Annotated in this window: 211 protein-coding genes, 2 tRNA genes and 1 pseudogene (1 of these 214 cut by a window edge); 104 read left to right on the forward strand and 110 right to left on the reverse strand. The window is 67.2% G+C overall.

Annotated elements, in window-relative coordinates; genetic code table 11:
• Positions 1-49: 49 nt before the first annotated feature.
• Both A7W11_RS07910 and A7W11_RS07915 read right to left on the reverse strand, forming a co-directional pair.
• A complete protein-coding gene (locus A7W11_RS07910; RefSeq protein WP_066410480.1) occupies positions 50-1,630 on the reverse strand; it encodes a hydantoinase B/oxoprolinase family protein in 1,581 nt (526 codons plus the stop codon).
• Entirely contained in the window at positions 1,627-3,648 is a 2,022-nt protein-coding gene (locus A7W11_RS07915) for a hydantoinase/oxoprolinase family protein (RefSeq protein ID WP_162270254.1), read from the reverse strand. The genes A7W11_RS07910 and A7W11_RS07915 overlap by 4 nt, the downstream gene beginning before the upstream one ends.
• A 137-nt stretch (positions 3,649-3,785) precedes the next feature.
• On the opposite strand from A7W11_RS07915, the gene A7W11_RS07920 reads away from it, so the two are divergent.
• From A7W11_RS07920 to A7W11_RS07930, 3 genes are all read left to right on the forward strand, one after another.
• The gene (locus tag A7W11_RS07920) at positions 3,786-5,090 is read left to right on the forward strand and encodes an aminotransferase class III-fold pyridoxal phosphate-dependent enzyme (protein ID WP_066410482.1); all 1,305 of its coding nucleotides are present in this window, start codon (positions 3,786-3,788) and stop codon (positions 5,088-5,090) included.
• Positions 5,091-5,132: 42 nt separating this feature from the next.
• The gene (locus A7W11_RS07925) at positions 5,133-5,498 is read left to right on the forward strand and encodes a nuclear transport factor 2 family protein (protein WP_066410483.1); all 366 of its coding nucleotides are present in this window, start codon (positions 5,133-5,135) and stop codon (positions 5,496-5,498) included.
• Between the two features lie 73 nt (positions 5,499-5,571).
• Positions 5,572-6,354 carry an IclR family transcriptional regulator gene (locus A7W11_RS07930; protein WP_066410484.1) on the forward strand — a complete coding sequence of 261 codons (783 nt, stop codon included), beginning with the start codon at positions 5,572-5,574 and terminating at the stop codon, positions 6,352-6,354.
• 230 nt (positions 6,355-6,584) lie between these two features.
• Here A7W11_RS07930 and A7W11_RS07935 read toward each other — a convergent pair whose 3' ends face one another.
• The 4 genes from A7W11_RS07935 to A7W11_RS07950 form a co-directional block, all read right to left on the reverse strand.
• Positions 6,585-6,989 carry a RidA family protein gene (locus A7W11_RS07935; protein WP_066410485.1) on the reverse strand — a complete coding sequence of 135 codons (405 nt, stop codon included), beginning with the start codon at positions 6,987-6,989 and terminating at the stop codon, positions 6,585-6,587.
• Between the two features lie 175 nt (positions 6,990-7,164).
• A complete protein-coding gene (locus A7W11_RS07940) occupies positions 7,165-9,312 on the reverse strand; it encodes a LamG-like jellyroll fold domain-containing protein (RefSeq protein WP_066410486.1) in 2,148 nt (715 codons plus the stop codon).
• 202 nt (positions 9,313-9,514) lie between these two features.
• Positions 9,515-10,315 (reverse strand): MHYT domain-containing protein, encoded by an 801-nt coding sequence (locus A7W11_RS07945; RefSeq protein ID WP_066410487.1) that lies wholly within the window; start codon positions 10,313-10,315, stop codon positions 9,515-9,517.
• Positions 10,316-10,660: 345 nt separating this feature from the next.
• A complete protein-coding gene (locus A7W11_RS07950) occupies positions 10,661-11,590 on the reverse strand; it encodes a LysR family transcriptional regulator (RefSeq protein WP_066410488.1) in 930 nt (309 codons plus the stop codon).
• A 154-nt stretch (positions 11,591-11,744) separates the two neighbouring features.
• Between A7W11_RS07950 and A7W11_RS07955 the strand changes: the two genes are divergently transcribed.
• Both A7W11_RS07955 and A7W11_RS07960 read left to right on the forward strand, forming a co-directional pair.
• Positions 11,745-13,130 (forward strand): L-serine ammonia-lyase, encoded by a 1,386-nt coding sequence (locus tag A7W11_RS07955; protein ID WP_066410489.1) that lies wholly within the window; start codon positions 11,745-11,747, stop codon positions 13,128-13,130.
• Positions 13,131-13,309: 179 nt separating this feature from the next.
• Positions 13,310-14,293, forward strand: a complete 984-nt coding sequence (locus tag A7W11_RS07960) for a hypothetical protein (protein ID WP_066410490.1) — start codon at positions 13,310-13,312, stop codon at positions 14,291-14,293.
• A gap of 112 nt (positions 14,294-14,405) precedes the next feature.
• Here the strand turns inward: A7W11_RS07960 and A7W11_RS07965 are convergent, their stop codons facing one another.
• The 3 genes from A7W11_RS07965 to A7W11_RS07975 all read right to left on the reverse strand — a co-directional run bounded on the left by A7W11_RS07965 (position 14,406) and on the right by A7W11_RS07975 (position 17,210).
• Positions 14,406-15,386 (reverse strand): Bug family tripartite tricarboxylate transporter substrate binding protein, encoded by a 981-nt coding sequence (locus tag A7W11_RS07965; RefSeq protein WP_066410491.1) that lies wholly within the window; start codon positions 15,384-15,386, stop codon positions 14,406-14,408.
• 64 nt (positions 15,387-15,450) lie between these two features.
• Positions 15,451-15,948 carry a DUF3237 domain-containing protein gene (locus tag A7W11_RS07970; protein ID WP_066410492.1) on the reverse strand — a complete coding sequence of 166 codons (498 nt, stop codon included), beginning with the start codon at positions 15,946-15,948 and terminating at the stop codon, positions 15,451-15,453.
• A complete protein-coding gene (locus A7W11_RS07975; RefSeq protein WP_066410493.1) occupies positions 15,945-17,210 on the reverse strand; it encodes a flavin-dependent oxidoreductase in 1,266 nt (421 codons plus the stop codon). The genes A7W11_RS07970 and A7W11_RS07975 overlap by 4 nt, the downstream gene beginning before the upstream one ends.
• A 158-nt stretch (positions 17,211-17,368) precedes the next feature.
• Between A7W11_RS07975 and A7W11_RS07980 the strand changes: the two genes are divergently transcribed.
• The 3 genes from A7W11_RS07980 to A7W11_RS07990 all read left to right on the forward strand — a co-directional run bounded on the left by A7W11_RS07980 (position 17,369) and on the right by A7W11_RS07990 (position 18,879).
• Positions 17,369-17,860 carry a MarR family winged helix-turn-helix transcriptional regulator gene (locus A7W11_RS07980; RefSeq protein ID WP_066410494.1) on the forward strand — a complete coding sequence of 164 codons (492 nt, stop codon included), beginning with the start codon at positions 17,369-17,371 and terminating at the stop codon, positions 17,858-17,860.
• A 261-nt stretch (positions 17,861-18,121) separates the two neighbouring features.
• Positions 18,122-18,433, forward strand: a complete 312-nt coding sequence (locus A7W11_RS07985; protein WP_235816829.1) for a DUF4258 domain-containing protein — start codon at positions 18,122-18,124, stop codon at positions 18,431-18,433.
• A 14-nt stretch (positions 18,434-18,447) separates the two neighbouring features.
• Positions 18,448-18,879 carry a helix-turn-helix domain-containing protein gene (locus tag A7W11_RS07990; protein WP_066413632.1) on the forward strand — a complete coding sequence of 144 codons (432 nt, stop codon included), beginning with the start codon at positions 18,448-18,450 and terminating at the stop codon, positions 18,877-18,879.
• A 1-nt stretch (position 18,880) separates the two neighbouring features.
• On the opposite strand, the gene A7W11_RS07995 is transcribed toward A7W11_RS07990, so the two are convergent.
• Positions 18,881-19,789, reverse strand: a complete 909-nt coding sequence (locus A7W11_RS07995) for a LysR family transcriptional regulator (protein WP_066410496.1) — start codon at positions 19,787-19,789, stop codon at positions 18,881-18,883.
• Between the two features lie 91 nt (positions 19,790-19,880).
• Here A7W11_RS07995 and A7W11_RS08000 point away from each other — a divergent pair, with 91 nt between their 5' ends.
• Together A7W11_RS08000 and A7W11_RS08005 are read left to right on the forward strand one after the other, a co-directional pair.
• Positions 19,881-20,978 carry a mandelate racemase/muconate lactonizing enzyme family protein gene (locus tag A7W11_RS08000; RefSeq protein ID WP_066410497.1) on the forward strand — a complete coding sequence of 366 codons (1,098 nt, stop codon included), beginning with the start codon at positions 19,881-19,883 and terminating at the stop codon, positions 20,976-20,978.
• A 37-nt stretch (positions 20,979-21,015) separates the two neighbouring features.
• Positions 21,016-22,005, forward strand: a complete 990-nt coding sequence (locus A7W11_RS08005) for a Bug family tripartite tricarboxylate transporter substrate binding protein (protein ID WP_066410498.1) — start codon at positions 21,016-21,018, stop codon at positions 22,003-22,005.
• 64 nt (positions 22,006-22,069) lie between these two features.
• On the opposite strand, the gene A7W11_RS08010 is transcribed toward A7W11_RS08005, so the two are convergent.
• Together A7W11_RS08010 and A7W11_RS08015 are read right to left on the reverse strand one after the other, a co-directional pair.
• Positions 22,070-23,044, reverse strand: coding sequence for a Bug family tripartite tricarboxylate transporter substrate binding protein (locus tag A7W11_RS08010; RefSeq protein WP_066410499.1), 975 nt, complete (start codon positions 23,042-23,044; stop codon positions 22,070-22,072).
• Between the two features lie 204 nt (positions 23,045-23,248).
• On the reverse strand, positions 23,249-24,391 hold the full coding sequence (locus A7W11_RS08015) for an L-talarate/galactarate dehydratase (RefSeq protein WP_066410500.1): 1,143 nt from the start codon (positions 24,389-24,391) through the stop codon (positions 23,249-23,251).
• A gap of 317 nt (positions 24,392-24,708) precedes the next feature.
• On the opposite strand from A7W11_RS08015, the gene A7W11_RS08020 reads away from it, so the two are divergent.
• Positions 24,709-25,698: a LacI family DNA-binding transcriptional regulator gene (locus A7W11_RS08020; protein ID WP_066410501.1), complete on the forward strand. Its 990-nt coding sequence runs from the start codon at positions 24,709-24,711 to the stop codon at positions 25,696-25,698.
• Positions 25,699-25,920: 222 nt separating this feature from the next.
• Positions 25,921-28,182 (forward strand): catalase/peroxidase HPI, encoded by a 2,262-nt coding sequence (katG, locus tag A7W11_RS08025; RefSeq protein ID WP_066410502.1) that lies wholly within the window; start codon positions 25,921-25,923, stop codon positions 28,180-28,182.
• Between the two features lie 53 nt (positions 28,183-28,235).
• Here the strand turns inward: katG and A7W11_RS08030 are convergent, their stop codons facing one another.
• Positions 28,236-29,174: a methyl-accepting chemotaxis protein gene (locus A7W11_RS08030; RefSeq protein WP_066410503.1), complete on the reverse strand. Its 939-nt coding sequence runs from the start codon at positions 29,172-29,174 to the stop codon at positions 28,236-28,238.
• 71 nt (positions 29,175-29,245) lie between these two features.
• Positions 29,246-30,154, reverse strand: coding sequence for a LysR family transcriptional regulator (locus A7W11_RS08035; protein WP_066410504.1), 909 nt, complete (start codon positions 30,152-30,154; stop codon positions 29,246-29,248).
• Positions 30,155-30,254: 100 nt separating this feature from the next.
• Between A7W11_RS08035 and A7W11_RS08040 the strand changes: the two genes are divergently transcribed.
• The 4 genes from A7W11_RS08040 to A7W11_RS08055 all read left to right on the forward strand — a co-directional run bounded on the left by A7W11_RS08040 (position 30,255) and on the right by A7W11_RS08055 (position 37,872).
• Positions 30,255-33,797, forward strand: coding sequence for an indolepyruvate ferredoxin oxidoreductase family protein (locus A7W11_RS08040; protein ID WP_066410505.1), 3,543 nt, complete (start codon positions 30,255-30,257; stop codon positions 33,795-33,797).
• Positions 33,798-33,882: 85 nt separating this feature from the next.
• Entirely contained in the window at positions 33,883-34,785 is a 903-nt protein-coding gene (locus tag A7W11_RS08045) for a LysR substrate-binding domain-containing protein (protein ID WP_066410506.1), read from the forward strand.
• A gap of 129 nt (positions 34,786-34,914) precedes the next feature.
• Positions 34,915-35,886 (forward strand): Bug family tripartite tricarboxylate transporter substrate binding protein, encoded by a 972-nt coding sequence (locus A7W11_RS08050; protein ID WP_066410507.1) that lies wholly within the window; start codon positions 34,915-34,917, stop codon positions 35,884-35,886.
• Between the two features lie 3 nt (positions 35,887-35,889).
• On the forward strand, positions 35,890-37,872 hold the full coding sequence (locus A7W11_RS08055) for an aconitase family protein (protein ID WP_066410508.1): 1,983 nt from the start codon (positions 35,890-35,892) through the stop codon (positions 37,870-37,872).
• Positions 37,873-37,876: 4 nt separating this feature from the next.
• On the opposite strand, the gene rraA is transcribed toward A7W11_RS08055, so the two are convergent.
• Positions 37,877-38,437, reverse strand: coding sequence for a ribonuclease E activity regulator RraA (gene rraA, locus A7W11_RS08060; protein ID WP_066410509.1), 561 nt, complete (start codon positions 38,435-38,437; stop codon positions 37,877-37,879).
• A gap of 522 nt (positions 38,438-38,959) precedes the next feature.
• Between rraA and A7W11_RS08065 the strand changes: the two genes are divergently transcribed.
• Together A7W11_RS08065 and A7W11_RS08070 are read left to right on the forward strand one after the other, a co-directional pair.
• On the forward strand, positions 38,960-39,382 hold the full coding sequence (locus tag A7W11_RS08065; RefSeq protein ID WP_066410510.1) for a tripartite tricarboxylate transporter TctB family protein: 423 nt from the start codon (positions 38,960-38,962) through the stop codon (positions 39,380-39,382).
• 10 nt (positions 39,383-39,392) lie between these two features.
• Positions 39,393-40,898, forward strand: coding sequence for a tripartite tricarboxylate transporter permease (locus A7W11_RS08070; protein WP_066410511.1), 1,506 nt, complete (start codon positions 39,393-39,395; stop codon positions 40,896-40,898).
• Positions 40,899-41,175: 277 nt separating this feature from the next.
• Here A7W11_RS08070 and A7W11_RS08075 read toward each other — a convergent pair whose 3' ends face one another.
• The 4 genes from A7W11_RS08075 to A7W11_RS08090 are packed head-to-tail and all read right to left on the reverse strand — an operon-like array spanning position 41,176 to position 46,052.
• Positions 41,176-42,237, reverse strand: coding sequence for a bifunctional nicotinamide-nucleotide adenylyltransferase/Nudix hydroxylase (locus A7W11_RS08075; protein WP_066410512.1), 1,062 nt, complete (start codon positions 42,235-42,237; stop codon positions 41,176-41,178).
• 14 nt (positions 42,238-42,251) lie between these two features.
• Positions 42,252-43,952 carry an NAD+ synthase gene (locus A7W11_RS08080; RefSeq protein WP_066410513.1) on the reverse strand — a complete coding sequence of 567 codons (1,701 nt, stop codon included), beginning with the start codon at positions 43,950-43,952 and terminating at the stop codon, positions 42,252-42,254.
• Entirely contained in the window at positions 43,949-45,142 is a 1,194-nt protein-coding gene (gene pncB, locus A7W11_RS08085) for a nicotinate phosphoribosyltransferase (RefSeq protein ID WP_066410514.1), read from the reverse strand. Before pncB ends, A7W11_RS08080 begins: the two co-directional genes overlap by 4 nt.
• Positions 45,143-45,188: 46 nt before the next feature.
• Positions 45,189-46,052, reverse strand: coding sequence for a cysteine hydrolase family protein (locus A7W11_RS08090; protein WP_066410515.1), 864 nt, complete (start codon positions 46,050-46,052; stop codon positions 45,189-45,191).
• Positions 46,053-46,190: 138 nt separating this feature from the next.
• On the opposite strand from A7W11_RS08090, the gene A7W11_RS08095 reads away from it, so the two are divergent.
• Both A7W11_RS08095 and A7W11_RS08100 read left to right on the forward strand, forming a co-directional pair.
• On the forward strand, positions 46,191-46,910 hold the full coding sequence (locus A7W11_RS08095) for an NUDIX hydrolase (protein ID WP_066410516.1): 720 nt from the start codon (positions 46,191-46,193) through the stop codon (positions 46,908-46,910).
• 209 nt (positions 46,911-47,119) lie between these two features.
• The gene (locus A7W11_RS08100; RefSeq protein WP_066410517.1) at positions 47,120-47,515 is read left to right on the forward strand and encodes a DoxX family protein; all 396 of its coding nucleotides are present in this window, start codon (positions 47,120-47,122) and stop codon (positions 47,513-47,515) included.
• Positions 47,516-47,573: 58 nt separating this feature from the next.
• Here the strand turns inward: A7W11_RS08100 and A7W11_RS08105 are convergent, their stop codons facing one another.
• Genes A7W11_RS08105 through A7W11_RS08115 form a run of 3 tightly spaced genes read right to left on the reverse strand, consistent with a single transcriptional unit; the run spans position 47,574 to position 53,386 of the window.
• A complete protein-coding gene (locus tag A7W11_RS08105; protein ID WP_066410518.1) occupies positions 47,574-49,046 on the reverse strand; it encodes an efflux transporter outer membrane subunit in 1,473 nt (490 codons plus the stop codon).
• 3 nt (positions 49,047-49,049) lie between these two features.
• The gene (locus A7W11_RS08110; protein ID WP_066413639.1) at positions 49,050-52,211 is read right to left on the reverse strand and encodes an efflux RND transporter permease subunit; all 3,162 of its coding nucleotides are present in this window, start codon (positions 52,209-52,211) and stop codon (positions 49,050-49,052) included.
• 38 nt (positions 52,212-52,249) lie between these two features.
• Positions 52,250-53,386: an efflux RND transporter periplasmic adaptor subunit gene (locus A7W11_RS08115; protein ID WP_066410519.1), complete on the reverse strand. Its 1,137-nt coding sequence runs from the start codon at positions 53,384-53,386 to the stop codon at positions 52,250-52,252.
• 134 nt (positions 53,387-53,520) lie between these two features.
• On the opposite strand from A7W11_RS08115, the gene A7W11_RS08120 reads away from it, so the two are divergent.
• The 5 genes from A7W11_RS08120 to A7W11_RS08140 all read left to right on the forward strand — a co-directional run bounded on the left by A7W11_RS08120 (position 53,521) and on the right by A7W11_RS08140 (position 58,710).
• Positions 53,521-54,135 carry a TetR/AcrR family transcriptional regulator gene (locus A7W11_RS08120; RefSeq protein ID WP_066413641.1) on the forward strand — a complete coding sequence of 205 codons (615 nt, stop codon included), beginning with the start codon at positions 53,521-53,523 and terminating at the stop codon, positions 54,133-54,135.
• Between the two features lie 128 nt (positions 54,136-54,263).
• Positions 54,264-54,770: a hypothetical protein gene (locus A7W11_RS28710; RefSeq protein ID WP_066410520.1), complete on the forward strand. Its 507-nt coding sequence runs from the start codon at positions 54,264-54,266 to the stop codon at positions 54,768-54,770.
• Positions 54,771-54,849: 79 nt separating this feature from the next.
• Positions 54,850-56,271 carry a PepSY-associated TM helix domain-containing protein gene (locus tag A7W11_RS08130; protein WP_066410521.1) on the forward strand — a complete coding sequence of 474 codons (1,422 nt, stop codon included), beginning with the start codon at positions 54,850-54,852 and terminating at the stop codon, positions 56,269-56,271.
• Between the two features lie 147 nt (positions 56,272-56,418).
• Positions 56,419-57,759 carry an aspartate aminotransferase family protein gene (locus A7W11_RS08135; protein ID WP_066410522.1) on the forward strand — a complete coding sequence of 447 codons (1,341 nt, stop codon included), beginning with the start codon at positions 56,419-56,421 and terminating at the stop codon, positions 57,757-57,759.
• Between the two features lie 69 nt (positions 57,760-57,828).
• Positions 57,829-58,710, forward strand: a complete 882-nt coding sequence (locus tag A7W11_RS08140) for a MurR/RpiR family transcriptional regulator (protein ID WP_066410523.1) — start codon at positions 57,829-57,831, stop codon at positions 58,708-58,710.
• An 87-nt stretch (positions 58,711-58,797) separates the two neighbouring features.
• On the opposite strand, the gene A7W11_RS08145 is transcribed toward A7W11_RS08140, so the two are convergent.
• The 7 genes from A7W11_RS08145 to A7W11_RS08175 all read right to left on the reverse strand — a co-directional run bounded on the left by A7W11_RS08145 (position 58,798) and on the right by A7W11_RS08175 (position 65,846).
• Entirely contained in the window at positions 58,798-60,096 is a 1,299-nt protein-coding gene (locus A7W11_RS08145; protein ID WP_066410524.1) for an NAD(P)/FAD-dependent oxidoreductase, read from the reverse strand.
• 49 nt (positions 60,097-60,145) lie between these two features.
• On the reverse strand, positions 60,146-61,084 hold the full coding sequence (locus A7W11_RS08150; RefSeq protein ID WP_066410525.1) for a 2-hydroxyacid dehydrogenase: 939 nt from the start codon (positions 61,082-61,084) through the stop codon (positions 60,146-60,148).
• 2 nt (positions 61,085-61,086) lie between these two features.
• Positions 61,087-61,860, reverse strand: coding sequence for an SDR family NAD(P)-dependent oxidoreductase (locus tag A7W11_RS08155; RefSeq protein ID WP_066410526.1), 774 nt, complete (start codon positions 61,858-61,860; stop codon positions 61,087-61,089).
• A gap of 64 nt (positions 61,861-61,924) precedes the next feature.
• Positions 61,925-62,980: an ABC transporter substrate-binding protein gene (locus tag A7W11_RS08160; protein WP_066413642.1), complete on the reverse strand. Its 1,056-nt coding sequence runs from the start codon at positions 62,978-62,980 to the stop codon at positions 61,925-61,927.
• A gap of 104 nt (positions 62,981-63,084) precedes the next feature.
• Positions 63,085-63,879: an ABC transporter permease gene (locus A7W11_RS08165; protein ID WP_066124039.1), complete on the reverse strand. Its 795-nt coding sequence runs from the start codon at positions 63,877-63,879 to the stop codon at positions 63,085-63,087.
• Positions 63,880-63,895: 16 nt separating this feature from the next.
• Positions 63,896-64,786 (reverse strand): ABC transporter permease, encoded by an 891-nt coding sequence (locus tag A7W11_RS08170; RefSeq protein ID WP_082887152.1) that lies wholly within the window; start codon positions 64,784-64,786, stop codon positions 63,896-63,898.
• 4 nt (positions 64,787-64,790) lie between these two features.
• Positions 64,791-65,846 (reverse strand): ABC transporter ATP-binding protein, encoded by a 1,056-nt coding sequence (locus A7W11_RS08175; protein ID WP_066410528.1) that lies wholly within the window; start codon positions 65,844-65,846, stop codon positions 64,791-64,793.
• 222 nt (positions 65,847-66,068) lie between these two features.
• Here A7W11_RS08175 and A7W11_RS08180 point away from each other — a divergent pair, with 222 nt between their 5' ends.
• On the forward strand, positions 66,069-66,917 hold the full coding sequence (locus A7W11_RS08180; protein ID WP_066410529.1) for an IclR family transcriptional regulator: 849 nt from the start codon (positions 66,069-66,071) through the stop codon (positions 66,915-66,917).
• Between the two features lie 158 nt (positions 66,918-67,075).
• Here A7W11_RS08180 and A7W11_RS08185 read toward each other — a convergent pair whose 3' ends face one another.
• A complete protein-coding gene (locus tag A7W11_RS08185) occupies positions 67,076-67,864 on the reverse strand; it encodes an AraC family transcriptional regulator (protein WP_066410530.1) in 789 nt (262 codons plus the stop codon).
• Positions 67,865-67,956: 92 nt separating this feature from the next.
• Here A7W11_RS08185 and A7W11_RS08190 point away from each other — a divergent pair, with 92 nt between their 5' ends.
• The 3 genes from A7W11_RS08190 to A7W11_RS08200 are packed head-to-tail and all read left to right on the forward strand — an operon-like array spanning position 67,957 to position 69,240.
• Entirely contained in the window at positions 67,957-68,211 is a 255-nt protein-coding gene (locus A7W11_RS08190; protein ID WP_066410531.1) for a hypothetical protein, read from the forward strand.
• A complete protein-coding gene (locus A7W11_RS08195; RefSeq protein ID WP_066410532.1) occupies positions 68,208-68,834 on the forward strand; it encodes an MSMEG_1061 family FMN-dependent PPOX-type flavoprotein in 627 nt (208 codons plus the stop codon). Before A7W11_RS08190 ends, A7W11_RS08195 begins: the two co-directional genes overlap by 4 nt.
• 19 nt (positions 68,835-68,853) lie before the next feature.
• Complete coding sequence (locus A7W11_RS08200) at positions 68,854-69,240, forward strand: hypothetical protein (RefSeq protein WP_066410533.1); 387 nt, start codon at positions 68,854-68,856, stop codon at positions 69,238-69,240.
• Positions 69,241-69,366: 126 nt separating this feature from the next.
• On the opposite strand, the gene A7W11_RS08205 is transcribed toward A7W11_RS08200, so the two are convergent.
• Positions 69,367-70,032: an FMN-dependent NADH-azoreductase gene (locus A7W11_RS08205; RefSeq protein ID WP_066410534.1), complete on the reverse strand. Its 666-nt coding sequence runs from the start codon at positions 70,030-70,032 to the stop codon at positions 69,367-69,369.
• Positions 70,029-70,475 (reverse strand): GNAT family N-acetyltransferase, encoded by a 447-nt coding sequence (locus tag A7W11_RS08210; RefSeq protein WP_066413650.1) that lies wholly within the window; start codon positions 70,473-70,475, stop codon positions 70,029-70,031. The genes A7W11_RS08205 and A7W11_RS08210 overlap by 4 nt, the downstream gene beginning before the upstream one ends.
• 120 nt (positions 70,476-70,595) lie before the next feature.
• Here A7W11_RS08210 and pdxR point away from each other — a divergent pair, with 120 nt between their 5' ends.
• Both pdxR and A7W11_RS08220 read left to right on the forward strand, forming a co-directional pair.
• Entirely contained in the window at positions 70,596-72,035 is a 1,440-nt protein-coding gene (gene pdxR / locus A7W11_RS08215; RefSeq protein ID WP_066410535.1) for a MocR-like pyridoxine biosynthesis transcription factor PdxR, read from the forward strand.
• Between the two features lie 121 nt (positions 72,036-72,156).
• Positions 72,157-72,615 carry a carboxymuconolactone decarboxylase family protein gene (locus tag A7W11_RS08220; RefSeq protein ID WP_066124017.1) on the forward strand — a complete coding sequence of 153 codons (459 nt, stop codon included), beginning with the start codon at positions 72,157-72,159 and terminating at the stop codon, positions 72,613-72,615.
• A gap of 4 nt (positions 72,616-72,619) precedes the next feature.
• Here A7W11_RS08220 and A7W11_RS08225 read toward each other — a convergent pair whose 3' ends face one another.
• A complete protein-coding gene (locus tag A7W11_RS08225; RefSeq protein WP_066410536.1) occupies positions 72,620-73,627 on the reverse strand; it encodes a zinc-binding alcohol dehydrogenase family protein in 1,008 nt (335 codons plus the stop codon).
• Between the two features lie 108 nt (positions 73,628-73,735).
• Here A7W11_RS08225 and A7W11_RS08230 point away from each other — a divergent pair, with 108 nt between their 5' ends.
• The 3 genes from A7W11_RS08230 (at position 73,736) to A7W11_RS08240 (ending at position 76,164) form a co-directional block, all read left to right on the forward strand.
• On the forward strand, positions 73,736-74,659 hold the full coding sequence (locus tag A7W11_RS08230) for a LysR family transcriptional regulator (RefSeq protein WP_066410537.1): 924 nt from the start codon (positions 73,736-73,738) through the stop codon (positions 74,657-74,659).
• Positions 74,660-74,779: 120 nt separating this feature from the next.
• Positions 74,780-75,619, forward strand: a complete 840-nt coding sequence (locus tag A7W11_RS08235) for a class II glutamine amidotransferase (protein ID WP_066410538.1) — start codon at positions 74,780-74,782, stop codon at positions 75,617-75,619.
• 68 nt (positions 75,620-75,687) lie between these two features.
• On the forward strand, positions 75,688-76,164 hold the full coding sequence (locus A7W11_RS08240; RefSeq protein WP_066410539.1) for a thioesterase family protein: 477 nt from the start codon (positions 75,688-75,690) through the stop codon (positions 76,162-76,164).
• A gap of 73 nt (positions 76,165-76,237) precedes the next feature.
• On the opposite strand, the gene A7W11_RS08245 is transcribed toward A7W11_RS08240, so the two are convergent.
• From A7W11_RS08245 to A7W11_RS08265, 5 genes are all read right to left on the reverse strand, one after another.
• Positions 76,238-76,657, reverse strand: coding sequence for a DUF4168 domain-containing protein (locus tag A7W11_RS08245; protein WP_066410540.1), 420 nt, complete (start codon positions 76,655-76,657; stop codon positions 76,238-76,240).
• Between the two features lie 308 nt (positions 76,658-76,965).
• On the reverse strand, positions 76,966-77,469 hold the full coding sequence (locus A7W11_RS08250) for a 2OG-Fe(II) oxygenase (protein WP_066410541.1): 504 nt from the start codon (positions 77,467-77,469) through the stop codon (positions 76,966-76,968).
• The gene (gene ada / locus A7W11_RS08255) at positions 77,466-78,539 is read right to left on the reverse strand and encodes a bifunctional DNA-binding transcriptional regulator/O6-methylguanine-DNA methyltransferase Ada (RefSeq protein WP_066410542.1); all 1,074 of its coding nucleotides are present in this window, start codon (positions 78,537-78,539) and stop codon (positions 77,466-77,468) included. Before ada ends, A7W11_RS08250 begins: the two co-directional genes overlap by 4 nt.
• Positions 78,540-78,626: 87 nt before the next feature.
• A complete protein-coding gene (gene alkB, locus A7W11_RS08260; RefSeq protein ID WP_066410543.1) occupies positions 78,627-79,277 on the reverse strand; it encodes a DNA oxidative demethylase AlkB in 651 nt (216 codons plus the stop codon).
• A 2-nt stretch (positions 79,278-79,279) separates the two neighbouring features.
• Positions 79,280-79,972, reverse strand: coding sequence for a 2OG-Fe(II) oxygenase (locus A7W11_RS08265; RefSeq protein WP_066410544.1), 693 nt, complete (start codon positions 79,970-79,972; stop codon positions 79,280-79,282).
• Between the two features lie 115 nt (positions 79,973-80,087).
• Here A7W11_RS08265 and vapB point away from each other — a divergent pair, with 115 nt between their 5' ends.
• On the forward strand, positions 80,088-80,321 hold the full coding sequence (gene vapB, locus A7W11_RS08270; RefSeq protein WP_066123989.1) for a type II toxin-antitoxin system VapB family antitoxin: 234 nt from the start codon (positions 80,088-80,090) through the stop codon (positions 80,319-80,321).
• 95 nt (positions 80,322-80,416) lie between these two features.
• Entirely contained in the window at positions 80,417-80,818 is a 402-nt protein-coding gene (gene vapC / locus A7W11_RS08275; RefSeq protein ID WP_066410545.1) for a type II toxin-antitoxin system tRNA(fMet)-specific endonuclease VapC, read from the forward strand.
• Positions 80,819-80,828: 10 nt separating this feature from the next.
• Here vapC and A7W11_RS08280 read toward each other — a convergent pair whose 3' ends face one another.
• From A7W11_RS08280 to A7W11_RS08300, 5 genes are all read right to left on the reverse strand, one after another.
• A complete protein-coding gene (locus A7W11_RS08280; protein WP_066410546.1) occupies positions 80,829-81,623 on the reverse strand; it encodes a heme ABC transporter ATP-binding protein in 795 nt (264 codons plus the stop codon).
• Entirely contained in the window at positions 81,623-82,570 is a 948-nt protein-coding gene (locus A7W11_RS08285) for a FecCD family ABC transporter permease (RefSeq protein ID WP_066413655.1), read from the reverse strand. Before A7W11_RS08285 ends, A7W11_RS08280 begins: the two co-directional genes overlap by 1 nt.
• A gap of 43 nt (positions 82,571-82,613) precedes the next feature.
• Positions 82,614-83,459, reverse strand: coding sequence for a heme/hemin ABC transporter substrate-binding protein (locus tag A7W11_RS08290; protein ID WP_066413653.1), 846 nt, complete (start codon positions 83,457-83,459; stop codon positions 82,614-82,616).
• 17 nt (positions 83,460-83,476) lie between these two features.
• Complete coding sequence (locus A7W11_RS08295) at positions 83,477-84,523, reverse strand: hemin-degrading factor (RefSeq protein ID WP_066410547.1); 1,047 nt, start codon at positions 84,521-84,523, stop codon at positions 83,477-83,479.
• Positions 84,524-84,643: 120 nt separating this feature from the next.
• Positions 84,644-85,150 carry an acyl-CoA thioesterase gene (locus A7W11_RS08300; RefSeq protein WP_066410548.1) on the reverse strand — a complete coding sequence of 169 codons (507 nt, stop codon included), beginning with the start codon at positions 85,148-85,150 and terminating at the stop codon, positions 84,644-84,646.
• A gap of 205 nt (positions 85,151-85,355) precedes the next feature.
• Between A7W11_RS08300 and fdnG the strand changes: the two genes are divergently transcribed.
• From fdnG to A7W11_RS08360, 11 genes are all read left to right on the forward strand, one after another.
• On the forward strand, positions 85,356-88,433 hold the full coding sequence (fdnG, locus tag A7W11_RS08310) for a formate dehydrogenase-N subunit alpha (protein WP_156523031.1): 3,078 nt from the start codon (positions 85,356-85,358) through the stop codon (positions 88,431-88,433).
• 1 nt (position 88,434) lies between these two features.
• Entirely contained in the window at positions 88,435-89,334 is a 900-nt protein-coding gene (gene fdxH, locus A7W11_RS08315; protein ID WP_066410551.1) for a formate dehydrogenase subunit beta, read from the forward strand.
• Positions 89,327-89,992: a formate dehydrogenase subunit gamma gene (locus A7W11_RS08320; RefSeq protein ID WP_066410552.1), complete on the forward strand. Its 666-nt coding sequence runs from the start codon at positions 89,327-89,329 to the stop codon at positions 89,990-89,992. The genes fdxH and A7W11_RS08320 overlap by 8 nt, the downstream gene beginning before the upstream one ends.
• 295 nt (positions 89,993-90,287) lie before the next feature.
• Positions 90,288-91,247 (forward strand): formate dehydrogenase accessory protein FdhE, encoded by a 960-nt coding sequence (gene fdhE / locus A7W11_RS08325; RefSeq protein ID WP_066410553.1) that lies wholly within the window; start codon positions 90,288-90,290, stop codon positions 91,245-91,247.
• A gap of 4 nt (positions 91,248-91,251) precedes the next feature.
• A complete protein-coding gene (gene selA / locus A7W11_RS08330) occupies positions 91,252-92,682 on the forward strand; it encodes an L-seryl-tRNA(Sec) selenium transferase (protein WP_066410554.1) in 1,431 nt (476 codons plus the stop codon).
• Between the two features lie 34 nt (positions 92,683-92,716).
• On the forward strand, positions 92,717-94,654 hold the full coding sequence (selB, locus tag A7W11_RS08335; RefSeq protein WP_066410555.1) for a selenocysteine-specific translation elongation factor: 1,938 nt from the start codon (positions 92,717-92,719) through the stop codon (positions 94,652-94,654).
• 23 nt (positions 94,655-94,677) lie between these two features.
• Positions 94,678-94,773 (forward strand) — tRNA-Sec (locus tag A7W11_RS08340).
• A 141-nt stretch (positions 94,774-94,914) separates the two neighbouring features.
• Positions 94,915-95,160 carry an AbrB/MazE/SpoVT family DNA-binding domain-containing protein gene (locus tag A7W11_RS08345; RefSeq protein WP_066410556.1) on the forward strand — a complete coding sequence of 82 codons (246 nt, stop codon included), beginning with the start codon at positions 94,915-94,917 and terminating at the stop codon, positions 95,158-95,160.
• The gene (locus A7W11_RS08350) at positions 95,157-95,552 is read left to right on the forward strand and encodes a PIN domain-containing protein (protein ID WP_066410557.1); all 396 of its coding nucleotides are present in this window, start codon (positions 95,157-95,159) and stop codon (positions 95,550-95,552) included. Before A7W11_RS08345 ends, A7W11_RS08350 begins: the two co-directional genes overlap by 4 nt.
• Positions 95,553-95,658: 106 nt before the next feature.
• Positions 95,659-96,720: a selenide, water dikinase SelD gene (gene selD / locus A7W11_RS08355; RefSeq protein ID WP_066410558.1), complete on the forward strand. Its 1,062-nt coding sequence runs from the start codon at positions 95,659-95,661 to the stop codon at positions 96,718-96,720.
• 71 nt (positions 96,721-96,791) lie between these two features.
• A complete protein-coding gene (locus tag A7W11_RS08360) occupies positions 96,792-97,556 on the forward strand; it encodes an SDR family oxidoreductase (RefSeq protein ID WP_066410559.1) in 765 nt (254 codons plus the stop codon).
• A gap of 9 nt (positions 97,557-97,565) precedes the next feature.
• Here the strand turns inward: A7W11_RS08360 and A7W11_RS08365 are convergent, their stop codons facing one another.
• Both A7W11_RS08365 and adh read right to left on the reverse strand, forming a co-directional pair.
• Positions 97,566-97,895, reverse strand: coding sequence for a DUF779 domain-containing protein (locus A7W11_RS08365; protein WP_066123943.1), 330 nt, complete (start codon positions 97,893-97,895; stop codon positions 97,566-97,568).
• 174 nt (positions 97,896-98,069) lie between these two features.
• Positions 98,070-99,599, reverse strand: coding sequence for an aldehyde dehydrogenase (gene adh / locus A7W11_RS08370; protein ID WP_066410561.1), 1,530 nt, complete (start codon positions 99,597-99,599; stop codon positions 98,070-98,072).
• A gap of 227 nt (positions 99,600-99,826) precedes the next feature.
• On the opposite strand from adh, the gene A7W11_RS08375 reads away from it, so the two are divergent.
• From A7W11_RS08375 to A7W11_RS27350, 3 genes are all read left to right on the forward strand, one after another.
• Positions 99,827-101,815, forward strand: coding sequence for a sigma-54-dependent Fis family transcriptional regulator (locus A7W11_RS08375; protein ID WP_066410562.1), 1,989 nt, complete (start codon positions 99,827-99,829; stop codon positions 101,813-101,815).
• Between the two features lie 73 nt (positions 101,816-101,888).
• Positions 101,889-102,176 (forward strand): CopG family ribbon-helix-helix protein, encoded by a 288-nt coding sequence (locus tag A7W11_RS08380; protein WP_066413657.1) that lies wholly within the window; start codon positions 101,889-101,891, stop codon positions 102,174-102,176.
• Positions 102,176-102,457, forward strand: coding sequence for a type II toxin-antitoxin system RelE/ParE family toxin (locus A7W11_RS27350; RefSeq protein ID WP_082887154.1), 282 nt, complete (start codon positions 102,176-102,178; stop codon positions 102,455-102,457). The genes A7W11_RS08380 and A7W11_RS27350 overlap by 1 nt, the downstream gene beginning before the upstream one ends.
• A gap of 27 nt (positions 102,458-102,484) precedes the next feature.
• On the opposite strand, the gene A7W11_RS08385 is transcribed toward A7W11_RS27350, so the two are convergent.
• Positions 102,485-103,411 (reverse strand): LysR family transcriptional regulator, encoded by a 927-nt coding sequence (locus A7W11_RS08385; protein ID WP_173678812.1) that lies wholly within the window; start codon positions 103,409-103,411, stop codon positions 102,485-102,487.
• A 122-nt stretch (positions 103,412-103,533) separates the two neighbouring features.
• Here A7W11_RS08385 and A7W11_RS08390 point away from each other — a divergent pair, with 122 nt between their 5' ends.
• From A7W11_RS08390 to A7W11_RS08410, 5 genes are read left to right on the forward strand one after another with little or no spacing between them, the layout of a single operon-like run.
• On the forward strand, positions 103,534-104,547 hold the full coding sequence (locus tag A7W11_RS08390; protein ID WP_066410563.1) for a TRAP transporter substrate-binding protein: 1,014 nt from the start codon (positions 103,534-103,536) through the stop codon (positions 104,545-104,547).
• Between the two features lie 4 nt (positions 104,548-104,551).
• A complete protein-coding gene (locus tag A7W11_RS08395; protein ID WP_066410564.1) occupies positions 104,552-106,450 on the forward strand; it encodes a TRAP transporter large permease in 1,899 nt (632 codons plus the stop codon).
• Between the two features lie 7 nt (positions 106,451-106,457).
• Positions 106,458-106,997, forward strand: coding sequence for a VOC family protein (locus tag A7W11_RS08400; RefSeq protein WP_066410565.1), 540 nt, complete (start codon positions 106,458-106,460; stop codon positions 106,995-106,997).
• Between the two features lie 6 nt (positions 106,998-107,003).
• The gene (locus A7W11_RS08405) at positions 107,004-108,269 is read left to right on the forward strand and encodes a ribulose-bisphosphate carboxylase large subunit family protein (protein WP_066410566.1); all 1,266 of its coding nucleotides are present in this window, start codon (positions 107,004-107,006) and stop codon (positions 108,267-108,269) included.
• 8 nt (positions 108,270-108,277) lie between these two features.
• Positions 108,278-109,681: a four-carbon acid sugar kinase family protein gene (locus A7W11_RS08410; RefSeq protein ID WP_066410567.1), complete on the forward strand. Its 1,404-nt coding sequence runs from the start codon at positions 108,278-108,280 to the stop codon at positions 109,679-109,681.
• A 38-nt stretch (positions 109,682-109,719) separates the two neighbouring features.
• Here the strand turns inward: A7W11_RS08410 and A7W11_RS08415 are convergent, their stop codons facing one another.
• The 11 genes from A7W11_RS08415 to A7W11_RS08465 form a co-directional block, all read right to left on the reverse strand.
• Complete coding sequence (locus A7W11_RS08415; RefSeq protein ID WP_066123934.1) at positions 109,720-109,923, reverse strand: cold-shock protein; 204 nt, start codon at positions 109,921-109,923, stop codon at positions 109,720-109,722.
• 196 nt (positions 109,924-110,119) lie between these two features.
• On the reverse strand, positions 110,120-110,575 hold the full coding sequence (fabZ, locus tag A7W11_RS08420) for a 3-hydroxyacyl-ACP dehydratase FabZ (RefSeq protein ID WP_066410568.1): 456 nt from the start codon (positions 110,573-110,575) through the stop codon (positions 110,120-110,122).
• A gap of 165 nt (positions 110,576-110,740) precedes the next feature.
• Entirely contained in the window at positions 110,741-111,529 is a 789-nt protein-coding gene (gene trpC / locus A7W11_RS08425) for an indole-3-glycerol phosphate synthase TrpC (RefSeq protein WP_066410569.1), read from the reverse strand.
• A complete protein-coding gene (gene trpD, locus A7W11_RS08430) occupies positions 111,526-112,554 on the reverse strand; it encodes an anthranilate phosphoribosyltransferase (protein WP_066410570.1) in 1,029 nt (342 codons plus the stop codon). The genes trpC and trpD overlap by 4 nt, the downstream gene beginning before the upstream one ends.
• A gap of 11 nt (positions 112,555-112,565) precedes the next feature.
• On the reverse strand, positions 112,566-113,132 hold the full coding sequence (locus tag A7W11_RS08435; RefSeq protein ID WP_066410571.1) for an aminodeoxychorismate/anthranilate synthase component II: 567 nt from the start codon (positions 113,130-113,132) through the stop codon (positions 112,566-112,568).
• A gap of 376 nt (positions 113,133-113,508) precedes the next feature.
• Positions 113,509-114,657, reverse strand: coding sequence for an alpha-hydroxy acid oxidase (locus A7W11_RS08440; RefSeq protein ID WP_066410572.1), 1,149 nt, complete (start codon positions 114,655-114,657; stop codon positions 113,509-113,511).
• Between the two features lie 102 nt (positions 114,658-114,759).
• Positions 114,760-115,704 carry an AEC family transporter gene (locus tag A7W11_RS08445; RefSeq protein WP_066410573.1) on the reverse strand — a complete coding sequence of 315 codons (945 nt, stop codon included), beginning with the start codon at positions 115,702-115,704 and terminating at the stop codon, positions 114,760-114,762.
• A 163-nt stretch (positions 115,705-115,867) separates the two neighbouring features.
• The gene (locus A7W11_RS08450) at positions 115,868-116,749 is read right to left on the reverse strand and encodes a LysR substrate-binding domain-containing protein (protein WP_066413667.1); all 882 of its coding nucleotides are present in this window, start codon (positions 116,747-116,749) and stop codon (positions 115,868-115,870) included.
• 135 nt (positions 116,750-116,884) lie between these two features.
• The gene (locus A7W11_RS08455) at positions 116,885-117,979 is read right to left on the reverse strand and encodes an ABC transporter substrate-binding protein (RefSeq protein ID WP_218188580.1); all 1,095 of its coding nucleotides are present in this window, start codon (positions 117,977-117,979) and stop codon (positions 116,885-116,887) included.
• The gene (locus tag A7W11_RS08460) at positions 117,976-119,403 is read right to left on the reverse strand and encodes a sensor histidine kinase (RefSeq protein WP_066410574.1); all 1,428 of its coding nucleotides are present in this window, start codon (positions 119,401-119,403) and stop codon (positions 117,976-117,978) included. The genes A7W11_RS08455 and A7W11_RS08460 overlap by 4 nt, the downstream gene beginning before the upstream one ends.
• The gene (locus A7W11_RS08465; protein ID WP_066410575.1) at positions 119,369-120,067 is read right to left on the reverse strand and encodes a response regulator transcription factor; all 699 of its coding nucleotides are present in this window, start codon (positions 120,065-120,067) and stop codon (positions 119,369-119,371) included. Before A7W11_RS08465 ends, A7W11_RS08460 begins: the two co-directional genes overlap by 35 nt.
• A gap of 158 nt (positions 120,068-120,225) precedes the next feature.
• Between A7W11_RS08465 and A7W11_RS08470 the strand changes: the two genes are divergently transcribed.
• Positions 120,226-121,563: a CitMHS family transporter gene (locus A7W11_RS08470; RefSeq protein WP_328587198.1), complete on the forward strand. Its 1,338-nt coding sequence runs from the start codon at positions 120,226-120,228 to the stop codon at positions 121,561-121,563.
• Between the two features lie 26 nt (positions 121,564-121,589).
• Positions 121,590-122,330, forward strand: a complete 741-nt coding sequence (locus A7W11_RS08475; protein WP_066410576.1) for an SDR family oxidoreductase — start codon at positions 121,590-121,592, stop codon at positions 122,328-122,330.
• Positions 122,331-122,410: 80 nt separating this feature from the next.
• Here A7W11_RS08475 and A7W11_RS27355 read toward each other — a convergent pair.
• The 7 genes and pseudogenes from A7W11_RS27355 to A7W11_RS08505 form a co-directional block, all read right to left on the reverse strand.
• Positions 122,411-122,515 (reverse strand): annotated as a pseudogene (locus tag A7W11_RS27355) (PIN domain-containing protein); the annotation flags it as partial.
• The gene (locus A7W11_RS08480) at positions 122,512-122,979 is read right to left on the reverse strand and encodes an excisionase family DNA-binding protein (protein WP_066410577.1); all 468 of its coding nucleotides are present in this window, start codon (positions 122,977-122,979) and stop codon (positions 122,512-122,514) included. The gene A7W11_RS08480 and the pseudogene A7W11_RS27355, both read right to left, overlap by 4 nt.
• 119 nt (positions 122,980-123,098) lie before the next feature.
• Positions 123,099-124,001 carry an amidohydrolase family protein gene (locus A7W11_RS08485; protein WP_066410578.1) on the reverse strand — a complete coding sequence of 301 codons (903 nt, stop codon included), beginning with the start codon at positions 123,999-124,001 and terminating at the stop codon, positions 123,099-123,101.
• Between the two features lie 11 nt (positions 124,002-124,012).
• Positions 124,013-124,981, reverse strand: coding sequence for a Bug family tripartite tricarboxylate transporter substrate binding protein (locus A7W11_RS08490; protein WP_066410579.1), 969 nt, complete (start codon positions 124,979-124,981; stop codon positions 124,013-124,015).
• Between the two features lie 98 nt (positions 124,982-125,079).
• A complete protein-coding gene (locus A7W11_RS08495; RefSeq protein ID WP_066410580.1) occupies positions 125,080-125,946 on the reverse strand; it encodes an isocitrate lyase/PEP mutase family protein in 867 nt (288 codons plus the stop codon).
• Positions 125,947-125,966: 20 nt separating this feature from the next.
• Positions 125,967-127,124 (reverse strand): TauD/TfdA family dioxygenase, encoded by a 1,158-nt coding sequence (locus A7W11_RS08500; protein ID WP_066410581.1) that lies wholly within the window; start codon positions 127,122-127,124, stop codon positions 125,967-125,969.
• A gap of 144 nt (positions 127,125-127,268) precedes the next feature.
• A complete protein-coding gene (locus tag A7W11_RS08505; protein WP_218188581.1) occupies positions 127,269-127,988 on the reverse strand; it encodes an IclR family transcriptional regulator in 720 nt (239 codons plus the stop codon).
• Positions 127,989-128,200: 212 nt separating this feature from the next.
• Between A7W11_RS08505 and A7W11_RS08510 the strand changes: the two genes are divergently transcribed.
• Positions 128,201-128,953 (forward strand): SDR family NAD(P)-dependent oxidoreductase, encoded by a 753-nt coding sequence (locus tag A7W11_RS08510; RefSeq protein ID WP_066410582.1) that lies wholly within the window; start codon positions 128,201-128,203, stop codon positions 128,951-128,953.
• Positions 128,954-128,957: 4 nt separating this feature from the next.
• Here the strand turns inward: A7W11_RS08510 and A7W11_RS08515 are convergent, their stop codons facing one another.
• The 6 genes from A7W11_RS08515 to A7W11_RS08540 form a co-directional block, all read right to left on the reverse strand.
• On the reverse strand, positions 128,958-130,130 hold the full coding sequence (locus A7W11_RS08515; protein WP_066410583.1) for an ABC transporter substrate-binding protein: 1,173 nt from the start codon (positions 130,128-130,130) through the stop codon (positions 128,958-128,960).
• Positions 130,127-130,921, reverse strand: a complete 795-nt coding sequence (locus A7W11_RS08520) for an ABC transporter ATP-binding protein (RefSeq protein WP_066410584.1) — start codon at positions 130,919-130,921, stop codon at positions 130,127-130,129. The genes A7W11_RS08515 and A7W11_RS08520 overlap by 4 nt, the downstream gene beginning before the upstream one ends.
• Positions 130,918-131,964: a FecCD family ABC transporter permease gene (locus tag A7W11_RS08525; RefSeq protein ID WP_066410585.1), complete on the reverse strand. Its 1,047-nt coding sequence runs from the start codon at positions 131,962-131,964 to the stop codon at positions 130,918-130,920. The genes A7W11_RS08520 and A7W11_RS08525 overlap by 4 nt, the downstream gene beginning before the upstream one ends.
• Positions 131,964-134,381, reverse strand: a complete 2,418-nt coding sequence (locus A7W11_RS08530) for a TonB-dependent siderophore receptor (protein ID WP_066410586.1) — start codon at positions 134,379-134,381, stop codon at positions 131,964-131,966. Before A7W11_RS08530 ends, A7W11_RS08525 begins: the two co-directional genes overlap by 1 nt.
• A gap of 92 nt (positions 134,382-134,473) precedes the next feature.
• On the reverse strand, positions 134,474-135,433 hold the full coding sequence (locus A7W11_RS08535; protein WP_066410587.1) for a FecR family protein: 960 nt from the start codon (positions 135,431-135,433) through the stop codon (positions 134,474-134,476).
• Entirely contained in the window at positions 135,434-135,946 is a 513-nt protein-coding gene (locus tag A7W11_RS08540; RefSeq protein WP_082887156.1) for a sigma-70 family RNA polymerase sigma factor, read from the reverse strand.
• Positions 135,947-136,130: 184 nt separating this feature from the next.
• Between A7W11_RS08540 and A7W11_RS08545 the strand changes: the two genes are divergently transcribed.
• The gene (locus A7W11_RS08545; protein WP_066410588.1) at positions 136,131-136,565 is read left to right on the forward strand and encodes a hypothetical protein; all 435 of its coding nucleotides are present in this window, start codon (positions 136,131-136,133) and stop codon (positions 136,563-136,565) included.
• Between the two features lie 93 nt (positions 136,566-136,658).
• Here A7W11_RS08545 and A7W11_RS08550 read toward each other — a convergent pair whose 3' ends face one another.
• The 4 genes from A7W11_RS08550 to A7W11_RS08565 all read right to left on the reverse strand — a co-directional run bounded on the left by A7W11_RS08550 (position 136,659) and on the right by A7W11_RS08565 (position 139,938).
• Positions 136,659-137,411: an amino acid ABC transporter ATP-binding protein gene (locus tag A7W11_RS08550; protein WP_066413679.1), complete on the reverse strand. Its 753-nt coding sequence runs from the start codon at positions 137,409-137,411 to the stop codon at positions 136,659-136,661.
• Between the two features lie 22 nt (positions 137,412-137,433).
• The gene (locus A7W11_RS08555; RefSeq protein ID WP_066410589.1) at positions 137,434-138,087 is read right to left on the reverse strand and encodes an amino acid ABC transporter permease; all 654 of its coding nucleotides are present in this window, start codon (positions 138,085-138,087) and stop codon (positions 137,434-137,436) included.
• Positions 138,088-138,141: 54 nt separating this feature from the next.
• The gene (locus A7W11_RS08560) at positions 138,142-138,933 is read right to left on the reverse strand and encodes an amino acid ABC transporter substrate-binding protein (protein ID WP_066410590.1); all 792 of its coding nucleotides are present in this window, start codon (positions 138,931-138,933) and stop codon (positions 138,142-138,144) included.
• 75 nt (positions 138,934-139,008) lie between these two features.
• A complete protein-coding gene (locus tag A7W11_RS08565) occupies positions 139,009-139,938 on the reverse strand; it encodes a LysR substrate-binding domain-containing protein (protein ID WP_066410591.1) in 930 nt (309 codons plus the stop codon).
• A gap of 137 nt (positions 139,939-140,075) precedes the next feature.
• On the opposite strand from A7W11_RS08565, the gene A7W11_RS08570 reads away from it, so the two are divergent.
• From A7W11_RS08570 to A7W11_RS08585, 4 genes are all read left to right on the forward strand, one after another.
• Positions 140,076-141,290, forward strand: coding sequence for a CaiB/BaiF CoA transferase family protein (locus A7W11_RS08570; protein WP_066410592.1), 1,215 nt, complete (start codon positions 140,076-140,078; stop codon positions 141,288-141,290).
• 4 nt (positions 141,291-141,294) lie between these two features.
• Positions 141,295-142,113 (forward strand): citryl-CoA lyase, encoded by an 819-nt coding sequence (locus A7W11_RS08575; RefSeq protein WP_066410593.1) that lies wholly within the window; start codon positions 141,295-141,297, stop codon positions 142,111-142,113.
• A gap of 51 nt (positions 142,114-142,164) precedes the next feature.
• The gene (locus A7W11_RS08580; RefSeq protein WP_066410594.1) at positions 142,165-143,163 is read left to right on the forward strand and encodes a Bug family tripartite tricarboxylate transporter substrate binding protein; all 999 of its coding nucleotides are present in this window, start codon (positions 142,165-142,167) and stop codon (positions 143,161-143,163) included.
• A gap of 349 nt (positions 143,164-143,512) precedes the next feature.
• Positions 143,513-143,794, forward strand: a complete 282-nt coding sequence (locus A7W11_RS08585; RefSeq protein WP_066413688.1) for a peptidylprolyl isomerase — start codon at positions 143,513-143,515, stop codon at positions 143,792-143,794.
• Between the two features lie 168 nt (positions 143,795-143,962).
• Here the strand turns inward: A7W11_RS08585 and A7W11_RS08590 are convergent, their stop codons facing one another.
• The 4 genes from A7W11_RS08590 to rpe form a co-directional block, all read right to left on the reverse strand.
• Entirely contained in the window at positions 143,963-145,294 is a 1,332-nt protein-coding gene (locus A7W11_RS08590; RefSeq protein WP_066410595.1) for a PQQ-dependent sugar dehydrogenase, read from the reverse strand.
• A 151-nt stretch (positions 145,295-145,445) separates the two neighbouring features.
• The gene (locus A7W11_RS08595) at positions 145,446-146,966 is read right to left on the reverse strand and encodes an anthranilate synthase component I family protein (RefSeq protein ID WP_066410596.1); all 1,521 of its coding nucleotides are present in this window, start codon (positions 146,964-146,966) and stop codon (positions 145,446-145,448) included.
• Positions 146,967-147,276: 310 nt separating this feature from the next.
• Positions 147,277-147,972 (reverse strand): phosphoglycolate phosphatase, encoded by a 696-nt coding sequence (locus A7W11_RS08600; protein WP_066410597.1) that lies wholly within the window; start codon positions 147,970-147,972, stop codon positions 147,277-147,279.
• 48 nt (positions 147,973-148,020) lie between these two features.
• Positions 148,021-148,725, reverse strand: a complete 705-nt coding sequence (rpe, locus tag A7W11_RS08605) for a ribulose-phosphate 3-epimerase (protein ID WP_407922734.1) — start codon at positions 148,723-148,725, stop codon at positions 148,021-148,023.
• Positions 148,726-148,875: 150 nt separating this feature from the next.
• On the opposite strand from rpe, the gene apaG reads away from it, so the two are divergent.
• From apaG to A7W11_RS08630, 5 genes are read left to right on the forward strand one after another with little or no spacing between them, the layout of a single operon-like run.
• Positions 148,876-149,250 (forward strand): Co2+/Mg2+ efflux protein ApaG, encoded by a 375-nt coding sequence (apaG, locus tag A7W11_RS08610; protein ID WP_066410598.1) that lies wholly within the window; start codon positions 148,876-148,878, stop codon positions 149,248-149,250.
• 36 nt (positions 149,251-149,286) lie between these two features.
• Complete coding sequence (gene mltA, locus A7W11_RS08615) at positions 149,287-150,609, forward strand: murein transglycosylase A (RefSeq protein ID WP_066410599.1); 1,323 nt, start codon at positions 149,287-149,289, stop codon at positions 150,607-150,609.
• Positions 150,606-151,775 carry a UbiH/UbiF family hydroxylase gene (locus A7W11_RS08620; protein ID WP_066410600.1) on the forward strand — a complete coding sequence of 390 codons (1,170 nt, stop codon included), beginning with the start codon at positions 150,606-150,608 and terminating at the stop codon, positions 151,773-151,775. The genes mltA and A7W11_RS08620 overlap by 4 nt, the downstream gene beginning before the upstream one ends.
• Before the next feature lie 27 nt (positions 151,776-151,802).
• Complete coding sequence (locus A7W11_RS08625; protein ID WP_066410601.1) at positions 151,803-152,594, forward strand: DsbC family protein; 792 nt, start codon at positions 151,803-151,805, stop codon at positions 152,592-152,594.
• Between the two features lie 46 nt (positions 152,595-152,640).
• Entirely contained in the window at positions 152,641-153,606 is a 966-nt protein-coding gene (locus A7W11_RS08630; RefSeq protein ID WP_066410602.1) for a D-2-hydroxyacid dehydrogenase family protein, read from the forward strand.
• Here A7W11_RS08630 and ttcA read toward each other — a convergent pair whose 3' ends face one another.
• Together ttcA and folB are read right to left on the reverse strand one after the other, a co-directional pair.
• A complete protein-coding gene (gene ttcA, locus A7W11_RS08635) occupies positions 153,607-154,587 on the reverse strand; it encodes a tRNA 2-thiocytidine(32) synthetase TtcA (protein WP_082887158.1) in 981 nt (326 codons plus the stop codon).
• A 12-nt stretch (positions 154,588-154,599) separates the two neighbouring features.
• Entirely contained in the window at positions 154,600-154,959 is a 360-nt protein-coding gene (gene folB, locus A7W11_RS08640; protein WP_066410603.1) for a dihydroneopterin aldolase, read from the reverse strand.
• Between the two features lie 223 nt (positions 154,960-155,182).
• Between folB and A7W11_RS08645 the strand changes: the two genes are divergently transcribed.
• Positions 155,183-156,100, forward strand: a complete 918-nt coding sequence (locus tag A7W11_RS08645; RefSeq protein ID WP_066410604.1) for an NAD(P)/FAD-dependent oxidoreductase — start codon at positions 155,183-155,185, stop codon at positions 156,098-156,100.
• A gap of 796 nt (positions 156,101-156,896) precedes the next feature.
• Here the strand turns inward: A7W11_RS08645 and A7W11_RS08650 are convergent.
• The gene (locus tag A7W11_RS08650) at positions 156,897-158,678 is read right to left on the reverse strand and encodes a M61 family metallopeptidase (protein ID WP_066410605.1); all 1,782 of its coding nucleotides are present in this window, start codon (positions 158,676-158,678) and stop codon (positions 156,897-156,899) included.
• A gap of 38 nt (positions 158,679-158,716) precedes the next feature.
• Between A7W11_RS08650 and A7W11_RS08655 the strand changes: the two genes are divergently transcribed.
• From A7W11_RS08655 to A7W11_RS08725, 15 genes are all read left to right on the forward strand, one after another.
• Entirely contained in the window at positions 158,717-159,493 is a 777-nt protein-coding gene (locus A7W11_RS08655; protein WP_066410606.1) for an enoyl-CoA hydratase, read from the forward strand.
• 286 nt (positions 159,494-159,779) lie between these two features.
• The gene (locus A7W11_RS08660; RefSeq protein ID WP_066410607.1) at positions 159,780-161,318 is read left to right on the forward strand and encodes a DUF1254 domain-containing protein; all 1,539 of its coding nucleotides are present in this window, start codon (positions 159,780-159,782) and stop codon (positions 161,316-161,318) included.
• Positions 161,319-161,672: 354 nt separating this feature from the next.
• Positions 161,673-162,089 carry an ATP synthase subunit I gene (locus A7W11_RS08665; protein WP_082887159.1) on the forward strand — a complete coding sequence of 139 codons (417 nt, stop codon included), beginning with the start codon at positions 161,673-161,675 and terminating at the stop codon, positions 162,087-162,089.
• Between the two features lie 68 nt (positions 162,090-162,157).
• On the forward strand, positions 162,158-163,039 hold the full coding sequence (gene atpB, locus A7W11_RS08670) for a F0F1 ATP synthase subunit A (protein WP_066410609.1): 882 nt from the start codon (positions 162,158-162,160) through the stop codon (positions 163,037-163,039).
• 139 nt (positions 163,040-163,178) lie between these two features.
• Entirely contained in the window at positions 163,179-163,421 is a 243-nt protein-coding gene (atpE, locus tag A7W11_RS08675; RefSeq protein ID WP_003815363.1) for a F0F1 ATP synthase subunit C, read from the forward strand.
• 131 nt (positions 163,422-163,552) lie between these two features.
• Positions 163,553-164,023 carry a F0F1 ATP synthase subunit B gene (locus A7W11_RS08680; protein ID WP_066128612.1) on the forward strand — a complete coding sequence of 157 codons (471 nt, stop codon included), beginning with the start codon at positions 163,553-163,555 and terminating at the stop codon, positions 164,021-164,023.
• 12 nt (positions 164,024-164,035) lie between these two features.
• Positions 164,036-164,575, forward strand: coding sequence for a F0F1 ATP synthase subunit delta (locus A7W11_RS08685; protein ID WP_066410610.1), 540 nt, complete (start codon positions 164,036-164,038; stop codon positions 164,573-164,575).
• A gap of 40 nt (positions 164,576-164,615) precedes the next feature.
• On the forward strand, positions 164,616-166,157 hold the full coding sequence (gene atpA, locus A7W11_RS08690) for a F0F1 ATP synthase subunit alpha (RefSeq protein WP_066410611.1): 1,542 nt from the start codon (positions 164,616-164,618) through the stop codon (positions 166,155-166,157).
• Between the two features lie 101 nt (positions 166,158-166,258).
• A complete protein-coding gene (atpG, locus tag A7W11_RS08695) occupies positions 166,259-167,164 on the forward strand; it encodes a F0F1 ATP synthase subunit gamma (protein WP_066410612.1) in 906 nt (301 codons plus the stop codon).
• A 42-nt stretch (positions 167,165-167,206) separates the two neighbouring features.
• Entirely contained in the window at positions 167,207-168,607 is a 1,401-nt protein-coding gene (atpD, locus tag A7W11_RS08700; RefSeq protein WP_066410613.1) for a F0F1 ATP synthase subunit beta, read from the forward strand.
• Between the two features lie 144 nt (positions 168,608-168,751).
• Positions 168,752-169,177 carry a F0F1 ATP synthase subunit epsilon gene (locus A7W11_RS08705; protein WP_066410614.1) on the forward strand — a complete coding sequence of 142 codons (426 nt, stop codon included), beginning with the start codon at positions 168,752-168,754 and terminating at the stop codon, positions 169,175-169,177.
• Between the two features lie 196 nt (positions 169,178-169,373).
• Entirely contained in the window at positions 169,374-170,300 is a 927-nt protein-coding gene (locus tag A7W11_RS28715; protein ID WP_066410615.1) for a helix-turn-helix domain-containing protein, read from the forward strand.
• Positions 170,301-170,430: 130 nt separating this feature from the next.
• Positions 170,431-171,507, forward strand: coding sequence for a uroporphyrinogen decarboxylase (hemE, locus tag A7W11_RS08715; protein ID WP_066410616.1), 1,077 nt, complete (start codon positions 170,431-170,433; stop codon positions 171,505-171,507).
• Positions 171,508-171,858: 351 nt separating this feature from the next.
• Positions 171,859-173,952, forward strand: a complete 2,094-nt coding sequence (locus A7W11_RS08720) for a primosomal protein N' (RefSeq protein WP_066410617.1) — start codon at positions 171,859-171,861, stop codon at positions 173,950-173,952.
• Positions 173,953-173,960: 8 nt separating this feature from the next.
• Positions 173,961-176,039 (forward strand): UvrD-helicase domain-containing protein, encoded by a 2,079-nt coding sequence (locus A7W11_RS08725; RefSeq protein ID WP_066410618.1) that lies wholly within the window; start codon positions 173,961-173,963, stop codon positions 176,037-176,039.
• Positions 176,040-176,085: 46 nt separating this feature from the next.
• On the opposite strand, the gene A7W11_RS08730 is transcribed toward A7W11_RS08725, so the two are convergent.
• The 3 genes from A7W11_RS08730 to A7W11_RS08740 form a co-directional block, all read right to left on the reverse strand.
• Complete coding sequence (locus tag A7W11_RS08730) at positions 176,086-177,213, reverse strand: M20 family metallopeptidase (RefSeq protein WP_066410619.1); 1,128 nt, start codon at positions 177,211-177,213, stop codon at positions 176,086-176,088.
• 55 nt (positions 177,214-177,268) lie between these two features.
• Positions 177,269-178,165 carry an alpha/beta hydrolase family protein gene (locus tag A7W11_RS08735; RefSeq protein ID WP_066410620.1) on the reverse strand — a complete coding sequence of 299 codons (897 nt, stop codon included), beginning with the start codon at positions 178,163-178,165 and terminating at the stop codon, positions 177,269-177,271.
• Positions 178,166-178,271: 106 nt separating this feature from the next.
• Positions 178,272-179,228, reverse strand: a complete 957-nt coding sequence (locus tag A7W11_RS08740; protein WP_066410621.1) for a M14 family metallopeptidase — start codon at positions 179,226-179,228, stop codon at positions 178,272-178,274.
• A 399-nt stretch (positions 179,229-179,627) separates the two neighbouring features.
• Here A7W11_RS08740 and A7W11_RS08745 point away from each other — a divergent pair, with 399 nt between their 5' ends.
• The 5 genes from A7W11_RS08745 (at position 179,628) to A7W11_RS08765 (ending at position 183,698) form a co-directional block, all read left to right on the forward strand.
• The gene (locus A7W11_RS08745; RefSeq protein ID WP_066410622.1) at positions 179,628-180,521 is read left to right on the forward strand and encodes a hypothetical protein; all 894 of its coding nucleotides are present in this window, start codon (positions 179,628-179,630) and stop codon (positions 180,519-180,521) included.
• 96 nt (positions 180,522-180,617) lie between these two features.
• A complete protein-coding gene (locus tag A7W11_RS08750) occupies positions 180,618-181,664 on the forward strand; it encodes an acyl-CoA dehydrogenase family protein (protein WP_235816830.1) in 1,047 nt (348 codons plus the stop codon).
• Positions 181,665-181,717: 53 nt separating this feature from the next.
• Positions 181,718-182,410 (forward strand): PIG-L deacetylase family protein, encoded by a 693-nt coding sequence (locus A7W11_RS08755; protein WP_235816831.1) that lies wholly within the window; start codon positions 181,718-181,720, stop codon positions 182,408-182,410.
• Complete coding sequence (locus A7W11_RS08760) at positions 182,407-182,988, forward strand: class I SAM-dependent methyltransferase (RefSeq protein ID WP_066410625.1); 582 nt, start codon at positions 182,407-182,409, stop codon at positions 182,986-182,988. The genes A7W11_RS08755 and A7W11_RS08760 overlap by 4 nt, the downstream gene beginning before the upstream one ends.
• A complete protein-coding gene (locus tag A7W11_RS08765; protein WP_066410626.1) occupies positions 182,985-183,698 on the forward strand; it encodes a glycosyltransferase family 2 protein in 714 nt (237 codons plus the stop codon). The genes A7W11_RS08760 and A7W11_RS08765 overlap by 4 nt, the downstream gene beginning before the upstream one ends.
• A 496-nt stretch (positions 183,699-184,194) precedes the next feature.
• Here the strand turns inward: A7W11_RS08765 and A7W11_RS08770 are convergent, their stop codons facing one another.
• Positions 184,195-184,428, reverse strand: a complete 234-nt coding sequence (locus A7W11_RS08770) for a hypothetical protein (protein ID WP_066128559.1) — start codon at positions 184,426-184,428, stop codon at positions 184,195-184,197.
• A gap of 392 nt (positions 184,429-184,820) precedes the next feature.
• Positions 184,821-185,669, reverse strand: a complete 849-nt coding sequence (locus tag A7W11_RS08775; RefSeq protein WP_066410627.1) for an NAD(P)H-hydrate dehydratase — start codon at positions 185,667-185,669, stop codon at positions 184,821-184,823.
• 216 nt (positions 185,670-185,885) lie between these two features.
• Between A7W11_RS08775 and A7W11_RS08780 the strand changes: the two genes are divergently transcribed.
• Positions 185,886-186,719, forward strand: a complete 834-nt coding sequence (locus A7W11_RS08780) for an enoyl-CoA hydratase/isomerase family protein (RefSeq protein ID WP_066410628.1) — start codon at positions 185,886-185,888, stop codon at positions 186,717-186,719.
• A gap of 20 nt (positions 186,720-186,739) precedes the next feature.
• Here A7W11_RS08780 and A7W11_RS08785 read toward each other — a convergent pair whose 3' ends face one another.
• On the reverse strand, positions 186,740-187,504 hold the full coding sequence (locus tag A7W11_RS08785; protein WP_066410630.1) for an enoyl-CoA hydratase-related protein: 765 nt from the start codon (positions 187,502-187,504) through the stop codon (positions 186,740-186,742).
• The gene (locus A7W11_RS08790; RefSeq protein ID WP_066410631.1) at positions 187,504-188,493 is read right to left on the reverse strand and encodes an NAD(P)H-dependent flavin oxidoreductase; all 990 of its coding nucleotides are present in this window, start codon (positions 188,491-188,493) and stop codon (positions 187,504-187,506) included. Before A7W11_RS08790 ends, A7W11_RS08785 begins: the two co-directional genes overlap by 1 nt.
• A gap of 144 nt (positions 188,494-188,637) precedes the next feature.
• On the opposite strand from A7W11_RS08790, the gene A7W11_RS08795 reads away from it, so the two are divergent.
• The 4 genes from A7W11_RS08795 to A7W11_RS08810 all read left to right on the forward strand — a co-directional run bounded on the left by A7W11_RS08795 (position 188,638) and on the right by A7W11_RS08810 (position 193,368).
• Complete coding sequence (locus A7W11_RS08795; RefSeq protein ID WP_066410635.1) at positions 188,638-189,249, forward strand: TetR/AcrR family transcriptional regulator; 612 nt, start codon at positions 188,638-188,640, stop codon at positions 189,247-189,249.
• Between the two features lie 41 nt (positions 189,250-189,290).
• Positions 189,291-190,439, forward strand: coding sequence for an acyl-CoA dehydrogenase family protein (locus A7W11_RS08800; protein ID WP_066410637.1), 1,149 nt, complete (start codon positions 189,291-189,293; stop codon positions 190,437-190,439).
• A 124-nt stretch (positions 190,440-190,563) separates the two neighbouring features.
• Complete coding sequence (locus tag A7W11_RS08805) at positions 190,564-191,793, forward strand: CaiB/BaiF CoA transferase family protein (RefSeq protein ID WP_066410641.1); 1,230 nt, start codon at positions 190,564-190,566, stop codon at positions 191,791-191,793.
• Positions 191,794-191,844: 51 nt separating this feature from the next.
• On the forward strand, positions 191,845-193,368 hold the full coding sequence (locus A7W11_RS08810; RefSeq protein ID WP_066410642.1) for a 3-hydroxyacyl-CoA dehydrogenase: 1,524 nt from the start codon (positions 191,845-191,847) through the stop codon (positions 193,366-193,368).
• A gap of 112 nt (positions 193,369-193,480) precedes the next feature.
• Here A7W11_RS08810 and A7W11_RS08815 read toward each other — a convergent pair whose 3' ends face one another.
• Positions 193,481-194,389, reverse strand: coding sequence for a c-type cytochrome (locus A7W11_RS08815; protein ID WP_066410643.1), 909 nt, complete (start codon positions 194,387-194,389; stop codon positions 193,481-193,483).
• 212 nt (positions 194,390-194,601) lie between these two features.
• Between A7W11_RS08815 and A7W11_RS08820 the strand changes: the two genes are divergently transcribed.
• A tRNA-Arg gene (locus A7W11_RS08820) sits at positions 194,602-194,676 on the forward strand.
• Between the two features lie 556 nt (positions 194,677-195,232).
• Here A7W11_RS08820 and A7W11_RS27365 read toward each other — a convergent pair.
• Entirely contained in the window at positions 195,233-196,258 is a 1,026-nt protein-coding gene (locus A7W11_RS27365; protein WP_156523032.1) for a restriction endonuclease, read from the reverse strand.
• Between the two features lie 59 nt (positions 196,259-196,317).
• Here A7W11_RS27365 and A7W11_RS08825 point away from each other — a divergent pair, with 59 nt between their 5' ends.
• Positions 196,318-196,524, forward strand: coding sequence for a hypothetical protein (locus tag A7W11_RS08825; protein WP_066410645.1), 207 nt, complete (start codon positions 196,318-196,320; stop codon positions 196,522-196,524).
• 110 nt (positions 196,525-196,634) lie between these two features.
• Here A7W11_RS08825 and A7W11_RS27370 read toward each other — a convergent pair whose 3' ends face one another.
• The 3 genes from A7W11_RS27370 to A7W11_RS08840 form a co-directional block, all read right to left on the reverse strand.
• The gene (locus A7W11_RS27370) at positions 196,635-197,801 is read right to left on the reverse strand and encodes a CMD domain-containing protein (protein WP_082887161.1); all 1,167 of its coding nucleotides are present in this window, start codon (positions 197,799-197,801) and stop codon (positions 196,635-196,637) included.
• 25 nt (positions 197,802-197,826) lie between these two features.
• Positions 197,827-199,326 carry a flavin-containing monooxygenase gene (locus A7W11_RS08835; protein ID WP_066410647.1) on the reverse strand — a complete coding sequence of 500 codons (1,500 nt, stop codon included), beginning with the start codon at positions 199,324-199,326 and terminating at the stop codon, positions 197,827-197,829.
• A 79-nt stretch (positions 199,327-199,405) separates the two neighbouring features.
• Positions 199,406-200,422 carry a Bug family tripartite tricarboxylate transporter substrate binding protein gene (locus A7W11_RS08840; RefSeq protein ID WP_066410649.1) on the reverse strand — a complete coding sequence of 339 codons (1,017 nt, stop codon included), beginning with the start codon at positions 200,420-200,422 and terminating at the stop codon, positions 199,406-199,408.
• 289 nt (positions 200,423-200,711) lie between these two features.
• On the opposite strand from A7W11_RS08840, the gene A7W11_RS08845 reads away from it, so the two are divergent.
• Entirely contained in the window at positions 200,712-201,452 is a 741-nt protein-coding gene (locus A7W11_RS08845) for a fused MFS/spermidine synthase (protein WP_066410651.1), read from the forward strand.
• Between the two features lie 8 nt (positions 201,453-201,460).
• Here the strand turns inward: A7W11_RS08845 and A7W11_RS08850 are convergent, their stop codons facing one another.
• Positions 201,461-202,111, reverse strand: a complete 651-nt coding sequence (locus tag A7W11_RS08850; protein ID WP_066410653.1) for a LexA family protein — start codon at positions 202,109-202,111, stop codon at positions 201,461-201,463.
• A gap of 213 nt (positions 202,112-202,324) precedes the next feature.
• On the opposite strand from A7W11_RS08850, the gene A7W11_RS08855 reads away from it, so the two are divergent.
• A complete protein-coding gene (locus A7W11_RS08855; RefSeq protein WP_156523033.1) occupies positions 202,325-202,765 on the forward strand; it encodes a hypothetical protein in 441 nt (146 codons plus the stop codon).
• A gap of 29 nt (positions 202,766-202,794) precedes the next feature.
• Here the strand turns inward: A7W11_RS08855 and A7W11_RS08860 are convergent, their stop codons facing one another.
• The 7 genes from A7W11_RS08860 to A7W11_RS08890 all read right to left on the reverse strand — a co-directional run bounded on the left by A7W11_RS08860 (position 202,795) and on the right by A7W11_RS08890 (position 210,407).
• A complete protein-coding gene (locus tag A7W11_RS08860; RefSeq protein ID WP_066410661.1) occupies positions 202,795-203,736 on the reverse strand; it encodes a M14 family metallopeptidase in 942 nt (313 codons plus the stop codon).
• A gap of 62 nt (positions 203,737-203,798) precedes the next feature.
• Positions 203,799-204,785: a Bug family tripartite tricarboxylate transporter substrate binding protein gene (locus A7W11_RS08865; RefSeq protein WP_066410664.1), complete on the reverse strand. Its 987-nt coding sequence runs from the start codon at positions 204,783-204,785 to the stop codon at positions 203,799-203,801.
• A gap of 236 nt (positions 204,786-205,021) precedes the next feature.
• Positions 205,022-205,933 carry a LysR family transcriptional regulator gene (locus A7W11_RS08870; protein WP_066410667.1) on the reverse strand — a complete coding sequence of 304 codons (912 nt, stop codon included), beginning with the start codon at positions 205,931-205,933 and terminating at the stop codon, positions 205,022-205,024.
• Positions 205,934-206,086: 153 nt separating this feature from the next.
• Positions 206,087-206,896: a phosphosulfolactate synthase gene (locus A7W11_RS08875; RefSeq protein ID WP_066410672.1), complete on the reverse strand. Its 810-nt coding sequence runs from the start codon at positions 206,894-206,896 to the stop codon at positions 206,087-206,089.
• 35 nt (positions 206,897-206,931) lie between these two features.
• Entirely contained in the window at positions 206,932-207,951 is a 1,020-nt protein-coding gene (locus A7W11_RS08880) for a Bug family tripartite tricarboxylate transporter substrate binding protein (protein ID WP_082887162.1), read from the reverse strand.
• A 106-nt stretch (positions 207,952-208,057) separates the two neighbouring features.
• Positions 208,058-209,386: an arylsulfatase gene (locus A7W11_RS08885; RefSeq protein ID WP_066410674.1), complete on the reverse strand. Its 1,329-nt coding sequence runs from the start codon at positions 209,384-209,386 to the stop codon at positions 208,058-208,060.
• Positions 209,387-209,504: 118 nt separating this feature from the next.
• Complete coding sequence (locus A7W11_RS08890; protein ID WP_066410675.1) at positions 209,505-210,407, reverse strand: LysR family transcriptional regulator; 903 nt, start codon at positions 210,405-210,407, stop codon at positions 209,505-209,507.
• Between the two features lie 185 nt (positions 210,408-210,592).
• Here A7W11_RS08890 and A7W11_RS08895 point away from each other — a divergent pair, with 185 nt between their 5' ends.
• The gene (locus A7W11_RS08895) at positions 210,593-211,246 is read left to right on the forward strand and encodes a GntR family transcriptional regulator (protein ID WP_066410677.1); all 654 of its coding nucleotides are present in this window, start codon (positions 210,593-210,595) and stop codon (positions 211,244-211,246) included.
• A gap of 110 nt (positions 211,247-211,356) precedes the next feature.
• Here A7W11_RS08895 and A7W11_RS08900 read toward each other — a convergent pair whose 3' ends face one another.
• The 3 genes from A7W11_RS08900 to A7W11_RS08910 all read right to left on the reverse strand — a co-directional run bounded on the left by A7W11_RS08900 (position 211,357) and on the right by A7W11_RS08910 (position 213,987).
• Entirely contained in the window at positions 211,357-212,022 is a 666-nt protein-coding gene (locus A7W11_RS08900) for an RraA family protein (RefSeq protein WP_066410679.1), read from the reverse strand.
• Positions 212,023-212,062: 40 nt separating this feature from the next.
• Positions 212,063-213,028, reverse strand: coding sequence for a Bug family tripartite tricarboxylate transporter substrate binding protein (locus tag A7W11_RS08905; protein ID WP_066410681.1), 966 nt, complete (start codon positions 213,026-213,028; stop codon positions 212,063-212,065).
• Positions 213,029-213,105: 77 nt separating this feature from the next.
• Positions 213,106-213,987 (reverse strand): NAD(P)-dependent oxidoreductase, encoded by an 882-nt coding sequence (locus A7W11_RS08910; RefSeq protein WP_066410684.1) that lies wholly within the window; start codon positions 213,985-213,987, stop codon positions 213,106-213,108.
• Between the two features lie 1,054 nt (positions 213,988-215,041).
• On the opposite strand from A7W11_RS08910, the gene A7W11_RS08915 reads away from it, so the two are divergent.
• From A7W11_RS08915 to A7W11_RS08925, 3 genes are read left to right on the forward strand one after another with little or no spacing between them, the layout of a single operon-like run.
• Positions 215,042-215,566 carry a hypothetical protein gene (locus A7W11_RS08915; RefSeq protein WP_066410686.1) on the forward strand — a complete coding sequence of 175 codons (525 nt, stop codon included), beginning with the start codon at positions 215,042-215,044 and terminating at the stop codon, positions 215,564-215,566.
• Positions 215,563-216,111 (forward strand): hypothetical protein, encoded by a 549-nt coding sequence (locus A7W11_RS08920; RefSeq protein WP_066410688.1) that lies wholly within the window; start codon positions 215,563-215,565, stop codon positions 216,109-216,111. Before A7W11_RS08915 ends, A7W11_RS08920 begins: the two co-directional genes overlap by 4 nt.
• 43 nt (positions 216,112-216,154) lie before the next feature.
• The gene (locus tag A7W11_RS08925) at positions 216,155-216,685 is read left to right on the forward strand and encodes a hypothetical protein (RefSeq protein ID WP_066410690.1); all 531 of its coding nucleotides are present in this window, start codon (positions 216,155-216,157) and stop codon (positions 216,683-216,685) included.
• Positions 216,686-216,706: 21 nt separating this feature from the next.
• Here A7W11_RS08925 and A7W11_RS08930 read toward each other — a convergent pair whose 3' ends face one another.
• The 4 genes from A7W11_RS08930 to A7W11_RS08945 all read right to left on the reverse strand — a co-directional run bounded on the left by A7W11_RS08930 (position 216,707) and on the right by A7W11_RS08945 (position 221,043).
• The gene (locus tag A7W11_RS08930; protein WP_066410692.1) at positions 216,707-217,990 is read right to left on the reverse strand and encodes a type II toxin-antitoxin system HipA family toxin; all 1,284 of its coding nucleotides are present in this window, start codon (positions 217,988-217,990) and stop codon (positions 216,707-216,709) included.
• On the reverse strand, positions 217,980-218,318 hold the full coding sequence (locus A7W11_RS08935; RefSeq protein ID WP_066410695.1) for a helix-turn-helix transcriptional regulator: 339 nt from the start codon (positions 218,316-218,318) through the stop codon (positions 217,980-217,982). Before A7W11_RS08935 ends, A7W11_RS08930 begins: the two co-directional genes overlap by 11 nt.
• A gap of 175 nt (positions 218,319-218,493) precedes the next feature.
• Positions 218,494-220,074 carry a glutamate--cysteine ligase gene (gene gshA / locus A7W11_RS08940; protein WP_066410696.1) on the reverse strand — a complete coding sequence of 527 codons (1,581 nt, stop codon included), beginning with the start codon at positions 220,072-220,074 and terminating at the stop codon, positions 218,494-218,496.
• Positions 220,075-220,107: 33 nt separating this feature from the next.
• The gene (locus A7W11_RS08945) at positions 220,108-221,043 is read right to left on the reverse strand and encodes an alpha/beta hydrolase (RefSeq protein WP_082887163.1); all 936 of its coding nucleotides are present in this window, start codon (positions 221,041-221,043) and stop codon (positions 220,108-220,110) included.
• 44 nt (positions 221,044-221,087) lie between these two features.
• Between A7W11_RS08945 and A7W11_RS08950 the strand changes: the two genes are divergently transcribed.
• Complete coding sequence (locus tag A7W11_RS08950) at positions 221,088-221,630, forward strand: hypothetical protein (RefSeq protein WP_066410698.1); 543 nt, start codon at positions 221,088-221,090, stop codon at positions 221,628-221,630.
• Here A7W11_RS08950 and A7W11_RS08955 read toward each other — a convergent pair.
• Positions 221,602-221,883 carry a helix-turn-helix domain-containing protein gene (locus A7W11_RS08955; protein WP_066410700.1) on the reverse strand — a complete coding sequence of 94 codons (282 nt, stop codon included), beginning with the start codon at positions 221,881-221,883 and terminating at the stop codon, positions 221,602-221,604. The genes A7W11_RS08950 and A7W11_RS08955 overlap by 29 nt on opposite strands.
• A 91-nt stretch (positions 221,884-221,974) precedes the next feature.
• Between A7W11_RS08955 and A7W11_RS08960 the strand changes: the two genes are divergently transcribed.
• Entirely contained in the window at positions 221,975-222,865 is an 891-nt protein-coding gene (locus A7W11_RS08960) for an AEC family transporter (protein WP_066410701.1), read from the forward strand.
• Between the two features lie 139 nt (positions 222,866-223,004).
• Here the strand turns inward: A7W11_RS08960 and A7W11_RS08965 are convergent, their stop codons facing one another.
• On the reverse strand, positions 223,005-223,183 hold the final stretch of the coding sequence (locus A7W11_RS08965) for an Ldh family oxidoreductase (RefSeq protein ID WP_066410702.1). The gene runs 829 nt beyond the window's last position; only the last 179 of its 1,008 coding nucleotides appear in the window; its start codon lies off the right edge, out of view; it ends in the stop codon at positions 223,005-223,007.

Consider the following 223,183-nt stretch of genomic DNA (forward strand, 5'->3'; position numbering starts at 1 on the left):
AATTCGCGCTTGTTCACTGTTATTCCCCTTGCTATTTATGAGTGCGCCGCTATGCGGTCGCCGTGCCGTAGCCGCCACCGCCGCAGGTCTCGACCATCACGAGATCTCCGGTGTTGACGATCACATTCTGCTTGCCTCGCAGCGCCTCGGTCGTGCCGGACGCCCTGGACAATGTGACTTGGAACAAGGCGCCAGGTTCACCGCCGAACAGGCCGTATGGCGGCACCACGCCTCGTTCGTACATGGTGGTCAGCGACACCTTGTCCTGCAGGATCCGGTAGTGGCGCACCAGGCCGTCGCCGCCCTGGTGGCGTCCCTTGCCGCCGGATCCCCGGCGCACGCCCTGCACTTCGACCCGGAAAGGATATTCGCTCTCCACGACTTCGGCAGGGGTGTTCATCACGTTGGCCAGGTGGCAGCGCACCGCCGCCATGCCGTCGCGGTCAGCGCGGGCGCCTTCGCCGCCGCCATGCACTTCATAGAAGGTGGACCACGAGCCATCGGCCTTTTGTGCGCCGAAGATCAGCAGGCCGGCGGTGGTGGGGCCGCCCGCGGTCAGCAAGGGACCGGCCACGGGCTCGAAGGCACGGAACACCGCGTCGCAGACGCGCTGGCTGGTTTCGTGGTTGCCGCCCACCACCGGCACCATGCGCCCTGGCTGGAAAATGGAGCCCACGCGCGTGATGACCTCGACCGGGCGATAGCAGCCGGCCGACGGTTGGATGTCGGGGCCGAACAACGCCTTCATCACATAGAACACGCCCGCGCTGGCGATGACCGGGGTGGTGTTCAAGGGGCCGGACACCGCATCGCCCGACTCGGAGAAGTCGAAGATGGCGGTCTCGTCCTCGATGGTCACGGTCACGCGCACGGGCACCGGCGCCCCGCCGTGTCCATCGTCGTCCATGAAGTCTTCGCCGCGGTAGACGCCGTTGGGAATGGCGCGGATCGCGTCGCGCATCTGGCGTTCGGCACGGTCGTGGATGGCCGCGAACGAGGCTTGCAGGAACGGCGTGCCGTAGGTCTTGACCAGTTCGCCCAGGCGGCGCGCGGCCACCGTGGTGGCGGAGATCTGCGCCAGGATGTCGCCACGCCGTTCGTCAGCGCCGCGCACGTTGGCCAGGATGAACTGCATCTTCTCCTCGTCGATGGCGTCGCCGGCCACCAGGCGCACCGGTGGAATGCGCAGGCCTTCCTGCCAGCTGTCGGTGGCGGCCGCGTAGTAGCTGCCGGGCGCGGCGCCGCCGATGTCGGCCCAGTGGGCCAGCGAGATCGCGAAGGCATACAGCGTGTCGCCGTCGAACACCGGCCGGATCAGCTTGACGTCGGGCAGGTGGTTGCCGCCGATCTCGGGCAGGTTGAGGATCCACACGTCGCCCGGACGCAAGGTCTCGCGGCCCACGTGCTGCAGGAACTCCTTCACGGTGAAGGACAGCACGCCCAGGTGCACCGGCACGTCCTTGCCCTGGGCCACCAGATAGCCCTGGCCGTCGGTCAGCGCGGACGAATGGTCGCCCGCTTCACGCAGCAGCGGCGAGCGCGCGGCACGCATGACCACGCTGGACATTTCCTCGGCGATGGCCGTCAGGCCATTGCGGATCACTTCAAGAGAGACAGGATCGAGTTTCATTGGGGCAGTTCCACTTCGATGTGCAGGTTGCCGTGCGGATCGGCCCAAAGTACGTCCTGCGGGGGCACGATGACCGTCGACCAATCGTCTTCGATCACCAGCGGGCCTTGCTGGCGAATTTCGGTGGGCAGGTCGCCGCGACGCAGGACCGGGGTGTCGGCGCTGACGCCGTTCTCGAACGTGACCCGGCGATGGGCCACGGGCTGCGCGCGGTCCGTCGTGGCGGGCAGCGACGCCGGCCCTGACTGCCGCACGGGGGCCGAGACTTCGGTACGCACAGTGACCAACTCCCAGGGCTCCTGGGTCGCGTAGCCATAGAGCTGTTCGTGCGCTTGCGTGAACTGCCGGCCCAGCGCCGCCACGTCGTCGAAGGCGGCGTCCAGGATGGAAATTTCCGAGGACTGGCCCGAATAGCGGATGCCGGCCGTGCGCGTCACCACCAGATCGGCGCGGGCATGTCCGGCATTGACCAGCGGCAGGGCCAGTTCTTCGGCTTCCGCCGCCAGCAGGCTGGCCAGGCGGTCGGTGTCCCAGGCGGTCGAGCGCATGTCCATAGTGAACTGGCGCGAGAAATTCATGGTGGCGTCCACGCAGCCCAGCGCCGAGAAGCCCGAGGAGAACATCGGCACGATGATCTTGCGGATGCCGCACAGACGCGCCACTTCGGCCGCGTGCATGGGGCCGGCGCCACCGAAGGCCACCAGGTCGAAGTCGCGGATGTCGACGCCGCGTTCGACCGTGGCGCGCCGCAGGCAGCGCGCCATGGTGGCGTGCACGACGCGGGCGATACCCAGGGCCGCGTCCACGGTGGGGAAGTCCAGGCCGCGGGCCAGTTCGGCGATGGCCGCTTCGGCCTGATCGGGTGCGATGCGTACCGAGCCCCCCAGCGTGCGATCCGGATTCAGGTAGCCCAACAGCACGTCGCTGTCGGCCACGGTGGGCAGCTCGCCGCCCTTGCCGTAGCATGCCGGGCCGGGCGAGGAGCCCGCCGATTGCGGGCCGACCTCCAGCGCGCCCGACACCAACCGGGCGATGGAGCCGCCGCCCGCGCCGATCGAATCGACCGCGACCATGGGCAGGCGCACCTTCTGGCCGCCCAGGTCGCGGTTGGCGGCGATGTCGGCGTGGCCGTCCACGATCAGGCAGACGTCGGTGGTGGTGCCGCCCATGTCGAAGGTCAGCGCATTGCGCATGCCCAGGTCGCGCGCCAACTGGCAGGTGGCCGCCACGCCCGCGGCCGGGCCCGACATGGCCAGCATCAGGGGACGTTCCTGGATCAGCGCCGGCGTGGCCATGCCGCTGGCCGAATGCATCATGTAGATGCGGCTGCCTTGCGGTTTGCGTTCCTCGATCTTGCCCAGATGGCTCTTGATCTTGGCCAGCATCATCGCGTTGAGCACGGTGGACGACATGCGTTCGAACTCGCGGATCTCGGGCGAAATCTCGTGGCTGAGCGACACGTAGGGAAAGACCGCGCGCAGCCGGTGGCCCAGCGCGATCTCGTGCGCGGGATTGCGAAACGCGTGCATCAGGCAGACCGCGACGGTGTCCACGCCGCTGGCCTGGATCTGGGCAATGACGCGGTCTATCTGTTCGCCCTGCAAGGCGGTGTGCACCGAGGCATCGGCCAGGATGCGCTCGTCCACGTCGAAGCGCAGCTCGCGCGGCACCAGCGGCCGCACCTTGGGTTCCAGGTCCAGGCGATAGAGATAGCGGCGCGACAGGCGGCCGACCTCGATGGTGTCCGCGTAGCCCTGGGTGGTGATCAGCGCGCAGGGCCGGAATTTGTTCTCGACGATGTCGTTGGTGACGATGGTCGTGCCGTGGACGATCTCCTGGACCTCGTCCCAGTCCAGCCCGACCGCGGCGATGGACTCGACGATGGCCTGGACGGGCAGGTGCGGCTTGGACGGAACCTTGGCGGACCGACGCTGGACGCCGTCCGGCGAGACCGCCACCACGTCGGTGAAGGTGCCGCCGATGTCGATCCCCAGGCGCCAGCCGGATTGCAAAAGCACGGGTGCGTTCATATGAGTTATTTCCGAAATACGGAAAAAAATTCCGAATAAAAGAATCTATTATCGAATTATTGGACTAAACTACGTTTTTTCGCAACCTACGGTTTTCCATAACCCCGACGACGGAGTCGCACGCCATGTCGAGTCTTCTTGCCACGACGCTCACCACCAATGAGGCCGAGCCGGTCTTCGTCACGGGTGGGCAGGGCTGCTGGTATCACTTGTCCAACGGCCGCAAGGTGCTGGACGGATCGAACAGCGCGGGCGCGCTGGGCCACTGTCATCCCGACATGGTGGCGGCCACGCAACGCGCCGCCGCCCATCCCACGGTGTCCGAAGGCTGGGCCTGGAAGGGCCGCGAGCAGGCCGCGCAGGATCTGCTGGAGATGGCGTTCGGCGCCGAGCAGTCCTGGGTGGGCGCCGTGCGTTTCGGCCTGTCGGGCTCCGAGATCAACGACATGGCGTTGTCGCTGGGTCAGGCCCTGACCGGCCGCGCGCCGATCGCCACGCGCGAGCGGGCCTATCACGGGCTGACCGGCCTGTCGCGTGCCGTCACCACGCAGCCGCAGTGGCATGGCGGCCTGTCGCGCGCCGATGGGCGCCTGGCGCCCGTGCCGGCGGGGGCCGACGTGCGGGTGTTGTCCGCCCCGATCGAGTCGCGGCACGGCACGCGCGTGGCCGATCTGCCGCAGATGTCCGAAGACCAGATGGCGCAGGCGCTGGACGGTGTGTCGTCCGTGGTCATCGACTACACCCAGGGCGGCATCTATCACGATGCGGCCTATCAGGATCAGGTGGCGCGCGCCGCGCGCCGGGCCGGCGCCTTGTGGATCGCCGACGAAGTGGTCACCGGCGCCGGGCGTTCGGGCCGCTGGTTTGCCTTCCAGGGTGGACAGAGCCGGCCGGACATGGTCACGATGGGCAAGGCCCTGGCCGGCGGCATCGGCCCGATCGGCGCGGTGGTGCTGTCCCAGGACCTGTGTGCCGAGTTGAAGGGTGCGGCCTGGCAGAACTATTCGACGTTCCGTGGCCACCCCACCGCGATGGAAGGCGTCAGCGCCTATCTGCGCACGCTGGTGCGCGACCGCCTGCTGGACCGCGTGGCCGCGCTCGAACCGCGCATCGCCGCACGCCTGATCGAGTTGGCGCAGCGCCATCCCTGCGTGGCGCGCGTGGACGGACGGGGCCTGCATTGGACCGTCGAGTTCCATGGCAATCACTGGAAACACTGGACCGCCGCCACCGCGTACACGCCGATTGCTTCGCATGCCGTGAAGGCCGCGCTGGAGGCGGGCGTCGTGTTCGGCACCTCGGGCGAGGAAACCTCGTTGTTCATCGCGCCGGCGCTGATCATTTCCGATGCCGAACTCGATCTACTGTTCCAGGCGCTGGACCATGCATTGAGCGCGGCCGATCGCATCCATGCGCAGCAGGCCGGCTGAGCGCGTTGGCCCCTATTTGTCGTCTAACCAGGAGTTTGAAAAATGGATGAGCTTTCTTCAGTCAAGGCCGTGGTCCAGGCATACTTCGATGCCCTGTACGATGGCGACGCCGAGGCGTTCGGGCGGATCTTCCACCCGGACTGCCGGCTGTACACCATCGCCGACGGCGGCGTCATGAGCCTGGATTACGACGCCTACCTGAAGCGGGTCGCCGGCCGTCCGTCGCCGCGCTCGCGCGGTGACGAACGCATCGACGAAATCCTGGCGGTCGAAGTGTCGGCGCCCACGCTGGCGCATGCGCGCGTGCGCGATTGCTACCTGCCGGGCCGGTATATTAGCGAGCTGACGTTCCTGAAGGTGGACGGCGCCTGGCGCATCGTCGCCAAGGTGTGGCACGCGTTCTTCTGATCGCATCATGAAAACGGACGCGCCGCCACTGGACCGGTTCGTCCGGGCATAGACACTTAACGGAGACATTTTTTTGACGCAGACCGTGCAACAAGACGCGGCCAGCGCGGATGACAGTCCGCTGGGCCGGGCCTTCCGTGTCATCGAATTGCTGGCGTCGCATCCCGAAGGCCTGACCTTGTCGGAGGTCGCCCGGGAGAGCGGCCTGGTGGTAACCACCGCGCATCGCCAACTGGCGTCGTTGATCGCTTGCGGCGTCGTGCGCAAGACGCAGAGCAAGTCCTTCGTGGCGGGCGAGGCCCTGTGGCGCATTGCCTCGCTGATGACCAACGGCGCCGACATCGTCCAGCGCGCCGCCGCCATCCTGACGGAGTTGGCCGACCGCTTCGGCGAGACCGCCTTTCTGGCCCGGCTCAATGGCCACGACGTCGAGATCATGACGACCTGCACGCCCACCGCCGTGGGCAAGGCCTATGCGCAGCCCGGCCGCGGCATGCCGCTGTACGCGGCGGCCTCGGGCAAGGTGTTGCTGGCGCAGCAGGACGAAGCCTTCATCGAGGAATACCTGAAGCTGCCGCGCAATTCGTTCACGTCGCGCACGCTGATCGATGCCGCCGACATCCGCGCCGAGATCGACCGCGTCCGGCAGCGCCGCCTGGCGATCTGCGAGAACGAGTTCGATCCGGGCATCCTCAGTTATGCCGCGCCCGTGGTCGATCCGCGCACGGGCAGCGTGTACGCGATCGCCATCTTCGGCATGGCCGAGCGCTTCGGCGCCATCCCGGGGGCCCAGGTCGAGGCGCAGGTGCTGTATGCCGCGCAGCGTCTGGCCACGGCACTGGGCACGCCCGACTGACGGGGCGAAGCGGCGCCAGCCGTGCGTCGCTTGCTCAAGCGTGGCATGGCTGGCTGGACAGGGTGGGCTAGAACGTGCCGCGCAAGGTCAGCGTGGCGTTGCGGGGGTCGCCGTAGAAACTTCCCCAACCGGGCGCGCCGATGGTCTGGTAGTACGTCTTGTCGAACAGATTGTTCAGGTGGCGCGCGGGACAGGTGCCCCGCGCTGGCGTGTTCTTCCGTGCCGGGCCTTTACGCCGCCGTGGCTTGCGGCAGCGCCGCGATCACCTTGATCTCGAACTGGAAGCCAGACAGCCACGTGACGCCCACGGCGGTCGCGGTGGGATACGGCGCCTGGCCCCAATACTCGGCGGCCACGGCCCAGGCGCGCTCGAAATGCGTGTCGGGGTCCACCATGAACACCGTCACGTCGATGACGTCGTCGAAGGTGCAGCCGGCTTCGGCCAGGATGGCGTTGAGATTCTGGAAGGCCAGGCGCACCTGATCGTCGAGGTTCGGCTCGGGCGTGCCATCGGCGCGGCTGCCGACCTGGCCCGAGACGAACAGCAGGCCGTTGGCGCGGATCGCGGGAGAGTAGCGGTGCCGCTCGTACAAGGCGTGACGGTTGGGCGGGAAGACGGCGTCGCGGGGAGTCATGGGGCATTCCTGGTAAGTGGTTGGAGACGTTGCCACTTTAGGATTCCGCCGGCCAGGGATAAACCCGCCGTTCGCACAAGCACTGTTTGCATGGACCAAACAATGAAAGCGCCTCCAAGGAAAACGGGCAGCACAAGGTGCCGCCCGCCTGGTCCACGCTAGCCGGAAACCGCGATCAGGCTCGGCGTGCCGTCAGCCACTTGTCCGAGGTCAGCGGCTCTGCCGCGATACGCACTTCGCCGATCTGGCCGAAGAAGCCGTCGGTGCGCTCGCCGTCCCAGTTGCCCGCGCCGACCACCCACGGCATCGTCGCGCCGGCCGACGCCAGGCCGGTGGCGTTGCCCGAATTGCGCAGCACCGGCGCGCCTTCGATGTACATGATGCTTTCCTGCGTGGCCGGGTCGGCCACCACCGCGATGTGCACCCAGCTGTCGGCGATGATCTCGCCCGACCAGCTGGCTTGCGGCGCGCGTGTGCCGCTCTGCGCCGTCACCACTTCCCACTGAATCTCGCGCAGGCTGGATACCGCGAACAGCAGCGGCGGGGATTCCGGATCGCCGCCGGAGAAGCCGGCCACGTTGCCGCGCTGGCCATCGCGCGTCAGGATGTTCATCCACGCGTGCTTGTTCGAGGCCCAATCCTTGTCGATCTTGACGAAGGCCTCCACGGTGTAGCCCGATGTGGCGAATTCCATCGCGTTGATCGTTGCGCTGGTCTCGGTCAGGAAGTAGCTGACCCGGCCCGCGCTCTTGTCGGTGTTCAGGAAGCGCACCGAACCCGGGGCGGCCGACAGGCGGTGGCGGTCATCGGACCAGACAACGTCATCCAGTTGCGCAGTGGTGACGCCTGTCTCCGAGTTCAGCGTCGCGCGGTGGATCGGGTTGGCGCCGGTTTCATCGGCGATCACGTGGCCGGCCGCCACGGGCTGGCCCGCAGTGCCGCCGGCAAAGCGCCAGTGGGCCACGGTCGAGGCGACGTGGGCATAGTCGTCGCTGTCGGCGGGGGCCTTCTGCTCGGCCACTTCCGGTTCGGTATAGCCGTTCAGGATGAGCGCGGTGGCCTGTTCGATGATCGAGGTCCGGTCGGCCTCGGCTGCCTTGAATGCCTTGTTGAAGCCCGAGAAACGCTCGGCGAAATTCATGTCGATGCTGAAGCGTTCGTTGGCGCTGGTCAGCACGGCTTGGTCGAATTGGTTCAGCGTGCTGGCGGGCTTCTGCACCACCCACGGCGAGAACGACAGCACGTCGATCTTGTTATTGGTCAGGTCGAACTCGTACAGGCGCATCAGGCCGTTGCCGCCCTGATAGGCCATCTGATAGTCCACGACCATCTCTTCGACGTTGTGGCCGAAGTCGTTCACCTTCGTCAGGTGGGCGGCGCCGTGATGGTGGCCGTTGAGCGTCATGAAGATCTGATCGTTGTCACGGATCAGCTTTTCCCACAGCATCAGGCCGTACTCGGTCTCGAGCGGGCTGAGACCGTCCTTGTCGATGTTCAGCAACTGATGGTTGACCAGGATGACGGGCAGCGTCGGGTTCTCAGAGATGACACGGCGGGCCCAGGCGATGCCGGCGTCCGAGATACGCCACGACAGCGACAGCACCATGAACTTCTGCCCTTCGGCTTCGAACACGTGGTATTCGTGAAAGCCGCTGGTGTCGCGGGCGCCGAAGGTGGATTGCCAGCCGGCGCGCGCCGCGCCGAACCATTGCAGATAGGGCTCGTTGGCCAGCGTGCGCTGGGCATCGGTGCCGCTCAGTTGGCTGTTCTCGTCCACGTAGCCCAGGTCGGAGAGCACGTCGTGGTTGCCGGCCAGCACCGAGTACGGCACCTTGGCCGTCTCCAGCACGCGCATGGCCTGGTCGGCTACCTTCCACTGATCCGGCTTGCCCACCTGGTCCACCACGTCGCCCAGGTGGGCCACGAAGGAAATACCCAGATCGCGGGCGTTCTGCGTGATCCAGTAGGTCTGGGCCATGAAGGGTTCGCTGCCGAACTTGCGGCTGTACTGGGTGTTCTCGTCCAGCGTGGCGTAGCGCGAATAGAACTGGGTGTCGGGAAGCACGGCCAGGGAGAAGCGCGAGGCCAGGCCGGGATCCGGCTGTTCGGGCGCGGGTGTCGTGCCGCCGCCATCGGCGGGTGCGTCATCGTCATCATCGTGATCGCTGCCGCAACCGCTCAGCACCAGGGAGCCGCCCAGCGGCAGGAAGCCCGCGGCCAGGCTGGTGCGCAGCAGACGGCGGCGGGACGCATCGGCGACCGGCGTGACGTCGGAGATCTCAGCGGACGGCTGGGGGGTGGTGGGGGGGGCTTTGTACGACATGAGGCTACACAAGGGGGGATGGAGCTGGCATTTAAAGGCCCGAATATTTCTCCCTCATGAAGGCGAATGAGAATCGCTAGTCTCTAGCGTCGCCGCCGGTCCAGAGCGTTTGGAGGAATTGCCATCACGGATGCCTGCCTGGACAAGGGGGCATCGATGATCTTGACGCCAGCCAGAACGTGCCTGTCTGGATATCGCGGTCTCAGCGCACTGGCGCGCGTCCGTCGTTGAGCAGCACATCCATGCGGTTCGCCAGCCGGCGTTGGTACTTCTGGTAGCTGCGGTACAACTGCCAGCGCATCGCGATCAGGACAAGAATGGCGCCGATGAAGGCCGCATAAGGCAGCGACAGCCCGCCCACGCGCAGGCCGCCTTCACCGTCCACCGCGCTGGTGCAGACCACCATGGCGGCGGCCACGCCGGTGTAGTGCATGCCGCATACCGCAATGGCCATCAATCCTGCCGCCAGGATGCGCTGCCATTCGCGGTGCACGTTGAAGGCCAGCCAGACCGCCGCCGTGGCGGCCAGCACCGCGATGACGACCGACAGCACGACCAGTCCGACGTTCCATTGGAAGAACGCCGGCATGCGCATGGCGCTGACGCCGATGTAGTGCATGGCCGCCACGGCAAGGCCCGCGAGCAGGCCCGCCACCGAACAGCGGAGCAGCGAGAACGGCCGCCGGCCCACATACCAGAACGCCACGCCGGAAAATGCGATGGCGACCAGGGCGCTGAATAGCGTGGGAATCAGCGCGTACTCCACGTCGAACGGCAGGTTCTGGGCCTGCATGCCGATGAAATGCATGCCCCATATGCCGATGCCGCCCATGGAGACGGCGCCGATCACGGCATAGCCGCGCCAGGATTCACCTTCTCGAACGCTGTCGCGGATGCGCGCGGCGGCGCTCAGGGCGACGTAGGAACCGAGCAGCGCGATCACGAAAGACAGCATCAGCAGGCCGTCTTGGAACGACAGGGGAACGATGTCACCGGGTTTCATGGTGGCTCCGGATTAAACGAGATGTCCGCTTGAACCGAGCGCTTGCGCTGCTGATCGCGATCGATGAAAGCTAAGGAAAACAAAGGGCGCCGGACGGGGACGATGTTGGTGTTTCAGGTGCTTTCCCAGTCTTATCTATTAACATTTATTTGGCATTAGGGTTTTTACTTATATTCATGTTAATGCGACAAAAGCAATGAAACGGATATTCGATAATCAACGATTATTGCAGTACGGTGCCACCAATAAATCGAATCCTATCTCCGGCGCATCCCTTTCGAGCGTGTCCGGCGGCGGGATGTCGCAGAGCACGCGGACGCCGCCGCCTATTGCCTTCTGCCCGGCCTATCCCTTGCCTTGATTCGTCGAGATCCGCGCGATCGCGCCGGCTGCGCTCTGTTTCAAGCTCTCCAGGCAGGCCTGGATCGCCGGGTGATCGCGCTCTCCTTTCCGGTACGCCAGCAGGATCTTGCGCTGTATCTCGGGCCGCATCTTCATTGCCTTGATTCCTGGCAGCAGCTTGGCCATCCGCATCCCGGAAGCGATCGACACCGAGCACCCCGAGGCCACCATCGCCGCCACCATCTCGAACCCCGTGCAATGCGCATTGATCCGGGGCTCGAAGCCGGCCCGCCGGCACAGGTTACCGATGAATTCGCCGAACGAGCTGTAGGTCGAATCCAGCGCCCAGGACTCATTCCGAAGATCCGCCACGCGCAGAAAGGGGCGTTGCGCCAGCGGATGTCCCGCTGGCACCAGGATATGCATCGCATCCTGTGCCAGCGGCAGCAACTCGTACGCGTCATGCCGCCCGCTCGGATCGGCCGCCAGGTCGTCGATGATCGCCACGTCCGTGTGCCATGCGCCCAGCGCCGACAAACCCTCCTGCGGCTCCATTTCCTGGACGACCACGTTCAGGCGCGGATGCGCCTGGCGCAACGCCTGCACCGCGTTGGCCAGCACCGCCACGGCCACCGACGGAAACGCCGCCACGCGCAATTCACCTGCGATGTCGTGGCGCAACTGGGCCAGTTCGGAACGGGCTTCGTCCATGATGCCCATGATGCGCTCGGCATGGCGCACCAGGGCTTCGCCGGCGGGCGTCAACGCCACCCCTCTGCCACGGCGCTCGGTCAGTGTCGTATCCAGTTCCAGCTCGAACTGCGCGATTTGCTGCGAGATGGCCGACGGGCTGAGATGCAGCGATTCCGCCGCCGCGGCCATCGTGCCGCAGCGCGCCAGTTCGCGCAGGGTAAGCAAGCGGTTCAGATCCATGCCCGCATCTTCCGGAAATTAAACAGTTTTTCTAACTAATATCGTTAATTTAAATCAGTAGACATCACGATAGGCGGTTTCTACCATGCGCGTATACGCCCGTGCCGCAAGGACGGCACGGCAGTGTCAGACGCATCGGTAAGGAAGCAAGGCCATGGCAGTCAGCGTGTTCGACTTGTTCAAGATCGGGATCGGCCCCTCCAGCTCGCATACGGTGGGGCCGATGCGTGCCGCGCGGTTGTTCACCCGCGCGCTGGATACGCACGCGGAAATGCCCGGCGTGGCCCGTGTGCGCGTGGGCCTGCATGGCTCGCTGGGCGCCACGGGCAAGGGCCATGGCAGCGACACCGCCGTGCTGCTGGGCCTGGCCGGACACGATCCGGACACGGTGGACGTCGAACGGGTGCCCGCCCTGCTGCAAGCCATGCGCAGCGCGCGGTCGATCCGTCTGGGCGGCACGCATTCCGTCGCGTTCGACGAGAAGCGCGATCTGCTGTTCTACCGCAAGGCGCTGCCCTTTCATGCCAACGGCATGCGCTTCGAGGCTTTCGATGCTGAGGGCGAGCTGTTGCGCGAGGCCGTCTACTACTCGGTCGGCGGCGGCTTCGTGGTCAGCGATGCGGTGGCCGCCGACGGCCAGAAGCAGAAGATCATCGCACCCGACGTCACGGTGCTGCCCCTGGCCTTCCGCAACGGCGACGAGCTGCTGCAATTGACGCGCCTGCATGGCTTGAGCATCGCGGGCCTGATGCGCCGCAACGAGCAGCACTGGCGCAATGACGACGAGATCGACACCGGCCTGCTGAAGATCTGGGGCGTGATGCAGGCCTGCGTGCAGCGCGGCAGCCAGGCGCAAGGCGTGCTGCCGGGCGGTTTCAAGGTGAAGCGCCGGGCGGCCGACCTGGCCCGGCGGCTGGGCGCTTTCTCGCAACACCCCGACGACCCGCTGCGCGTGCTGGACTGGGTGAACCTGTGGGCGATGGCGGTGAACGAAGAGAACGCCGCCGGTGGCCGCGTGGTGACGGCGCCCACCAACGGCGCGGCCGGCATCATCCCGGCCGTGCTGCACTACTACACGCACGCCATCGAGAGCGCCAATGAAAGCGGTGTCATCGATTTCCTGCTGACGGCGGGCGCCATCGGCATCCTGTACAAGGAGAACGCGTCGATCAGCGGCGCGGAGGTCGGTTGCCAGGGCGAGGTCGGCGTGGCCTGTTCGATGGCTGCTGGCGCGCTTTGCGCCGTGCTGGGCGGCACACCGGCCCAGGTCGAGAATGCGGCGGAGATCGGCATGGAGCATCATCTGGGCCTGACGTGCGACCCCGTGGGCGGCCTGGTGCAGATTCCGTGCATCGAGCGCAATGCCATCGCATCGGTGAAGGCGATCAACGCCGCGCGCATGGCGCTGCATGGCGACGGCTCGCATCACGTCAGCCTGGACAAGGTGATCAAGACCATGCGCGAGACGGGCGCGGACATGCTGACGAAGTACAAGGAAACCGCGCGCGGCGGTCTGGCGGTGAACATCGTCGAGTGCTGACAGGACCGTCGGGGACGGCAAAGCGAGTGCCTGCCCCATCGTTGCAAAACGCCCATCCGTTGAACACCTGCCCCTGCCCGGTTTAAGTAATCCGCAAGCCGGCCGTAGGTGCTGAATAGCTCGTGTCCGTCAATCAGCGGCGCGCATGGCCGGTCAACGTAATCGGGATGGAGCCACATATGGCGTCGGACTTGTCGATCAAGAAGAACGCATTCAATTCGGCGGCGCAGTCTTCGGGAAAGGAGGCCGGCGCCGGCAAGGGGGCGGCCTCGGCTGCGGCGCAAGGCCAGGAGGCAGAGTCGGAACAGGCGTCCTCGCGCGTCACGCTCAGCGACGACGCGCTGAAGAAAATACTCGATTACGGCCAGGCCGTGTCCCGCATGGCGACGGAGACGGTGGCGTCGAAGAAAGACCTGGCCAGGGCGCGTATCGAGGAAATCAAAAAGCGCATCGCCATGCTGAAGAAAATGCTGGCGATGATGGGGCCGGCAGCCGCCAAGAGTGTGCTGCGCGAAATCCGCCAGTTGGCCGGCCAGTTGTCGGCCGCGGCGGAAACGCTGAAGGAAGGCTCGGGCGGCATGCCCTCGGCGACAACGGGTATGGGCATGATGCCGGCGTCGGTGGCAACGGCGGCGTCAACGTCGGGTGGCGAAGCGGCAACGGGCGCGGCGCTGGCCAGCGCGGGCGGCGAGCAAACGGATGCCCGTGGCGGCGCACCGAGCCAGAGCGCGCAGGCGGCCGCGGCCTATGCGAAGGTAAGTGCGGACACGCGGGCGGCTGCCGATACGGCCGCGCAGCAGGCATCCGGCGAGGACGATGCCGGGGACGCCGAGGCGCAGGCGTCGGAACCCGCCGGATCCGACGCCGCAGACGAGGGTGTTGCCCTGGCCAACCGGGGCAACGCCACGGACGCGGCAAGCCTGCACCGGGCGCAAGCCCGCCAGCGCGAGGAAGATGCCAAGACACTGCGCGAAGTGCTCCGCGAGCTGAAGGCGCTGCTGGCCACGGCCAGGCAGATGATCGAGCGCGGCGATGAAGAGGCGCGCAAGGATGCGGCGGCCTCCGAAGAAATGATCGAGGACGCGGCCAGGTCGACGGAAGCGATCGCCCTGGGCGGCGTTGCCGTCATGCCCGGCGTGGGCATTGCGGCGCCGGCGGTCTGAGGAAAGGCGGGCTCTCGCTGGCCCGCAGGTGCGCTGCGCCCGGCCTTCGACATACGGGGCTTCAGTCGGCGGCCCGGCATCCTGATGGGTCGGGCATCCATCGCGTCCCCGTTCAGTTCGCCTTGAACCCCGTCGCCTTGACCACTTCCGACCAGCGCCTCGTCTCCTGTTCCATCAACTGACGCATCGCGGCGCGGTCGCCGCCCACCACGACGAAGCCGGCTTCGTTCAGCATGCGTGCGGCGGCGGGCTCGCGCAGGGCCGCCGCGCTGTCGGCCTGCAGCTTGTCCAGCACCCCCGCGGGCGTGCCGGCGGGCGCCAGCAGCGCGAACCATGCGCTGAAGTCCACGGCAGGCAGGCCCTTTTCGGCAAAGGTCGGCACGTCGGGCAAGGCGCCCGAGCGGCGCGTGCCCGTGGTGGCCAGCGCGCGCATCTTGCCGCCTTGTATCTGCGAGGCGGCCAGGGCCGTGGTGACGAAGGCTGCCTGCACGGTGCCCGAACCCACCGCCGTCATGGCGTCGCCCGTCGAGCGGTAGTGCACGGGTTCGATGCGCAGCCCTGCTTCGCGCGCGAACAGTTCGGCGCCGAAGTGTCCCGGCGTGCCCGCGCCGAAGGTGGCGAAGTTGATGCGGTCGCTGGCCTGCTTGCCCGCCGCCACGAAACCGGCCAGGTCGGAGTACGGCGCGTTGGCCGGCACCACCAGCACGAAGTCGGCGCGCACCACTTCCGAGATGGGCGCGAAGTCGCGTTCGGGCTGGTAGTTGAGATTGGCATAGGTGGCCGGGGCGATGCTGATGGAGCCGACCTCGCCCAGCAGCAGCGTCTGGCCATCGGCGGGCGCGCGCGCCACGGCCTGCGCGGCGATCTGCCCGCCCGCGCCCACCTTGTTCTCGACCACCACGCTTTCACCCAGGCGCGTGCCCAGGTGCTGCGCCAGCGTGCGGGCCACGATGTCCGGGCCGGTGCCTGGCGGAAAGCCCACGTTCAGTCGCACGGGACCTTGCGGATACGACGCCGCGCCCGCCACCAGCGGCAGGCACAGCGACACGGATGAAATCAGGCCGCCCAGCAGGCGGCGCAGCGATGCGGACATGGTTGTCTCCTCGAACGTTCGTCGTTCTTGTTGGTGAGTGCGGGGTCATGCGTTGCCGGGGCCGTTAGCCCAGGCGAAAGAACACCAGTTCGACGCGATCGGGATAGCGCGCGCCGGTGCCCACGAACAGGCTGTCGTTCAGCCATGCCAGGCTGGGCTCGGCCGTCTCGAAGCGCGGATAGCTGCGGAAATAGATGCGTGCCGGATCCATCGGCTGGCCGTTCACCAGCCGGGCGATGTCCTCTGCCGAGCCGGTGCGGATGCCCGTGTTCTCGACGTAGACGCGGTGGCCCTCGTCGGTCTCGATGACGTAGCGCGCGTGGATGTCGGTGAAGGTGGGACTGCGGATCAACTGGAAGTCCGCGCCGCCCGGCAGGATGCGGCCGCGCAGCCGCGCGCCCTGCACGGTGCCGCCCGTGATGGGGATCAGTCGGCGCTTGCCCTGCGGGGTGTCGCCGACTTCCTGTGGGGGATCGACCAGCACCACCACGGTGGCCAGGTGTTCCAGCGTGGGCATCTGGCCGGCGTAGACGAAGCCGCTCGCTTGGCTCTGCGCGCTCATGTGCGCTGCTCCCGGCTGGCGCGCAGCGCGGCGGGATCGAAGCCGGCCAGGCGTTTGTAGCGCAGCGATACGGCCTGCAGTTCTTCCTGGCGGATCACGTCGTTGACGTGCGCGTAGCCTTGCGGCGCGCGTTCTTCGGCCAGTTGCATCACCTGTTCGGGGCCGTTCAGGCGATTGCGCAGCACGATGCCCGCGGTGGGAGGCAGCCGCAGCGCCTCGTATTCCAGCAGGGCGGTTTCCAGGGAACGCAGCACGCCGGATTGCGCCTGCGCGAGGCAATCGGCCAGGCAGCGCGCGTCCAGGATGGCCTGCGCCGAACCGTTCGAGCCGATGGGGTACATGGGGTGAGCGGCATCGCCCAGCAGGGTCAGGCGGCCATTGGTCCAGCGTGGCAGCGGATCGCGGTCGACCAGCGGGAATTCGTAGATGGCCTCGGCGCCCGCGATGACGGCGGGGATGTCGATCCAGCTCCAGCGCCAGTCGGCGAAGCGGTCGGCGAACACCGATTTGTCGACGCGGCGGTTCCAGTCCGTGGCGGGCAGCGTGCCGTCGGGGATGGCCAGTTCGGCGATCCAGTTGATGCGCGAGCGGCCGGCCCGGCGCAGCGGCTCCGAGATGGGATAGCAGACGAACTTCTGGTCCTGGTGGCCCGCCATGAACATGGTGCGGCCGTCCAGGTACGGGTCGGCCTCCGTGACGGCGCGCCACAGCATGCGGCCCGAGAAGCGGAACACGTCGCCTGCGGGATGCATCTGCCGGCGCAAGGCCGAATGAATGCCATCGGCGCCGATCAGCGCGTCCGCGTGAACCATTTTCGTGGCCAGGCAGTCGCGCTGGCGCAGCACGGCGACGGCCTGGCCGCTGTCGTTGCGCGCGCTCTCCAGCGGCATGCCGGTGACCAGGGCCTGCGGTCCCAGGCGCTCGATCACGGCCTCGGCCAGCAGCATCTGGAACTCGCCGCGATGCACGGAGTACTGCGGCACCGGGTAGCCCGCGGCCAGGCCGCGCGGTTCCTGCCAGATGGGCTGGCCGTGCTTGTTGTAGTAGTGCAGCGCGGTGGTCTCGATGGCGCGTTCGCGCACGGCGTCGGCCAGGCCGAGCTGCTCCAGTTCGTCGACCGCGTGCGGCAACAGGTTGATGCCCACGCCCAGGGGGCGCAGTTCCTGGGCGCTTTCGTAAATGCGGCAGGCTATGCCGCGCTGGTGCAGCATCAGCGCGAGCGTCAGCCCACCGATGCCCGCGCCGGCAATGGCGATGTGCATGTGTCTTCTCCAAGTCCCGATGATGGATCGGGGCATATTCTATTTGTTATGCATCATAACTAAATGCCGGTACCCGGGTGGCCGGGGTTTTCCCGCAAATCGCTGGCGTGCCGAGCGCTTACGGGTTAGGGTAGACGCCTGATTTCAGCGACTTTTCCATGGCCAGTACCTCTTCCCTGCAGGCTCGCAGACCCGCCGCGCGCGGCGAACATTTCGAACCGCACGTGCCCGGCGTACGCTACGGCGCGCTGGACGATCTGGTGGGTTACGCCATCCGCCGGGCGCAGATATCCATCTACGAGGATTTCCTCGCGGCGCTGGAGCCGTGGGACATCACCCCCCAGCGATTTTCAGCGTTGACGCTGATCGTCGAGAACGAAGGGATGAAGCTGACCGAGGTGGCGCGTGCGTTGGGCATCGCGCGGTCGGGCGCGGTGCAGATCGTGGATCAGTTGCAGGCGCTGGGATATGTCGAGCGGCGCGATGCCGAGACAGACAAGCGCGCCTATGCCCTTGGGGCCACACCGGCGGGCCAGCGCGCGCTGGCCGAGATCACCGAGGCGGTGCGGGCGCATGACCAGCGGGTCAGCGCGAAACTGACGGCCGCGCAACGGCGGCAGTTGATCGAGTTGCTGGGCAAGCTGGGATAGGCGGTTAGTCCGTATCCGCGACAAGGTTGTGAACAGGCTTCAGCCCAGGCACAGATAGTTGGTCAATTTTCCAAGCACCTCTATCCTCATCCTGAGTCTGGCCGAGGCCGGCATCACCTGGCGGTGAGCGTACTCGCATTGGTAGAGGAATGGCAGGCCCATCGATCGGCAACTTGTGTTGTCGGTAATGTGGTCTGCTTTTCGTGCAGGGTGTCGGAGGACGTCTTCACTAAATCTTTGTAACCCATAATAATTATGGGTATGATCGACCCGACTCCGCTCAGGCTCAACGACGTCAACATGCTCAGGGTCATCCGCGGGATGGCGGAAAAGACCGAAAAGGTGTTTATCACCAGGCATGCAAAAGCTCGTATGCGAGAGCGTCGCATAACGTCTGCCCAGGTCTACGCCTGTTTGCGTCACGGCAATATCAGTGAATCCGCTCATGTGGATATCAGCGGAGATTGGAAGTGCACATTGATGCATCGCCATGCGGGTGATGAGGTGCACGTCGCAGCAGCACTGCGAAGAAACGAGAATGGAGATTGGATCGCGGTCGTCACCGTGTTCTGATCGAGGTGATGGCCATGTACCACTACACCGAGTCGGGACTCCAGAATGTATGGCTGCTGAACGGCTATACGATCCGGGAGTTCGATGGCGAGGACGCCGTGTCGATCACCGATGCAGATGAACTGCATCGCGTCATTGGTCGAGCGCTTGCCTGCAAGCCCTTCCTGACAGGAACTGAACTTCGCTTCTTGCGCAAGGAGCTTGGGCTGTCTCAGAAGCGTCTGGGCGACATGCTTGGATCCACGGAGCAGACCGTATCGCTCTGGGAGCGAAAGGGAAAAATGCCGAAGGGGTTGGACCGGATCGTACGGGCCCTTTATCTCGAGCATCTGGACGGCAATGTGAAGATCCAGGCCATGATCGAACGCCTGATCGAGCTGGATTTCCACGATGAAGAACGACTGGTCTTCGAGGACACCACGTCCGGCTGGAAGAAAGCCGCTTGATCTACGCGGCGCCCCGTCCCAGGCGCTTCGCGGCTTCCTTCATCAAGGCATCCCGCAGGCATTCCCCGGGCTCGCTCATCGCCCGATCCCGGGCCCACACCAGCGCCAATACCGGATCATCCAGCCTGACCAGTTGCCGGGTCACCAAGCCTTGCCTGCTCGCGTAGTGGGCGCCCAGGCTTTCGACGATGGCGATACCCAGCCCTTCGGCCACCAGCGCGCAGGCGGCCGATGATTGCGACGCTTCCGTCAGCGGACGATAGGGCAGCCCCTGCGCAAGAATCGCCTGGCGCGTGGCGCGGCCCGCGGGCAGCGCGGTGGATAGCAGGATGGGCTCTGACGCCACGACGTCAGCCAGCTTCAATCGCTTCTTCGACGCCCAAGGATGCGAGGGGTGCAGCACCGCGTGCAGCGCAAGGGGCGCCAGCGTCATGGTGGCGACCCGCTGGCTGTCCGTGGGCGACCCCACGATGATGCCCAGGTCGATCCGGTGATCGACGGCCATTTCGATGATCTCCAGTGCCGAACCGGCGCGCATCGTGATGGCGACGGCGGGATGCGTGCGCCGCATGTGCGTGAGCGCGGGCGGCAACAGGCTGGAGGCCGCGATGGCCACGACGCCGATGACCAGGCGCGACATGGCGCCGTGGCGGATGTCCCCCGCCACACGGTCCGCACTTTCCAGCGCGGTCAGTGCGTTGAGCACTTCGGGAATCAGCGCCCTGGCTTGGCTGGTCATGCGCAGCCGCCGGCCCTCGCGGCTGAACAGCGCGAATCCCAGCCGGACGTCCATGTCGCGCAGCATGGCGCTGGCCGCGGGTTGCGACATGCCTATCGTGGCAGCCGCGGCGGTCACCGTGCCCTCGCGGTACATGGCGCGCAGCAGAGTCAGTTCACGGCGGCTGAACATATGTTTTTCAGATGAAATCAGTCGATATATCTATTTGATTATATGGATGGGCGTGAACAGAATGCATGGGTTTCTTTCCCGCAGGCTGTCCATGTCCACGAACACCATTTCCTCGGTCACGTGCATTCCCATGCGTTTGCCGTTCCACCACTGGAGTCCCTCTCCACTGTTTGCGGGCCGTCCGCGTGACAAGCTCGACAGCGCGCTGGTGCGCGTGCAGACGAAGGACGGCACGGTGGCCTGGGGCGAGTCGTATTGCGTCGAGCCGCGCGCCTTGACGGCGATCTTCGAATCGTTGATCGAACCGCTGGCCGTGGGCAAGGACGCGGATGATGCGGCCCTGCTGCCGGGCATGCAGCGCGCGCTGCACAATCTGGGCCGCTCAGGCCCGGTGGTGCACGCGCTGGCAGGGCTGGACATCGCGTTGTGGGACTTGCGCGCCAAGCGCGCGGGGGCACCTTTGTATGCCCTGCTGGGCGGCAAGCAGCGCGATTCGGTCCGTGTCTATGCGTCGCTGCTGCAGTACTACGGGCATCCGGGCCGGCTGGAGGAAGTGACCGCGAGGGCGTTGGGCGAGGGCTACGCCGAGATCAAGCTGCATGAGCGCACCGCCGATGCGCTGGGTGTGGTCAGGCGCACGGCGGGGATTGGCGTGCCGATCATGGTGGACACCAACTGCGCCTGGCTGCCCGACGAAGCGCCGCAGGCCATCGGCGAAATGGCGCAGTACGACCCCTTCTGGATCGAAGAGCCGCTTTGGCCGCCGGAAGCGCATGGCGTGTTGGCGGCGCTGAAGGCGCGAACGCCCATCCCGTTGGCGGTGGGCGAGAACGCGGCCAGCGCCCATGCCTTGCAGGAGCTGGCCGAGTCCGAAAGCGTCGATTACATACAGCCCAGCGTGATCAAGCTGGGGCTGACGGCCACGTGGGATCTGGCTCGGCGGTGTGGCGCTTCCCGCGTCCGGTGCGCGCCGCAGGTGGCGTTCTTCGGACCCGGCTATCTTGCCAGCCTGCACCTGATCGCCGCGCAGCATGCGGAAGTCTCGTTGGAGCGTCTGTATGTCGAGTTGGCGCACGTGCCGTATGGGGACAGCGTGCCGATACGCAACGGCCGTGTCGAGATTCCAGACGCCCCTGGGTTGGGGGCGGATCCCGAGACGGATCTGGCCGAAGGCCGGTACAGCCGCTGACGCAATCACGAAGAACACCTAAAAAACTGGAGACGACATGAACCTCACGCGACGCAACCTCCTGGCCCGAGCCTCCGCCCTGATGGCATTGAACGCGCTGGGCTGGCCCTTGCCCGGACGGGCGGCCTCTTATCCCGACAAGCCCGTGCGGCTGGTGGTGCCCTATCCGCCCGGCGCGGCCACCGACAACCTGGGCCGCATGGCGGCGGAGGTCTATGGCAAGGCCCTGGGGCAGACTTTCATCGTGGAAAACCGTGGAGGCGGTGGCACCACCATCGGCACGCGATCGGTCGCCACCGCCGCGCCGGATGGCTACACCATCGGCATCGTCGATTCGACGTTCACGATCAATCCCGGCCTGCTGGGCAGCAGGCTGCCGTACGACACGCTGAAGGATTTCGCTCCGATCACGCTGCTGGCCACGGCGCCTTTCGTGATGGTGGTGCATCCGTCGGTGCCCGCGAAGGATCTTGCCGCCTTCGTCGCCTTGGCCAAGGCCCAGCCCGGCACCTTGTCGTTCGGCTCGGCCGGCGTAGGCAGCGCGCCTCATCTGGCGGGCGAGCAATTGAAGCAGCAGGCCGGCATCGACCTGCTGCACGTGCCTTATCGTGGCGGCGGCACGGTCTTCACGGATCTGCTGGGCGGACAGGTGAAGTTTGCCTTCGGTACGGTGCCGACGCTGATCGAGCACATCAAGGGTGGGCGCGTCCGCGCGCTCGCGGTGACGACGCCGGCGCGCGTTGCCCAGTTGCCCGATGTGCCGACCTTTGCCGAGGCAGGATTGCCCGGCGTGGACATCACGCCCCTGTTCGGCCTGATTGCGCCGGCAGGGATGCCAGCGGATATCGTCGGGCGCTTGGCCGACACGTTGGACGTCGCCGTGCGCAAGGGCGAGCTTGGCGGGAAGCTGACTAGCCTGGGCTTTCGCCCCGTGGGCAGCGGGCCGGCCGCGTTCGATCAGCGTATCCGCGCGGACGTGGCCAAATGGACGCGCCTGATCGAGCAGGCGGGCATCCGCGCCGAATAGGATCGACGCGGATGCGTGAGGCAAGCCACCGCGGCTGGCAAAGGCCGCGGCGGCGCCTCTAACGTCAATTCGCCGTGATCTGCCCCACCTCGATCACCTTCTTCCAGCGCGCGTACTCTGCCGCCTGGAACTTGGTGAACTCGGCCGGCGTGTTACCCACGATCTCGAAGCCCAGTTCCAGCAGCTTCGGTTTCACCGACGGGTCGTTCAGGCTGTCGACGATGCCTCGGCGCAGCTTGTCGCGGATGTCGGTGGGAATGCCCTTGGGCGCGGCGAAGGCCTGCCACGAGGTCACCGTCACGCCCTTGAAGCCCAGTTCTTCCATCGTGGGCACGTCGGGCAGCAGCGGCGAGCGCTTGGCGCTGGTCACGGCCAGGGCGCGCAGCTTGCCCGATTGCACGTGCGTCAGGCAGGTGTTGATGTTGCTGAAGCTGGCATCCACCTGGCCGCCGATCAGGTCGATGATGGCCGGCGCGCCGCCCTTGTACGGCACGTGCGTACCCTTGGTGCCGGTCTCCTGCCAGAACAGTTCGGCCGTCAGGTGGTCCGACGTGCCGTTGCCGGCCGACGCGAAGGTCAGACCGTTCTTGCCCTTGAGCGCGGCCAGGACGTCCTGCACCGAATTCAGCTTCGAATTGGCGTTGACCACCAGCACGTTCGGCGCCTGCACGGCGACGGTGATGTAGTCGAAGTCCTTCAGCGCGTCGTAGCCGGTGTCCTTGACCAGGTGCGGGCCGATCACGAAGGGCCCCAGCGATGAAACCAGGATGGTGTTGCCGTCCGGCGCGGCGCGCTTGGCCTGCGCCGTGCCCACGGTGCCGCCGGCGCCCGGACGGTTTTCGGTGACGAAGGTGCCGCCCAGTTTCTCCTGCAACTTGGCGCCGACGGTGCGGGAAATCAGGTCGGTGGAGCCGCCCGGCGGGAAGGGAACCAGGAAGGTGACGGGCTTGGTGGGCCAGGAGGCGTTCTGGGCCAGGACGGGCAGCGCCGTCGTGGCGGCGGCCAGGCCCAATGCGAGGGTGCTCAGCAGGCGTTTCATCTGTCTCTCCATTCTTGTGCGTCATGGCGTCTATGCGCCGGTTCTGCGGGATGGCGGCAAGGCTGCCGCCCGGTTCATGGACCGGCCGCGACAACGCCCCGAGGGCGTGTCCGCGCTCGGGGCGTTGTGGGCCGGTACCGGAAAAGCGCCTTCATGCCGCGCCTTCGGCGCTCGCCTGGGTGCGGCATGCCGGCAATGAAGCGGTCACGCGCGCTTGCCGATCTCGACCTGCTCGCGGGTCCAACTGCGGGCCTGCTCGCTCAGCGACATGCCCAGGCCGGGGCGCGAGGGCACCAGCATGCGGCCGTCGCGGATTTCCAGGCGCTCGTTGAACAGCGGCTCCAGCCAGTCGAAGTGTTCGACCCACGGCTCGGTCGGGTAGACCGCGGCCAGGTGCACGTGCAGTTCCATGGCGAAGTGCGGGGCCAGCATGCAACCGGCCTGCTCTGCCTGGCCCAGGATCTTCAGGAACGGCGTGATGCCGCCCACGCGCGGGGCGTCGGGCTGGATGAAGTCGGCGCCGCGATGGCGGATCAGGTCGAAGTGCTCGGCCGCGCTGGTCAGCATCTCGCCGGTGGCAATCGGCGTGTCGAAGGTGGCGGCCAGGGCGGCGTGGCCCTCGTGGTCGTAGGCGTCCAGGGGTTCTTCGATCCAGACCAGGTTGAACTGCTCGAAGGTGCGGCACATGCGTTGCGCGGCCGGACGGTTCCATTGCTGGTTGGCGTCGACCATCAGCGGCACGTCGTCGCCCAGGTGCTTGCGCACGGCTTCCACGCGCTTCAAGTCGTGCTGGTGATCGGGGTGGCCGACCTTCAGCTTGATGCCGCCGATGCCGCGTTCGCGCGAGGCGCTGGCGTTGACCAGCAGTTGGTCCAGCGGGGTGTGCAGGAAGCCGCCCGAGGTGTTGTAGCAGGCCACCGAGTCGCGGTAGGCGCCCAGCAGCTTGGCCAGCGGCAGGTTGGCGCGGCGCGCCTTCAGGTCGTACAGGGCCACGTCGAAGGCGGCGATGGCCTGGGTGGACAGCCCGCTGCGCCCGACCGAGGCGCCGGCCCAGCACAGCTTGGTCCACAGGCGGCCGATGTCGCTGGGATCCTCGCCGATCAGCGTGGGGGCGATCTCCTTGGCATGGGCGAACTGGCCGGGGCCGCCGGCGCGCTTGGAGTAGCTCAGGCCCAGGCCTTCGTCGCCGTTCTCGGTCTGCAGTTCGACGAACAGCATGGCGACTTCCGTCATCGGCTTCTGGCGGCCGGTGAAGACCTTGGCATCGCTGATGGGAGTGGCCAGAGGCAGGTAGCAGGAGGAGATCCGCATCCAGGCGATGCGATCGGCGGGGGAATCAGTGGTCATGACGGTGCGTCCAGGTTGTCTCCGTGGTCCTATCTGGGTGGATGGACAACGTTATCCATAATGGGTAAATAAAAAGGCCCCCACGCCGCGCCTTCGGCTTGCTGCCCCCAAGGGGGCTTTGCCTTGGGGCGGCCCGGCGACAAAAAACACCGGCCGGCCGTGATCGAAGGGAAAATCCCATCGGTTAGCGGATGAGGCGCCTGGTGGATCCGGCACATGCACCCGCTTGCGCAGCTGACTCGGTAGAATAAGGATAACGTTGTCCATTCAGCGTGGAAAAGTTAGGGAAAACCCTTTATTCACGTCGCCCGCCTGCCATGAAACCCAAATCCATCACCCTGCACGACGTTGCACGCGAAGCCGGCGTATCGCTGATCACGGCCTCGCGCGCCCTCAGCAATCCCGGCCGCGTGTCGCAGGCCACGGCCGCCCGCGTGCAGGCCGTCGCCGCCGAGGTGGGCTACGTGCCCAACCTGCTGGCCGGCGGCCTGAAGACGCGCCGCAGCCGCACCGTGGCTGCATTGATGCCCATTGTCTCGGTGCCGCAGTTCCTGCCTACCATCCAGGCGCTGACGGCAGCGCTGGACCGCGAGGGCTATCAACTGATCCTGGGCCAGACAGGCTACGACCGCGCCCGCGAGGCCGCGTTGCTGGACGCGATGATGGGGCGCCGCGTCGACGGCATCGTGGTGGCGGGCATGCTGGGCGATTCCCCGGCGGCGCAGCGGCTGCGGCAATCGGACATCCCGGTGGTCGAGACCTGGGAGTCGGTCGAGAATCCCGTGGACATGGTGGTGGGCTTCTCGCATCGGCAGGTGGGCCGCGCGGTGGCCGAGTATTTCCTGGCGAAAGGCTGGACGCGCGTGGGCCTGGCCATCGGTGACGACCGTCGCGCCGTGATGCGCGCCGAGGCCTTTCGCGCCGCGATGGGACGCGAGGTGCCGACGGCGGTGGTGCCCGCGCCCAGCAGCGTGGCGTCGGGCCGCCGCGCCTGTGCCGAACTGCTGAAGAATCATCCCGATCTGCAGGCGGTCTGCTGCAGCTCGGACGGCCTGGCCGAAGGCGTGCTGACCGAAGCGCGCGTGCAGGGCTGGCGCGTGCCGGACGACGTCGCGGTCTGCGGCTTCGGCGGCGCGGATTTCTCGGCGCATCTGGCGCCGTCGCTGACCACGGTGCACATCGACGGCGCGCGCATCGGCGAGCTGGCCGCGCAGTTGCTGATGGCGCGCTTTGCGGGACAGGATGTACTCGAACGCACGATCGACGTGGGGTTCGAGATCGTCGAACGGGAGTCGACGCGTACGTGACATGACCGGCCTGTCGCTGCCGTGGCAGCGTCATGACAGCCGATTTTATTTTCTTATCGCGGCCATTGAAGACGCCCGTCTTCATAGACGATGGCGCGCTTTCGCCATGCCAACGGCGGATTCCCCCTGCGCCGGCTTTGCTTTACGCTCTGGATTCACACGGCTCGTGCCTGGCACGCGCCTTCATCCTCGATCAAGCGACCGCTGCGCCAGGAGATTCCCATGTCGAATGCCCCGAAATGTCCCTTCAACCATGCCGCTGGCGGCGGCACGACCAACCGTGATTGGTGGCCGCAACAGTTGCGCCTCGATCTGCTGGCCCAGCATTCCGAGAAGTCCGATCCGATGGGCCGCGACTTCGATTACGCGGAAGCCTTCAAGAGCCTGGACCTGGCCGCCGTCAAGCGGGACCTGGCGGCATTGATGACCGATTCCCAGGACTGGTGGCCGGCCGACTTCGGCCACTACGGCCCGCTGTTCATCCGCATGGCGTGGCATAGCGCCGGCACGTACCGCATCGGCGATGGACGTGGCGGCGCCGGGCGCGGCCAGCAGCGTTTCGCCCCGCTCAACAGCTGGCCCGACAACGTCAGCCTGGACAAGGCCCGCCGCCTGTTGTGGCCGATCAAGCAGAAGTACGGCTGTAAGCTTTCCTGGGCCGACCTGCTGGTCCTCACCGGCAACGTCGCGCTCGAAACCATGGGCTTCAAGACGCTGGGTTTTGCTGGCGGCCGCGCGGATACCTGGGAGCCCGACAACGACGTCTACTGGGGCAACGAGAAGACCTGGCTGGGGGGCGACGTGCGCTACGGCAAGGGCGCCGCGGGCCGTGACGGCAGCGACGACGGCGTGCTGGTGGCCGACGCCCAGATGCATGGCCAGGAAGAAAGCCGCAACGATGACCGCCGTCTCGAAAATCCGCTGGCCGCGGTGCAGATGGGCCTGATCTACGTCAACCCGGAAGGCCCGGACGGCAACCCCGATCCGATCGCCGCCGCGCACGACATCCGCGAGACCTTCGCCCGCATGGCGATGGACGACGAAGAGACCGTGGCGCTGATCGCCGGCGGCCACACCTTCGGCAAGACGCACGGCGCGGGCCCCGCCGACAACGTGGGCGCCGAGCCCGAAGCCGCCGACCTGGAAAATCAGGGGCTGGGCTGGCACAACAAGTTCGGCACCGGCCGCGGCGCCGACACCATCACCAGCGGCCTGGAAGTGACCTGGACCAGCACGCCCACGCAATGGGGCATCGGTTTCTTCGCCAACCTGTTCGAGCACGAATGGGAGCTGACCAAGAGCCCGGCCGGGGCGCACCAGTGGGTGGCCAGGAATGCCAAGGAAACCATCCCGCACGCGCACGACGCCTCGAAGAAGCTGCTGCCGACGATGCTGACCACCGACCTGTCGCTGCGCATGGATCCGGCCTACGAGAAGATCTCGCGCCGCTTCTACGAGAACCCGCAGGAATTCGCCGACGCTTTCGCCCGCGCCTGGTTCAAGCTCACCCACCGCGACATGGGGCCGCGCGCCCGTTATCTGGGCCCCGAAGTGCCGGCGCAGGAATTCAACTGGCAGGATCCGATTCCCGCCGTCGACCACAAGCTGGTCGACGAGCAGGACATCGCCGCGCTGAAGCAGAAGATCGCCGCGGCCGGGCTGCCGGTATCACAACTGGTGTCCACGGCCTGGGCCTCGGCGTCGACCTTCCGTGGCTCGGACAAGCGGGGCGGCGCCAACGGCGCGCGCATCCGCCTGGCGCCGCAGAAGGATTGGGAAGTGAACCAGCCCGAGCAACTGGCGCAGGTGCTGAAGGCGCTGGAAGGCATCCAGGCCGAGTTCAACGGCGCGCAGTCGGGCGGCAAGAAGATCTCGCTGGCCGACCTGATCGTGCTGGCCGGCGGCGCCGCCATCGAGCAGGCCGCGGAAAAGGCGGGCCATCGCATCACGGTGCCCTTCGCGCCGGGCCGCATGGATGCGTCGCAGGAACAGACCGACGTCGATTCGGTGAACGCGCTGGAACCCGTCGCCGACGGTTTCCGCAACTACACGAAGGCCAAGTACCGCATTCCGGCCGAAGCCCTGCTGGTGGACCGCGCGCAGTTGCTGACGCTCACCACCCCCGAGATGACGGTGCTGCTGGGCGGCTTGCGTGTGCTGAATGTGCATGTGGGCAAGGACGCGCACGGGGTCTTCACCGACCGCCCCGAGACGCTGACGCCCGACTTCTTCCGCAACCTGCTGGACATGGCGACGGAATGGAAGCCGGTGACCCCCGAGCGCGATCTGTTCGAGGGCTTCGACCGCAAGACGGGCCAGAAGAAGTGGACCGGCACGCGCATCGACCTGGTGTTCGGCGCGCATGCGCAACTGCGCGCGTTGGGCGAGGTCTATGCCAGCGCCGACGGCGAGAAGAAGTTCGTGCGCGACTTCGTGGCCGCGTGGACCAAGGTGATGAACCTGGACCGCTACGATCTGGCGTGATGAGGTGAAACGGCCCGCGCGAGCGGGCCGTGATCAGCGTGGCGTGCGCGCCTTTACGCGGATACCAGGCGCAACGTACCGGCCGGCGGATTGCCGGCCGCGTCCGTTCTGGGCGCGGCACGGCGATCCGCGGCTTCGAAGCGGAAGTAGGTCAGCGCATCGGCCTGCGTGCGGGCCTGCTCCTGCAGCGACATGGCGGCCGACGCGGTCGCTTCGACCAGCGCGGCATTCTGCTGCGTGGCCGTGTCGATCTGTCCGACGGCCGAATTGATCTGGTCGATACCGGCGCTCTGCTCGGTATTCGCTTGCGTGATCTGCCGGATGATCTGCGAGATGCCGCCGGCGTTGCGTACCATTTCCTGCATGGTCTCCTGCACCTGCTCGGCCAGGCTGCGGCCCTGCTGGACCTGCTGCATCGAACCGTCGATCAGGTCCTTGATTTCCTTGGCCGCCGTGGCGCTGCGGTGCGCCAGCGTGCGCACTTCCGACGCCACGACCGCGAAGCCCTTGCCCTGCTCGCCCGCCCGCGCGGCCTCGACGGCGGCGTTGAGGGCCAGGATATTGGTCTGGAAGGCGATGGATTCGATCGTGGTGATGATCTCGCCCATCTTGCCGGACGAGTCGCTGATGCGGCGCATCTGGTTGCGCATGGCTTCCATCATCTGGCCATTCTGCTGGGCGATGTCGTTGCCTTGCGACACCAGGCGGCTGGCCTCGACCGAGTTCTGCGCCGTCTGGCGGACCGAGGCGGCCAGTTCTTCCACGGCGGATGCGGTTTCTTCCAGCGAGCTGGCTTGCTCTTCCGTGCGCGACGACAGGTCCAGGTTGCTTTCGGCAATGTGGGAGGAGCCCGCTGCCACCTCCTGGGCGGCCAGGGAAATGGAGCGCAATTGCGTCACCAGGCCGTTCTGCATGATGCCCATCGAGGCCAGGACGCTGCCGTCCGGCGCGGCGTCCGCGCCACGAATATGGCCAAAATTGTCACCACGCACACTTTGGTTGTATTGCCGGACTGGAAAAGCCGGGAAATAAGCCTTGGCGCGCGATCAGCCCGTGGACGGTCTTACCCTCCGCACGCATGGATCATGAATTGCCGGAACGCATTGGCCGGCTTGGCCAGCGCCGCACGGGGATGCCAGATCATGCCCGCCTCCATCGGCGGCACGGCATCGGCCAGCGGCGTCGCCTCGATCTTCTTGCCTTCCAGCGACCAGGGCCGGTAGACCATGTCCGACAGCACGGTCACGCCGAAGCCGTGGGCGACCAGGCCGCGCAGGGCTTCCATCGAGCGCGTGCGAAAGGCGATGTCGGGCCGAGCCGCGGCGTGCTTCTGCCAGTAACCCAGCGTGGACTGCTCGCCTTCGTCCATCTCCAGCAGGATGTAGGGATAGGCGGCCACGTCGGCCAGCGTGGGAGCGGGCATGGCCAGCAAGGGGTGGTCGGAAGCCGTCCACAATTGCCGGCGCGACTTCACCAGCACGTGATGGTCGAAGCGCGAACGCCGCTCCATGTTCGAGATCAGCGCCACGCCCATTTCCACGTCGCCGCTGGCGACCGCGGCCTCGATATCCGGGCGATCCATGTCGATCAGGTCCAGCACGACGTCGGGATAGCGACGCCGGAAGCGCGCCAGCAGATCAGGCAGGAAGTAGCCCAGCACGGTGTACGACGCCGCGATACGCACCGATCCCCGTAAGGCATAACGCTGGAAGCCGGGTTCTCGCAGCGCGTCGTCCAGCGTGTCCAGCACTTCGCGCACGCGTTGATGGAAGTGGTGGCCTTCGGGCGTCAGCGTGACCCCGTGCGGATGGCGATCGAACAGCCGCACGCCCAGTTGCGCTTCCAGGCCCAGGATGGCATTGGTGACCGCCGACTGCGAGACGTGTTCGTCGGTGGCTGCCATGGAAAGCCGCCCGGTGCGGGCGGCGGCGGCGAAATAGCGGAGCTGGCGCAGGCTGACGTCTCGGGTCATATGTTTTTCATATATCTGGTACTTGAATATATGAATATACGATGGCTTGCCGCGTTCCTACACTGCCTCGAAAAGCCACCAAGGCTCCGAGGAGACCCGCATGAACGCCCCACTGCCCGCCGCCGTCCTGGAGGCTGCCGATCCCGCATCGCCAGACCCTGCTGCCCTGCCGGTCGGCCGCCAATATCTCAGCGGCACCCAGGCGCTGGCGCGGCTGCCTCTGCTGCAGAAGGCACGGGACCGTGACGCCGGACTGAACACCGCAGGTTATGTGTCGGGGTATCGCGGGTCGCCGCTGGGCGGCCTGGACCAGGCCCTGTGGAAGGCGCGCCGCGATCTGCAGGCGCACGATGTGGTCTTCCAGCCCGGATTGAATGAAGACCTGGCCGCCACGGCGGTCTGGGGCAGCCAGCAACTGGGCCTGTTCCCGGGCGCCACCCGCGATGGCGTGTTCGGCATGTGGTACGGCAAGGGGCCGGGCGTGGACCGGTCCATCGATGTGTTGAAGCATGCCAACTCGGCGGGCACCGCGCCGCACGGCGGCGTGCTGCTGCTGGCGGGCGACGACCATGCCGCCAAGTCGTCGTCGGTGGCGCATCAATCCGAACATGTCCTGATCGCCAGCGGCATTCCCGTGCTGTATCCCTCGAATGTGCAGGAGTACCTCGACTACGGACTGCACGGCTGGGCCATGAGCCGCTACACCGGCCTGTGGGTAGCGATGAAGTGCGTGACCGACGTGGTGGAGTCCAGCGCATCGGTCGAGTTCGATCCCCAGCGGGTGCAGGCCGTGCTGCCGTCCGATGCCTTGCCCGAGGGGGGGCTGAACATCCGCTGGCCCGATACGCCGCTGGCGCAGGAAGCGCGCCTGCTGGATCACAAGTGGTATGCCGCATTGGCTTACGTGCGGGCCAACGGATTGAATCGCGTCGTGCTGGACAGCCCCGATGCGAGGTTCGGCATCATGACGGCCGGCAAGGCCTATCTGGACGTGCGGCAGGCGCTCAACGACCTGGGCCTGGACGAGACAGCCTGCAAGGCCGCGGGCATCCGGCTGTTGAAGGTCGGCTGTATCTGGCCGCTGGATGCGCAGGATGCGAGATCCTTCGCCACGGGGTTGAAAGAGATCCTGGTGGTGGAAGAGAAACGCCAGATCCTGGAGTACGCGCTGAAGGAGGAACTGTACAACTGGCGCGACGACGTGCGCCCGCGCGTGTACGGCAAGTTCGACGAGCGTGACAACGGCGGCGGTGAATGGTCCATGCCGCGTGGCGGCTGGCTGTTGCCAGCGCGGTATGAACTGTCGCCCGCGCTGATCGCGCGCGCCATCGCCGCGCGATTGGACAAGACCGATCTGCCCGAGGCCTTGCGCGCGCGCATCGCGGCCCGGCTGGCCGTGCTGGATGCGAAGGAGCGCGAAGCCAGGCGGCCCACGCTGGTGGAGGAACGCAAGCCCTGGTTCTGTTCGGGCTGTCCGCACAACACGTCGACGCGCGTGCCCGAGGGCTCGCGCGCGGTGGCGGGCATCGGTTGCCACTACATGGCGATGTGGATGGACCGCAATACCGACACCTTCAGCCAGATGGGCGGCGAAGGCGTCGCCTGGCTGGGCCAGAAGGACTTCACATCGGAGCGCCACATCTTCGCCAACCTGGGCGACGGCACGTACTTCCATTCGGGCCTGCTGGCGATACGCGCCGCGATCGCGGCCAAGGCATCGATCACCTACAAGATTCTCTACAACGATGCCGTGGCGATGACGGGCGGGCAGCCTGTGGACGGCGTGCTGACAGTGCCCGGCATCGCCGCCCAGGTGCTGGCCGAGGGCGTGGCGAAGGCCGTGGTGGTGACCGACGAGCCGGACAAGTACGTGGGCGCGCTGGCGCTGCCTGCGGGCATCGACGTGCATCATCGCCAGTCGCTGGACGACGTGCAGCGCGCATTGCGCGAGGTGTCCGGCACCACCGTGCTGATCTACGACCAGACCTGCGCCACCGAGAAGCGCCGCCGCCGCAAGCGCGGCGAGTATCCCGATCCACCCAGGCGCGCCTTCATCAACGCGGCCGTGTGCGAAGGGTGCGGCGATTGTTCGGTGCAGTCCAACTGCCTGTCGGTCGAGCCCCTGCCGACGGCGCTGGGCACCAAGCGGCGCATCAATCAATCGTCGTGCAACAAGGACTATTCGTGCGTCGAGGGCTTCTGCCCCAGCTTCGTCACGGCCGAAGGCGCGGTGCCGCGCAAGACGCGCGCGGTGCAGGGAGGCGTGGCGTTGGCCGAAGCGCCCCTGCCCGATGCCGCGCGGATCGCCGAGAACTCGGCGTACCGCCTGGTGGTGGCTGGCGTGGGCGGCACCGGCGTGGTGACGATCGGCGCGTTGCTGGGCGCGGCGGCGCATATCGAAGGCAAGGGCGTCACCGTGCTGGACATGGCGGGCCTGGCGCAGAAAGGCGGCGCGGTGCTCAGCCACGTGCAACTGGCGAACCGGCCCGAGGACCTGCAGGCTACGCGCGTGGCGGTCGGCCAGGCGGACATGGTGATCGGCTGCGACGCGCTGGTGGCGGCATCGCCCGAGGTGCTGGCGCGCATCCGGCCCGATGGCGGACGCGCGGTGGTCAACAGCACGGCCGCGCCCACCGCGGCGTTCCTGTCGCAGCCCGATTGGCGGTTTCCTGGCGGGCGGGCCGAGGAGGCGCTGCGCGGCAGCACGGGCGAGCGTTGCGATTTCATCGAGGCCGGGCCGTTGGCCGAGACCCTGCTGGGCGACAGTATCTTCGCCAATCCCATGCTGCTGGGCTTTGCGTGGCAGAAGGGCGGCGTGCCGCTGGCGTTGGAGAGCCTGCGCGCGGCCATCGAGCGCAATGGCGTCGCGGTGCAGAAGAACCTGGCCGCGTTCGAGCTGGGCAGGCAGGCCGCGCATCATGGCGCGCAGGCCTTGCGGCCCGTGCGCGAGGCGGGGGTGACGCTGTTGCCCGAATCGCTGGACGGCTTGATACGGCGTCTGGCGGGGCATCTGACGGCTTACCAGAGTGCCGCGTATGCGCAGCGTTATCTGGATGCCGTCGAAGCGGTGCGTATCCGGGAAACCGGTCTGGCCGCATCGAAAGACCTGCCGCTGACGCGCGCCGTGGCCGGCAACCTGGCCAAGCTGATGAGCTACAAGGACGAGTACGAAGTGGCGCGCCTGCATACCGATCCGGCGTTCAGGCAAAGCCTGCGCGAGCAGTTCGAAGGCGAGCCCGGCAAGGACTATCGCCTGACCTACCATCTGGCGCCGCCCGCCATCGCCAGGCGCGATGCCCGGGGCCGCCTGCGCAAGCGCGCGTTCGGATCATGGATGGAGATGGCTTTCCGTGTGCTGGCGCCGATGAAGCGGCTGCGAGGCACATCGCTGGACCTGTTCGGCAAGACCGCGGAGCGCCGCATGGAGCGGCGGCTGGCCGACGAGTACCTGGCGCTGTGCGGCGAGTTCTCGGATACGCTGAATACGGAGAACCTGGAGGCGGCACTGGAATTGGCCTCTCTGCCCGACGGCATCCGCGGCTATGGCCACGTGAAGGAACGCAACGTGGCGCAGGCCGAGCAGCGACGGAAGGGATTGCTGGCGCGTTACCGGGCAGCGCGCAAGACCGCCCTGGCGGCCTAGTGCGCAGCGCCGCCGGCATGCCGGCACGATACGCATACTGGTAGTACGATCGGCCGTCTCTCAATGACGGCCGAGCAGGCCAGCCATGGAAAACATCCTACGCAGACTCGATTTCACTTCGCTGCGGCTGTTCGTGGCGGTGTGCCAGGAAAACAGCATTGCCCGCGCGGCGGAGCGCGAATTCATCGCGCCGTCCGCCGTCAGCCGCCGCATTGCCGAGATGGAGTCGCTGGTCGGCCTGCCCCTGATCCAGCGCCATGCGCGCGGCGTCAACGTCACCCCCGCGGGCCAGACCGTGCTGCGCCACGCGCGCCAGATCATCGGCGACGTCGAGTCCATGGCCGCCGAGCTGTCGCGGCTGTACGCGGGCGTGAAGGGGCGCGTGCGCGTGGTGGCCAATCTGTCGGCCATCGTGCAATTCCTGCCGGAGGACGTGGCGGCGTTCCAGCGCCTGTTTCCCGAGGTGGACATCGACCTTGAGGAACAGCACAGCCCCGACGTGCTGAGGCTGGTGCGCGAGCGCGCGGCCGACTTCGGCATCTGCAATCGCGTGGCCGACCTGCAGGGTCTGGCGTCGCTGCCCTACCGGCGCGACCGCCTGGCCGTGATGATGCCCTCTGGCCATCCGCGCGCTGCGGCCCGTCAGCTGGCCCTGCGCGACATTGCGCGGGAAACCTTCGTGGGCCTGCGCGAGAACAGCGCGCTGACGCAACTGCTGGCCGCCCAGGCGCGAGAGGCGGGCGCCACGCTGGACGTGAAGATCCGCGTGGCCAGCCTGGACGCGCTGTGCCGCATGACGCACGCGGGCCTGGGCATGGCGGTGATGCCGCAGCAGGTGGCCGAGATGTACATGCAGGCCCTGGACGTGGCGGTGATCCCGTTGTCCGATCCCTGGGCGCAGCGCGAGATCTGCATCGTCTTCGCCGGTCAGGACGCGTTGTCCGCGACGGCCGGCACGTTGGTGCGCTTCCTGTCCCAACCTGCCTGAGCCATCTCGATTGGCGACGGCTGGCCTGCCCAATCGGCACTTCGGCCGCGCGCGGACCGCTACGTATAGTGCACCTTGCACGCCGGCACGGGGCGCTCAGACCCCGCCGCGAATACCAAGGAGACACGGATGACCATCGCCAGACTCGTGGCGGGCTGTACGCTCGCCTTCAGCGCCTTGTTGCAGCACTCGCCCGCCGCCGCGGACTATCCTGACCACCCGATCCGCCTGATCGTGCCCACCTCGCCCGGCTCGACGGCCGATGTGGTGGCGCGCGTGGTGGCCGATGCCCTGGGCAAGTCGCTGGGGCAGCCGATGATCGTCGAGAACCTGTCCGGCGCCGCCGGCATTCCGGGCACGCGGCAACTGGTGTCGGCCAGGCCGGACGGCTACACGCTGGCCATGGTGTCGTCCAACCATGCCATCAATCCCAGCCTGTACCGCAACATCCCGTACGACTCGGTGCGCGACATCACGCCGGTATCGGTGGTCGGCACCACGCCGCTGGTGCTGGTCACGGCCAGGAATTCGCCGTACCGCAACGTGGCCGATCTGCTGAAGGCGGCGAAGGCCGAGCCGGGCAAGATCAACTACGGTTCGTCCGGCACGGGCAGCGTGCTGCATCTGGCGGGCGAGCTGCTGAAATCCCGGGCGGGCGTCGACCTGATGCACATCCCGTATCGCGGCGGCAACGCGCTGATTACCGATGTGATGTCGGGCCAGGTGCAGACGGCATTCCTGGCGGTGCCGTCGGTGATCGCGCAGGTGCAGGCGGGCCAGTTGCGCGCGCTGGCGGTCAGCACGCCCGGACGGGTATCGGTGCTGCCCAGCGTGCCGACGCTGGCCGAGTCCGGCGTGCCAGGGTATTCGTACGACGCGTGGATCGCATTGATCGGCCCGGCCAGGCTGCCCGCCGACATCGCGCGCAGGCTGCAGGCCGCCACGCAACAGGCCATGCAGGACAAGGCCGTGCTGGCCACGTTGCAGCCGCAGGGCTTCGTGGCGCAGGGCGGCACATCAGAACAGGCGGCGCAGATTCTGGCCGCCGAGATCACCAAGACGCGGTCGCTGGTGACGGCCGCGGGCATTTCTCCCGAGTAGCTCATGTCCGATACTTCGATCATCGACGGCCCCGTCCGCATCCTGTTCCTGTCCCGCGATCCGGCGCACGTTACCGCGCAACTGGACGGGCGGGCGCTGGATGCCGAGCAGGCAGGCCCGTTGCGCGATGACATCTCGACCGACGAGATCACGCCCGTCCCCATCCTGACGCACTTCGACCAGGCCTTGGGCCGCTATCCCTACACCGGCTTCCAGGCCGAGGGGAAAAGGCCCGTCGGCATCGATGCAGTTCGCCTGTCGGGCATCAACGTCGTGGTGGCGGGCAAGCGCTATGGCAAGGGATCTTCGCGCGAGCACAGCCCGATGGCCGAGAAATCGGCCGGCGTGCGCCTGGTGATCGCCGAGAGCTTCGAGCGCATCTACCGGCAGAACGCCGACAACATCGGGTTGTACACCAGCACCGACATGGGCCTGGTGGCGCGCTTGCTGCGTGGCGAGGCCATCGGCGTGGACGAGATCGTCGCGGGGCGGGATGCGCTGGCTGCCGCTGTCGTGAAGGCGGGCGGTCTGCTGGCCTTCGGCCAGGCGCATCTGCGGCAGACAGCGCCGCTGGATGCGCCAGAGGATGGCGCCGCCCCGCCACGCACGTTGTTCGAGAAGATCGTTCGCCGCCATCTGCTGCGCACGCAGGTGACCTCGACCGACCCCGCGGTGGGCGACGGGGCGTTCGTGCGCGCCGACTGGCGCTTCGTCCACGAGTACTACACCGGCATGGCCAGCCATATGCTGCACGCGCGCTTCGGACGTCCGCTGCGGCTGGTGGATGCGGATCGCATCGTGGTCTTCGAGGACCACACCTCGTATGTCGAGGACAGCCCCAACCACGTGCGCGCGGGCATCGTGCCCAACGTATGGGCCATGTGCCAGGCCCAGCGCGACTTCGTGCGCGACTATGGCCTGCGCCAGCACCAGACGCTGACCGAGGCCCAGGCCGCGTTGGACACGGGCGTCAACGTGGCCGGCATCTCGCATGCCATGATGGCCGAGCACTACGCCCTGCCCGGGCAGGTGGTGGCCGGCACGGACTCGCACACGCCGCACAGCGGTGCGCTGGGCTGCGTGGCCTTCGGCGTGGGTACGACCGACATGGCCAATGCCTTCGTCACCGGCGCCGTGCGCCTGACCATGCCGGCCAGCCTGCGCGTCGAATTGGAAGGCGCTTTGCCGGCCGGCATCACGGCCAAGGACGTGGTGCTGCATCTGCTGGCCTTGCCGGAAATCCGCGCGGGCGCGGGCGTGGGCAAGGTGTTCGAGTTCACCGGGCCGGCCGTCGCGGCCATGTCCATCGATGAACGCGCCACGCTGACCAACATGACGGCCGAATTGGGCGGGCTGACGGGCATCGTCGCACCCGATGCCGAGACGGCGCGCTTTCTGCGCGAGCGGCGCGGCGTGGACGCGGTGATCGAACCTTGGATGCGCAGCGATCCCGGCGCCGTCTATGCCCTGGAACTGCGCGTGGATTGCGCGGCGCTGGAGCCCCTGGTGGCGGCGCCCGGCGATCCCGGCAATGGCATGGCGCTGTCCAGCCTGGCGGTGCGGCCGAAAGTGGACATCGCCTATGGCGGCTCCTGTACGGCCGGCAAGCGCGAGGATTTCGACCACTATCACGAGGTGCTGGCCTGGGCGGTGGGGCGCGGATTGCGCATTCCCGAGGGCGTGACGCTGTTCCTGCAGTACGGCACCACCGCGGTGCGCGACTACTGCGTGTCGCGCGGTTATGACCGCATCTTCGATGCAATGGGCGCGCGCATCCTGCAGCCTTCGTGCGGGGCCTGCGCCAATTGCGGGCCGGGGGCGTCCACCGAGCCGTCGCAGGTCACCGTCAGCGCCATCAACCGTAATTTTCCAGGCCGTTCGGGGCCCGGCAGCGTGTGGCTGGCCAGCCCGCCCACGGTGGTGGCCAGCGCCCTGGCGGGCGAACTGGTGTCGTATGCCGAACTGAAGGCGCGGTACGCCCGCTGACGCATCAGGCCGTGGGTTTGCCCTCGGTATGGCGGCGGGCCAGCACGATGATGCCGTCTTCGTCGGCATACAGCCATTCGCCGCGCTTGATCGTGTGTCCGTGCAGGGTGACCTGCGTGCCGGCCACGGCCGTCGGCATGACGGCCGCCCGGTTGGGCACGGCGCCCAATGCGTGGATGCCCACGGGCATGCGGGCCAGCTCGCGCACGTCGCGCAGGCAGCCGTGGATGACGATGCCGCTCCAGCCGTTCTGCACGGCCATGCCGGCCATGCGGTCGCCCAGGATGGCGTGGGCGGCTCGGCCCCGGCCGTCCACCAGCAGCACTTTGCCCTGCCCGGGCTCGGCCAGCAGCCTGGCCAGCGACATGGCGCCATCGCCATCCGGCGCGGGCACGGTGACGATCTGTCCGAAGTACCAGGCCCTGCCGCCGAACGCGCGATAGGCGGGCGGAAACACGCGCAGTCCCCAGGCAGGGTCTTGCAGTGCCAGATCGCACAGGTCCGCGGTGGACCAGTTGGCGTCGGGCGCTTCGCGATAGCTGGGCGGGGTGAAGGTGTCGGTCATTTTTTCAGGTTGCCAGGCGGGCGGTCCAGTTTGCGCAGCAAGCCGCGCGGTTTCTGTTGCCGGCCGCCCATGCAGGGTTTCCGGGAGGCTTTCAGAAGGGATGCGGCGGGCACGCGCCGCTCAGTGTCTGCTGCTCGTGCCGCGTCTTGTCACCGGACTCGCAATAGGTTATTGCGCCATGATTCCAGGCCTGCCGCAAGGGGCGATTCCGACACTCCTGGGTGGGGCCCGCCTTTATCCAAATTCTGCACAACCGTGTTTTCCCCTAGGTGCTTATTCCAATTTGGAATCCAAGGCGCATCGGGCTCGCCTCGAAATCATGGGTTTGCGGGTTCTCATGCCAAACCGCGTCACGTACCATCCCGGCTTTCTTATTGCTTTCATGGCGTTAAGGCCGTTGAAAGCTAGAGTGATACGGCGTAGTGCGTGTTCCGGCTTGGTCCGCCCGGCGGTTTACCGGCGCGCCCCATCCATGGAGACAGCGGTTTGATAAGAAACAGACAAGACTTTTGGTCGGGCGTGATGTTCGTCGGCCTGGGCTGTGGGTTCTCGCTGCAGGCCACCCAATACAGCATGGGCACGGCGGCGCGCATGGGCCCGGGCTATTTCCCTTTCTGGCTGGGCATCGTGCTGGCGCTCATGGGCGCTGTCGTCGCGGTGGGGGCGTTGGCGAAGAAGGCGACGGAGACATCCGTTTCCCGCTTCGACTTCCGCATCCTGGCCCTGGTGGTCGGCTCCGTCATCCTGTACGGCGTGGTGCTGCAGCCTCTCGGGCTGTACCTGTCCGTGTTCCTGCTCGTGGTGGTCAGCAGTTATGCCAGCCACGAGTTCAACTGGAAGGTCGCCGTGGCCAATGGCCTCTTCCTGGTCCTGTTCTCGTACGTCGCGTTCATCCGCGGGCTGGGCCTGATCTTTCCGCTCTGGCCGAGCGTGCTGAGCAACTGAGGAGCGAGACATGGAATTGATGGATCACCTGATGCTCGGGTTCTCCGTGGCGGTCACGCCCGAGAACCTGCTCTATGCCTTCCTGGGCTGCCTGCTGGGCACGCTGGTGGGCGTGCTGCCGGGGCTTGGCCCCGTGCCCACGATCGCGATGCTGCTGCCCATCACGTATGTGCTGCCGCCCGTGGCCGGCCTGATCATGCTGGCGGGCATCTACTACGGCACGCAGTACGGCGGCTCCACCACGGCCATCCTGGTCAACCTGCCGGGCGAGACCTCCGCGGTGGTGACGGTGCTGGACGGCCACCAGATGGCGCGCAATGGCCGCGCCGGCGCGGCGCTGTCGCTGGCGGCGGTCGGGTCGTTTTTTGCGGGCAGTGTGGCGACGCTGTTGCTGGCGGCCTTTGCGCCGCCCTTGGCGGAAGTGGCGTTCGCGTTCGGTCCCGCCGAGTACTTCTCGCTGATGGTGCTGGGCCTGATCGGCGCGGTGGTGCTGGCCTCGGGTTCGCTGCCCAAGGCGATCTGCATGATCCTGCTGGGCCTGTTGCTGGGCATGGTGGGCACCGACGTGAACTCGGGCGTGGCGCGCTATGACTTCGGCATTCCCGAACTGCAGGACGGCATCGACTTCGCCGTGGTGGCGATGGGCGTGTTCGGCCTGGCCGAGATCATGGCCAACCTGGAACTGAAGGAACAGCGCGTCGAGATCTCGGACAAGATGGGTTCGCTGTATCCCAGCAGGCAGGAAATCCGCGAAGCCGCGCCCGCCATCCTGCGCGGCACGGCGCTGGGATCGGCGCTGGGCATCCTGCCGGGCGGCGGGTCGGTGCTGTCGGCGTTCGCGTCGTACACGCTGGAGAAGAAGATCTCCAAGAACCCCGAGCGTTTCGGCAAGGGCCATCCGGCGGGCCTGGCGGGCCCCGAATCGGCCAACAACGCGGGTGCCCAAACGTCCTTCATCCCGCTGCTGACGCTGGGCATTCCGGGCAATGCGGTGATGGCGCTGATGGTGGGCGCGATGACCATCCACAACATCCAGCCGGGTCCGCAGGTGATGAGCAGCCACCCCGAGCTGTTCTGGGGGCTGATCGCCTCGATGTGGATCGGCAACCTGATGCTGGTGGTGCTGAACCTGCCGCTGGTGGGCATCTGGGTGAAGCTGCTGAAAGTGCCCTACCGCATGCTGTTCCCGGCCATCCTGGTGTTCTGCACGATCGGCGTGTACTCGCTGAACTACAACACCTTCGACATCTTCATGTTCGCCGCCTTCGGCATTGTCGGCTACCTGTGGAGCAAGCTGGGCTGCGAAGGTGCGCCGCTGCTGCTGGGCCTGGTGCTGGGCCCCATGATGGAAGAGAACTTCCGCCGTGCCCTGCTGCTGTCGCGTGGCGATTTCTCCAGCTTCGTCACGCGGCCCCTGTCGGCGTCGCTGCTGGGCGCGGCCGCCGTGCTGCTGGTGCTGGTGGCGCTGCCGGCCTTGCGCAAGAAGCGTGAAGAGGCATTCGTCGACGCAGATTGACCCGCCCCGCGAAGGCATAGAAGAAACAAGCAGTTTTGCAGTTGGCTCCTGGCTCGGGTACGTGTTGCATGCACGCCCCGGGCCATTTTTTTGCTGGGAGATGCCGCGGCGTGGGGGCCTCCTTTTGCCGCCGGGCCGCCCCAAGGCAAAAGGCGCCCCCTTGGGGGGCAGCAAGCCGAAGGCGCGGCGTGGGGGCCTCCTTTGCCGCTGGGCCGCCCCAAGGCAAAAGGCGCCCCCTTGAGGGGCAGCAAGCCGAAGGCGCGGCGTGGGGGGGGCCCTAATCCGTAATGCCCAGGAAGTGATCCAGCATGTGGAAGTGGTCGTCGTGGAACCGATCCTCCATGCCGGCCAGGTCCGCGATCGGCACCCACTGCGCCAGTTGTGCATCGTCATCGGCCTGCACGTCCGGCAAGGCGCGGTCGCCCAGGTCGAAATAGAACGCGTGTGAAATCACGCGGCCGCGCTGGCTGCGGTCCGGGTGGTCGAACACGGCCTGGTCTTTCAGCGCGGCCTGCATGCTGGGTTCCAGCAGCCCCAGCGTGGTTTCTTCCCGCAGCTCGCGCAGCGCGGATTGATACGCCGTCTCGCGCTGCTCGATGAATCCCCCCGGCACGGCATACAAACCCACGCCTGGAGGTTGGCCGCGCTTGATCAACAGCACGCGGTCGCCGCAGCGCACGATGCTGTCCACCGTGACGAACACCGGCGGATACGGCGCCGCGGCCCAGGCCTGCTTGTATTTGCGCAGCATCTGCCATTCACGCGCCAACGCGGGATAGAAAGGCAGCGCGGCCCACGCGCGCAGGAAGTCGAGCGTGGTGACGGGCGCGACCGGTTGCAACGCGGCCAGGGCGGCTTCCAGCCCATGGCCCGAGGCCCCGAAAAGCGCGTCGCGGATATGTACCGCGTCGACCGGATCGGTGCGCTCCACGGCGTGCAGCGTCCAGCCGGGAAAACGGCCGAGATAGCCGCTGGTGGCATCCTTGAAATGGCCGATCAGCGCGATGGAAGGTTTGGCCGGCCGGCCCAGTTGCTTGCCCAGGTCTGCTACGCCCGTGTGCACGGCCTGCACCCAGCGCGCTTCGTCGTAGTAGTCGCGCGTCGGCAGGAAATGCACGCGAGCGCGGTCCGCCTCGGGCAGCGCCAGGCGGATGATGTCCGCGCGTTCCTGCCAGGTGAAGGGATTCCTGGGCGTGCGTGCCTGGTGCGCCGAGCCGATGACGACGATGACCTGGCCTGCCAGCGTCAGCGCTTGCCGAAGCAGGGCCAGGTGACCGTTGTGGAAGGGTTGGAAGCGGCCAATGTAGACGGCGATGTCGGGTCGTGCTTGTTCGGTCATGGCGTCGGATCTCGTCAGTCGTATTGGGCGGCGATGGGCATCTGGCGGCCCGCGCCGAAGGCCTTGGCGCGCACGCGGATCATGGGCGGGGCCTGGCGGCGCTTGTACTCGTTGCGCGCCACCATGCGGCGCACGCGGTCGATCAGCGTCTTGCCATCGGGCGTGCCGCGCAGGTGCTCGACGAAGTCGCGCGCCTGCCGGTACTCGTCGGGCGCCAGCCGCTCCGCCTCGATCACGAAGCGCAGGATCTCGTCGAGCACCTCGTAGGGCGGCAGGCTGTCGGTGTCTTTCTGGTCGGGCGCCAGTTCGGCCGAGGGCGGCTTGTCGATGATCGCCACGGGAATCATCTCGCGGCCGGCAGCCTCGTTCAGGTGGCGCGACAGCGCGAACACCTCGGTCTTGTACAGATCGCCCAGCAGGCCCAGACCGCCGTTGGTATCGCCATACAGCGTGCAATAGCCCACCGACAGTTCCGACTTGTTGCCGGTGGTCAGCAACAGGTGGCCGAAGGTGTTGGAATACTCCATCAGGACGGTGCCGCGGATGCGCGCCTGCAGGTTCTCCAGCGGCAGGCCCTGCAAGGGATGCGCGAAGCTGGCCTCGAATTGCCGCGCATACACGTCCACGGCCTCGGCGATGGGATGCGTGTACAGCATGATGCCCAGGTTGTGGCACAGCGCGACCGAGTCGTCCACCGATCCCGAAGAAGAATACTTCGACGGCATGGTGACGGCGGCCACGTTCTCGGCCCCCAGGGCCTCGACGGCCAGCGCCAGCGTCAACGCGCTGTCGATGCCGCCCGACGAGCCCACCACCACCTGGCGAAAGCCGCAGCGCCGCGCGTAGTCGCGCAGGCCCAGCACGATTTGCGCGCGATAGAAGGCCATCGTGGGCAGGCCCTGCGGATCGACGCGGGGCGGCGTGCCGCCCTGCGCGGTAAGAAAGCGCCCACCATCGAAGCGCAGCGTGGCCACGTCCTCCTCGAAGCGGTGCGTCTCGAAGACCACGCCTTGCACCGGCTGCACCGCGAACGAGGCGCCGTCGAAGACGATCTGGTCCTGGCCGCCGATCTGGTTCACGTACAACAGCGGCAGGCGGTGCTGGGCGCTGGCGTCCGCGAACACCTTGTGGCGCAGCTCGCGCTTGCCGATCTCGGAGGGACTGGCGTTGATGGACACCACGAAGTCTGGCGAGGCTTCCTGCAGGCGCCGGAACGGGTTCACTTCGTAGTCGGCGCCGCGATCGTTCCAGCCGTCCTCGCAGATCATGAAGCCGACGCGCGCGTCGCCGATCTGCAGTACGGGCGCGATGTCGGGGCCGGGCTCGAAGTGGCGGTGTTCATCGAAGATGTTGTAGGTGGGCAGAAGCTGCTTGGCGTAGCGCAGCAGCACTTCGCCATCGCGCACCACCAGCAGGCCGTTGTGCCAGGCCTTGCCGGGGCGGGTACGGGCAAGGGGCGCGCCCACCACCCAGGCCAGGCCGGGGAACTCGCGCGAGGCCGCGAGCAGCGCCTGCACGCCCGCCTCGACCTTTGCCTTGAAAGGCGTTTCGTCCAGCATGTCGCCGGGGTAATAGCCGGTGAGCGACAGTTCGGAGAACACCACCATCTGCGAGCCGTCCTGCGCTGCGCGGCGCGCGGCGGCGGTCATGCGCTCGACGTTGCCGGCGACGTCGCCGACCGTGTAGTTCAGTTGCGCCAATGTCAGTGCGATCATGCGGGGCTCCCGACCTGGAAGACCTGGCGCAGGTACGCCAGGAAGGTTTCGTCGTTGCACAGGGTCTTGCCCGGCGTGTCCGACAGCTTGGCCACCGATTGCCCGTTGGCCGAGGTGAGCTTCATCACGATGTTCAGCGGCGTCAGGCCCACGTCGTTGCTCAGGTGCGTGCCGATGCCGAAGCCCAGCTGCGTGCGGTCGCCGAACTGCCGGTACAGCGCCAGGGCGCGCGAGACATCCAGGCCGTCCGAGAATACCAGCCGCTTGGCGTGCGCGTTGATGCGCAGCCTGGCGTAGTGCGCCAGGGCCTTCTCGCCCCATTCGGCGGGGTCGCCCGAGTCGTGCCGCAAGCCGTCGAACAGCTTGGCGAAGTACAGGTCGAAGTCGGCCAGGAAGGCATTCATGCCCACCACGTCGGTCAGCGCGATGCCCAGGTCGCCGCGGTATTCCTGCACCCATTCCTCCAGCGCGGTCTTCTGGAAATCGCGCAGCCGCACGCCCAGCGCCTGGAAGGTCTGGAGATATTCGTGCGCCATGGTGCCGATGGGCACCAGCCCCAGGTCCTTGGCCAGCAGCACGTTCGACGTGCCCTTGAAATAGCGGGGCAGCTCGGCCTGCAGCCGCGCCACCACCTGGCGTTGCCAGGCGCCGCTGTAGCGGCGGCGCAGGCCGAAGTCGAAGAACTCGAACGGGTGCGCGCGCGGCGCTTCGTCGGCGAAGGCCTGGAACTGCTTGATCTTGGCGTCCAACCGCCGCGTGCCTTCGGCAAGCGCCTGCGCCGTGTCGAAGCGGCGGAAGTACAGTTCGTTGACGATGGCCAGCACCGGGATCTCGAATCCCATGATGTGCACCTGCGGGCCGCGCGCCACGATGCGCAGGTCATCGCCGTTGGCGCGCACGTCGATGAAGGACCGCTGGAAGCGGAAGATGCGCAGGAAGTCGATGAAGTCGGACTTGATGTAGCGCAGTTCGCTCAGGTAGGCCAGTTCATCGGGCTGGAAGGACAGGCTGCACAGGTGTTCGAGTTCGCGCTGCACGTCCCGCGCCAGTTCGGCGATGGGATAGGCCGGCCGGTTGCGGCACACGAAGGTGTATTCCGCCTGCGTGGCCGGGTGCCGGTGCAGCATGGCCTGCCACATGGTGAACTTGTACAGATCGGTGTCGAGCAGGCTTTGTATGACGGGTTGCATGGCTGGTACTCCTTGTCTTGCCGCCGGGCTTTTCTCGTTGCCTCGTTCAGTCGGCCCCGCGCAGTTGCGCCAGCACGTCGGCGCTGTTGGCCAGCTTCACGCCACGGGATTGCATATCGGCCAGGAAAGCCCGGGCCTGGTCCTCGAAGCCGCCCACGGGACTCATGCAGTCGGACAACAGCACGACGCGTTCCGGACGGCCGCCGGGCAGGTTATCGATCAGGTCTTCCACGGTGGCCCGCACGCAGTGGCTGCTGGCTTCGCCTGCCACCAGCAACGTGCCGGCCTCATCCAGGCGGGCCAGCAAGGCGCGGTTCAGTTGCGTGCCGGCGTCCGCGTCATCGGGCACCTCGGCCTGCAGGGCGCTGTAGTGTTCGGTCCAGGGGTTGATGCCCTTGTTCACGTACTGCACAGGCTGCAGCCGGGCTTCTTCCCAGGCCGAGCAGGCGGCCTGCACGGCGGCATGCACGTTGTGCCCCCAGCAGCCGATCTGGCAGTGCACCGGCCACACCATCAGCGTGTAGCGGCCGCGCGCCTCCAGGGCGTCCACGTAGGCCTGGGCGCGTGGCAGGGCGGCGGGGTCGCGGGGCTGGTAGCGGCCCGCGCGCAGGTCGGCCGCGGTGATGGCCGTGAACGGCGTAACCGGCTGGCCGTCCTGGCGCCGCCAGAAGGCGGGGTGCGCGATGTCGACGCGGTGGTGCGTGTCGAGCGTGACGGTGATGGCCGACAGGGCATCCCGCCCTGCCCGCACGATGTCGGCCACGCGCAGCATGTCGGCGTGCGCGCCCTGGACGGGCAGGCTGGGCGCCAGCGGAGCGCCGCCAACGGGATCGGCGGGCTGCCAGGCGGCGGGCAAATCGCAGAAATCGTTCTGCGGGTCGATGATCAGAAGCTGGATGGATGCGGTCATGTCGTTCTCCGGCTGCGTCGATATGGGATTCACTTTACCTATCTTAGATTAATTGTGCAACTAAGTCGGCGATGCCGTGACACCGCCTGTCCGCGTTGATACCCTTCTTCGTTGCTCGCCTGAACAAACTATTGCGCCATGACCACCGCCCCTTCGTCCGCCGAGTCGCCCACCGCTTCCGCCGCTGCGCACGCCGCCATCATCTGTACGGTGGACGTGGTGCTGCTGACGTTGCGGGACCATGCCCTGCACGTGGTGCTGCTCAAGCGCCGCGGCGAGCCCCATGCGGGGGTGCCGGCGCTGCCGGGCGGCTATATCCATCCCCAGGAAGACGCCACGGCCTGGGACGCGGCGGCGCGCATGCTGCGCGAGAAGACGGGCATCGTCAGCCCGTACCTGGAGCAGTTGGCCACGTACTCCGGCAGACAGCGCGATCCGCGTGGCTGGTCGCTGTCGGTGGTCTATTACGCACTGGTGCCCGATGCTCTGGTGCCGGACGACGGCGAGGGCCTGTCGGTCGTGCCGGTGGCCGATCTGCCGCAACTGCCGTTCGACCACGCGGAGATCGTGCAACTGGCCGTGTCGCGGGTGCGCGCCAAGAGCCAGTATTCGTCGCTACCCGTCTACCTGTGCGGCGAGCGCATCACGCTGCCGCAGTTGCAGGCCGTGTACGAGGCGGTATTGGGCGAGCCCATCAACAAGGTCAGCTTCCGCCGCAAGGTGGAAGAGCTGGGCATGCTGGAGCCGGTGGAAGGCGAACTGTTGACCGGCGCCGCGCACCGGCCGGCCCAGGTCTACCGGCTGCGGCCGGCTTTCCGGCGCGAGCTCTCGACGGTGCAGCGAGGCCTGAACGCCTGAGAAGTTCTGCGGGCGATTGTCCTGTTTTCGACAATGATGCGTTCACCGGGATACCGCTTATCCAGGGCGGGACGCGCTCGTATTCTGTCGCCCTGTTCCATTTACTGGGTTTCAGGGTGCGAATGTCGCACTCATGGAACAAAGGCCACGCCGATCCGGCGACAGCCGCGCGCCAAGCCCGTCCATCACTTTTCAAGCAAGGATTCGCCATGTCTGCCTCCCAACGCTTTCTTCCGCTCGCCGGCCGCCTGCTGATCGGCGTGCCGTTCCTGATCACCGGCTTCTCGAAGCTGGGCAACTATTCCGGCACGGTGGGCTACATCGCGTCGGCCGGCCTGCCCCTGCCCGCGGTGGGTTGGGCCGTGGCCGTGCTGATCGAAGTCGTGTTCGCCGCCTTGCTGATCCTGGGCTGGCGCGTGCGCCCGGTGGCGCTGGTGATGGCGCTGTTCACGCTGGCCACGGCGGTGTTCTTTCACAACGATCTGGGCAACCAGGGGCAGTTCATCAATTTCATCAAGAACCTGATGATTACGGGCGGGCTGCTGCAGATTGTTGCCTTCGGGGGCGGCGCGCTGAGCCTGGATGGGCGCAGCGGCCGCGCTTGACGTTTTCCGTTCCGACGCAGTTCGAGGGCGGCGCCTTGCAAGGGGCGCCGCCCTTTCTCTACTTGTTGTTATCCACAGGCTCGGCCAGGGCCGGCCCGCCGCCCATGGCGTGGAACAGCGCGGCCGTGTCGTTCATGCGGTCGGTGGCGTAGCGCACTTCGCGCAGGCGCGCCTGCAGGAAGTGCTGCTCGGCGGCGCGGCCCTGGTAGCCGGGCAGCGCGCCCAGCGAGACGCGCCTGGACGTGTTGCCGTACGACGTCTCGGCGGCCTGGCGCGCGCGTTCGGCGGCGGCCAGCGCTTCGTTGTCGGCTTCCAGGGCGGCCAGCGTGTCGGCCACGTTGCGGAACGCGGTCAGCACGGTCTGCTTGTACTGCTCGCCCGCCGCTTCGTAGGAACGCTGCGCGGCACGGCGTTGCGCCATCAGCGCGCCGCCATGGAAGATCGGCTGGGTAAGCGAGGCGCCCAGGCTCCAGATCGAACCGGTTCCCGCCGCCAGTGCGTCCGACCAGTTGAAGCCGCCGCGTCCCAGCGAGGCCGAGATCGACAGGCTGGGCAGCAATTGCGCCGTGGCCGCGCCGACGTCGGCGGCCGCCGCGCGCAAGGTCGCGTCCGCGGCGCGGATGTCGGGCCGGTGGGCCAGCAGCGTGGAGGGCACGCTGACGGGGATGCGCTGCGGCACGCTCAGGCTGTCGAAGTCCAGGTCGGGTGGCGCCTGGTCGGGCGTGCGGCCCAGCAACACGGCCAGCGCGTGCCGCATGGCCTGCCACTGGCTGCGCAGGCCGGGCAGGCTGGCCTCGACATCGGCCGCGTTCTGGTCGGCGTCCAGCGCCTCCTGCTGCGAGGCCGAGCCCAGTTCGAAGCGGCGCTGCGCATCGCGCGCCACGTCGCGGGCCAGCACGGCCTGCCGCTGCGTCAGTTCGACCTGTACGCGCAGCGCCGCGGCGTTGATGGCGCCGGTGACGATGTTCGAGGCCAGCGCGCGCCGCGCCGCTTCCCGTTCATAGGCCTGCTGGTTCACGCGCTCGGCCAGCGAGGCGTTGGCGTAGCGCGCCGCGCCGAACAGGTCGAAGGTGTATTGCGCGCGCAGTTGCCCGACGAAGGTGTTGTACAGCGCGGTGGGCGGTTCGATGCCGGGCATGGTCAGCGCGCGCTGGCGGTCGGTCTGCGCGCCGGCGTCCAGCGTGGGGAACAGCGACTCGCCGACCTGTGCGCGCAACTGCTCGCGCGCGGCGGCCAGGCGCTTGTCGGCGGCGGCCAGGTCGGGGCTGTTGGCCAGCCCTTCGGCCACCAGGGCGTCGAGCGGCGGCGAGCGGTAGCGCGTCCACCAGTCGGCGACCGGCAGGGCGCCGGCCTCGAACTGCTGCGCCACGCCTTGCGCGGCGGCGGTCTGCGCGGGCGTGGCCGCCACGCCGTATTGCGCGGGTTGGGGCGTTTGCGGCGGCGTGCCGTCCGGACCCAGCGCGCAGGCGCTCAGGGCCAGCGCCACGAAGGCGGGAACGCAGGCGCGCGACAGGCGATTCAGTCTGTGCATGGCTCAGGCTCCTTCCCGCAGGTGGCCGGCATCCGAGCCGGGCGGCTCGTTGCGTTCGTCGTTGCGCACGCGGAACCAGGCGGCATACAGGGCCGGCAGGAAGAACAGGGTCAGGACGGTGGCGCTGGTGATACCGCCCATCAGCGCCGTGGCCATGGGGCCGAAGAAGTTGCTGCGCAACAGCGGGATCAGCGCCAGCACGGCGGCCGCGGCGGTCAGGGTGATGGGCCGGAAGCGCCGCGCGGTGGCGCCCACGATGGCGTCCACGCGCGGCGCGCCGCCCGCGATGTCCTGCTCGATCTGGTCCACGAGAATCACCGAGTTGCGCATGATGATGCCGAACATCGCGATGACGCCCAGCATGGCGACGAAGCCGAACGGCTTGTCGAACAGCAGCAGCGCCACCACCACGCCGATCAGGCCCAGCGGCGCGGTCAGCACCACCATCATCACCCGCGAGAAGCTTTGCAACTGGATCATCAGCAGCGTCAGCACGACGATGGCCATCAGCGGCATCTGGTCGTTGATGGACGACTGGCCCTTCTGGCTTTCCTCGACCGAGCCGCCGATCTGGATGCGGTAGCCCACCGGCAGTTCGGCGCGCAGTTCGCCGAGCTTGGCGTCGATGGCATGGGTGACGTCGATGCCCTGCGCATTGCCCGTCACGTCGGCCTGCACAGTGATGGTGGGCTGGCGGTCGCGTTCCCAGACCACGGCGTATTCCAGTTCGTTGCGCACGGCGCCCAGGCTGCCCAGCGGCACGGGGCCGTTGGGTGTGGGAACCGACAGCGAGGCCAGGCGCGCGGGATCGACGCGGTCTTCCTTGGCCGCCCGCAGGTCGACGCTGATCAACTGGTCGCGTTCGCGGTATTGCGTGACGGTGGTGCCCGACAGTGTCATGGCCAGGAAGTCGGACACGTCGGTCGAGGTGATGCCCACCGCGCGCGCCTTGTTCTGGTCGACCTCGAAGCGCACCGAGCGGGCCGAGGGTTCATCCCAGTCGAACTGCACGTTGGTGGTGCGGCCATCGGCGCGGATCTGGCTGGCCAGTTTCTCGGCGATGCCGCGCACCGTGCCGATGCTGTCGCCGCTGACGCGGAACTGCACCGGAAAGCCCACGGGCGGGCCGTTCTCCAGGCGCGACATGCGGGTGCGCACGGCCGGGAACTGTTCGCGCAGCACCGGCCCCAGCCACTGGGCCAGCTTGTCGCGCTCTTCCACCGACTTGGCCGTGAGGATGAACTGCGCGAAATTGGCCTGCGGCAGTTTCTGGTCCAGCGGCAGGTAGAAGCGCGGCGCGCCCGTGCCCACGAAGCTGACCATGTGGTCGATCTCGGGCCGGTCATGCAGGGCCTTTTCCAGGCGCTCGACCTGTTGCTTCGTCGCCGTGATGGAGGCGCCATCCTGCAGGCTCAGGTCCACCAGCAGTTCCGGCCGGTCGGAGTTCGGGAAGAACTGTTGCGGCACCTGGCTGAACGCCGCCATGGCGCCCACGAACAACAGGACCGTGAAGCCCAGCACCCAATAGCGGCGCCGCACGCAGGCCGCGACCCAGGTGCGCAGGCGGCGGTAGAAGCGCGTGTCGTAGATGTCGTGTTCGTGATCGTCCGCCTGGTGCGCCTCGCGCTTGCGTTCGGGCAGCAGGCGATAGCCCAGCAGCGGAATCAGCACCACCGCCGCGAACCACGAGGCGATCAGCGCGATGGCCGAGACCTGGAAGATCGAGCGCGTGTACTCGCCCGTGCCCGACTTGGCCAGTGCGATGGGCAGGAAGCCCGCCACCGTGACCAGCGTGCCCGTCAGCATGGGGAATGCCGTGCTGGTGTAGGCGAAGGCGGCGGCGCGCGCGCGGCTCCAGCCCTGCTCCAGTTTCACCGCCATCATCTCGACGGCGATGATGGCGTCGTCCACCAGCAGCCCCAGCGCCAGCACCAGCGTGCCCAGCGAGACCTTGTGCAGGCCGATGTCGAACATCGACATGAACAGCGCCGTGACCGCCAGCACGATGGGAATGGAGATGACGACCACGATGCCGGTGCGCACGCCCAGCGAGACCAGGCTGACCAGCAGCACGATGCCGACGGCCTCGGCCACCGATCGCAGGAATTCGTCGACGGAATGCGACACCGCCTGCGGCATGTTCGACACCTGCGTGAGCGTCAGGCCCGCGGGCAGGTGGCCGCGCAGTTCCGCTGCGGTGGTGTCCAGCGATTTGCCCAGCTTGACGACGTCCTGGCCCGGCTGCATGGTGATGCCGATGCCCAGCACCGGCTTGCCGCCGGCGCGCATCTCGGATTCCTGCGGATCGAGATAGCCGCGCTTGATGGTGGCGATGTCGCCCAGCCGCACCGAACGGCCGTTGATGGGAATCAGCGTTTCCGCCAGCGCCTGCGCGTTGCCCAGTTGCCCGCTGGGCCGCACGAAGACGCGGTCGTTGGCGGTGGTCATGACGCCGCCCGAAGCCACGCCGTTCTGCGCGTCGATGGCGCGCCCGATCACGTCGGGCGATACCCCCAGCCGTGCCAGTTGCGCGTTGGGAATCTCGATGTAGATGCGTTCCTGCTGTTCGCCAAAGTAATCCACCTTGGCCACGCCGGGCACGCGCAGCAGCACGGTGCGCAGCGAATCGGCGTAGTCGCGCAGCTGGGCGGGCGAGAAGCCGTCGCCTTCCAGCGTGTAGATGTTGGTGTAGACATCGCCGAACTCGTCGTTGAAGAACGGCCCCTGCACGCCGCGCGGCAGCATGCCCTGGATGTCGCCCACCTTCTTGCGGATCTGATACCACTGTTCGGCCACTTCGGCGGCCGGCGCGGAGTCTTTCATCGTGTAGAACACGAGCGATTCGCCGGGCCGCGAATAGCTGCGCATGAAATCCGTGTTGGGCGTTTCCTGCAGCTTGCGGGCGATGCGGTCGGTGACCTGCAACTGCACCTGTTGCGCCGTGGCGCCGGGCCAGAAGGTGCGGATCACCATCACGCGGAAGGTGAAGGGCGGGTCTTCGGACTGCGCCAGGCGCGAGTACGACATCACGCCGAACAACGTGGCCAGCGCGATCAGGAAGACCACCAGCGACTGGTGCCGCAGCGCCCAGGCGGAAAGATTGAATCGGCCTTCCTCGGCGTGGCCATGGGCCACGGCGGCCGCGCGTGCCTGCTGGGCGTTCATGTCATCCCCGCCGGCGCCGTTTTCGCGATCCTGCGCGCTCATGATGCGAAATCCTCGGGATGCAGCGGCGGCACGGGCCGGACCTTTTCGCCAGCCGATACGGTGTGCACGCCTTGCCACACGATGCGTTCGTCCTTGTCGATGCCCGCGGAGATCGTGACGGTGCGCTCGTTGAAGCGCTGTACGGTGACGCGGCGCAATTCCAGTACGTCTTCGTTTGCCTTCACGACCCAGACGGCGGGTTCGGGGCCATCGTGGAACAGGGCGGTGGAGGGCAGCGTGTACGTGGCCGCGCTGTCCTGGGCCTGGTCCAGCGCGATGTTGGCCGTCATGCCCAGGCGGGCCTCGGCGCCGGCGTCGTGCAGGGTGAAGCGGGCGCGGAAGGTGCGGGTGCGCGCATCGGCGGCCGGCGACAGTTCGCGCAGCGTGGCTTGCAGTGTGCGGCCCGGCGCGGCGGGCAGCGTGACGACGGCGCGCTGCCCGATACGCAGGCCGGCCAGGATGTTCTCGGGCACGTCGACGGTGACGTCGACGTCGCCGGCCCAGGCCAGGCTGTAGACGGGATCGCCCGCCGCCACGTTCTGGCCGGTGTCGGCGCGTTCGGCGGTGATGACGCCCGCGTGGTCGGCGACCAGGGTGGTGTAGTTGAGCTGGTCCTTCGCCAGCGCGGCCTGCTGGGCGGCGCTGTCGCGCTGGGCCAGGGCCGAGGCATAGGCGTTCTGCGTCTGCTCCAGCTGGCTGGCGGCGATCAGTTGTTCGCGGGCCTGGGCGCGGTCGCGGGTCAGTTGCTGACGCGCGAATTCCAACTGGTGCTGCGCCGCGGACGATTGCGCCTGCGCGGCCGCGGCGTTCTTGGTGGCATCGGCGGGATCCAGGCGCGCCACGGCCTGTCCCGCCTTCACGGCGTCGCCCAGACGCACCTTGCGTTCGATGATTTTGCCGCCGACGCGGAACGACAGCTGCGTGCTGTAGCGCGCCTCGACCTGGCCGGGCAGCGTGATGCGCGGCGCCTGGGCATCGGGCTGGGCGGGCACGGCGACCACGGGACGCGGCGCGGGCGGTGGGGCCTCGCTCTTGCCGCAGCCGCCCAGCGCCGCCAGGCACAGGAGCAGCGCGGCGGCGCGCGGAACGAAGATCGGCGAGCGCGCGGTGGGGCGCGGACCAGGAGCGGGCATGGAAACCTCGACGCGAGTGGGAGCGGCGCCGGCATGCGGCACCGCGGCAGAGTGCAATGGGCGGAATTCTAATTCAATACTGTATTCAAATACAATAATGAATCTGAATTGGCATGAAGTGCTACACTGCCGCGATGGAAAAAGTCCGACTGACGCGCGAACAGAGCCGCCTCCAGACGCGCCAGCGCCTGTTGGACGCGGGGCAGCGCCTGTTCGTCGCGAAGGGCTACACGGCCAGCAGCGTCGAGGACATCGCGGAGGAAGCCGGCTACACGCGCGGCGCGTTCTACTCGAATTTCGACGACAAGTACCAGATGCTGATGGAGCTGCTGCGTCGCGACCACGAGGCCCACACCAGTGAAATGCAGGCCATCTTCGACGGCGAGGCCACGCGCGAAGACCTGGAGTCGCGCATCGTGGCCTTCTACAGCCAGCTGTACCGGGAAGACGACTGTTTTCTGCTGTGGGTCGAGGCCAAGCTGCTGGCGGCGCGCGACCCCCAGTTCCGCGGGGCCTTCCTGGCCTTCACGCGCGAGAAGCGCGCGGGCGTGGCCGAGTATGCGCGGCAGTTCATGCAGCGTACCGGCGCGCCCCTGGGCATGACGCCCGAGGAACTGGCCCTGGGGCTGGTCGCCTTGTGCGAAGGCGTCATGTTCAGCCATACCTTCGATCCCCAGGAAGTCACCGGCGAGCTGACCGAGGCGGTGCTGGGCGGGTTCTTCCGGCGCGTGGTGTTCGGGCGAGCCTAGGCCGCGCCCGGGGCCGCCTGGCGGATTGGCTGATGCGGAATCGGAGCCCTAAGGCCGTACCGCCGCCGCCGCGTAAAATTCCCCGTATGTCCCGCCGCGTCCCTCCCCCTGCACGCCGGCCGAGCCTTTTGCTGTTCGGCTTGCTGCTGTTCGCGTTGACGCTGCGCGCGCTGGTGCCGGCGGGCTATATGCCCGACGTGCAGGCCCTGCGCGAAGGACGCCTGGCGCTTGAGTTCTGCGCGGCGGCGGGCGGCTTGCCGATGGCGCTGCATACGCCGCCGCATACGCCGGGAATGCACCACGGCATGGATCACGCGGTCATGGTCCGCGTGGAGATGCCCGGCATGGAGATGCCCGGCATGGAGATGCCCGGCATGGAGATGGCGCGGGGCAGCCCGGCGCTGGACCACGGATCGCACGATCACGGATCGGATCACTCCAGCGCGGCGGGCCAGGAATGTCCCTTCGGCCTGGTCGCCCATCAGGCGCTGGATACGCCGGTGGCGCTGGGGGTGGCGCCGATGCGGGTCTCTGGCCGTGCCCAACTGCCTCCGCCCGCCGACAGCCCGGCCCCGCCCATGCCCGCGGCCGGTCCGCCGCTGGGGCAGCGCGCCCCACCTGTCCTGTTCGGATGACACCGTAATCGGGTGCGCGCCATCGCGCGCACGAAGGCTGCCCCATGCCGGGCGGCGCTTGCCGTTTTCCGAGATATCCATGTCCACGCAAACCCTGGAATCCGCGCCCGCGCGCGCGCGGCCCACGGCTGGCAGCCCCTTGCTGGCGCTGATCACCCGTCTGCATTTCTACATCGGACTATTCGTTGGTCCGTTCATCCTGGTGGCCGCGGCCACCGGCACGCTATTCGTCCTGACGCCCCAGATCGAATCCTGGCTGTATGCCGATCAACTGCGCACGGCCAGCACCGGGCAGGCTCAGCCGCTGGCCCGCCAGGTCGAGGCCGCGCAGGCCCGCATCGGCGCGGGGCCGAGGCTGTTCGCGGTGCGTCCCGCGCCCCGGCCCGGCACGACGACCCGCGTGATGTTCTCGCAGCCCGGCCTGGGCGATTCCGAGAGCCGCGCGCTGTTCGTCGATCCGGTCACGCTGGCCGTCAAGGGCGACATGATCGTCTATGGCACCAGCGGCTCGCTGCCGTTTCGCACCACGCTGGATTATCTGCACCGCAACCTGATGCTGGGCGAGCTGGGCCGCAACTACAGCGAGCTGGCCGCGTCCTGGATGTGGATCGCCTCGTTGGGCGGGCTGGTGCTGTGGTTCGTTTCGCGGCGGCGCAACAGTGCCGTCATGGCTTCGCGCAGCCCGCGCCTGCGCACGCGCCGCTGGCACAGCCTGCTGGGCCTGTGGCTGGCGGTGGGATTGCTGTTCCTGTCGGCCACCGGGCTGACCTGGTCGAACTGGGCGGGCGGCCGGGTGGATCTGCTGCGTGCGCAACTGGGCTGGATCACGCCGTCGGTGGCGCTCAAGCTGCCGGGCGCGGCGGCAGGCGCCATGCCGATGGCGGGCGAGCATGCGCACCATCACGGCATGCAGGATCAGGGCGCGATGCCCGCGCCGGCCGCACCGGTGGCCGAGGGCTTCGACCACGTGCTGGCGTCGGCCCGTGCCGGCGGCATCGACTCGGATGAACTGGAGATCCGTCCGCCGCGCGCGGCCGGCCAGGGCTGGATGGTGCGCGAGGTGGACCGCTCCTGGCCCACGCAGGTCGACACCGTGGTGATCGATCCCGATCGCTACGTCATCACCAGCCGGGCCGACTTCGAGACTTTTCCGCTGATCGCCAAGCTGATCCGCTGGGGGGTGGACATGCACATGGGCATCCTGTTCGGCTGGCCCAACCAGTTGCTGATGGCGGCCATCGGCGCGGCGCTGTCGGTGATGGTGGTGCTGGGCTATCGCATGTGGTGGCTGCGGCGGCCCGTGGCGGGCGTGGGGGCGCTGACCTTGGCGCAGGCCTGGCTGGGCCTGTCCGGCGGGTTGCGCGTGCTGGCCGTGATCGTGGCGGCGGCGCTGGGATGGTGTCTGCCGGTGATGGGCGTGAGTCTGATTGCGTTCCTGGTAGTGGACGTGGCGCGCAGCCTGTGGCGGCCGCAGATGCGGACAAACCGGAATCCGGCCTGATTTCCGGCGCCGCCGCCGTGGGTCCGGCGACGGCGTGCAGATTCCCGCCGGAGGAAAAGCGGTCCGGAATTGATCGAATGATCCATTGGTAGTAAAAATAGATCATATGATTCTAACTGGATCCGCCCCCTCCCTTCCGGAGTCGCCATGACCCACATCATCCACCGCAATCCCCGCAAATCGCTGGCCACCGCCGTGGGCGGCCAAGGCTGCTTCCTGTTCGACCAGCAGGGCAAGCGCTATTACGACGGTTCGGGCGGGGCGGCGGTCTCGTGCCTGGGGCATGGCCATCCCGAAGTGGTCGAGGCCGTGGTGGCGCAGGTGCGCAAGCTGGAGTACGCGCACTCCAGTTTCTTCACCACCGAACCGGCGGAGCAACTGGCCGACTTCCTGGCGCAGCATTCGCCGGCGGGCCTGTCCAACGTGTATTTCCTTTCGGGGGGCTCCGAGGCCGTGGAGACGGCGCTGAAGATGGCGCGCCAATATCACGTCGAGTGCGGCCAGCCCCAGCGGCGCTACAACATCGCGCGCCAGCAGAGCTATCACGGCAACACGCTGGGGGCGCTGGGCATCGGCGGCCATCGCGGCCGCCGCGCGCTGTTCCAGCCGCTGCTGGTGCCCACGCGCCACGTGTCGCCCTGCTTCGCGCATCATTACAAGCGGGACGGCGAATCGGACGACGCCTACGGCGCGCGCCTGGCGCGCGAGCTGGAGGACACCATCCTGGAACTGGGCGCCGATTCGGTGTCGGCCTTCATCGCCGAGACGGTGGTGGGCGCCACGGCCGGCGCGGTGTGTGCGGTGCCGGGCTATTTCCGCAAGATTCGCGAGGTGTGCGACCGCTACGGCGTGCTGCTGATCATCGACGAGGTGATGAGCGGGATGGGCCGCACCGGATACTTCCATGCGTTCGAGGCCGAACAGATCGTGCCTGACCTGCTTTGCCTGGCCAAAGGCCTGGGCGGCGGCTACCAGCCGATCGCCGCCGTGATCGCGCAGGACCGCATCGCGCAGGCCTTCGCGGCCGGATCGGGGGCATTCCAGCACGGACACACGTATGTCGGCCATCCGGTGGCGTGCGCGGCATCGCTGGCGGTGCAGAACGTGATCGAGCGCGATGGCCTGGTGCGCCGTTCGGCCGAGTTGGGCGCGTATCTGCAGCAGCAACTGCGCGCGCGCCTCGGCGATCATCCCAACGTGGGTGACGTGCGGGGCCGGGGGCTGTTCCAGGCGGTGGAATTCGTGGCGAGCCGCGAAGACGGCACGGCGTTCGAGCCGCGTGCGCAGTTGCATGCCCGCATCAAGGATGCCGCGCTGTCGCGCGGATTGCTGTGTTATTCGGGCGGCGGCACCATCGATGGCGAGCGCGGGGACCACATCCTGCTGGCGCCGCCGTACATCACCACGGCCAGCGAGCTGGATGCCGCCCTCGACATCCTGGCGCAGGCCGTGGATGCGGCCATCGCCGAGGTGCGTTCGCTGAAGTAAGCTGCGCCCCTTCGGGGGGCAGCAAGCCGAAGGCGCGGCGTGGGGGCGCCTTTTTTACCAGGATTCCCGATGGACAAGCGTAGCCTCGACCAGCTCATCGAAGCGCAGTACCCCAGCCTGCCGCCCGCGCTGCAACGCGCCGCGCGGCACATCATCGATCATCCCAAGGACGTCGCGCTGCACTCCATGCGCGCGTTGGCTGCCCATGCGGACCTGCCCGCCAGCGCCATGAACCGTCTGGCGCGCCAGTTGGGATTCGACGGTTACGACGCCCTGCGCGCGGTGTACCGCGACTGGGTGGCGCAGGGGGAGGGCTCTTTTGCCGACCGCGCGACCGGCCTGCAACGCCGCGGCGCCGCAGGCAAGGGCGAGGCCTTGCTGCGGGACGTGCTGGAGGCGGACATGCAGAATCTGCGGCAGATGCAGGACCCAGCGGTCCTGCAGGCGCTGGAGGCGGCGCGTGACGTGCTGGCCGACGCGCGCCGCATCCATGTGGTGGGATTGCGCAGCCTGTTTCCCGCCGCGTTCTACTTCAACTACGCGTGCGGCATGTTCCGCCACGGCACCACGCTGCTGTCCGGCATCGGCGGCATCTTCGCCGACGAACTGCGCGGCGCGGGCCGCCAGGACGCGCTGGTGGCGTTCAGCTACGACCCTTACGCGCGCGACACGGTGTCCGCCGTCACCCATGCGCGCGAACTCGGGGTGCGCATCGTCGGCGTGACCGACAGCGCGGTGTCTCCGGTGGCGGCCCAGGCCAAGGTATCCATCGTGGTGCCCAACACGACGCCGTCGCTGTTCGCTTCCGTGGTGCCCGCGATGGCGGTGGCGCAGGCGCTGGCCGCGCTGCTGCTGGCGGGGGCGGGCAAGGCGGGCCTGCGCGAAGTGGCGCGCAGCGAGGCGCAACTGCGGCAGTTCGCGGTGTACCAGGACGACGGCCGGGCGGGGTGAGGCGCCAATGCGCGGGGCGATGCAGCGCGACATCGGGCCCGGTGCCCGCTGTCCCGCCGGCAAGGGAACCCGCGCGACGCCGTCCGACTACGCAAACCGCTCCAACCTGAACGGCTTCGGATCCACCACCGGCACGTCGTTCATCACCATCTGCGCCGTCAGCAATCCCGCGCCGGGCCCCAATCCGAATCCGTGCCCGGAAAAGCCGGTCGAGATGAACAGGCCGGGTATCTTCGCCGCCGGTCCGATGATGGGCACGGCATCCGGCGTCACGTCGATCATGCCGCCCCAGGTCTGGATCAGCTTGGCGTTCCTGAACGCCGGAAAGGCCTGCACCAGGTTCGCCAGCCCTTCGCGCACGGTGGCTTCCGACGGCTTGGGGTCCAGGATGCGCTCGCGCTCGAAGGGCGAGATCTCGTCCAGTTGCCAGGTCTTGGGCGTCTGCCATTCCCTGATGAAATGGTTGCCCACGTTCAGCCGCAGTTCCTTGCGGTTGCGCGCGAAGCTCGACCAGTACTCGCGGAACAGACGGAAGTTGTCGGGCGCCAGCGGCACCATCGTGCGGTTGCGCAGCGAGATCGTATAGGTGCCGTCCAGCCGGCGGCGATACGAGAAATTGTCGCCGCCGATCGGCATGTCGGTGGGGCCGTCGACGGCCGACACGCGGCCCACGCTGCCCAGCACCTTCAGCTGCGGCAGCGAGATGCCCAGCGTGCGCGCGAACAAGCGCGACCAGGCGCCGCCGGCCAGCACGACCGTCGTGCAGCGGATCTCGCCGCGCTCGGTCACCACGCCCGTGGCGCGGCCGCCTTCCTGGATCAGCCCGCGCACCGCGCAGCCCGCCAGGATGCGCGCGCCGGCCGCCTGCGCGGCGCGGGCGATGGCGGGCGTGGCCAGCGAGGGCTCGGCGCGGCCATCGCTGGCCGTATACATGCCGCCCATGAATTCAGCGCAGGCGCCCGGCACCTGGCGCGCGAGGTCGCTCTTGTCCAGCAGCCGCGTGTCCACGCCGAACTGGTTGGCTTCGGCGTGCGCGGTCTGGTACAGCGCCTCTTCCCGCGCCGAGCGGTACACGTAGGCGATGCCGGTCTGGCGAAAGCCCGTCTCGATGCCCTGCGCCTGGAAGTCGCGCCACAGCTGCTGGCTGGCGATGCTCAGGGGAATCTCGGCGACGTCGCGGCCCATCTGGCGCACCCATCCCCAGTTGCGCGAGGATTGCTCCGCGCCGATCAGGCCTTTCTCGCACACCACGACACGAACGTTCTTTCGGCTCAGGTACAGCGCCGTGCAGATCCCCACGATGCCGCCGCCGATGACGACGACGTCCGTCTGCGGCGGAAGCGTGTCCGCCTGCAGCGAGATGGGGTCAGGAATGATGCGGCTCATATCGATCCTAGGGGGGCAAGGATGTGTTCAGGGAGGACGGTGGAAGGATTCAGTAGCCGCGCTGCCGGTCGTACAGCTGCGGCAGCGGCAGGCCGTGTTCCCAGCGTCGCATCATGTCGGCGGCCTTGCGCGCGCGCTCGCGCCGGTCGGGCGTCGAGCCATAGTGCGGCGTGACGGTGATGCCAGGGTGCTGCCACAGGGGTGATTCGGCGGGCAGCGGTTCGACGTCGAAGACGTCCAGCACCGCGCCGTTCAACTGGCCGTTGTCCAGCGCGGCCAGCAGGTCCGGCACCAGCAGGTGATCGCCGCGGCCCGCGTTGATCACGCAGGCGCCGCGCGGCAGGCCGGCGAACGTGCCGGCATTCAGGATGCCACGCGTGGCATCGGTGGACGGCAGCAGGCAGACCAGCACGTCGGTGCGCGCCAGGAAGGCCGCCAGTTCATCCGGGCCGGCATACGCCTGCACGCCCGGCAGCGCGGCGCGGCCGCGCGACCAACCCGCCACCTGGAAGCCGATCCCGGCCAGCCGTTGCGCGGTCGGGGCGCCCAACTGGCCCAGGCCCATCACGCCGACGCGCACTTCGGCGATGCGTGGCGGTGCATCCAGTGTCTGCCAGCGCCGGTCGGCCTGGTTCAGCGCCATGCGCCGCGCCTGGCGGATCAGCATCAGCGTGGCGGTCAGCACGTATTCGCTCATCACGCCCGCGGTGCTGTCGGTGATCATGCGGGCGATGGGCAGCCCGGGCGGCAGCAGCGGATCGGCCAGGATGTTGTCCACGCCGGCGCCCGCGCTGATGACCAGCTTGAGGTCGGGCAGCGCGGCCAGCCGGCCGGCTTCGGGCGCCCAGACCAGCGCGTAGACGATGCCGGCGGGGTCGCCCTGGGCTTCGTCCCAGCCGACGACCTCGATGGCCGGATCGCAGGCGCGGAAATGCCCGCGCCATTCTTCCAGCGCCTGCGGGCCGCCCGAGTTGACCGTGATGCGCATGATCAGACGGTGTAGTTCAGCGCCAGCCGGCCGCCGTCGACGTACAGCGTCTCGCCGGTGATGTAGCTGGACGCGTCGCTCAGCAGGTAGGCGACGGCATCGGCCACTTCTTCCGGCTCGCCGAGCCGGCGCATGGGCGTGCGGCTCATGATGCGGTTGCGGCTGGCTTCATCGGCCATCACGGCGTTCCGGGCCAGCTCGGTGGCGATGGTGCCCGGCGCCACCGCGTTGACGCGGATGCCCTGGTCGATCAGCGCCAGCGACATCACGCGCGTCAGCTGGGCGACGCCGCCCTTGCTGGCGTTGTACGACGCGATGCTGGGGATGGCGGTGACGGCGTTCACCGAGCTCATGTGCACGATGGCGCCGCCGCCTTGCGCCGTCATGGCGCGGGCGACGGCCTGGCCGACCAGGAAGGCGCCCTTCAGGTTGATGCCGATGACCAGATCCCAATCGGCCTCGGTGATCTCCAGGAACGGCGCGGGCCGCACGATGCCTGCGTTGTTCACCAGATGGTCCACGCGGCCGAAGCGCGCCAGCGTGGCGGCCAGCGCGGCATCCACGTCAACCTTCCTGCTGACGTCGCACGGCACGAACAGGGCCTGCCTGCCCAGTTCCTCGGCCAGCGCCTGGCCGTTCTTCCGGTCCACGTCCCAGAGGGCGACCGAGGCGCCCGCTTCCGCCAGGCGGCGCGCGCAGGCCGCGCCGATGCCTTGCGCGCCGCCGGTGACGATGGCGGTCTTGCCGTTGAAGTCGAAGCGCGTCGTGCTGCTCATGCTGCATTCCTCGTCGGTAAAGAAGCCGGGCGCGCGGCCCGGCGGGACCGGCACATCCGCCGGATCAACGTTCCACCGTGCGGTTCCAGCGCGCGTTGAAGGCGGGCCGCGTGGCGTTGATCTCTTCCCAGTCCAGGATCTTGGCGGTCTCCATGTAGCCCTGCACCTGCTTGAGCAGCGCCGCGTTCTGTTCGCTGGCCTGCACCTTGCGGTTGGACGGGAAGTGGCCGCCGTTCTCCAGCGCGGCCGATTGCGCCTCGGCCGAGAGCAGGTAATGCGCCAGCTTTTGCGACAGTTCGGGTTCGGTGTTCCTGGCGATCACGCATTCGCCCACCATCAGGATCACCGAACCCTCCTTGGGCTGGGCGTATTCCACGGGAATGTCGCGCTTCTTCAGGCGCGCGATGGCGGTGGGCGTGAGCGGGAAGATGGCGGCCTCGCCACCCTGGATCATCTCGGCCAGTTTGGCCGAGTTGGGGATGTACTCCAGCACGTTGGGGCCGATGGTGCCGGACCACTTCTTGAAGCCGGGCTCGGTATTCTTGTCGTCGCCGCCTTCGATGCGGTTGTACATCAGGAAGGCGTGCAGGCCGAAGGTGCTGCCCGAGGCCGACTGGAACACGACCTTGCCCTTGTACTTCGGGTCGGCCAGATCCATCCACGAGGTGGGCGGGGCCCAGCCCTTGTCCTTGAAGATCTTCGTGTTGTAGCCCAGGCCCGTCATGCCCACGTCGATGCCTGCGGCCATGCGGTCTTTCATGACGGCGGTGGGGTACAGCTCCTTGAACACCGGATCGTCCGTCATCTGCTGGCACAGGCCCATCGAGATGGCGCGGGCCATCACGCCGTCGTCCAGGAACATCACGTGCATCTGCGGGTTGTCCTTGTAGGCCTGCGCCTTGGCCAGGACGTCGGTGGAGGTGCCGGGCACCACTACGATCTTCACGTTGTTGGCTTTCTCGAACGCCGGGAACACGTGCTGCGTGAACGCGCGCTCCATGTCGCCGCCGTTCATGCCCACGTACAGCGTCTTCTGCTGCGCGTGCGCACCGGCCACCGCGCCCGCGAGCATCAGCGCGCCGGCGATCCACTTCCCCAAAGGCATTTTGTGATTCTTCATGCTTACTCCAGCGTTGCTCACGAGACGGTCGGGCTCGGCACGCAACGCCGTGAGCGGCGCCGCCTGTCGCTCGATGCGGGATGCATCGATGGTGTTCTGCATGGCTACTTCTGGCCGATCAGTACGCGGTCCAGGCCATAGACCCGGTCCAGCACGAACATGGTGACGGCCGTCAGCGCGATGACCAGGGCCGAGACGGCCGCCATCATCGGGTCGATGGATTCGGTGGCGTACATGTACATGCGCACGGGCAGCGTCACCGTGCTGGGCGCGGTGATGAAGACCGACATGGTCAATTCGTCGAAACTGTTGATGAAGGCCAGCAGCCAGCCACCCGACACGCCGGGCAGGATCATCGGCAGCGTGATCTTCATGAAGACCGAGGCGCGGCTGGCGCCCAGCGACTGCGCGGCGTGTTCCACCGACAGGTCGAAGCCCACCAGCGCGCCGATCACCAGGCGCATCACATAGGGCGTGATGACGATGACGTGCGCCAGCATCAGCCAGCCGAAGCTGCCGGTCAGGCCCATCATGGCGAAGAAGCGCAGCAGCGCGACGCCCAGCACCAGGTGCGGGATCATCAGCGGCGACAGGAACAGGCCATTCAGCGCATCGCGGCCGGGAAAGCGGTAGCGCGTGATGGCGATGGCCGCGGGCACCGCCAGCACCGAGGCGATGCTGGCCGAGCAGAACGCCAGCCACAGGCTGTTGCGGAAGGCCTGCATGAAGTCGGCGTGCGCGAACACCGCCTTGAACCAGCGCAGCGACCAATCGGTGGTGGGGAGGGTGAGCGTCGAGCCGGGCGTGAATGCGGTCAGGCACACGATCACCAGCGGCGCCAGCACGAAGGCCACCACCAGCAGATTGAACGCCAGTGCGAAAGGACCGTTTTTCTGCATGATCCGAGGTCTCCGTTCAGCCCAGGCTGCGGCGGTAGGAGCGTTCAACCATGCGGTTGTAGCTCATCATGATGATGATGTTGGCCACCAGCAGCAGCACCGCGATGGCGGCGCCCAGCGGCCAGTTCAGTTCGGTCAGGAACTCGTCGTAGACGATGGTGGCGGCCATCTTCAGGCGTCGTCCGCCCAGCAGCGCGGGAATGGCGAACGAGCTGGCGGACAGGCCGAACACGATCAGGCTGCCCGACAGCACGCCGGGCATGGCCTGCGGCAACACCACGCGCCACAGCGTCTGCGCACGCGAGGCATTCAGGGAATAGGCCGCCTGTTCCACGGTCGGATCCAGCTTCTGCAGCGAGGTCCACACCGGGATCACCATGAAGGGCAGCATCACGTGCACCAGGCCGATGATGATGGCGGTGGGCGTGTACAGCAGCGATCCCAGGCCCAGCGCCTCGGCGGCCGACCCGAGCGGGCCGTTGGGACCGAGCAGCAGGCTCCAGCCGAAGGCGCGCACCACCAGCGAGATCAAGAGCGGCGACAGCACCGCCAGCAGGAAGATCGAGCGCCAGGGTTTGCGCATGCGCGACAGCACATAGGCCTCGGGCGCGCCGATCAGCGCGCAGATCAGCGTGGTCAGTCCGGCGATCCAGAACGTGCGCCAGAAGATCTCCAGGAAGTACGAGTCCGTCAGCACCTGCCTGTACTGCTCCAGCGTGTGGCCGGGCTGGATGCCGGTGTTGTAGTCGAACTGCGCGAAGGACAGCAGGAACGTCAGCGCCAGCGGCGTCAGCACCAGCGTCAGGAACAGCAGCGTCAGCGGCAACGAGCCCAGGATGGCGGGCAGGCCTTCGGTACGGGGCTTGGGCGGCGAAGGAGCCGGCATGGCTTGCGATGTCGCGCTCATGGTCTCAGCCCTCGGCCTGCAGCACGCGCAGCGTGCCCGCGGCCCAGTCCAGGCCGACCACCTCGCCGTCCGTGTGCGGCGCCCGGCCATCATTGGGCGTCAGCATCGTCAGCGTGCCCAGCGGCGTGTCCAGGTCGTACTGCCACTGGCTGCCGAGGAAATAGCGGGTGGCCACGCGGCCGTCCAGCTTGCCCTGCCCTTGCGCCACGGGCACCAGCTTCTCGGGACGCAGCGACAGGCTGAGGCGGTCGCCGGCGCTCAGGCCGCCGGCCTCGATCGACAGGAGCAGCGGTCCGCTTTGCACTTCGGCCTGCGGACCGGCTTTCGTGACGGTGGCCGGCAGCATGTTGGTCTTGCCGACGAAGCGCGAGATGAAGTGCGAGGTGGGATGTTCATACATGCGGTAGGGCGCGTCGACCTGCGTGGCGCGGCCCTCCTGCATCACCACCACGCGGTCGCTGATCGACAGCGCCTCGGCCTGGTCGTGCGTGACCATGATGGTGGTGGTGCCGATCTGGCGCTGGATGCCGCGCAGCTCGAACTGCATCTCTTCGCGCAACTGCGCATCCAGGTTGGACAGCGGCTCGTCCAGCAGCAGCACCGGCGGACGGATGACCAGCGCGCGCGCCAGGGCCACGCGCTGCCGCTGGCCGCCCGACAGTTCGCGCGGATAGCGGTCGGCGTACTTGTCCAGCTTCACCAGCGCCAGCGCTTCGCGCGTGCGGCGCTCGCGTTCGCCGCGTTCGACTTTGCGCATGGCCAGGCCGAAGGCCACGTTGGCGCTGACCGTCATGTGCGGAAACAGCGCATAGCTCTGGAACACGATGCCCAACCCGCGCGTGTTGGGCTTGGCATGGGTGATGTCGCGGCCGTCCAGCGTGATGCGGCCCTGCGTCACGTCGGCGAAGCCCGCGATCATCTGCAGCGTGGTCGTCTTGCCGCAGCCGGACGGGCCCAGCAGCGACACGAACTCGCCCTGTTCCACCGCCAGGTTCATGTCGGTGACGACACGAAGATCGCCGTAGGTCTTGGAGACGTGCTCGAGCTGCAGGAATGCCATGTCGTGCCTCGTGGCCGCGTGATCGCGGCGATTGCAACGGCGTCCGTGCCCGCGTCTGCGGCGGACGGCGCCCGGTTGGAACGAGGCCAGTGTAGGAAGGTGTTTAAATGGCCGGCATTGGTGTTTTTCCGTAGAAAGGAAAATTTCTGAAGAAAATTCCGTTGATTGGAATTATCGTTTTAATGAAATCGGAAATATTCCGTTTATAGCGAGACGAAGATCATGAGCAAGCAGAAGGACGACGCCGATGCCGGCGGTCAGGGCGTGTTGCAGCGGGCCTTCGCCGTGTTGAGGGTGCTGGCCGAGGCCCAGGGCGAGAAACTGCGGATGACCGACATCGCCGCGCGCGCGGGCCTGGCCTCGGCCACCACCCATCGCGTGCTGCAGGGGCTGGTGCAGGAGGGCATGGTCGAACAGCCCGCGCAAAGCAAGGCGTATCAGCTGAGCGTGGCGTTCTTCACCATGGCCGCCAGCGCGGGCAACCGCCATTCCACGCTGCGCGACCTGTGCCGGCCCGCGCTGCTGCGCCTGTCGGGCATGTTGAACGACACGGTGTTCCTGCTGGTGCGGCACGGCTTCGATGCCGTGTGCCTGGATCGCATCGACGGGCCATTCCCGGTGCGCTCGCACACGGGAGACATCGGCGGCAAGGCGCCGCTGGGGCTGGGGCAGGCGGGCCTGATCCTGCTGGCGCGCCTGCCCGAGGCCGAGCGCGAAGAGATCATCCGCTTCAACATCCCGCGCCTGCGCCACCTGGGCTTCATGGACGAGATCTCGATGCGGGTGCTGCTCAAGGAGTGCCTGGAGCACGATTACGCCTTGTCCAGCGGGCAGTCGCTGTATCCCGGCACGATGGGCCTGGCCGTGCCGATCCTGGACGGCAATGGCGTGGTGGTGGCGGCGCTGAGCATCGCCGCGCCGTCCGAGCGCATGACGCCCGAACGGCTGCCGATGATCATCGAGATGCTGCGCAAGGAGGCGCGGCAGATCGGCGAGCGCATCAATCCCTTCGATCCGGCGCTGCGCCGGCCGAATCACTTCCTTGGCCAGGGGGGGCGGGTGGAAGCGTGAGCAACTGTCTTGAGTGTCAAGCGTCCAGCTTTGGCTAAGATCTCTTAGCGCATTCACAGATTGGACCTTTACCGCCGCTCTTGGAGCTTCGTTCTCGACGAAGTGAACGCGGCAACCCAGATACCACGACGATGCCCGCCGCTGGTCTGGCCACAAAGTCAAAGACGTGCGCGATAGGTGGCCGGGGTCGTGCCGAATGTGCGTCGGAACAGCCCTATGAAAGCGCTCGGTGTCGAATAGCCTAGATCGAGCGCGATCGCCGTGATCGGCATCCCCGCCGCGAGCATCTCGAGTGACCGCATCATGCGCGCCCGCTGCCGCCAGGCCGTGAAGTTGAACCCCGTCTCCGTCACGAAGCGACGGCTCAGCGTGCGCGAACTCACCGCGCCCCACGCCGCCCAGCGCTCCAGATCACGGTCGTCGGCCGGATCGGCGATCAGCGCCTGCGCGATGCGCTGCAGGCGCTGATCGCGCGGCAGCGGCAGTCCGAAGGGCTCGACCGGCAGGCTACGGATTTCGTCGAGGATCACCGCGGCGACATGGGCGCGGGATCCAGTCAAGGGCGCTGCGGTGACGGGCTCCCACGCACACGCCCGCAGCACAGCCTCGCGCAGCAGGCCGGAGGTGCGCAGAGTGCAGGGTTGCTGTGGCAGATCCGCGCATGCGGCCTCGGCGACGTATACGCTCCAGCCATGGAACGGCCCGTGCGAGCGGCCCGAATGGGGTCTGTGCGGCGGCAGCCATACGGCGTGAATGGCTGGGACGATCCACAGGCCATCCTCAACCCCGACCGACAGCAGGCCCCTCAGCGACCCGAACAGCTGTCCGCGTGCGTGCTGGTGCGGCGTGGAAGTCAGATCCCCGTCGTCGCGGCCCTCGGCCGCGACCAAAACAGGGCCTTCCTCCATATCGAGGAAGTCGCGCAACTCAAGGATCGGGTCAGGCATGGCGGATTCAAGCTATCAAATGGCTGATACAGTTTACAGCCGCCAAAGCGTTCCGTCTTAAGCTGGAGTCCGTTCCAGCAAAAGAGCCACCCATGCGAGCACACGACATCCTTCCAGACCACGCCGACGAGGTCCGGATCAACGGCACCACCATCCGCAAAGGCTCGGTCGGCGCGTTCCTGGCCAACGCGGCTGCTCTACGCGATCCGGCCGTTGCCGGCGCCGCACGCGACGCGTTGCTGGGCGACATCGAGGCGGCGCTACCTGCGCTGCGCGCCTTGGGCTTGTTCGATGTGCTGGAGATCCGTGATCCGCAGTTGCGGGCCTTCGTGGAGGCCCGTCCATGACGCAGCAGCCTGACCTAGATGCGCTGTATTCGCCACCGGCCGAGATGATCCAGAAGGCGGTGCTGAACCATTTGGTGGATTTCCACATCGAGTACCTCAAGGTAGCCACCTTCTTCTGCCTGGCCACCGGCAGCGAGCGCGGTTTGGACGCCTCGCCGCGGGGGGGGCCGCCCGGATTCGTCCACGTGCTCGATCCGCACACGATCGCCTTCGCCGATTGGCCGGGCAACAACCGGATCGAGTCGATGCGCAACCTGCAGCGCGACGAACACCTCGGCATGGTGTTTCTGTTCCCCGGCCTGGAAGTCTTCCTTCGCATCAACGGCCGGGGCCACATTTCCACAGCCGGAGAGCTTTTGATCCAGCTGCGCGAGGGCGCACGGACACCCAAGACCGCGACGGTGGTACAGATCGACGAGGTGCTGATGCACTGCGGCAAGGCTATCAACCGCGCGGGGCTCTGGAAGGACAGCGCCAGGCTCGACAGGCAGGCGCTGCCGTCAGTCGGACGGGTGATGTCCGCGCTCGCCAAAATGGTCGATGGTGCCGCCGAAATGAGCGACGCACAGGTGCAGCAGATCAATGCGCACTACGACCATTCGGTCCGGCACGACCTGTATTGAAGGAAGAAAGGAACTGAGGATGCAGCTCGATGCCACGCGGTTTCCGCTGGTGTTCCTGAGGGAACACGACCAGGAACACTCACACCGAGAAGCCGAGGCGGAATTCACCGCTCTGCTCGATCGCGGAGAACGCTTCGTTCTTCTGACCGATCATCTGCCTGGCGACGACCACGGACACGACGAAAGCCACGAGGAGCGCAAGCAGAGGGCCTTGTTTTTCAAGCGCAACAAGCAGCGGCTCAAGGACTTATGCGCAGGCCTGGTAATCATCACGGGCGACCGTTCGGTATCCGGAGCGGCCAAGCTGGCGGTGCAGACGTTCGGCAAGGTGCTGGGATTCTCAAGCGCGTTCGTTCGAGATGAGCGCGAGGCGCAGAAACAAGCCAACAAGCTTCTCATGCGTTGATTTCGGCGCTCGCCGTACGCCTGTCGCGTTGATTCGCGACGCAGCTTGACACATGCATCTGAATGAATCGTCTCGAGGCCAAGTACGCCGCCTTGGCCTGAGCCGAAGACCGGTCATGCCGGGCAATCATGGCACGCCCAGTTCGGAAAAGGGCCGCGTGCCCTCGTAGGCCTGCCGCATAGGCTGGCGTGCGAAATGCATGGCGATTTCCGTCTCGGTTTTCGCTCGTGCCTGTTCCACCGCCGGCTCGCCGTACGCCGTCCCTTCCACCGAGAAGAACGTCAGGTCCGTCAGGCCGATGGTGCGCAGCGCGACCTTCAGGTACGGCGTCAGGAAATCCGGCTGGTTTGCGTTCTCGCCGGAATACAGACCCCCGGACGAGGTCGCCACGTAGATGGGCCGGTCGTGCAGCGTGCCGACCTTGCCTTGCGGCGTGGGCTGGAAGGTGCGGCGCACGCGCACCACGTGATCGATCCACGCCTTCAGTCCCGAGGGCACCGTGTAGTTGTGCATGGGCGTGCCGATGACCACGCAGTCGGCGGCTTCCAGGTCGCGGATCAGCGCGTCCGAGGTGCGCAGCGTGCCGGTCTGGATGGCGGCGGCTTCGGGTGGCTGGGGCGTGCCCAGTTCCACCGCATACACGGCATCCACGTGGGCCAGCGCGGCATAGTCGTGGCTTTGCACGGCGGCGGCGGGATGCCGTTCCAGCAGCGTGTCGAGCACGATGCGCGACAGGCGCGTGCTTTCGGAGCCTGCGCCGCGCGGGCTGAAGGTCATGTGCAGGATGTTCATGCGGTGGGTTCCTGAAGTGGTTTGGCAAAGCGCATGGCGCCGGTCAGCATGCCCTGGCGGAAGTAGAAGCGCTGGGCCAGCGCGTTGGACAGGGCGGTGTCCAGCACCAGCCGCATGCAGCCATGAGCCCGCGCGATGATCTCCATCTCGTCCAGCAGGCGGGCGCCCCAGCGGTGGCCACGGCTGTGTTCGGCGGCGATCAGGTCGTCCACGTACAGGAAGCGCCCGTAGATCAGGTTTTCCTGCAAGCGATAGCCTGACAGGGCGACGGGCCGCCCGCCGTGCCAGACGGCCATCAGGCGATAGCCCTCGGCGCGCTGGCGCTCGATGCGGGCCAGGAAATCGGCTTCGTCGCGCAGATGGGGCCGCAGTTCCTGCATGACGGGAAAGCAGGCCCGCAGTTCGTCGGGTGTTTCTGCGTGGCGCAGTACGGTAGAGTCCATGTCGATGCTCTGGTGGTGGAGGGAAGCCGGCATCGGCGTCGGCACCGGCTGTGATGGACGTCATGCTAGGCGCGGGATGCCATAATAAGAAGAGCCAAGAATTGATTGGATGACTGGGCCATGATTTCGCTGCCTTTTGGCGGGTTGCCGCCGCTGGACCCCGACGGCGCCGAGCCCCTGTACCGGCAGATCTATGCGCGTTTCCGCCACGCGATCGCAGCGGGCCTGCTGGAGTCCGGCCAACGCATCCCCTCGGCGCGCGCCCTGGCGGCCGAGCTGGGGCTGGCGCGGGGCACCATCGAAACCGCCTATGGCCTGCTGTCTGCCGAGGGCTACATCCTGGCGCGCGGGCAGGCGGGCACGGTGGTGGCGCCCGACTTGAAGGCGCGGGCGCCGGTGGCCGCCGAGCCGTCCGCATCCGCACCTGCGCCCACGGCACAGAGTCTGTCCCTGACGCTGGAGTCGGTGCCCGGCATCATCCCGCCGTTCCAGATGGGCGTGCCGGCCCTGGACGCCTTTCCGCGCAAGATCTGGGCCCGGCTGGGCGCGCGCGCCGTGCGCGCCATGCAGGCGGGCGACATGATCTACCCGCCCCTGGCCGGCCTGCCGGCGCTGCGCACGGCCATCGCGGCCTATCTTCAAGTCGCGCGCGGCATTGCCTGCGCGCCGCATCAGGTGTTCGTCACCGGCGGCTATCGCTACACGCTGGACCTGATCGCGCGCACGCTGTTCCAGACAGGCGACCGCATATGGGTCGAAGACCCCTGCTTTCCGCCGACGCTCGACGTGCTGCGGCAGGGCGGGTTGCAGGCGCATGCCGTGCCGGTGGATGCCGACGGCATGAATGTGGCGCGCGGCATCGAGACCGCGCCGCGGGCGCGCGGCGTGGTGGTGACGCCGGCGCACCAGAGCCCCCTGTCCGTTTCCTTGTCGTTGCCGCGCCGGCAGGCGCTGCTGGATTGGGCGGCGCGCGAATCCGCCTGGATCGTCGAGGACGACTACGACGGCGAATACCGCTACGTCAGCCGGCCGCTGCCTGCGCTCAAGAGCCTGGACCGCGATGGCCGCGTGCTGTATGCCGGCACCTTCAGCAAGGTGCTGTTTCCCGCGCTGCGGCTGGCGTACCTGGTGGTGCCGCAGGCCGAGGCGGCGCGCTTCGAGCAGGTCAGCCGCGCGGTCACGGGCGGCAGTCCCGCACTTACCCAGGAAACCGTCGCCGCCTTCATCGAGCAAGGGCATTTCGCCCGCCACATCCAGCGCATGCGCAAGCTGTACGGCGAGCGCCGCCAGATCGCGGCGGAAGCGCTCGAGCACGTGTTGCAGCCTCGGGCGCGCATCGAGTCCCAGCCCGGCGGCATGCACCTGATCCTGCGCCTGGGCAAGGGCATCGGCGACCGCGAACTGGCCATGCGCCTACGGGAACAGGGAATGTATGCGAATGCACTGTCGGATTGGGCCATCGAGTCGCCGGTCGAACCCGGCCTGCTGCTGGGCTTCACCAACATCGCCACGCAGGCGGAGGCGCAGCGGCTGGGGCGGCGCATATCGGCGCTGATGTAGTGCCCGAGTCGCCGATCATGGCCTAGTCGACAAATCGTTTCTTGGCTCTGGTCGCATGGCATGCGGTGGCGCAACATGCGTCCTGTCGCTTATGCATCCTTCCTCGCACAGGAGTCCCGCCATGACCCAACGTATCGACGCCGCCAAGGCCGCCCCCAAGGGCTATCAATCCTTTCTTCCGGCGCTCACCTACTTCCAGGATTGCAGCCTGCCCATCGAGCTGATCGATCTGGCCTACTTGCGCGTGTCGCAGATCAACGGCTGCGCGTATTGCATCGACAAGCACTCGGCCGACTTGATGAAGCGCGGCATGCCGGTGTCCAAGCTGCTGCTGGTGCCGGTGTGGCACGAGGCCCAGGCGCTGTTCAGCGAGCAGGAACGCGCCGCGCTGGCCTGGTCCGAATCGCTGACGCGCCTGGAGCAGACCGGCGCGCCCGACGAGGCCTACGAGCAGGCAGCCGCCGCGTTCAACGAACGCGAACTGGCCGACCTGTCGTACGCCATCGCGCTGATGAACGCGATGAACCGCATCGGCGTGGGCTTTCGCATGACGCCGGCCGCCGTCAAGCAGGCGGCCTGAGGCCTCAGAAGCCTTCCAGCACGATCTTGCCGCGCGCCTTGCCGCTTTCCTGCATGGCATGCGCGCGGCGCATGTTCTGGGCATTGATCGTGCCGTAGTGCTCGCCCATCGTGGTCTTGACCACGCCGCTGTCGACCAATGCGGCCACGCGTTCCAGGATGTCGTGCTGGCGCTGCATGTCCTCGGTCTCGAAGATCGAGCGGGTGAACATCAGTTCCCAGTGCAGCGAGGCCGACTTGCGCTTGAGCGGCAGGGCGTCCAGCGTGGCCGGGTCGTCGATCAGGGCGAAGTGGCCCTGTGGCGCCAGCGCCTCGACCAGTTGCACATAGTGCGAGTCGGTGTGGGTCAGGCTGGCGATGTAGTGCGCCGGACCCACGCCGAGTTGCTGCAGCTGCTCGGCCATGGGCTTGCCGTGGTCGATCACATGATGGGCGCCCAGTTCCTGCACCCACTGGCGCGTTTCGGCGCGCGAGGCGGTGCCGATCACCGTCAGCTGGGTCAGCTTGCGGGCCAGTTGCACCAGGATCGAACCTACGCCGCCGGCCGCGCCGACGATCAGCAGGTTCTTGCCGGCGCCGCCGTCCTCGGCCACGCCCAGGCGGTCGAACAGCAATTCCCAGGCGGTCAGCGAGGTCAGCGGCAGCGCGGCGGCCTGCGCGTCGGACAGGCTGGCCGGCTTGTGGCCGGCGATGCGCTCGTCCACCAGGCCGTATTCGGCGTGGTTGCCCGGACGCAGCAGCGAACCGGCGTAGTAGACCGTGTCGCCTTGCTTGAACAGCGTGACGTCGCTGCCCACCTGCTCGACCGTGCCCACGGCATCCCAGCCCAGCACCCGGGCGCCGTCGGTGGCGAAGAAGGCGCGCACCTTGGTGTCGACCGGATTGACGGCCACGGCGCGCACGGCGACCAGCAGGTCGCGCGGGCCGGGGGTGGGCTTGGGCAGGTCGATCAGGTCCAGCGAACGGGGGTCTTCGAGGGGCAGGCCGTGCTGGGTGTAGGCGATGGCTTTCATGGCGGGTGTCCTGTGAGGGTATGCGGTCGGTACGGATGCCATCTTGCGCCGCTGTCAGCTATCCGGAAAGCGGTAAGATCGGCCAAGACTTTCACTGCAGGAGTGAAAATGATCCGCCTGGATGACCTGGCGCTGTTCGTGCGCTCGGCGGCGCTGGGCAGTTTCTCCAATGCCGCGCGCGAGGCGGATCTGCTGCCCGGCCAGGTCAGCGCGGCGGTGAAACGCCTGGAGCGCGAGCTGGACATCCGCCTGTTCGCGCGTTCCACCCGCAGCCTGCGCCTGACCGCCGAGGGGGAACGCTATCTGCCCTATGCCCAGGAAACCCTGGCCACGCTGGAGGCAGGCCGCGACCGGCTGCATGGCGATGGCGCCCGGCTGGGCGGCGTGCTGCAGGTGGCCGCGCCTTCCGACCTGGGCCGCAACGTGCTGCTGCCCTGGCTGACGACGTTTCGCCAGACGCATCCCGCGCTGACCTTGCGCCTGCACGTGTCCGATTCGATCGCCGACGTGTTCCGCGATCCCGTCGACGTGGCCATCCGTTATGGCCGCATGGAAGATGCCAGCTATATCGCGCTGCCGCTGGCGCCGGACAACCGGCGGGTGCTGGTGGCTTCGCCGGCGTATCTGCAACAGCATGGCTCTCCCCGGACGCTGGACGATCTGGCCGGCCATGACTGCCTGCCGTTCCAGATCGGCGGGCGGGTCTACGACAAATGGGTTTTTCCACAGCCTGCCGGCCCGCACCGGCTGGTGGCGGTGGGCGGACACCTGTATGCGGACGACGGCGAGGTGGTGCGGCGCTGGGCGCTGGCGGGCGAAGGCATCGCGTACAAATCCTGGCTGGACGTGGGCGACGACGTGCGCGCGGGCCGCCTGGAGGTGCTGCTGCCGCAGGTGCGCGGCGAGGCCACGCCGCTGGTGCTGGTGTGTCCCCATCGCAAGCAGTATTCGCCGGCGGTGCAGCAGTTGCAGCGCCTGCTGCATGCGCGATGTTCGGCGTTGACCGCGCAATTGCCGGAACCCGCGGCCTGACGGCGCGGTTCCATAATGCCGCGTCACGGATGCGCCGATCCGGCATGCGTCCGTTGCCGCGGCGTCGTATCGTTGGACAGGACGAACCGCGGCCGCGCGCCGCCCAGGAGAACCCCGATCATGTGCCGTTGGCTGGCTTACACCGGAAGTCCCTTGCAGCTGGAAAGCGTCATCTTCAAGGCCCAGCATTCGCTGATCGAACAGAGCCTGCACGCGCGCATGGCCACCACGACCACCAACGGCGACGGCTTCGGGCTGGGGTGGTACGGCCCGCGCGATCCGGTGCCGTTTCGCTACCGCAGCGTCCATCCCGCCTGGAACGACCGCAACCTGCACGAGGCCGCGCGCGCCATCTGGGCGCCGATGTTCGTGGCGCACGTGCGAGCCGCCACGGGAACGCCCGTGCAGGAGACCAACTGTCATCCCTTCCGCTTCGGCAAATGGCTGTTCGTGCACAACGGCGTCATCCGCGATTTCGCGCGGCTGCGGCGCGACCTGATCCTGAAGATCGCGCCGCAGTATTTCGGGTCGATGGAAGGCTCCACCGATTCGGAGGTGATGTTCCTGCTGGCGCTGACCTACGGGCTGGAAACGGACCCGCTGTGTGCGCTGGAACGCATGGCCGCGGTGGTGGAACAGGCCGGGGGCAGCCAGGGCGTGGCGCATCCGCTGACGATGACGGTGTGCGTGACGGACGGCCAGGCCTTGACCGCCGTGCGCTACTCCAGCGAGCGCGATTCGCGCTCGCTGTTCCATAATGCCTCGGTGCGCCATCTGCGCGAACTGTACCCGGACGATCCGCGTATCGCGGGCCTGGACGACAGCGCCTATCTGCTGCTGTCCGAGCCGCTGAGCGACAGGGTGGATGCGTGGCAGGAAGTGCCCGAGTCCACCGCCGTCGTCGTGTCGGACGGCGACCTGCGCACGGTGCCGTTCGTGCCGGCCTTGCCCCAGGGCTGATCCGCTTTTCACCGGTGATCGCTTCTTGGCGCGCCTGTGGCCGTTGCCCAATCTTCTACCGAGTCCTCATGACCAATCTGCCTTCCGCGACACTGAGCGTCGATCCTGCATGGATCGATTCCTATGGCCACATGAATTCCGCGCAATACGTCGGGGTGTTCGACCGCGTCGGCTATGAGCTGATGCAGCAGTTCGGCGTCGGCGCGGACTACACCAGGGCCACGCGTTGCGGCGTCTACACGATGAACATCCAGGTGGCCTACCTGCGCGAGGTGCTCGAGGGCGATCCGCTGATGTTGCGCGTGCGAGTGCTGGAGTCGGACGACAAGCGGCTGCTGACGCTGATGGAGCTGTGGCAGACGCGCGAGAACTATCTCGCCGCCACCATGGAGCAGTTGTCTTTGCACGTCAGCCTCGAGACGCGGCGAGCATTGCCGTTCACACCGGAACTGGCGGCACGGTTGGCGCAGATTGCCGCCGGCCATGCCGGCGAGTCCCTGCCGCCCGGATACCGCCGCATCCTGCCGTTGAAGCGGCCCGCGTAGAGCGGCCTGCGCAGGCGGTGGACAGGGCCACGCGTAAAAAACGCCCCGGCGGGGCGTATTGTCAGGCGATGCGTCAACGCATGCCACCGCCCGCCGGCGCGCCGCCTTGCTGCTGTTGCTGCACCATACTCATCACCTTTTGCTGCAGGTTCGGGTCCTGCTGGATCGCCTGGCTGATGCCGTTGAATTCGTCCACCGTCATGCCGTCCGCGTTCACGGTGCGCACCATCTTCTGGTCGGCTTCCTTCAGCAACTGCTGGCGGGAACCATCATCCGTGGCCGCCTGGACCTTGGGGCGATACTCGTCGGCCACCATGGCCACCTTCTGGGAGGCGCTGGCGAACTTCTGCAACTGCGCCTCCGAGGGTTGAACCGCTGCGGGTTGCTGCGGTTGCTGGCTGGGCGTCGCGCTGCTTTGCGCCATCGCGGGGGCGACAGTCAGGCCAGCGGCCAGGATGGCTGCCGACAGGAGTGCTTGCGAGGTTCGTTGCATGAGAGCTCCTTTCCGTTGCGTTGCTCGGCCTTCCATGGTCGCAAGCGAGACGGCCGGGTTCAAGTGTCCCGATGTTTGCGCATGTGTCGGCACGGCGCTTGCGGCGAACGCGCGCGCTCACCTGCAGAGGGCTTGGCGCGGCATGCGCGCTCCTTGCATTTCGGAACATCACCGAGCCGGAAGTGCTCTCGGGAAGCGGTATTCCGTTCGTGATGCGCACAAGCGTGTCGTAAGGCGATCGATTGCAGGGGCGATTGCGCCCGCGGATTTTCATTGTGAAGGCATCGGGATGGCCCGTGCGGCCAGGGCTACGCGAGCGGTGCGTTGGATGCGAAGACCCGTTGCGCGGCCCACCGCGTGCCGCTGCGCACCCGCGCCACGCCATGTCTCAGGGTGGCGCGATAGGAGCCATTCGTGCCTTGCACGGCACGCGAGCCAACCCGCATCAGCAAGGCATCTCCCTGCTTCAATGCATGCGCCATCGGCCGGGATTGCAGCCGCGGACGCTGCTCGGTCATCACGCACTCACCGCCCGAGAACGCGCTGGCCTCGGACAGCAGCACCGTCAACACCAGTACGCAACCCTCGTCCGGCGCTTCCTCGCAGGCCAGCGGTTCGAATTGCTCCGCTTCGAGGCAGGTGATGCGATAGCGCGCATCCGCGCCATGGCGAAGCAGATCGCATTGCGAGGCATCGAACAGGCGCGGCAGCACGGCATGGCCATCCGCTTCCAGCCTGGCGCGCAGGATGGCCAGGTCGTGCCCGCGCAGGATGGCCAGGTCGTGCCCGCGCAGCAACTCGGCCAGCGTCATGCCGGTTCCTCGCGTTCCAGCAGTTCGCGCTTGCGGTCCACGCCCCAGCGATAGCCGGACAGCGCGCCATCGCTGCGCACCACGCGATGGCAGGGAATCGCCACGGCGATGCGGTTGCCTGCGCACGCCTGCGCCACGGCGCGCACCGCCGAGGGCTGTCCGATGCGTTGTGCGATTTCGGCATAGGTGGCCGTGCGGCCCGGCGGGATCTCGCGCAGCGCCTGCCAGACGCGCTCCTGGAAGGCCGTGCCGCGCACGTCCAGCGGCAGGTTCAGGCCCAACGCCGGCGCTTCGACCAGGCCGACGACCTGCGCCACCACCTGCTCGAAATCCGCGTCGCCGCCGATCAGGCTGGCCTTGGGGAACTGGTCCTGCAGTTCGCGGACCAGCGCATCGGGGTCATCGCCCAGCAGGATCGCGCAGACGCCGCGCGCGCTCTGCGCCACCACGATCGCGCCCAGGCTGGATTGCGCCACGGCGAAGCGGATTTCGCTGTTGTTGCCGCCATCGCGGTAATCGCTGGGCCGCATGCCCAGCAGGCGGTCGGCGCGCTCGTAGAAGCGGCTGTTCGAATTGAAGCCGGCCTCGTAGATGGCGTCGGTGATACGGGTCTTGGATGTGCCCAATTGCAGGCGCATGCGCCGTCCCACGTGGGCGGCGGCGTAAGCCTTGGGGGTCAGCCCCGTCTCGGCCTTGAATACGCGGTGGAAGTGATAGGGGCTCATGCCCGCGCGCGCCGCCAGCTCCTGCAGCGTGGGGGTGTGCTCGGCCTGCTCGATGTAGCGGCAACTGTCGGCCACCAGCGTGGCGTGCCGGGCGGCGGCTTCGGTGCGGTCGGGCGCCGCGCGGCGGCTGGGGCGATAGCCCGCGGCTTCGGCGGCTTCGGCCGAATCGAAGAACACCACGTTCTCCGGCCGGGGCAGCCGCGCCGCGCTGCTGGGCCGGGCGTAGACGCCAGTGGTCTTCACGGCGTAGACGAAGCACGGATCCGCGGCGGGGTCCCGCGCGCGCACCGCGGCCCAGCGGGGGTCTCGTTCAACAATCTGGGCGGCGTCAGGGCGGCGGGGCATGGTGCGGTGGAGGATGACCGGGTGGAAATACTGTAGTCCGGCGGACAGGCCGCGGCGCTCCGGAGCTTGCGGTTGAATTCGGCGCCGTCAGCCGGCGCGGCGAAACGTCAGATTGATGCGCAGCCGGCCCAAGGCGGGATGCTCCGCTTCCTTTACCGGTTGCACGCCGTGAAAGCGCAGGCGATCCACGCCCCCCCACACCACCACGTCGCCGTGGAACAGCGGCACCTTCTGCGTGGCGTCTTCGCGTTTGAACCCGCCGAACAGGAACACGGCCGGAATGCCCAGCGAGACGGACACGATGGGATGCCCCAGGTCGTGTTCGTCACGATCCTGGTGCAGCGACAGCCGCGTGCCGGGTGCATAGCGGTTGACCAGGCAGGCGTCGGGCGCGAAGTCCGGATGGCCGGCCTCGGCCGCGGCGGATCGCGCCAGTTCCAGGAAGACGTCCGGCATGGGCGGCCAGGGTTCACCGGTGGCGGGATCGCGGGCGGTGTACCGGTAGCCTTCGCGGCTGGAGGTCCAGCCCAGTGTGCCGCAATTGCTCATCGCGATCGACATGATGCGTCCGCCGGGGGTGACCAGCTGCTTCGCCGGCGCCGCCCGCTGGATGTCCTGCAAGGCGGGCAGCAGGCGCGGCACGTCGCGCAGCGCATGGCCGCGCAGCACGCAGGCCTGCGGGCCCAGGGGCTCGCGATGACCGGGTTGCGGAGAGTCGAACCAGTCGTCGAACAGCATGGTCAGCGCGCGTCGTGAAAGATGATGCCCAGCGTATGGCGGTTGCCCGAATGCAGCCGGCTGACGCCGTGGCGCATCAGGGCGCGGCGGCTGCCGCGCGCGCCCGGCACGGGGCGGTGATGCACGGCGAACGCCACGCCGTCGCCCTGGTTCAGCGGCACGACCTCGGCGCGGGCAGGTTGGCCGGCAATCTGCTCGGTCAACATGAATTCGCCGCCGTCGAAGTCTCGGCCGGGCTGGGACAGCAGGATGGCGACCTGAAGCGGAAACACCCAGTCGCCGTACAGGTCTTGATGCAGGCAATTGTAGTCACCGGGTCCGTAACGCAGGATCAGCGGGGTGGGTCTTTGCTGGCCCGCGTCGTGGCAACCCCGCAGGTACTCGGCGTGGGTGTCGGGGTAGCGGGTGTCAAGCCGAAGCTGCGCGTTCCATCGGTTGGCGATGGGCGCCAGCAGCGGATACAGGGCCTGCCGCAATGCCGCGACCGGTTCGGGCAGGGGATAGGCGTAATAGCGGTACTCGCCGCTGCCGAAGCCGTGGCGCTTCATCACTATGCGCGAGCGGTATAGGGCGTCTTCGTCGTAGCGCGCGGCCAGGACCTGGCAGGTGGCGGCATCGAGCAGGCCCGGAATCAGCGCGTGGCCGTGCCGGTCCAGCGTGTCGGGCAGATTGGCGGGGATGGCGGAAATGTCCATGCGGACCAGTCTAGCGCCAGGCAAGAAAGGCACACTCCGGGACTTGCGGTCGAAGTCTTCACCCTTGGTTCAAAGAGGTATATGATGAATGTATATAGCAACTGCGGAGGTGCGTATGAATACGGGTTCCATCTTCACCAACAATCGCACCCAGGCGGTTCGCCTGCCGGCCGAGACCCGGTTTCCAGACCATGTGAAGCGCGTAGAGGTGCGTGTCGTCGGCCACGAGCGCGTATTGACGCCGCTCGACTCGGCCTGGGACAGCTTCTTCCTCGGTGGCGCCAGCGTGACCGACGACTTCATGCAGACGCGGGCGTCTCAGGAGCAGCCCGCTCGCGAGCCTTTTTAAATCTGAAGGTCCCGGGTGCCGGACCACGCGGGGTCGGCTTGCCAGCGGATGCCACGGAGATCCAGGGCGGCCCGGTGGTCCCTGGGGACTATCCGATGTTGAAGTACCTGCTCGATACCAATATCGTGATCTACGTGATCAAACGGCGTCCGGCGGCCGCGCTGGCAGCGTTCAACCAGCACCACGGTCGGATGGCTATCTCCACGGTCACGCTGGCCGAACTGATGCATGGCGCGGAAAAGAGCGCTGCGCCGGCACGCAATCTGCAAAGCGTCGAAGACTTCTGCAGCCGGCTCGCGGTGCTGCCTTACGACGACCGCGCGGCGGCGCACTATGGAAGCATCCGCGCCGCGCTGGAGTGCGCGGGCCAGCCTATCGGCGTCAACGACATGCATATCGCCGGCCACGCCCGCAGCGCGGGCCTGGCGCTGGTGACGAACAACGAGCGCGAGTTCCAACGCGTGCCGGGCCTGCTGGTGGAAAACTGGGCGTTCTGAACGCTGCGGCTCAATCGTCCCGCGGCAACACCAGCAACTTCCCCGCCAGCTTCGGATGCGGCAATACGTCCGCATCGATGTCGTACACCCGGCGCAGCAGTTCGGACGTCAGCACTTGGGCGGGTTCGCCTTCCGCCGCCGCCTTGCCATCGGCCAGCATCACCAGGCGGTCGCACCAGCGCGCCGCCAGGTTGATGTCGTGCACGATCACCAGCACGCCCAATCCCTCTTCGTGCGCCAGCCGCCAGGCGGTGCGCAGCAGCTCGATCTGGTGCTTGGGATCCAGGCTGGAGATCGGCTCGTCCAGCAGCAGATAGGGCGGCACGCCCTCTTGCGCGGCGGCGCGGCATTGCGCCAGCACCCGCGCGAACTGCACGCGCTGCTGTTCGCCGCCCGACAGCTCGGGATAGCGCCGCGCGGCCAGGTGCGCCACGCCCGCCTGCGCCAGTGCCGCGCCGATCAGGCCGTCAACGACGTCCGGCGACAGTTCGGGAAACGGATAGGCGCCCATCGACACCACGTCGCGCACGCCCAGGTCGAAGGTCAGCGAAGGCTTCTGCGGCAGCACCGCGCGGCGCCGCGCCTGCTTGCGCGCGGGCACGGCCAGCACGTCGGCGCCATCCAGCAGCACGCGGCCGCTGTTAGGGCGCAGTTCGCCGGCCAGCGTGGCCAGCAGCGTGGACTTGCCCGCGCCGTTGGCGCCCAGCAGGCCCAGCACGCTGCCCGGCCGGATGCTGAGCGACACGCCCGTCAGCACGGCGGCGGCGCCGCGTGTCACGGCGATGTTGTCGGCTTGCAGCGTCATCAGAATCTGCGTCCTCGCGCCAGCAGCCACAGGAAGAACGGTCCGCCGACCAGGCTGGTGACCAGGCCGATGGGCAGCTCGGCGGGGATGACGGCCACGCGCGCCAGCCAGTCGGCCAGCACCAGCGACAGCGCGCCGGCCAGCAGCGATGCGGGCAGCAGGCGGCGATGGTCGGCCCCCAGCGTCATGCGCACCAGATGGGGCACGACCAGGCCCACGAAACCGATGCCGCCGGTGGCGGCCACCAGCGGACCGACGATCAGGGCCGTCGCCACGATCAGCTTGCGGCGCACGGCGGTCAGCGCGTAGCCCAGGTGGCCCGCCTCGCGCTCGCCCAGCAGCAGCGCGTTCATCACGCGCCATTGCGTCAGCAGCCACAGTGAACATATCAGCGTCCACGGTCCCAGGAAGGCCAGCAGCCGCCAGTTGGCGCCCGCCAGGCTGCCCATGCTCCAGAAGGTCAGGTCGCGCAGCTGGCTGTCCGAGGCCATGTAGGTCAGCAGTCCGATCAGGCTGCCCGCCACGGTGTTGATGGCCACGCCCGCCAGCAGCAGGCCGGCCACGCCGGGCGCGCGCCGGCCCACCAGATAGGCGCAGGCCGTGGCGACGAGGCTGCCCGCGAAGGCGGCGGGCGCGATGATGGCGTAGCCGCCACGGGTCAGCACGATGGCGGCCACCGCGCCCAGGGCGCCGCCGGCCGAGATGCCGACCAGGCCGGGTTCGGCCAGGGGGTTGCGGAACAGGGCCTGCAGCGCGGCGCCGCACAGCGCCAGGCCGGCGCCGGCCACCATGGCGAACAGCACGCGGGGCAGGCGGATGTCGATCAGGACGTTGCGCCACAAGGCGTCGTCGGGCTGCGAGGCGCCCGACCACAGCAGCCGCAAGGCATCGGCGGGCGGGATGCGCACCGCCCCGCTGGCCGCGGCCAGCAGCGCCGCCACGAGCAGCGCGACGGCCAGCCCCAGCAGGGCCGCGTCGGCCCGCCGCCCGCTAGGCGGGCGTGCGGCGTGCGCCTTGGCCTGCGACACAGTCGGTCTCTTTCAGTTGGCGGACGGCTTCGGGCAGGCGCGGGCCGGTGCCCAGCGCCAGCAGGTCGTCCATGACCACGATGCACGAGGCGGCCGGCGTGCCGGCCAGGCCGGGCAGGGCGCGCAGCTTTTCCAGGCCGCCGGAGGCCGCCAGCGAGGCGCTGGTCACCACCAGCACCTGCGGCGCCAGCGCGCTGAAGGCTTCGGCCGACAGGGGCTTGTAGCCCTGCTGGCCGTGCAGCACGTTGCGCAGGCCGGCCAGCTCCAGCAGCAGGCCGGCGGCCGTGCCGTCCCCGGCGCCTTGCGGCGTGCCGGTGCGGTTCATGATGAGCAGGGCGCGGGCATCCGGGCCGGGCAGGGCCTGCGCGGCCTTCAGGTCCCGGTCGACGGAGGCGGCCAGTTGCCTGCCGGCCGCCTCGGCGCCCAGCAGCCTGGCGATCTGTTCGATACGGGTGTGCAGCGACTGCACCGAGGGTTTGTCGGAGACCACTTCGACAGGCACGCCCACGCTGGACAGGCGCTCGATGGCATCGGGCGGGCCGGCCTGCTCCGAGGCCAGGATCAGGTCCGGCTTCAGGGCCAGCACGCCCTCGACCGGCACGGCGCGGTAATAGCCCACGCGCGGCACCTTGGTGGCGGCCTCGGGATACAGGCTGGACAGATCGTCGCCCACCACCCGCTCGCCCTGGCCCAGGGCGTAGACGATCTCGGTCACGCTGCCGCCCAGGGAGACCACGCGCTCTTGCGCCTGGGCCTGCGCGGACCACGCCAGGCAGGCGCCCAACAGCAGGGTCGTCGCTTTGTACATCATGATGTTGTCCTCGTTCAGGCGGCCAGCGGCTGGCTGCACAGGCCTTTCAGCAGGTCGCGCCAGCCGCCCAGTTCGGGCTGGCCGGGTTTGCGCGCGCCGAAGAACTGCACGATCAGGTCGCCGTTGGCGGCATACAGTTCCAGCGAAGTGACCCAGCCGTCGCGGGTGGGCTTGGCCACGACCCAGGCGCTGTCGATCGCGGTGGTGTCCAGGTGCAGGTTGAAGCGCGGATCCAGCACGTTGAACCACGGGCCGGTGCGGCGCAGGTTGGCCACCGGGCCGGAATGGATCTGGATCATGCCGCGGTTGCCCACGAAGCACATGATGGGCAGTTCGGATTCGGCAGCGCCCTGCAGCATGCGCTCGACGGCGTCGGCGTCCACCGGTTGCGCCAGGTCCGTGCCGGCCACGCGCAGCGCGTCCAGCCGGGCGGCCTTGAACTTGCGCAGCAGGGGGAAGAATTCGTGGGTGTCTTCCATCGCCAGCCAGGCCTGGCGGAAGCTGGCCGGGTCGGCGATGGGTGTGGGCGCCTCGGCGGCGGGATAGGCTTCGGGCTCGGGCCAGTAAGGCTCGGCGGCCAGCCTGGCCACCAGTGCATCGTACGCGGCGGCCTCGGTGCCATCGGTGCGATAGACCTTGTGCACGGCCTGGCCCGCCATGTCGAAGAATTGCAGGCTGTGGCGGCCGTCCTGCTCGACCGCCCAGGCATGGCGCCATTGGCCGAAGAACACGCGCAGGTCGATGTCGGGTCCCAGCACCAGGCCGACCGGGCCTTCGGCCTGGATGTCTTCGTAGCGGCCGTGGCGCTCGTGCACGCACCAGTCGTTGCGCGTCAGGGCCATCACCTCGCCCAGCGATCCCAGTTCCTTGAAAATGGCTTGCGGCGTACCGGCCAGCGGCACGGCGCGCAGGCCGCCGCATTGGGCCGCGACCCATTCGGCTTCGGACACGCCGAGCGCCCTGGCCAGGTTGCGCGCCCGCGCGGCCGGCCCGGTGGCGGCCAGCGCCTCATGGCGGGTGCGCAGCTCGGCGGCGCGCGTGGCGTAGGTCGGGTCGGTCATGGCGTGGGCTCCTGGAGGCGGGGGCGCGAGAGCGCCGAGCCGGCGGCGATGAGGGAGGCCGGCACAAGCGAAACGATATCAGTTCTCAATGCGCTGTGCCGTCCCCATTATTAAGATTGATTAATGCAGCGGCGTCGAGTCCTGCACTTCCTGCTTGATCTCTTCGTGGCGCTTTTCCATTTCCTGGCGCAGGGAACGGCGTTGCTTGGCGCCCTCGAAGCGCTGGCGTTCTTCCAGCGTGCGTACCTGCAACGGCGGCACTTCGATGGGTTGGCCTTTGTCGTCCACGGCCACCATCGTGAAATAACAGCTGTTGGCGTGGCGCACGAGCTTCTTGCGGATGTCTTCGGTGACCACCTTGATGCCGATTTCCATCGAGGTGCGGCCGGTGTAATTGACCGAGGCCAGGAAGGTGACCAGTTCGCCGACGTGGATCGGCTGGCGGAACACCACCTGGTCGACGGACAGGGTGACGACGTAGTGGCCGGCGTACCGGCTGGCACAGGCGTAGGCCACCTGGTCCAGATATTTGAGAATGGTGCCGCCGTGCACATTGCCCGAGAAATTCGCCATGTCAGGCGTCATCAGGATGGTCATCGACAATTGGTGGCTGAATGCGTCGTCCATGGCAAAGCGTAGAGGCGTTGAAAACCGTAATGTAAGCGCACCGTGTGTCCGCCGTCGATGCACCGCAGCATGACTCGGATTGCGGGGCGTCCGGGGGCAGGCCTATACTGCCTCGAGTACCCGGGACGGTCGTCAGGTCTTTCGCGGCGCACAAGGCCTTAAAAGGATGCCGCCGTTCCATCCAACCACCTGAAGGGAGTGCGTCATGGTTGCCATGAATCGCCGGCAATTCTTCAAGGTGACAGGAGCGACGCTGGCGGGATCCAGCCTGGCATTGCTGGGGGTTGCTCCCGGCACGGCCATGGCAGAAGTCCGCCAGTACAAGCTGGCGCGCATGACCGAGACGCGCAATACCTGTCCTTACTGTTCGGTAGCCTGTGGGGTCCTGATGTATGGGCTGGGCGACAAGGCGAAGAACGCCGAAGCCAGCATCATCCACATCGAAGGGGATCCCGACCATCCCGTCAACCGTGGGACCCTCTGTCCCAAGGGCGCCTCGCTGATCGACTTCATCCACAGTCCGAATCGGCTCAAGTATCCCGAATACCGGGCGCCCGGCTCCGACAAGTGGCAACGCATCTCCTGGGATGACGCGATGACGCGCATCGCCAAGCTGATGAAGGACGATCGCGACGCCAACTTCGTCGAAAAGACCGCCGAAGGCAAGACCGTCAACCGCTGGATCACCACGGGCATGCTGGCGGCCTCGGCGGCCAGCAACGAAACCGCGTACGTCACGCACAAGGTTGCCCGCAGCTTCGGGATGCTCGCGTTCGACAACCAGGCACGTGTCTGACACGGCCCGACGGTGGCAGGTCTTGCCCCGACGTTTGGCCGTGGAGCGATGACGAACCATTGGGTCGACATCAAGAACGCGGACGTAGTCCTGATCATGGGCGGCAATGCCGCCGAGGCGCACCCCTGCGGGTTCAAGTGGGTGACCGAGGCCAAGGCCCACAACAAGGCGAAGCTGATCGTCGTGGATCCGCGCTTCACGCGCTCGGCATCCGTGGCGGACTACTACGCGCCCATCCGGACCGGCACCGACATCATTTTCCTGGGCGGGGTGATCCACTACCTGCTGGAAAACGACAAGGTGCAGCACGAGTACGTCCGCAACTACACGGACTTCTCGTTCATCGTCCGCGAAGACTTCGCCTTCCAGGACGGCCTGTACTCGGGCTACAACCCCGAGCGCCGCGTCTACGACAAGAGCACCTGGGACTACGAGAAGGGCGAGGACGGCTTCGTCCGTACCGATCCCACGCTGCAGCATCCGCGCTGCGTGTACCAACTGCTGAAGCAGCACTACTCGCGCTATACGCCCGAGATGGTGGAACGCGTCTGCGGCACGCCGAAGGACAAGTTCCAGCACGTCTGTGAAATGCTGGCCTCGACGGCCGGCACCGACCGCGCGGGCACCATCCTGTACGCACTGGGCTGGACGCAGCACTCGATCGGTTCGCAGATCATCCGCACCGGCGCCATGGTCCAGCTGCTGCTGGGCAACATCGGCATCGCCGGCGGCGGCATGAACGCGCTGCGCGGGCACTCGAACATCCAGGGCCTGACCGACCTGGGCCTGATGTCCAACCTGTTGCCGGGCTACATGACGCTGCCCGGCGAGGCCGAGCAGGAGTACGGCGCCTACATCGGCGCGCGCGCGCTCAAGCCGCTGCGTCCCAACCAGCTGAGCTACTGGCAGAACTACAACAAGTTCTTCGTCAGCATGATGAAGGCATGGTGGGGCGGCGCGGCCACGGCCGAGAACAACTGGGCCTACGACTACCTGCCCAAGCTGGACAAGCCGTACGACATGCTGCAGGTCTACGAGCTGATGAACCAGCAGAAGATGACGGGCTACATCTGCCAGGGCTTCAATCCCATTGCGGCGGCCCCGAACAAGGCCAAGCTGCTCAAGGGTTTCTCGAGCCTGAAGTTCCTGGTCATCATGGACCCGCTGAACACCGAGACCGCCGAGTTCTGGCGCAATGCCGGCGAACACAACGACGTGGATCCGTCCAAGATCCAGACCGAGGTGTTCCGCCTGCCCACGACCTGCTTTGCCGAGGAAGAGGGCGCGCTGGTCAACTCGGGCCGCTGGCTGCAGTGGCACTGGAAGGGCGCCGAGCCTCCAGCGGAAGCGCGCAGCGACATCGAGATCATGTCCGATCTCTTTTCGCGCGTGCGCGAGATGTACCGCAAGGAAGGCGGCAAGTTCCCGGATCCCATCGTGAACCTGTCGTGGCCCTACGCCAACCCGGAAAGCCCCACCGCCGCTGAACTGGCGATGGAGTACAGCGGCCGTGCGTTGACCGACCTGGTCGATCCGAAAGATCCGACCAAGGTCACGCGCAAGGCGGGCGAGCAGTTGTCGGGCTTCGCGGAACTGCGCGACGACGGCTCCACGCTCAGCGGCTGCTGGATCTTCTGTGGCGCGTGGACCCAGGCGGGCAACCAGATGGCGCGCCGCGACAACACCGATCCCACGGGCATCGGGCAGACGCTGAACTGGGCGTGGGCCTGGCCGGCCAACCGGCGCGTGCTGTACAACCGCGCGTCCTGCGACCTCGAAGGCAAGCCCTTCGATCCGCGCCGCAAGCTGGTGGCGTGGAACGGCAAGGGCTGGGGCGGCGCCGACGTTCCCGACTTCAAGGCGGACGAAAATCCGGCGGGCGGCATGAGCCCCTTCATCATGAACCCCGAAGGGGTGGCGCGCTTCTTCGCGCGCGCCGGCATGAACGAAGGCCCGTTCCCCGAGCACTACGAACCCTTCGAGACCCCGGTGGGCTACAACCCGCTGCATCCGAAGGCCAAGGGCGTCACCAGCAATCCGGCGGCGCGCGTGTTCAAGGGCGATCTGGAACAGATGGGCAAGGCGGACCAGTTCCCGTACGTGGCCACCACGTACCGGCTGACCGAGCACTTCCACTACTGGACCAAGAACGTGCTGCTCAACGCCATCGTGCAGCCGCAGCAGTTCGTCGAGATCGGCGAAGGGCTGGCCAAGGAGCTGGGCATCGCCAATGGCGCGTGGGTGAAAGTCTCGTCCAACCGTGGCTACATCAAGGCGGTGGCGCTGGTCACCAAGCGGATCAAGGTGCTGACGGTCGAGGGCAAGCCCGTGCACCACGTGGGGATTCCCATCCACTGGGGCTTCGTGGGCCTGACCAAGCCGGGCTTCCTGGCCAACACCCTCACCCCGTTCGTGGGCGATGGCAACAGCCAGACGCCGGAGTTCAAGTCCTTCCTCGTGAAGGTCGAGAAGGTACAGGAGGCCTGACATGTCGATGCAATCCCTGGACATCAAGCGGGTCTCCGCCACCACCACGCCGCCGCCGGGCGTGCGCGAGCCGTCCACCGGCGGCGTCGCCAAGCTGATCGACGTCTCCAAGTGCATCGGCTGCAAGGCCTGCCAGACGGCCTGCATGGAGTGGAACGACCTGCGTGACGAAGTCGGCACCAACGTCGGCGTCTACGACAACCCCGCCGACCTCACCGAGCACTCGTGGACGGTGATGCGGTTCTCGGAATACGAGAACCCGGCGGGTGACCTGGAGTGGCTGATCCGCAAGGACGGCTGCATGCACTGTGAGGACCCGGGCTGCCTGAAGGCCTGTCCCTCGCCGGGCGCCATCGTGCAGTACAACAACGGCATCGTGGATTTCCACGAAGAGAAGTGCATCGGGTGCGGCTACTGCGTTACCGGCTGCCCGTTCAATGTGCCGCGCATCTCCAAGAAGGACCACAAGGCGTACAAGTGCACCCTGTGTTCCGACCGCGTGGCCGTGGGCCAGGAGCCCGCGTGCGTGAAGACCTGTCCCACCGGCGCCATCGTGTTCGGCACCAAGGAGGACATGAAGCACCATGCGGAAGAACGGATCGAGGACCTGAAGTCGCGCGGCTTCGAGCATGCCGGGTTGTACGACCCGAAGGGCGTGGGCGGCACCCACGTGATGTACGTGCTGCATCACGCGGACAAGCCCAGCCTGTATCACGGGTTGCCCGACGAGCCGAAGATCAGCCCGATGGTGTCGTTGTGGAAGGGCATCGCCAAGCCGCTGGGCGTGGCCGCCATGGCCCTGACGGCGCTGGCCGGGTTCTTCCACTACATCCGCGTGGGCCCGAACGAGACCGAAGAGGAAGACGAGCGCAAGGCCGAAGAGGAGATGCGCCATGACTGACCATCATCGCAAGCTGATCCAGCGCTACGACGCCAACGAGCGAACCAACCACTGGATCACCGCCATCACCTTCGTGCTGCTGGCGCTGTCCGGGTTGGCGCTGTTCCATCCGGCGTTCTTCTGGCTGACCAACCTGTTCGGCGGCGGTCCGTGGACGCGCATCCTGCATCCCTTCGTGGGCGTGGTGATGTTCGTCTCGTTCATGCTGTTCGCGGTGCGGCTGTGGCGCGCCAACACCATCAAGCGCCACGACGTGCAATGGCTCAAGCAGATGCCCGACGTGCTGAACAACCGCGAAGACCGGCTGCCCGAAGTGGGCAAGTACAACGCCGGCCAGAAGCTGCTGTTCTACGTGCTGGTCCTCAGCATGATCGGGCTGCTGCTCAGCGGCATCGTGATGTGGCGGGCGTACTTCTCGTTCTACTTTTCCATCCCGGTGATCCGCGTGGCGTCCGTGGTGCACGCCGTGTGCGGTTTCGTGATGATCTGCTCGATCATCGTGCACATCTACGCCGCCATCTGGGTCAAGGGCTCGGTCGGCGCGATGGTGCGCGGCACGGTCACGCCCGGCTGGGCATGGAAGCATCACCGCCTGTGGTTCCGCGAGGTGCGCAAGGACATCCAGGGCTACGGCGACACGACGGCGCCGCCCAAGTAAGGCGGACAACATAAGGCGGACAACTGGGCCATTCCGCCCTGCACGCGGCCGCTTCCCTTGTCGGGGGCGGCCGTTGTTCTTGTGCGGTGCTTCCCAACCACCGAAGGCCGCAGTCACCGGGCTATGATGAGCAGGCGGGCCAGCCTTCCGCCCGCAAGGGGAACCGACGCTTCGTTTCCTCCGTTTGCGGGCCGTCAGTCGATGTCCATCCAGGCTCGATATCGGCCACATTTTTGCCGCCGAGCCCTGTCCTCCACGCGAGCGTGCAGGCGCGGTGGCTGTTCTGGAGAATGTTGTGCAGCGTATTCTTCCCCGTGGCGAGATCGAGGAGCTCGATCACAATGCCATCGTGCGTGTCCGCCTGCCCGAGCGCGCGACCGTGTTCGCCGCCCGCGCCGCGCGCCTGCGCCAGCTGGCCACCGACAATCCCGTTGCCGACTACCTGAGCCTGATGGCGGATCTGGTCGAGGCGCAGCAGGCCATGCTGGCCGACAGCAGTTTTCCCGGCGCCGATGCGGCCCGCATCGACCTGGCCCAGACGCACGGCATGCCGCCCCTGCAGGCGGTGGGTTGGCGGCGCGATCCCCAATGGACGGGCGTGCTGCGCCGTCTGGCGCAACGCCTGGAGGCACTGCCGGATGCGCCCACCGAGGCCGTCGAGGTCTGCCAGGGCCTGCGCCGCAAGCTCGAAGAAGCGCCTGAAGCCATCGAAGCCCTGGCGGATGCCTTGCTCGAAGAACGCGAAGAGGGTGTGGACAGCGCCGCCGCGCCCATCGTGATGGCGGCCCTGCAGGTGTACTGGACAGACCTGGCCAGCCGTTTCGATCCGGGCCAGTTGCCGGTGGCCAGCCCCTTCGGCGTGTGTCCGGTGTGCGGCAGCCTGCCCGTGGCCAGCGTGGTGCGCGTGGGCGGCCAGCTCGAAGGCTACCGTTATCTGTGCTGTTCGCTGTGTGCCAGCGAATGGCACATGGTGCGTGTGACGTGCACGCATTGCCAGGACACCGAGACGGTGGCCTATCACGCCATCGAAGGCCGTTCAGAGGCGATCCGCGCCGAGTCCTGCGACCACTGCCACACGTACCGCAAGATCTTCTATCAAGAGAAAGACCTGTACGTCGAGCCCGTGGCCGATGATCTGGCCAGCCTGGCGCTGGACGTGCTGATGGGCGAGGCCGGCTATTCGCGCGCCAGCGGCAATCCGCTGCTGTGGCACGGCTCGGAAGGATCGAGCGAATCCGAAGGCCCGGAGGACTGACACGATGCAGCAGAACCCGTCTGCCGTGGCGCTGGCCGGTCCGGCCGATATCCCGTCATTGGACCGGGTCCTGGGCGCCGCGCCCATGCAGGCGCTGCTGGATGCCTATGGGCGCACGCAGGTGGTGTGCGGCCTGCGCGATCATCTGGCCGCGCTGCGGGCCGATGCCGTGGCCGGCCGGCTGGTGTCCGACCGCGTCGAGACCGGCGCCCTGGTCCACGAACTGGCCGCCATGCTGAAAAAGGCCGCGGAACCGCGCCTGCGCAGCGTCTACAACCTGACGGGCACGGTGCTGCACACCAACCTGGGACGCGCCTTGCTGCCCGACGAGGCGGTAGCCTCGGTGGTGCGCGCCCTGATCGCGCCCGCCAACCTGGAGTTCGACCTGGATAGCGGCGGCCGCGGCGATCGCGACGACCTGATCGAAGACCTGTTGCGCGAACTGACGGGCGCCGAGGCCGCCACGGTGGTCAACAACAACGCCGCCGCAGTGCTGCTGATGCTGAACGCGCTGGCCGACCGCCGCGAGGTCGTCGTGTCGCGCGGCGAGCTGGTCGAGATCGGCGGGGCTTTCCGGATTCCCGACATCATGAAGCGCGCGGGCGCGAAGCTGGTCGAAGTGGGCACCACCAACCGCACCCATGCCAAGGACTACGAGGAAGCCATCGGCCCGCGCACGGCGATGCTGATGAAGGTGCATTGCAGCAACTATGCCATCACCGGCTTCACCAAAAGCGTGGACGTGGCCGAGGTGGCGCGCATCGCGCATGCCAGGGGCGTGCCGATGACGGTGGACCTGGGCAGTGGCACGCTGCTCGACCTGACGCAATGGGGCCTGCCGCGCGAGGACACCGTGCGCGACACAGTGCAGGCGGGCGCCGACCTGGTCACCTTCAGCGGCGACAAGCTGCTCGGCGGCCCGCAGGCCGGTTTGCTGGTGGGCCGCGCCGACCTGATCCGCAAGATCAAGAAGAACCCGCTGAAGCGCGCGCTGCGCGTCAGCAAGCTGACCTTGGCCGCGCTCGAACCGGTGCTGGCCCTGTACCGCACGCCCGAGTTCCTGCCCGAACGCCTGACCACGCTGCGCCTGCTGACGCGGCCGCAGCGCCTGATCCAGGCCGCCGCCGAACGCCTGCGCGACACCGTGCAGCATGCCGTGGGCGCGGGTTACGCCGTGCAGGCGGTGCCCGTGTTCAGCCAGATCGGCAGCGGCGCCTTGCCCGCCGATCATCTGCCCAGCCATGCGCTGGCCATCCGCCACGCGGGCAGCGGCCGTCCAGGGCGTCACCTGGCGCGCCTGGAAACGCTGCTGCGCGGCTTGCCCAGGCCCGTCATCGGCCGCCTGGCCGACGACGCGCTGTGGCTGGACCTGCGCTGCCTCGAAGAGCGCGACGAGCCCGGTTTCATCGCACAGCTGGCGCAACCGCTGGCATGATGCGGGTTTTCGTTTCGACCAGAGAGACTGCGGCATGATCGTCGGCACCGCCGGTCACATCGACCACGGCAAGACCACGCTGGTGCGCGCCCTGACGGGCGTGGATACCGACCGCCTGAAGGAAGAGAAGGCGCGCGGCATTTCCATCGAACTGGGCTATGCCTACACGCCCCTGCCCAATGGCGACGTGCTGGGCTTCATCGACGTGCCGGGCCATGAAAAGCTGGTGCACACGATGGCGGCCGGCGCCACGGGCATCGATTTCGGCCTGCTGGTGGTGGCGGCCGATGATGGCGTGATGCCGCAGACGCGCGAGCACCTGGCCATCCTGATCCTGCTGGGCGTGGCGCGCGGCGCCGTGGTGCTGACCAAGGCCGACCGCGCCGACGCGGCGCGCCTGCGTGACGTCGAGGACGAGATCGCGCAATTGACGGCCGGCACTTTCCTGGAAGGCGCGCCCGTTTTCCCCACCCGTGCTGCCGAGCCGGGCGACGCGGGCACGGCGACCCTGAGATCGCATCTGGACGATGCCGCGCAGGCCTTGCCGGCGCGCGGCGCGCAGGGCCTGTTCCGCCTGGCGGTGGACCGCGCGTTCACCCTGGCGGGCCATGGCACCGTGGTCACGGGCACCGCCCATGCGGGCCGCGTGCGCGTGGGCGACGAGACGGCCGATCTGCGCCTGATGCCCGCGGGCACGCCGGTGCGCGTGCGCAGCATCCACGCGCAGAATCGCGCCAGTCCCGAAGGCGCGGCCGGCCAGCGCTGCGCGCTGAACCTGCCCGGCGTGGACAAGGACACCATCGCGCGCGGCGACTGGATCGCCGATGCGCGCTGCTTCAGCCCGTCGCGCCACGTCGACGTCGAACTCGACTGGCTGGAATCCGCCGAGGGCCCGCTGCGCGCCTGGGCGCCGCTGCACATCCATATCGGCGCCGCGCATCACGTGGCCCACGCGGTGCCGCTTTCGCCAGAGCCATTGGCGCCTGGCCAGTGTGGCCGGGTGCAACTGGTGTTCGACACGCCCGTGTGCGCCATGCCGGGCGACCGATACATCGCCCGCAATGCGCAGGCCTCGCGCACCGTGGGCGGCGGCCGCGTGCTCGATCCCAACGCGCCCGACCGCAAGCGGCGCACGCCGCAACGGCTGGCCTGGCTGAACGCCGTGGCCGCTTTGCTGGATGGGCACGGCCTGTCGGCGGTGCTGTGCGAAGCCCCGCTGGGCCTGGACGAAGCGCAGCTGCAACGCCTGACCGGCCTGCCCGCGCAGTCGCTTGCCGTGCCGGACGACGCGGTGTGGGCGGCCGCGCGCGGGCCGCAGGCGTCGCGCACTTTGGTGCTGGCCGGCCACTGGGAGGCCTTGTGCGAGCGTGCGTTGAAGGCGCTGGACGGCTTTCATGAGCAATCTCCGGACGAGCCCGGGCTCGACGCCGCGCGCCTGCGCCGCATCGCCGCACCGGCCGTGTCCGAATCCTTGTGGCAGGCGGTGCTCGAGCGCCTGCTGGCGCAGGGCCGCCTGGCGCGCAACGGCGCCTGGCTGCATCGTCCGCAGCATGCGGCCACGCTGGGCGAGGCCGAGGCGGTATTGGCCGAACGGCTGCTGCGGCTGATCCGCGACGGTCTCTACGATCCGCCCTGGGTACGCGACCTGGCGCGCACGCAGAACGAGCCCGAAGACCGCGTGCGCCAGCTGCTGCGCAAGCTGCTGCGGCGCGGCGAGGTGGCGCAGGTGGTCAAGGACCTGTACTACCACCGCGATCACGTGGCGGCCTTGGCGGCGCTGGTGGCCGACCTGTGCGAGCGCGACGGCAGCGCGCATGCCGCGGCGTTTCGCGATGCCACCGGCCTGGGGCGCAAACGCGCCATCCAGATCCTGGAATTTTTCGATCGCGTGGGCTATACGCGCCGCCTGCGCGACCACCATGTGCTGCGCACCGATACGGCGCTGTTCGGCCGGGCAACGGGCGCATCCTGACGTATCATGGGGACCGCCGCCGAGGAAGGCATTCGTGCCCGGCGGCACGGCTGGGCTTCAAACCCAGTTGGGGGCGTCAGACGCTCCCAGGTAGGTTCGACTCCTGCTGCCTTCCGCCATTGCATTTATCGCCGGGCCGTCCGGGCCTCGGCGTCATCCTTTTCCTCTCCCTTCCCTATGTCCGATTTATCGGTACGCCTGCTTGCGCGCATCTCAATCCTTACCTTAAAGTAAGGAATCGAATAGAGAAGGGGGAAGCCATGGCGTCCGCTACCGTCACTTCCAAAGGGCAGATCACCATTCCCGCCGAGGTCCGCCAGCAGTTGGGCTTATCCTCCGGCGACAGGGTTGAATTCGTCCTAAATGAAGCGTCGGGTCGCTACGAAGTCATTCCGGCCACATACGCTGTCACCGCGCTCAAAGGCATTATCCGCAAACCGGCCAGGCCGGTGTCCATCGAGGACATGAACGCGGCAATTGCAGAGCAAGGAGGCAAGGCTCGATGATCGGCTTGGACACCAACGTGCTGGTGCGCTATTTCGTGCAGGACGATCCCGTGCAAGCCAGGAAAGCCAATGCATTGGTCGAGTCGCTCAGTGCCGATCAACCCGGCTTCATTTCCCAGGTGGCCCTGGTCGAGGTCGTCTGGGTGCTCGGCCGCGCCTACGATGCGCCGCGCGCCGACATTGTGCGGGTCATCGAGATCCTGCTGCGCACTCAGGGCATGGTGGTCGAAGCCGCGGAAACGGTCTGGAAGGCGCTTCGGTTGTACGCCGCCTCGTCGGCCGATTTTGCCGATTGCCTGATCGAGCGCGCCGGGCACGATGCCCAGTGCGAGTACACCGCCACCTTCGACGTAAAGGCCGCAAAGACAGCGGGCCTGCGTTTGATCAAATAGGTTCGCCCCTGCATATGGGCGCGCCAATCGCCGGTGCTATGCTTGCCCGACATCGCGGCCCGGCGTGGTCCCCGTCGTGCCGCTGCATTCCCGAACAGGTGATTCCATGGCCCAAGACACGACCGGCGCGCAACCGCCCCGGCTGACTTCCCTTTCCCACGGCGGCGGCTGCGGCTGCAAGATCGCGCCGGGCGTGCTGTCCACGCTGCTGGCGCGCCACACGCCGTTCAAGGCCTGCGCCGACCTTCTGGTGGGCACCGAAACGGCCGACGACGCGGCGGTCTATCGCCTGAACGACGAGCAGGCGCTCATCGCCACCACCGATTTCTTCATGCCCATCGTCGACGATCCGTTCGACTTCGGCCGCATCGCCGCCACCAACGCGCTATCCGACGTGTACGCCATGGGCGGCACGCCCATCATGGCGCTGGCCATCGTCGGCATGCCGATCAACGTGCTGCCGCACGAGACCATCGCCGAGATCCTGCGCGGCGGCGAGTCCGTCTGCGCCGACGCCGGCATTCCGGTGGCGGGCGGGCACTCCATCGATTCGGTCGAGCCCATCTACGGCCTGGCCGCCATGGGGCTGGTGCATCCCTCGCGCATCAAGCGCAACGCCGACGCGCGCGCGGGCGACGTGCTCATCCTGGGCAAGCCGCTGGGCGTGGGCGTGCTGTCCGCCGCCCTGAAGAAGAACCTGCTGGACCAGGACGGCTATGCCGCCATGATCGCCGCGACCACGCTGCTCAACCGCCCCGGTACGGCCCTGTCCGCGCTGCCGGGCGTGCACGCCATCACCGACGTCACCGGTTTCGGCCTGCTGGGCCATTCGCTGGAAATGGCGCGCGGCGCCGGGCTGACGGCGCGGCTGCGCCTGGCGGACCTGCCCTGGCTGGACCAGGTGCAAGGTTTTGCCCGGCAGGGCGTGATCACCGGCGCCTCGGGCCGCAACTGGGCCTCGTATGGCGAATCCATCCGCCTGGGCGCCAGCGTGGACGATGCCGCGCGCGCGCTGCTGACCGATCCGCAAACGTCGGGGGGCCTGCTGGTGGCCTGCGCGCCGCAGGATGCCGGGCAGGTGCTGGCCCTGTTCCGCGAGCATGGCTTCGGCCATGCGGCCGTCATCGGCGAGATGGTCGATGGTCCGGCGCAGGTGCAGGTGGATTAGGGGCAACACAACAGGCCCCGAGTTCTTCATGGCGCGCTGTCCTGCCGCCACGCCTCGATTCAGGAGATCCCATGCAGCCTGAAGCACTTTCTCGCAAGGTCATGATCGTCACCGGCGCCAGCCGCGGCATCGGCGCCGCCGTTGCGCTGTCGGCTGCGCAGCGCGGCTACGCGGTCTGCGTCAACTACCACCGCCGCGCCGACGCGGCCGAGTCCGTCGTCCAGGCCATCCAGGATGCCGGCGGCACGGCGCTGGCCGTACGCGCCGACATGGCGATCGAGGACGAGGTCGTGGCCCTGTTCGAGACGGTGGATCGTGAGCTGGGCAGGGTCGATGCCCTGGTCAACAACGCCGGCATTCTCGACTTGCAGACTACCGTCGAGCATCTCAGTGCGCAGCGCATCTCGCGCATCCTGGCTACCAACGTGGTCGGGGCCTTCGTATGCTGCCGAGAGGCCGTGCGGCGCATGGCGCCCCGTCATGGCGGGCGCGGCGGGGCCATCGTCAATGTGTCGTCCATGGCGGCGCGCCTGGGTTCTCCCAACGAATACGTCGACTATGCGGCGTCCAAGGGCGCGGTCGATACCTTGACCATCGGCCTGGCGAAGGAAGTGGCGGCCGACGGTATCCGCGTCAACGGCGTGCGGCCTGGCCTGATCCATACCGAGATGCACGCCAGCGGCGGCGAGCCCGGCCGTGTCGACCGCCTGAAAGACAGCGTGCCGATGCAGCGGGGCGGCACGGCGCAAGAGGTTGCCGACGCCGTGTTGTGGCTGTGTTCCGACCAGTCCAGCTTCACCACGGGTTCGTTCATCGACGTGGCGGGCGGACGTTAGGCGCCGCCATCACACCGCGCAGATCGTCGACCGCGTCAGGAAGCGCTCTTCACGCCCGTTGTCCAGCGAGAACATGCCGCCGCGTCCCGGCACCACGTCGATGATCAGATCGGTGTGCTTCCACGCCTCGTACTGCGCCCCGCCGATGTAGAACGGCGCGCCGCCAATTTCCCCCAGCAGTACGTCGTTGTCGCCCAGCAGGAACTCGCCCTGCGGATAGCACATGGGCGACGAGCCGTCGCAGCATCCGCCGGACTGGTGGAACATGATGGGGCCGTACTGCGCCGTCAATTCGCCGATCAGCCGCAAGGCCGATGGGGTGGCTGAAACCTTGGCCATAGTGTCTCCCGCAAGCGCCGCGCATGGCCGCCGGAATGCCATGAAAAAGCGTCCGCGCGATCAAAGGATCTACCGGAGCAGCGGCCGCCGCCCCGGCGCGTACCGGCTACGATACAGGCGCAACCGCCAGCCAGCCAAGCCTGGCCGCAAGCGGTCCCGCCTCCTGGCCCTGCCTTAGAAGAACCCCAGTTTCTTCGGGCTGTAGCTCACCAGCAGGTTCTTGGTCTGCTGGTAATGGTCGAGCATCATCTTGTGCGTTTCGCGTCCGATGCCCGATTGCTTGTAGCCGCCGAACGCCGCATGCGCCGGATAGGCGTGATAGCAATTGGTCCACACGCGGCCGGCCTGGATGGCCCGGCCCATGCGATAGCAGGTATTGCCATCGCGCGACCACACGCCGGCGCCCAGCCCGTACAGCGTGTCATTGGCGATCTGCAGCGCCTCGGCCTCGTCCTTGAACGTGGTGACCGACACCACCGGCCCGAAGATTTCCTCCTGGAACACGCGCATGCTGTTCTTGCCCTTGAACACCGTGGGTTGCACGTAATAGCCACCCTTCAGGTCGCCCTGCAACTGCGCGCGGTCGCCGCCCGCCAGGACCTGCGCGCCTTCCTGCTTGCCGATGTCCAGGTACGACAGGATCTTCTCCAACTGCTCGCTGGAGGCCTGCGCGCCGATCATGGTGTCCGCGTCCAGCGGGTTGCCCTGCTTGATGGCGGCCACGCGCTGCAATGCGCGCTCCATGAAGCGGTCGTACAGCGATTCCTGGATCAGCGCGCGGCTGGGGCACGTGCACACCTCGCCCTGGTTCAGCGCGAACATCACGAAGCCTTCGATGGCCTTGTCCAGGAAGTCGTCGTCCTGCGCGCCCACGTCGGCGAAGAACACGTTCGGCGACTTGCCGCCCAGTTCCAGCGTGACCGGAATCAGGTTCTGCGAGGCGTACTGCATGATCAAACGCCCCGTGGTGGTCTCGCCCGTGAAGGCGATCTTGGCGATGCGCTTGTTGGATGCCAGCGGCTTGCCGGCTTCCAGGCCGAAGCCGGTGACGATGTTCAGCACGCCCGGCGGCAGCACGTCGGCGATCAGTTCGGCCAGCACCAGGATGCCCAGCGGGGTCTGCTCGGCGGGTTTCATCACCACGCAGTTGCCGGCGGCCAGCGCGGGCGCCAGTTTCCACGCGGCCATCAGAATGGGGAAGTTCCACGGGATGATCTGGCCGACCACGCCCAGCGGCTCTTTGAAGTGATAAGCCACGGTGTCCGCGTCGATCTCGGACAGGCCGCCTTCCTGGCCGCGGATGGCCGAGGCGAAATAGCGGAAATGGTCCGCGGCCAGCGGGAGGTCGGCGGCGCGCGTTTCGCGGATCGGTTTGCCGTTGTCCCAGGTTTCCGCGGTGGCCAGCAGTTCCAGGTTGTCCTCGATGACGGCGGCGATGCGGTTGAGCAGGCGCGAGCGCTCGGCCACCGACGTGCGGCCCCAGGCCGGCGCGGCCTTGTGGGCGGCGTCCAGGGCCAGTTCGATGTCCTGCGCGGTGGAGCGGGCATGGCGCGACAGGATCTGGCCGGTGACCGGCGTGATGTTGTCGAACAGCTGGCCATCGGCCGGCGCGTGGAACTTGCCGCCGATGAAGTTGCCGTATTCCTTCTTGATGTCGATCGGCGAGCCGTAGGCGCCCGGGGCGATGCGGGTGGAAGTGTCCATGTCGTCTCCTTTGTGTTGTGTCGGGGGAACCCGTTATTGGCAATGCAATAAGCGTGCCAAGGGGACGGATGCGCCGGTTTCACGCATGGACAAGCCGGTGGATCGCATGCGAAAGTAGGTCTGTCCGCCGCTGGCGCCTGGATGTTGCAGAGGGTGCGCCGGTCTGTGTCGCGTTTTGCGACAGATGCGCTGGAACAGGTGTCGCAGAACGCCTACCGGAGACAAACATGCCCACGCTATCCCGCCAGCAGGCGCTGGCCAATGCGCGTCGTCTGTTCAATGAACAGGCCGCCGTGCCCGATCATCTGGTGGCGGAACCCATCCTGCGCTCGTGGCGGCGTTGCGCCGACCTGGGCCATCACATGCAGGGTGTGCGCGCGCCACAGCCGCTGACCCAATCCGAATTGCGCGAGGCGCTGCAGCGCCACGAAGCCCTGCGCCGCCTGTGCCGCCCCGCGCTGGACCAGTTGCGCCAGGAGGCCTGCCGCAGCGGCGGCCTGATCGTGCTGACCGACGCCGATGGCCTGGTGCTGGACACCGGGGGCAGCGCGGACTTCGTGGACCGTGCATCGCAGGTGTCGCTGCTGCCCGGCGCCGCATGGAGCGAGTCCGTGGCCGGCACCAATGCCATCGGCACCGCGTTGGTCGAGCGGCGGCCCATCGCCGTGCACGGCGCAGAACATTTCTTCGAACCCAATCGCATCCTCACCTGCGCCGCCGTGCCCATTACCGATCCGCGCGGACAGACAGTCGGCCTGCTGGATCTGTCGGGCCGCGCCACCGGCGCGCATGGCCACGCCTTGGGTCTGGTGCGCATGGCCGTGGACCAGATCGAGCACCGCATGTACGACGAAGGCTACGGCGATTGCCTGGTGCTGCGCGTGCACGTCGAGCGCGAGATGCTGGGCACGGTGTCCGAAGGCATCCTGGCGTTCGACGGCGAGGTGCTGGTGGGGGCCAACCGCCATGCCCTGCACCTGCTGGGACTGGACGGCGGCGCGCTGGGTGTGTTCCGTTACGGCGAGCTGTTCGCCGATACGCCCGCGCAGGTGGCCGCGCGTGGCTGGGTGCATCGCCTGCATGGCGATACCGCCTGGCATGCCCGGCTGCGCTGGCCGGGGGAAGGCGGGCCGGCGCGGCCGGCGCAGTTGCGTGGCCGTGCCGCCGATGTGCCGGTGATGCCCGGCGCGATACCGCAGTCCCCTGAACCGGAACTGCCCGGGCCGCGACCGGCCGGGCCTGCCCCACGAACGCGCCGCATGGCCGATGCGCCCGCCGCACAGGCCCGCCTGCCGCGCGATCCCGAACCCTGGTTCGATGCCGCCGCGTTGGCCGAACTCAGCCGCGCCGTGCGCCTGCTGGATGCCGGCGTGTCCGTGCTGCTGCAAGGCGAAACAGGCTGCGGCAAGGAAGTCTTCGCGCGGCGCCTGCACGCGCACAGCATGCGCGCCGGCCGTCCATTCGTGGCCGTGAACTGCGCGGCCTTGCCGGAAAGCCTGATCGAATCCGAGCTGTTCGGGTATGACGAAGGCGCCTTCACCGGCGCGCGCCGCCAGGGCAGCAAGGGCCTCTTGCGGCAGGCCGAGGGCGGCGTGCTGTTCCTGGATGAGATCGGCGACATGCCGCTGGCCTTGCAGGCCCGCCTGCTGCGCGTGCTGCAGCAGCGCGAGGTGACGCCCCTGGGCGGCGGCCGCGCCGTGCCGGTGGATTTCGCGTTGGTGTGCGCCACGCACCGCCCGCTGGACCCGGGCGATCCGCAGGCCGTGCGGTCCGATCTGTATTTCCGGATGGCCGAGTACACCGTCAGGATGCCGGCGCTGCGCGAGCGCGCCGATCGTGCGGAGGTGGTGCGGGCGTTGTGGTCGGCGGCGGGCGATACGCCGGCGTTGCCGGCCGACGTACTGGGTCTTCTGGCGCGCTACGAATGGCCCGGCAATTTCCGGCAATTGGCCAGCACCTTGCGGACGCTGCGGGTGCTGGCGCAGCCGACCGGCGAGGTGCGCGTTGACATGCTGCCGCATGAGATTGCGTCTGATAAAACGAACGTCGGCGATGTTTTGGCGCTGCCGCCTGATACCTTGGATGCCTTGACCGAAGCCGCCATCCAGGATGCGCTGGCGGCGTGCGGTGGAAATGTCAGCAAGGCGGCACGCCGGTTGGGCGTGCATCGCAGTACGTTGTATCGGCGAGGGCGAGCGGAAAGCCCTCGGCGATGAGGCTGATATGGGTAAAGGGTAAAGTATCGCGTGTTACATTGCACTAACCACGTAACACATGATGGTCCATACCATGTCTGAAGCCACGTTCACTTTTCGCGTCGACGAAGATCTGAAGATGGAGTTCTCGCAAGTTGCCAAGTCAAATGACCGGACCGGCGCGCAGTTATTGCGCGATTTCATGAGGGCGTACGTGCGTGAGCAGCGTGCAGCGTCGGATCACGATGCCTGGTTTCGTCAGGCAGTCAAGACGGGTCAGGATGCCGCAGATGCAGGGGAACTCGTTTCCGCTGAGGAAGTCGAGGCCGAAGCGGCTGCATGGCGGGATGACGCTCGGCGAAAGATGACCCGATCCTCGTAATGCAGTTGCTGTGGGCCCTTCCGGCACGGGATGATCGCAGGGAAATCAGGGATTACATCGCGCGTGACAGCGTGGATGCGGCATTGGCGCTCGATGCATTGTTTTCGGAACAAGCGGTGCGACTGATTTCTCATCCGCATCTTGGCCGTACAGGCCGTGTAGCCGGTACGCGCGAGTTCGTGGTGCATCGAAACTACATTCTGGTCTACGACGTGGTGGGCGATATCATCCGTCTGCTGCGGATACTCCATGCAGCAAGGCAATGGCCCTCTGGCCGTTGAGTAGCTCGACGGGCAACGCGCCGCATCTTATCGCTCACGTTCACGGCCACCCTTGTCCCCGATCTTCGGCCGCATCGTCACCATCAACGCATACAACTGCTGCGCCGCCGGCGACAAACTCGCCCCGCGCCGCTTCACCAGATAGATTCGCCGCACCAACCCCGGCAGCTTGATCGGCCGGCTGACCAGCCCTGGCCGGTCCAGCTCATACAGGGTCAACGCCGGCACCACCGTGATGCCGATCCCGGCGGCGATCATCCCGGTCAGCGTGGCCAGTTGCTCCACCTCCAGCACGGTATTCATCGGTGTCGGGTCAAACGCCCGCTCCAGCTGCATGCGCACGCTGTGCGAGCGCGCCAGGTGGATGAAGGGCGCGTCGGTCAGGTCACGCACGCCGATCTCGACGCGGGCGGCCAGCGGATGGTCCTGCCGGCACACCAGGTGGAAACGGTCGTTGCACAGCAACTCGCTGTCGAACTCCTGCGCCTGCGCGCCCGACGAGGCCAGCGCGAAATCCGCCCGGCCGGAACGCACCAGTTCCAGCGACGGCGCCGACAGCATGTCGGCCAGTTCCAGTTCGATGCCGGGATGGCGTTTCAGGAATTCCGCGAACACGCCCGGCAGCCAGCCCGCCGCGATGGATGGCAGGGCGGCGATGGACACGCGTCCCTTGCGCAGCGTGGCGTAGCCGCGGAAATCGTCCACCAGGTCGTCGAACTGCCCCACCATGCGGCGCGCCGAGATTTCCAGCACCTGGCCCTGCGGCGTCAGCTCGACGTTGCGGGTGTCGCGGTCGAACAGGCGCGCGCCCAGCGTGTCCTCGATGGCGCGGATCAATGAGCTGAAGGCCGATTGAGACAGATTGCAGACCCGGGCGGCGCGCGTGAAGCTGCGCTGGTCGGCGAGGGCCAGGAACGCGCGTAGATCGCGGGTCGACAGATTTATCTCTCTCATCGCTTAATCCATCTGAATTTTCGGTTTCTCCAATTCTATGGCCGGCGGTACAGTTGTCGCCACTGAGAAGCGGCAATCGGGCATCACGCCCGGGAACGCCGCTCCGACCAAGGAGAGAGACCATGCCGACGATGACGCGTCGCACGCTGCTGCGCACCATGGCCGCCGCGCCCGCGCTGTACCTGGGCGTGCCCAAGTTCGCCCGGGCCGCGGAGTTTTCCTATAAGTACGCCAACAACCTGCCGATGTCGCACCCGCTGAACGTGCGTTCGCAGGAGGCCGCCGACCGGATCAGGAAGGAATCCAACGGGCGGCTGGAAATCAACATCTTCCCGAACAACCAACTGGGCGGCGACACCGACATGCTGTCGCAGGTGCGCAGCGGCGGCATCGAGCTGTTCACGCCGTCGGCGCTGGTGATCGCCACGGTGGTGCCGGTGGCGGCCATCAATGCGGTGGGTTTCGCGTTCTCGAACTACGACCAGGTGTGGTCGGCCATGGACGGCAAGCTGGGTGCCCACGTGCGCGAGGCCATCGGCAAGTCGCGCCTGTACGCTTTCGAGAAGATGTGGGACAACGGTTTTCGCCAGACCACGACCAGCAACAAGCCGATCCAGTCGGCCAGCGACCTGTCCGGCAGCAAGATCCGCGTGCCCGTCAGTCCGCTGAGCATCTCGATGTTCAAGGCGCTGTCCGCCGCGCCCGCCAGCCTGCAGTTCAGCGAGGTGTACTCGGCGCTGCAGACGCGCATCGTCGACGCGCAGGAAAACCCTCTGCCCATCATCCAGGCAGCCAAGCTGTACGAAGTGCAGAAGTACTGCTCGCTGACCAATCACATCTGGGACGGCTACTGGTTCATCGCCAATGGCCGCGCCTTCGAACGCCTGCCCGCCGAGCTGCGCACGCTGTGGGAAACCGCCTTCAACGAGGCGGGCATCAAGCAGCGCGAAGACCTCAAGGCCATGAACCAGTCGATCCAGAAGGACCTGGAAGCCAAGGGCCTGGCCTTCAACCAGCCCAAAGCGGATACCTTCCAGGCCGCGCTGCGTAAGGCTGGCTTCTACGAGGAATGGCGCGGCAAGTTCGGCGACCAGGCCTGGGGCCTGCTGGAAGGCGCCGTCGGCAAGCTGGCCTGACGCCATGCAGGCCACTCGTCGTTTCGAGCCCGGCGCGCACGCCGGGGCCGTGGCCGCACAACCCGCCGCGCCTGGCCGCGCTGGGTTGCTGGCCCGGATCGACCGCGCGCTGGGCCTGATGGTCGAGGTGCCGGCCGCGCTGCTGGTGCTGGCCGAGATCGCCGTGCTGCTGGCCGGCGTGATCGCCCGCTACGTCTTCCACGCGCCGCTGGTCTGGTCCGATGAACTGGCCGGCATCCTGTTCCTGTGGCTGTCCATGCTGGGCGCCGTGGTGGCGCTGCGGCGCGGCGAGCACATGCGCATGACGGCGCTGATCGCGCGCTGCTCGCCGGGCCTGCGCGCCCTGCTGGACGTGGCGGCCATCGCGGCGTCCATCGCCTTCCTGGCGCTGGTGTTTCCGCATGCCTTCGAATACGCCTCGGAAGAGGCCATCGTGACCACGCCCGCGCTGGAAATCTCCAACGCCTGGCGCGCGGCGGCGCTGCCCACGGGCTTCGGGCTGATGCTGCTGATGGGCGTGCTGCGGCTGCTGCGCGTGGGCAGTGCGCGCCATATCGTGATGGCCGTGCTGGCCGTTGGCGCGGCCGTGCTGGTGTTCTGGCTGGCGCAGCCGTTGCTCCAGACGCTGGGCAAGTTCAACCTGATCGTGTTCTTCGTCGGCGTGGTGGCGGCCAATGTGTTCCTGGGCGTGCCCATTGCGTTCTCGTTCGCGCTGGCCACCTTCGGCTATCTGGCGCTGACCACGCATACGCCGCTGGTGGTGATGGTGGGCCGCATGGACGAGGGCATGTCGCACCTGATCCTGCTGGCCGTGCCCATGTTCATCCTGCTGGGCCTGCTGATCGAGATGACGGGCATGGCGCGCGCCATGATCGGCTTCCTGGCCAGCCTGCTGGGCCACGTGCGCGGCGGCCTGTCGTATGTGCTGATCGGCGCGATGTACCTGGTGTCCGGCATCTCGGGTTCGAAAGTGGCGGACATGGCCGCCGTGGCGCCCGCGCTGTTTCCCGAGATGAAGCAGCGCGGCGCCAAGCCCGGCGACCTGGCCGCGCTGCTGTCGTGCACCGGCGCGCAGACCGAGACCATTCCGCCCAGCATCGTGCTGATCACCATCGGGTCGGTCACGGGCGTGTCGATCGCCGCGCTGTTCACCGGCGGCATGCTGCCCGCGGCGGCGCTGGGGCTGACGCTGGGCCTGATCGTGTGGGCGCGCAGCCGCCACCAGGACCTGAGCCAGGTCAAGCGCGCCACGCGCCGCGAGATCGGCCGTACGCTGGTGATCGCCATTCCCGCGCTGATCCTGCCCTTCGTCATCCGCGCCGCGGTGGTCGAGGGCGTGGCCACCGCCACCGAGGTGTCGACCATCGGCATCGCGTACTCGGTGCTGGCGGGGCTGCTGATCTACCGCTGCTTCGACTGGAAGCGCATTCCCACCATGCTGGTGGAAACCGCCGCGCTGTCGGGCGCCATCATCTTCATCGTGGGCACGGCCACCGCCATGGCCTGGGGGCTGACGCAATCGGGCTTCTCGCGCGACCTGGCCGCGGCCATGGCCGGCCTGCCCGGCGGCGCCATCGGCTTCCTGCTGGTGTCCATCGTGGCCTTCGTCATCCTGGGCAGCGTGCTGGAAGGCATCCCGGCCATCGTGCTGTTCGGGCCCCTGCTGTTTCCCATCGCCCGCCAGGTCGGCGTGCACGAAGTGCACTACGCCATGGTGGTGATCCTGTCAATGGGCGTGGGCCTGTTCGCGCCGCCCTTCGGCGTGGGCTACTACGGCGCGTGCGCCATCAGCAAGGTCAATCCGGACGAGGCCATTCCGTACATGTGGGGGTATCTGGGCGCGCTGGTGGCGGGCGTGTTCCTGGTCGCCTTCATTCCCTGGATTTCCATCGGTTTTCTCTGAGGCAGCTATGAGTCGATTCTTTGGCGAGGTCCGCCAGGCGGGCTATGTGGTGCACGACATCCAGAAGGAGATGCGCCACTGGAGCGAGGTGCTGGGCATCGGGCCCTGGTATTACGCCGACCGCGTGCCGGTGCAGAATTTCCGCTATCGCGGCGAGCCGTCGCCCATCGAAGTGTCCGTGGCCCTGGCCAATTCGGGGCCGTTGCAGATCGAGCTGATCCAGCAGCGCAACGACGCGCCGTCCATGTACAAGGCCTTCCTGGACGCGGGCCGCACGGGGCTGCAGCATCTGGCCTACTGGACGGAATCGTTCGACGCCGACCTGAAGCGCCTGACCGCGCAAGGCCTGGTGGTGGGCATGAGCGGCGAAGTGGGCACGGGCGGCCGCTACGTCTACTTCGAGACCGAGACCCATCCCGGCACCGTGATCGAACTGTCCGAGATCGCCGGCCCCAAGGGCAAGCTGTTCAAGCTGATCCGCGAGGCGTCCGTCGGCTGGGACGGCCGTGATGCCGTGCGCCCCTTTCCCGACCTGAACACCCTGTAGGCTGTCATGACTGCTGACGCGCGCGCCGAGTTCGAGGCGACCTATCTCATCGAAACCCCGTACCCGCCCGAACAGGCGGCCGAGGTGCTGGCGGGCGAACAGTCCAGCGGCACCTTCGTGCGCGTGGCCGGCGAGACCGATGACCTGCGCGCCCGCTCGCGCGCCAACGTCACCGCGATCCGCGAGCTGGACGCCGTCGGCACACCCAGCCTGCCCAATGCCCTGCTGGACCGGCGCGGCGTGACGGGACCGTACCGGCGCGCCGAGATCACCGTGCGCTTTCCGGTGGACAACGTCGGCCCCAATCTGGCGACGCTGGCCGCCACGGTGGCCGGCAACATCTACGACCTGGGCGAGATGACCGGCGTGAAGCTGATGTCGCTGCGCCTGCCGCCCGAGTACGTGCGCGCCTTCGACGCGCCGCGCCAGGGCGTGGCCGGCACGCGTGCGCTCACGGGCCGCGCGGCGGGGCCGATCCTGGGCACCATCATCAAGCCCAACGTGGGCATGACGCCCGAGCAGACGGCCGCCACGGTGGCCACGCTGTGCGAGGCGGGCGTGGACTTCATCAAGGACGACGAAGTGATGGCCAACCCGCCGCATGCGCCGTTGGCGCGCCGCGTGGCCGAGGTGATGAAGGTGATCGACGCGCATGCGCAGCGCACGGGCCGCAAGGTGATGTACGCCTTCAACATCTCTGACGAAACGGATGCCATGCGCCGCCATGCCGATCTGGTGGAGCAGGCCGGCGGCACCTGCGTGATGGCCAGCCTGAACTGGTGCGGCTACAGCGCCATCCAGTCGCTGCGGCGCGCCACGCCGCTGGCCTTGCATGGACACCGCAACGGCCTGGCCGCGATGTCGCGCCATCCGCTGCTGGGCATGGCGTTTCCGGCCTACCAGGTGCTGTGGCGCCTGGCGGGGGTGGACCAGTTGCACGTGAATGGGCTGGGCGGCAAGTTCTACGAAAGCGACGAGAGCGTCGTGGCGTCGGCGCGCGCCTGCCTGCAACCGCTGGCGGGCGGCGACGCAGTGATGCCGGTGTTCTCGTCGGGCCAGTGGGCCGGCACCGTGCCCGCCACCTTCGAGGCGGTGGGCAGCGACGACCTGATCTTCCTGTCGGGCGGCGGCATCCTGGGCCATCCGGATGGTGCGGCCGCGGGCGTGCAGAGCATCCGCGACGCGTGGGAAGCCGCTCGCAGCGGCGTCACCTTGCCGATGCATGCGCGCAGTCATCCGGCGCTTGCCAGCGCGCTGGCGTTCTACGGCTGAGCCCCGCGATGGGCGCGGTGCGCATCGCCTATTACGGCGACGACTTCACGGGATCCACCGACACGCTGTCGGTGGCCGTGCGCGGAGGACTGCGCGCGGCATTGTTCCTGCGTCCGCCCTCGTTGGAAGACCTGCGCGCGTTCGGTGCGCTGGATTGCGTGGGCGTCGCGGGCACGGCACGCTCCTGGTCGCCCGAGGACATGGACCGAGAACTGCCGGGCATCTACGCGGCGCTGGCCGCCACCGGGGCGGACGTCATCCACTACAAGACCTGCTCCACGTTCGACAGCGCCCCGCATGTCGGCAGCATCGGCCGCGCGTTGCAACTGGGGATGAAGGCGCTGGGCCGGTCCACGGCCTTCATCGTGGGCGGGCAGCCTGGCTTGGGGCGTTACTGCGTGCACGCCAACCTGTATGCGCGCGCGGGGCAGGATGGACCGGTGTACCGGCTGGATCGCCATCCGACCATGCGTTGCCATCCCGTCACGCCGATGGACGAAGCGGACCTGCGCGTGCATCTGGCGCGGCAGGGGTTGGAACGGGTGCGGTCGTTCGGCGTGGACCGGCTGGCGGCCGACGCGACGCCGCAGGGGCTCGACGCCTTGCTGGCCGAGGCCCCGGCTGCGGTGCTGTTCGACGTGCTGAACCAGGCGCATCTGCGCGCCATAGGCCGGTTGCTCTGGGATCGGATCTCACGGTACGGCGGGCCGCTGCTGCTGGCGGGGCCGAGTGGGGTCGAGCAGGCGTTGTTGGCCGGACGGACAGCTTCCGGTGCCTTGAAGGACACGAAGCAGGCATCGTCGGAGGGCGGCCGCGCGGCAAGCCATGCCGATGGCCGTGATGAGCCGCCTGGCGTTGCCGGCCGGTTGCCATCGCCCGTGGACTGCACGTTCGTCGTGGCGGGCAGCCGTTCGCCGGTCACCGCGCAGCAAGTGCAGCGCGCGCGGGAAGCGGGATTCACGTTGCTGGATATCGACCCCGTTTGCGCGGCGGCGCATGCCGCCTGCACGGATGGAGGCGCCTATTGCCAGGACCTCGCCACGCGCGCTGTTCACGTGTTGCAGGAGGGCCGCAGCGTGGTGGCGAACACCACCTTGGCCGGCGAGGCGCCGTCGGGCAGTGGCCGTGATCTGGCCCTGTTCGCGGGACAATTGATGCGGCAGGTGCTGCGGCGGCATCGTCTGGCCCGCGTGGGTTTCGCGGGGGGCGATACCTCGAGCCTTGCCGTGCAGGCCTGGGATGTGCGTGCCCTGACGCTGGCTTACACGCTGAGTCCCGGCGTGGCGGTGTGCACGATGCACGCTGACGATCCCGCCCTGGATGGCGTGGAACTGATGTTGAAAGGCGGCCAGATGGGGCCGCCCGATGTCTTCGAGGCGCTGCGGCAGGGGCGCTGCACGCAGGCGGATTGACCGCGACCGCGCCTTGCCCCGTACGAGCGCCGATCCGCTTACAGCACGCGGATTTTCGTGGCCTGCGGACCCTTGGGGCCTTCGCCGGCGACATAGCTGACACGCTGGTTCTCTTCCAGCGACTTGAAGCCGTCGCCCTGGATTTCGGAGAAATGCGCGAACAGGTCTTTTCCGCCGTTCTCGGGCATGATGAAACCAAAGCCCTTTTCCGCGTTGAACCACTTCACGATACCGGTTTCCATGTCGTTATTCCTTCTGAATAGATGTTGTTGTCGAAAAGACAATCAAGGAAGGGAAAACGAACAATGCGCGCGCGTGGCGCGGAACCGGTCGAATATCGCAATGCTTGAGGATCTCCCGGCCACTATGGTGGGCATCGGGCCGCACGTCAATCGAATTCGTGTCACAGGCATGCCGTGCGCGCGGCATCGCGAGGGTTTATTGCAAGGGGGCGGACCGCATGGCGCACAATATGCGGGCCTGGGCAACCAGGACGTCGCCCACCAGCGCACGTCCCTGGTACTTGCACAAAGAGTGGTTCAGGCGCAGCGCATTGACCTCCAGGCGCAACTGATCGCCGGGGAGGGCCTGGCCGGAAAATTGCGCATCGTCGATTCCCAGGAAGTAGTACACCACGGTGTCGTGTTCCGGCCTGATGTCCTGTTCTTCCTGCGAGAACGAGAACAGGGCCGCGGCCTGTGCAATCGCCTCGACGATCAGCATGCCTGGCATGGCCGACCTGCCAGCGGCGGCGTCGAAGAAGGGTTCGTTGCGGGAAAGATTCTTGATCGCGACGATACGTTCCCGGGGAACGATCTCGGTCACCTTGTCGATGAGCAGCATCGGATAGCGATGCGGCAATCGGCGCAGGATTTCGTCGATGGCCAGGGTCATGCGGCACGCTCCTGTGAACCACTGGAGCCAGCGGCCGGCTGAAACGGCCCGGGGAGACGGGCGCGTTAGCCAAGCGGGCAGTGTCTCACAGAAGTTTGCCAGGCCCTATTCGATTCAGGCTATGGGCACGCGGCTGCGCATGCCCGAATCGGTGTCAACGGAACGTCAGCTCATCAACCGCGCCAGTTCCGCGCCCGGTTCGGGGGCGCGCATGAACGCCTCGCCCACCAGGAAGGCGTCGACCTTGTGGCTGCGCATCAATTGCACGTCTTCCGGCTTCAGGATGCCGCTTTCGGTGACGACGCGGCGGCCGGCAGGAATGGACGGCAGCAGATCGAGCGTGTTCTGCAACGAGGTCTCGAACGTGCGCAGGTTGCGATTATTGATACCCAGCAGGGGCGTCTTCAGCGACAAGGCCACGTCCAGTTCCTGTGCATCGTGCACTTCGACCAGCACGTCCATGCCCAGGTCCATGGCCACGGCCTCCATGTCGCGCAACTGCGAGGGCGACAGCGCCGCCACGATCAACAGCACCGCATCCGCGCCCATCGCGCGGGCCGACACGATCTGGTAGCTGTCGATGACGAAGTCCTTGCGCAGCACCGGCAGCGCGCAGGCCGCGCGGGCGCGGCGCAGGTTGTCGTGCGAACCCTGGAAGAACTGCACGTCGGTCAGCACCGACAGGCAGGCCGCGCCGTGCGTGGCGTACGAGGCGGCGATCTCTGAGGGGTCGAACTGCTCGCGCAGCACGCCCTTGGACGGCGAAGCCTTCTTGATTTCGGCGATGACGCCGGCCTTGCCCTGGGCGATCTTGTCCTCGATGGCCTGGGCGAAGCCGCGCACGTCCTGGCGCGCCTGCGCTTCGCGCAGCAGTTCGGCCTCGCTGCGCATCTGGCGCGCCGCTGCGACTTCCTCCGCCTTTACAGCCAGGATCTTCGCGAGAATGTCGTTCATTGGTATTTCCGGGTATGTGCGCAGAATTCCTCGAGCTTGGCCCGGGCTGCGCCGTTAGCAATCAGTTCGAAGGCCAGCGCGAGCGCTTGCGGGATCGAGTCGGCCTTGTTGCCCGCGTAGATGGCCAGTCCGGCATTCAGCGCGACGATGTCGCGGGCAGCGCCCTCGACATTATCCAGCGCCTCGATGACCAGTGCGCGAGACTCTTCGCGATTGGACACCTTGATGCTGCGGTTGGACATCATGGATAGTCCGTAGTCCTCGGGGTGGATTTCATATTCGCTGACCACCCCGTCCTTCAGTTCGCCCACCATGGTGGCGGCGCCCAGCGACGCCTCGTCCATGCCGTCGCGGCCATGCACGACCAGCACGTGCTTCGAGCCCAGGCGCTCGAGCACGCGCACCTGGATGCCGACCAGGTCGGGGTGGAACACGCCCATCAACTGGTTGCCCGCGCTGGCGGGGTTGGTGAGTGGACCGAGGATATTGAAAATGGTTCGCACGCCCAGCTCTTTGCGCACTGCAGCGACGTTCTTCATGGCGCCGTGATGCGCGGGGGCGAACATGAAGCCGATGCGGGTCTCCTCGATGCATTCGGCGACCTGCGCGGGCGTCAGTTGCAGGTTGGCGCCCAGCGCTTCCAGCACGTCGGCGCTGCCCGAGGACGACGAGGCGCTGCGGTTGCCGTGCTTGGCGATCTTCACGCCCGCCGCGGCTGCGACGAACATGGCCGTGGTCGAAATATTAAAGGTGTGGCTGCCATCGCCGCCGGTGCCGCACATGTCCAGCAACTGGCTGGGATCGGGCGTGACGACCGGCGTGGCGAACTCGCGCATCACTTGCGCGGCGGCGGTGATCTCGCCCACGGTTTCCTTCTTCACGCGCAGGCCCATCAGCAGCGCGCTGGCGATCTGCGGCGACATCTCGCCGCGCATCAGCATGCGCATCAGGTGCAGCATTTCGTCGTGGAAGATCTCGCGGTGTTCGATGCAGCGGGTCAGTGCTTCGGCGGGGGAGATGGTCATGACGGAGCCTTTCATTGGATCTGCAGGAAGTTGCGCAGCATGGCGTGGCCGTGCTCGCTCAGGACGGATTCGGGGTGGAACTGGACGCCGTAGAGGGGCAGCGTCTTGTGGCGCACGCCCATGATGTCGCCGTCTGGCGCCGTGGCGGTCACTTCCAGGCAGTCGGGCAGGGTGGCCGGATCGATGGTCAGCGAGTTGTAGCGGATGGCTGTGTACGGCGTGGGCAGGCCCGCGAAGAGGTCGGTGCCCCGGTGCGAGATCTGCACCGTCTTGCCATGCATGATCTGTTGCGCGCGGACGATGTCGCCGCCGTAGGCCGCGCCGATGGCCTGATGGCCCAGGCACACGCCCAGGATGGGCACCTGGCCGGCGAAACGCTGGATCAGGGGAACGGAAACGCCTGCTTCGGCCGGCGAGCACGGGCCGGGCGATACGCAGATGCGCGAGGGATTCAGGGCGGCGATCTCGTCCAGCGTGATCTGGTCGTTGCGCGCCACATGCACGTCTTCACCCAGCTCGCCAAAATACTGGACCAGGTTGTAGGTGAACGAATCGTAGTTGTCTAGCATCAACAGCATGGGCAATCTCCTTGAGTCTTGGAGCCGCCGTGCCGGGGGTGCTATCTGAGATGCGAGCCTGTCACCGGTACCGGCGGCAGGATGCAGTATTGAACCGCAACGACATGCCGCTTCCTAGCGGAAGCGCCACCACTGGGAGGTGAAGGTCGTAGCGAGTCGGGACATGACGAAATGGGCTTGAAAACTGTGATGAGACGGGACCTGTGCAACGGGACAGGCTGACTTCTGGGCGGATTCTAACGCGTCCTGGCCGAATGTGTCGAGTTGGGGGCTTCATGTTGGGGAAGCCATTTTGTCATGTTCGCCCTGGCCGCTCGTGAGGGCGGGCGAAGCGGACCGCGGCGGCCTGGGGGAGGCCGCGCGCCCGGTGTCCCGTTCAGCCCAGGAATCGAAGGTTCTGCCGCCCCAGGTCGGATACCTGCTTCGCGCCCATCAGGCGCATGTCGCGCACGATTTCCGCCTTGAGCTGGCCCAGCGCCCGCTCGATCCCGGGTTGCCCGGCGGCGGCCAGCGGGAACAGGTAGTAGCGCCCCAGCCCCACCGCCTTGGCGCCCAGCGATAACGCCTTCAGTACGTGGCTGCCGCGCTGGATGCCGCCGTCGATCAGCACGTCCAGCCGGTCGCCGACCGCCTGCACGATGTCGTCGAGCTGGTCGAATCCCGTGGTCGAGCCGTCGAGCTGGCGTCCGCCATGATTCGACAGCACGATGCCGGTGCAGCCGATGTCGGCCGCCCGGCGGGCATCGTCCACGCTCATGACGCCCTTCAGGCAGAACTGGCCGTTCCATTGCGCGACCATCTGCGCGACGTCGTCCCAACTCATCGTAGGATCGAGCATCTCGGTGAAATAGCGGCTGATGCTCAGCGAGTCGCCCTTCATGTCGATGTGGGCATCGAGCTGCGGCAGGCTGAATCTGTCGTGCGTCAGAAAGCCCAGCCCCCAGCGCGGCTTGACGGCAAACTGGCACATGCCGCCCAGCGTCAGGCGGAAGGGGATGGTGAAGCCCGTGCGCAGATCGCGTTCGCGGTTGCCGCCGGTGATGCTGTCGACTGTCAGCATCATCACCTTGATGCCGCTTTGCCGGGCGGTCTCCATCATGGCGCGGTTCAGGCCCCGGTCTTTGTGAAAATAGAACTGGTAGGCCTGCGGCGTGCTGTGCTTTCTGGCCAGCTCTTCCATCGAGACGGTGCCCAGCGAGGAAACGCCGAACAGGGTGCCGAAGCGTTCGGCCGCCGCCGCGGTGGCGCGTTCGCCCTGATGATGGAACAGCCGCTGCAGCGCCGTGGGCGACAGATAGAACGGCAGGGCGAGCTTCTGTCCCATCACGGTGACCGACAGGTCCACGTCCGATACCCCACGCAGCACATTGGGCACCAACGCGCAGGTATCGAATGCGGAGGTATTGCGGCGCATCGTCACTTCGTCGTCGGCGCCGCCGTCGATGTAATCGAATATCGGGCCCGGCAGCCGGTGCCGGGCCAGGCGGCGGAAATCATGAAAATTGTGGCAGTCTTTCAAGCGCATGGGGGAGTGCCCGGGTGGCGGGCTGCAGGGGGAGGGGAAGAGACGATGAATCGGCCCGGCGGTTTTCCGTGACGCGGCAACGCGCGCGGGGCCGCATGAAAGCTATATCCCGAGCCATCCCAGCAGCAGGCTGAGCGTGACCAGCGATGCGACGGTCGAGATGATCATCATCGAAGAGGTTTCCTCGGCCAGCACGTCGAAACGTTGCGCGATCACGAAGCAGGTCGAGGCCAGCGGCATCGCCGACAGCACGACCAATATCGCCAGCAATTGCCCGTCGATGCCGAACAGATAGCGCGCGATGGCCCAGCCCAGCAGGGGCTGCGCGATCAGTTTGAAGACGGTGAACACCGACGCCTGCGAATAGGCGATGCGGTCCGTATGGCCTGCAAAGAACAGTCCGGTGGCGACCAGCGAGCACGGAATCGCCGCGGCGCCGAGCATGTCGGCCAGGTTGGCGACCGCGGGCGGCAGCGGGCCGTACCAGGCGGCGCAGGCGAAACCCAGCACGAAACTGATCATCAGCGGGTTCTGCGCCAGCGACCAGGCGATGCGCCCGGCCATTTTCGCGCGCGAGGCGCCGGCCTGCCTGCTGCTTTCGATCAGCATCACCGTCATGCTCACGCCGATGACCGCGTTGGCGATGGTGGCCAGCACCGCGAGCAGCGCCGCCTCCTTGCCGAAGGCCGCGATGCACAGCGGAATGCCCACCATCGAGGTATTGCCACAGGCGGAGTTGAAGCCGCGCATGCCCATGGCGGCCAGGCCATCGCGTTGCCACAGCAGGCTGGCCGCGCCGGCAAGAAAATAGCCGGCGATGACCGATACGGCCCAGGCGCCGAGAAACGCGGCCTTGAAGATTTCAGTGTAGGGCGTGCGCGCGATGACGGTGAACAGCAGCACCGGAAAGGCCAGGTAGTAGACAAACCGGTTCATGCCCTCGGCATAGGCGGGTTTCATCCACCCCAGCCGCTTGACGACGTAGCCCGCGGCCAGCAGGGCAAATACCGGGAAGATCGCTTGCGGCAAAGTGGCAGCGGCAGGCATGGTTTCCTTTGTTCCGTGCTTCGTCCACTTTCTGTCTGGGGCTACGCCCGTCCTCAGGCACTCGTTCGATGCCTTGGGACAAAACTATATTGCTCGTTCCGGGCGGCAATCTGAAAAGTCTCATTGTTCAACCTGAAAACAATTCAGGTCGTGCATTTTTTGATCAGTCGTCCATGGCGCGGCGCAGCCAATCGACAAACGTCGCGCATTCCACGCGCTCCATGGCGCCTGGCCGCCAGCACAAAAAATACGCATTCGGCGACGGCACGCTGCGGGTCGACAGTCGCACCAGTTGGCCGCTGGCCAGCCAGGTCTGGCCCAGCTTCAGGCGCATCAGCGCCACCCCCAGGCCGGCAGCCGCCGCGTCGAGCATCAGGCCCAGGTCGCTGAACTGGTTGCCCATGACCGGCTCGGGCAGGTCGATGCCATGCGCCTTGAACCAGGTACTCCAGGACTCCAGCGGCGTGCGCAGCAGCTGGGCGCGCGACACCATGTCGTCGGTGGCGAAGTCGTTGAACGGCCCGTGGCGGCGCAGATAGTCGAGGCTGCACACGGCACTGACCTCGTCGGCCTGCAAGAGCAGGAATTCGCGGTCATGGAACGGCCCCGTGCCGAAACGCAGCTCGATGTCGGCCTCTTCGGCGGTCATGTTGCGCACGGGTGTCGTCACCTGCAGGATCAGCTCGATGTCGGGATAAGTGTGGCAGAACACCGCCAGCCGCGGCAGCAATATTTGGCGCGAGAAGGTCGGCGTGACCGCGACGCGCAATCTGCGCATGTCCGGTCGCGGGCTGGTCTGATGGCCGGGCACTTGTTGAAGCGCCACGATGGCTTCCCGCACGCGAGCCAGATAGGCGACGCCTTCCAAGCTGAGACTGAAATCGCGGCCGGAGAAAAAACGCACCGCCAATTGGGTTTCGAGTTGGCGGATACGGTGGCTGACGGCGCTCGGGGTGATACTGAGTTCTTCGGCAGCCAGATTGACGCTGCGCAATCGTGCCACGGCCTCGAAAGCGAGCAGGCCCTGTATGGAGGGAAGGCGCATCTTTTTGCCCAGTTGATCCATGCAACGGCCGATAGGCGGAGAAGGGTAAAACAGCGATGCTTTTTTTTGAATACCCGGTCATGGCGGATTCTATCGATGATTCTATCGTCTGTCGCCGCTATCGCGCGCCGCGTTTTACCGGCCCTCGCACCCCAGCGACGCATCGCAGCGCGCGGCCTGCCACACATCCAGGAAGTGCCGCTTCTTCTGGGCGTCCTGGTACACCAGCAGGCCCACGTCCAGCGGCAGGGGGCGCACGCCGGCCATGCGTGCCTGCGCGGGATCGGCAGGGTGCGCGCCGGACTGCCGGGCCCGCGCCTGCGCCTGCTGGCCGCGCGGCGACAGCAGGTAGTCCAGCATGAGTCCCCCCAGGTCGGGCCGGGGCGCCTGCCGGGGAATGAGCGCGGCGCGCGACAGCGTCAGGGTGTAGTCCTGCGGATAGACGATGGCCAGCGGCGCGCCTTCGTCGATGCGGTGGCGCGTGTAGGACTCGAGCATGTTGTAGGCCAGGGAGACGTCGCCGCGCGCCAGGCGGTCCAGGCCTTCGTCGGAGGAGGCGTACAGCGACACGTTGTTGTGTCCCAGCGCGGCGACCAGCGCGGCCGCCATGCTGTCCAGACGCATGTCCTGCGTGGCGGCCAGGTAGCCGCTGGCGCTGGCGGTGACGTCATAGGTGGCCACGCGGCCCGCCAGCGGACGGTCGGCGGCCTGCAGCAGCGACAGCAGCGCGCGCCGCGTGCGCGGCACGCGCGAGGCGTCGAGCTTGCGCGTGTTGTAGACCATGACGACCGCATCGGTATCGACGCCGAAGACCTCGTCGCGCCAGTTCGCGCCCTGCGGCAGCGCACGGGCCTCGGGCGAGGCGTGTGGCTGCGCCAGGCCATCGTTTGCCAGCTTGGTCTGCAGGTCCATCGCGCTGCTGATGATGAGGTCGGGGCCTGCCTTGCGCGATTGGTCCGCGCCGTTCGCGACCGCCTGGTCGTAGAGTTCCTGGGCGGACCATTCGGCATACTCTACCCCGACGGTGGGATGCACCCGCGCGAAGTCTTCCAGCACCGGGCGGAACACGTCCAGGCTGTTGGTGCTGTGCACGACCAGCACGTTGGGGCTGTCGGCGGGGCCGAGCGTCAGCACGCCGGTGGGCTGGGTGGCTTGCGCGGCGCTTGCCAGCAGGACCAGGCTGGCCGCCGCCAGGCCGCGGATCATGGCCCGCAGGGATGGCATTGTCATGGCGTGTCCTCATGCACGGGCAGCACCACCACCGCATCCAGCCCGCCGCCGGGCCGGTTGCTCAGGCAGAGCGAGCCGTGGTGGCTGTCGACCACGCGGCGCACGATGGCCAAGCCCAGCCCCGCGCCCGCGCCGCGCGGATTGGGGCCGCGCACGAAGCGTTCGAAGGCCGTGTTGGCCACCGCGGGCGGAATGCCGGGCCCCTGGTCGGACACCGTGATGCGCCACGCATCGCCCTCGCGTTGCAGCCGCACGTCGATATGGCCGTCCGGCGCCGCGCCGTGGCGCAGGGCATTGTCGATCAGGTTCTTGAAGGCCTCGCGCAGCATCAGGCTGTCGGCCAGGGCGCGCGCCGGCTCGTCTTCGCGCGGCAACGCCAGGCGCACGTCGGGTTCGGGGTCGGCCTGCGGCGTGCTGTCGTAGGCCGCCTGGCGCAGCAGTTCGGCCAGGTCCACTGGTTCGAACTGCCGCAGGCTGCTGCGGTGGATGACGCTGGCGTCGCTCAGCAACTGGTTGACCAGGCGCGACAGCTTCTCGGCATTGCGCAGCACGGCCAGCAGGCTGCGGCGCTGCTGCACGGGGTCTTCCTCGTCCAGGGCCACTTCCATTTGCGCATGCAACGCGGCCATGGGCGTACGCAACTGGTGCGCGGCTTCGGCGATGAACAGGCGCAGCGTGTCCAGGTTCTCGGCCAGGCGGCCCATGAAGCCGTCCAGCGTGTGCACCAGCGTGGCCAGCTCCTCGGGCACGGGGGCCGAGATGGGCTGCAGGTCCGATGCGCCGCGCGCGGCCAGTTCGCGTTCGATGCGCTGGATGGGCGCCAGCGACCGCCGCAGGCCCCAATACGCCAGCGCCAGCGCGGCCACGGTGAAGAGGGCCAGCGCCAGGGTGCCGCGCCACAGCATGTGTTCGCTCAGCGTATCGCGCGCCAGGCGCGTCTGGCCGACCTGGATTACCGCGCTCTGCGTGCCGCCAGGGCCCGCGATACGGCGCGCCATCCAGGCGAAGCGCACGGGCTCGCCCTGGTACGTGGCTTCGAATAGTTGCGCGGAATCATTGCTCGTCGAAGGCGGCGCGGGCAGGTCGGGATAGCCGGAGATCAGCGTGCCGTCGCTGGCCTGCACGCGGTAGAAGACGCGGTCGCGCGGCGCCTGCGCCAGCAGGGCCAGCGCGGCATAGGGCATGTCCATGCGCCATTCCTCGCCCACCAGCTGGATGCTGTCGGACATCGACAGCGCCGAGGCGCGCAGGATCTGGTCGTAGGTGGTGTCGGCGGTCTGCTGGGCATAGCCGCGCACCATCAGGTAGAGCGACCCCACGCCCAGCGCGAACACCGCCAGCAGCACGGCCAGCAGCCTGCGCCGGATCGAGAGCCGGCCCGCGCGCGCGTCAGGCTGCGGAGGTCGTGTCGGGCTTGCCGTCATCGTTGGCCGTCAGCAGGTAACCGGTGCCGCGCTGGGTCTCGATGCGCAGCGGCGTGCCTTCGAGCTTGCGGCGCAGCCGGCCGATGTAGAGCTCGATGGCATTGGGCGCGGCCTCGTCGTCGAAGGCGAACAGCTTGTTCGCGATCTCGGCCTTGCTGACCGCGCGGTTCATGCCGGCCAGCAGGATTTCGAGCAGGCTGTACTCGCGGCGCGGCAGCTCGATGCGCTGGCCCGCCATCGTGACCTTGCGCGCGGCGCTGTCGATGACCAGTTCGCCGAAGCGCCACCCGCCCGCGGGCTGCGCGGTGGGCCGGCGCAGCAGGGCGCGGCAGCGGGCTTCCAGCTCGCGGAAATCGAAGGGCTTGGCCAGGTAGTCGTCGGCGCCGTTGTCCAGCGCGTGCACGCGGTCTTCGATGTCGATGCGGGCGGTCAGCGCCAGCACCAGCGTCTTGCTGCCCCGGTCGCGCAGGCGATGCAGGATCTCGATGCCGGACATGCGCGGCAGGCCGATGTCCAGCAGCACGATGTCGAAGGTCTCGTACTGCAGCACGCCATCGGCATCGATGCCGTCGTTCTGCCAGTCGACCGCGTGGCCGAGACGGCGCAGCCGCCGCACGATCGCGTCGGCCAGGTCCTCGTCGTCTTCGATCACCAGTATGCGCATGGGGCCTGATTTTCGCATAGGCGCCGGGGCCGTCCCGTTCGCGCGGGAAGCCATCGAAACGACAGGTTCCGGACAGGTTATCGACCTAGCCTTGCGCCTTCGCCGTCTTGGACTGGGCGGCGGACAGACATAACAAAGATTTCATCGGAGATAGTTCCATGCTGTTGACCTTGCTTGGTTTCGGAATGGTGATCACGTTCATGACGCTGATCATGACGAAGCGCCTGTCCCCCCTGGTCGCGCTGATCCTCGTTCCCATCGTGTTCGCCTTGCTGGGCGGATTCGGCGGCGGCATCGACAGGATGATGCTGGACGGCATCCGCAAGATCGCGCCCACGGGCGTGATGCTGATGTTCGCCATCCTCTACTTCGGCGTGATGATCGACGCCGGCCTGTTCGATCCCATCGTGGGCCGCATCCTGCGCGCCGTGAAGGGCGATCCGCTGCGCATCGTGGTGGGCACGACGGTGCTGGCCATGGTGATCTCGCTGGACGGCGATGGCTCGACTACCTACATGATCGTGGTGGCGTCCATGCTGCCGCTGTACCGCCGCCTGAAGATGAACGCGCTGTCCATGACCTGTCTGGCCATGCTGGCCAGCGGCGTGATGAACATGACGCCGTGGGGCGGCCCCACGGCCCGCGCGGCCAGCGCGCTGCACGTGGACGCGGGCGACATCTTCGTGCCGATGGTGCCCGTGATGGGCGTGGCGCTGGCGGCCATCCTGATGCTGGCCGTGTTCCTGGGCTTGAAGGAGCGCCGCCGCCTGGGCGTACTGTCGTTGCCGGGCGGCGCTTCGCATCCGGCCTATGACGAGGACGGCCCCAAGAGCCTGCCCGAGATCGAGGCCGACGAGGAGCTGCGCCGCCCGAAGCTGCTGTGGGTGAACGCCGGCCTGACGCTGGCGCTGATGGCCAGCCTGATCCTGGGCCTCTTGCCCCTGCCGGTGCTGTTCATGATCGCCTTCGCCATTGCGCTGGTCATCAATTATCCCGACCTGGCCGAGCAGCGCCGCCGTGTCGTGCAGCACGCGGGCAACGTGCTGTCGGTGGTGGCGCTGATCTTCGCGGCGGGCATCTTCACGGGCATCCTGGCGGGCACCGGCATGGTCGAGTCCATGTCGCGCAGCCTGCTGGCCATCATTCCCGACGCCCTGGGGCCGTACCTGGCCGGCATCACCGCGTTGGTCAGCCTGCCGTTCACGTTTTTCATGTCCAACGACGCCTTCTACTTCGGCGTGCTGCCCATCCTGAGCGAAGCGGCGCAAGGCTACGGCATCACGGCCGTCGAAATGGCGCGCGCCTCGCTGATCGGCCAGCCGGTCCACCTGCTCAGCCCCCTGGTGCCGTCCACGTACCTGCTGGTGGGCCTGGCGGGGGTCGAGTTCGGCGATCACCAGCGCTATTCGCTGAAATGGGCCGCGATGGTCTGCCTGGTGATGCTGGGCGCCGGGTTGATGTTCGGTCTGTTCCCCCTGGTCGGCAGCGCCGCCTGAGCGCGGCTTTGAAATAAGGAATCATCATGGCGCTACGCATTGCCTACGTCACCAGCGGCATGGGCCACACCGGCACCGCCATCTGCCAGGCGCTGCATCGCGCCGGGCACCGCGTCGTGGCGGGCTGCGGCCCGCGCTCGTCGCGCAAGCAGCAATGGTTGAAAGAGCAGAAGGCCCTGGGCTACGCGTTCTCGGCGTCCGAAGGCGACGCCACCGATTGGGCCTCGACCGAGGCCGCGTTCGCGCAGGTGCGCCGCGAGGTCGGCGAGATCGACGTGCTGGTCAACAACGCCGGCGCCATGCTGGACATGCGCTTTCGCCAGATGGAGTACGCGGACTGGTCCGCCGTGCTGCGCAGCAACCTGGATACGCTGTTCAACACGACCAAGCAGGTTGTCGACCGCATGGCCGACCGGGGCTGGGGCCGCATCATCAACATCGGCTCGGTGGCTGCCGAGAAAGGACAGATCGGCCAGATCAACTACGCCACGGCCAAGGGCGCGGTGATCGGTTTCTCGCGCTCGCTGGCGCAGGAGGTCGCCTCGCGCGGCGTGACCGTCAACGTGGTGTCGCCCGGCTTCATCGCCGATGAGAAGGTGCAGGCTTTTCCGCCGGCCATGCTGGACCGCCTGGTGGAGACCGTGCCTGTGGGCCGGCTGGGCACTGCCCAGGACCTGGCGAACCTGTGCACTTGGCTGGCCTCGGACGAGGCGGCCTTTGTCACTGGCGCGAACTACGCCGTCAATGGCGGGGTGTACATGGGGTGAGCCGATGGAGATCTTTCGCATATGCAAAGGTCTCCGGTGGCTGTTCAAAGAATCGCCCGATACATCGAGAGGGCTTTGGTCGCCCGAAACTGGCCTGACAGCCCCAGCCACATCAGGAAATCGCGCAATGGCGCCGGATAGAGGACACATGCGTCGTAGACGACCGTGAACGCGGAGTGCCTCATTCGTATCCCATTCCCAGTTCCTGGGATTGGCGGGAGAGTTCGGCCATTGCCTGCTCGCTGGATCGATCTCGCTGGGCTTTGTACTGCATCAAGTCCGCGAAGCGCACGCGTCGATGTTTGCCGGTCTTATGGAAGGGCAGCGCACCGTCTTCCAGCAGCTTGACCAGATGAGGTCGCGATACGTTGAGCAGATCCGCTGCTTCCTGCGTCGTCAGTTCGGCGTGGACAGGGACGACCTTGACGGCATTGCCATCGGCAAGCTCGGCCAGGATATCTACCAACATGCGCAGGGCGGATGTCGGCAATTCGACCTGGTGAGCCTGGTTCTGATCGTCGAAGATCTGGATGTGCTGTGTTTCGAGGCGGGTTGCCAAATAAGCGGCCAAGGCGCGCTGGCCTTGCACGGCTGCCTGAATTTCCCGCTCGGCAGGCAACGCAACTTGAGCATGGGTGGTGGCGGACATTGCCGACTCCTGGCATATGGAACAATGTCGTCAGTTTAAACGAAATATTCGAAATTCGAAATAAACGAAAAATGACTGGCCCGCCCGCTTCTGTAGCGTGCCAGTCCCCGAATATCGCTCTACTCGAAGCCGTACAGCCGCGCCGGGTTGTCCACCAGGATGCGCGTGCGCACGGCCGGGTCCGGCACCCAGGCGCAGAACAGATCGATCAGGTGGCCGTCGTCGGGCACCTCGCCCGGCGTGAACAGCGCGGGGTGCGGCCAGTTGGTGCCGAACACCAGGCGATCGGGCCGCGCCTGCACCAGCGCCTGGACGATGGGGCCGATATCGCGATAGTCCGGCGCGCCGGTGTCCGAGCGCCGGTACCAACTGGAGATCTTGGTCCAGCAGTCGTCGCGTTCGCGCAGGATCTTCAGCAGCGTCTGGAAACCCGGCGATAGCGGCCCCTGCGCGCCGCGCACCGCGCCCAGATGGTCGAACACCAGCGGCACCGGCACGCGCAGCAACTCGTCTTCCAGCGGCACCAGTTCGTCGACGTCGGCCACATGCACCTGCACGTGCCAGCCCATGGGCTTCAGGCGCTCGGCCATCGCGCCGATGGCGGCGGTGCCGCCATAGCCCTTCACATGCGTGGACAGGCGCACGCCGCGCATGCCGCCGCGATCCAGGCGCTCCAGCTCGGCGGGCGTGGCGTCCGCCGGCAGGCCCGCCACGCCGCGCGCGCGGTGCTGGCCCAATTCGGCGATCACGTCCAGCGTCAGTGAGTTGTCGGTGCCGTAAACGCTGGCGCTGACCTGCACCGTGCGGTCCATGCCGACCTGGTCGCACATCGTCAGGTACTGGTCCAGCGTGGCCGTCTGCGGGGTGTACGAGCGGCCAGCGATCAAGGGATAGCGCGCCTGGTCCTGGTAAACGTGGCAGTGGCAATCGGTGGCGCCGGCCGGCAAGGCCCAGCGTGGCTGGCTGGCGCGCGCCAATGGCGGTAGGCAGAGCGGCGGGACGTCTTGGGTTTGCGGTTGCATGCGAGGTGTCCTCAATCGGCCGGCTGGATGTTGGCTGCCTGCGCGACCTTGTTCCACTTTACGGTCTCGCTGGCCAGGATGCGGTCGAAGTCGGCGCCACTGCCGGGCAGGGCATCCGCGCCCAGCTCGCGCAGTTGCTGCTGCACTTCGGGCTTGGCCAGGGTTTCCTTCATGGCGGCGCTGACGCGATCCAGCACGGCCTTGGGCGTGCCGGCCGGGAACAGCACGCCGGTGGTGGTGCTGGCCTCGAAGCCGGGCAAGCCGGATTCGGCCAGCGTGGGCAGTTCGGGCATTACGCTGGAGCGCTTTTCCGTGGTCACGCCCAGGGCATGCAGCTTGCCGGCCTTGATCTGCGCGATGGTGGAGGCCAGTTGGTCGAAGGTCATGTCGACGTGGCCGCCCAGCAGGTCGGCCACGGCCAGGCTGCTGCCCTTGTAGGGCACGTGCAGCAGCCGGGTGCCGCTGAGTTTCTGGAACAGTTCGCCGGTCAGGTGCGCGGCGGTGCCCACGCCGGCCGACGCCATGGTCAGCTTGCCGGGACGCTCCTTGGCATAGCGGATGAATTCGGCGACGGTCTTCACGGGCAACGCGGCGTTGACAGCCAGGACCAGCGGCGCGCGCGCCACGGTGCCGGCAGCGGCGAAGTCCTTGGTGGGTTCTAGCTTGGCGTTCGGATGCAGGGCCTTCAAGGGCGCCAGCGCGCCGGTCGAACCCAGCACGGCGGTGTAGCCGTCGGGGGCGGAACGCGCCACGAACTCGGCGCCGACGATGCCGGCGGCGCCGGCCTTGTTCTCGACGATGACGGACTGGCCCAGGCGCTGCGACAGGCCGCTGGCCACGATGCGCGCCGTGGCGTCGATGTTGCCGCCCGGCGGGAATGGCACGATCAGGCGCAGGGGTTTTTCGGGGTACTGGGCGTGGGCCGACAGGGTGCCCGTACAGAACAGCAGGGCGGCAGCAAGCCGAAGGGCGATCTTCATGGTGTCTCCGTTGTGGTTATGGGCGGCCGCGAATCCTTGGCGTTCGCGCCGTGATGCGGCGGCGGCCCGGGCACCGGGCCATGCCGCGCATTGGGGAATCAGCCTGCGTACTTGCGGCTCAGTTCCAGCAGTTCAGGAGTGCCGATCAAGCCGTTCAGGGCGTTGAAGTCGTTCATCTCGGGCCACATGGGCTCGGTGGTGCCGTGTTCCTTCAGGCTGCCGAAATAGTGTTGCAACTGGCGCGAGACGAAACGGGCGGTGCCGCCGGGGAAGATGACGATGCGGTAGCCGCGTTCGGACAGCTCGCGCGCGCTGCGTACGGGCGTCTTGCCACCCTCGACCATGTTGGCCAACAGCGGCGTGCGCGACGCGAACTGCTTGCACACGGTGTCCATGTCGGCCGTGCTGTTCACGGCTTCGATGAACAGCGCGTCCACGCCACAGGCCAGGTAGGCCTCGGCGCGTTCGCGAGCGGCCTCCAGGCCCTCTACGGCCACGGCGTCCGTGCGGGCCAGGACCAGCGTGTCGGGGCTGTGGCGGGCGTCCAGCGCGGCGCGCAGCTTGCCGCACATCTCGGCGGTGGACACCAGGCTCTTGTTCTCCAGGTGCCCGCAGCGCTTGGGAAAGGTCTGGTCTTCCAATTGGATCATCGATGCGCCGGCGCGCTCGAACAGCCGCACGGTGCGCTGCGTGTTCAAGGCATTGCCATAGCCCGTATCGCCGTCGACGATGATGGGCAGGCTGACGCGGTCGGTGATGCGTTGCAGGACGTCGGCAGTCTCGGTGGCGGTGGTCAGGCCCACGTCGGAGCGGCCCAACTGCGAATACGCCACCGCACCGCCGGACAGGTACAGGGCATCGAACCCCGCCTGTTCGGCGATCAGGGCGGTCAGGGCGTCGTACACGCCGGGCGCCAGCACCGCCTGGTTGCCGGCCAGGCGCTCGCGCAGGGAAATGCGGTTCATGTCCAGTCTCCGATGCCGCGTCAGGCGGCCTGGGTGTCGCGCTGCGCAGCCAGTTGCGCTTCCATGTCTTCCTTCAGCACCCGAGGCTTCCAGGTCTCGAAGCGCATGCCCATGGCGGCGGCCTGGCGTTTTTCGTATTCGAGGAACTCCTGCGTGATGGCCGTGCCGCGCACGCCGCCGCGCACGGCGCCGGCCCGCGCGTCGCCGTAGTATTCGGCCCAGTCATCCGGCAGGGGCTGCGAGATGGGCACGGCCAGCCACAGACGGAACAGATGGCGCTTCAGGTCGGGATCGTCGAAGTCCTCGAACGGCGTGCGCGAGTGCAGGGTGACGTAGTTGTTCAGCAACTGCATGTCGCCGCGTTCGAGTTCCATCGAAAAGCACAGCTGGTCGCTGGGCAGCAGTTCGTCCAGCAGGTCCAGCGCCTCTTCCTGCTGGGCCGTCAGGCGCGGCACCTCGGGAAAGTCGCGCTGCGCGGCCACGGTGTTCTTGCGATTGGTGCGCGCCGAGAAATACTCGGGGTGGTTGCCGAAGATGGGGCAGCGGTAGAAGGGCGGCTGGCTGGGGTCGTTGGTGCCCTGGTAGCTGTGGAAGAACGGGCTTTGCAGCACAGGGATCAGATCCGGACGGCGGCGCTGCACCTCGTCGCGCAGGGCCATCGAGCTGACCACCTTGCTCTGGCCGCCGCTCTTGGCGGTGCGGCGGCACAGCAGCGCGACCACGTCGCACGAGTCCTGATGGAAGTCCAGGCCGGCATTGGTGTTGTAGCCGCGGCCGCCCTTCACCTTGTACTCGCCACCTTCGTTGCGCACGTCGTTCATGACCTGGCTGGCGCGGTTCTGCGTACGGCCCACGCCCATGTACAGGCCCATGCCCCAGTACGCCAGGCGGGAGTCTTCCTCGGTCCATTCGTCCACGGGAAAGCCTTTGACCAGGCACATGCCCCAGCGGCCCTGCGTGATGGCGATGGCGCGGGTCAGCGCGTCGCGGCTGACCTGCGGCAGGGGGAAGTCGGCCTGTTCCATGGCCAGCAGCGGCTTGGGGTGCTGCCGGGCATAAGCCAGCGCGTCGCGCACGCCCTGGACTTCAGCGGCGTTCAGGCGGAGGATCCAGGAGGTGTCCTGGCGGGCCTGTTCGGCGGTCCAGGGTTGGGGGCGTTCAGAGGATGCGGCGTGCATGCGTGTCTCCTGCATGGTGCGTATGGGTATGCAGGCAGTCTAAGCAGCCGAACTAAATTAGAAAAGCGAACTTATTTGACGAGTTTCATAAGAGAAATTGACGAAGCATCGTCGCGTGCCACGTGCCACGTGCCGCCCGCCGGCTTACAGCTTGATCAGGTCGAACAGGCTGCGCATGGCCGACGACGCCAGGCGCTGCATGGCGGGTTGTCCCAGGCGGTCGCTGGGGCCGCCGGCGCTGAGCGCGGCGACCACGCGGCCGCGCACGCGCAATGGCAACGCCACGCAATGCAGCGACCGTTCCGACGCGCCCAGGTCCAGCGCATAGCCCTGGTTGCGCACGATGCGCAGCTCATCGTCCACCCCGTCGGGCAGACGGTGCGCCTGGCGCAGCCGCTTCGCCAGGGTCCGGTCATTGGCCATCAGCACCTTGCCGACGGCCGACGTGGCCATCGCGTCCCGGCGCGGATCGTCAGGCAGGCGCAGCGGCTGGCCGCCGCCATCGACGGCGGCGATCGTCAGATAGGAGCGGGCGCCGCCCGGCACGGCCAGGAAGCAGTTCTCGCCGCAAAGCTCGGCAAACGCGCGCAGGGCGGGCCGGAAGGCATCGCGCAGTGCGGCATGCGGGCCGTCCAGCGGGCGGGCCAACGCATGCAGCCGCAATCCCAGTGCGTAATGCGCCCCGTCACGGGTGACGTAGCCCAGGGCGGCCAGCGTATCCAGCAGGCCGTGCGCGGTGCTCTTGCTCAGGCCCGAGGCCTCGGCCAGCGTGGTGAGCCGCGCGCGGCCGCCGTGGGCGTTCAGGGCCTCCAGCAGCAGCATGGCGCGCTCCACCGACTGGATGTTGCGGGTTCTGTCTTCCATCGAATTGCATGCGGTTGCGGCAGGAACGAGGCTTATTGTGCCCGATGCGGCATGACAGGTGGCAGGCGCCCGGGGCGGGGCCACGGCGGGCATTCGTTCGGCATCGCCGAACAATCGCCGGTTTCATGCGGCCCGCGGTCCATCGCACCGCGGTGCGGCCCTACACTCGGCCTCGTTTTTTGCAGTCATGCCGGCAAGGCGAGGAGCGAATCATGAATCTGGAACTCGAAGGCGCGAAGGTACTGGTCAGCGGCGGCTCGCGCGGCATCGGCCGCAAGATCGTCGAGTGTTTTCTGGCCGAGGGCGCGCAGGTAGGTTTCTGCGCCCGGTCGGAGGCCGGCGTCAGCCAGGCCGAGATCGAGATGGACCACCGGGCCGCGGGTGCGGCGGTCGACGTCACGAATGCCGCCGAGATGGCCGCCTGGGTGGAGGACGCGGCCCACCGCATGGGCGGCCTGGACATCATCGTTCCCAACGTCAGCGCGCTGGCCGGCGGGGCGGACCTGGAAATCTGGCGCCGCGCCTTCGAGACCGACCTGCTGGGCACGGTGACCTTCGTCAACGCGGCCCTGCCCTACCTGAAGGCCTCGAAGGCGGCTTCCATCGTGCTGATCTCCAGCGTGTCCGGCCGCGAGGTCGACATGTTCGCCGAGCCCTATGGGGTGATCAAGGCCGCGCTGATCCACTACGGCAAGACACTGTCGGCGCGCCACGCTGCCGATGGCATCCGCGTGAATACCGTGTCCCCCGGCAATGTCTATTTCGAGGAGGGCGTCTGGGGCGCCATCGAGCGCGACACGCCCGAACTGTTCGCCAAGTGCCTGGCGCAGAACCCGATGGGCCGCATGGCGCGTCCGCAAGAGGTGGCCAAGGCCGCCGTGTTCCTGGCCAGCCCCGCCGCCAGCTTCACGACCGGCACCAATCTGCTGGTGGATGGCGGCTTGACCCAGGGCGTGCAGTTCTGATCGCTCAGGGCGGGCACGCGCCCTGGCCGTCGAAGGCGCGGCGCGTCTCGAACAGGAACGGCGCATCGGGAATGTCGGTGTACGTGGCGAGGATGCGGCGATAGGTCGCGTCCGGATCCAGCTGGCCCAGCGTTTGCGGATACAGCGCGCGGGCCAGGTATTCGAAGCCCGCGATGTTGAACGCGCTGTTGTAGAACTGGTGGTAGAAGCCCACCGCGCAGTCGCCGGGCCGGCGGGCGATGCGGGCGAAGCCCGGGCGGTTCATCAGCAGCGCCATGGCCTGCCGCGCACGTTGCTGCGTGGCGCCATAGCCGAACGGAATGACGTGCGCCCCGGCGCGCACGCGCGCGGTGCCGGTCATGACGTAGACATCGGGCTTGTTGCGGATCAGCGTTTCCATGGCGATGTCGCCAGTGGCGCCGCGCAGCAGCAGCGAGGCATAGTTGCGCGCGCCGGCCTGGCCGATCAGCTTGCCCCAGGACGTCTCGGCCTGCGAATAGCAGCATTGGTCCAGCCCCTGCCGCCCCGCGCGTGCCTCGATGAACACCAGCGGATGATGCGAGGCCGCATCGATGCCGGCCTGCACGGCCGCGCGGCGTTGTTCATAGAACGCCAGATAGGCGTCGGCGCGCTCGCGCTGGTTCAGCGCCGCACCCACGGCGCGCAGGCCGGTGGGCACGTTGTTCAGGGGATCCTTCGAGCTGTCCAGGTAGACGATGGGCACGCGCAACTGCGCCATGATGCGCGCCAGGGGGCCGCGCTCGACCGCGCCGCGTGTATCCAGATCCATGATCAGCATGTCGGGCCGCAGCCGCACCAGCCGTTCCACATCGGCGTTGCCGCCGTTGTCGAAGGCCAGTTCCGGGATGTCCGCCGCGTGCGGCCAGCGCTGGCGCATCAGGCGCCAGATCGTGGGGTCGGAGTCGTTCAGGCTGTTCCGCCATGCCAGGATGCGCGCGAACGGATCCTCGCGGTCCAGCAGGGCCATGGCGACGATGTCGTTGCCGTTCTGCAGGTAGATGCGGCGGGGCGCGCGTTCGATCCGGACCTGGCGGCCCGCCGCGTCGGTCACGGTGACGGGATATGCGGCAGCCTGCGGCCGCTCCGCCCGCGTGGCCGATGCCGCGCACAGGGCCAGTAGGCCGCCCAGCAGCGCGCGCCGCAATGCGCGCCTCATGCCGTGGCGTCCTCTTCCAGCGGCGCGTCCGCCAGCACCGTCAGGAAGCCTTGCGTACACGTTTCCACCCGCGCCCGCACCCCATAGGTGCGCGCCAGCACATCGGGCGTCAGCGCCTGGCGAGGCGGCCCACTGGCGCACAGCGCGCCGGCCTTCAGCACCACGGCGCTGTCGGCCCAGCGCGCCGCCAGGTTCAGATCGTGCAGCACGGCGACGACGATGCATTGTTCCCGCGCCAGCGCGCGGACGGTGCGCATCACCGCCACCTGGTGACGCAGGTCCAGCGCGCTGGTGGGTTCGTCCAGCAGCAGCACCTGCGGCGAGGTGGCCAGGGCCTGCGCCAGGCTGGCCATCTGCCGTTGCCCGCCCGATAGACTGCCCAGCGGCTGCATGGCCAGCGCGGCAATGCCCAGCCGCTCCAGCGTGGCCAGCGCGCGCGGCATGGCCGTCTCCGTGCCCTGGCCGCAGACCCGCAGGATGCTCAGCAGGCTTTCCAGCACGGTGATGTCCAGGTCGTCGGGCAGGCGCTGCGGCATGTAGCCGACGTGGGCCGCCCGTTGCGCGGGGCTCATCCTGTCCAGCGCCTGGCCGTGCAGCGCCAGCTCGCCCTGCGTGGGAATCAGGCCCGCCATGGCCTTGAGCAGCGTGCTCTTGCCCGCGCCGTTGGGACCGATCAGCGCGGTGACCTGGCCCGGCAGCAGGTCGGGCAGGTCCAGGCCCTGCAGGATGGGCTTGCCGCGATAGCCGGCCTGCAGCCGCCGCACGCGCAGGCCCTCGAATGCATCAGTCATGCGCGCGCGCTCCGTCTCATGATCAGCCACAGGAACACCGGCACGCCGACCATGGCGGTGACGATGCCCACCGGCAGGACGACTCCGGGCACGAGGGCTTTGCTGGCGATCGACGCCAGGGACATCAGCACGCCGCCCACCAGGGCGCTGGCGGGCAGGAAGTGGCGATGATCCTCGCCGATCAGCATGCGTGCGATGTGCGGGCCCACCAGGCCGACGAAGCCGATGGTGCCCACGAAGGCCACCGCCGTGGCGGCCAGCAGGCTGATGCGCAGCAGCGCGCCGAAGCGCAGCCGGCCGGTGTCGATACCCAAGGTGCGGGCGCGTTCCTCGCCCATGCGCAGCACATTCAGCCGCGCGGCGGCGCGCAGGCTGAAGGGCAGCATGGCCAGCAGCGCCACGCCAAGCACCTGCAGCTTGGGCCAGTTGGCCAGCGCCAGGCTGCCCATGCTCCAGAACACCAGTTGCTGCAGGTCTTCGGGGTTGGCCGCATATTGCAGCAGCGCCACCAGGGCATTGAAGGTGAAGACCATCGAGATGCCGAACAGCACCATGGTCTGCCGGCCCCGCCGGGTGATGGCCTGCAGCAGCAGCACCGAGGCGAACGCGAAGAAGAAGGTGTTGGCGGCCAGCGACCATTCGGCGGGCACGCCGGGCAGGTGCAGGCCCGTCACGATGGCCAGCGCGGCGCCCAGCGACGCCGCCGAGGATACGCCCAGCGTGAAGGGATCCGCCAATGGGTTGTCCAGCACGGTCTGCATCTCGGCGCCCGCCAGCGATAGCGCGGCGCCGACCAGCACGGCCAACAGCGCGTAGGGCAGGCGCAGCGACCAGACGATGATGGCGGTTTCCGGCTCGGCGCTGGCCGGCGTGAAAACTGCCCGCAGGATTTCGCCGAAGGCGAAGTGGGTGGAGCCCAGCGCCACGTCCGCCACCAGGCACGCGGCCAGCACCACTCCCATCAGGACGAGCGCCAGCACGCGCCGCCGCTGCCGTGCGGCGTGCGCGCGCAGGATGTCCGCCGCCAGGACCTGCGCCGTCATCAGAACGAGCCGCGCATCGTCAGCATGACCGAGCGCGGTTCGCCGTAGTAGGTTTGCCGGTATTCATGGCCGGAGATCTTCTTGAAGTACGTCTTGTCGAACAGGTTGTAGACGGTCAGGCTCATGTTCATGCCCGGCCGCATCTCGTAGCCGAATTGCAGGTCGAACAGCGCGTAGGACGGTTGTGTCCAGCGTGCCGATCCGCGTTGCACGTACTGCTCGCTGAGCCAGCGCATGCCGCCGCCCACCGAGAACTTGTCCAGCGGGCCGTCGGCGAAGCGGTACTTGCTCCATAGCGAGAAGTTGTGGCGCGGATAGGCCGAGTTGTACGGCTGGCCCACTTCGTTTTCCTCACCGCTGCGGAACTTCGTGGCGGTGTAGGCATAGCCCGCGGTCATGTCCCACTGCGAGGTGATGCGGCCACTGACCTCGGCCTCGAAGCCCTGGCTGCGCACCTTGCCGGCGGGCAGCGAATAGTCTTCGTTGTCGGGATCGGCGATGGCGCGGTTGCGGTCGTCGATGCGGAACAGCGCCACGTGCGTGTTCAGCGCGCCGTTCAGGTACTCGCCCTTCATGCCCACTTCGTACTGCTGCCCGATGCGCGGCTTGAGAAAGCCGCCCGTGGCCAGTTCCTCGGTCTGCGGGCTGAAGATGCGGCTGTAGCTGGCATACACCGAGTGGTTGTCGTCCAGGTCCAGCACCAGGCCGGCGTAGGGCACGAACTCGGCCTTGATGGACTGGTTGGCGGCCGCATCGTCCGGATCGCGGCTTTCCCACCATGCATAGCGTCCGCCCACCAGTACGGTCAGCGGCGCCACCGGCTTGATGCGGGCCTGGGTATAGACACCGTACTGCGTGGTCTTGGTGCGAGGGATATCGCCCACTTCCGGCAACGTGTCCAGGCCGCGCAGGTCAGGGTTGTGGATGTTCTGGCGATAGGCGATGAAGTCGCCCTGCGGGTTGCCGCCGCGATAGACTTGGTAGTTCGCGCCTGCCGTGATCTCGTGGCGCAGGCCCCAGGCCTGGACCGGCACGCTCAGATAGGCGTCCAGCCCCTGGTTCTCCTGGCGCGAACGCTGGCGCGCGGCCCGTATGGTGACGTCGTCCGTGACCGGGTCGATGTAGCTGTGCGTCATGTAGCGGTTCAGCCAGGTGCGGCGCACCGCCTGGCTGGCGTTCAGCTTGAACTTGCCGCCGTTGCCGAAGCGATGCTCCAGCTCCGCGAAGAGGCTCATGCCGTTGTCGTGTTTCTTCGAGTCGGTCGAGCCCAGGAAGGTCGAACGCGGCACATCGATGTTGCGGCCGTCGGCATACTGCGGCAGGCCCACGAACACCAGCGAATCGCCTTCCTGATACGTGCCGCCGACCGACAGCGTGGTATTCGGCGTGAAGTCGTATTCCACGGTGCCGTACAGCGTGCGGCGGTCGGCATAGACGCGGTGCAGGTGGCTGCCGGCATCGTCGTAGATCATCACGCCGCGCGCGCGCAGGCTGCCGTCTTCGTTCAACGCGCCGGTGCCGTCCAGTTCGACGCGGTAGCGGTCCCACGAACCCGTGGTGATGGCGCCCTGGAAACCGGGCTCGGCGCGGGCACGCTTGCGCACCAGATTGAGCGTGCCGCTGGGTTCCGCCGCGCCTTCCAGCAGGCCGGTGGGGCCGCGCCAGACTTCGACGCGGTCGTAGATGCCCAGGTCCATGATCGAGCTGCCCCACATGCCCTGGCCGCCCGCGAAGGGCAGGCCGTCGACCAGATACTGGTTGATCTGGAAGCCGCGCGACTCGATGTTGACGATGCCGGTTCCCGTGGGCTGCGCCACCACGCCGGTGACGTAATCCATGGCCTGGCCCAGCGTGGTGATGTTCTGGTCGTCCATGCGCTGGCGCGTCAGCACCGAAATGGACTGCGGCACTTCGCGCAGCGCGTGTTCCGATTTGCCGATGGACACCGCCGCGCTGGTGTAAGAGCGGGTGCCTTCGGTGATGGCCGGGTCCTGGTACGAGCCCGTCACGGTGACGGGTGCCAGCGTGGTGGGCTGGCCCGCGCCGCCCGTTGCCGGCCGCACGGTGATGGCCCGGCTGGGCGTGACGACCGCCTCCAGCCCGCTGCCCGCCAGGGCGTGTCGCACCGCGGCTTCGGCGGTGAGCGAGCCATCGATCGCGGGGGCCGATTTCCCCTGCACTGCCTGCGGATCGACCGACACCACGCGGCCGGTGGCCAGCGAGATGCGGTTCAGCGTCTCGGCCAGGGGGCCCGCCGGAATGGAGAGCGCGTAGACGCCGGCATTGGCGCGCGCGGTGCTGCTGGCCGAGGCGGATTGGGCGGACGCGCGCTGCTGGCCATGCCAGGCCAGCAGCAGGGATGCGCTCAAGATGGCCAGGCCGAAGCGGCGCAGGCGAGGCTCTTGGGGGCGGGTCATGATGGGAGGCTCTCCGACAGGGGTATTGCCTGGCTTGTGTCGGCAGGGCAGGGCAACCGGACAGAAACTTACAAACTGTTTCTTGTTCTCGATCAGCGGCGGTCGATCAACGTGAGCCAGCCGCCGTAGTCGTGGAGGGTGATCGGCAGCGTGTCGGCCAGGCCAGCCAGGCTGGCGTCCACGTCGTCCAGCGGGAAGCCGCCTTGCACCGGAATGTCGGCCGCGTCGGGCGAGACCCGCAGCACGCCGCGGCGGTAGCGTTGCAGTTCGCCGATCACGTACGACAGCGGCTGCCGGTTGACCAGCAGGTGGCCGTTCAGCCATTCGGCGCCAGTGGCCTGCGAGACGTCGGCGGAACGAACCTGTGCCGCGTCGAAATCCGCGCCTTCGCCTTCCTTGAGCAGGCGGTGGGCGCCGCGCGCGGTGGCGATTTCCACCTGATGCTCGAGCACCGCCACGCGCGTGGACCGCGCATCCTGGCGCACCATGAATTGCGTGCCCAGCGCGGTGACCAGGCCGTCTTCGGTCTGCACCGAGAACGGCCGGCTGGGGTCGGATGCCACCCGCACCACGATGGAGCCGGCGCGCAACCGCACCAGGCGGCGCGACGACGAGAAGTCCACGTCCACCGCCGAACGGGCGTTCAGGCTGAGCGAACTGTGGTCGGGCAGTTCGATGCGCTTGCGTTCGCCGGTGCCGGTGTACAGGTCTGCCGTCAACTGGCCGATCGGCACCAGGCGGTTGGCTGCCGTGCCGCCCAGCCCCAGCAGGACACCCGCGCCCACCAGCGACTTGAGCACCACGCGGCGCGGCGGCAGCATCAGCACGTCGCGGGCGTTGCGGCGTGATGCCGCAGCGGCGCCGTCGGCGCCAGGCACGAGGCCCGGAATGGCCGTATGCAGGCGCGCCCAGGCCTCGGCGTGGCGGTCGTCGGCATCGCGCCAGGTGGCAAAGGCGTCGCGGTCGGCGGGCGTGGCGCTGCCCGAGCGCAGCAGCACCATCCAGTTCACTGCGGCTTCGGTGGGATCTTCCTTCTGCCGGCGGCGCGCCATCTAGCTGCCCGCCGCCACGCAGTGCAGCAGCGCGCGCTTCACGTGGCGCGCCACGGTGCGGCTGGAGATGCGCAGGCGCACCGCGATCTCGTCGTAGCTCAGTTCGTCGAAGACGCTGTACAGGAACGCCGCACGCACGTCCGGCGGCAGGCCATACAGCTTGGCGTCCATGCGCAGGATGGTTTCGAGTTCGAGCGCGCATTGCTCGGGGGAGGGTGCGTATGCGGGCTCCATCAGCGCGATGCGGTCGAGATAGGCGCGCTCCAGGTCGCGCCGGCGGTACAGGCGATAGGCCAGCCGCTTGGCGATGCAGGTGAGATAGGCGCGCGGCTCGCGGATGCCGCGAGGATCGTCCGGCGAGGCCACGATCTGCAGGAACGTCTCGGAGGCGATGTCCTGCGCATCGCCGCGATGGCGCAGGCGGCGCAGCAGCAGCTCCACCAGCCAGTGATGGTTCTCTGTGTAGAGGCCATGCAGGGCGTGCTGGCGGCCGGGATCGACAGTGACGGTCATGCTTCGGGGGGAAACGGCGGCGGTGCGGGCGTATAGATTTTGAGAATCGTTCCTATTCTATAGGAATGTTTTTTGCGGTGCACACAGGATTTTCCCGCGGCCGGCCGTGTCCGGTCCCGCCGGCTGGCGGCATGGGGCCGCCCGCCGTAGACTTGAAGACGTCTTCCCCTTCAAGGAGCGATCGATGATTGTCCGCATTCGGCAAGCCAGGATGGCATGCATGGCGCTGGCCCTGGCGGCCGCCGCCGGTTCGGCGTGGGCGCAGGATGGCCGCCCGCAAGTCCACAAGCAGGGCGAGGTCAGCTACGTCAGCGGCGGCGTGGGGCAAGAAGAGAGCAGCTATCTGAAGTCGGTCAGCGGCGACTACAACCTGCGGTTGCAATTCGCGCTGTCGGACGGCGGCGCGTATGTTTCCGACGTGGAGGTGCGCGTCAGGAACGCTTCCGGGCAGGACGTGCTGTCGGCCAAGTCGGATGGTCCGATCTTCTATGCCAAGCTGCCCGAAGGCACCTACGATCTGACCGTGGCCTACGCGGGCAAACCGCAGTCCAAGAAGATCACCCTGGATGGCAAGGCAGGCGGCGTGGCACAGGGCTTTTACTGGAAGGGGCCGACCTGATCGGCAGGCCCGTTTGGGCCAGCCCGCGCTGCGCGGCCTCGGCATGCCTGCCGGGGCCGCGCAGCGGCGTCATGGCGGCGCCGTTGCCTGCGCCTACAGCATCTGGCTCAGGAACGCCCGCGTACGGGCCTGGGCGGGCGCGGCGAAGAAGCCGTGCGCCGGACCTTCCTCGACGATGACGCCCTGGTCCATGAACACCACGCGGTGCGCCACTTCGCGGGCGAAACCCATCTCGTGCGTCACCACGAGCATGGTCATGTGTTCCTCGGCCAGCTGCCGCATGGTGCGCAGCACCTCGCCTGTCAGTTCGGGATCTAGCGCCGAGGTAGGCTCGTCGAACAGCATGATGTCCGGCTCCATGGCCAACGCGCGGGCGATGGCCACGCGCTGTTTCTGTCCGCCGGACAGCCGCCCCGGATAGTTGTCGCGCTTGGCCAGCAGGCCAACCTTGCGCAGCAGTTCCTCGGCGTACGGAACGACCTCGTCGCGCTTCATGCCCTTCACCGTCATGGGCGCCTCGATGAGATTCTGCAGCACCGTCATGTGCGGGAACAGGTTGAAGCCCTGGAACACCATGCCCATCTTGCGGCAGAGGCGGCGCACCTCGGCGTCGCTGCCGTAGCGGCTGTTGCCGTCCGGCACGGCGGTGGCCAGCGCCTCGCCTTCGATCTCGATGCTGCCCCGGTCGATGGTCTCGAGGTGGTTCAGGCAGCGCAGGAAAGTGCTCTTGCCCGAGCCCGACGGACCGATCACGGCGACGACCTCGCCCTTGTGCAGCGTCAGCGACACGTCGTCCAGCACGCGCAGCGCGCCGAACGACTTGACGAGATTGCGCGCCCCGATCATCACGGGCCGGCCATCGGCCGGATTATTGGTCGTACTTGGCATAGTGTTTTTCCAGGCGCTGGAAGGCCCAGGTCAGCACCAGCGTCATGGCAAGGTAAAAGACGGCGGCAACCAGGAAGGGCGTGGTCGAGAAGTCGCGCTGGACGATGCCGCGCGCCACGCGCAGCAGGTCGTTCAGGGCCAGCACGTAGATCAGCGAAGTGTCCTTGACCAGCGTGATGGTTTCGTTGCTCATGGGCGGCAGGATGCGCCGCACCATCTGCGGCAGCACGATGCGGCGCAGGGTCTGCAGCGGCGTCATGCCCAGCACCTTGCCGGCCTCGTACTGGCCGCGGTCGATGGACAGGATGCCGGCGCGGAAGATCTCGGCGAAGTACGCCGCGTAATTCAACGCAAAGGCAACCACTGCCGCGGGAAAGTCCGGCAGGCGGATGCCGCCGCCCGGCAGGAACGGCAGGGCGAAATAGATGAACAGCAGCTGCAGCATCAGCGGCGTGCCGCGCATCAGCCAGATGTAGCCGTTGGCCAGCATGCTCAGCGGACGCAGCCGCGACAGCCGCGCCAGCGCCAGCAGCAGGCCCAGCGGCACGGCCAGGGCCAGCGTGATGAAGAACAGGGTGAGCGTGACGCGCGCACCCTGCGCCATCGGGCCCAGCAAAGAGAGGACGTAATCCATGCGATCGATTCTGGCCGGGCGGCGCCCTGCGCCGGCCCGGCGTTGGGGGCCTGCTTACTTGATGATGTCCGCGCCGAACCATTGGCTGGCGATGCGGCCGGCGGTGCCGTCCTTCTTCATGTCGGCCAGCGTGCTGTCCAGCTTCTGCAGCAGCGCGGTGTCGTCCTTGCGCACGCCCACGCCGTAGGACTCGACGCCGAAGTTGTCGTTCAGCACGCGGTATTCGGTGGGACGCTTGGCGACCAGGTAACGGCCCACGACTTCGTCCACCACCACGGCATCCAGGCGGCCTGCGGACAGGTCGACCAGCGCGGTGACGTTGTCGCCGAAAGTGCGCAGCGCCTTCAGGGCGTCGGCGATATTGGCTTCCTTCTTGATGGCGTCGACGGCGCTGCTGCCTTCCTGGGCGCCCACCACGTGGTTGGCCAGGTCGGTCTTGGCCTGGATGGCCGAGTTGGCCGCCACGATGATGATCTGGTGGTTTTCCATGTACGGGGTGGTGAAGGCGATGTTCTTCTTGCGCTCTTCGGTGATGGTCAGGCCGTTCCACAGCGCATCCACGCGCTTGCTGCTCAGTTCAGCTTCCTTGGCGCTCCAGTCGATGGGCTTGAACTCGACCTGCATGCCCAGACGCTTGGCGGCCTCGCGCGCCAGGTCGATGTCGAAGCCGACCAGCTCGTTCTTCTCGTCACGGAAGCCCATGGGCGGGAAGTTGTCGTCCAGGCCCACCACGACCTTGGTCGGGGCGGCCGGTTGGGCGGCGGTCTTGGCGGGTTCGTCGCTCTTGTTGCAGGCGGCGAGCAGGGACGTGGCGCACAGCGCCAGGACGGCGGTCAGCTTTTTCATGGGAGTCGGAAAAGGAACGAGATACTTGGATCCGCGTATTTTATGCGTGTTGGCGGATCCCGCCGGATGGCGGCTTCAGGGAAGCGTTTTCGCGGCGGCGCGAGGCCGGCTGTCGACCTTGCGGCCATGCCGGGCCGAGGTCTGGCGCAACAGGGCGGCGAACGCCCGTATCGCGGGGGTCTGGGTCTGGTCGGCCCGCATCAGCAGGCCCGGTGTACGCATGGGCGTCGGGCTTTCCATGGGCACCAGCACCACGTCCAGCCCGGCCGGCACCGCGCTGGCGGCCGCGATGGTGCCGATGGGGGTGCGCAGGGCCACGCCCAGCAGCGCGGGCAGCGTGTTCATTTCGGCGCACACCATGGGTTCGGCCCCCGCAGCGGCGAAGCATTCATTGAGCATGCGCCGCGTGGAGAAAGTGGGCGGCAGCAGCGCCAGCGGCTCGCGGTGCAGTTCGATCATGCGGATGCGCTTGCGGCCCGCCAGCGGGTGCCGGCTGTTGACCACCAGCATCAGTTCCTCGTTGAACAGGGGCTCGAAGCGCAGGCCCAGCGGCAGAACGGGCCGGTAGGCCACGCCCAGGTCGAACTGGCCCGAGGTCAGCCCGGTGACGATCGCGTCGGCGGCCAGCTCCTCGACCGACAGTCGCACGGTCGGGTTGCGCGCCAGGAACTGCCCCACGCATTCGGGAATGATGTTCAGGTTGAAAGTATGCGTGGCCGCCACGCGCACGGCGCCGGACATGGGGGATTCGGCGGATTTCAGTTCGCCCAGCCCTTGGTCGACTTCCTGCAACGCCCGGGACGCATAGCCCAGGAAAGCGTCGCCCGCCTCGGTCAGCGACACCCGCTTGCCGATGCGGTCGAACAGCGGCTTGCCGATCTCGTCCTCGAGCTGCCGGATCTGGTGCGACAGCGTGGATTGGGTGACATGCACGCGTTGCGCCGCCCGCGTGAAATTCAGCGAGTTGGCCAGCGCGACGAAGTATCTCAGGTGACGCAATTCCATGATTGATTGATAGATCCATCGATGCCATCAATAGTAATCAGCAAAATAAGTCATTTCCATGTTCTTGTATCTGTCTATTACGCTGCGGACTCCGCAATGCCAGCCGCCAAGAGCGTGTAGGCGGCCAGGAGACAGACATGCAAGACGACAGCATTCCGCAACTGGAAAAGTTGACCCGCGCCAGCAAGGTGCTGGAAGGCATCACCGTCATCGAACAGGGCACGTTCATCACGGGGCCGGCCGCGGGGATGCTGCTGGCCGACCTGGGCGCCAACGTGATCAAGGTCGAGCAACCCGGCGCCGGCGACCCGTTCCGCGCCTTCCGCGGTGGCCTGTACAGCCCGCACTTCCAGACCTACAACCGCAACAAGCGCAGTGTCACGCTCAACACCAAGGATCCCGAGGATGCCAGGGTGTTCGAAGAGCTGATCCTGCAGGCGGATGTCTACATCCAGAATTTCCGGCCCGGCGCGGCCGACCGCCTGGGGGCGGGCGAAAAACGCTTGCGCGAGCTCAATCCCCGGCTGATCTACTGCGCCATCAGTGGTTTTGGCCAGACCGGTCCGTCGGCGGGCCGCCCGGCCTACGACACGGTGGCCCAGGCGGCCAGCGGCTTTCTGAACCTGCTGGTCAACCCCGCCAATCCGCGCGTGGTGGGTCCGGCCATCGCCGACTCGCTGACCGGTTTCTATGCCGCCTACGGCATCCTGGGGGCGCTGGTCGAGCGCGCGCGTACCGGCGTGGGCCGCAGCGTCGAGGTCTCCATGCTGGAGGCCATGTGCCATTTCAACCTGGACGCCTTCACGCACTTCTTCGCCGATGGCGACGTGATGGGTCCGTACAGCCGGCCCAGCGTGTCGCAGTCGTACACCCTGCGCTGCAGCGACGGCCGCTGGGTCGCGCTGCACATGTCCTCGCCCGAGAAGTTCTGGCGCGGGCTGGCCAACGCCATCGAACGGCCCACGCTGTTCGACGACCCGCGCTACGCCACGCGCGAAGGCCGCATCCAGCACCAGGAACAGCTGATCGGCCTGCTGGGCGGTATCTTCGCCACCCGCACCCGCGACGAGTGGTGCGCGCGCCTGACCGCCGAGGACGTGCCGCACGCGCCGATGTACGACACCAGCGAAGCGCTGGAAGACGCACAGGCCCGTCATATGGAAATCGAAATAGAAGGGCATCATCCCGTCCTGGGCGAATGGCGCACGGTGCGTTCGCCGGTCAGTTTCGACGGGGTGCGTCCCACGCACGTGGTGCCGCCGCCCATCCTGGGCGAGCACAACGACGAGGTGCGCGCAGAGCTTGCCATTGCACGAGCCGCGTCCAGCTCAGCGGCTTCCTCCAAGGAGTGAGACCATGAAGATCGGCAAGACCACCGTCCCGCGCACGTCCATCAGCACGTCCGACGAGCACACCATCGTGGTGCGCGGCCAGGACCTGTGCCAGGACCTGATCGGCAAGATTTCCTTCACCGACTATTTCCACCTGCTGCTGACCGGCCGGCGTCCCGACGCGGCCGCCACCGCCGTGATCGACGCGACCCTGGTCGCCATCGCCGAGCATGGCCTGGTGCCCAGCGTGCAGGCCAGCCGCATGACGCTGGCGGCGGCTCCGGATGCGCTGCAGGGCGCCGTGGCCGCCGGCATCCTGGGCTGCGGCTCGGTCATCCTGGGCGCGTCCGAGACGGCCGGCAAGATGTTCCATGAGATCGAGGCGCGCGCCCTTGCCGACGGCACCGGCAACGACGAAGCGGCTCTGGCGATCGTGCAGGAGTACCGCGCCGCGCGCCGTGCCATTCCCGGCTACGGCCACCCATTGCACAAAGAGCGCGATCCGCGCGTGGGCCGCCTGTTCGACGTGGCCCGCGAGGCCGGCGCCAACCTGGCCTACATCGACATCGCCGAGGCGGTCGAGCGCGCGATCCCGCAGGTGATGGGCAAGGAACTGAAGCTCAACGTCTCGGCCGCCATCCCCGCGGTGCTGCTGGGGGTGGGCTTCCCGCTGCTGGCCCTGAAGGGCGTGCCGATCCTGGCGCGCACGGCCGGCCTTATTGCACACCTCAACGAAGAACTGGAGCAATCCATCGGCTTCGCGCTGTCCTATCAGGCCGCGCGCGAAGTCCAGTATGACGGCGAACTTCCCGCCGGCTTTGGCACGACCCCCGAATCGCACTGATCCCCGCCCATCCCGGGCATATAAGCAAGACAGTACTGAGGAGAGTCACCCATGGTTTCCATCACATCCACCGCGAGGCCCACGCTGCGCCGGTCGCTGCTCGGCCTGGCGCTGGCTGCAGGGCTGCTGGCCCAGTTCCCGGCAGCGGCGCAATCGGCGGATTTCCCCAATCGGCCGGTCAAGATGATCGTGCCGTTCGGTCCGGGCACGTCGACGGACATCGTCGCGCGCGTGATGGCCGATGCCATGGGCAAGTCGCTGGGCCAGTCCGTCATCGTCGAGAACCGCGCCGGCGCGGGCGGTTCGATCGGCACCGACTTCGTCGCGCGTTCTCCCGCCGACGGCTACACCATCGTGATGGGCACCGTGGGCACGCACGCCATCAACAAGGCGCTGTACCGCAAGCTGGCCTACGATCCCATCACCGACTTCGCCCCGTTGTCGTTCGTCGGCCAGACGCCGACCCTGCTGGTGGTCAGCGGCAACTCGCCGTACCAGAACCTGAAGGACCTGGGCGCCGCCGCGGCCAAGCCGCCCGGCATCAGCTTCGCGTCCGCGGGCAGCGGCACCTCGGGCCACCTGGCCGGCGAGCTGCTGAAGGCGCGCCTGGGCGGTGAGATGGTGCACGTGCCCTACAAGGAAGGCAGTCTGGCGATGTCCGACGTGATGTCCGGCCAGGTGCAGTTCATGTTCTATCACCCCACCGCCGTGCTGCCGCACATCCGTGCCGGCAAGCTGCGCGCCCTGGGCACGTCCAGCGCCAAGCGCAGCGCCGCGCTGCCCGACCTGCCGACCATCGCCGAGCAGACCAACAGCGATTTCGACCTGGTGGCCTGGTTCATGATGTACGCGCCCAAGGCCACGCCGCAACCCGCGCTGAAGAAGCTGCGTGACGCCGCGGCGGCCGCCCTGGCCAACGCCGACGTGCAGGCCAAGCTGACGGCGCAGGGCGTCGAGAAGGCGCCGACGACCGACCTGGACGCCTTCGGCAAGGCCGAAGTGGCCAAGTGGTCCGACCTGGTGCAGAAGTCGGGCGCCCAGGTCGACTGAGGAATATGTCCCGCTTGCGCATGGCCGGTATGAACCTTCGCCGGGCCGGCGATGCGCAAATGGGCCATTTACGGCCTGCCGCAGTTGCATCTCGAATGGGCAGACCGAGCGTTTAGCGTGACCTTGGCGCTGTAGAAACCAGTCCTGGATCGTCTGGTGGCTACAGCGCTATTTTTTTACCGCCGGGCCGCCCCAGGTAAAAGCGCCCCTGGGGGCAGCAAGCCGAAGGCGCTGCGTGGGGGAGAGTTTTACCGCCGGGCCGCTTCAGAAAAGCGCCAGCCTTGGGGCCAGCAAGCCGAAAGTGTTTTAAGGCAATAATGGCGTTTTGAACCCAATGAAGGAGCTTTCCATGGCCAACGCCTCTGCACGCCACATCCTGGTGTCCACCGAAGCCAAGTGCAACGAACTGAAGGCCGCCATCGAGAACGGCGCCGACTTCGCCCAGGTCGCCCGCGAGAATTCCAGCTGCCCGTCCAGCCGTGACGGCGGCAACCTGGGCACCTTCCGCCCGGGCCAGATGGTGCCGGAGTTCGACACCGTGGTGTTCAGCGCCCCGATCAATGTGGTGCAGGGCCCGGTGAAGACCCAGTTCGGCTATCACCTGGTCGAAGTCACCAGCCGCCAGGACTGAGCCCGGCCGCCTTGTGCCCGGCGCCAGCCCCAGGGGGGCGGGCTCGGGTTGCAGAAAGCCTTCCGGTAGAACGGAACCGCGCCTCGAAAGTCGGACACCAGTCCGGCCTTCGGGGTGTTTTTCATGGCCGCGGGCCACGCTGGCGTGCAACCGGGCCCGCGCGGCCCATCAGCGTTTGTACGTCACCCGATACACGGTGCCATTGGCGTCCTCGCTGAACAGCATCGCGCCGTCTTTTGCGAAGGTCACGCCCACGGGCCGTCCCCACACCTCGCCGTCGTTCAGGCCGAACCCCGTGACGAAGTCCTGGTATTCGCCCGTCGGCTTGCCGTCCTTGAACGGCAAGCGCACGACCTTGTAGCCGGTGCGCTTGGCGCGGTTCCACGAGCCGTGCAGCGTGACGAAGGCGTCGCCCTTCCATTCGTCGGGGAACTGGCCGCCCGGGTTGAAGGCCACGCCCAGCGGCGCGGAGTGCGATTGCACCAGCACCTCGGGCACCAGCACCTTGCCGGCCAGGTCCGGACGCGCGCCGCCGGCGGGGCGGGCGTCTTCGTTTTTGCCGATGTAGTACCAGGGCCAGCCGTAGAAACCGCCTTCCTTCACGCTGGTCACGTAGTCGGGCGGCACGTCGTCGCCCAGCATGTCGCGTTCATTGGTGGCGCACCAGAGCGTGGCCGTGCCGGGCTGCACGGTCAGGCCCGAACAGTTGCGGATGCCGTTGGCATAGGGGCGGCGGTTCTTGCCGTCCGGGTCGAAGGCCAGCACGCTGGCGCGGCCTTCTTCCGGACCCCACGCCGCGCCCACCCCGTGCGTCTTCTCGTGCGCGGCCAGGTCGGACGGGCGCTCGCCCATGTTCTGCCCCACGTTGCCGTTCGAGCCGACCGCCACGTACAGCGTCTTGCCATCGGGCGAGAACGCGATGTCGCGCGTCCAGTGGCCGCCGGTCGGCAGCTTGGCCACCACGGCTTGCGGCGAGCCGGACGCCTTCTGGTCGCCGTTGCGGTAGGCATAGCGCACCACGCTGCCCGGCTGGGCCACGTACAGCCACTTCGGTTCCGGGCCGGGCGGGTGGAAGGCCATGCCGTAGGGGTCGTCCAGCTTGTCGGCGTAGGTGGACATCGTGGCCTTGCCGCTTTTCTGCGGACGGATCACCACGATGCGGCCGTTGTTGCTCAGGGCGGCGAAGATGTCGCCATTGGGCGCGATGCGCAGCACGCGCACGCCGTCCAGGCCGGTGGCCAGCGTCTCGACCGTGAAGCCGGGCATGCTCTTGGGGGTGGCGTTGGCCGGCCGGTCGGCGATGCGCGAGGCGGCCGCGCGCGCCGAGCCGCCGGCGGCGGCGGGAATGTCGGCGGGGCGGATATGCCGCATCGTGCCGGGCGCGTCCGCTTGCCAGTCGCCAAACGCGCGCTTGCCGGTCAGCACGTCCTGCTGCGCCCATGCGGGCGCCGCCATCAGGACTGCGATCGAACCTGCCAGGCCAACCAACGCTTGCTTCATCTGCCGCTCCAGAGTGGGTTGCACCGGACGCGGGTCGCGCATCCGGCGGGGTCACTACGAGGATTTAGGCGGAATCCGCGATTCGCGCAAGCCCTCTGGCGCAAGTCGCCCGCGCAGGCGTTGTGCGTGCGCCCGCGCCGGCTGGTTCGCGTTACAGCGGGTCGTCCAGGCCGTGTTGCACCTGTTCCGCCGCGCGCAGCATGGCGCGGGCCTTGGCCTCGGTCTCGGCCCATTCGGCTTCGGGAATCGAGTCGGCCACGATGCCGGCGGCGGCCTGCGCGAACAGCATGCCGTTCTTGATGATGCCGGTGCGGATGGCGATGGCCACGTCCATCTCGCCGCCGTAGCTCAGGTAGCCGGCCGCGCCGCCGTAGATGCCGCGCTGCACGGGCTCCAGTTCATCGATGATTTCCATGGCGCGCACCTTGGGGGCGCCCGTCAGCGTGCCGGCCGGGAAGGCCGCGCGCAGCACGTCCATGCTGCTCATGTCGGGATCCAGCGTGCCGGCCACGTTGGACACCAGGTGCATCACGTGCGAATAGCGCTCGATCACCATGGTGTCGCTGACCTTGACCGTGCCCGTCTGCGCCACGCGGCCCACGTCGTTGCGCGCCAGGTCGATCAGCATGACGTGTTCGGCGATTTCCTTCGGATCGGCCTGCAGCTCGCGCGCCAGCGCGGCGTCTTCTTCCGGCGTGCCGCCGCGCTTGCGCGTGCCGGCCAGCGGGCGGATGGTGATCTGCGATTTCGGCGTGCCGTTCTCGACGATGCGTTCCTGGCGCACCAGGATCTCGGGCGAAGAGCCCACCACCTGGAAGTCGCCGAAGTTCCAGAAGTACATGTACGGCGACGGGTTCAGCGAGCGCAGCGCGCGGTACAGCGACAGCGGCGAATCGCGGAACGGCTTGGCGATGACCTGGCTGATCTGCACCTGCATCAGGTCGCCGGCGGCGATGTATTCCTTGGCGCGATGAACGGCGGCCAGGTAGTCCTCTTTCTTGAAGTCGCGGCGTTCTTCCGTCTGCATGCTGGCGTGGCTGTACGGAATCTCCACGGGCTTGCGCAGGCGGGCGCGCAGGTCCAGCAGGCGCTGCTGGGCGCGGCTGTAGGCCTCGGGCTGCGCCGGGTCGGCGTACACCATCAGGTAGGTGCGGCCCGCCAGGTTGTCGACGATGACCAGTTCGTCGACGTGCATCAGCATGATGTCGGGCGTGCCGCCTTCCATGCCGGCGGGGAAGGGCTTGACGGCCGGCCCCAGGCGCGGCTCGATGTGGCGCACGGTGTCGTAGCCGAAGTAGCCCGCCAGGCCGCCGCAGAAGCGCGGCATGCCGGGACGCAACGCGACTTTGAAGCGGCGCTGGTATTGCTCGATGAAGGCCAGCGGATCGCCTTCGTGGGTTTCCACCACGCGGCCGTCGTGCAGCAGTTCGGTCAGGGTGCCCGTGGCGCGGATCACGCTGCGCGCGGGCAGGCCGATGAAAGAGTAGCGGCCGAAGCGTTCGCCGCCCACCACGGATTCCATCAGGCAGGTCATTGCACCGTTGCCGGGGCCGGCGTGCGCCAGCTTCAGGTAGATGGCCAGCGGCGTGTCCAGGTCGGCGTAGGTCTCGGCCACCAGGGGGATTCGGTTGTAGCCCTGGGCGGCCAGCGCCTTGAATTCAAGTTCGGTCATGTCGGATCTCGATGGGGGGATCAGGATGAGGAACCGGGCGCGCGCAAACAAAAAACCCGGTCCTGTGTAGGGTCCGGGTTCGGTGTCTTGCCCTGCGCGGCATTGGCGGTGCGCCAACGCCGGGAACGACTTACCGCCACCCGGAGAACGAGCGCCACCAACGCCAGCGGGCGTTTGCAAGGGTCGGGACGGAGACCGGGGCGTTCATGGGATAGGGTTCGGTGTTGCGTTGCCAGAAAAGTGCCCGGCAACTATACCACCGGTCATTGTCATGCGCACGCCGGTTCGCATGAATGGCGTGCGCGAGGCGTCAGGCCGCGTTGGCCTCGCGGTTCCATTCGTCGATGCGCCGCACGGCATCCACCAGCGTGTCGACGATGCCGTCCACATCCAGCATGCGTACGTCCATGCCCTCGTTGTAGCCATAGGGCACCGCCAGCACGCGCGTGCCGGCCGAGCGTCCGGCCTGCGCGTCGTTGATCGAGTCGCCGATGGTCACCGCGCGGCCGGGCGCCACGCCCAGTTGCTCGCAGGCGTGCAGCACCTGGTCGGGATCGGGCTTGCGGCGCGCGCAGGTGTCGCCGCACACCACCACCGGGAAGAAGCCCGCCAGTCCCGTGCGCTGCAGCAGCGGCAGGGTGAACTCGGTGGGCTTGTTGGTGACCACGGCCAGCTTCAGGCCCTGGTCGCGCATGGCGATCAGGCCCGGCACCACGCCGTCGAACACCAGGGCCTTCTCGCCGTTGACCCGGTGGTAGTGGCGGAAGAAGGCCTCGCGGCCGCGGGCATACAGGTCGGTGTCGGCCAGGTCGCCTTCCAGGCTGCCCGCCAGCGCGCGGCGCACCAGGTTGTCCACGCCCTTGCCCACGAACGTGGCCACCACGTCCAGGCGCAAGGGAGACAGGCCCAGTTCGACGCGCATGGCGTTGGCCGCATCGGCCAGGTCGGGAATGGAGTCCAGCAGGGTGCCGTCCAGGTCCAGCAGGACGGCTTCGATGCGTGCCATGTCAGCGCGCTCCTCGGGTGGGGCCCGGCGGACCGGGCCGTTTCAGGATCAGACGCTCGTGCCTTCGCCGCGCGCGATCTCGGCGCGCAGGTTCTGGATGACGGCGGCGTAGTCGGGCTGGCCGAAGATGGCCGAGCCGGCCACGAAGGTGTCGGCGCCGGCGGCGCGGATGTCGGCGATGTTGTCCGGCTTCACGCCGCCGTCGACTTCCAGCAGGATCGGCTGGCCGCCGGCCTGTGCCCAGCGGTCGATGCGCAGGCGCGCCTCGCGCAGCTTGGCCAGCGTGGCCGGGATGAACGACTGGCCGCCGAAGCCCGGGTTGACCGACATCAGCAACACCAGGTCCAGCTTGTCCATCACGTAGTCCATGTAGGACAGCGGCGTGGCGGGGTTGAACACCAGGCCGGCCTTGCAGCCGTGGCTGCGGATCAGCGACAGGGTGCGGTCGACGTGGCGCGAGGCTTCCGGGTGAAACGTGATGATGTCGGCGCCGGCCTTGGCGAACATGGGGATGATCTCATCCACCGGCTCGACCATCAGGTGCACGTCGATGGGCACGTTCACGTGCGGCCGGATGGCTGAACAGACCATCGGGCCGATGGTCAGGTTGGGAACGTAATGGTTGTCCATCACGTCGAAGTGGATCCAGTCGGCGCCGGCGGCGACGACGTTGCGCACCTCTTCGCCCAGGCGGGCGAAATCGGCGGACAGGATGCTGGGGGCGATGCGGGTGGCGGCCGGGGTCGGGGACATGGCTTTGCGAAGTTCCGGGGGCATAATGTGCAATCATTGTAGTTTGACGTTCGGGGCACGGGCACCGGCGCGGGCACGAGATGCGTGCCGGCCGTATCGGTCCGACCCCATCCAGCCCGGCCAGGGCGCGCGCCTTCCCAGGGATATCCAGTGAAACCCTACGACCTGACGGTGTCCGTGACGCCGCGCTTCGTGCCGGAGCAATCCGATCCCGCCCAGCAGCAGTACATGTTCGCCTACACGGTGCGCATCACCAATTCGGGCTCCAATCCCGTGCAGGTCATCAGCCGGCACTGGATCATCACCGATGGCGAGCAGCGCGTGCAGGAAGTGCGCGGCCTGGGCGTCGTGGGCCAGCAGCCCCTGCTGGCCGCCGGCGAAACCTTCGAATACACCAGCGGCTGCCCGCTGCCCACCCCGGTGGGCACCATGCGCGGCACCTATCATTGCGTGGGCGAGAACGGCATCCCCTTCGAGGTGCCGATCGCCGAATTCCTGCTGGCCATGCCGCGCACCCTGCACTGACCGCAGGGACCACCGATGCTCTGTCCTCACACCTAAATGAAGCACCGTTTCAAGCGAATTCTCAGTGTTTCCCTGCTGGCGGGCCTGCTGGCTGCGTGCGCCACCTCCGAGGTGCCGCCCGCGGACGCGCCCTCGGGCGGCGCCCCGTCCGGCGTCTCCGGCACGCCCGCCGTCGACGGCCCGCTGAGCGTGCCGTCCCTGTCCTCCCTGCCCGATTCCGCGCCGCGCCAGATGGCCGGCCGTTACACGCGCGCCGCCTGGGCCGACATGCCCGGCTGGAGCAACGATGATCTGGCCGAGTTCTGGCCGCTGTTCCTGCGCAACTGCAAGGGCCTGATGCGGCCCACCAGCGGCAGCCTGGCCGTGCCCGCGCGCGCCACGCCGCGCGCCTGGCAGCCGGTCTGCGCGGCCGCCGCCGATGCGTCGCGGGCGCCGGCCGCGGGCGACGGCGCCGCGGTCCGGCGTTTCCTGCAGACCTGGCTGCAACCCTGGCGCGTGAACGGCGCCGACGGCCAGCCCGCCTCGAATACCGTCACCGGCTACTACGAGCCCCTGGTGTCCGCCTCGCGCCGCCGTGGCGGCGACTACCAATGGCCCCTGTATGCCGTGCCTTCTGATCTGCTGACGGTCGACCTGGGTTCCATCTATCCCGATTTGGCCGGCAAGCGCGTGCGCGGCAAGCTCGAGGGCTCGCGCGTGGTGCCTTACGACACGCGTTCGGCCATCGAGGCGTCCGCCGGCCGCAAGCCGCCGGTCATCGTCTGGGTGAACGACCCCGTCGACAACTTCTTCCTGCAGGTGCAAGGCTCGGGCCGCGTCCAGCTGACCGATGGTCCCGATTCGGGCACCACCATCCGCTTGGCCTACGCCGACCACAACGGCCAGCCCTACGCCTCCATCGGCAAGTGGCTGATCGACAAGGGCGAGTTGCAGGCCAGCCAGGCCTCCATGCAGAACATCCGCGCATGGGCCAGGCGCAACCCGGCCCGTGTGCAGGAAATGCTCAATGCCAATCCTGCCGTGGTGTTCTTCCGTGAAGAGGCCATCGCCGATCCCTCGCTGGGTCCGCGTGGCGCCTATGGCATTCCGCTGGCGCCGGGCCGCTCCATCGCGGTCGATGCGCGGTTCGTGCCGCTGGGGTCGCCGGTGTTCCTGTCGACCACCATGCCGAGTTCGTCGTCGCCCTTGCAGCGCCTGGTGCTGGCGCAGGATACGGGCACGGCCATCACCGGCGCCGCCCGCGCCGACTTCTACTGGGGCTCCGGCGAGGATGCCGGCAACATGGCCGGCCGCATGAAGCAGCGCGGCCAGATGTGGCTGTTGTGGCCCAAGCAGGCAGGGGAGCCCTCGGCGCGATGAAACAGCAGATCGTCGTTTGCGGTGCGGGCATCGTCGGGCTGGCCAGCGCGCTGGCCCTGGCGCGCCGCGGCCAGCGCGTGGCCGTCCTGGCGCCGCGCAGCGAGGTCGCGCCGGCCCAGGCCGACACCTATCATCCGCGGGTCTACGCCATCTCGCCCGCCAGCCGCCGCTTCCTGGGCGAACTGGGCGTATGGGATTCGCTGCCCTCCGGACGCATCGCGCCCGTGCAGGCCATGGACATTCATGGCGACGGCGATGGCCGCGTCACCCTCAACGCCTGGCAGGCCGCGCAGGACTGCCTGGCCTGGATCGTCGAATCCGGCGAGATCGAGCGCGTGCTGATCCAGGCCGTGCGCGTCTTCGGCATTCCCTGGCTGGACGACCGCTGTGTCGGCTGGCGCGACGGACGCATCGAAACCGCTGCTGGTGAACATCTGCAGGCCGAACTGTTCGTGGGGGCCGATGGCGCCAACTCGCCGCTGCGCCAGGCTGCCGGCCTGCGTCATCAGGCGCGGCCCTATGGCGACACGGGCCTGGTGGTCCACCTGGATGCCGAACTGCCGCATCAGGGTACGGCCTTCCAGTGGTTCCGCGACGACGGCGTGCTGGCGCTGCTGCCCTTGCCCGATACCGCCGATGGCGCGCAGGTCTCGATGGTGTGGTCCATCCGCGGTGAACGCGCCGAGGCCTTGCTGGCCATGCCGCGCCAGGAACAGGCCGCCGAACTCGAACGCCTGCTGGCCGAGGCGTCGCAGGGCCGATTGGGCCGGCTGCGCGTGCGTGGCGCGCTGCACGGCTTCCCGTTGACCTTGGAACAGGCCCAGATGACCGGCCCGGGCATCGCCCTGGCCGGCGATGCCGCGCACCGGGTGCATCCCCTGGCTGGCCAGGGCCTGAACCTGGGCCTGGGCGACGTCGAGGCGCTGGCCCGGGCCGTGGGCAGCCGCGAGGCGTTCCGTTCCGCCGGCGACCCGCGCGTGCTGCAGCGCTACCAGCGCGCCCGTGCCGAACCCGTCCTGGCGATGCGCGTGGCCACCGATGGCCTGCATCGCCTGTTCGGCGCGCGCAACGCGCCGCTGGCCTGGCTGCGCAATGCCGGCATGCAGGCGGTCGACGCCCTGCCTTTCATCAAACGCCAACTCATCGAGGGGGCTTCGCGCAACTGAGCGTGCGCCTTGGCACCAGGAGTCATCATGAAGTTTCGCATTGCAGTCAGCGCGGCGGCCTCGTTGTGCGCCTTGTTCCTGGCCGGGACCGTCCAGGCCCAGTCGGGTAAAAGCACTTCCACCAGCGGCGCGGACAAGTCCGCCGCGGGCGCCACGTCCACCCGCACGCCGGCGCCCGATCCTGTCGCCGAAGGCGTGCGCAAGCGCTTCGCCGATCGCTTCCCGGGAATGGACGTGACGGCCGTGCAGCGCACCCCCTATGGCCTGTTCGAAGTGCAGCTGGGCATGGAACTGGTCTACACCGACGAGGACGTGCGCTGGGTCATGCAGGGCACGCTGGTCGATGCCATGACCCGCCGCAACGTCACCGCCGAGCGCCAGGAGAAACTGGGCGAAGTGCCGCTGGCCGAGCTGCCGCTGGACCTGGCCGTCAAGCAGGTGCGGGGCAACGGCAAGCGCCGCGTGGCCATCTTCGAGGATCCGAACTGCGGCTATTGCAAGCAATTGCACAAGACGCTCGAGACTCTGGACGACGTCACCATCTACACCTTCCTCTATCCCATCCTGGCGCCCGACTCGTCGGTCAAGTCGCGCGACATCTGGTGTTCGTCCGATCCCGCCCGCGCCTGGAACGACTGGATGATCCGTGGCAAAACGCCCGCTTCCAAGTCGTGCGACACGCCCACCGAGCAGGTGCTGGCGCTGGGCAAGCGCCTGATGGTGCGCGGCACGCCCACGATGTTCTTCGACGACGGCTCGCGCGTCAGCGGCGCGATGCCTCTGGACCAGTTTCAGGCGCGATTGGACGGGAAAAGATAACGCCCGCCGCCTTTCCCAGCGATCACGATAAAACGGAGACAACCTCATGCAGATCGCCATTCTCGACGACTATCACGGCGTGGCTGAACGCTATGCCGACTGGAGCAGGCTGGGCCCGCAGGCCCGGGTGAAGACGTTCCGCGATCCGCTGCCCGCCGGGCCGGCGCGCGCGGCGGCGCTGCAGGATTTCGACGTGATCGTGGCGATGCGCGAGCGCATGCCGTTCCCCGCCGAACTGATCGATGCGCTGCCCAAGCTGCGCCTGTTGATCACCACCGGCATGCGCAACAACGCCATCGATGCCGAGGCCTGCACGCGCCGTGGCATCACGCTGTGCGGCGCGCCCGGCAGCGCCGATGGCAACAACGCCACGGCCGAGCTGGCCTGGTCGTTGATCCTGGCGCTGTTCAAGCACATTCCCCAAGAGCACGACAACATGCGCCGCGGCCTGTGGCAGACCGGCATGCCGCTGCTGCTGGCGGGCCGCCGCCTGGGGGTGGTGGGGCTGGGCAAACTGGGCGCCGGCGTGGCCAGGGTCGGCCTGGCCTTCGGCATGGATGTGGTGGCCTGGAGTCCCAACCTGACCGACGAGCGCGCGGCTGAAATCGGCGTCAAGCGTGTGGACAAGCGCGAACTGTTTTCCACGTCCGACGTGGTCAGCCTGCACGTGGTGCTCAGCGCGCGTTCGCGGCATACGGTCGATGCCGAGATGCTGGCCGCGATGAAGCCCTCGGCATTCCTGGTGAACACCTCGCGCTCGGGCCTGGTCGACCACGAGGCGCTGCTGGATGCGTTGCGCAAGAGGCGCCTGGCGGGGGCGGGGCTGGACGTGTTCGAGACCGAACCCCTGCCGCCCACCGACCCGCTGCGTTCGCTGGACAACGTGGTGCTGACGCCGCACCTGGGCTACGTCAGCCAGCCGAACTTCGAGGCGTTCTACCGCAGCGCTGTCGAAGCCGTGGCGGCCTGGGCGGCCGGCAGCCCGGTGCGGGTGCTGAATCCCGCGGCCTGATCAGCGGAACACGATGCGCTGTTCCTTCAGCGCATCCGCCGGCTCGGCACAGGGTTCGGCCGAGGCGTCTTCCGGATCGACGTGGTCGAAGGCCGTGTCGCCATCGGCGTCCGGCGTACCCGTGGGTTTCAGGCCCACGAAATCGAACAGATCCAGATCCATCAGGTGCGAAGGCACCACGCGCGACAGGGCGTTGAACACGTTCCATGAGCGGTTGGGATGCTTGCGGTCCCACTCCTGCACCATGCGGGTCACTTCCTTGCGCTTCAGGTTCTCCTGCGAGCCGCACAGGTTGCACGGGATGATGGGGAACTGCTTGAGCTGCGCGTAGGCGATCAGGTCGCGCTCGGGCACGTAGGCCAGGGGGCGGATGACGGTGTGGCGGCCGTCGTCGGACACCAGCTTGGGCGGCATGCCCTTCAACTTGCCGCCGTAGAACAGGTTCAGGAAGAACGTGCCCAGGATGTCGTCGCGGTGATGGCCCAGCGCGATCTTGGTCGCGCCCAGTTCATCGGCCACGCGGTACAGGATGCCGCGCCGCAGCCGCGAGCACAGCGAGCACATGGTCTTGCCTTCCTCGATCACGCGCGTGACGATCGAGTACGTGTCCTGCGTCTCGATGTGGAAGGGCACACCCAGATTGGTCAGGTAGTTGGGCAGGATCTCGGGCGGGAAGCCCGGTTGCTTCTGGTCCAGGTTGACCGCGATCAGCTCGAACGGAAACGGCGCGCGTTTCTGCAGCGTCATCAGGATGTCGAGCATCGCGTACGAATCCTTGCCGCCCGACAGGCAGACCATGATGCGGTCGCCCGCTTCGATCATGTTGTAGTCGGACAGGGCGCGGGTGGTCTCGCGCGCCAGGCGCTTGGTCAGCTTGTTGCCTTCGTGGCGGGCGCGGTCTTCGGCAGGCGAGCGCACGCGCTCGGGCTTCTGGACGTCCGCGGCGGCGGCTTGTTCGGGGAGGGCTTCGATGGCGTTCATGGCAATGAGGCGCTAGCGGCTGGTCTGGATCTCGACGCCCACGGCGTCGCAGTCCGAGAAAGCCATGGGCTTGCTGATGCGCAGCCGCAGCGAGCGGATGTCGGGAAAATCGGCCAGCAGTCGCTCGGCCACTTGTTCGGTCAGGGTTTCGATCAGGTTGACGTGCGCCTGCGTGCATTCCTGCACGATGGCGTCGCGCAGGCTGCGGTAGTCGAGCACGCTGTGGATGTCGTGGTCGTCAACGTCGCGGCGGATGTCGACGTCGAACTCCGCGTCGATGTGCAGCGGCTGGGTGGCACGGCGCTCGTGTTCGAGAATGCCGATGCGGGCATCCAGCGCAAGCCGGGAGATGATGATGCGGCGTGTCGCCATGATCGCAAAAACCTGTGGGGGGAAGCCCGCATTGTAAGGGGACGGGCAGCCGGGCGCGGCCGTCCGGCCCAGGGGCGGCGGCGCCACGGTGTGGGCGGGCTGCAACGTTCGGGCCCGCGGCCGTGGCTGACTACAATCGGGGCAAGCTGGCCGGAGCGCGCGGGCGCGTGCCGTCCAGCCGGCCCGTGGACCGGGCCGCTTTCAGCTTTCAGGAAAACACAGGATGCAGCAGGTATACGACGCGGTCATCGTGGGTGCAGGCCCGGCGGGCGCCTCGTGCGCGATCTGGCTGGCGCGGCTGGGCCTGTCGCCCGTGCTGGTCGAGGCCTCGGACCGCCTGGGCGGCCTGGGCAACGACAATCCCTTCCGCGATGACTGGATCGCGGTCCTGCCCGGCCAGACCGGCCAGCAGGGCGCGGCCAACGTCGCGCGCAGCGTGCAAGAGGCCGGCGTGCCGGTGCGCCTGCGCGCGCCGGCGCTGCAGGCGCGGCCCGTCAAGGGCGGTATCGAGGTCGCGCTGGGCGGCCAGGCCCAGGGTCAACTGCTGCGCGGCCGTGCCCTGGTCATCGCCTCCGGCGTGCGTGCCCGTGGCCTGCCGGGTCATCCGTTCGGGGCCGCGTGGCCGGGTGTGCTGGTCGGCCCCGGTTCGCCCATCGTGGCCCAGGACTACACCGGATTGAAGGTGGCGGTGCTGGGCGGCGGCGACAATGCCTACGAGAATTTCGTCTACGTGCGCAATCGCAGCGCGGGCGACGTGCATCTTTATGCCCGTACCGTGCGTGCCCAGCAGCAATGGGTGACGCGCGCCGGCCGCGATAACGTGCACGTTGGCGCGTACGAGGTCGACCCCGCCGCGCGCACCGTCGGTGGGCGGCGGTACGACCTGATCCTGGTTTTCTACGGCTGGGAGCCCCAGGCCGCTTTTGCCGATGGTCTGCGTCTGGCGCGCAGCGAGCGCGGCTACATCCAGACCGACTTCGCCACGGCCCAGACCAGCCTGCCGGACATCTATGCGATTGGCGAAGTGGCCAACCGCATGCATCCCTGCGTGGTCACCGCGATGGCCGACGGGGTGGTGGCGGCCAAGGACATCCAGCGCCGCTGGGAACGTGTGCCGCAGAGACGCGAAAGCGTCACTTAGTGCCTGTGTTCCAGGCTGTGTGCCTGGAATACTGCGCCTTTTGCTCAGGAATCGAGGGCATAGGCGTGAGGTACTTCAAGCCGCTTCAGATTTGCGGGCAGGTCATCAGCCTGGAGCATCTGGAGCCATTCACTTTTTCGTTCTACAGCTTGCGTGCGCAGCGCGAGCTGCGTGTGCACGTCACACATCAACCACTGCTTCACTCGCAAGAAAGAAGAGGGTGAATGCCCCGAAGGCTCTTGGGTGCTTCCTGATCGAGCCGGCCGATCCAGGGTGTTCTGCCGGGTTCGCTATGGATTGTCTCGGCAGTTGCCTGCCGTGATGGCCAGCTTGAACGACGCAAGGGCGAAAGTATGGGAGACCGCACATGAACGGAATTGGTGCCATGTCTTGCGGATCGACGACCCGGCAGGTCCGTACTATGTTTTCTTTGAAGTCAGGCGGGCTGGCAGTGCCGCACGAGGCAGGCAGGAACTGAACCTGATCGTAGAAAGCGCTTATCCACAGGATGCCGCCAAGCCCACCCCCGCACTTAGAGGCAGCATGGCTTTCCAGTTGCTTTGCGGAAAGGTATACCTTGGAGATAAGACGAATACCCGTCGCTGATAAAGCAGAAGGCGCTGAATATTCAGCGCCTTTTGGGTACACGTCAAAACCGATCCGGACACCATTTGCAATCTGCCTTGCGCAGATACAGTTTTCACTGCTGGGGAGCGCTCTATCTCATCCGGTCAGTCGCTCCGACGGCAAAACTTTAATGGACTTGAATTTTCAGGTCAAGCCGACCCGGGCGAATCTATCCCGCGTTCTGGCTCTCTGCGCTCACCACGCAATCCAGCGCGGCGGGCGCCGCCAGCCGCACGGTGTAGGCGCGCAGCTCGTCGCGGCGGAAGACGTGCACGCGCACGCGTTCGCCCGGCTGGTACTGCGACAGCAGCGTATCCAGTCCCGACGGCGCCTCGACGCGCAACCCGTCCACCGCCACCAGCACGTCGCCGGCCGACAGGCCCGCGCGATGCGCCGCGCCGCCTTCCAGCACGGTGGCCAGCACCAGGTTGTCGCCCTGCTTGCGCGTGCGCACGTCCAGGCCCGGGATGGCCGCGGCGGCCTTCCATTGCACGCTGATGCCATGCGGCGCCAGCAGTTCGGCCAGCGGCACTTCCGCCGTGCCGTAGGCATGGCGCGCCACGAAGCGGCGCACGTCCACGCCGGTGGCCTCGCGCACCAGCGCCGGGAAGGCGTCCTCGTCCAGGCCCTGGGGCTTGCCACGATAGAAGTCGCGGCCGTAGCGCTGCCACAGCAGCCGCATCACGTCGTCCAGCGAGTACGCGCCGTGGCTGTCGCGGCGGATGACCAGGTCCAGGCCCAGCGCCACCAGCGCGCCCTTGGTGTAGTAGCTGATCAGCGCGTTGGGCGAGTTCTCGTCCTGCTTGTAATAGCGCGTCCAGGCATCGAACGAACTCTCGGCCACCGACTGCTTGTGGCGGCCCGGCGTGCGCGCCACGCCGGTGACGGTCTTGCCCAGCAGGCGCAGATAGTCGGCTTGTGTGATGACGCCCGCGCGTAGCAACTGCAGGTCGTCGTAGTACGAGGTGAAGCCCTCGAAGATCCACAGCAGCCGGGTCAGGTTGGGCTGATCCAGCCGGTAGGGCGCGAAGGCGGCCGGCTTGATGCGCTTGACGTTCCAGGTGTGGAAGTATTCGTGGCTGACCAGGCCCAGGAAGGTGCGGTAGCCCTCGCCCTGGCCCTGTTGGCCCACCACGGGCAGATCCTTGCGCGAGGCCATCAGCGCGGTGCTGGCGCGATGTTCCAGGCCGCCGTAGCCATCGCCCGTGACCATCGTCATGAATACATAGCGGTCGCTGCTGTCCAGGAACGGCGCACGTTTGGTGCGCGGTTCGAAGAAGGCGATCTGCGTTTCGCAGATGCGGCGCACGTCGTCGACGATGCGCGCCATGTCCAGGCGTGGCGCCTCGCCGGTGAACACCAGTTCGTGCTCGGCGCCGTGCGCGGTGAAGCGCGCCACCTGCGGGGTGCCCATCTCGACCGGATGATCGATCAGCGCGTCGTAGCCGGGCGCGCGATACAGGCCGAAGCCGTGGCGGCGGGCGGCGCCCGTCACCCCGCGCGCCTCGGGCAGGCTGGTGTAGACCTTCCAGCCGTCGATGCCGCGCGGCGGCTGCAGGTCGACCAGGCAGGGTTCGGCCTCCTGGCCCTGCACGCGCAGGAACACGCTGGTGCCGTTGAAGAAGGCGTGGCTTTCGTCCAGGTGCGCGCCGCGCACGGACAGATCCCAGGCGTAGACGGTGTATTCGACGTGCAGCGGGCCGTCGCACGGCGCGGCCCGCCAGGTGTGGTTGTCGAGCTTGTCGATGGCGACCGGGCGGTTGTCCGCGCGGGCCGTCAGGGTTTCGATCTGGCGCGAGAAATCGCGGATCAGGTAGCTGCCGGGAATCCAGGCGGGCAGGGCCAGGCATTGGCCGTGCGGATCGGGGCGGGTGACCGTCAGCGATACGCGATAGCGGTGGCCGGTGGGATCATACGGCTGCAGGCGGTAAATTATGGGTGCGTCGTTCATCCGCCTATCTTATTCCTATCCCCCTCTGGAGACATTCAATGAGCGAATCGTTCGTGCTGGTCGAGACCCGCGGCCGGGTCGGCCTTCTCACCCTGAACCGGCCCAAGGCGCTCAACGCGCTCAACGATCAACTGATGGACGAGCTGGGGGCTGCGTTGCTGGCCTTCGATGCGGACGAGAACATCGGCGCCGTCGTCATCACGGGCAGCGAGAAGGCCTTCGCGGCCGGCGCCGACATCGGCGCCATGAAAAGCTGGACGTACATGGACGTCTACGGCAGCGACTACATCACCCGCAACTGGGAAACACTCAAGCGCGTGCGCAAGCCCGTCATCGCCGCGGTGGCCGGCTACGCCCTTGGCGGCGGCTGCGAACTGGCGATGATGTGCGACATCCTGATCGCCGCCGACAACGCCAAGTTCGGCCAGCCCGAGATCAAGCTGGGCGTCATTCCCGGCGCGGGCGGCACGCAGCGCCTGCCGCGCGCCGTGGGCAAGGCCAAGGCCATGGACATGGTGCTGACCGCGCGCATGATGGGCGCCGAGGAAGCCGAGCGCGCCGGCCTGGTCTCTCGCATCGTGCCCGCCGACAAGCTGCTGGACGAGGCCATCGAGGCCGCGACCGTCATCGCTTCGATGTCGCTGCCGTCCGTCATGATGGCCAAGGAATGCGTCAACCGCGCCTACGAGTCGCCGCTGAACGACGGCCTGCTGTTCGAGCGCCGCGTCTTCCACTCGCTGTTCGCCACGGAAGACCAGAAGGAAGGCATGGCCGCATTCGCGGAAAAGCGCGCGCCGACATTCAAGCATCGTTAAAAGTGGTTACATGAGGATGGGCCCGCCGGATACATTTTCCGGGGTTCCGCCTCGGGCCCGCGAGCCGCGCCGTCATTGGGCTGCGGGCCGTTTCCCGCCATGCCGGGCGAAGGGGGGCCGACCCCGATCGCGTAGCCCGTTGAAACTTTTGCGCAGTACTCTGTTGCAGCAACGCGGCCTATCCTGATCGGACATCATTTCCGATCGAGCCGCGCCGGCAAGCCCCATCCGGGCCCTTTTCCGTCTGCGCGCGGGCTCTTCTTCCCTCAACAAGCAGGAGCCTCTCATGCGTATCCGAGCAATACCCACGCGCCGCTGGCAGGCGGCCGCCTTGGCAGGTGTATTGAGCGCCAGCTTGGCCGGCATCGCCCACGCCCAGTCCTCGCAGGTCACGCCCATGTACCCCGCCACCGACGCCTCGGGCATGCCGCGTCCGTCGATGCGCTTGGTTTCGCAGACCCCCGTTCCCGCACCGGCGCCCGTTCCATCCATTCCCGTCGCGGCGATGACAGGCGCCGAACTGCGCGACGCCGCGATCGATGCCTACATCTACGCCTATCCGATGGTGCTGATGGAGATGACGCGCCGCGCTTCCACCAACGTGCAGACGCCCCTGGCCGGCCGCGCGCCGATGAACCAGTTCGGCCACCGCACCGCCTATCCCGATCCGCGCGCCACCGACGTGGCCTGGCCCAGCACCGACGCGCTGTATTCCAGCCTCTGGTACGACGTGAGCCGCGAGCCGCTGATCATCCAGGTGCCCGCCGCCGACAAGCGCTACTACCTGCTGTCCCTGCATGACATGTGGTCCGACATGTACGCCGCGCGCGGCACGCGCACTTCGGGCAATGTGGCACAGACCTTCGCCATCGTCGGCCCCTCGTGGAACGGCACGCTGCCGCCGGGCGTGGATACGGTGCGCAGTCCGACCAACCAGGGCTGGATGATCGGCCGCGTGCAGACGCCCAGCGCCGCCGATTACGCGGTGGTCAATCAGTTCCAGGGCAACATGATCGCCGCGCCGCTGAGCGCCTGGGGCCGAGGCTACAGCACGCCGGCCGGCCAGGTGAATCCGGCCTGGAGCGGTCAGGGCACGCCCGCAGAGCAGGTCGCGGCCATGGATGCGGCGACCTACTTCACCCTGTTCGACGAACTGGTGCGTGCCAATCCGCCGCACGCCAACGACTATCCCATGCTCGACCGGTTGCGCCGCATCGGCTTCGGCCGCGGCCAGGCTTTCTCGTTCGGCGCGCTGGAGCCTTCGGTGCAGCAGGCGCTGGCCGAAGCGCAGCCGGTGGCGGGCCGCCGCATCGCCGATGCGGTCCACATGCTGGGCACGCCGGTCAATGGCTGGACCGTGGTGCGCAACGGCATCGGCACCTACGGCACCGACTACACGCGCCGCGCCGCCGTGGCCTATGCCGGCCTGGGCGCCAGTACGCCCGAGGAAGTGCTGTATCCGGTGACCGCCATCGACGACGAAGGCGAGCCGCTGCGCAGCGACGAGGACTACGTGTTGCACTTCGACCGCGGCCAACTGCCGCCGGTGGATGGCTACTGGACGCTGATCCTGTATGACACCCGCCCGGGTTTCACGCAGAACCCGATCGGCCGCTATGCCCTGTCCAGTACCGATCAACTGAAGTACAACCAGGACGGCTCGCTGGACATCTACATCCGCCGCGATCCGCCGTCGAAGGACAGGCAGTCCAACTGGCTGCCCGCGCCGCAGCAGGGCAACTTCATGTTGAACATGCGTCTGTATGCGCCGCGCAACACGGCGTTGGACGGCCTGTGGGGCCCGCCGCCGGTGCGCGAGGATTGACAAAAGCCATCCGGGGCGGCGCCCGCCGCCCCGTCATCCCTCTCGGGGGCGGGCTTTTCCCGTCCCTGTTATCCTCCGATTCGCAACCCATCCAGGACCGCCGCTCGGCCTGCCTCCGAGGCAGGCTGACGGCTGCCTTGCAATTTGCTGCGGCTGTCCAAAACACGCTATACTTCGCGGGTTTGACGCTTGCGGAAAAGCAAGGGGATACACCCTAGGTTTTGAACCCAACGGTGATGCAACGCCGGCGGGATAAAGCCTGCCGCAATGGGAAGGGAAGAGGAAGACGTGCCGGTGAGTCCATTCAATCGCTGGCGCTACGTCCTGCCCTGTTCGGCCTGAGGGGGCAAGCTGGTGCAAAAGAGTTTGGTACTGACCGATGCTGATCGCACGGCGCTCAATGCACGAGCCTGCCGGGAAATTCTCCTGGTTCTAGCCGCCCAGGCGGCGATGGGACTCGCAGCGGCAACAATAGCGGGGATATTTGCGGGGGCGGCTGCGGGGCTGTCGGCATTACTTGGGGCGGTGGCATATCTGGTGCCCAATGCGCTGTTCGCGCTGCGTCTTCTTGTGGGTGTCGCAAGGTCTGCACGAAGCAACCCTTTCGCCTTTCTCTTCGGTGAGCTGATCAAGCTTTTCGCAACAGCGTTGTTGCTGGGACTGCTGTCCTGGCTGGCGCGCGAGTGGCTGGTGTGGCCGGCGGTGTTGCTGGGCCTCATTCTCACACTGAAGGGCTATCTTCTGCTGTTGTTGTTGCGCAAGCTGTCATAGCAGTATTTAACAATCGTGGGTAGTCCGGGCCTCCAGTCCGGAAAGCACAGCAAAAGGGTGGGTTTCACATGGCTGCAGCCAGCGGCGCGTCGCCTCAGTCCGAGTACATTCAGCACCACTTGGTGCACTTCAACAATCTGGGCGAAAAGCAGACTGCCATCGCCCAGTTCGAAGTCATCAATTACGACTCGCTGTTCTGGTCCATCCTGATGGGTGCGATCGTCGTCGTGTTCCTGTGGATGGCCGCTCGCCGCGCCACCTCGGGCGTGCCGACCCGATTCCAGGCTTTCGTCGAGATGGTCGTGGACATGGTCGACGACCAGGCCAAGGGTATCGTCACCAACGCCAAGAGCCGCCTGTTCGTGGCGCCGCTGGCCCTTACGGTCTTCCTCTGGATCGTCCTGATGAACGCGCTCGACCTGATCCCGGTCGACCTGCTGCCGTCCATCTGGCGCTGGACGGGCCTGGGCGCCCACCACGGCGACCCGCTGTACTACCACCGCATCCTGCCCACCGCCGACCTGAACGTGCCCATGGGCATGTCGCTGGGCGTGCTGCTGCTGATGTTCTACTACGGCCTCAAGATCAAGAGCCCCGGCGGTTTCGTCAAGGAACTGTTCACGGCGCCCTTCCACGCGCATGGCGTCGGCGCCATCGTCCTGGCCCCCTTCAATTTCCTGCTCAACCTGATCGAGTACGCGGCCAAGTCCGTGTCGCTGGGCATGCGGTTGTTCGGCAACATGTTTGCCGGCGAACTGGTGTTCATGCTGATCGCGCTGCTGGGCGGCGCCTGGACGGGCTTCAATGGCACCAGCATCGGCTTGGGCATCGGCCAGGTCCTGGCCGGTTCCGTGTGGGCAATCTTCCACATCATGATCGTGCTGCTGCAAGCATTCATCTTCATGATGCTGACGCTGGTCTATATCGGCCAGGCTCACGAAGGCCACTGATTTTTCCAGTTTCCCTGGTGCGCGTCTCGCGGCGCGGGCCGGGTCGCAAGAGTTTCTTGCAAAAGAGTTTCTTGCATTCCAAGCAGTTCCCGTTTTCTCAACAAAATTCTGACTTCAGATTTCTAACCAAGGAGTTGTCATGACCAACGTTGCTTTCGTTGCTCTCGCTTGCGGTCTCATCATCGGTCTGGGCGCCATCGGCGCTTGCATCGGCATCGCACTGATGGGCGGCAAGTACCTGGAAGCTTCGGCTCGTCAGCCCGAACTGATGAACGCCCTGCAGACCAAGATGTTCCTGCTGGCCGGTCTGATCGACGCGGCGTTCCTGATCGGCGTGGGTATCGCCATGCTGTTCGCCTTCGCCAACCCGTTCGTCGGCTAAGGCGCCGTCCGCTGCCCAGCGCAGCGGACTCCCCGCCGGTGGCGATGCAGGCAACGGCATCGCCACCGGCAAAGTATCGAAAGCTTCGGGTCCGTCTTCAGCGGGCCCAGCAAGGTGTCTAAGGAACGACCGTGAATCTGAACGCGACAATCTTCTTCCAGATGCTCGTGTTCTTCGTTCTGGGCTGGTTCACGATGAAATTCGTGTGGCCGCCCCTGACGAAGGCGATGGACGAGCGCCGCCAGAAAATCGCAGATGGCCTGGCCGCTGCGGAAAAGGGCAAGGCCGATCTGGCCCAGGCCCAAGCGCGCGCCAGCCTCATCGAGGCTTCTGCCAAGTCCGAGAACCACGCTCGCATCGTCGAGGCCGAGAAACAGGCCGCCTCGCTGATCGAGCAAGCCCGTCGCGAAGCCGAGGCCGAGCGTGCCCGCATCGTGGCGCAAGCCGCACAGGATGCCGCCCAGGAAGTGCAACGCGCTCGCGATGCACTGCGCGACGACGTCGCCGCGCTGGCCGTCAAGGGGGCCGAGCAGATCCTCAAGCGCGAGGTCAACGCCCAAGCCCACGCCGAGCTGCTCAACCAGCTCAAGGCGCAGCTCTAAGGGAACGCCAAGATGGCTGAACTTTCCACTGTCGCCCGTCCGTACGCCGAGGCCCTGTTCGCCGCGGCGCGCGACGACCAGGCCGGGCTCGCGGGCTGGGCCGATCTGGTAGACGAACTCGCCCAGATCGCCGGCAACCCCGACGTGCGCGAGGCCCTGGCCGACCCGCGTCTGGGCGATGCGCAACGCGCCGACGTCTTCATCGGGCTGGTCAAGACCAGCCTGCCGCAGGCTGCGCGCAATTTCATCGAACTGCTGGTCCAGAACGACCGCCTGCTGTTGCTGCCGGTCATCGCCAGCCAGTTCACCGCGCTGAAGAATCGTCACGAAGGCACGGCGCAGGCGGAGATCACCAGCGCGTTCGAACTCACCGAGGCCCAGGTCGCTGATCTGGTCGCCGCGCTCGAAGTCAAATTCGGTCTCAAGCTGCGTCCGCACGTCACCGTCGATCCCTCGCTGATCGGCGGCGTGCGCGTGGCCGTCGGAGACCAGGTGCTCGACACTTCCGTTCAAGCCCAGCTGGCTCGCATGCGCGACAAGCTGGCCGCCTGACGCAGCCGGCACAGACCCAATCAGGATTCCAGGAGTCAATATGCAACTCAATCCCTCCGAGATCAGCGAACTGCTCAAGAGCCGCATCGAGGGCCTGGGCGCTTCCACTGACGTTCGTACCCAGGGCACCGTCGTGTCCGTGACGGACGGCATCACCCGCATCCACGGCCTGTCGGACGTGATGCAGGGCGAAATGCTCGAATTCCCCAACAACGTGTTCGGCCTGGCCCTGAACCTCGAGCGCGACTCCGTCGGCGCCGTGATTCTGGGCGACTACACGGGCGTGTCGGAAGGCGACCAGGTCAAGACGACCGGCCGCATTCTCGAAGTGCCCGTCGGCCCCGAACTGCGTGGCCGCGTGGTCAACACGCTGGGCGATGCGATCGACGGCAAGGGCCCGATCAACGCCAAGCAGACCGACATCATCGAAAAGGTCGCTCCGGGCGTCATCGCCCGCCGCTCCGTGTCGCAGCCGCTGCAGACCGGCGTCAAGGCCATCGACTCGATGGTGCCGATCGGCCGTGGCCAGCGCGAGCTGATCATTGGCGACCGCCAAACCGGCAAGACCGCCGTTGCCGTCGATACCATCATCAGCCAGAAGGGCAAGAACGTCACCTGCGTGTACGTCGCCATCGGCCAGAAGGCATCGACCATCAACAACGTCGTGCGCAAGCTCGAAGAGCACGGCGCGCTGGAATACACCATCGTCGTGGCCGCTTCGGCCTCCGACTCGGCCGCCATGCAGTACCTGGCTGCCTACGCCGGTTGCACGATGGGCGAATACTTCCGCGACCGCGGCGAAGACGCCCTGATCGTCTATGACGATCTGACCAAGCAGGCCTGGGCCTACCGCCAGGTGTCGCTGCTGCTGCGCCGTCCGCCGGGCCGCGAAGCCTACCCGGGCGACGTGTTCTACCTGCACTCGCGCCTGCTGGAACGTGCCGCCCGCGTCAACGAAGAGTATGTCGAGAAGTTCACCAACGGCGCCGTCAAGGGCAAGACCGGTTCGCTGACGGCCCTGCCGATCATCGAAACGCAAGCCGGCGACGTGTCCGCGTTCGTGCCGACCAACGTGATCTCGATCACCGACGGCCAGATCTTCCTGGAAACCGACCTGTTCAACGCAGGTGTGCGTCCCGCCATCAACGCCGGTATCTCGGTGTCGCGTGTGGGCGGCGCTGCCCAGACCAAGGTCGTCAAGAAGCTGTCCGGCGGTATCCGTACCGACCTGGCCCAGTACCGTGAACTGGCTGCGTTCGCGCAGTTCGCTTCCGACCTCGACGACGCCACCCGCCGCCAGCTCGAACGCGGCAAGCGCGTGGTCGAACTGCTGAAGCAGCCGCAGTACCAGCCGCTGCAGGTCTGGGAACTGGCCGTGTCGCTGTACGCCGTCAACAACGGCTACCTGGACGACGTGGACGTGGCGCAAGTGCTGTCCTTCGAGAAGGCCCTGAAGGATCACCTGAAGGCCAAGCACGCCGACCTGATCCAGCGCGTGGAAGACACCAAGGAACTGTCCAAGGATGACGACGCCACCCTGGCTTCGATCGTCCAGGAGTTCAAGAAGCACGGTGCTTTTTAAGGCACGTCTGAACTGAGCGGGGGCGTTCGATCGTTCCCCGCGCGGATCAGACCGGAATCGCCCGGCGCAAGCCGGTCCGGCCGAATCAACAGGAAAGCGCAATGCCCGGAATCAAGGAAATCCGAACCAAGATCAAGAGCGTGCAAAACACGCGCAAGATCACCAAGGCGATGGAAATGGTCGCCGCGTCCAAGATGCGCAAGGCGCAGGAACGGATGCGCGCTGGCCGTCCGTACGCCACCAAGGTGCGCGAGATCGCCGCGCACCTGATGCAGGCCAATCCCGAGTACTCCCATCCCTACCTGATCGAGCGTGAGGTCAAGGCCGTGGGCGTGGTGATGGTCACGACGGACAAGGGTCTGTGCGGCGGTCTGAACACCAACGTCAGCCGTATCACCCTGGCCAAGCTGAAGGAATTCCAGCAGAAGGGCGTTGCGGTGCAAACCACGGCCTTCGGCAACAAGGGCCTGGGCCTGTTGACGCGTATCGGCGCCAAGCTGGTCTCGCAGGAAGTCCACCTGGGCGATCAGCCCGACATGGACCGCCTGCTGGGCGCCATCAAGGTGCAGCTGGACGACTATCTCGAAGGCCGCATCGACGCGCTGTATGTCGCGACGTCGCGCTTCATCAACACGATGCGCCAGGAACCCGTGTTCCTGCGCCTGCTGCCGCTGGCAAGCGGCCTGGACGATCCGTTCCAGATCGGCGCCTCCGATCTGACGCCGATCGAACAGATCAAATCGGAATACAGCTGGGACTACATCTACGAGCCCGACGCCAAGAGCGTGATCGACGCGCTGCTGCAGCGTTACGTCGAAGGCCTGTTGTACCAGGCCGTGGCCGAGAACATGGCGTCCGAGCAGTCCGCCCGCATGGTCGCCATGAAGGCGGCGTCGGACAACGCCAAGAAGGTCATCGGTGAGCTGCAGCTGGTCTACAACAAGACCCGTCAGGCGGCGATCACCAAGGAAATTTCGGAAATCGTAGGGGGCGCGGCCGCTGTCTAAGCTGGCTGCAACCCGTCACAAGCTATCAAGCAAGGAATCGACATGAGCAACGGAACCATCGTTCAGTGCATCGGCGCCGTGGTGGACATTCAGTTCCCCCGCGATCAGATGCCCAAGATCTACGAAGCGCTCACGCTGGCTGACGAGAGTTCCTCGTTCGCAGAGCAGGGCCTGACGTTCGAAGTCCAGCAGCAGCTGGGCGACGGCGTGGTCCGCACCATCGCCCTGGGCTCCAGCGACGGCCTGCGCCGTGGCATGTCCGTGGCCGGCACCGGCGCACCGATCTCGGTGCCGGTGGGTACGGGCACGCTGGGCCGCATCATGGACGTGCTGGGTCGTCCGATCGACGAAGCCGGCCCCATCGCCTCGGACGAAAAGCGCGGCATCCACCAGGCCGCTCCCGCCTTCGACGAACTGTCGCCGTCGGTCGAGCTGCTCGAAACCGGCATCAAGGTTATCGACCTGGTGTGCCCGTTCGCCAAGGGCGGCAAGGTCGGCCTGTTCGGCGGCGCCGGCGTGGGCAAGACCGTCAACATGATGGAACTGATCAACAACATCGCCAAGCAGCACAGCGGCTTGTCGGTGTTCGCCGGCGTGGGTGAGCGTACCCGTGAAGGCAACGACTTCTACCACGAAATGGAAGAGTCGAACGTTCTGGACAAGGTCGCCATGGTGTTCGGTCAGATGAACGAACCCCCGGGCAACCGTCTGCGCGTGGCGCTGACCGGCCTGACCATGGCCGAGAAGTTCCGCGACGAAGGCCGCGACATCCTGTTCTTCGTCGACAACATCTACCGCTACACGCTGGCCGGTACCGAAGTGTCGGCACTGCTGGGCCGTATGCCGTCGGCCGTGGGCTACCAGCCCACGCTGGCCGAGGAAATGGGCAAGCTGCAAGAGCGTATCACCTCGACCAAGACCGGCTCGATCACCTCGATCCAGGCCGTGTACGTCCCTGCGGACGACTTGACCGACCCGTCGCCCGCCACGACCTTCCAGCATCTGGACTCGACCGTGGTGCTGTCGCGTGACATCGCCGCCCTGGGTATCTACCCGGCCGTGGATCCGCTGGATTCCTCCAGCCGCCAGCTCGACCCGCAAGTCGTGGGCGAAGAGCACTACCAGGTGGCCCGTGGCGTGCAGCAGACGCTGCAGCGCTACAAGGAACTGCGCGACATCATCGCGATTCTGGGCATGGACGAACTGTCGCCGGAAGACAAGCAGGCCGTGGCCCGCGCGCGCAAGATCCAGCGCTTCCTGTCGCAGCCGTTCCACGTCGCCGAAGTGTTCACGGGTTCGCCGGGCAAGTACGTGCCGCTGGCCGAAACCATCCGTGGCTTCAAGATGATCGTCAACGGCGAGTGCGATTCGCTGCCCGAGCAGGCCTTCTACATGGTCGGTACGATCGACGAGGCCTTCGAGAAGGCCAAGAAGCTGCAATAAGCGCCGAGGGCAAAGCCCCCCTACGCGCTGGCGCTTGCCCCCAAGGGGGCGAAGCCGGATCCGCGGTGCGCTGGCTCGGGGCGGGGTCTTTCTTTCGGCGAGGGTGGCGTACTGCGCCATGAACAACTGATATATGGATCCGACATGGCTATCCTGAAAGTGGACGTCGTCAGTGCGGAAGAAGCGATCTTCGCCGGTGAGGCAAAGTTCGTGGCGCTGCCTGGCGAGTCGGGCGAGCTGGGCATTCTGCCCGGCCACACGCCCCTGATCTCGCGCATCCGCCCGGGTACGGTCAAGATCGTGCGTCCGGACAACTCCGAAGAGAACATCTTCGTTGCCGGCGGCATTCTGGAAGTGCAGCCGGGTACGGTCACGGTGCTGGCCGACACGGCCATCCGTGCCGCCGACCTGGATGAAGCTCGTGCCCTGGCGGCGCGCGAAAAGGCCGAAGAGGCTCTGCGCAATGCCAAGGACAAGGCTGACATCGCCGTGGTCGAGGCCGAACTGGCCGCGCTGACCGCGGAAGTCGCTGCGGCGCGCAAGATGCGCACGCCTTCGACGCGTCATTGAGATGGCGCCGGTGGGCACCCCGCCCGCCGGACGGACCATCCTGGTTCAGAAAGGGGCGTATTCGTACGCCCCTTTTCCATTGTTGCGTGCCATGCATCGTCGCGTACGTAGTTCCCGCAGTGCGTGAATTACGAATTTCCCGAGTGCGTGCCAGTCCGTAAGCTGCGTTCCTGACATCGCTTTGCGGAAATACGACATGCGTGAATGTTTCGAATGTGCCCTGTTGGTGGCGCCCGAGGGCGCGGCGGGTGCTGCGTCCTGGGTGCAGCCCGAGCTGTCCGGCGAACGGCTGCGGCTGCAGGCGCATGCGTTGGCCGAATGCTCGGCGCCCGATGCCGATCCGGCTTCTCTCATCGCCGCCGCCTCGCTGCATCTGCAGCGCTACGACGCCTGCCTGCTGCCGGTCGAGCCGTCTAGCTTGCAGTGGGTGCGCCTGGCACTGTTGCGCGCCCAGGGCGTGCTGCGCATCCCGGTGTTGGTGCTGTCCCACGAGGTCAAGGCGCCTGCGCTGGCCGATCTGTTGGCATTGGGCGCGGCCGATTTCCTGCGCGCACCCCTGTGTACCGAGGAGCTGCGGGCCCGGTTGCTGCGCATCGTGGCTCGCCGCGGCGCGAGGTCCGAGCCCACGGTGGGCTATCCGGCTCCCCGGCCGCCCGACGGCGGGGGCTGGCCAGGCGTTACGGTCCAAGAGGCCATGCCGGCGTATTCGCGGGTCGGCAGGGCGGCATATCGTACGGTGCCGGGGCATACGCTGCCAGGCATGGCGGCGCGCCCCATGCCTACGGATACCTATCCGCGTGGTCATATCGGATCCAGGCGGTTCACCGGCAATGCCGATTCCGACTGTGCCACCGTTCGCCCGCGCGCACGGCAGCATGACGACACGGCAGAGGCGAAAGCACCGCCGACCTTCTCCAACGAGCCCTTCCGGCAGGCCAAGGCGCGCGTGGTCGATGGCTTCGAGCAGGACTATCTGCGGCAGGCCTTGCAGCGCCACCAAGGTAACGTCGCGCAGGCCGCCAAGGCGTCGAACAAGCACCGGCGCGCGTTCTGGGCGCTGATGCGCAAGCACCGCATCGAGGCGGCGCCGTATCGCGTCACCCCGCAAGCCCAGGCGTCGTGATGTCCCGATCAACAGCCGTCCAAGGGCGACGCGCGGGCAAGACGCCTGCGAATGCCTGGCGGGCACGGGTGGCGACAGCAGGCCTTGACCAGGGCAGTAAAATCATCGCTTCAGAATCCAAAGGTTTCCCGTGTCCTTCCCCGCCCTGAAAAATGATGTGTTCCTGCGCGCGCTGATGCGCCAGCCGGTGCCTTACACGCCCATCTGGCTGATGCGCCAGGCGGGGCGGTATCTACCCGAGTACAACGCCACGCGTACGCGTGCGGGCTCCTTCATGGGGCTGGCGCAGAATCCGGCGTATGCCACCGAGGTCACGCTGCAGCCGCTGGAGCGTTACGACCTGGATGCCGCCATCCTGTTCTCCGACATCCTGACGGTGCCGCATGCCATGGGCCTGGGCCTGGATTTCGTTGCCGGCGAGGGACCGCGTTTCGCCCATCCGGTGCGCAACGAAGACGATGTGGCGCGCCTGGCCGTGCCCGACATGGATTCCCTGCGCTATGTGTTCGATGCCGTCACCAGCATTCGCCGCGCCCTGGACGGCAAGGTGCCGCTGATCGGTTTCGCCGGCAGCCCCTGGACCATCGCCTGTTATATGGTCGAAGGCCGCGGCAGCGACGACTACCGGCAGATCAAATCGATGCTGTATGCGCGTCCCGACCTGCTGCACCGCATGCTCGAGATCAACGCCGAAGCCACCCGCCAATACCTGAACGCTCAGATCGCGGCAGGCGCGCAAGCCGTCATGCTGTTCGACAGTTGGGGCGGCGTGCTGGCCGACGGACTGTTTCAGCAGTTCTCGCTGGCCTACACCCGCAAGGTGGTGGCCGGGCTGACGCGCCAGCACGAAGGCAAGGACATTCCGGTCATCGTGTTCACCAAGGGCGGCGGCAGCTGGTTGGAAGAGATCGCCGCGTGCGGCTGCAATGCGGTCGGCCTGGACTGGACGGTCAACCTGGGTCAGGCGCGCCTGCGCGTGCGGGATGCCGTGGCGCTGCAAGGCAATCTCGATCCCATGACGCTGTTCGGCGGCGCCCAGGCCGTACGTGCCGAGGCGCGCCGCGCGCTGGACGCTTTCGGGCAGGTCGGGCAGGGGGGGCACGTCTTTAACCTGGGCCACGGCATTTCGCAGTACACCCCGCCCGAAATGGTTGCTGAGTTGGTCGACGAAGTGCATACGCACAGCCGCCGCTACCACGCAGAGTAAGTGGTTGCTTCTCTGTTGGAGGGCTTTACGGGCTCGCCCCCGGGATCGAGTTGTGCACAAGTTCGGCTTGACCCAGTTCAGCGCATTGAACCTACGGTGCATTCTTGGAAATTTCCATAACTTGCTGATTTGTATGTGGAAAATAGGAATTTGCACGAATGCCGGTAGTCGTGCTAGCAACAAGTGTTGCTTAAGTTTAGTGCGGCGCGGCATGTTTTCCCCAATGTTATCCACAGGCTTTCCGGCCCAGTTTTCCCACTGGATCGATCACTGAGCCCCGCCAGTCGCTTAGCGGCTACATCCAGAATTCACTTTAAGTTCGGCCCGCCTGCCGCCGCCTTTCCGGACCCCATGATCGAACTGGTTTCTCCCGATTCCGCCGCCTCGGCGTCCGCCCCCCAATGGGTGCGGGTGGCGCTGGACGTGCCGTTGCCGGGCCCGTTCGATTACCGCTGCAACGAACCGGTGGAAGTCGGCCTACGCGTGATCGTGCCATTCGGACGGCGCAAGCTGGTGGGCGTGGTCGTCGAGCTGCCGGATGCGCCATCCATCGACGTGGCCCAGGTGAAAGATGTCGAGCAGGTGCTGCGTGATCTGCCGCCTTTTCCCCAACGCTGGCTGAAGCTGGCGCGGTTCGCGGCCGACTATTACCAGCGTCCGCTGGGCGAAGTGATGCTGCCCGTGCTGCCGCCGCCATTGCGCAAGCCGTCGGCCTACCAGGGCAAGCGCTCGGGCCTGGGGCCTGTCGCACGGCGCGATGCGCGCAAGTCGCGGGGGACCTCCACGGCAACGGTGCCCGACCAGGCGCCGGCCCTGAATGAAGAGCAGCAGGCGGCCGTCGATGCCATTTGCGCGTTGCAGGCTTTCAAGCCCGTGTTGCTGCATGGCGTCACGGGCAGCGGCAAGACCGAGGTGTACCTGCGCGCCGCGCAGCGGGTGCTGGCGGCTGGCCGGCAGGTGCTGTTGCTGGTGCCCGAGATCAACCTGACGCCGCAACTCGAGAACGCGCTACGCGCCCGGCTCGAATCCATCATCGGGGCGGATGCCGTGGCCGTGCTGCACAGCGGCCTGGCAGACGGTGAACGCATACAGGCCTGGGCGGCCGCGCAGCGCGGCCAGGCGCGCATGCTGCTGGGCACGCGCATGGCCATCTTCGCGCCCATGCCCGAACTGGGCCTGATCGTGGTCGACGAAGAGCACGATCCCTCGTACAAGCAGCAGGAAGGCCTGCGCTATTCGGCACGCGATCTCGCGGTATGGCGCGCGCACGACCTGGACATCCCCGTGGTGCTGGGCTCGGCCACGCCCGCGCTGGAGTCCTGGCACCATGCCGAACGCGGCCGCTATCTGCGCCTGACGCTGAATAACCGCGCGCGCGCCAGCAGCCTGCCGCGCGTCCGTCTGGTGGATACGCGGCGCCTGCAGATGCAGCAGGGCCTGTCGCCACAACTGGTCGAGGCCATCGGCCAGCGGATCGAGCGAGGCGAGCAGGCGCTGGTGTTCCTGAACCGCCGCGGCTATGCCCCGGTGCTGCATTGCAATTCGTGTGCCTGGGTCAGCAACTGCCCGCGCTGTTCCGCGTTCACGGTGCTGCATCGTGGCGCCGGTGCGGGGGGCTATCGGCTGCACTGCCACCATTGCGGCTATCAGGCACAGGTGCCGCGCGCCTGCCCCGAGTGCGGCGACCAGGACCTGAATCCCATGGGCCGAGGCACGCAGCGCGTCGAGGAACACCTGGCCGAACTCTTCCCGCAGGCGCGCATCTCGCGCATCGATGCGGACAGCACGCGCCGCAAGGGCAGTGCGCAGGCTCTGTTCGCCGCCGTGCATGCCGGCGAGGTCGACATCCTGGTGGGAACACAGATGGTGTCCAAGGGGCACGATTTCGCGCGGCTGGGGCTGGTGGGCGTGATCAATGCCGATTCCATGCTGTTCGCGCAGGATTTCCGCGCCCCCGAGCGCCTGTTCGCCCAGTTGATGCAGGTGGCTGGCCGTGCCGGCCGCCATACCGCGGGCGGTGAAGTCATCATTCAAACGGGCTATCCCGAGCAACCGGTCTACCAGGCCTTGGTGCGGCACGACTACGCGGGCTTCGCGCGCCACTCGCTGCAGGAACGCGAAGAGACCGGCCTGCCGCCGTTCGCCTATCAGGCCCTGCTGACCGCCGAAGCCCGCGAACTGGTCCAGGCGCTGGCGTTCCTGCAGCGCGCCCGCGACGTGGCCGACGAGGCCGATCTGCCTGCGCTCGATCTCGTGACGCGGTACGATCCCGTACCGTTGCGCGTGGTGCGCGTGGCCCACGTCGAAAGGGCCCAGTTGCTGGTGGAAAGCACCAGCCGCCCCGCGTTGCAGGCCTTCCTGACCGCCTGGTCCGCCTGGCTGCCGCACGTGGCGGCCGAGTCGCGCGTGCGCTGGCAACTGGAAGTCGATCCCCTGGAAATCTAATTCACGCGATGAGCGCTCCTGAACCCACTTCCGTACCGGCCGGCCTCAATCCCGCGCAGCGGGCGGCGGTGCTGTACCTGGACGGTCCTTGCCTGGTGCTGGCCGGCGCCGGCAGCGGCAAGACGCGCGTCATCACCCAGAAGATCTCCTATCTGCTGCGCGATTGCGGCTACATGGGCCGCAACGTGGTGGCGCTGACGTTCACCAACAAGGCCGCGCGCGAGATGGCCGAACGCGTGAAGACGCTGGTCGACGGCAAGCTGGCGCGCGGGCTGACCATCAGCACCTTCCACGCGCTGGGCGTGCGTTTCCTGCGCGAAGAATCCGCCAGCGCCGGCTTGAAGCCCCAGTTCTCGATCCTGGATTCCGACGATGCCATGTCCATCATCCAGGAGCTGCTGCAGACCACCGACAAGGGCCGTCTGCGCGAGGTGCAGTCCATCATCTCGCTGTGGAAGAACGGCCTGATCGACCCTGACGAGGCGGCCAAGGTGGCCAACACGCCCACCCAGGTCGAGGCCGCCATCGTCTTTCGCAGCTACGCCGCCACGCTCACGGCCTACCAGGCGGTGGACTTCGACGACCTGATCCGCCTGCCCGCCGAGATCCTGGCCAGCAACGAAGCCGTACGCACCAAATGGCAGAACCGCGTGCGCTATCTGCTGGTGGATGAATACCAGGACACCAACGTGTGCCAGTACCGGCTGGTGCGGCTCTTGACCGGCGACCGCGCCATGTTCACGGCCGTCGGCGACGACGACCAGGCCATCTACGCCTGGCGCGGCGCCACCGTCGAGAACCTGGCGAAACTGCCCAGCGACTATCCGCAGTTGAAGCTGATCAAGCTCGAACAGAACTACCGTTCGGTGCAACGCATACTGGCCGCGGCCAACAGCGTCATCGAGCGCAATCCCAAGCTGTTCGACAAGAAACTGTGGTCCGAACTGGGCTGGGGCGAGCCCATCACCATCTCTCCCATGGATGGCGACGAGCACGAGGCCGAGTCCATCGGCATGAAGATCTCGGCATCGCGCTTCGAGCGCAAGAACAACTGGAAGGATTTCGCGATCCTGTATCGCGGCAATCACCAGGCGCGCGTGCTGGAGCAGGCGCTGCGCAACCTGAAGATTCCGTACACCATCTCGGGCGGGCAGAGCTTCTTCGACAAGGCCGAGGTGCGCGACATCCTGGCGTATCTGCGCCTCTTGGCCAACGAGGAAGACGATCCGGCCTTCATCCGCGCGGCCACCACGCCCAAGCGCGGCATCGGGCAGGGCACGCTGCAAACGCTGGGCACCTATGCGTCGCAACGACATATCTCGCTGCTGGCCGCGGTCGGTGAGATCGGCCTGGAATCCCTGCTGCAGCCGCGCCAGCTCGAGCCGCTGCGCACCTTCGCCGATTTCATCATCCGCATGCAATGGCGCGCCGGCAAACCGGCCGCCACCGTCGAAGAGGCGCGTCCGCGCGAAGCCGCAGGCCCGTTGCTGGACGAGCTGCTGTCGACCATCCAGTACGAACGCTACCTGTACGACATGTTCGACGAGAAGCCCGCGCAGACGCGCTGGCAGAACGTGCTGGAACTGGTCAGCTGGCTCAAGCGCAAGGCCGAGGAAGACGACATGGCCCTGGTCGACCTGGTGCAGCACGTGGCGCTGGTCACCATGCTGGAGCGCGGCGACGAGGAAGAACCCGACGCGGTGAAGCTCTCGACCCTGCATGCGTCCAAGGGCCTGGAGTATCCGCACGTCTATCTGGCCGGTGTCGAAGAGGGCTTGCTGCCGCATCTGGGCAAGGAAGACGACGACACCGGCGATCCCGAACGCGCGGCCGAGAACCTGGCCGTGCGCATCCAGGAAGAACGCCGCCTGATGTATGTGGGCATCACGCGCGCCCAGCGCACGCTGCACCTCAGTTGGTGCCGCCGCCGCCGCCGCGCACGCGAAGACCGCGTCTGCGAACCCTCGCGCTTCATCGAGGAAATGGGCCTGGAGCAGGCCAAGCCCCAGGAAGACGAAACCACGCGCGCCATGAGCCCCAAGGAACGCCTGGGGATGCTCAAGGCGCTGTTGAACAAGCCTTCCTGATCCGGGAAAAGCCGCACGGCGAGCCCATGGCCCGCCGCCGGCCTGCTCAAGCCAGTTCGCGCAGCAGCAGATTCCAGAACTGCACACGCATTTCCAGCGTGGACACCAGGATGTGCTCGTGCAGCGTGTGCGCGCCGTCGCCATCCGCGCCCAGCCCGTCCAGCGTGGGTACGAAGGCCGAGGTGAAATTGGCGTCGCTGCCGCCGCCCGTCATCGGCGCGTCTTCCAGCACGAAGCCGGCCCGTTGCGCATAGCCGCGCGCCAGGTCCAGCAGCGCCGTCACGGCGGCGTCCTTGACCATGGGCGGACGGTTCAGCTCGACGTCGATGTCCAGTTCCATGTCCGGGCCCACGGCGCACAACTCGCGCATGCGGCGCAGCACGTCCTGCGCGGCGCCCATGTCGGGGACACGGAAGTCGACCACGCAGTTGCACAGCGCCGGCACGGTGTTGGTGGTGGTGCCGCCTTCGATCGTGCCCACGCTGACGGTGACGCCGCGGCTATAGTCGGTCATGGCTTCCAGCGCCAGCACCTGGTGCGCCATTTCGCGGATGGCGCTGCGGCCCAACGGGTGCTGGACGCCGGCATGCGCGGCGCGGCCCTTCACGCCCAGGCGCAGCATGCCGGTGCCCTTGCGCGCGGTGACGCACTTGCCGCCATTGGCGCGAGCCGGTTCGCAGACCAGCCCGTACTTGGCGTTGCGGGCGTGGCGTTCGGTGTGTTCGCGCGAGGCGTGGCTGCCGGTTTCTTCGTCCGGCACCATCAGGAAATCGACTGGCAGCCGGGTGGCGCCGGGCGCCGTCAGGCCCGTCATGGCCGACAGCGCCAGGTACAGGCCCGCCTTCATGTCGTAGCCACCGGGGCCGTACAGCTTGTCGCCCTCGATGCGGATCGGGTTGGCACCCAGCGTGCCGATGGGATGCACGGTGTCCAGGTGCGCCAGCACCAGGATGCCGGGGCGTTCGTCGCCCGCCGCGCGATTGGTGGCGTACAGCAGCGGACCGGTGCGCGGGCCCAGCGGCGTCAGTTCCACGCGCAGGCCCAGCTTGCTGGCGAACGCCGCCACGATCTTGGCCATGGCGGCGACGCCGGCGGGCGAATTCGTGGGGGATTCGCAGCGCATCCATTCCTGGATGCCGTCGACCAGTCGGGCGGTGTCGGGTAGCGTACTCATTGATGGACCTTCTTGTGGTGTACGGCGGGTCTGTTGAGCGCCCGCCATCGAGGAATCAGCCCGCCGCCAGGCGTGCCATCGTATCGGCGTCCGGCATGCCGCCGTCGAACCACAGGCTGGCGCAGACGGCCGACATGGCGCGGCCGTCATGGCCGATGCCGGGCACGCTTTGCAGCGTCCAGTTGCACGGCACGCCGCGGCGCGTGGCTTCCGCACGGCCGGCTTCCAGGTAATGATGCGCGCGCGCGTAGCGATGCTCGCCTTGGCGCAGCGCCGCCGGCTCGGCGGGCAGGTACGGCCCTTCGGTGGCGATGTCCTGGTCGCCCGCCAGGATCTGCAGCGGATACGCCAGCAGGCGCTCGACGTGCGCGTCGGTCAGTCCGACCTTGCCCAGGCCTTCGGGGAAGGGCAGGTCCAGGGTGGGCAGGCTGTACCAGCCCGGATTGCCGATGGCCACGGCATGGTATGGCTCGGACGATTGGCTGCTCAGCAGGCGATGCACGAACTGCCCGCCGCCGGCATGGCCGAACAGGTAGACCGTTTTGCAGTCGCTGATCTCGCCCGCGCGCAGATCGGCCAGCACGCGGGCCGGCAGCGCGTAGGCCCAGCCATCGACGTGACGCGGATTGCCGCCCGCGCTGAAGACGCGGCCGTTGTTATAGCTTTCGACGCCGGGCCAGATCGCTTCGGAGAAGGTAGGCGCCACGATCAGCAGCTTGTGCCGGTCGGCGGCCTCGATCCAGTAGTCGCGATAATCGGCGCCGTTGCGCAGCACGCCATGTTGCACGATCACCACTGGCCGGTCAGCGGTGTACCCGTAGGGGCGGTAGGTGTGCAGCGTGAACGGCCGATCCGAGTTGCGGTCTTCGTCCACGTAGGCGATGGCGTTGCGGCCGGCATGGCCCAGTTCGAGGGCGATACGGTCGGCGTTGGAAAGATCCAGAGGGTTCATTGGTCTTTGATAAGCGTGCAGGGAGTGGCGCGTGTATCGGCCAGCGTGGCAAGAGTGTACGTCCGGCCGCCAACGCGGGGCGGGCGCCGCGCGGGCGGGCCGGGGCTTACGCGATGGCCCGCGCCAGCCGCACCACCGTCACGCCGGGCCGTGGCTGGCCCAGCGACGGCATGATCAGCACGCAGTTGTCGTACGGCGTCAGGACTTCCTCGTCGTCGTTCCAGCCGATCAAGGTGCCGGCCGACGGCAGGCATTCCAGGCCCTGCCAGGGTTGGGCGAAGCGGAAGTTCTCGTTCTTGCGGGTGATCGCGTGCGTGACTTCCAGCGCCTGCTGCGACGGCGCGTCCGGCATGAGCCAGCCATCGGGCAGCCGGGCACGGTCGAACGCGCCCGAGGCTGCCAGGAAGCGCGCCATCTGGTCGATGGCCACGTCGCGCGCCGAGGGGGCGCCGTGGAAGCCGCATTCGATCAGCAGCGAGCGCGTGCCGTTGTCGCCGGGCTCGCCGAAACGGCCATAGTCGCGCATGCGCACGCCCGCCGCGTGGCCGGCATCCGCGATGATCTTGGACGGCGTGCCCAGTTGCAGGCCCAGTTCGATGTTGCGCGGCAAGAGGCCGGTCAGCTGCAGCGGCACCTCGGAATTGCTCATCGAATGGATGTCCAGCAGCCAGTCGGCCTGTTCCACCCAGGGACGCAGTTCGGCGGCGCGGCGGCGTTCCTGCGTGGAGGGATCGGCGAGCTTGTCGGGGCTCCAGACGCGGTTCATGTCTTCCTCGACCAGGCGCGAGCGCAGGTAGTGCTCGGGATCGAAGCGGTCGAAAGCGGCCAGGTTGCAGAACGCCAGGGTCAGCGTGCCGCGGCCGGGCCGCAGGCCGCTGGCCAGGAACGTCTTCAGGGCCCAGGCGCCGCACAGCTCATTGCCGTGGACTAGCGCGCTGATCATGACATGGCGGCCGGGCACGCCGGAGTCGAAGTGCCAGACGCCGGGGGTATCGGTATTGCCGATGCGTTCGGCCGACAGGTCGGGACAGGCCAGCTCGAAAGGGCGGAGAGGGGCGGACATGGAGGCTCCGGAACTGCTTGGGTGTTGGGCCGGGTCGATCGGCCGATGGCAGGCGGCCGCCTCGGGGCGGGATGACCCGGGTGCAGCACGTGCCGTTCTGAATATGGAGCCATTCTAGGCCGGCGGCGTCCCGCCGCAACGCGCGGCGCCCATGTTGCGGATTTCCCTTTGGCGGGTCAGGCACGCCGGTTGCTGAAGGGCGTGAATCCGGGGTGTCCCATCAGCGGCTGCCCGGACGGCCGCCATCAGGCGGTATCCCACGATTTTCATGCAACACGAAGGAGGGGCTATGCGATCGATCATTCTTTGGATGCTGGGTGTGCCGATTCCCGTGATCATCCTGCTCGCCTTGTTCTGGCACTGAGCGGACCCAAACGCATATCCGCGAGGAGAACAAACATGAGCACTGTCACTACCCCCATGGCCGGCTATGCGCCGGCCGCCGTGGTTTCCAACGGCTCGGCCGTTTCCTGGGGCGCCGTCATTGCCGGCGCGGTGATCGCGGCGGCGCTGTCGGCCATGCTGCTGGTCGGAGGATCGGGATTGGGCTTCCTGGCCATGTCGCCCTGGAAGCAGGAAGGCGCCTCGGGCGGCACACTGGCCATCGGCACCATCGTCTGGCTGCTGGTCACGCAGGTGATCGCCTATGGCGTGGCCGGCTACGTGGCTGGCCGGCTGCGCACCCGCTGGACCGATGCGGCGGCCGACGAGATCTACTTTCGCGACACCGCGCACGGCTTTCTGGTGTGGGCGCTGAGCGCCGTGCTGGCCGTGGTGATGCTGGGCGCGGCGGCGGGGTCGTTGCTGAACACCGCGGGCCGCGCGGCCGGTGCGGTGGCCGGCTCCGCGGGGGACGCGGCGGCAGCGATGGCGCAGCACCGCGAACGCCCGAACATGCCCGGCTTCTCGCTGGACTACTTCACGGATGCGTTGCTGCGTCCCGCCGATGCGGCGCCGCCGGAAACCAACGGCGATCCCCGCCGCGAAGTCAGCCGCATCCTGGCCAACAGCCTGTCGGAAGGGAAACTGTCCGAACAGGACCGCGCCTATCTGGTGAAGCTGGTGGCGCGCCGCGCGGGCGTGGACGAGGCCACGGCGCAGCAACGCGTCGACCAGTTGGCCGACCAGGCCCGCCAGGCCGCGGCCAAGGCGGAACAGAAGGCGCGCGAAGCAGCCGATGCCGCCCGCAAGGCGGCCGCCGTGTTCGCGTTGTGGGCTTTCGCCTCCCTGCTGATCGGCGCTTTCGTCGCCAGTTGGACGGCGACCTGGGGCGGCCGCGCGCGCGACCGGTGAGCTTCTCGTTCCTCAACACTGTTGCCGGACCCTCGGGCTGCTGGCACCGGCCGCCTGCGGGGCGGCTTTTTTCCCGATTCCAGAGTGACGATGATCATGGCGGACGGCAAGAGCAGGACACGGACGGTGGAGCGCGATATGGCGGAACTGCACCACTGCCTTGGGGAATGGGCGGATGGCGCGCACGCGGGCTTGGCGTTGAAGCGCCTGGTGGAGGCGGGCTGGGGCGATTTGCCCATGCCCGCATCGGGTCGGACGCTCGAGCGCTGGGCAGTGCTGGCGGCGGTCGGTGAGCGTGACCTGGTGTTGGCCAAGTTGCTGGAGAGTCATGCCGATGCGCTGGCCATCTTGCACGAATTGCGCGGCGCGGCGTGTGCATCGCCGGGGCAGACCTGGGCGGTGTGGTGCGCGGAGCCGCCCGATCGCCGCCTGGAATTCCGCCACGGCGGGCAAGAGGGCGTCACTTTGCATGGCGTGAAGGCATGGTGCTCCGCCGCGCAATGGGTCACGCACGCGGTGGTCAGCGGCTGGAACGGCCGTGGCGAGCCTTGCCTGGCGGCCGTGGACATGTCGCAGCCCGAAGTACGCGCCACCACGCAGGGCTGGCATGCCGTGGGCATGGCGGGCACCGCCAGTGGCGACGTCCAATTCGACGGCGCTCGCGCTATTGCCCTGGGTGAACCTCGTGCCTACACCGAGCGGCCGGGTTTCATGCATGGCGCTGCCGGTGTGGCGGCCTGTTGGTATGGCGGGGCGGCGGGCATTGCGCGCCATTTGCATCGGCTTGCCCGGCGGCGGCAGGACGATGCTTTCGTGCAGGCGCATCTGGGGGCGGTGGATGTGGCGCTGGCGCAGGCGGCCAGCTTGCTGCGCGGCGCCGCCGCGAGTATCGATGCCTCCCCGTTCGATAACTGTGCTGTGCCGGTTCAGCGGGCTCGTCTGGCTGTCGAAGCGACCGTGCAGACCGTGCTGGAGCGCGCGCCGCGTGCCCTGGGCGCCGGGCCGCTGTGCAAGGATGCCGGCCTGGCGCGCCTGTTTGCCGACCTGCCCGTATACCTGCGTCAGAGCCACGCGGAACGCGATCTTGCCGCGCACGGCAAGGCAATGGCCATGCTGCCAGCGGAGCCGGCATGGACGCTGTAGTGCCACGGCTTATTCTTGGGGAAGGGACGGCCGAGTCCCGCTGGCAGGCGTGGATGCAATCCCATCCCGTGATGCACGCCGATGCGGCAGCGTTGCTGCGGGATAGCGGCATCGTGCACGTCGTGGCGCCGCATCCCGATGATGAGATCCTCGCATGTGCGGGGTTGATCCGGCGATGGCATGCGTTGGGTGCCGCGATCCACATCATCGCCGTCACGGACGGCGAAGCCAGCCACCCCGGTTCGCGGCAGTGGTCGCCCTCGCAATTGGCGGCCGAGCGCTCGCGTGAGAGCGAGCAGGCATTGGCGGCATTGAATGTGCCGGCTACCCGGACACGCCTGGCGCTGCCGGATGGACAAGTCGCGGCCCGCGAACAGGAACTGGTGCAGCGCTTGTCCCAGTGGCTGTCGCCGGGCGGCCTGGTCATCGCACCCTGGAGTCTGGATGGCCATCCAGACCACGAAGCGGCGGGCCGGGCCAGCCGGCATGCCGCGAGTGCCAAGGAATGCCGGTGTCTCGAAGCGCCGATCTGGGGATGGCATTGGGCCGCCCCCGAGGACGGCAGCTTTCCGTGGCCCAGGGCGGTGGCGGTGCGGCTGGGCGAGGATGACCTGCGCGCCAAGCACCGCGCCATCGCGCAGTTTCGCAGTCAGCTCGAGCCCGATCCCAGCACGGGGAATGCGCCGATCCTGCCCGGATTCGCATTGGCTCGCGTGTTGCGTCCGTTCGAGGTGCTGCTGCGATGACCGACTTCGATGCGATGTACCGCCTCGAATCCGATCCGTGGCGGTTGCGGACGGAGTGGTACGAGCGCCGCAAGCTTGACCTGCTCATGGCCTGTCTGCCACGGCAACGCTACGGGCAGGCCCTGGATCTGGGATGCGGGGAGGGCGAGGCCGTACGGCGCCTGGCCAGCCGTTGCGACCGGGTATACGCCGTCGACGGGTCGGATGCCGCCGTCGCGCGATGCCGTCAGTGGATCGAGCAATCGGGCAGCACGCACGTCAGCGCGCATGCGCTGCAACTGCCGTGGCAGTGGCCCGCGGGCACGCTGGACTCGACGGACCTGATCGTGGTGTCCGAGTTGGCCTACTACCTCGACGATCGCGACCTCGATGTCTTTGTGGGCCAATGCCTGCGCTGCCTGGCGCCAGGAGGGGACTGGGTGATGTGCCACTACACCGAAGACTTTCATGACCGCCGCCAGGCGACCTCGCGCGTGCATTCACGCGTGGACGCCCTGTCGGGGTTCGGCCGGATCGTCATGCATGAGGACGCGCGTTTCCGCCTGGACGTCTGGCGCAAGCCGGGAGGCGCGGAATGATCGGGATCTGTATTCCGGCGCACGATGAAGAGGACTACATCGACCGTTGCCTGGCATCGGTGGTGGGCGCCTCGCGCCATGAAGGCTTGAACGGAGAACCCGTCGAGATCGTGGTGGTGCTGGATGCCTGCGGCGACGGCACGGCGGAACGAGCCAGCGCCTGGGGCGTCACCCTGTTGCCGGTGCACCATCGCAACGTCGGCGTGGCGCGTGCCGTTGGCGCCACGCACTTGATCGAGGCGGGAGCACGCTGGCTGGCCTTTACGGACGCCGATACGCGGGTATCCGAATCATGGTTGACGGATCAGTTGGCCCTGCGCGCCGAGGTGGTGTGCGGAACCGTCGGCGTCACGGATTGGGACAGCCATGGCATACATGCCGAAACGGCGCGAGCGGGCTTTCTCGCCGCCTATCAGGACCGGGAGGGGCATCGCCATGTGCATGGGGCCAACCTGGGCATCGACGTGCAGGCTTATCTGCGGATCGGCGGTTTCGAGGCGCTGGCCTGCAGCGAGGACCAGGCTTTGGTGGATCGCTTCGAGCGGGCCGGGGCGGTGATCGCATGGTCGGCACGCCCCAGGGTCACGACCAGCGCGAGAGCCTATTCCCGCGTGACGGGGGGCTTCGCCACGACACTGCGGCAGGCCTGGTGCAGCGATGCGGCTGGCGCCGACCGGCCCTCGGGCGAAGCGGTGCGCATGCCCGCCTGACGCCCTTGCCGCAGAGCGGAAAAACAAACGTCCCAAGGCCGAAACAGCGGTCTTGGGACGTTTGCCTTACTGCGACTTCAATACTGCACAACAGCTACTGCTTCAAGCTCGGGTATGCGAAACAACGACTGCACTTGCTACTGCTGACTGCATACTGCGCAACAACCACTGCACTACAACTGCTTCAAGCTTGGGCACTGCGAGACAACGACTGCATTTGCTACGACTTCAACTACGTACTGCCAACAACAACTGCGGTACTGCAACAACATCGAACTTGGGTACTGCGGAAAACAACGACTGCACTTGCGGGTACTTCAACTCAGGCACTACACGACAACAACTGCACAACATCGGGGCGCCATGTCCGGGCAGGCGCTGCTCGCGGGGACATGGCGGGCGGCGCGGGTGAGGCCGGGCCGCGTGACCGCCGGGACGTGAGTGGACCGGGCTGGGCGGGAGATCGGTCGCCGCCCGGTACGCACGTCGGGACGGCTTACCAGTGCGAACCGCTGAAGCGCGCGTTCTGGGCGCGGGCGCGGTTCATCGTTTCGTGGACTTCGTCAAAAAAGGCGAACAGATTGCCGATCGCGCGGGCAACACCCGAAACGGCGGACATCAGCACGTTTTGGGCACGCAGGGACGAAGGGTTTTCCATTGCGCCACGCAGCAGGTCACGTTCCAGCGCATCGGTCAGACGGCTATTGGTGTTCAGGCTCAGGTCGCTCATGGTGGACTCCAGTTGGTCTATCAGTAGAAACGATTATAGGGATAACCCTAGATCGAGCGCAAGCAGAATTTAGGGGAAAACCCTAGGTGTGGCGAAAACGCACTTTTCCACAGGCAAGCCAGCGCCGCTTCTCCGACGAACCAGATCCGCGTAGAGCCTGTTGATTCAATGAAATTGCTTATAAATCAACGGGTTGATTGTTGTTTGGGTGGCTGGGGAGACTTTCGGGTGTGCTGCGAGCCCGTGAGAAATGCCGTGTCGGCGGCACGCAACATCAGGGGATCGGTGGGCCGGCCGGGTCGCCGGCGTACCCCGCTATTGACCAAGACATGTCATCTGAAGGTTCTTGGCCGCCAGCGGTCAGGCGGCGATCGGAGGGCGCCCCGTTCTGATCAGCCGTTGCGGATCCGCCGGGCCGCATCAGCCAGTTCACCAGCCGTCAGTCCGATAGGCCCGATGCCGGCCTCGACCAGCCGGTCGGCTGCCGCGCCATGCAGCCAGACGGCGCCCGGTACCGCTTGGTCCAATGGGATGCGTTGCGCGATCAGGCTGCCCATCATGCCGGCCAGCACGTCGCCCGTGCCTGCCGTGGCCAGGCCGGGATTGCCAGTGGTGTTGATGGCGCAGTGCCCGTCCGGGCGGCATACCAGCGTGCCGGCGCCTTTCAGCACGATCCACGCGGCGTAGCGGCGGGCCAGGGCCTGCGCCGCTTCGGGGCGGTTGGCCTGCACGTCGGCGGTGGTGCAGCCCAGCAGCCGGGCGGCTTCGGCGGGGTGGGGCGTCAGCGCCACGGGCGCCTGGCCCCATTGCGCGGCCACCGTGCCCTGGGCCAGCAGGTTCAGCGCATCGGCGTCCAACACCATCGACGCCTGGCCGCGCCGCGCGAACAGGGTGGATAGCGCCTTGGCAGCCAATGGGCCGGTGCCCAGGCCGCAACCTGCCACCCAGGTCGTGATACCCAGGTCGGCGCCGGCAAGCAAGCTGTCCGCGTCGCGCAGCATCAACTCCAGTTGCATGGGGTCGCAAGCCAGGGGCGGACTTGCCTGCGCGAAGCCCACGAATACCTTGCCCGCGCCGGTGCGCAACGCGGCGCGTCCGGCCAGCAGCGCCGCACCCGCCATGCCGGGGCCTCCGCCCAGCACGGCCAGCGTGCCATGCGTGCCCTTGTGCGAGTCGTCGGCGCGTGCGGTGAACAGCGCGGGCAGATGCTCGCGCAGGATAGGAGCGGGCGTAGTGTTCATGGGCTGATACGTCGGGCGGGCAGGCGGTGGACGATCCCTCTATAGTGCCTGATGTGGGGGCTTGGCCCCTACGCCGGGGTCGGCGGGATGGCGCTTCACGCGGCGCCGCCCCTCCGAGGCCGCCCGGCGTCGACAACATGCCTTTCGTGCGCTCCGGCGTGCGGCGCGAAAAGAAAAATGCGGGTCATGGCCCGCAACATATCCAGGAGACCAACGATGCTCAATTCCGAGCTGGATCATTACGCTCATTATCAATCGCTCAAGTTACGCCGCCACCCGCATGGCGTGCTGGAAGTCATCATGGGATCGCCCCAGCATCAGCCGGGCCGCCTGTCCACGGCCGATGACCGCATGCATCGCGAGCTGGCCGACATCTGGCGCGACGTCGACACCGATCCCGACACGCGCGCCGTGGTGCTGCGTGGCGAAGGCAAGGGCTTCTCCGGGGGCGGCGACCTGGACCTGGTGCAGCAGATGGCCGACGACTTCGAGATCCGCGCCCGCGTGTGGCGCGAGGCGCGCGACCTGGTCTACAACGTGATCAATTGCGGCAAGCCCATCGTGTCGGCCATGCATGGCGCGGCAGTGGGGGCGGGGCTGGTGGCGGGCCTGCTGGCCGACATCTCGATCGCCACGCGCGATGCGCGCATCATCGACGGCCATACCCGGCTGGGCGTGGCGGCGGGCGACCATGCCGCCATCGTCTGGCCCCTGCTGTGCGGCATGGCCAAGGCCAAATACTACTTGCTGCTGTGCGAGACGGTCAGCGGGGAAGAGGCCGAGCGCATCGGCCTGGTGTCGCTGTGCGTGGACGAGGCGGACCTGCTGCCGCGCGCGTTCGAGGTAGCCAATCGTCTGGCCACGGGGTCGCAGACGGCCATCCGCTGGACCAAGTATGCATTGAACAACTGGCTGCGGCAGGCGGGGCCCAGCTTCGATACGTCGTTGGCGCTGGAGTTCATGGGCTTTGCCGGGCCGGACGTGCGGGAAGGCATCCAATCGCTGCGCGAACGGCGGCCGCCGAACTTCACGTCGAACGCGCCGTTCTGATGCGGGTGCGCCGGCTGCCGCTATTTCTTCTCGAAGAACTTCGCGAACGCCTGCTGGGCCTCGGGCGTGGCCAGCCGCTGGCGGAACGCATCGGCTTCTACCGATAACGTGTCGTGCAGCGCTGCCCGGTCCGCGCGCCGCATCAGCGACTTGCTGATGCGCAGCGAACCGGCGGGCAGCGCGGCCAACTGCGCGGCGGTGGCCTGGGCCGCTGCCAGCGCACCGCCCGCCGGCGTCACACTGGTGACCAGGCCCGCCTCGCAGGCCTCGCGGGCATCGATGGCCTTGCCCAGCAGCAGCCATTGCGCCGCTTTGCGGGCGCCCGCCAGCCGCGCCATCATCAGGCTGGAGCCGCCTTCCGGACAAAGACCCAGCGACGTGAACGGCATGCGCAGCGTGGCGTTGTCGGCCGCATGCACGAAGTCGCAGTGCTGCAGCAGCGTCACGCCCACGCCGATGGCGTAGCCTTCGACCGCCGCGATCACCGGCACGTCCAGGTCGATCAGCGCGCGCAGGAAAGCCAGGCCCGCGCTGTCGCCCGCCGGCCGGTTGGGTTGCGCCTGGAAATCGCGCAGGTCGTTGCCCGCGGTGAAGTGCGTGCCCGCGCCGGTCAGGATCACGGCGGCCAGGCCGGGATCGTCGTTGGCGCGCTTCAGCTGCACGGTCAGTTCGCCGTAGGCGGCCAGGTGCAGGGCATTGCGGCGCTCGGGGCGGTTGATGGTCAGCGTCAGCACCGCGCCTTCACGCGCGCTGACCACGCCGGTGTCTTCTGCGGGGGCGTTCATCAGAAGGCTCCGGCGGCCAGGCGCGCGCGGGCGGCCGTGTACTCGGCGTGCAGCCGCGCCACGATCTCGCCGGCCGGCTGCACGCTGTCGATGGCGCCCACGCCCTGGCCCGCGCCCCAGATGTCCTTCCAGGGCTTGGTGCGCGAGCTGCCGAAGTTCGACGCGCCGGCCTCGGGCACGGGCAGGGCGGCGGGGTCCAGGCCCGCCGCGACGATGCTGGATTTCAGGTAGTTGCCCGGTATGCCGGTGAAGAAGGGGGTGTACAGGATGTCGGAGGCGCTGGCCTCGACGATGGCCTGCTTGTAGCCCTCGGCCGCATTGGCTTCGGCGCTGGCGATGAAGCGCGTGCCGATGTAGGCGAAGTCCGCGCCCATGGCCTGCGTGGCCAGGATGGCGTCGCCGGTCGCGATGGCGCCCGACAGGATCAGCGGGCCATCGTAGAAGCGGCGCACTTCGGATACCAGCGCCAGCGGGTTCAGGGTGCCGGCGTGGCCGCCCGCGCCCGCGCACACCAGGATCAGGCCGTCCACGCCCGCCTCCAGCGCCTTCTCGGCGTGGCGCAGCGTGGTCACGTCGTGGAAGACCTTGCCGCCCCAGGCGTGCACCCCCGCGACCACGTCGCCCGGCGCGCGCAGGCTGGTGATGATGTAGGGCACCTTGTGGCGCTCGCACGATTGCAGGTCGTGTTCCAGCCGGTCGTTCGAGGTGTGGATGATCTGGTTGACCGCATAGGGTGCGACCTTGCGCCGCGGCTCGGCCTCGCGCAGCGATTGCAGGCCGCCGTTGATCTCGTCCAGCCATTCGTCCAGCAGGGTCTGCGGACGGGCGTTCAGGGCGGGAAACGAGCCCATGACCCCGGCCGCGCACTGCGCCAGCACCAGCTTGGGGTTGGACACGATGAACATGGGCGAACACACCACGGGCAGCGTCATGCGGGCGTACAGGTCCGTGACGGTGGCGGGACGGGCGGAAACGGCGGGTGTAGTCATGCAAGCTCCTCGACAAGGGACGGGGATTGTCCGAACGCGGCGGGCCGTCCTATAATTATCTACCGGTCGTCCGGTAATTAAATCGCTACACAAATTTAACGGCAGGCCCCGTCGCGCTGTCAATGCGCGAAAGGCTCGATCCTCATGGCAGAACCGTCCACTTCCCCCCGCCGCGGCCGTCCTCCTACGCTGGAGGCCCCGCGCGAACGCATCCTGGCCGCCGCGGCCAGCCTGTTCGCCCAAAGCGGCTACGAGAACAGCTCCATCGCCGACCTGGCGGGCCAGTTGGGCGTGTCCAAGGCGGCCATCTATCACTACTACCCGACCAAGCAGGACATCTACGACGCCATCATCCTCGCGACCATCGAGGGGTTGTCGCAGGCGGTGCGCTCGGCCGTCGCCCAGGCCGAACCGGGCCTGCCCAAGCTGCGCGCCTTCATGCAGGCGCATGCCGGCTTCTTCGAGCGTCACCATGCCCAGTTCGTCACCATGCTGATCGGCTATTCCGGCATGGCGCTGCCCGAGCGCGCCGACGCGGCACGCCTGCGCGACGGCTACGAGGCCCTGCTGCGCGAAGTGCTGGCCGAAGGCGTGGCGCAAGGCCATTTGCGGGCTGTCGACGTGGCGGCCACGGGCCGCGCGGTGCTGTCCATGCTGAACTGGATGGTGCGCTGGTACAAGCCCGGCCAGGGCGACAGCGCGCAGCGCATCGCCGAGGGCTATTTCGATCTGATCACCAACGGCCTGCGTCCCTGACGCGGGTTTTTCTCTCTTCTCTTGATTCGCCAGGAACCCCGATGGCTCTGGACAACGAAACCCTGACCCTGCTGCTGGACGCGGTGCGCCGCTTCGTCAACGAACGCCTGGTGCCCGCCGAGGACGAACTGGCGTCCACGGGCGTGATGCCCGAAGGCATCGTCCAGGAGATGCGCGAACTGGGCCTGTTCGGCCTGTCCATCTCGCCCGACTACGGCGGCCTGGGCCTGACGATGGAAGAGGAAGTGCGTGTCGTCTTCGAACTGGGCCAGACCTCGCCGGCCTTCCGTTCGCTGGCGGGCACCAACATCGGCATCGGCTCGCAGTCCATCGTGATGAGCGGCACCGACGAGCAGCGCAACCACTACCTGCCGCTCTTGGCCAGCGGCGAGGTGGTCGGCTCGTTCGCCCTGACCGAGCCCGAGGCCGGTTCGGATGCCATGTCGCTGCGCACCAGCGCCGTGCGCGATGGCGACCACTACATTCTGAACGGCACCAAGCGCTTCATCACCAACGCGCCCATCGCGGGCCTGTTCTCGGTCATGGCGCGCACTTCGCAGGAGCGCGGCGCGGATTCCATCTCGTGCTTTCTGGTCGAGGCCGGCACGCCGGGCCTGACGCTGGGCAAGCCCGACAAGAAGATGGGGCAGGCCGGCGCGCTGACCTGCGATGTGGTGTTCGAGGATTGCCGCGTGCCCGCTTCCAGCCTGCTGGGCGGCAAGGAAGGCACGGGATTCCGCACCGCCATGCGCGTGCTGGACAAGGGCCGCCTGCACATCTCGGCGTTGTGCGTGGGTATTGCCGAGCGCCTGGTGCGCGACGCAGCCCGCTATGCGCTGGAACGCAAGCAGTTCGGCCAGCCCATCGCCGATTTCCAGCTGGTGCAGGCCATGCTGGCCGACAGCCAGACCGAGCTGTATGCCGCCCGCTGCATGGTGCTGGACGCCGCGCGCAAGCGCGACCGCGGCGAGAACACCACGCTGGAAGCCGCCTGCTGCAAGCTGTATGCCAGCGAGATGGTGGGCCGCGTGGCCGACCGAGCGGTGCAGATCCACGGCGGCGCGGGTTATATGGCCGAGTACGCGGTCGAACGCTTCTACCGCGACGTGCGCCTGTTCCGCATCTATGAAGGCACCTCGCAGGTGCAGCAGGTGGTGATCGCGCGTGAAGTGCTGAAAGCCCACCGCTGAAGCGTTTTCACGGCAGGTGTCCCCATTGTGTCCGGGGGGCACAAGAACGTGCGCAAAACGGAACATGCCGGGCGGTTCGCGCGGCTAATATGGTCGATTCCCCTTCTTAGACAGTGCCTGAATCATGTCGCAACGCTCCGCTCCCCTGACCGGCATTCGCGTGCTGGACCTGACCCGTGTGCTCGCCGGTCCCTGGTGCACCCAGAACCTGGCCGATCTGGGCGCCGAGGTCACCAAGATCGAGCGGCCCGGCGCGGGCGACGACACGCGCGAGTGGGGCCCTCCGTACCTGAAGGACGAGCACGGCAACGACACCACCGAGGCGGCCTACTACCTCTCGGCCAACCGCAACAAGCTGTCGGTGGCGCTGGACATCGCCACGCCGCGTGGCGCCGAGCTGGTGCGTGAACTGGCGGCGCAAAGCGACGTGCTGGTCGAGAACTTCAAGGTGGGCGGCCTGCGCAAGTACGGCCTGGACTACGACAGCCTGAGCCAGATCAATCCGCGCCTCATCTATTGCTCCATCACGGGCTTCGGCCAGACCGGCCCGTACGCCAGCCGTCCCGGCTACGACTTCATGATCCAGGGCATGGGCGGCCTGATGAGCATCACCGGCGAGCGCGACGACCTGCCTGGCGGCGGTCCGCAGAAGGCCGGCGTGGCCGTGGCCGACCTGATGACCGGCATGTACTCCACCGTGGGCATCCTGGCCGCGCTGCACGAGCGTGCGCGCAGTGGCCTGGGCCAGCACCTGGACATGGCGCTGCTCGACTGCCAGGTGGCCATGATGGCCAACCAGAACCTCAATTTCATGACCTCGGGCAAGGCGCCGCGCCGCGCCGGCAACGCGCACCAGAACCTGGTGCCGTACCAGGTGTTCGCCGCGCGCGACGGCCACCTGATCGTGGCCGTGGGCAACGACAGCCAGTTCCGCAACTACAGCCGCGTCATCGGCCTGCCCGAGCTGTCCGCCGATCCGCGCTACGCCACCAACCCGCAGCGCGTGCAGAACCGCGGCACGCTGGTGCCCTTGCTGGCCGAGCGTATGGCCACCGGCGAGCGCGACAGGTGGCTGGCCGAACTGGAGGCCGCGGGCGTGCCCGCCGGTCCCATCAACACGCTGGACCAGGTCTACCAGGATCCGCAGGTGCTGGCACGCAACATGCGGCTCGAACTGCCGCATCCCGCCGCGGGCAAGGTGCCCATGGCGGCCAGCCCGCTGAAATTCTCCGGCAGTCCCGTGCAGTACCGCCACGCGCCGCCCATGCTGGGCCAGCACACCCGGCAGGTGCTGCAAGAGCGCCTGGGCCTGTCCGAAGACGATATCCAGGCGCTGGCGCAACCCGGGGCCTGAGGCCTGCGCACCAGCCGCCATCCAACCATAGAGAAGACGAGGAGCCATACGATGAAGGACATCCAGACGATCGGCGTCGTGGGCGCGGGCGCCATGGGGCGCGGCATCGCCCAGATCGCCGCGCAGGCCGGCCTGACGGTCCGCCTGTACGACACCAGCGCGGACGCCATCGCGGCCGCGCGCGAATCGTTGCGCCAGACCTGGGACAAACTCACGCAGAAGGGCAAGCTCAGCCACGAGCACGCCAGCGCCGCGCTCGGGCGCGTCGTGGCGGCTCCCAACCTGGAAGCCCTGGCGGACTGCCAACTGGTGATCGAGGCCATCGTCGAGCGCCTGGACGTCAAGCGCGAATTGTTCGCCAAGCTGGAAGCCATCGTCGGCGCCGACTGCATCCTGGCGTCGAACACCTCGTCGCTGTCCATCACCGCCATCGCGGCCGGCTGCAAGCAGCCGCAGCGCGTGGCGGGCTATCACTTCTTCAACCCCGTGCCGCTGATGAAGGTGGTCGAGGTGATCGACGGCCTGCGCACCGATCCGGCCGCCGGCGACGTGCTGGCCGAGCTGGCGCGCCGCATGGGCCACACGCCCGTGCGCGCCAAGGACATGCCCGGCTTCATCGTCAACCATGCCGGTCGAGGCATGAACATCGACGGGCTGCGCACCGCGCAGGAAGGCGTGGCCACGTTCAGCCAGATCGACGCCATCATGCGCGAGCAGGCCGGCTTCCGCATGGGCCCGTTCGAGCTGCTGGACCTGACCGCGCTGGACGTATCGCATCCGGTGATGGAGTCCATCTACCGCCAGTTCTTCGACGAGCCGCGCTTTCGTCCGTCGCCCATCACCACCGTGCGCCTGGCGGGTGGGCTGGTGGGCCGCAAGGCGGGCGAAGGCTTCTACGTCTACCAGGACGGCCAGAAGCAGGTGCCGGCCGAGCCGCCCGTGCCGGCTGCCAAGGCTGGCCTGAAGGTGTGGATCAGCCCCAGGCATGCCGATGGCCACGCACGCGCCGCCGCGCTGCTGCGCACGCTGGGCGCCGAGCCCGTTGCCGCGGCCAAGCCGCCGGCCGATGCGCTGATCGTGGTCTCGCCGTTTGGTGAAGACGTTTCCACCTGCGTGGCCGACCAGGGCCTGGATGCCGCGCGCACCGTGGGACTGGATACGCTGCATGCCTTCGAGCCCACGCGCCGCCGCACGTTGATGGTGTCGCCGGCTACGACGGCCGAATGGCGCGATGCCGCGCACGCGCTGTTCGCCGCCGATGGCGCGCCGGTCACGGTGGTGCAGGACTCGGCGGGTTTCGTCGCGCAGCGCATCGTGGCCAGCATCGTCAACATCGCCTGCGACATCGCGCAGCAGGGCATCGCCACGCCGGAAGATATCGATCTGGCCGTGACCCTGGGGCTGGGCTATCCGGCCGGTCCGCTCACGCTGGGCGACGAGCTGGGCAGCGAGCGCATTCTGGAGATCCTGCGCAACATGCAGCGCGTCACGGGCGACATGCGCTACCGCCCCAGCCTGTGGCTGCAGCGGCGGGTGCAATTGGGCATGTCGCTGCGGGAAGCCGCGCGGACGTAAGATTTTCCTGGGCCTGCGTGGCTCTGGTCATCACACGGACAGCCGGCTGCGTGCCGGCCGTTTCGTTGTTGGGCGGTTCGGAAGTGGCGCCGGCGCGTTGCCAGCCCGCGATTTATTTGGACGCGTTGACCATGTACTCGACGGCCGCGCGGAAGTCGGCGTCCGACGCATTCATGGCGCCGCCCTTGGGCGGCATCGCGCCCTTGCCTTGCGTGGCGACCTTCACCATGGTGTCCAGGCCCGTGGCGATGTAAGGTGCCCAGGCGGCCTTGTCGCCCAGCTTGGGCGCGTTGGCGACGCCCGTGCCATGACAGGCGAAACAGGTGGTCTTGTAGAGCTTTTCGCCAGCCGGATTGACGGCGGCCTGTTGTTCGGGCTGCGGGGCCGGCGCCGGTGCCTGCTGTTGCGGGGCAGGGGCCTGCGCCTGTTGCGGCGCGGGCGCGGCGGGGGCGGCTGCCGCAGGGGCTGGAGTCGGGGCAGCGTCGGCGGTCTTCTCTGCCTTCTTCTCGGGCTCTTTCGGTTCCGGGAAGTCGCCGCCGGACTTGTTCGCCATGTAGGCGACGGCGCGCGCGATCTCGAAGTCGTCCAGTCCGGGATTGCCGCCCTTGGCCGGCATCGCGCCCTTGCCGTGGATGGCCACCTTGAGCATCTCGTCGAAACCCGTCTTGATGAAAGGCGCCCAGGCGGTCTTGTCGCCCAGCTTGGGCGCGCCGGCGGCGCCCGACGTGTGGCAGGCGGTACAGGTGGACTGGAAGACTTGCTCGCCCGTCTTGAAGACCTTGGGCGCGTTGGCATCGACGAGCTCGAAGCCGGCGACCGGCATGATGCGCTTTTCGACGGCCTTGGGGGTCATCGTGTCGGAACCCGCCCCCACCTTGTCGGCGGAGGTGACGTAGTTCACCAACAGAAGAATGACGGCGATGGGGATGATGAAAGACAGGGCGATCGTGACGGCCAACTGCTTCGGTGTCTTGATCGGGGACGCGTGTTCTTGATGTTCTGCCTGATGCTCGTTGCTCATAGCCTTTCCTGCGTAACGGGTACTAGGGGCGCCTTGTTGGCGGCAACTTTTACTCTTGTACGGCGGGCAGGCTAGCACCCAGGACTGCAGTGGCCTCCCTCCACTTCCTCCTCAAGCGGACGATTATATCTACAAAGGTCGATGCGCCAAGACCGCATTGCACAAGGGCTGGCGGGCTTGTCCGAAAAGTCCGGTACAATAGCCGCCGCGCTGTGCCCGTAGTTCAATGGATAGAATGAGAGTTTCCGAAGCTCTTGATACAGGTTCGATTCCTGTCGGGCGCGCCAGCAGATCAAGGGGCTTACGTTTTCGTGTATCCACGTTGTATCCAAGCCGCGCAAATTAGCGCGAGTTCTTGAGAACAAACGAGCGCTAGTCTCCGATGCGATGTCGGTCGTACATCGCAGCCATCTTGGCCTTCTCCACCTGATTGGCCTCACCGTCGATCTGGAATAGACGCGGAAGAACATCTGTGCGTTCTTGTGCCCCATCTGGCGCGATAGGGATCCCGGGTTCATCCCCGCGTGCAGTCCGAACGCTGCGAACGTGTGCTGGGTCTTCCTGGCATCCCGGTCCTGTATTCCCACCGCTTTCAGCGTCGGGCGTCATACCTTTTGAACGGCGTGGGTGGTGTCTACGAATGGCAGGCCAGTCGGAGCGTTGATGACGATCTGCGTACCCATCTTGCCTATCTTGAACGCCATCGCCCCCAGCTGCCGGGCGGGATCATGATGTTACTGAAGGCTTTCGCCGCGATGGCTCATTGCGATGTCTAAGCAAGCCCACGCCCTGTTACCGCATGGTTTGAATGCAGCATCGGAAGCGTCGCGTATGTGCTGCCTTCTACCCGTTGTTGCGCGAGCAATCTGGTTCAGCCTCGCTCGCAACCAGTCGCGTTGCACACTTAAATTTCGCTGAGAGCGAACTTGTGCTATTGCGGCGAACCCGCCACACATCAGGCTCCGCCACAGCCGGATTTGCGGATGCGTGGCGCGTTTCGAACATTTGAACACCGTCTTCTAGCGGTAGAGGATTGCCCTCAAGAAGGCTGTCTATATCAGATAAGTCGTCGACATGGACCAATAGGACGTTGGTTGTCTGTGCCAACTGACGTGCCGATGGCGTGAATGACGACTGGCTCACTACCACCCCACGGTCCGCTTCATAGTGCAACCGAGCAGCAACCGCTTCTTGAACGGCACCGTTGCCGACCGGCGACGAGTAGCATTTGCACTGAATTACGATGCGATAGCCATCGCGCTCAGCTTCGATATCCGCGCCTTGATCGCCGGACGCCTTTGTCACATTCGAGGTCCATCCATTACTGCGAAGGATTTCAGCACATCTATGCTCGAACTCAACTCCCGCCTGCTGCCTGGACGGCTTGGCAGACCTCAGCGCCCCGTCGGTGCTATCCGAATCATCCACGGCTGCGGAGGTGAATTCATCAAGGATAGCTTCTACTTCAAATTCCATCTCTCCTACCGAAACCACATCCTCAGGGTCTACTGCGGTGGGTAGCACCCGAGTCACGAAGTGGCGTAAATCCTTGCGCCACTTCGTGTCCTCAATCAGCCCGTACTCGTCCCGGACGCAGCCTTGACGACGTTTGCGCAATAGCACTCGGTGATGCTGTCCTACAGCTTGCCGGATCCGCGCCTCGCGAGCTCTGGCAGCTATTAGCGCCTCACGTTTTTCAACACGCTCCAGAGTGAATGTGTACCACAGGAAAAATCCCGCGACGGCAATAGCGAGTATGAGTATGCATATCTGGCCGAACAAACCTAGTTCGCTCAAACCAGACACCAGAAGTATCCCTACGACCAACCATAGGATCAGTTCGGTGCGCAAAGACTTCAAAGGATCCACGACACCCCCCCAGGTACCAGTAAACGTTAATATTTACTTACGTCTGGAAATTGTACGGTATGAACAAGTCGTCTCTACCATCGGTGTATAGCCGCAGCTCTCAATACACCCAACACAAGGTGGACACGCTGTTGCGCCAGGCCCTGCGCTACTGCGCTATGGCCGGTGGCCAGACGTGGTGGGTCGAGGCCGAGACGCGTCCCGAACCTCGCCGCCTGCCGCGCCGATGGCACGACACGCTGACAGTATCGGCCATCGCGGCCTGACCCTTCGGAGAGCCGCAGGCAGCCATCGACGCAGTTTGAAGAAGGCAGCTTCATGCAAAACACCCCATGGTTCTGATGGCGACCCGTGGGGTGTTTCGCCAGGCTCTCCGTCAGGCCGCTTGGGGATACACTGCTTCGCCAAGATTCAGCATCAGCCGGTTGGCCCACGCGAACAGCGCGCTGGCATGCAGCGCATCGAGTATCTCGGTGTCCGACAGCCCCGCCTGGCGCAGCGCCTGCAGATCGGCAGCGCCCGTCTGGGCCGGCTGCTGCGTCAGCACCGTCGTAAACTGGATGATGGCGCGTTCGCGCGCGTTCGTGCCGGCCGTGGCCGGATCGGCGAACAACTGCGCGATCACGTCGTTGCGCTTGGCCAGTTGCTCGAAGCGCTGTGCATGCACGGACAGGCAGTACACGCAGCCGTTCACGCGCGACACCGCCGCCGTGGCCAGTTCGCGTTCTGCGCGGGCCAGTCCTCCCGACGAGTACATGATCGCGTTGAAGGCGGCCGAACGCTGGGCCAGCACCTCCGGCTGGTGGGCCAGCAGCAGATAGAAGTCGGACGATCGCGCCTTGGGATGGCTGGCATCCAGGATGGCATTTTGCTCGGGCGTCGCCGTCTGCGGATCGACCACCGGAATCCATGCTTTCCAGTCCAGCGTGCGGCTGGTGTAGCCGTTGATGTCCAGCGCCTGGCCAGGCGCGGGAAGATTGGCGGGATGCACGAACGAGTCGCTGATGCCGCCGGCGGGGCCCAGCCCCGTGGCTTCGCCGGCCGGCCCCAGTTCGGCCAATGCGCGCACGCCGGCCAGCAGCCGGCCCTGGTAGGCCACGTAGCCCACCAACTGGGCCAACATCACGATTTCCGGCACGGTCAGGCCGTGGTTGCGTAACGCGGCCAGGGCTTCGCGGTCGGCTGAGAGCGGATTGCTGGCCACCGAGGCCGAAAAATGCGCAATCGCTTGCGAACGTGCCGAGGTGCCGGTCGTCTGCACCGGTTCCCCTTGTGCATTCAGGCGATCCGCGTAGTGCCGGGCGAGTCCGTCCAGCGCATTGGCCAGGGCCACCGCGCGAGCGGCGTCCAGGCGTTCGGCCACGCTCAGGCCGCCGGAAAGCGCCGCCGAGAAGATCAGGTCGTCGCAGGCCTGGGTGGCCTGGATGACGGCGGGGCGGGCTTGCCTGACTTGCCAGGCATAGTCGGTGGACGCCAGGCCGGCAAGGGTGTCGATCACGTCCGGCGAGGCGGCAGGGGAAGAAGCAGTGTGCAGATCAGTCATTCGTGCTGTCCGGTAGAAGGCGGGATCAGGAACGCGAGTCAACCGCGGCCAGGCGGATGACGCGTTGCGTGGCGTCGGCGGGCGTCCATTCCGTGCCGTCCAGTTCGGGTTCGGCATAGGACTGGAGGACCGCCCAATGATGCTGGATGTCTTCGCGGTAGAACAGGCTGGCGATGCCCGTGGCCAGGCGCCGAGCGCCGTCGCTGATGGCGGGAATGTCGCCCGAGATCGTGCCGAACGACAAGGCCGCTGGATAGCAGAAGCAATGGATGCGCGACAGGCCCGGGCAGGCGCCCGGGGTGCGTTCCTGGAACTCGAAGACGGGCCCGAGGTCCGGCGAGGCCGACAGCTCGGCATCGTCCTGGCCGGGCGCGGGCGTGTGACGCTGCGACCATAGACGCACGTGCGGCGCAATGGAGGCGAACTCGGGCTTCTGCGCCCAGTCGATCTGGAAACCCGTCGAGACGATGAGGAAATCGGCTTCGAAGGTGCCTTGCGTCGTCGAGATGTGCAGCGGTCCGGGAGTGCCGTCGGCGCGCGCGGGCTGCTCCTGCACGCTCGTCACGGCGCAGTCCTGGTTGAAGAAGGCATTGGCATGGCGCGACACGCGCAGCGTGCTGCCGTGGGGCGGCGGCACCTGCTGGGCGTTGATGTACTGGCGGATGCGCCACTTCCATTCGTCCGGCAGGTCGTGGTGGCCATGCGTCAGGCCCGGCACGCCCGAAGCCTTGGACTTGTTGATGCGCGGGATGTCGGCGCGGCGGATCAGCAGGTCCACGCTGGCCGCGCCATGTTCGAGCGCCGTGGCGGCGCTGTCCATGGCCGAAGAGCCCGCGCCGACCACGGCGACCCGCTGGCCGCGCAGTTGGCCGTAGTCCATCACGTCAGAAGAGTGCGCCCAGCGCGCGCGGGCCACGCCACGCATGAAGGCCGGAATCGTCGGGCCGCCCAGCCCGTCGCGCCCCGTGGCCAGCACTACACGGCGGCACAGCAATGTGCGGATCGTCGCGTCGGCGGCGTCGCGCACCTTCAGGCGGACGAGGTGCTCGTCCAGCGGTTCCAGTGCGATCACTTCGGCCCCATTGGCCACGCGCGCGCGTGTCGCCTTGCGGTACCAGCGCAGATACGCCATCCATTGCAGCCGCGGAATCTTGTCCAGGGCGGTCCAGGCAGCCTCGCCGAACTGCGCGATGAACCAGGCGCGGAACGTCAGCGAGGGCACGCCCATTGCCGGGCCTGTCAGTTCCTTGGGCGAGCGCAGAGTCTCCATGCGGGCGGTCGTGGCCCAGGGGCCTTCGTAGCCCTCGGCGGCGCGGTCCAGCAGCAGCGCGAAGATGCCTTGCTGGGCCAGGCCGAAGGCGGCGGCCAGGCCCGCCTGGCCCGCGCCGATGATGATGACGTCCTCGACGGGTTGGCCGTCATGCGTGATGGGCGGCATCCAGCGCTTGCCGGGCCAGGCGATGCTGATGAGGTCGTCGGCCACGCGCGCATCGAGCGCCTGCAGGCCTGAGGAAACAGAAATCATGTGGGGGTGTCGCCAAGAAAAGCGGCCCTGCGTGGCAGGGCCGTCCCGTATTGTCGGTGCGAAAGGGCGGACGAGGCAATCAGTCGATATGGATGTTCGCGTCCTTGGCCACCTTGGCCCACTTCAGGCGGTCCGCATGCACGGTCTTGGCGAATTCGGCGGACGTCTCGACCCGGATGGTGTTGCCCTGGCTTTCGTAGCGCTCACGGATCTCGGGCTGCGCCAGCGCTTCGCGCACGGCCGTGTTGATCTTCTGCACGATGGCGTCGTCGGTGCCCTTGGGGGCGAAGATGCCGAACCAGATCGAGCTGTCGAAGTTCTCGGTGCCCGGGATGCCGCTGGAGGCGATGGTCGGTACGTCCTTGATGGCGGCCACCGGCTTGGCGGTGGTGACGCCCAGGAGGCGCACGGTGCCCGCCTTGTACTGCGGCAGCACGGTCTGCACCTGGTTCATGATGCAGCAGGTCTCGCCGCGCACCACCGACATGATGGCCTCGGGACCGCCCTTGTAAGGCACGTGGACCATGTCCAGGCCCAGGCGGGAGTTCAGTTCGGCAAAGGCCATGTGCGTGCCTGCGCCGTTGCCGGTCGAGGCGAAGTTGTACTTGCCCGGGTTGGCGCGCACGATCTTGACGAATTCTTCGAGCGTGCTGGCGTCGATGACCTTGGGGTTGATGGTCAACACGTTGGACACGTCCAGTACCGGCGCGACCGCGACGAAATCCTTCTCGACGTCGAAGGGCAGCGACTTGTAGAGCGCGGCATTGCTGCCGTGGGTGGCCGCCGTGCCGAAGACCAGCGTGTAGCCATCGGGCCGCGCCCGCGCGACGTACTCGCTGGCGATGTTGCCGGCCGCGCCGGCCTTGTAGTCGATGATGACGGGCTGGCCCAGTTTCCTGGCCAGTGGTTCCTGGATCTGGCGGGCAACGACGTCGACGCCCGAGCCGGCGGGAAAGCCCATGATGAGCGTGATGGGTTGCCTGGGCCAGTCGCTGGCCGAGGCGGCGGGCTGTTGGGCTTGAGCGCCGGCGGCGCCGGCCAGGAAGGCCGTTGCGGCCAGGGCGCGCAGGGTGTGACGAGAAAGGATGCGGAACATGAACAGCTTCTGGTGGTCGCCGACCGTGGCCGGGTAGGCTGGGTGGCCGAGAGTGACTTGTGCAGCGCAGTAATTTGCGCGGTCATAAAACTATAAGAAATAACTGCCGTATTTTTTAATAGATATTAGAAATAAGAATATGAGTGCCTGCCCTGGGGACGTCCCGCCCTTGGCCTGTCGTAGTCATTCTGCCGCGCGAGGGGCTGCCGCAGGCCGTGGAGGGCTTGCCCTCGCCCGTGCCAGCGCGCGCGCCAATCGGCGGTATGCTGCCCGCTTCACTGGAAGGTCCATGTCTCGTCCTCTCAAGCCCGTTGTTCCCTTTGTGCAGGATGCCGGCACGCGCCGTTCGCTGCACTTCACCGCCCAGGAAATCCAGAGCAGCATGTCGCTGCTGAATCCCGACGCGCTGGAGATCGAGTACACGCGGATGATGATGGGGTTCCTGCTGTTCAACGCCACGCCGCGCCACATCCTGATGGTGGGCCTGGGTGGCGGATCGCTGCCGAAGTTCTGCCATCGCTACCTGCCGCAGTCGCGCATCACCGTGGTCGAGATCGACCCGGCGGTGATTGCGTTACGCGAAGCCTTCATGGTGCCTCCGGACAGCGAACGCTTCCAGGTGGTGCAGGCCGATGCGGCACATTACGTGGGTCAGTTGAACGAGGAGGCCGACGTGGTGCTGCTGGATGGCTACGTGCCGGGCGGCATTCCCGCGCCGCTGTGTACGCCCGCGTTCTATGCGGACTGCCATCGCGCGCTGCGTGAAGACGGCCTGCTGGTGAACAACTTCCACTTCAACCATGCCGACTATCACCAGTATCTGGAGCGGCTGCGCGAGGCGTTCGGCAACGCGATGTTCGAGGTGGTCGACGACGACATGACCAACAGCGTGGTGTTCGCCTGCAAGGGCGACTTGCTGGAGGATCCGGCGGCGGCCGAGGTCAAGCGGCCGGCCTCGATGGCCAAGGAGGGGTGGCGGCAGTTGCGGGAGACCTTCAAGGTAATCGGGGCGACGCTGGAGCTGCGGTAGCGGGGCGGCTACTTGAAGTAGCGCCGGTGTTCGACCACCGTGCCGACGATGGCCAGCGGCTGGCGGTCGCTGTAGAGGCTGGCGAAGTCTTCGTTCAGCGGGACGAGTTCGAAGATGTCGTTGCCGTGCTGATCCACCCCGCGCGGGCGGTACTTCTTGAAGGTGGCTTCTTCGCCGCCGTTCATGGCGATGACGAACGAGCCAGGGCCGGGGCGGATGTCCTGATCGACGATGATCTTGTCGCCAGGCTGGAACATCGGGGCCATTGACAGGCCCCGCACGATCAGTGCGAAGGCGCGGTCCGACCGCCCCAGGTCGGATATCAGATATTCCAGCGTTTCTCCGTTGAACCCGAAGCCGACGTCGGTGAGGTTGCCGGCCTGCACGTAATTGAGCACGGGGATGCGTCGTGCGTTGCCCAGGGAGGGGGCGCCGCCGCCCGGTTCAGCATGGGTGGAATACAGCCACCCGGGCGCTTTGCCGAAGGCGCGTTCGATACGGTCGGCCATTTTGGCGCCTATGCCGCGGCGAGGCTCGTCGCTGGCGATCTGCCAGGCCTGGGCGGGTGAGATGCCGACGATTTCGGCGAAGCGCGCGATGGATCCCGCCTGCCGTACAAGCTCGCGGGTATTGCGGTGGGCGGTTGCGGAGAGGCTCATCACGGCGTCCTGGTAAACCGGGAAGTATCCAATGATACACAATCTAATGATTGAGTTTTTGGATATCTATTGATATCTTTCTGGATATGATTGTCAGACCAAAGGAAGCGACGTGGAATACCCTGATGAACGCTGTACGCAGACCCCCAAAGCATTGACCCATTCGGTAGCTAGGTTTCTGATCGTCCCACCGCAATGCAGGAGGGGCGTGCCGTGGAGCCACTAGCACTGGATATCGTTTCGATGGTCGTCCCGGTGATGCCGGCGGACCCCGGCGTCGTGGCCGCGTCCGCCGAAACGCTCGACCTCAGCCAGCTCGTGGTCTATGTCGTGACCTTGCTGGTGGGCGGCGGAGCCGTGTGGAAGGTGTTGCCGATTCTGCTGGCACGGCTTTCCGTCGCACTGGCTGGCGCAAAGTCCGAGCGCAACGCCATTGAACGGCTGGAAAGCCAACTGGATGCCGAACGCAAGGACGCCGCCGCTGCCCGCGACGATGCCAACGCGGCCTATCGAGAGCGGAACACGATTGTGCGAGAACTGGGCGAGGTGAAGGTGCAACTGGCCGTGTTGGCTGAACGTGCCACGGCCCAGGCCCAGACGATCGAGCGGCAGAAGCGGCTGATTTCAGAATTGAGCGCAAAGCCCCGGCGGTGAGCGGCTACCTTGCGTTGCGGCGTCATCCTTCAGCCCACGTAATCCCGCGCCAACCGCACCACCGTCACGCCCGGCTTCAGTTGCCGCAGCGAAGGCATGACCAGCGTGCAGTGGTCGTAGGGCGTGACGATGGCGGCATCATCCGCCCAGCCCAACACCGATCCCGCCTTCTCCAACGTTTCCAATCCCTGCCAGTCCTGCGCGAACCGCACGTTCATCGACGGCGCGACCACCGGCTCCGTCACTTCCAGCACGCGCTGCGCCGCTGGCGTGGGCTGCAACCACGCGGCGGGCAGGTCCGCGGCATCCACGCTGCCTGCTTCCTCCAGGAAGCGCGCGCACATATCCAACGCTACCGCATGGGACGCCGGATCGCCATGAAAGCCGCATTCGATCAGCAGCGCGCAGGCATCGTCATCGGCCGCGCCGAAGCGTCCGTAGTCGCGCATGCGCACGCCATCCTTGTGTCCCGCATCCACCACTACGTGCACCGGCGCGCCCAGCCGGCGCGCCAGGGCGACGTTGCGCGGCAGCGTGCCCGTCAACAGCAGCGGCGCGCCGGGTTCGTGCATCGAATGCAGGTCCAGCAGACGATCGGCGCGCGCGACCCAGGGCACCAGCTCGGCGGCGCGGCGGCGCTCCTGCGTGGTGGGCACGGCCAGACGGTCGTCGCTCCATACGCGGTTCATGTCTTCATCGACGAAGCGCGAGGCATCATGGCGCGCCGCGTCGAAGCGGTCGAACGCCGCCAGGTTGCCGAAGGCCAGCGTCAGGCTGCCGTGGCGCGGCCGCACGCCGGCGGCCAGCAGGTCCTTCAGCGCCCAGGCGCCGCACAGCTCGTTGCCGTGCACCAGCGCCGCGATCATGACGTGCTTGCCGGGAGCGCCGGAATCGAAGTGCCACACGCCAGGGGTGCCAGTGTTGCCGAGCCGCTCGGCGCGCAGGTCGGGAGTGGAAAGCAGGAAGGACATCGATTAAAAAAAGCCGGCGCTGCGCCGGCTCTCCTGTGCAGGGGTGGAATGGACCGCTAAAGTTACCGGGCTTCGATCTTGGCGGCCTTCACCAGCGCGCCGTACTTGGCGGTCTCTGTGGCCTGGAACTTGACGGGGTCCAGTCCTGGCGCAGCCAGTTCGCCGCCGGCTTCCTGCATCTTCTTGCGGAAGGCGTCGGACTTCAGCACTTGCGCCGTCGCGGCGCGCAGCTTGTCGGCGACAGGCTGCGGCAGCTTCGCCGGGCCATACAGCGCGAACCAGACGTTGATGTCGACGTTCTCGAAGCCCGGGGTTTCCGCCAGGGCGGGAATGTCCGGGGCGACCGGGGAACGTTTCTTCTCCGTCACGCCCAGCGCCACGATCTTGTCGCCGCGCACCTGGGGCAGGCCCGAGGACAACACGAGCATGCCGAACGTGAGCTGGCCGCTCATCAGGTCGGTAACCAGCGGCGAGACGCCGCGGTAGGGCACGTGCTCGGCATGGGTGCCGGTGGCCTGGTTGACCATTTCACCGGCCAGGTGCAGCGAGGTGCCCACGCCCGACGAGCCGAAGTTGTAGGTGCCGGGCGCCTGTTCGCGCAGCTTGGCCAGGTACTGCGCGGCGGTGGTGATGCCCGAGGCCTTGGAGGCGGCCAGCAGCAAGGGTTGCGACGCGATCACGCCCAGCGCGGTGAAGTCTCGGGCGCCGTCGTACTTGACTGCCGGATTGATCAGGCCGGCGATGGCCATTTCGTTGGCCGAGCCCAGCAGCAGCGTGTAGCCGTCGGGCTGGGCGCGCGCCACGCGCTGCGCGCCGATAGTGCCGCCCGCGCCGCCGAAGTTCTCGATGACGACGCTCTGGCCCAGTTGCTTCGCCAGCGCTTCGCCGAACAGACGCGCGGTCAGGTCGACGCTGCCGCCCGCGGGATAGCCCACGACCAGCGAGATGGGATGGTCGGGGTAATCGGCGGCCTGGGCTGAGAGAGGGGCGAGCGAGGCGGCGGTACAAGCGACGGCCAGCATGGCACGTGCCAGATGCGAGATCTGCATGAGGGTTTCCCTTTGATGGTGCGAGCGGCGCGAGGCGTTTCGCATCTGTTATGAGGTATTCGTGCAGAAATTGTGCGCGGCGATGTCCGCATGAAATGTGCGGTTTCAGCACCAATAAGTGCTGTTTAGGCACGTTGAAGATCCTGTCGAAGCGTCTCGGCGCATGACGCACGTAAGAGGCATGGCTGTGCTGCACAGAGGAAAGCCAGCCCGCGCCGCCGCGCAAGGCTCGTCTTTTACTGCCCGCGCTGCGTGGCTTCCCACACGGCTTCCGCCAGGTCGGATAGCTGCATGCGCGGCCGGTACAGGCGCACTTCGAAGCTGATCTCTTCGGCGCGGCCGCCCAGCACCGCCAGCACGCCGCGGCGGCAGTCTCCCGCGACCATCGACCACGGCAGCCACGCCACGCCCAGGCCCTTCAAGGCCAGGCCATGCACGCCATCAGGCGAGTCGCAGCAGACGAACGGCGTCAGCGCATAGGGAAAAGTGTCCAGGCGGTCGCCCGCGATGCGCGACATCGCCAGTCCGCCGGCATAGCTGATCAGCGGCGCCGGCGTGCCGCCTTCTTTCAGCGAATAACGCGGTCGGCCGCGGCTGTCGGTCTGGCTGACGGGCACCAGTTTGTCAGTGGCCAGCGTCATGTAGCGGTAGCTGCCTGGCGTCAGTTCGACGGACAGCGCAGGATGCTCGTAGCCGCACAACAAGTCGGCGCGGCCGTGTTCCAGCAGGCGGGCCATGTCCTGCATGCGTCCGGTGGAGACGTCGACCTGCGTGTCCTTGCCCAACACGCGCGGGGGCTTGTGGCGCAACCGGCCGATCCAGTCGGAGACCAGTGTTCGCGCCAGGCTGCGCCCCGTGGCGATGCGCACCACGGCGTTGCCCGCGGGACTGCCGGAACGGATGCGGTGGCGCGCCTGGCCGACGCGTTCGATGACCTGGCCGGCGGTCTTCAGCAGTTCCTCGCCCTGCGGCGTCAAGGTCACCGGCGTGCGCTGCCGTTCCACCAGCGGCACGCCGGCCCATGCTTCCAATGCGCGGATGCGCCGCCCGAAGGCCGGATGCGTGACGTGCCGCAGTTCGGCGGCGCGCACGAAGCTGCCGGTCTGGGCCAGTGCGATGAGGTCTTCGAAAAGCTTCAGGTCGGCCATGTCGCGGGAGGCGAGCTGGGCGCCACGGGATCCGGCGCCAATGCCACGCTTGTAGCATGTCCCGCCAGGAATCGAGAACCGGCTGATGCGCTGGAACGCCACCTGGTCCGGGCAGGCCGATGCACGACGCGCCAGCCATGCGACGATGACTTCCTAGAACCCCGCCATCCGGTACACCCCTTGCGGATGCGACTTGTCCCCCGCGAAGCCGCGCCGCACCAGTTCGGTGATGTACATCTCGTCCCACTCCAGGTTCGCCAGATTCACCTCGGTGCCCAGTTCGCGTACCAGCCATGTGGCGGTCTGGTGCTTGAAGTCGCGGCTGATGCCGGGAATGATCACCACGGGCAGTTCATAGATCAGCTTCTCGGCGGGAAACCGTGCCGACAACTGCGCGATCAGGTCCTGGCGGATGACGCCGTCCACGTACAACTCCGACGCTTCCAGGAACACCCAGTCCGCGCCCGCGTCCAGGCAGTTGGCCACGTCGGCCAGGAACGATGCATCGTCCTGCACGCTGTCCTTGCGGCCTACTTCGCCGAACACTTTCAGCCCTTGTGTCTTGGCGTGCCGGATGGCTGCGGCCTTCTCGGCCAGCGTCATCTCCAGCAGGTTGTCGGAGATCTCGATGCCCGTGAAGCCCACGTCCGTGGCCCTCGCGACATAGTCCTCGAAGCGCTGCAGCTTCATCGCGACTTCCGCGAACAGACCGCCCGGAGATGTGGAAATGCCGTGCGTGCGGTAGTTATCGAGCTTGTCGGCCAGCACCCCACGCGGCATGAAGCGCGCGATGCCCGCCGCGATCTTGGCGAAGTCGATCCATTGCGAGGTCGATTCCAGCACGTCGGCCTGGCGCTGCAGGCCCATGCCCCAGTCGATCATCATGGACAGGCCGCGCGTGCGCGGCTTGAGCTGGCGCTCGGGCATCGGAAAGTCGGCGAAGGCGGTCTCGTAAACGGTCACGGTAAAGGCTCCTGGGTAGGCGAAGCGATGCGGGCTCAGTTCAGTGGCAGGTTGCTCTTGACGGCCAGGTTGCGCCAGCGGGCCTGATCGCCGATCACGAATCTGGCGGTGTCCTCCGGCGACGCCGAGCTCGGATCCACGCCCACCGCGGCAAAGGCGGCCTTGACGTCGGGCAGCTTGAGGATCTCGCCGACGGCGGCATTCAGGCGCTGCACGCGGTCATCGGGTACGCCCTTGGGCACGGCCATCACGAACCACTGGCTGGCGTCGAAGCCGGGCAGCACACTTTCACCCAGCGTGGGCGTATCGGGCAGCGAGGCCGACCGACTGGCGGTGGTGACGGCATAGGCGCGCATCTTGCCGGCCTGCACGTGCGGCAGGATGGACGTGATGCCCAGCACGCCCAACGGCACCTGTCCCGAGATGATGTCCAGTGCGGCCTGGCTGCCGCCCTTGTAGGGGATGTGCGTCATCTTCAGGCCGGCCTGCTGCTTGATCAGTTCGCCGGCCAGATGCTGGCTGGTGCCGTTGCCCGACGAGGTGTAGTCGTAGCGGTCGGGTGCCGCCTTCACAGCGGCGAATAGCGACTTCACGTCCTTTGGCATGTCGCGGGCGGTGGTCCCTACTAGCACCATGGGGCCGCGCGCGAGTTCGGTCACGGCGGCCAGTTCCTTGCCGATCTCCGGCATTCTGGTATTGGTGATGACCGGGCCCGGCACCAGCACGACGGTGTTGCCATCGGGTTCGGCGCTGGCGGCCCGGTTCAAGCCAATTGCTCCCGAGGCGCCCGGCCGGTTCTCCACCACGACCGATTGGCCAAGGCGTTCGCCCAGGTGCTTGGCCAGTACGCGGGTGACGCTGTCGGCGCTGCCGCCGGGAGGCCAGCCCACCACCCAGGTGATGGGGCGCGTGGGCCAGGCGGCGGTATCCTGCGCCGCCGAGGCGGTGCCCGTGCAGGCCAGGGTAAACGCCGCGGCGGCGCTGGCGAGTACGGGCCGTATCAGGCCGCACCTATGCAGGCCGCACCGAGCGAGAAGTCGGATCGGGTGGTACATGGTTTCCCTTGAATGTTCTTTCGGACGGTCGGCGCCGTCCTGTCATGGCGGTTTTACGTTATCCACAGCCTGCCGCGCGGTGGCTCGGCGTGCGCCTTGCGCGGCCTCAGTCTTCCTTGCCTGGCGACACGTTCGGGTGTGCCTTCACGCTGTCGTTGAAGGCCTTCACCATTTTCAGGATCGGCCCCAGCACCCAGGTGTTGTAGACCAGCACGTCGGTCTCTTCCTTGGGGTCGCGCGTGATGTTGAACAGATAGGGCGATTCCAGCTTGCCCTTGCCTTCGTTCACCTCCGGTTCCCAGTAAAAATGCAGTTTCCAGTCGCGCCACTTGGCCGCGCGCATCTCCTGCTTGATGTAGAACAGGAAGCCTTCCCGGGCGGACTTGGCCTGGATATCCTCGTTGGTCAGGAAGGGCAACTGGTCGATGCCGTCGATGGGGCGGTCTTGCGGGATCCGTGCGCCCGCCACGCCAGCCAACGTGGTGAACAGGTCGGTGACGTGCACGATCTCGTTGCTGACGCGCCCAGGCGTGATCCTGCCGGGCCAGCGCGCGATGAAGGGCACGCGCAGGCTGCCTTCCATGGCAGTGTGATACGTGCCGCGCCACGGGCCCGCTGTGCCGCGGTAGGGCGCGCGGAACTCGGGACCGTTGTCGCTGCAGAAGATCAGCAGGGTTTCCTCGGCCGCGCCCAGGGCGTCCACGGCGTCGATGATCTGTCCCACGCGATGGTCCATCTCGACCATCGAGTCGGCGAAGTCGCCCGCGCCGGTCCGGCCGGCGAAGTCGGGATGTGGCAGGGTCGGGAAGTGCAGGTGCACCAGCGGCAGGTACAGAAAGAACGGACGTCCTTGCTCGTGGTTGTTGGCCATGAAGATCTTGGCGCGTTCGACCAGTTCGGCGTCGATGCCTCGGCGCGATTCCAGGTCGTATACCTTCACCTGGCGCGAGGGCTCGCCCGCACGGCCTTCCATGATGTGCGGGATGTCGGCCACCGAGGGATCGAAACCCACCGTTGACGTGAACTGGCTTTCGTCGGTGGTGCGCGGAATGCCGTACCACTCGTCGAAACCCCTGTCCGACGGATAGCGGCCTTCGACGTCGCCCAGGTGCCATTTCCCGTAATGCGCGGTGGCGTAGCCCTGTTGGCTCAGCAATTGCGCCAGCGTGACCTCCCAGCGTGTCAGGCCCTGCGGCAGGCCGGGAGGCACGGATTGCAGACTGCCGGTGCGGATGGGATGGCGGCCCGTCATCAGCGCGGAACGCGTGGGCACGCAATCGCTTTCCACGTTGAAGTTCTGCAGCAGGAGGCCTTGTTTTGCCAAGGCGTCGATGCGCGGCGTGGGGGCGCCGCGCAGCGCGCCGCCGCCATAACAGCCCAGTTCGCCCCAGCCGAGGTTGTCGGCCACGATCAATACGATGTTCGGTGTTGCCACGACGTGTTTCCTGAAAAGGAGGGAGGTCTGTGGCCACTATAGGAGCGGGCGGAAGCAGTCCGATTCCTGACGTTACGGTTATCGATTACCACCAGGAATGAATAGGGTAAATCCGTACTCAGACGCCGGGCCGGCCGAACTGCAGCAGCAGGTCGCGGAAGGTCTCCATCAAGGCTGACCAGTGGCTGCCCGGACGGGATAGCAGCAGCAGCCTGCGCGCCAGCGCCAGTTCGGCGATGGGCACGCTTTCGATGCGGCCGGCCCAGCCGCGCAGGCTGATGGAGGGGCACAGCGCCAGCAGGTCGGTGCTGGCGATCAGGCCCAGCGCGGCCTCGGACATGTACTCGGCCTCGACCATGACGCGCGGTTCGGGCAGTCCTGCTTCTTCATAGCGCGCGCAGACCGCTCGTCGGGCGCCGCTGTCGCGGCTGGGCATCAGCCAGGTGTATTCGTCCAACGCCTGCAGCGTGGGATGCGGGATCTGCAGGATGGGATGCCCCGCGCGCGCCACCACCTGCATGGTGTCCTGGCTGATGTCCAGGCTGTCGCACGAGTAGTGGGTGCCGGGCGGGCAGGGCACCACGGCCAGGTCGAGATCGCCGGCGAGCACGGCGCTGTTCAGCGCATCCGACTTGCCGATCACCAGCCGCACGCGCACGCCAGGCCGGCGCCGCAGCATGTCGGCGAGTACGCGCACCGTGTCGCTGTCGCCCGCGGGATTGGTCACGCCCAGGCGCAGCAGGCCGCTGTGATGCGCGCGCAGGTCGCCCGCCACTTTGGCCAATTCATCGTGCTGCAGGCCGAGACGGCGGGCGTGTTCGTGGAAGATGCGGCCTTCGCCCGTCAGCCGCGCGCCATGGGCGCCGCGTTCGAACAGCATGACGCCGACCATGTCCTCCAGGCGGCGCAGCGCCTTGGTGATGGCCGGCTGGGTGACGCCGCACTCCTGCGCCGCGCGGCCCAGGTGGCCGTGGCGCACGACGGCAAGGAAGTAATCGATATCGAGCAGTGAAAAGGGCATGGCCCGCTCCGTCGCGGCGCGGTGCGCCGCGGGACCTCATCTATAACCTATTTGTCAGCGATGCGTGGACTCCGGCGGCGCGGGATCGCGTGCCTTGCACGGGCGTTCGGCGGGGCGAATCCACGGGCGCCTGTTCCTGTGTATAGTCGCCTGATTTATCGGTTTTCTGGACCTTCCGCACCACCATGACGAGCGCCCGCGACCGAGTCTATGCAGAGCTGCGCCGCCGCCTGATGGCCGGCGCGTTCCTGCCCGGCGAGCGCCTGCGTGAAGAACACATCGCCAGCGAACTCGGCGTCAGCCGCACGCCGGTGCGCGCGGCCATCGAACGATTGGCGGCCGATGGCCTGGTCAGGCACGAAGAGCGCCGCGGCGCCGTCGTCGTGGGTTGGGCGGACCGTGACATCGACGAGGCCTTCGAACTGCGCATGCTGCTCGAGCCCTACGCGGCCCGCACCGCCGCGCAGCGCGCCACGCCCGAGCAGATCGAACATCTCGAATCGCTGAACCAGAAGATGCTGGACGCCGTCCTGTCCGACGATGACGACAAGACCGCGCAGGTCCAGCACTACAACAACCTCTTTCACCACTCCCTGCTGGACGCCGCGCAGTCGGCCCGCGTGCGCGCCATGGTCGAGAACCTGCTGGACATGCCGATCATCATCGGCTCGTTCTATTTCTACACGCGCGAGGACATGCTGCGCAGCGTGGAGCACCACCGGCAGATCATCACGGCGTTACGCGCGCGGGATGCGGCATGCGCCGAAGTGGCGGTGCGGTTTCACCTGACATCCACGCATCTGCTGTTCCGCAGCCAGCGCAAGCCTGCGCAGGGCTGATCGAGCGCAAACGGACGGGCAGGCCCTGGTGGGCCTGTCCGTCCGTTTTGACGACGCGCCGCGCGATCGGGGTCTGCGCCGCGCGGCCTCCGTGCCGTGAACGCCCGGCCTTACAGGCAGCCCAGCGCCTTCAGCCGCGCATCGATCCACGACGTATCCAGCTTGCCGGCCGCGATGTCCGCCAGCATCTTTTCCTCGGTCGAGTGCTTGGCCGTGGCTGCGTCGAGGATGGCTTGCGCCTGGTCGTACGGCACGCACAGCAGCCCGTCGTCGTCGCCCAGGACCAGGTCGCCCGGCTCGATGGTCATGCCGTCCAGCGACACGGTGCAGTTGATCTCGCCCGGGCCGTCCTTGTAGGGGCCACGGTGCGTGATGCCCGCGGCATACACCGGGAAGCTGCCGCGGCCGATGGTGCCGCTGTCGCGGATGGCGCCGTTGATGACGATGCCGGCCAGGCCGCGCGTCTGCGCGTACGAGGTCATGATCTCGCCGATGATGGCGTTGGTCAGGTCGCCGCCGGCATCGACCACGATCACGTCGCCCGGCTGGGCCAGGCTCAGCGCCTTGTGCACCATCAGGTTGTCGCCCGGACGGGTGCGTACGGTCAGGGCCGGGCCGCCCATCGGGGTGCCGTCGTGCATGGGACGCAGGCGCGCGCCGCCCGCTGTCATGCGCGACATGCAGTCGCTGACGTTGGCCACGGGGATGCGTAGGAATTTCTGGACGAACTCGTTGCTGATCGCGCGCTTGCGCGGGTGAACCTCGAAACCGATCATTGCGCTGCTCCTGCTGGGTAAGTGTTGCGATGCCGCCGGATCATTGCTTGGGAATGCCGGCTTCCTGGACGATCTTGCCGAATACGTCGTGGTCGATGCGGTGCTGCTTGCCCAGGTCCGCGGGCGAGCCCTTCATGACGCTGTAGCCCGCTTCTTCCAGCTTCTTCACCAGATCGGGATTGTCCTGCGCCTTGTTCAAGGCCTGGTTCAGCGTGGCGATGACGTCGTCGGGCGTCTTGCCCGGCGCCATCAGGCCCCACCAGATGGTCTGGTTGATCGTCTTGAAACCGCTTTCCACGAAGGTGGGCACGTCGGGCAGGGCGGGCGAGCGTGCGTTGGCCACCACGGCCAGCGCGCGCACCTTGCCGCCGCGGATCTGCGGCAGCAGCGAGGCCACCGAACCGGTGTACAGGTCGATGCGGCCGCTGACCAGGTCGGGGAAGGCCTGCGACCAGCCGCGGTAGGGCACATGCATCAGTTCCATGCCCGCGGCCTTGCGCCACAGGTGGCCGATCAGGTCGCCGCTGCCGCCGATGCCGGGGATGCCCAGCGAGACCTGGCCGGGCTTGGCCTTCGCGGCGGCCACCACGTCGGCCAGCGTCTTGTAGGGCGAGTCGGGCACGACCACGAACACGCTGGGCGACGAGGCCACGGGACCGACCGGCTTGAAGTCCTTGAAGGTGTCGTAGCTGAGCTTTTCATACAGCCACGGGTTCAGCACGATGTTGTCGGTCTGCGCCATCACCAGCGTGTGGCCGTCGGGCTTGGCGCGGGCCGTGGCGTCCAGCGCCAGGTTGCCGCCGGCGCCCGGCTTGTTCTCCACCACGATGTTCCACTTGGTGTCCTGGCCGATGGCCGCGCTGATCATGCGCGTCAGGGTGTCGGTGCCGCCGCCCGGGGGAAAGGGCGAGATGAAAGTGATGGGGGCCGTGCCCATGTCCGCCGCGCACGCCGCCGTGCTGGCGACGTACAACGCGGCCGCCAGCAGCTGCTTCAGGGATTTCATTGTTGTCTTCCTCGCTGTTCTAACTAGGTATGGATGCGTCCGGCCTTCTGCGTGCCGGATCGGGTAGGGATTATGGCTCAGGCCTGATCCTGGCGGGCCAGGGGGGTCAGCCAGGCCAGGCGGTCGGCGACGGTATCCGGCACGTTGAAGGTGCCGGCGTCGCGGGCGGCCTGGATGCCTTGCGCGGTACGGGCGAACAGGCGTTCCACGCCGTCCAGCACCAAGGGTTGCAGGCCGGCGTCGATCAGTTGTTCGCGCGCCTCGCGCACTTCGGCCAGCCGGCGCGGCGCGTGCAGCACGTGCGAGCGCACGAACGAATCGGCGAAGGTGGTCAGCGGGGTCTTGTCCATGTCGGACAGCACGTCGTACAGCGCGGGCCGCAGGCCCATGCTTTCGGCGGCGACCAGGCATTCGACGGCCAGGCTTTCCATGCCCTTGGTCATGATGCTGCGCAGGAGCTTCAGCCGCACCGCATCGCCGGCCTCGCCGTCGATCGCCTGGGCGGGGGCGCCGCAGGATTGCGCGAATTCGGCCACGGCCTGCGCGCCCACGCCGGCGCACAGCAACGGCGTGCGGGCGCCCAGCAGGATGATCGCGCCCATGATGGCGACGTCGGCGAACGGCACCTCCAGGCGGGCGGCTTCCTGCGAGGCCGTGCGCATGTCCGCCGCGCTGGCGGTGGTGAAGTCCGCATAGGCGGCGTCGCGGCGCAGGTGCGGCAAGGCTTCGCGCGCCACGGCCAGCGCGGCGTGGCCGAAGACCGCCGAGACGACCAGGTCGGCTTCTGCCAGCCAGGCGGCGCTGGCGCCGTGCAGGGCGGCGCCGTGTTCCTGGGCGCGGGCCTGCATCTCGGCATCTTGTCGCAATTCACCTATGCCGATGATGGAATGGCCCGCTGCACGCCACGCCAATGCGTAGCAGTGACCAACTTCCCCGCAACCTATCAGCGCGATTTTCATGAGTCGTAAGTACAAGAAAAATACAAAATGCGGTTATAGATCGCAGGGGACCAGGTGGAAATTAGGGCTAACCCTCGATGTTGCCAGGCTGTTGGTATACATAAAAAGAACAATGTTGGGTTGCTCATGGGGGCTGCCGTTCGAGCCCCGCAGGGGCGCACCAGAATGGGGCCGGATACCTGTTAACATGCGCGCCCCGCGTTTGTGGGGAAGGGTCAGCTGCCTGGCATTACCCATGACCGCCGTGGCCCGGCTTCGATCGGGCACGAGCCGAGCTTTCCGGCGAACGCCGGCCCGCGTTGTAGAAATGACAGTCGCGCTTGTCACCAATGGTCAGGTTCGCGGGGACTTTGTCGGAGTTTGTTGGGGATCATTAACAATGATTCGAATGTCCCGGGTCTATCCTAAGTCCATCCATTCAACCTGATAGGGGTGCACCATGAACGAGGTTCCCGTACCTGCTCCTGCTCCGTCCCAACCGCGCCGCTGGCCGTTTGGCTACGCCGAGCAGGACGCTGCCTGAGTTGTCTGCCCGTGCTTGATCCGCAGTCCCGCCGACGTCGGCCGCTGCGAACCGAGGCGGTTCATTCCGCTGCGAAAAAGAAACTGAACGTATCTTTCGTCTGGACGCCTGCGTAGTTCTTACAACGTGGCGCTGCTGTTCCCGGTTCGGCCGATGGCCTTCCACGGCGCCGGGGCGGGCGTTGGCCGGTGGTATGTAATGGCTAAAACGTTACCTAACGTACCGGATTTGGGGTGGGGAACGCCTCGTAAAGCCTTGGTCTGCCTGCTCGTGCGGCGAGACGGGTGTCGTAGCAAACGTATTTCCAGGCACGTCAATCTTCAAGAAAACGTAACTGATATCCCCTAGTACAGAAACATATTGGGGTATTCTTCCGCGCCTGGAGACGCGGGGCAATGGGCTTCCGCCCGCTACGGAAGTCCGCATGGCACGACACGAAAAAAGGCGATTTTTTCAACCGGGCCGTTTTTTCCGTACGCCCGCGCGTCTGTCGCAATAGCCGGCTGTCACAGCCCCGCGGACCGGACATTCATGGCATCGCACTTCCATCTCGCGCCGATCGGTTGGCCGCGCTGGGCGCGGCGCTGGGTTGTGGCCGTGATCTGCGCATTGGCCCTGTCCGTGCTGGCGTACCTGTATTCGGCCTGGCTGGCCAGCCGTCATGGCAACGTGCTGTCGATTCCCTGCGTACCGGCCAATGACACGGGCCGAGGCGTGCAGTTCGAGTTCCGGGAAGCCGGACAACTGCCCACGCTGATCTATGTGCCCGCGGGTCAGGGGCGTCACGTTTCCATGCGCAATTGCTCGTACACCTCGCTGTCGCGCAGCAAGCCGCTGATGGTCAAGTGGCGGTACGAGGACAACCCCGATGACATCACCTATGACTACACGTACAGCGCCGTGCTGCACCCGGCCCGGCCGGACAACCCGGCCATGTTGTTGCTGAAGTTCGAGCCGCACGGGGCCATCGCGGCCCGTTACCTGGGCAGCGACGAGGTGCGGCGCATGCTGGACGCCAGCGAGCCGGAGCCGCCTGGCTACCGGAGCATGCGATGAACGGCCGCGCCGCCTGCCGCCTGGCGCGCCGTACCGTCGTCGGCCTGGTGCTGCTGGCCGGGCTGGCGGGCGTGGCGGTCTATACGGCCTCGGCGGAACTGAAGCAGGAAATCGAGTCGCCGCACCTGGTGCGTTGCCTGGTGCAGAACCTGACGCAGCACGACGTCCGCTACGCGCTGCCGGAACGGCCGGGCATGGCGCCACAGGATCTGCACTGGGACTATGTCTCGCGGGGCAACCGCCGGGCCTTGCAATTGCCTTCCACCTGCATGCTGGCGCCGCCAGCCAATGGATCCGATCTGCATATCGCCTGGGCGCGCTATGCTCCGGACCAGGCGGCCGGGTCGACGCGCCTGTATGTGGTGAACTTTCCGGGTCTGACGCGGCCTGATGATGCCACCGGCCTGGCTGTGCGGCTCTATCCGGGCGGCAAGGCCGCGGCGCGCTACCTGGACGGCGCCAGCGACGTCGACGTCACGGCTGGCTTGCTGGCCGATACGCTGCCGGCGGGCTGGACCCCCGGCCTGCTCGCCAGCGCACCCTGATCGCGCTGCGCCGCGCAGCGCGAAACCCATGAAGGATATGTCAATGCAGCAAAACCCCTTTCGTCGCGGGCCGGCCCGGCGCATTCTGCGCCTGGTGCTGGTCGTGGCGCTGTTCGCCGTGGCGGGCCTGGCCGCCACCTCGGACGACCTGAAGCGCTGGATGGGCGACAGCGGCGGCGCCCAGGCCGAGGTCGAGCCGATCACCGTGTATCCCTACAACTTCACCGGCCAGGGGGTGGAGTACGCGATCGGCGCAGCGTTGCTGGCCTATCTGCCGCCCGGGGCGGCCGATGGCCAGACGGTACTCAAGCAAGGCTATACGCCGCCATCGGACGATGCGCCGTTGCCGGTGCGGTGGCGGTACGTGGATCGTTCCAAGGGCGAACAGGCGACCGGCTACCCGTACGCGGCGACGCTGAAGCTGCCGCGCCGTCCGTCGGACGATGCCGTGCTGACGCTGCGGTTCTATCCGGACGGGCAGGTGGCGGCGCGATATACGACGCAGCCGGAAGTGGCGCCGGGCAGCAGCGTGCCGCAGTCGCTGACGGGCAGCGGCTGGGAGCGCAATCGTTGAGGACGCAGGGGCGCGGGCTGGTCAGGCTTGCGCCTGCTGCCGTATTGCGTTCGGCGCGTCTTCGAAGATATAGGGGTTGAGAAACATCCGGCCCCAGAACAGGCCGCGGTCTACCTTGCTGAGCTCGGCCTCATCGCAGATACGCGTCCAGTTTTCCCGCACGATTTCCAGCTGATTGACGATGAGTTGCACGGCGTCGGCTTCCGACAAAAGGAATTTCGACGCGGCTCTCAAGCAAACGGCCAAGTTGCTCATTCTGCTGTCTCCAACAATCAGCATGGCTTGCGATGCTTCGTTGCCTGCTCGATTTTGCGGGCAAATGTCGTAGGCAGGCGTCAATTCAAGCTGCTTGCCGTCCCAGAATGCCGCGTGATTCCGCGCATGGTCATCGGTGTTGCCGCTGATGACGTTGAAGACGAGCCGGCCGAATAATTCGCGTAGCGTTGCCTGTGGCGCATGGAAGCGTTGACGAATGATGTCCGTCAGATCCTCGTAGCTGGCGTAGCGGGCCATCAGTTCATCGAGGCCGGAGAGGGTCAAGGCGGACACCATCGGCCGGCGGTGCCAACCTGCTTGCGTCCTTGAACGATCGAATCGTTCGACAAGCAGCACGTCCCGGCCAGATGTGCGGAGGAATTGCACGGCAGCGACATTCAGTCCGACCTTGCGGGCCAGGCGCATGGCGACGTATTCGGCCTTTACGACGTTATAGGTATCTGTCGAGGACGAGAACTTGGCGATCAGCTTGCGATCTTCGTCGAGGATCATGGCCTTCGGGCGCGCGCCGCCTAGTGAACTGCCATGAAACAAGGCCTGGTCGGGCTCCGGTGTAAGCGGTATGCCCTTTTCGACTCTGGCCGCGGCATCCATCAATTCGTCCAAAGAGGCGGCTTGCGCGGCCCGCGCGACGTAGTGAGTTGGCGATGCCTGAAAATCGAGAGCGCCGATTCTGTCGGATCCGGACTGAAGCAGATATGTCAGTTCATCCGGCGTGCCAAGATCGGCATCCTTGCCCTTCGCGCCGACCAGTCGATTGAGGATGACGCGGCGGCCCCAGGCGTCAGGGGCTGCATCGCGTAGCGCGCTGGCCAGTTGCAGCCCATCGGCGGGGTTGATTGCACCCCGCCGCAACGGCAATTCAGGGGTGTAGATCGGGATGGCATCGTCCCGCTCGAGATAGCTGCGCCCATAGTTGAAGATGAACCGGTCAGCATGGCGGGTGAGCTGGCCAGCGACAACGGGCTCCGTTGCTCCGGCCAGCCAGATCCATACGAAAGCATTGTCGGCGAGCGGGTCAGAAGTCATCGTTCACGACCGGCTTCGAGTGGTGAACAGAGCGCGGCAAGAGGGTGAGCGTCTTCTCCACCTCCGCGACTCTGATGGTCATCTGGGAGCGGTCTGGCGTGAAAAGGGGAACGCCGACCAGCGTAGCGAGCTCGAAAACGAGGCCTATTGAGCATCCCATGTCACCGGCTTCGGCACGTGAGACCATCCCTCGCGACACGCCTGCGCGCTCCGCCAAGGCTTCTATGGTGATGCCACGTTCGATCCGTGCAGCACGGATGCTCAAGCCCAGCAGCTTGGCGGCTTCAATGCTGTAACGGGAATAAGTGCGGGACGCGGGTTTTGCCATATCGGATAACGCTTCATTAATGAGGCATATCGGTATGGTAAGCCCTTTTAATGGAGCATAGAAGAAAGAATGCAACGATCAGGCAAAGAGGCTGGCGCTCCGGATTTGATTCATTAACAGGGCATTTTCGGTAGGTATGCCCTGTTAATGGATCATTTTTTGGTTCTCTAGTGCTTCAGGCGGCCCGCGGCAGCGGGTTCTTCAGCGCCTCGTGGTACTTCGCCACGTAGGTTTCGAAATCCACCGTATCGCCGGCTTCCAGCTTGCGCTGTTCTTCGTGCGAGCGTTGTGCGTCGGCGTCGAACGCGGCCGCCTGCTCGGCGGGCAGCGGCTGCGCGCGCAGGGCTTCGCCATGCAGGCGGCTTTGCGCCAGCGAGTAGTCGTGGAACGAACCGCCCGAGGCGCGCAGGGCATCGAGCAGGCGGGCCGAGGGCGTCGAGGCCGGGTCGGCCAGCTTGGCGCGCTGGCGTTGCAGCGCGTCGGCGTAGGCGGTGCCGCCCGATGCCTTGTCGTACAGCGCGGCATACGGCGCGATGGCGTCGAGCATTTCGTCGCTCCACTGTGCCAGCGAGATCGGCGAGCCTTCGCGGTTGAGCATCAGGCCGGGCTTGCGGCCTTCCTTGACCACCACCGAGAAATTGTCGGCGCTGAGCTGGCAGTAGCCGTCCGGTCCGAAGAATGGGCTGTCAGACGCCGCACAGTACAGCAGGAAGGCGTCGACGAAACGCGCGGTGTCGGCGGTGATGCCCACCGGCGAGGTCGGATCGATGTCCAGGCAGCGCACTTCGACGTACTGCACGCCGCGCTCGGCCAGGGCCGTGATGGGGCGTTCGCAGCGGCCGGTGGCGCGTTTGGGGCGGATGCTCGAGTAGTACTCGTTCTCGATCTGCAGCACATTGGTGTTGAGCTGGATCCACTGGCCGTCGCGGTGCGTGCCCAGCGCCTGGTAGGCGGGCCACGGCTGCGTGACGGCCGAGTACAGGCGTCCCAGGAACGTGTCCAGGTCGTTGTAGCAGAGCTTTAGCTGCGACTGCGCCTTGTTCTGGTAGCCCAGGTCGCTCATGCGCAGGCTGGTGGCGTAAGGCAGGTACAGGGTGTCCTCGCCCAGCAGCTGCAGGGCGTGCGGCTGGCCGCGCATGAAGTCGCGCGACAGGGCCGGCGCCGAGCCGAACAGGTACATCAGCAGCCACGAATACCGCGTGAAGTTGCGGATCAGGCTGATGTAGCCGCGCGAGCGGCGCTGCACCGGGTCGGTTTCCTCGGGCGACAGCACTTCCCACACCGCGTCGGGCAGCGAGAAGTTGTAGTGCACGCCCGCGATGCATTGCATGGTCTTGCCGTAGCGTTCGGCCAGGCCGCGCCGGTAGACGTGCTTGAGCATGCCGGTGTTGGACGTGCCGTACCAGGCGATGGGAATGTCGGCCTCGGCCGGCAGGGTGGCCGGCATGGACTGGTTCCAGATGTATTCGCCGTCGAGCACGCTGTAGACGTGCCGGTGGGTGTCGGTCAGTTCGGCCAGCAGGCCATCGACGTTGTCGTGCGTGCCGGTGATGAGCTCGAGCAGCGACTCGGAGTAGTCGGTGGTGACGTGCTCGTTCGTCAGCGCCGAGCCGAGCCGGGCGGGGTGGGGCGTGAGCGCGAGCGCGCCGCGGGGGTCCACCCGCAGGCCTTCTTTCTCGATGCCGCGCAGGGCCTGCCTGAGCAGGGTGGCGTTCGCCTCTAGGCGGGCGTGGCGTGTGGCGGCGGTATCAGTCACGATAAACAGATTTGGGATGTCAATCGACCGATTTTACGGGGTGACGGCGTCGATTGCCTGGGGTAGGTCTACATCCTGAAGGGACAATGCCGCGGGCGGCATGGCGGGAGCGGTCTCGAAGGCCAGGCCGGCCAGCCAGTGTTCGAGGTCGGCGTGCACCGGGTCGGCCACGTTGGGCAGCTCGTTGAACAGCTCGTGCCAGGCGCCGTCATACCATTTCAGGGTGAGCAGGCCGGCCGGGGCGCGGCTGGCGAACAGGCGGCTGCCCCTGGACGCCACGATGCGGTCGGCGCCCGCCACCAGCAGCAGGGTGCGGCAGTGGAGCTGCCCGGCGTTGCGCAGGGATTCCTGCCCGGCCTGTTCAATGAAATGCGCCAGCCGGCCCGTGATGCAGCGGTGCACCAGGGGATCGGCCTTGAAGGCGGCCACGATGGCGCGGTCGTGCGTGATGTTGCCGGGCGGCAGCCCGTGCGGCACGCGCACATCGGGGTAGCGCAGGGCCAGCCAGGTCAGCGCCGGCTTGGTCCAGTTGGGCACCCGTACCTGGAAGGGCGGCGAGGCCAGCACCAGGCCGGCCAGGTCGGCGCGGCGCTGCAGGGCGATGCGGGCCGCCACCAGGCCGCCCAGGCTGTGGCCCAGCAGCACGGGGGGCCGGCCCTGGACGGCCGTCCAGGCGCGCAGTTGCGCGGCGGCGTCGAGCACCAGGTCTTCCTGGGTGGCCAGCGTGGCCGGCGCACCCTCGGAGCGGCCGTGGCCGCGGTGGTCGTGCATGCCGACGCGCCATCCCAGGGCGGCCAGCCGCCGGGCCAGCCGGTCGTAGCGGCCGGCATGCTCGCTCAGGCCATGCAGCAGGTAGATGCTGGGCGTGCCCGGACCGGGCAGCGGCGGCGCCGCGCCGGCGGCCGGTTCCCAGAGGTAATTGGCCAACGGGGTGCCATCGGGGGCGGGGGTGTAGGAAATCGGCGACAATTCCACGTCTCCTGGGGGATACGGCCCATCGGGCGAGCGTAGCCATGATTTCAACGCTGTTTCGTTTCATGTTGAAGAATGCCCTGCCAATCTTGGCGGCGGCGTTGCTGTTGGCTGCGTGCTCGCCGGAGCACGACTGGCGCGAACTGGACGTGGCGGACGGCCGGGTGCGGGCGGCCTTTCCGGCCCGGGTGCAGACCGAAACCCGGGAACTGGCCTTGGGCGGCAAGACGCTGAAGTTCTCGCTGACCGCCGCCGAGGTGAACCAGGCGGTGTATGCCGTGGGGTATGCGCCGCTGCCTGCCAGCGTGGCCGGCGATGCCGCCGCCAGCCAGGCCCTGGCTGGCGCACTGGTGCAATCGCTGTATGCCAACCTGGGCGCCGACGCGCCCGACATCTTGCCGGCCCAGGGGCAGGACATCGAGGTGCATGGCCAGGCCGCCAACGCCGGCGCGCGCAGCTGGATGCTGGCGCGAGTGTGGGTGGCCAATGGCATGCTGATCGAGGCCGTGGCCGCCGGCGCCGAAAACAAGCTGGCCCCGGAACGCGCGCGGGAGTTCATGAATGGGGTGCGGGTGCATCGGTGAGCGAACCCAGCAGACCCCGTTGCAGCGCTGCCACCACTGCGGCGCGGCGGGTGCGCACGCCGAGCTTGCGGCAGGCGTTCTTCAGGTGGAAGTTGACGGTGTGTTCGCTGACCCCCAGTATCAGCGAGGTTTCCCAGCTGGTCTTGCCGACGGCAGCCCAATGCAGGCAGGTCCGCTCGCGCTGGGAAAGCGGTTTCGGCGGCGCGGCGGGCAGTCTGCCGGCCAATTCGGTCGGGGCGGAAAGTCGGTACATGCCCTCATCATCGCCGCATCCCCGTGGCATGCCCAGCAACCATTTCTCACGGCATTGATGCCGTAATTTTCGTTCGAATAATCACTCAATCATGGTCTCGGTCGCGGAGTTCTACTGGTCTGTCGTGGTGCTGATGGCGCCCCTGTTGTTTTGCGTGGGCATCGGTCTTTATTGGGGCAAGCGCAATCATCCTTTCGGCGGCGCCTTCGCCACCACGCTGGTCACCTCGGTGACCACGCCCGCGCTGGTGTTCCATACCTTCACCACCACCCAACTGGACAACGGCGCGCTGGCCGACATCGTGGGCGCCTCGCTGCTGGCCATGTTCGTCTGCGCGCTGCTGTGCGCGGCGGGCCTGAAGCTGGCCGGCCTGCCGGTGCGCAAGCTGCTGCCGACGGCCGCGATGCCGAACGCCGGCAATCTGGGCCTGCCCATCTCGCACCTGGCGTTCGGCGACGCCGGGTTGTCGGTGGCCGTGGCGTTCTTCGCCATCAATTCCTTCGTGATGCATACCGTGGGCGTGCGCATGGTCGCCGATGCCGGCACCAACAAGGCCTGGCGCAGCCCGGTGCTGCTGGCGGCGGTGGTGGCGGTGACGCTGCGCGTGACCGGCATTCCGGTGCCCGAATGGACCATCGAGACCGGCCGCATGCTGGGCGCCGTCACGGTGCCGCTGATGCTGATCAGCCTGGGCCATGCGCTGGCGATCATTCCGTCCAAGGGGATGCGGGGCGGCACGGTGGTGGCCGGACTGCGGCTGGTGCTGGGGCTGGCCGTGGGCTATGGCGTGGTGACGCTGCTGCACCTGCCCGACGGCCTGGGCGGCGCCCTGGCGCTGCAGATGGCCATGCCGTGCGCCGTGGTCAGCTACATGTACGCGCAGCGCTACACCGACCTGGGCGACATCGCGGCCGGCGCCGTGCTGGTGTCCACCGTGGTGTTCCTGGTGCTGGCGCCGCTGCTGCTGATGGCCATGACCTGATCCTGGAAATGCCCCCGCGTCGCGCCTGCGATTTGCCAGGCAGAAGCCGGTCGGGCGCGGGGCGCGGCCTATCTGGGAGTTCCTTGCCGCGACGGCCGCGATGGCGGCGGCCGTCGGTCCGGACTACCGCCGTCTCGCCTCAGGCCTGTCCTGCCAGTTCGCGGATCTGCCGCAGCAGCGCATCGGGCACTTCGATGCCCTGTGCCTGTGCCTGGCGCGCCAGGTCGCCGCGCCGCGCCCCGGGCAGGCGCACGTTCTCGTCCTCCAGCATGGCCGCGATCAGCGTCTCGACGCGATCCAGGAAGACGTCCTGCCCCG

This window comes from Bordetella ansorpii, assembly GCF_900078315.1.
GTDB classification, from domain to species: Bacteria; Pseudomonadota; Gammaproteobacteria; order Burkholderiales; family Burkholderiaceae_B; genus Bordetella; species Bordetella ansorpii.

Bases quoted from the DNA above. Each gene is read 5' to 3' on its own strand.
- A7W11_RS07910 (WP_066410480.1), bottom strand. From the start codon at position 1,630: ATGAAACTCGATCCTGTCTCTCTTGAAGTGATCCGCAATGGCCTGACG.
- A7W11_RS07920 (WP_066410482.1), top strand. From the start codon at position 3,786: ATGTCGAGTCTTCTTGCCACGACGCTCACCACCAATGAGGCCGAGCCG.
- A7W11_RS07925 (WP_066410483.1), top strand. From the start codon at position 5,133: ATGGATGAGCTTTCTTCAGTCAAGGCCGTGGTCCAGGCATACTTCGAT.
- A7W11_RS07935 (WP_066410485.1), bottom strand. From the start codon at position 6,989: ATGACTCCCCGCGACGCCGTCTTCCCGCCCAACCGTCACGCCTTGTAC.
- A7W11_RS07940 (WP_066410486.1), bottom strand. From the start codon at position 9,312: ATGTCGTACAAAGCCCCCCCCACCACCCCCCAGCCGTCCGCTGAGATC.
- A7W11_RS07945 (WP_066410487.1), bottom strand. From the start codon at position 10,315: ATGAAACCCGGTGACATCGTTCCCCTGTCGTTCCAAGACGGCCTGCTG.
- A7W11_RS07950 (WP_066410488.1), bottom strand. From the start codon at position 11,590: ATGGATCTGAACCGCTTGCTTACCCTGCGCGAACTGGCGCGCTGCGGC.
- A7W11_RS07955 (WP_066410489.1), top strand. From the start codon at position 11,745: ATGGCAGTCAGCGTGTTCGACTTGTTCAAGATCGGGATCGGCCCCTCC.
- A7W11_RS07960 (WP_066410490.1), top strand. From the start codon at position 13,310: ATGGCGTCGGACTTGTCGATCAAGAAGAACGCATTCAATTCGGCGGCG.
- A7W11_RS07965 (WP_066410491.1), bottom strand. From the start codon at position 15,386: ATGTCCGCATCGCTGCGCCGCCTGCTGGGCGGCCTGATTTCATCCGTG.
- A7W11_RS07970 (WP_066410492.1), bottom strand. From the start codon at position 15,948: ATGAGCGCGCAGAGCCAAGCGAGCGGCTTCGTCTACGCCGGCCAGATG.
- A7W11_RS07975 (WP_066410493.1), bottom strand. From the start codon at position 17,210: ATGCACATCGCCATTGCCGGCGCGGGCATCGGTGGGCTGACGCTCGCG.
- A7W11_RS07980 (WP_066410494.1), top strand. From the start codon at position 17,369: ATGGCCAGTACCTCTTCCCTGCAGGCTCGCAGACCCGCCGCGCGCGGC.
- A7W11_RS07985 (WP_235816829.1), top strand. From the start codon at position 18,122: ATGATCGACCCGACTCCGCTCAGGCTCAACGACGTCAACATGCTCAGG.
- A7W11_RS07990 (WP_066413632.1), top strand. From the start codon at position 18,448: ATGTACCACTACACCGAGTCGGGACTCCAGAATGTATGGCTGCTGAAC.
- A7W11_RS07995 (WP_066410496.1), bottom strand. From the start codon at position 19,789: ATGTTCAGCCGCCGTGAACTGACTCTGCTGCGCGCCATGTACCGCGAG.
- A7W11_RS08000 (WP_066410497.1), top strand. From the start codon at position 19,881: ATGTCCACGAACACCATTTCCTCGGTCACGTGCATTCCCATGCGTTTG.
- A7W11_RS08005 (WP_066410498.1), top strand. From the start codon at position 21,016: ATGAACCTCACGCGACGCAACCTCCTGGCCCGAGCCTCCGCCCTGATG.
- A7W11_RS08010 (WP_066410499.1), bottom strand. From the start codon at position 23,044: ATGAAACGCCTGCTGAGCACCCTCGCATTGGGCCTGGCCGCCGCCACG.
- A7W11_RS08015 (WP_066410500.1), bottom strand. From the start codon at position 24,391: ATGACCACTGATTCCCCCGCCGATCGCATCGCCTGGATGCGGATCTCC.
- A7W11_RS08020 (WP_066410501.1), top strand. From the start codon at position 24,709: ATGAAACCCAAATCCATCACCCTGCACGACGTTGCACGCGAAGCCGGC.
- katG (WP_066410502.1), top strand. From the start codon at position 25,921: ATGTCGAATGCCCCGAAATGTCCCTTCAACCATGCCGCTGGCGGCGGC.
- A7W11_RS08035 (WP_066410504.1), bottom strand. From the start codon at position 30,154: ATGACCCGAGACGTCAGCCTGCGCCAGCTCCGCTATTTCGCCGCCGCC.
- A7W11_RS08040 (WP_066410505.1), top strand. From the start codon at position 30,255: ATGAACGCCCCACTGCCCGCCGCCGTCCTGGAGGCTGCCGATCCCGCA.
- A7W11_RS08045 (WP_066410506.1), top strand. From the start codon at position 33,883: ATGGAAAACATCCTACGCAGACTCGATTTCACTTCGCTGCGGCTGTTC.
- A7W11_RS08050 (WP_066410507.1), top strand. From the start codon at position 34,915: ATGACCATCGCCAGACTCGTGGCGGGCTGTACGCTCGCCTTCAGCGCC.
- A7W11_RS08055 (WP_066410508.1), top strand. From the start codon at position 35,890: ATGTCCGATACTTCGATCATCGACGGCCCCGTCCGCATCCTGTTCCTG.
- rraA (WP_066410509.1), bottom strand. From the start codon at position 38,437: ATGACCGACACCTTCACCCCGCCCAGCTATCGCGAAGCGCCCGACGCC.
- A7W11_RS08065 (WP_066410510.1), top strand. From the start codon at position 38,960: ATGTTCGTCGGCCTGGGCTGTGGGTTCTCGCTGCAGGCCACCCAATAC.
- A7W11_RS08070 (WP_066410511.1), top strand. From the start codon at position 39,393: ATGGAATTGATGGATCACCTGATGCTCGGGTTCTCCGTGGCGGTCACG.
- A7W11_RS08075 (WP_066410512.1), bottom strand. From the start codon at position 42,237: ATGACCGAACAAGCACGACCCGACATCGCCGTCTACATTGGCCGCTTC.
- A7W11_RS08080 (WP_066410513.1), bottom strand. From the start codon at position 43,952: ATGATCGCACTGACATTGGCGCAACTGAACTACACGGTCGGCGACGTC.
- pncB (WP_066410514.1), bottom strand. From the start codon at position 45,142: ATGCAACCCGTCATACAAAGCCTGCTCGACACCGATCTGTACAAGTTC.
- A7W11_RS08090 (WP_066410515.1), bottom strand. From the start codon at position 46,052: ATGACCGCATCCATCCAGCTTCTGATCATCGACCCGCAGAACGATTTC.
- A7W11_RS08095 (WP_066410516.1), top strand. From the start codon at position 46,191: ATGACCACCGCCCCTTCGTCCGCCGAGTCGCCCACCGCTTCCGCCGCT.
- A7W11_RS08100 (WP_066410517.1), top strand. From the start codon at position 47,120: ATGTCTGCCTCCCAACGCTTTCTTCCGCTCGCCGGCCGCCTGCTGATC.
- A7W11_RS08105 (WP_066410518.1), bottom strand. From the start codon at position 49,046: ATGCACAGACTGAATCGCCTGTCGCGCGCCTGCGTTCCCGCCTTCGTG.
- A7W11_RS08110 (WP_066413639.1), bottom strand. From the start codon at position 52,211: ATGAACGCCCAGCAGGCACGCGCGGCCGCCGTGGCCCATGGCCACGCC.
- A7W11_RS08115 (WP_066410519.1), bottom strand. From the start codon at position 53,386: ATGCCCGCTCCTGGTCCGCGCCCCACCGCGCGCTCGCCGATCTTCGTT.
- A7W11_RS08120 (WP_066413641.1), top strand. From the start codon at position 53,521: ATGGAAAAAGTCCGACTGACGCGCGAACAGAGCCGCCTCCAGACGCGC.
- A7W11_RS08130 (WP_066410521.1), top strand. From the start codon at position 54,850: ATGTCCACGCAAACCCTGGAATCCGCGCCCGCGCGCGCGCGGCCCACG.
- A7W11_RS08135 (WP_066410522.1), top strand. From the start codon at position 56,419: ATGACCCACATCATCCACCGCAATCCCCGCAAATCGCTGGCCACCGCC.
- A7W11_RS08140 (WP_066410523.1), top strand. From the start codon at position 57,829: ATGGACAAGCGTAGCCTCGACCAGCTCATCGAAGCGCAGTACCCCAGC.
- A7W11_RS08145 (WP_066410524.1), bottom strand. From the start codon at position 60,096: ATGAGCCGCATCATTCCTGACCCCATCTCGCTGCAGGCGGACACGCTT.
- A7W11_RS08150 (WP_066410525.1), bottom strand. From the start codon at position 61,084: ATGCGCATCACGGTCAACTCGGGCGGCCCGCAGGCGCTGGAAGAATGG.
- A7W11_RS08155 (WP_066410526.1), bottom strand. From the start codon at position 61,860: ATGAGCAGCACGACGCGCTTCGACTTCAACGGCAAGACCGCCATCGTC.
- A7W11_RS08160 (WP_066413642.1), bottom strand. From the start codon at position 62,980: ATGAAGAATCACAAAATGCCTTTGGGGAAGTGGATCGCCGGCGCGCTG.
- A7W11_RS08165 (WP_066124039.1), bottom strand. From the start codon at position 63,879: ATGCAGAAAAACGGTCCTTTCGCACTGGCGTTCAATCTGCTGGTGGTG.
- A7W11_RS08170 (WP_082887152.1), bottom strand. From the start codon at position 64,786: ATGAGCGCGACATCGCAAGCCATGCCGGCTCCTTCGCCGCCCAAGCCC.
- A7W11_RS08175 (WP_066410528.1), bottom strand. From the start codon at position 65,846: ATGGCATTCCTGCAGCTCGAGCACGTCTCCAAGACCTACGGCGATCTT.
- A7W11_RS08180 (WP_066410529.1), top strand. From the start codon at position 66,069: ATGAGCAAGCAGAAGGACGACGCCGATGCCGGCGGTCAGGGCGTGTTG.
- A7W11_RS08185 (WP_066410530.1), bottom strand. From the start codon at position 67,864: ATGCCTGACCCGATCCTTGAGTTGCGCGACTTCCTCGATATGGAGGAA.
- A7W11_RS08190 (WP_066410531.1), top strand. From the start codon at position 67,957: ATGCGAGCACACGACATCCTTCCAGACCACGCCGACGAGGTCCGGATC.
- A7W11_RS08195 (WP_066410532.1), top strand. From the start codon at position 68,208: ATGACGCAGCAGCCTGACCTAGATGCGCTGTATTCGCCACCGGCCGAG.
- A7W11_RS08200 (WP_066410533.1), top strand. From the start codon at position 68,854: ATGCAGCTCGATGCCACGCGGTTTCCGCTGGTGTTCCTGAGGGAACAC.
- A7W11_RS08205 (WP_066410534.1), bottom strand. From the start codon at position 70,032: ATGAACATCCTGCACATGACCTTCAGCCCGCGCGGCGCAGGCTCCGAA.
- A7W11_RS08210 (WP_066413650.1), bottom strand. From the start codon at position 70,475: ATGGACTCTACCGTACTGCGCCACGCAGAAACACCCGACGAACTGCGG.
- pdxR (WP_066410535.1), top strand. From the start codon at position 70,596: ATGATTTCGCTGCCTTTTGGCGGGTTGCCGCCGCTGGACCCCGACGGC.
- A7W11_RS08220 (WP_066124017.1), top strand. From the start codon at position 72,157: ATGACCCAACGTATCGACGCCGCCAAGGCCGCCCCCAAGGGCTATCAA.
- A7W11_RS08225 (WP_066410536.1), bottom strand. From the start codon at position 73,627: ATGAAAGCCATCGCCTACACCCAGCACGGCCTGCCCCTCGAAGACCCC.
- A7W11_RS08230 (WP_066410537.1), top strand. From the start codon at position 73,736: ATGATCCGCCTGGATGACCTGGCGCTGTTCGTGCGCTCGGCGGCGCTG.
- A7W11_RS08235 (WP_066410538.1), top strand. From the start codon at position 74,780: ATGTGCCGTTGGCTGGCTTACACCGGAAGTCCCTTGCAGCTGGAAAGC.
- A7W11_RS08240 (WP_066410539.1), top strand. From the start codon at position 75,688: ATGACCAATCTGCCTTCCGCGACACTGAGCGTCGATCCTGCATGGATC.
- A7W11_RS08245 (WP_066410540.1), bottom strand. From the start codon at position 76,657: ATGCAACGAACCTCGCAAGCACTCCTGTCGGCAGCCATCCTGGCCGCT.
- A7W11_RS08250 (WP_066410541.1), bottom strand. From the start codon at position 77,469: ATGACGCTGGCCGAGTTGCTGCGCGGGCACGACCTGGCCATCCTGCGC.
- ada (WP_066410542.1), bottom strand. From the start codon at position 78,539: ATGCCCCGCCGCCCTGACGCCGCCCAGATTGTTGAACGAGACCCCCGC.
- alkB (WP_066410543.1), bottom strand. From the start codon at position 79,277: ATGCTGTTCGACGACTGGTTCGACTCTCCGCAACCCGGTCATCGCGAG.
- A7W11_RS08265 (WP_066410544.1), bottom strand. From the start codon at position 79,972: ATGGACATTTCCGCCATCCCCGCCAATCTGCCCGACACGCTGGACCGG.
- vapB (WP_066123989.1), top strand. From the start codon at position 80,088: ATGAATACGGGTTCCATCTTCACCAACAATCGCACCCAGGCGGTTCGC.
- vapC (WP_066410545.1), top strand. From the start codon at position 80,417: ATGTTGAAGTACCTGCTCGATACCAATATCGTGATCTACGTGATCAAA.
- A7W11_RS08280 (WP_066410546.1), bottom strand. From the start codon at position 81,623: ATGACGCTGCAAGCCGACAACATCGCCGTGACACGCGGCGCCGCCGCC.
- A7W11_RS08290 (WP_066413653.1), bottom strand. From the start codon at position 83,459: ATGTACAAAGCGACGACCCTGCTGTTGGGCGCCTGCCTGGCGTGGTCC.
- A7W11_RS08295 (WP_066410547.1), bottom strand. From the start codon at position 84,523: ATGACCGACCCGACCTACGCCACGCGCGCCGCCGAGCTGCGCACCCGC.
- A7W11_RS08300 (WP_066410548.1), bottom strand. From the start codon at position 85,150: ATGGACGACGCATTCAGCCACCAATTGTCGATGACCATCCTGATGACG.
- fdxH (WP_066410551.1), top strand. From the start codon at position 88,435: ATGTCGATGCAATCCCTGGACATCAAGCGGGTCTCCGCCACCACCACG.
- A7W11_RS08320 (WP_066410552.1), top strand. From the start codon at position 89,327: ATGACTGACCATCATCGCAAGCTGATCCAGCGCTACGACGCCAACGAG.
- selA (WP_066410554.1), top strand. From the start codon at position 91,252: ATGCAGCAGAACCCGTCTGCCGTGGCGCTGGCCGGTCCGGCCGATATC.
- selB (WP_066410555.1), top strand. From the start codon at position 92,717: ATGATCGTCGGCACCGCCGGTCACATCGACCACGGCAAGACCACGCTG.
- A7W11_RS08345 (WP_066410556.1), top strand. From the start codon at position 94,915: ATGGCGTCCGCTACCGTCACTTCCAAAGGGCAGATCACCATTCCCGCC.
- A7W11_RS08350 (WP_066410557.1), top strand. From the start codon at position 95,157: ATGATCGGCTTGGACACCAACGTGCTGGTGCGCTATTTCGTGCAGGAC.
- selD (WP_066410558.1), top strand. From the start codon at position 95,659: ATGGCCCAAGACACGACCGGCGCGCAACCGCCCCGGCTGACTTCCCTT.
- A7W11_RS08360 (WP_066410559.1), top strand. From the start codon at position 96,792: ATGCAGCCTGAAGCACTTTCTCGCAAGGTCATGATCGTCACCGGCGCC.
- A7W11_RS08365 (WP_066123943.1), bottom strand. From the start codon at position 97,895: ATGGCCAAGGTTTCAGCCACCCCATCGGCCTTGCGGCTGATCGGCGAA.
- adh (WP_066410561.1), bottom strand. From the start codon at position 99,599: ATGGACACTTCCACCCGCATCGCCCCGGGCGCCTACGGCTCGCCGATC.
- A7W11_RS08375 (WP_066410562.1), top strand. From the start codon at position 99,827: ATGCCCACGCTATCCCGCCAGCAGGCGCTGGCCAATGCGCGTCGTCTG.
- A7W11_RS08380 (WP_066413657.1), top strand. From the start codon at position 101,889: ATGTCTGAAGCCACGTTCACTTTTCGCGTCGACGAAGATCTGAAGATG.
- A7W11_RS27350 (WP_082887154.1), top strand. From the start codon at position 102,176: ATGCAGTTGCTGTGGGCCCTTCCGGCACGGGATGATCGCAGGGAAATC.
- A7W11_RS08385 (WP_173678812.1), bottom strand. From the start codon at position 103,411: ATGAGAGAGATAAATCTGTCGACCCGCGATCTACGCGCGTTCCTGGCC.
- A7W11_RS08390 (WP_066410563.1), top strand. From the start codon at position 103,534: ATGCCGACGATGACGCGTCGCACGCTGCTGCGCACCATGGCCGCCGCG.
- A7W11_RS08395 (WP_066410564.1), top strand. From the start codon at position 104,552: ATGCAGGCCACTCGTCGTTTCGAGCCCGGCGCGCACGCCGGGGCCGTG.
- A7W11_RS08400 (WP_066410565.1), top strand. From the start codon at position 106,458: ATGAGTCGATTCTTTGGCGAGGTCCGCCAGGCGGGCTATGTGGTGCAC.
- A7W11_RS08405 (WP_066410566.1), top strand. From the start codon at position 107,004: ATGACTGCTGACGCGCGCGCCGAGTTCGAGGCGACCTATCTCATCGAA.
- A7W11_RS08410 (WP_066410567.1), top strand. From the start codon at position 108,278: ATGGGCGCGGTGCGCATCGCCTATTACGGCGACGACTTCACGGGATCC.
- A7W11_RS08415 (WP_066123934.1), bottom strand. From the start codon at position 109,923: ATGGAAACCGGTATCGTGAAGTGGTTCAACGCGGAAAAGGGCTTTGGT.
- fabZ (WP_066410568.1), bottom strand. From the start codon at position 110,575: ATGACCCTGGCCATCGACGAAATCCTGCGCCGATTGCCGCATCGCTAT.
- trpC (WP_066410569.1), bottom strand. From the start codon at position 111,529: ATGAACGACATTCTCGCGAAGATCCTGGCTGTAAAGGCGGAGGAAGTC.
- trpD (WP_066410570.1), bottom strand. From the start codon at position 112,554: ATGACCATCTCCCCCGCCGAAGCACTGACCCGCTGCATCGAACACCGC.
- A7W11_RS08435 (WP_066410571.1), bottom strand. From the start codon at position 113,132: ATGCTGTTGATGCTAGACAACTACGATTCGTTCACCTACAACCTGGTC.
- A7W11_RS08440 (WP_066410572.1), bottom strand. From the start codon at position 114,657: ATGCGCTTGAAAGACTGCCACAATTTTCATGATTTCCGCCGCCTGGCC.
- A7W11_RS08445 (WP_066410573.1), bottom strand. From the start codon at position 115,704: ATGCCTGCCGCTGCCACTTTGCCGCAAGCGATCTTCCCGGTATTTGCC.
- A7W11_RS08450 (WP_066413667.1), bottom strand. From the start codon at position 116,749: ATGCGCCTTCCCTCCATACAGGGCCTGCTCGCTTTCGAGGCCGTGGCA.
- A7W11_RS08455 (WP_218188580.1), bottom strand. From the start codon at position 117,979: ATGACAATGCCATCCCTGCGGGCCATGATCCGCGGCCTGGCGGCGGCC.
- A7W11_RS08460 (WP_066410574.1), bottom strand. From the start codon at position 119,403: ATGACGGCAAGCCCGACACGACCTCCGCAGCCTGACGCGCGCGCGGGC.
- A7W11_RS08465 (WP_066410575.1), bottom strand. From the start codon at position 120,067: ATGCGCATACTGGTGATCGAAGACGACGAGGACCTGGCCGACGCGATC.
- A7W11_RS08470 (WP_328587198.1), top strand. From the start codon at position 120,226: ATGCTGTTGACCTTGCTTGGTTTCGGAATGGTGATCACGTTCATGACG.
- A7W11_RS08475 (WP_066410576.1), top strand. From the start codon at position 121,590: ATGGCGCTACGCATTGCCTACGTCACCAGCGGCATGGGCCACACCGGC.
- A7W11_RS08480 (WP_066410577.1), bottom strand. From the start codon at position 122,979: ATGTCCGCCACCACCCATGCTCAAGTTGCGTTGCCTGCCGAGCGGGAA.
- A7W11_RS08485 (WP_066410578.1), bottom strand. From the start codon at position 124,001: ATGCAACCGCAAACCCAAGACGTCCCGCCGCTCTGCCTACCGCCATTG.
- A7W11_RS08490 (WP_066410579.1), bottom strand. From the start codon at position 124,981: ATGAAGATCGCCCTTCGGCTTGCTGCCGCCCTGCTGTTCTGTACGGGC.
- A7W11_RS08495 (WP_066410580.1), bottom strand. From the start codon at position 125,946: ATGAACCGCATTTCCCTGCGCGAGCGCCTGGCCGGCAACCAGGCGGTG.
- A7W11_RS08500 (WP_066410581.1), bottom strand. From the start codon at position 127,124: ATGCACGCCGCATCCTCTGAACGCCCCCAACCCTGGACCGCCGAACAG.
- A7W11_RS08505 (WP_218188581.1), bottom strand. From the start codon at position 127,988: ATGGAAGACAGAACCCGCAACATCCAGTCGGTGGAGCGCGCCATGCTG.
- A7W11_RS08510 (WP_066410582.1), top strand. From the start codon at position 128,201: ATGAATCTGGAACTCGAAGGCGCGAAGGTACTGGTCAGCGGCGGCTCG.
- A7W11_RS08515 (WP_066410583.1), bottom strand. From the start codon at position 130,130: ATGAGGCGCGCATTGCGGCGCGCGCTGCTGGGCGGCCTACTGGCCCTG.
- A7W11_RS08520 (WP_066410584.1), bottom strand. From the start codon at position 130,921: ATGACTGATGCATTCGAGGGCCTGCGCGTGCGGCGGCTGCAGGCCGGC.
- A7W11_RS08525 (WP_066410585.1), bottom strand. From the start codon at position 131,964: ATGACGGCGCAGGTCCTGGCGGCGGACATCCTGCGCGCGCACGCCGCA.
- A7W11_RS08530 (WP_066410586.1), bottom strand. From the start codon at position 134,381: ATGACCCGCCCCCAAGAGCCTCGCCTGCGCCGCTTCGGCCTGGCCATC.
- A7W11_RS08535 (WP_066410587.1), bottom strand. From the start codon at position 135,433: ATGGCGCGCCGCCGGCAGAAGGAAGATCCCACCGAAGCCGCAGTGAAC.
- A7W11_RS08540 (WP_082887156.1), bottom strand. From the start codon at position 135,946: ATGACCGTCACTGTCGATCCCGGCCGCCAGCACGCCCTGCATGGCCTC.
- A7W11_RS08545 (WP_066410588.1), top strand. From the start codon at position 136,131: ATGATTGTCCGCATTCGGCAAGCCAGGATGGCATGCATGGCGCTGGCC.
- A7W11_RS08550 (WP_066413679.1), bottom strand. From the start codon at position 137,411: ATGATCGGGGCGCGCAATCTCGTCAAGTCGTTCGGCGCGCTGCGCGTG.
- A7W11_RS08555 (WP_066410589.1), bottom strand. From the start codon at position 138,087: ATGGATTACGTCCTCTCTTTGCTGGGCCCGATGGCGCAGGGTGCGCGC.
- A7W11_RS08560 (WP_066410590.1), bottom strand. From the start codon at position 138,933: ATGAAAAAGCTGACCGCCGTCCTGGCGCTGTGCGCCACGTCCCTGCTC.
- A7W11_RS08565 (WP_066410591.1), bottom strand. From the start codon at position 139,938: ATGGAATTGCGTCACCTGAGATACTTCGTCGCGCTGGCCAACTCGCTG.
- A7W11_RS08570 (WP_066410592.1), top strand. From the start codon at position 140,076: ATGCAAGACGACAGCATTCCGCAACTGGAAAAGTTGACCCGCGCCAGC.
- A7W11_RS08575 (WP_066410593.1), top strand. From the start codon at position 141,295: ATGAAGATCGGCAAGACCACCGTCCCGCGCACGTCCATCAGCACGTCC.
- A7W11_RS08580 (WP_066410594.1), top strand. From the start codon at position 142,165: ATGGTTTCCATCACATCCACCGCGAGGCCCACGCTGCGCCGGTCGCTG.
- A7W11_RS08585 (WP_066413688.1), top strand. From the start codon at position 143,513: ATGGCCAACGCCTCTGCACGCCACATCCTGGTGTCCACCGAAGCCAAG.
- A7W11_RS08590 (WP_066410595.1), bottom strand. From the start codon at position 145,294: ATGAAGCAAGCGTTGGTTGGCCTGGCAGGTTCGATCGCAGTCCTGATG.
- A7W11_RS08595 (WP_066410596.1), bottom strand. From the start codon at position 146,966: ATGACCGAACTTGAATTCAAGGCGCTGGCCGCCCAGGGCTACAACCGA.
- A7W11_RS08600 (WP_066410597.1), bottom strand. From the start codon at position 147,972: ATGGCACGCATCGAAGCCGTCCTGCTGGACCTGGACGGCACCCTGCTG.
- rpe (WP_407922734.1), bottom strand. From the start codon at position 148,725: ATGTCCCCGACCCCGGCCGCCACCCGCATCGCCCCCAGCATCCTGTCC.
- mltA (WP_066410599.1), top strand. From the start codon at position 149,287: ATGAAGCACCGTTTCAAGCGAATTCTCAGTGTTTCCCTGCTGGCGGGC.
- A7W11_RS08620 (WP_066410600.1), top strand. From the start codon at position 150,606: ATGAAACAGCAGATCGTCGTTTGCGGTGCGGGCATCGTCGGGCTGGCC.
- A7W11_RS08625 (WP_066410601.1), top strand. From the start codon at position 151,803: ATGAAGTTTCGCATTGCAGTCAGCGCGGCGGCCTCGTTGTGCGCCTTG.
- A7W11_RS08630 (WP_066410602.1), top strand. From the start codon at position 152,641: ATGCAGATCGCCATTCTCGACGACTATCACGGCGTGGCTGAACGCTAT.
- ttcA (WP_082887158.1), bottom strand. From the start codon at position 154,587: ATGAACGCCATCGAAGCCCTCCCCGAACAAGCCGCCGCCGCGGACGTC.
- folB (WP_066410603.1), bottom strand. From the start codon at position 154,959: ATGGCGACACGCCGCATCATCATCTCCCGGCTTGCGCTGGATGCCCGC.
- A7W11_RS08645 (WP_066410604.1), top strand. From the start codon at position 155,183: ATGCAGCAGGTATACGACGCGGTCATCGTGGGTGCAGGCCCGGCGGGC.
- A7W11_RS08650 (WP_066410605.1), bottom strand. From the start codon at position 158,678: ATGAACGACGCACCCATAATTTACCGCCTGCAGCCGTATGATCCCACC.
- A7W11_RS08655 (WP_066410606.1), top strand. From the start codon at position 158,717: ATGAGCGAATCGTTCGTGCTGGTCGAGACCCGCGGCCGGGTCGGCCTT.
- A7W11_RS08660 (WP_066410607.1), top strand. From the start codon at position 159,780: ATGCGTATCCGAGCAATACCCACGCGCCGCTGGCAGGCGGCCGCCTTG.
- atpB (WP_066410609.1), top strand. From the start codon at position 162,158: ATGGCTGCAGCCAGCGGCGCGTCGCCTCAGTCCGAGTACATTCAGCAC.
- atpE (WP_003815363.1), top strand. From the start codon at position 163,179: ATGACCAACGTTGCTTTCGTTGCTCTCGCTTGCGGTCTCATCATCGGT.
- A7W11_RS08685 (WP_066410610.1), top strand. From the start codon at position 164,036: ATGGCTGAACTTTCCACTGTCGCCCGTCCGTACGCCGAGGCCCTGTTC.
- atpA (WP_066410611.1), top strand. From the start codon at position 164,616: ATGCAACTCAATCCCTCCGAGATCAGCGAACTGCTCAAGAGCCGCATC.
- atpG (WP_066410612.1), top strand. From the start codon at position 166,259: ATGCCCGGAATCAAGGAAATCCGAACCAAGATCAAGAGCGTGCAAAAC.
- atpD (WP_066410613.1), top strand. From the start codon at position 167,207: ATGAGCAACGGAACCATCGTTCAGTGCATCGGCGCCGTGGTGGACATT.
- A7W11_RS08705 (WP_066410614.1), top strand. From the start codon at position 168,752: ATGGCTATCCTGAAAGTGGACGTCGTCAGTGCGGAAGAAGCGATCTTC.
- A7W11_RS28715 (WP_066410615.1), top strand. From the start codon at position 169,374: ATGCGTGAATGTTTCGAATGTGCCCTGTTGGTGGCGCCCGAGGGCGCG.
- A7W11_RS08720 (WP_066410617.1), top strand. From the start codon at position 171,859: ATGATCGAACTGGTTTCTCCCGATTCCGCCGCCTCGGCGTCCGCCCCC.
- A7W11_RS08725 (WP_066410618.1), top strand. From the start codon at position 173,961: ATGAGCGCTCCTGAACCCACTTCCGTACCGGCCGGCCTCAATCCCGCG.
- A7W11_RS08730 (WP_066410619.1), bottom strand. From the start codon at position 177,213: ATGAGTACGCTACCCGACACCGCCCGACTGGTCGACGGCATCCAGGAA.
- A7W11_RS08735 (WP_066410620.1), bottom strand. From the start codon at position 178,165: ATGAACCCTCTGGATCTTTCCAACGCCGACCGTATCGCCCTCGAACTG.
- A7W11_RS08740 (WP_066410621.1), bottom strand. From the start codon at position 179,228: ATGTCCGCCCCTCTCCGCCCTTTCGAGCTGGCCTGTCCCGACCTGTCG.
- A7W11_RS08745 (WP_066410622.1), top strand. From the start codon at position 179,628: ATGAGCACTGTCACTACCCCCATGGCCGGCTATGCGCCGGCCGCCGTG.
- A7W11_RS08750 (WP_235816830.1), top strand. From the start codon at position 180,618: ATGGCGGACGGCAAGAGCAGGACACGGACGGTGGAGCGCGATATGGCG.
- A7W11_RS08755 (WP_235816831.1), top strand. From the start codon at position 181,718: ATGCAATCCCATCCCGTGATGCACGCCGATGCGGCAGCGTTGCTGCGG.
- A7W11_RS08760 (WP_066410625.1), top strand. From the start codon at position 182,407: ATGACCGACTTCGATGCGATGTACCGCCTCGAATCCGATCCGTGGCGG.
- A7W11_RS08765 (WP_066410626.1), top strand. From the start codon at position 182,985: ATGATCGGGATCTGTATTCCGGCGCACGATGAAGAGGACTACATCGAC.
- A7W11_RS08770 (WP_066128559.1), bottom strand. From the start codon at position 184,428: ATGAGCGACCTGAGCCTGAACACCAATAGCCGTCTGACCGATGCGCTG.
- A7W11_RS08775 (WP_066410627.1), bottom strand. From the start codon at position 185,669: ATGAACACTACGCCCGCTCCTATCCTGCGCGAGCATCTGCCCGCGCTG.
- A7W11_RS08780 (WP_066410628.1), top strand. From the start codon at position 185,886: ATGCTCAATTCCGAGCTGGATCATTACGCTCATTATCAATCGCTCAAG.
- A7W11_RS08785 (WP_066410630.1), bottom strand. From the start codon at position 187,504: ATGAACGCCCCCGCAGAAGACACCGGCGTGGTCAGCGCGCGTGAAGGC.
- A7W11_RS08790 (WP_066410631.1), bottom strand. From the start codon at position 188,493: ATGACTACACCCGCCGTTTCCGCCCGTCCCGCCACCGTCACGGACCTG.
- A7W11_RS08795 (WP_066410635.1), top strand. From the start codon at position 188,638: ATGGCAGAACCGTCCACTTCCCCCCGCCGCGGCCGTCCTCCTACGCTG.
- A7W11_RS08800 (WP_066410637.1), top strand. From the start codon at position 189,291: ATGGCTCTGGACAACGAAACCCTGACCCTGCTGCTGGACGCGGTGCGC.
- A7W11_RS08805 (WP_066410641.1), top strand. From the start codon at position 190,564: ATGTCGCAACGCTCCGCTCCCCTGACCGGCATTCGCGTGCTGGACCTG.
- A7W11_RS08810 (WP_066410642.1), top strand. From the start codon at position 191,845: ATGAAGGACATCCAGACGATCGGCGTCGTGGGCGCGGGCGCCATGGGG.
- A7W11_RS08815 (WP_066410643.1), bottom strand. From the start codon at position 194,389: ATGAGCAACGAGCATCAGGCAGAACATCAAGAACACGCGTCCCCGATC.
- A7W11_RS08825 (WP_066410645.1), top strand. From the start codon at position 196,318: ATGAACAAGTCGTCTCTACCATCGGTGTATAGCCGCAGCTCTCAATAC.
- A7W11_RS27370 (WP_082887161.1), bottom strand. From the start codon at position 197,801: ATGACTGATCTGCACACTGCTTCTTCCCCTGCCGCCTCGCCGGACGTG.
- A7W11_RS08835 (WP_066410647.1), bottom strand. From the start codon at position 199,326: ATGATTTCTGTTTCCTCAGGCCTGCAGGCGCTCGATGCGCGCGTGGCC.
- A7W11_RS08840 (WP_066410649.1), bottom strand. From the start codon at position 200,422: ATGTTCCGCATCCTTTCTCGTCACACCCTGCGCGCCCTGGCCGCAACG.
- A7W11_RS08845 (WP_066410651.1), top strand. From the start codon at position 200,712: ATGTCTCGTCCTCTCAAGCCCGTTGTTCCCTTTGTGCAGGATGCCGGC.
- A7W11_RS08850 (WP_066410653.1), bottom strand. From the start codon at position 202,111: ATGAGCCTCTCCGCAACCGCCCACCGCAATACCCGCGAGCTTGTACGG.
- A7W11_RS08860 (WP_066410661.1), bottom strand. From the start codon at position 203,736: ATGTCCTTCCTGCTTTCCACTCCCGACCTGCGCGCCGAGCGGCTCGGC.
- A7W11_RS08865 (WP_066410664.1), bottom strand. From the start codon at position 204,785: ATGCAGATCTCGCATCTGGCACGTGCCATGCTGGCCGTCGCTTGTACC.
- A7W11_RS08870 (WP_066410667.1), bottom strand. From the start codon at position 205,933: ATGGCCGACCTGAAGCTTTTCGAAGACCTCATCGCACTGGCCCAGACC.
- A7W11_RS08880 (WP_082887162.1), bottom strand. From the start codon at position 207,951: ATGTACCACCCGATCCGACTTCTCGCTCGGTGCGGCCTGCATAGGTGC.
- A7W11_RS08890 (WP_066410675.1), bottom strand. From the start codon at position 210,407: ATGCCCTTTTCACTGCTCGATATCGATTACTTCCTTGCCGTCGTGCGC.
- A7W11_RS08895 (WP_066410677.1), top strand. From the start codon at position 210,593: ATGACGAGCGCCCGCGACCGAGTCTATGCAGAGCTGCGCCGCCGCCTG.
- A7W11_RS08900 (WP_066410679.1), bottom strand. From the start codon at position 212,022: ATGATCGGTTTCGAGGTTCACCCGCGCAAGCGCGCGATCAGCAACGAG.
- A7W11_RS08905 (WP_066410681.1), bottom strand. From the start codon at position 213,028: ATGAAATCCCTGAAGCAGCTGCTGGCGGCCGCGTTGTACGTCGCCAGC.
- A7W11_RS08910 (WP_066410684.1), bottom strand. From the start codon at position 213,987: ATGAAAATCGCGCTGATAGGTTGCGGGGAAGTTGGTCACTGCTACGCA.
- A7W11_RS08915 (WP_066410686.1), top strand. From the start codon at position 215,042: ATGGCATCGCACTTCCATCTCGCGCCGATCGGTTGGCCGCGCTGGGCG.
- A7W11_RS08920 (WP_066410688.1), top strand. From the start codon at position 215,563: ATGAACGGCCGCGCCGCCTGCCGCCTGGCGCGCCGTACCGTCGTCGGC.
- A7W11_RS08925 (WP_066410690.1), top strand. From the start codon at position 216,155: ATGCAGCAAAACCCCTTTCGTCGCGGGCCGGCCCGGCGCATTCTGCGC.
- A7W11_RS08930 (WP_066410692.1), bottom strand. From the start codon at position 217,990: ATGACTTCTGACCCGCTCGCCGACAATGCTTTCGTATGGATCTGGCTG.
- A7W11_RS08935 (WP_066410695.1), bottom strand. From the start codon at position 218,318: ATGGCAAAACCCGCGTCCCGCACTTATTCCCGTTACAGCATTGAAGCC.
- A7W11_RS08950 (WP_066410698.1), top strand. From the start codon at position 221,088: ATGATTTCAACGCTGTTTCGTTTCATGTTGAAGAATGCCCTGCCAATC.
- A7W11_RS08955 (WP_066410700.1), bottom strand. From the start codon at position 221,883: ATGTACCGACTTTCCGCCCCGACCGAATTGGCCGGCAGACTGCCCGCC.
- A7W11_RS08960 (WP_066410701.1), top strand. From the start codon at position 221,975: ATGGTCTCGGTCGCGGAGTTCTACTGGTCTGTCGTGGTGCTGATGGCG.